General features: G+C 46.3%; 111 protein-coding genes, 6 tRNA genes, 1 other RNA gene and 2 riboswitches (1 of these 120 running past the window's edge). Of the genes, 116 read left to right on the forward strand and 2 right to left on the reverse strand.

Annotated elements, in window-relative coordinates; translation table 11 throughout:
* The 36 genes from NTY76_07575 to NTY76_07750 form a co-directional block, all read left to right on the forward strand.
* A protein-coding gene (locus NTY76_07575) for an ABC transporter permease (protein ID MCX5678943.1) crosses the window boundary here: on the forward strand, nucleotides 1–1,419 show its 3' portion. It extends 603 nt beyond the left edge of the window; the window shows 1,419 of its 2,022 coding nt (coding positions 604–2,022); the start codon falls outside the window, past its left edge; its stop codon occupies nucleotides 1,417–1,419.
* Nucleotides 1,420–1,578: 159 nt separating this feature from the next.
* Complete coding sequence (locus NTY76_07580; protein ID MCX5678944.1) at nucleotides 1,579–2,466, forward strand: tetratricopeptide repeat protein; 888 nt, start codon at nucleotides 1,579–1,581, stop codon at nucleotides 2,464–2,466.
* A gap of 81 nt (nucleotides 2,467–2,547) precedes the next feature.
* Nucleotides 2,548–3,291: a hypothetical protein gene (locus tag NTY76_07585; protein ID MCX5678945.1), complete on the forward strand. Its 744-nt coding sequence runs from the start codon at nucleotides 2,548–2,550 to the stop codon at nucleotides 3,289–3,291.
* On the forward strand, nucleotides 3,291–4,475 hold the full coding sequence (locus NTY76_07590) for a hypothetical protein (GenBank protein ID MCX5678946.1): 1,185 nt from the start codon (nucleotides 3,291–3,293) through the stop codon (nucleotides 4,473–4,475). The genes NTY76_07585 and NTY76_07590 overlap by 1 nt, the downstream gene beginning before the upstream one ends.
* Nucleotides 4,471–4,602, forward strand: coding sequence for a PspC domain-containing protein (locus NTY76_07595; protein ID MCX5678947.1), 132 nt, complete (start codon nucleotides 4,471–4,473; stop codon nucleotides 4,600–4,602). The genes NTY76_07590 and NTY76_07595 overlap by 5 nt, the downstream gene beginning before the upstream one ends.
* Complete coding sequence (locus NTY76_07600) at nucleotides 4,580–4,948, forward strand: hypothetical protein (GenBank protein MCX5678948.1); 369 nt, start codon at nucleotides 4,580–4,582, stop codon at nucleotides 4,946–4,948. Before NTY76_07595 ends, NTY76_07600 begins: the two co-directional genes overlap by 23 nt.
* A gap of 81 nt (nucleotides 4,949–5,029) precedes the next feature.
* Complete coding sequence (locus tag NTY76_07605) at nucleotides 5,030–6,700, forward strand: response regulator (protein ID MCX5678949.1); 1,671 nt, start codon at nucleotides 5,030–5,032, stop codon at nucleotides 6,698–6,700.
* Nucleotides 6,701–6,723: 23 nt separating this feature from the next.
* Nucleotides 6,724–7,104: a response regulator gene (locus tag NTY76_07610; GenBank protein ID MCX5678950.1), complete on the forward strand. Its 381-nt coding sequence runs from the start codon at nucleotides 6,724–6,726 to the stop codon at nucleotides 7,102–7,104.
* Nucleotides 7,105–7,775: 671 nt separating this feature from the next.
* Complete coding sequence (locus tag NTY76_07615) at nucleotides 7,776–8,414, forward strand: protein disulfide isomerase family protein (GenBank protein ID MCX5678951.1); 639 nt, start codon at nucleotides 7,776–7,778, stop codon at nucleotides 8,412–8,414.
* 15 nt (nucleotides 8,415–8,429) lie between these two features.
* A complete protein-coding gene (locus tag NTY76_07620) occupies nucleotides 8,430–9,116 on the forward strand; it encodes a carbonic anhydrase (GenBank protein ID MCX5678952.1) in 687 nt (228 codons plus the stop codon).
* A gap of 71 nt (nucleotides 9,117–9,187) precedes the next feature.
* On the forward strand, nucleotides 9,188–10,363 hold the full coding sequence (locus NTY76_07625) for an alpha/beta hydrolase (GenBank protein ID MCX5678953.1): 1,176 nt from the start codon (nucleotides 9,188–9,190) through the stop codon (nucleotides 10,361–10,363).
* Between the two features lie 27 nt (nucleotides 10,364–10,390).
* Complete coding sequence (locus tag NTY76_07630; protein MCX5678954.1) at nucleotides 10,391–11,542, forward strand: cache domain-containing protein; 1,152 nt, start codon at nucleotides 10,391–10,393, stop codon at nucleotides 11,540–11,542.
* 88 nt (nucleotides 11,543–11,630) lie between these two features.
* Nucleotides 11,631–12,464: a hypothetical protein gene (locus NTY76_07635; protein ID MCX5678955.1), complete on the forward strand. Its 834-nt coding sequence runs from the start codon at nucleotides 11,631–11,633 to the stop codon at nucleotides 12,462–12,464.
* Nucleotides 12,465–12,493: 29 nt separating this feature from the next.
* The gene (locus NTY76_07640) at nucleotides 12,494–13,867 is read left to right on the forward strand and encodes a PAS domain-containing sensor histidine kinase (GenBank protein ID MCX5678956.1); all 1,374 of its coding nucleotides are present in this window, start codon (nucleotides 12,494–12,496) and stop codon (nucleotides 13,865–13,867) included.
* A gap of 63 nt (nucleotides 13,868–13,930) precedes the next feature.
* Entirely contained in the window at nucleotides 13,931–15,154 is a 1,224-nt protein-coding gene (locus NTY76_07645) for a diguanylate cyclase (GenBank protein ID MCX5678957.1), read from the forward strand.
* A gap of 215 nt (nucleotides 15,155–15,369) precedes the next feature.
* On the forward strand, nucleotides 15,370–15,714 hold the full coding sequence (locus NTY76_07650; protein ID MCX5678958.1) for a hypothetical protein: 345 nt from the start codon (nucleotides 15,370–15,372) through the stop codon (nucleotides 15,712–15,714).
* Nucleotides 15,715–15,947: 233 nt separating this feature from the next.
* Nucleotides 15,948–16,904, forward strand: coding sequence for an acyl-CoA dehydratase activase-related protein (locus NTY76_07655; protein MCX5678959.1), 957 nt, complete (start codon nucleotides 15,948–15,950; stop codon nucleotides 16,902–16,904).
* A complete protein-coding gene (locus tag NTY76_07660; GenBank protein ID MCX5678960.1) occupies nucleotides 16,901–17,860 on the forward strand; it encodes an acyl-CoA dehydratase activase in 960 nt (319 codons plus the stop codon). The genes NTY76_07655 and NTY76_07660 overlap by 4 nt, the downstream gene beginning before the upstream one ends.
* A 41-nt stretch (nucleotides 17,861–17,901) precedes the next feature.
* Nucleotides 17,902–18,243: a hypothetical protein gene (locus tag NTY76_07665; protein ID MCX5678961.1), complete on the forward strand. Its 342-nt coding sequence runs from the start codon at nucleotides 17,902–17,904 to the stop codon at nucleotides 18,241–18,243.
* Nucleotides 18,244–18,260: 17 nt separating this feature from the next.
* Complete coding sequence (locus NTY76_07670) at nucleotides 18,261–19,136, forward strand: cache domain-containing protein (protein ID MCX5678962.1); 876 nt, start codon at nucleotides 18,261–18,263, stop codon at nucleotides 19,134–19,136.
* A 7-nt stretch (nucleotides 19,137–19,143) separates the two neighbouring features.
* Nucleotides 19,144–19,545, forward strand: a complete 402-nt coding sequence (locus NTY76_07675) for a hypothetical protein (protein ID MCX5678963.1) — start codon at nucleotides 19,144–19,146, stop codon at nucleotides 19,543–19,545.
* Nucleotides 19,529–20,263, forward strand: coding sequence for a pseudouridine synthase (locus tag NTY76_07680; GenBank protein ID MCX5678964.1), 735 nt, complete (start codon nucleotides 19,529–19,531; stop codon nucleotides 20,261–20,263). Before NTY76_07675 ends, NTY76_07680 begins: the two co-directional genes overlap by 17 nt.
* Before the next feature lie 12 nt (nucleotides 20,264–20,275).
* A riboswitch (cobalamin riboswitch) is annotated at nucleotides 20,276–20,457 on the forward strand.
* A 143-nt stretch (nucleotides 20,458–20,600) separates the two neighbouring features.
* Nucleotides 20,601–20,735 (forward strand): modified peptide precursor CbpA, encoded by a 135-nt coding sequence (cbpA, locus tag NTY76_07685; GenBank protein ID MCX5678965.1) that lies wholly within the window; start codon nucleotides 20,601–20,603, stop codon nucleotides 20,733–20,735.
* A 4-nt stretch (nucleotides 20,736–20,739) separates the two neighbouring features.
* Complete coding sequence (cbpB, locus tag NTY76_07690; GenBank protein MCX5678966.1) at nucleotides 20,740–22,107, forward strand: peptide-modifying radical SAM enzyme CbpB; 1,368 nt, start codon at nucleotides 20,740–20,742, stop codon at nucleotides 22,105–22,107.
* Between the two features lie 65 nt (nucleotides 22,108–22,172).
* Nucleotides 22,173–22,634 carry a prepilin-type N-terminal cleavage/methylation domain-containing protein gene (locus NTY76_07695; GenBank protein ID MCX5678967.1) on the forward strand — a complete coding sequence of 154 codons (462 nt, stop codon included), beginning with the start codon at nucleotides 22,173–22,175 and terminating at the stop codon, nucleotides 22,632–22,634.
* 13 nt (nucleotides 22,635–22,647) lie between these two features.
* Complete coding sequence (locus NTY76_07700) at nucleotides 22,648–23,331, forward strand: hypothetical protein (GenBank protein MCX5678968.1); 684 nt, start codon at nucleotides 22,648–22,650, stop codon at nucleotides 23,329–23,331.
* A gap of 2 nt (nucleotides 23,332–23,333) precedes the next feature.
* Complete coding sequence (locus tag NTY76_07705) at nucleotides 23,334–24,608, forward strand: hypothetical protein (GenBank protein ID MCX5678969.1); 1,275 nt, start codon at nucleotides 23,334–23,336, stop codon at nucleotides 24,606–24,608.
* Nucleotides 24,609–24,841: 233 nt separating this feature from the next.
* Complete coding sequence (locus NTY76_07710) at nucleotides 24,842–26,080, forward strand: ammonium transporter (protein ID MCX5678970.1); 1,239 nt, start codon at nucleotides 24,842–24,844, stop codon at nucleotides 26,078–26,080.
* Between the two features lie 10 nt (nucleotides 26,081–26,090).
* A complete protein-coding gene (locus NTY76_07715; protein ID MCX5678971.1) occupies nucleotides 26,091–26,432 on the forward strand; it encodes a P-II family nitrogen regulator in 342 nt (113 codons plus the stop codon).
* A gap of 6 nt (nucleotides 26,433–26,438) precedes the next feature.
* Entirely contained in the window at nucleotides 26,439–27,101 is a 663-nt protein-coding gene (locus NTY76_07720; GenBank protein MCX5678972.1) for a metallophosphoesterase, read from the forward strand.
* Between the two features lie 65 nt (nucleotides 27,102–27,166).
* Nucleotides 27,167–27,541: a response regulator gene (locus NTY76_07725; GenBank protein MCX5678973.1), complete on the forward strand. Its 375-nt coding sequence runs from the start codon at nucleotides 27,167–27,169 to the stop codon at nucleotides 27,539–27,541.
* A gap of 7 nt (nucleotides 27,542–27,548) precedes the next feature.
* The gene (locus NTY76_07730; GenBank protein ID MCX5678974.1) at nucleotides 27,549–29,111 is read left to right on the forward strand and encodes a tetratricopeptide repeat protein; all 1,563 of its coding nucleotides are present in this window, start codon (nucleotides 27,549–27,551) and stop codon (nucleotides 29,109–29,111) included.
* A gap of 358 nt (nucleotides 29,112–29,469) precedes the next feature.
* Entirely contained in the window at nucleotides 29,470–29,682 is a 213-nt protein-coding gene (locus NTY76_07735; GenBank protein ID MCX5678975.1) for a hypothetical protein, read from the forward strand.
* 99 nt (nucleotides 29,683–29,781) lie between these two features.
* A complete protein-coding gene (locus NTY76_07740; GenBank protein MCX5678976.1) occupies nucleotides 29,782–31,209 on the forward strand; it encodes a DHA2 family efflux MFS transporter permease subunit in 1,428 nt (475 codons plus the stop codon).
* Nucleotides 31,206–32,048: a 4-hydroxy-3-methylbut-2-enyl diphosphate reductase gene (gene ispH, locus NTY76_07745; protein ID MCX5678977.1), complete on the forward strand. Its 843-nt coding sequence runs from the start codon at nucleotides 31,206–31,208 to the stop codon at nucleotides 32,046–32,048. Before NTY76_07740 ends, ispH begins: the two co-directional genes overlap by 4 nt.
* Entirely contained in the window at nucleotides 32,033–32,746 is a 714-nt protein-coding gene (locus tag NTY76_07750) for a DNA alkylation repair protein (protein MCX5678978.1), read from the forward strand. The genes ispH and NTY76_07750 overlap by 16 nt, the downstream gene beginning before the upstream one ends.
* Before the next feature lie 48 nt (nucleotides 32,747–32,794).
* Here the strand turns inward: NTY76_07750 and NTY76_07755 are convergent, their stop codons facing one another.
* The gene (locus NTY76_07755) at nucleotides 32,795–33,142 is read right to left on the reverse strand and encodes a hypothetical protein (GenBank protein MCX5678979.1); all 348 of its coding nucleotides are present in this window, start codon (nucleotides 33,140–33,142) and stop codon (nucleotides 32,795–32,797) included.
* Nucleotides 33,143–33,249: 107 nt separating this feature from the next.
* Here NTY76_07755 and NTY76_07760 point away from each other — a divergent pair.
* The 51 genes from NTY76_07760 to NTY76_08010 all read left to right on the forward strand — a co-directional run bounded on the left by NTY76_07760 (nucleotide 33,250) and on the right by NTY76_08010 (nucleotide 155,782).
* Nucleotides 33,250–33,324, forward strand: a tRNA-Arg gene (locus NTY76_07760).
* Between the two features lie 65 nt (nucleotides 33,325–33,389).
* Nucleotides 33,390–33,779: a hypothetical protein gene (locus tag NTY76_07765; GenBank protein ID MCX5678980.1), complete on the forward strand. Its 390-nt coding sequence runs from the start codon at nucleotides 33,390–33,392 to the stop codon at nucleotides 33,777–33,779.
* A gap of 122 nt (nucleotides 33,780–33,901) precedes the next feature.
* Nucleotides 33,902–34,873, forward strand: a complete 972-nt coding sequence (locus NTY76_07770; GenBank protein ID MCX5678981.1) for an OmpA family protein — start codon at nucleotides 33,902–33,904, stop codon at nucleotides 34,871–34,873.
* Nucleotides 34,874–34,876: 3 nt separating this feature from the next.
* Nucleotides 34,877–35,245: a hypothetical protein gene (locus tag NTY76_07775; protein MCX5678982.1), complete on the forward strand. Its 369-nt coding sequence runs from the start codon at nucleotides 34,877–34,879 to the stop codon at nucleotides 35,243–35,245.
* Nucleotides 35,246–35,359: 114 nt separating this feature from the next.
* Nucleotides 35,360–35,680 carry a methionine--tRNA ligase subunit beta gene (locus tag NTY76_07780; protein MCX5678983.1) on the forward strand — a complete coding sequence of 107 codons (321 nt, stop codon included), beginning with the start codon at nucleotides 35,360–35,362 and terminating at the stop codon, nucleotides 35,678–35,680.
* A gap of 10 nt (nucleotides 35,681–35,690) precedes the next feature.
* Nucleotides 35,691–35,767: transfer RNA gene (locus NTY76_07785), tRNA-Arg, on the forward strand.
* Between the two features lie 21 nt (nucleotides 35,768–35,788).
* Nucleotides 35,789–36,247, forward strand: a complete 459-nt coding sequence (tadA, locus tag NTY76_07790; protein MCX5678984.1) for a tRNA adenosine(34) deaminase TadA — start codon at nucleotides 35,789–35,791, stop codon at nucleotides 36,245–36,247.
* 115 nt (nucleotides 36,248–36,362) lie between these two features.
* Nucleotides 36,363–36,710, forward strand: a complete 348-nt coding sequence (locus NTY76_07795; protein MCX5678985.1) for a hypothetical protein — start codon at nucleotides 36,363–36,365, stop codon at nucleotides 36,708–36,710.
* Nucleotides 36,711–36,885: 175 nt separating this feature from the next.
* Entirely contained in the window at nucleotides 36,886–37,266 is a 381-nt protein-coding gene (locus NTY76_07800) for a hypothetical protein (protein MCX5678986.1), read from the forward strand.
* A gap of 19 nt (nucleotides 37,267–37,285) precedes the next feature.
* Nucleotides 37,286–39,118, forward strand: a complete 1,833-nt coding sequence (locus NTY76_07805; protein ID MCX5678987.1) for a hypothetical protein — start codon at nucleotides 37,286–37,288, stop codon at nucleotides 39,116–39,118.
* Nucleotides 39,105–39,938: an AAA family ATPase gene (locus tag NTY76_07810; protein ID MCX5678988.1), complete on the forward strand. Its 834-nt coding sequence runs from the start codon at nucleotides 39,105–39,107 to the stop codon at nucleotides 39,936–39,938. The genes NTY76_07805 and NTY76_07810 overlap by 14 nt, the downstream gene beginning before the upstream one ends.
* A gap of 36 nt (nucleotides 39,939–39,974) precedes the next feature.
* Nucleotides 39,975–40,427: a hypothetical protein gene (locus tag NTY76_07815; protein ID MCX5678989.1), complete on the forward strand. Its 453-nt coding sequence runs from the start codon at nucleotides 39,975–39,977 to the stop codon at nucleotides 40,425–40,427.
* A gap of 25 nt (nucleotides 40,428–40,452) precedes the next feature.
* Nucleotides 40,453–43,056 carry a tetratricopeptide repeat protein gene (locus NTY76_07820; protein ID MCX5678990.1) on the forward strand — a complete coding sequence of 868 codons (2,604 nt, stop codon included), beginning with the start codon at nucleotides 40,453–40,455 and terminating at the stop codon, nucleotides 43,054–43,056.
* A 121-nt stretch (nucleotides 43,057–43,177) separates the two neighbouring features.
* A complete protein-coding gene (locus tag NTY76_07825; protein ID MCX5678991.1) occupies nucleotides 43,178–43,558 on the forward strand; it encodes a septal ring lytic transglycosylase RlpA family protein in 381 nt (126 codons plus the stop codon).
* A gap of 110 nt (nucleotides 43,559–43,668) precedes the next feature.
* The gene (locus tag NTY76_07830; protein ID MCX5678992.1) at nucleotides 43,669–44,793 is read left to right on the forward strand and encodes an ROK family protein; all 1,125 of its coding nucleotides are present in this window, start codon (nucleotides 43,669–43,671) and stop codon (nucleotides 44,791–44,793) included.
* Between the two features lie 117 nt (nucleotides 44,794–44,910).
* A complete protein-coding gene (locus tag NTY76_07835; protein MCX5678993.1) occupies nucleotides 44,911–45,264 on the forward strand; it encodes a hypothetical protein in 354 nt (117 codons plus the stop codon).
* An 8-nt stretch (nucleotides 45,265–45,272) separates the two neighbouring features.
* Nucleotides 45,273–47,276 (forward strand): TolC family protein, encoded by a 2,004-nt coding sequence (locus tag NTY76_07840; GenBank protein MCX5678994.1) that lies wholly within the window; start codon nucleotides 45,273–45,275, stop codon nucleotides 47,274–47,276.
* A 36-nt stretch (nucleotides 47,277–47,312) separates the two neighbouring features.
* Nucleotides 47,313–48,515 carry an efflux RND transporter periplasmic adaptor subunit gene (locus NTY76_07845; protein MCX5678995.1) on the forward strand — a complete coding sequence of 401 codons (1,203 nt, stop codon included), beginning with the start codon at nucleotides 47,313–47,315 and terminating at the stop codon, nucleotides 48,513–48,515.
* A gap of 88 nt (nucleotides 48,516–48,603) precedes the next feature.
* Nucleotides 48,604–51,792 carry an efflux RND transporter permease subunit gene (locus NTY76_07850; GenBank protein MCX5678996.1) on the forward strand — a complete coding sequence of 1,063 codons (3,189 nt, stop codon included), beginning with the start codon at nucleotides 48,604–48,606 and terminating at the stop codon, nucleotides 51,790–51,792.
* Between the two features lie 64 nt (nucleotides 51,793–51,856).
* Nucleotides 51,857–55,015, forward strand: a complete 3,159-nt coding sequence (locus NTY76_07855) for an efflux RND transporter permease subunit (GenBank protein ID MCX5678997.1) — start codon at nucleotides 51,857–51,859, stop codon at nucleotides 55,013–55,015.
* A gap of 350 nt (nucleotides 55,016–55,365) precedes the next feature.
* Entirely contained in the window at nucleotides 55,366–89,259 is a 33,894-nt protein-coding gene (locus NTY76_07860) for a peptidoglycan-binding protein (GenBank protein ID MCX5678998.1), read from the forward strand.
* A gap of 15 nt (nucleotides 89,260–89,274) precedes the next feature.
* Nucleotides 89,275–89,354: riboswitch (cyclic di-GMP riboswitch) on the forward strand.
* Between the two features lie 63 nt (nucleotides 89,355–89,417).
* Nucleotides 89,418–100,619 (forward strand): UTP--glucose-1-phosphate uridylyltransferase, encoded by an 11,202-nt coding sequence (locus tag NTY76_07865; protein ID MCX5678999.1) that lies wholly within the window; start codon nucleotides 89,418–89,420, stop codon nucleotides 100,617–100,619.
* A 209-nt stretch (nucleotides 100,620–100,828) separates the two neighbouring features.
* Entirely contained in the window at nucleotides 100,829–102,952 is a 2,124-nt protein-coding gene (locus NTY76_07870) for a hypothetical protein (GenBank protein MCX5679000.1), read from the forward strand.
* A 15-nt stretch (nucleotides 102,953–102,967) separates the two neighbouring features.
* Nucleotides 102,968–106,825: a HEAT repeat domain-containing protein gene (locus tag NTY76_07875; protein ID MCX5679001.1), complete on the forward strand. Its 3,858-nt coding sequence runs from the start codon at nucleotides 102,968–102,970 to the stop codon at nucleotides 106,823–106,825.
* Between the two features lie 132 nt (nucleotides 106,826–106,957).
* Nucleotides 106,958–116,908 carry a UTP--glucose-1-phosphate uridylyltransferase gene (locus NTY76_07880; protein ID MCX5679002.1) on the forward strand — a complete coding sequence of 3,317 codons (9,951 nt, stop codon included), beginning with the start codon at nucleotides 106,958–106,960 and terminating at the stop codon, nucleotides 116,906–116,908.
* Between the two features lie 422 nt (nucleotides 116,909–117,330).
* Nucleotides 117,331–118,002, forward strand: a complete 672-nt coding sequence (locus NTY76_07885; protein ID MCX5679003.1) for a methyl-accepting chemotaxis protein — start codon at nucleotides 117,331–117,333, stop codon at nucleotides 118,000–118,002.
* Nucleotides 118,003–118,055: 53 nt separating this feature from the next.
* Nucleotides 118,056–119,279, forward strand: a complete 1,224-nt coding sequence (locus NTY76_07890) for a hypothetical protein (GenBank protein MCX5679004.1) — start codon at nucleotides 118,056–118,058, stop codon at nucleotides 119,277–119,279.
* A gap of 68 nt (nucleotides 119,280–119,347) precedes the next feature.
* A complete protein-coding gene (locus NTY76_07895; protein ID MCX5679005.1) occupies nucleotides 119,348–120,922 on the forward strand; it encodes a hypothetical protein in 1,575 nt (524 codons plus the stop codon).
* Nucleotides 120,923–120,949: 27 nt separating this feature from the next.
* A complete protein-coding gene (locus tag NTY76_07900; GenBank protein ID MCX5679006.1) occupies nucleotides 120,950–122,269 on the forward strand; it encodes a sugar ABC transporter substrate-binding protein in 1,320 nt (439 codons plus the stop codon).
* Nucleotides 122,270–122,291: 22 nt separating this feature from the next.
* Nucleotides 122,292–122,963, forward strand: a complete 672-nt coding sequence (locus NTY76_07905; protein MCX5679007.1) for a response regulator transcription factor — start codon at nucleotides 122,292–122,294, stop codon at nucleotides 122,961–122,963.
* Nucleotides 122,964–122,999: 36 nt separating this feature from the next.
* The gene (locus NTY76_07910; GenBank protein ID MCX5679008.1) at nucleotides 123,000–124,439 is read left to right on the forward strand and encodes an ATP-binding protein; all 1,440 of its coding nucleotides are present in this window, start codon (nucleotides 123,000–123,002) and stop codon (nucleotides 124,437–124,439) included.
* An 84-nt stretch (nucleotides 124,440–124,523) separates the two neighbouring features.
* Entirely contained in the window at nucleotides 124,524–125,135 is a 612-nt protein-coding gene (locus NTY76_07915; GenBank protein MCX5679009.1) for a CIA30 family protein, read from the forward strand.
* Nucleotides 125,136–125,207: 72 nt separating this feature from the next.
* Nucleotides 125,208–127,499, forward strand: a complete 2,292-nt coding sequence (locus NTY76_07920; GenBank protein ID MCX5679010.1) for a hypothetical protein — start codon at nucleotides 125,208–125,210, stop codon at nucleotides 127,497–127,499.
* A gap of 5 nt (nucleotides 127,500–127,504) precedes the next feature.
* A complete protein-coding gene (locus NTY76_07925; protein ID MCX5679011.1) occupies nucleotides 127,505–129,328 on the forward strand; it encodes a hypothetical protein in 1,824 nt (607 codons plus the stop codon).
* An 80-nt stretch (nucleotides 129,329–129,408) separates the two neighbouring features.
* Nucleotides 129,409–135,561, forward strand: a complete 6,153-nt coding sequence (locus NTY76_07930) for a hypothetical protein (GenBank protein MCX5679012.1) — start codon at nucleotides 129,409–129,411, stop codon at nucleotides 135,559–135,561.
* 9 nt (nucleotides 135,562–135,570) lie between these two features.
* Entirely contained in the window at nucleotides 135,571–137,637 is a 2,067-nt protein-coding gene (locus NTY76_07935) for a DUF3131 domain-containing protein (GenBank protein MCX5679013.1), read from the forward strand.
* A gap of 80 nt (nucleotides 137,638–137,717) precedes the next feature.
* Nucleotides 137,718–138,662 carry a sugar ABC transporter permease gene (locus NTY76_07940; protein ID MCX5679014.1) on the forward strand — a complete coding sequence of 315 codons (945 nt, stop codon included), beginning with the start codon at nucleotides 137,718–137,720 and terminating at the stop codon, nucleotides 138,660–138,662.
* 52 nt (nucleotides 138,663–138,714) lie between these two features.
* Complete coding sequence (locus NTY76_07945; protein ID MCX5679015.1) at nucleotides 138,715–139,566, forward strand: carbohydrate ABC transporter permease; 852 nt, start codon at nucleotides 138,715–138,717, stop codon at nucleotides 139,564–139,566.
* Nucleotides 139,567–140,346: a hypothetical protein gene (locus NTY76_07950; GenBank protein ID MCX5679016.1), complete on the forward strand. Its 780-nt coding sequence runs from the start codon at nucleotides 139,567–139,569 to the stop codon at nucleotides 140,344–140,346.
* Nucleotides 140,337–141,566 carry an ROK family protein gene (locus tag NTY76_07955; protein ID MCX5679017.1) on the forward strand — a complete coding sequence of 410 codons (1,230 nt, stop codon included), beginning with the start codon at nucleotides 140,337–140,339 and terminating at the stop codon, nucleotides 141,564–141,566. Before NTY76_07950 ends, NTY76_07955 begins: the two co-directional genes overlap by 10 nt.
* Nucleotides 141,567–141,633: 67 nt before the next feature.
* Nucleotides 141,634–142,599 (forward strand): zinc metalloprotease HtpX, encoded by a 966-nt coding sequence (locus NTY76_07960; GenBank protein MCX5679018.1) that lies wholly within the window; start codon nucleotides 141,634–141,636, stop codon nucleotides 142,597–142,599.
* A 1-nt stretch (nucleotide 142,600) separates the two neighbouring features.
* Complete coding sequence (locus tag NTY76_07965) at nucleotides 142,601–143,620, forward strand: hypothetical protein (protein MCX5679019.1); 1,020 nt, start codon at nucleotides 142,601–142,603, stop codon at nucleotides 143,618–143,620.
* Nucleotides 143,621–144,210: 590 nt separating this feature from the next.
* Complete coding sequence (locus NTY76_07970) at nucleotides 144,211–144,795, forward strand: biotin transporter BioY (GenBank protein ID MCX5679020.1); 585 nt, start codon at nucleotides 144,211–144,213, stop codon at nucleotides 144,793–144,795.
* Nucleotides 144,796–144,805: 10 nt separating this feature from the next.
* Entirely contained in the window at nucleotides 144,806–146,452 is a 1,647-nt protein-coding gene (locus NTY76_07975; GenBank protein MCX5679021.1) for a glycosyltransferase family 39 protein, read from the forward strand.
* Nucleotides 146,452–147,144 (forward strand): glycosyltransferase family 2 protein, encoded by a 693-nt coding sequence (locus NTY76_07980; protein MCX5679022.1) that lies wholly within the window; start codon nucleotides 146,452–146,454, stop codon nucleotides 147,142–147,144. Before NTY76_07975 ends, NTY76_07980 begins: the two co-directional genes overlap by 1 nt.
* Before the next feature lie 8 nt (nucleotides 147,145–147,152).
* Entirely contained in the window at nucleotides 147,153–148,010 is an 858-nt protein-coding gene (locus NTY76_07985; protein ID MCX5679023.1) for a ChbG/HpnK family deacetylase, read from the forward strand.
* Complete coding sequence (locus tag NTY76_07990) at nucleotides 147,976–149,802, forward strand: tetratricopeptide repeat protein (GenBank protein ID MCX5679024.1); 1,827 nt, start codon at nucleotides 147,976–147,978, stop codon at nucleotides 149,800–149,802. The genes NTY76_07985 and NTY76_07990 overlap by 35 nt, the downstream gene beginning before the upstream one ends.
* A gap of 291 nt (nucleotides 149,803–150,093) precedes the next feature.
* A complete protein-coding gene (locus tag NTY76_07995; protein MCX5679025.1) occupies nucleotides 150,094–151,113 on the forward strand; it encodes a hypothetical protein in 1,020 nt (339 codons plus the stop codon).
* Between the two features lie 105 nt (nucleotides 151,114–151,218).
* Nucleotides 151,219–151,830 (forward strand): sigma-70 family RNA polymerase sigma factor, encoded by a 612-nt coding sequence (locus NTY76_08000; GenBank protein MCX5679026.1) that lies wholly within the window; start codon nucleotides 151,219–151,221, stop codon nucleotides 151,828–151,830.
* The gene (locus tag NTY76_08005) at nucleotides 151,827–153,188 is read left to right on the forward strand and encodes a FecR domain-containing protein (protein MCX5679027.1); all 1,362 of its coding nucleotides are present in this window, start codon (nucleotides 151,827–151,829) and stop codon (nucleotides 153,186–153,188) included. Before NTY76_08000 ends, NTY76_08005 begins: the two co-directional genes overlap by 4 nt.
* A gap of 221 nt (nucleotides 153,189–153,409) precedes the next feature.
* On the forward strand, nucleotides 153,410–155,782 hold the full coding sequence (locus tag NTY76_08010; GenBank protein ID MCX5679028.1) for a hypothetical protein: 2,373 nt from the start codon (nucleotides 153,410–153,412) through the stop codon (nucleotides 155,780–155,782).
* Nucleotides 155,783–155,903: 121 nt separating this feature from the next.
* Here the strand turns inward: NTY76_08010 and NTY76_08015 are convergent.
* Nucleotides 155,904–155,988, reverse strand: a tRNA-Leu gene (locus NTY76_08015).
* A 214-nt stretch (nucleotides 155,989–156,202) separates the two neighbouring features.
* Between NTY76_08015 and NTY76_08020 the strand changes: the two genes are divergently transcribed.
* From NTY76_08020 to NTY76_08160, 29 genes are all read left to right on the forward strand, one after another.
* A complete protein-coding gene (locus NTY76_08020) occupies nucleotides 156,203–158,485 on the forward strand; it encodes a sodium-translocating pyrophosphatase (GenBank protein MCX5679029.1) in 2,283 nt (760 codons plus the stop codon).
* Nucleotides 158,486–158,559: 74 nt separating this feature from the next.
* Nucleotides 158,560–159,201, forward strand: a complete 642-nt coding sequence (locus NTY76_08025) for a DedA family protein (GenBank protein MCX5679030.1) — start codon at nucleotides 158,560–158,562, stop codon at nucleotides 159,199–159,201.
* Nucleotides 159,198–159,827 (forward strand): nitroreductase family protein, encoded by a 630-nt coding sequence (locus NTY76_08030; protein ID MCX5679031.1) that lies wholly within the window; start codon nucleotides 159,198–159,200, stop codon nucleotides 159,825–159,827. The genes NTY76_08025 and NTY76_08030 overlap by 4 nt, the downstream gene beginning before the upstream one ends.
* A gap of 2 nt (nucleotides 159,828–159,829) precedes the next feature.
* Entirely contained in the window at nucleotides 159,830–162,532 is a 2,703-nt protein-coding gene (locus tag NTY76_08035) for a calcium-transporting P-type ATPase, PMR1-type (GenBank protein ID MCX5679032.1), read from the forward strand.
* Between the two features lie 98 nt (nucleotides 162,533–162,630).
* Entirely contained in the window at nucleotides 162,631–162,723 is a 93-nt protein-coding gene (kdpF, locus tag NTY76_08040) for a K(+)-transporting ATPase subunit F (protein ID MCX5679033.1), read from the forward strand.
* 2 nt (nucleotides 162,724–162,725) lie between these two features.
* On the forward strand, nucleotides 162,726–164,471 hold the full coding sequence (kdpA, locus tag NTY76_08045) for a potassium-transporting ATPase subunit KdpA (protein ID MCX5679034.1): 1,746 nt from the start codon (nucleotides 162,726–162,728) through the stop codon (nucleotides 164,469–164,471).
* Between the two features lie 8 nt (nucleotides 164,472–164,479).
* The gene (gene kdpB, locus NTY76_08050; GenBank protein MCX5679035.1) at nucleotides 164,480–166,561 is read left to right on the forward strand and encodes a potassium-transporting ATPase subunit KdpB; all 2,082 of its coding nucleotides are present in this window, start codon (nucleotides 164,480–164,482) and stop codon (nucleotides 166,559–166,561) included.
* Nucleotides 166,562–166,570: 9 nt separating this feature from the next.
* A complete protein-coding gene (gene kdpC, locus NTY76_08055) occupies nucleotides 166,571–167,149 on the forward strand; it encodes a potassium-transporting ATPase subunit KdpC (GenBank protein ID MCX5679036.1) in 579 nt (192 codons plus the stop codon).
* A 14-nt stretch (nucleotides 167,150–167,163) separates the two neighbouring features.
* Nucleotides 167,164–169,350: a sensor histidine kinase KdpD gene (locus NTY76_08060; GenBank protein MCX5679037.1), complete on the forward strand. Its 2,187-nt coding sequence runs from the start codon at nucleotides 167,164–167,166 to the stop codon at nucleotides 169,348–169,350.
* Nucleotides 169,351–169,446: 96 nt separating this feature from the next.
* Nucleotides 169,447–169,893 carry an SsrA-binding protein SmpB gene (smpB, locus tag NTY76_08065; protein MCX5679038.1) on the forward strand — a complete coding sequence of 149 codons (447 nt, stop codon included), beginning with the start codon at nucleotides 169,447–169,449 and terminating at the stop codon, nucleotides 169,891–169,893.
* Nucleotides 169,894–169,910: 17 nt separating this feature from the next.
* Nucleotides 169,911–170,324: a transfer-messenger RNA gene (gene ssrA, locus NTY76_08070) on the forward strand.
* A gap of 161 nt (nucleotides 170,325–170,485) precedes the next feature.
* Complete coding sequence (locus NTY76_08075) at nucleotides 170,486–171,607, forward strand: N-acetylmuramoyl-L-alanine amidase (GenBank protein ID MCX5679039.1); 1,122 nt, start codon at nucleotides 170,486–170,488, stop codon at nucleotides 171,605–171,607.
* Nucleotides 171,576–172,397 carry a glutamate racemase gene (murI, locus tag NTY76_08080; protein MCX5679040.1) on the forward strand — a complete coding sequence of 274 codons (822 nt, stop codon included), beginning with the start codon at nucleotides 171,576–171,578 and terminating at the stop codon, nucleotides 172,395–172,397. The genes NTY76_08075 and murI overlap by 32 nt, the downstream gene beginning before the upstream one ends.
* A 26-nt stretch (nucleotides 172,398–172,423) precedes the next feature.
* On the forward strand, nucleotides 172,424–172,795 hold the full coding sequence (queD, locus tag NTY76_08085; protein ID MCX5679041.1) for a 6-carboxytetrahydropterin synthase QueD: 372 nt from the start codon (nucleotides 172,424–172,426) through the stop codon (nucleotides 172,793–172,795).
* Nucleotides 172,792–173,460: a 7-cyano-7-deazaguanine synthase QueC gene (gene queC, locus NTY76_08090; GenBank protein MCX5679042.1), complete on the forward strand. Its 669-nt coding sequence runs from the start codon at nucleotides 172,792–172,794 to the stop codon at nucleotides 173,458–173,460. The genes queD and queC overlap by 4 nt, the downstream gene beginning before the upstream one ends.
* Nucleotides 173,453–174,157 carry a 7-carboxy-7-deazaguanine synthase QueE gene (locus tag NTY76_08095; protein MCX5679043.1) on the forward strand — a complete coding sequence of 235 codons (705 nt, stop codon included), beginning with the start codon at nucleotides 173,453–173,455 and terminating at the stop codon, nucleotides 174,155–174,157. The genes queC and NTY76_08095 overlap by 8 nt, the downstream gene beginning before the upstream one ends.
* Nucleotides 174,158–174,167: 10 nt before the next feature.
* Complete coding sequence (queF, locus tag NTY76_08100; GenBank protein ID MCX5679044.1) at nucleotides 174,168–174,575, forward strand: preQ(1) synthase; 408 nt, start codon at nucleotides 174,168–174,170, stop codon at nucleotides 174,573–174,575.
* A gap of 7 nt (nucleotides 174,576–174,582) precedes the next feature.
* Complete coding sequence (locus tag NTY76_08105) at nucleotides 174,583–175,425, forward strand: fumarate hydratase (protein MCX5679045.1); 843 nt, start codon at nucleotides 174,583–174,585, stop codon at nucleotides 175,423–175,425.
* Complete coding sequence (locus NTY76_08110; protein ID MCX5679046.1) at nucleotides 175,422–175,970, forward strand: FumA C-terminus/TtdB family hydratase beta subunit; 549 nt, start codon at nucleotides 175,422–175,424, stop codon at nucleotides 175,968–175,970. Before NTY76_08105 ends, NTY76_08110 begins: the two co-directional genes overlap by 4 nt.
* A complete protein-coding gene (gene rph / locus NTY76_08115; protein MCX5679047.1) occupies nucleotides 175,945–176,670 on the forward strand; it encodes a ribonuclease PH in 726 nt (241 codons plus the stop codon). The genes NTY76_08110 and rph overlap by 26 nt, the downstream gene beginning before the upstream one ends.
* Nucleotides 176,670–177,272, forward strand: coding sequence for an RdgB/HAM1 family non-canonical purine NTP pyrophosphatase (rdgB, locus tag NTY76_08120; protein MCX5679048.1), 603 nt, complete (start codon nucleotides 176,670–176,672; stop codon nucleotides 177,270–177,272). Before rph ends, rdgB begins: the two co-directional genes overlap by 1 nt.
* A 49-nt stretch (nucleotides 177,273–177,321) precedes the next feature.
* Nucleotides 177,322–177,398: transfer RNA gene (locus NTY76_08125), tRNA-Pro, on the forward strand.
* Nucleotides 177,399–177,424: 26 nt separating this feature from the next.
* Nucleotides 177,425–177,501: transfer RNA gene (locus NTY76_08130), tRNA-Arg, on the forward strand.
* Nucleotides 177,502–177,774: 273 nt separating this feature from the next.
* Nucleotides 177,775–181,281: a dockerin type I domain-containing protein gene (locus tag NTY76_08135; protein MCX5679049.1), complete on the forward strand. Its 3,507-nt coding sequence runs from the start codon at nucleotides 177,775–177,777 to the stop codon at nucleotides 181,279–181,281.
* A gap of 61 nt (nucleotides 181,282–181,342) precedes the next feature.
* Nucleotides 181,343–182,827, forward strand: coding sequence for an ATP-binding protein (locus NTY76_08140; protein MCX5679050.1), 1,485 nt, complete (start codon nucleotides 181,343–181,345; stop codon nucleotides 182,825–182,827).
* A gap of 24 nt (nucleotides 182,828–182,851) precedes the next feature.
* Entirely contained in the window at nucleotides 182,852–183,751 is a 900-nt protein-coding gene (locus NTY76_08145; protein MCX5679051.1) for an alpha/beta fold hydrolase, read from the forward strand.
* 57 nt (nucleotides 183,752–183,808) lie between these two features.
* Nucleotides 183,809–183,883, forward strand: a tRNA-His gene (locus NTY76_08150).
* A gap of 2,052 nt (nucleotides 183,884–185,935) precedes the next feature.
* Nucleotides 185,936–186,127 carry a helix-turn-helix transcriptional regulator gene (locus NTY76_08155; GenBank protein ID MCX5679052.1) on the forward strand — a complete coding sequence of 64 codons (192 nt, stop codon included), beginning with the start codon at nucleotides 185,936–185,938 and terminating at the stop codon, nucleotides 186,125–186,127.
* A gap of 27 nt (nucleotides 186,128–186,154) precedes the next feature.
* The coding region (locus tag NTY76_08160; protein ID MCX5679053.1) for a hypothetical protein at nucleotides 186,155–188,206 on the forward strand (2,052 nt) is incomplete at its 3' end.

A 188,206-nucleotide genomic window follows, 5' to 3' on the forward strand; every position in this document is an offset into this window, starting at 1 on the left:
ATCATCGTGACTCATGAAACTAGCATCGCCGCTTATACCAGACGAATTATACGGCTCAAAGATGGAGTGATTATTGAAGACGTACCTAATATTCCAATTCAGGTGGACCGAAAAGAGCAAATCCCTGTAAGCGTTCTGGCTGTGCCTTCCACGATAGCTATTTCGCCTGCAGTTAAATTAGAACATCCTGAGCTTAATATGGCCGAACTCAAAGAGCATATTATTACATCTCTTCGGGCTATGGCCGCCAATAAAGTTCGCAGCTTCCTTTCAATGTTAGGGGTTCTTATCGGAGTTGCCGGAGTCATCGCGGTGATGGCTGTTGGAGCAGGGGCCCAAAAATCCATTCAAGCCCGCATTGCAAGCCTGGGTTCAAATGTGATTATGCTGTTTCCCGGTGCACCGAATATGCGGGGTGTCCAGGGCGCTGTGGGTGATTACAGCCGTCTTACTTTGGACGACGTAAAGGCGGTGCGGAATGCCAGCCTTAACATTGTCGATATTTACGGAGAAGCCGAGGCAAATGTTCGAGTTGTGTATCAGGATAAAAATACCATAGCGGAATTACAGGGAGTTCCTATTAGCTACGAATCGATCCGTAGCGCCAAGCCTGAGAACGGTAGATTTTTTACTGAAGATGAGGATGTGAGCAGGTCCAGGGTGGTCCTGTTAGGGCAGACCGTTGTTAATAATCTCTTTGGTGATGAGAACCCGGTAGGAAAGATTGTTAAAATTAACAAAGAAAATTTCAATGTTGTCGGCATCCTTCCGGTCAAAGGGTTTTCGGGAGGTTTCAGTGATCAGGATAATATGGTCGTCGTACCATTGCAGACAGCCATGAAGCGGGTGCTTAATACAACGTATTTACATGAAATGGCTATCCAATGCGATTCGTCCGAGTCTATACAGCCCGTTATAGATGATATTGAAGCTATGTTGCGTAAGAGGCATCACTTGGCTAGCGGTAAAGAGAACGATTTTACCTTGAGAAACAATGCTCAAATGCAGGCCACGCTATCTGAGACGACCAAAACCTTATCCACCCTTCTGGGAACCGTGGCGATAATTTCACTTTTGGTCGGAGGGGTCAGCATTATGAACATAATGCTCGTCTCTGTCAATGAACGAACCAGAGAGATCGGATTACGTAAAGCTGTGGGCGCGCCTCGTCGCGCGATCTTAATTCAATTTCTGATGGAATCATCGCTACTTTGCGTTTTGGGCGGGATGATGGGTATTTTATTAGGAATTTTAGTTTCTTTTACTATTTCTCAGCTGGCAGGATGGGTAACTTCTGTTACTATACAATCTATTGTTTTGGCGTTCGCGTTCTCAGTTGGTATAGGCATAGTCTTTGGTTTCTGGCCTGCTTATACGGCATCCCTTCTATCACCGATCAAAGCTCTGCGTTATGAATAATGAGAGATATAAAATAATGCATGCTATTTCAAAAATAAACTAACAATACCGACATATTCAATATCTTGTAATTGACGTAATTTTAGAGTAAGCTTTATTAAGATCATAGCAATATCAAGACTATCATCTGGGTGATATGAATATTAAGGGAGGGTTAAGATGCTTAGGCGAGCAGGCACAGCAATAAGCAGGGTATTAATCATAGTAATGCTGTCTTTAGTTGTTTGCAATAGTTACGCCCAAACTGCTGAAGAAGAGGCCCTGAAAAAAGGTGTAGACCTTATCCGTCACGACAAATTTGATGAGGCGATAGCAGAATTTAATAATGTCATAACGGTTAATCCTAAATCCACCAGTGCGCATTACAACTTGGGATTTGCCTATGACAAAAAAGGCGATCTGGACAAGGCCATTCTCAGTTTCAGTAAAGCGGTAGAGATAGACCCCACCCTTGCGGATGCTTACTATAACCGCGGTTTCGCCTACTATAAAAAAGGCGCTTTTGACAATGCAATTACCGACTATAATAAAGTCATTGAAATCAGCCCTTCTTCCGCTGATGCTTATTATGGCCTAGGGCTAGTCTATTCCCACAAAGGCGATCTGAATAAAGCTATCGTCAATTATACCAAAGCGATAGAGATAAGGCCTAATTTTGCGCTGGCGTATGATGCGCGAGCAGTCGCATATGTTACGAAAAATAACTATATCGGTGCCATGGCGGATGTGAATAAAGCGCAGTCATTAGGATTCAGGTCGCGTCCCCTCAAGAGGGCGCCGGCCGATTTGACCAATACCGAGAAAAGCCCTGCAAATCTGCCTGCTAGCGAACCAAAGCAGGGAGGACAGATGCAGGCACTGGCGCTAAAGACGACAGGATTTATTTTTCTATTGGTTTCCTTTTTGCACTTATTGAGGCTTATCTTTAAGATAAAGGTGATGGTAGGAAAATTTACAGTTCCGGTATGGTTTAGCGCAGCAGGGTTTATAATTCCGCTGCTTCTGTCATTCTGGATATTCAAATCGTTGAATTTGACTGCCCGATAAAAGGAAGGTCTGTGCCGTCGTCGTCTCATCTTAAAATTGATGCTGTTGCGGATGGTAAGTGGAGCGATAAAGGAGAAAAGAATGAAGAAGAACCTGGTTTTGAGCGGTATATTAGTTTCAGTATTTTTAGTTGCGCATAACGCCTATGCCCAGGAACCCGCAATCGATTATAAACAGCTGATAGCTAAATGCGGCGAGGCAATTAAACAGGCAAAATCATACAGTGTTAAAATGGAAATTAAGAGCTCCTTTACAATCAACTCACAGAAAAATAAAGGCAATTCCGCAGAGTTAAATATAGCTTTTATAAGCCCGGACAGATTTAAGGCAGCGCAAGTCATAGATGAGGGCACGAGTGAGAAGTTGTGGGACGGCTGGATACTGATAGGTAACGATTATTATGTTCTTAATGCGGCTTTCGGCTGGGAAAAGGGAGATGATGATAATCGCAGGACAATGTGCAGGGCCCATTCTCCCGAAGGTATTATAAAACAATTCGAAAGCGTCGAAAAGGAAGACAAGAGAGATTCCATAAGCTCCGCCGCTAAAGACGGGATAGAATATTTTGTGATCAAATATTCATTCGGCAAAGAAGCAGTTAATATTGAATCCTTGCCTCCGGAATTAAAAGATAGCAAAGTAAACGGAACATATGAAATCTGGATAAATAAAAATAATTATTTACCGTTAAAACAATTGGAGGAAGTTTCCTATTATTCAAATGAGCAAAATAAAGGGACCTTCTCAAGGACCATAAACTATTCTTCATATAACGATGATACGATAAAGATCGATGAGCCACAGCTCGGTAGCAAGGAGTTCTGATGATTTTCAGGCTCTCAAAGTTAACATACGCGCTGCTTATCGTTTCCTTGTTTCTCTTCACGGATTCATTCATCATCAAGTCTCAAGCCGCCGATTCAGCTGAACAAAAAGAAGACGCCGATTCCGCCCCCGACCGACAGCTTCCTCAATTAGCGCCGGGTAAATGGCAGCCATTATTCGAGATGGGGGAGAATATTTTCCCTTCGGTGGTGATAAGCACCGCGACATTAAAACAAAAGCAATGGGATGACAAGCAGCAGCACATCGGAGACCCATCGGGGACCATAGGCATAGCCCTCCGCGGCACCAGAGAGAACTGTCCGGTAAAAGTAGAAATATCGGGCACAGGTTTTATCGGCCCTACTGTCTTTACAGGCACATTGCCTGAAAAAGATACTGTATATTGTGTCTATCCCGATCTTGATTATGATTATGAAAAACTCCTGTCAGTTAAACAGACTGTCCCTGAAATGTTAATTTTTAAAGTTACAATAGACGGAAAACAAGACTCCGAAAAAGCAGTGAGAGTACAGGTCCGCCCGGTAAATGAATGCGTTTTCTATTTTGCCGACTCCATGGGAAATTCACACGACACCTCCTTCATCTTCGCCGCGTATGTTAATGAAAACCATCCTTTCATAAACCAGGTATTAAAAGAAGCCCTCGCCTCAAAAATGGTGGATAGCTTCGAAGGATACTCGGGTGACGAAGAAAGCGTGAAGAAGGAAATCGAGGCCGTCTGGGAAACGCTCAAAAATAAAGGCATGCATTACACAACTATGTCCGCCGGCACGGAAGATTTCGATCCCTATCTAGGCACTCAATATGTCAGGCTATTGGGGGAAAGCATTAATTATACCCAGAGTAACTGTGTTGACGGCTCTGTCCTTATGGCGTCGATATTTCGCAAGATCGGCCTTAACGTCAGTTTAATAGAAATTCCCGAACATATGTTTATAGGGGTAAGCCTGGACCGGGAAGGGAAAGATAATATTTATATCGAGACGACCACGCTAGCTAGCGATACCCTGGATGAGGCCATAGAGGACGGAAATAAAGAGTATATGGAAAACAAGGAGAAGCTTGAATCGGAAAAAGAGGAAGAGCCGGAATATAATATTATTAACATCCAGGATGCCCGCATGCTGGGTATTATGCCGATAAAAGATTCGTCGGCAGATTAAAGACTCGACATTATTCCGGATCCTGTTTGTATTTACCACACTATTTTTAGGGGGCGGAATTCTTTTATACCTGATAATGTGGCTGGTCGTCCCCAGGAAGCCGAATGAGCTTAAAGAGGGAGAGTGATCGCATGAAGAAGGTAATGGCTGTGGTCCTCGCTATTTTATTGATGCTGGCGGATATTCAAATAGCCATTGCATTCATGCCCAATCCAGAAGCGCTCAAGGACAGCAAGCCGGAGGCGCTATCTATAGTGGACCAATTATACTTGAGGTACGACACGATCGATCTAAATAGCCTTACCAAAATAAAGATTTTAGTCAATAGGCTTACCAATAGAGTCGAGTATGTATTCAATAACGGCTATAAGCGTTATATTAGGCCTAAATTTGTTATGCCCGATGCCCAAGCCTTATACGATAAGACGTGCGCGGGGAAAATAGGGAACGATCCAGAAAGTGACACCCCATAGAGGAAAACAGGGATACCCTATTTGTATTTTGAGACTTTGTAATGTACACTATCCTTAATATCGAATGAAAAAGGAGCATTTTTGGCACAAATAGAGCATAAAGCCAATATTTTGGTCGTAGATGATGACAGGGGTTTTTGGGAAGTAGTCGCTGAAGGATTGGAAGCCAGGGATTATCGTGTTGTTGCCGCCATGAGCGGAGAAGAGTGTATCGAGAAGATCAAGTCCGACACATTTCATGTTATCCTCCTTGACCTGCAGATGCCCGGGATGAATGGCATTCAAACCCTCGAAGAGATACGTAAGATGAACCCGGAGATCGAGGTGCTGATGGTTACCGGGCATGGCGATATAACTACTGCCACCGAGGCCCTTAAGAAGGGAGCGAGCGACTTTATCGAGAAGCCGGTATCCGTAGAAAGGCTGATCGGCATAATTGAGAAGATCCGCCAGCAGAGCATGCTCAAAGAGACCGTTTTACTTTACGAATTGAGCCAAGCCATATTCTCGACCATCGAGCTCGATAAGCTGCTCAAGATAATTATTGACCTGACTATGAGGTTGTTGCGGGCGGATGATGCTTCGATAATGCTATTTAATGAAAAGAAAGAGCTCTATATAGCGATTTCGAGCGGCCTGGACCTGGATGTGCAGAAGCAGACGCGGCTGGCTATCGGCGAGCGGATCGCTGGGTGGGCCGTCCAGAGCAAGGAGCCATTGATCCTTATAAATGGGTTGCGTAACGATCCCCGTTTCAGTGACTTCAGAGGCCGCAGCGAGATACAGTCGTCGATGATCGTGCCGCTATTGAAGAACAATGAGGCGATCGGCGTCCTCAACGCCAACAGGATCAAGGTCGCCGATAATTTTACGAAGAACGATATCTATAAGGGCAAAATATTTATTTCGCTGGTTAGCCTGGCACTCGATAACGCAAATCTTTATAACAACCTTAAGAATACTCGAGAAAGGCTGGAAAGGTCGAATGAAGAGATTCGCGCGAGCCAGGCGGTCGCCATGGAACGGTTGGCTGAGATAGAGAAGGCGCATGTGGAGCTGGAGACAACACATCAGCGGTTGGTGCAGAGTGAGAAGCTCAGCTTGCTGGGCAAACTTGTTTCCGAGGTAGCCCATGAGGTGCTGAACCCGCTCATGGTCATTTCCGGGAATGCTCAGCTTATCCTGGCAAGGGGAGCGCAGTCCGAAGAGACAGCTAAGGGCCTGACCGTCATCGTCGAGCAAACTATGCGGGCTAAGGATATACTGCAGCGGCTGCTCAGGACCGCCCGAACGGTTAAAAGCGACCTGCAGGAGACGGATATCAGAAAGGTAGTAGAGTCGGTGGTGGGCCTTCTCGAGGATCAATTTGCAAAATGCGGTGTTGCGATACGGCGGTCATATGAGGAGGATCTGCCATTTGTTAACGCAGACGCGAAGCAGCTAGAGGAAGTTTGCATGAACATCTTTAACAATGCGCGTGACGCAATGTCGGGAGGCGGCACTATAGAAATAAAGGCAGTTTGTGAAGGCGATTTCGTGCGTGTTGATTTTAAGGATAGCGGGTGCGGAATGCCGAATGAGATTAAGGCGCGGATCTTCGAACCGTTCCTGACGACTAAAAAGAAAGGCACGGGGTTGGGGCTTTCTGTCTGTTATGAGATCATCAAAGCTCACAAAGGAGAGCTGATGGTCGAAAGCAGCCCTGGGGCAGGGACGGTCGTATCTTTTCGTCTGCCGCGTGCGAAAGCATAAGGAGGTGTCTTATTGATACTATAATGATAGTGGATGACGATATTATGATCTGCGAGATGCTCGAAAAATTTTTCGTAAAATCGGGGTTTGAAGTGCTGCTCGCCTATGGCGGAAATGAAGCTATCGGCATCTTACGGCAAGGGGTCATGCCGGGACTCGTTATACTGGATATGAAAATGCCGTCGGGGAGCGGCCTGGATGTGCTGCATGAGATACATCGGATGGGGATTGTTCTCCCCGTTATCCTATTGACCGGTACGATCGACGCCGAAAAATATTCTGACACGTTCAAAAAGCTCAAATTTCCGAAAGAGAATATCTGTTATAAGCCGATCGAACTCTCAATTCTTCTGAATATGGTCAAGAAGCGATTGTCTTTATCGCACGAAAGTTCGAAAGAATGACGCCTACCGCAACGATCCTGATTGCTTATGGCGAGCCTGGTATACCATCCTGTTGACCATAATCTTTTATCTGTTTCAGGGAAAATAGAACGAGGCCCAATAATGTCCGTCTATGAGTGCAATATTTGCGGCTGCCGATTTGAAATAGAAGACAATTAAGTTTAAAATGTTAGGCACACAAAAGCAAGCTTCCAAGCCTTGCCTAGTGTGATATTATAGGGTACACTTAAGTATGTGTCAGTTTGGTCTATCCAGCGAGAGGGGTATTTTTTTGTGCACTTTGTAAAAATATTTAATAACAGATCATTAATACAAAGGAGGAAAATATGAAATGCACATGTTGCGGCAAGCGTATAGATGAGGTTGATTGTTCATGCAAAATGTGTACAATGTGCGGATGGGAACTTCCTGCGGAGGAGACGGAACGATAACGAAAGTTATCAGGTCACGCGCCATTGTATTTCACTCAAAAATGTGGTATACTTTAAGTGAGGCTAAGGGAGAAAGGATTTAGATAGTAACCCATAAGCCTCACAAGGTTTCACCCATCTACCAAACATATCAGAAGCGGAAAAGGTAGATGGGTTTTATTTTGCCTTTTCAGGATGGCCCTCTAAATGCCCACTTTTCCAAAATCTATGCTATAATCATAAAAGTTACTGAAATTATATATGAAAAGACTTATAGCCATATTTTTATTTGCCATACTTAGTTTGACTTTCGCATCCGAATCCTGGGCGATTTCCTGGGAACACGATTTAACGGACGCATTTGAAAAGGCAAAGACTGAAAAGAAGCCTGTCATGGCTGACTTTTACACCGACTGGTGTCACTGGTGTAAAAAACTCGATAAAGATGTTTATGAAGACGCGAGTGTGAATCAGTTGGCTGAAAAATTCATATGTGTTAAGGTGAATTGCGAGATTGATAAAGGCGCATTTTCGAAATATGGATTAAGAGGATACCCCACGATCATCTTCTTTAACGCTTCCGGCACCGCGGAAGAGACCGTTGTAGGATACAGAACCGCGCAGGTCTTTGCCGACATCATGAAGAAAGTCCTCGACAAAGCTCCAAAATCGAGCGTAACCCCGCAGCGGTCGCGGCCGGCTAATGAGCCTGTCATTATTGAGGAAAAAATTGCCCCGGGCGAATTTAAGCTGTCAGGGATCATGGGATCGAAAGCAATCGTTAATGACAAGGTTGTAGTTATAGGAGATGAAGTAGATGATGCGAAGGTTATTGCCCTTACAGGAAGCTCTGTAAAGTTACGATATAAAGATAAAGAGCTGACGCTAAAAATGCAATAAAAAGGCGAGCCATGTATGAATGATAAAAAAATAAAGTTATCCGGTTTTATAATGACTTTTATTTTATGCATGGTAGTGTCAAGTTCGATATCGGCCGGCGAGACAATAAAGTCGGACGAGGCGTTGAAATTACTTAAGGAAGGAAACGCGCGTTTCGTCGAAATGAAATTACGCCACCCGGATGAGACTATCAAGCAGAGAGAAGAGACCGCCGTGAATGGACAAAGGCCGTTTGCGGCCGTTCTTGCTTGTTCAGATTCACGCGTTCCGGTAGAAGCTATATTCGATCGCGGCATAGGTGATATTTTTGTTGTCCGCGTAGCGGGGAATATAGTCATGGATAACGGCGTAATAGGCTCTATCGAATATGCCGCGAAACATCTCAAATCACCGCTATTAGTTATTATGGGGCATACAGGATGCGGAGCGGTTAAGGCCGCGGTAGATGATTCTGCCGTAGAGGGAAAGATCTGCGATATTCAGGAACAGATCAGGCCCATCGCGGTAAAGACAGAAAAAGAGCACCCTGGTCTAGCTGGCCCCGACCTGGTAAACGCTGTAGCGAAGAATAACGCTCTCCAGGCAAAGAGGGATCTTTTATCCCTGAGCCATGAAGTCAAGGAAATGGTAGATGAGGGAAAGTTAAGAATAGTGACCGCCGTGTATGATATCAAGACCGGCAAAGTGGAATGGATCGATTAATTCTCTCCGAATAACAGGCCGGAATAAAAATCTTCATTGCCTACCGATGGAATGAGATGTATAATGCTTTCATGAAAATGTTTTTCCGCGGATTTTTCACCATTATATTCGGCGGTATATTTTTATCAGGATGTTCGACCCTCCCCATCAAAAGATCCCAAAACTATTCTCTGGAAGATATCTATAAACGTATAGCTTACAAAGTGGACGGCCGCTACAGAGTGATCAATATATTTTACGCGACCAGCCGGCAGATCGACTATGGCCCCGATCTGTCTCCGGATTTTAAGCCGGAACTCGCTAAAGAGACGACATATGGCACTCTCGATATGCGGATAGACCCCAGATTAAGGATAGGGGAGATGCTGCCGGATAAGATAAAGAAGAACGGCTTAATAGAGATGAAGAATATTAAAAGGCTGGACGCGGATGCTTTCATAAAAGAACTTTCGGAAGCCGTGAAGGCATCTCCGCATAACTCGGTCCTTGTGCTTATCTTTGGGTATAAAGACGGCTTTGAGGCCACCGCTATGAAGGCCGCCTATTTCAGTTATCTGCTCGATGTCGATACGCCGGTCCTCCTATTCGATTGGCCCGGCGATCAATCGGTCGATATGTTTGGATATGAAAAAGCGCAATCCCTGGCTTCGGCCTCCGGGCCATATCTGGCCGATGTCATCGCGAAGGTCGTTCGCGAGATCAAACCGAAAAAGCTTTGGATCGAGGCGTCGAGCCTCGGCGCCCAGGTGATCTGCGACGCTTTCGATACTCTTTATAAATACCCGGATTTTACCGGCCCGGATCTGGAAATAGACCATGTCCTGCTGGCGGCGCCGGATGTTAGCGGGGGAGAGTTCACTAATAAATTCAAAAAGGAATTCGAAGTTATTGCGAAGAAGATAACGGCTTACGTCTCTTCCGAAGACGACGCCCTGCTTATGAGCGGATTTATAAACCAGGATAACAGGCTTGGCCGCATAAAACTGAGGGTAACCGAACCCAAGCAATTGGAAGAGGCAAAAGAATTGTTGTATTTAAAGTCGTTGGCTCCGGATCGCTTAACGGCGATCGATGTCACGCCCATCAATACAGCGAGTTTTAAGCACGGTTATTATCTTGAGTGCTCTGAATTTTATGATGATTTTTATATGCGCATACTTGACGCGAAGCCAAACGTGAACAGATGGCTATACCTTTTGAAAACCAAAGACGGCGAAGATTACTGGGTCATGCAGAGTTCAAAATAAGATTGGCCTCTCAAAGAGGAAATTAGCGTGAAACGAATAGCGTATATTATCGGGATCGTCGTTATCGGCCTTTCTGTTACGGTTTTCTCATGTATGGCGCAGGAATTATCTGATTATAAATATAGCGAAACAAAGGACCTCGTGAGCCTTGTTAGAGACGCAAGTGCCGTCATCGCAGCCAAAGGCGAAGCCGCGTTTCCCGAATTCAAAAAAGAGGGAAGCCAATGGCGGCACGGGAAAGTATATATATTCGTCCTGAATACAGACGGCGATCTGGTCGTTCACCCGGATCCGGTGCTCGAGGGTAAAAACCAGATAGGCATAAAGTCCGTCAATGGTAAGCCCATAATAAAAGGCATCATTGAAGCGACGGCCTCCGATTCGAACAAGAATGAAGGATGGTACTTTTACCAATGGCCCGAACCGGGCACCATATTCTCCGCCTGGAAGAGCACCTTCGCAAAACGCGTAGTTGCTTCTTCGGGCAAGGCCTATGTGGTCTGCTCAGGGGTGTATAATCCCAAGGTAGAGGATATCTTTCTTATCAATGCCGTGGATGCGGCCGTTGCTTTGATTGAAAAAAAAGGGACGGCGGCTTTCGACACCCTTCGTGATAAAACCAGCCAGTTTGTCTTTCTCGGAACATATATATTTGTCGATACCCCCAAAGGAGTGGAGGTCGTGAACGGCGGTTTTCCGGACATAGAGGGCAAGAACATCCTTAACTATAAGGATTATGACGGAACATACCTTACTCGCGAGATCATCGATATCGCGACTAAGAAGGGATCGGGCTGGGTGGATTATCTTTGGCCGAAACCGGGAGAGATCAAGCCTTCGAGGAAACATACATATGTCAGAAAGGCCGTTTACGGAGACAGCGTATTTGCCGTCGGCGCCGGCTCGTATCCCGAGGACGAGTCCGCCGCCCCTAAAGCGGATGCCGTAGATATTTCCGGACAATTCGCGATACTGGAACTTAAAGATGGCGATTTGGCGGCGGGGAATATTACCAGGGAGACGGTGGATAGCGTTTTCCTGACAAACGACGGTGGAAGCACGGAAGTTTCATTCCCGCGCGACAGGGTCGCCAAGATTCGAAAGCCTACGGATGAGGAACTCAAAAAGATTAAAGAAGGCCTTGTGGAAGGAAGTCGGCACCCGGTGCAAAAATTGTGATTTATAGCCGCAGAGCCTTTTACGATAGCCAAGATATTCAAACAATGCTCCCCTGTATCAGATAAAACCGAAAAATGAGGAGGATGAAATGGCGAAGTTCATGAAAATATCGGCAGTGATATGTTTGGTCATGTTGTCAGTGTATGGCGTCTCTTACGCCCAGGACGATGATCAGGGTGGCCAGGGAGATGCCGGAGGAAGCGTATCCGATGAAAGCAGCGCGGCAGATGTACCGGACGCAGGAAATGTGCAGACAGAAGTTAGTGATACTGGAGATACAGGAAATACACAGACAGAGGTCAGCGATACCGGAGATACAGGAAATACACAGGTAGAAGTTAGTGATACCGGAGATACGGGAAATACGCAAGTAGAGGTTAGTGATACGGGGAATACAGAGGATGTACAAGCAATAGAGAATGATGCGGTCCCCGCACCGGATGAAGCGCGCGGAGTAATAGGAACTAGCGAGAGCTATGAAGAATATCAGAGCGACACGAATCCGAGTGAAGGCGTAATAAGCACCAGCACCACTTATCCGGTCCGCAAAAACGCGAGAGTGGTAAGGCCGGCCGTTGTAGGTGTACCCGTAGCAACCGGAGCGAGGGCTATTGTAAGAGGCTCTTTCGCCGGCCTTTTAAATAATACGAAGATCTCCGACGCCCTGTCCGGTAATAAGGTAAGAGTCGGCATGACTAAAAAGGAGCTTGTCGCCCAGATCGGGTATCCGCCCGACGGTGCGATCGGGCAGGGCCCGCTCTTCTCCAACTTTGTCCAGTCCAGAGCAACGGCCGCGGGCAAGGAGGAGTCCTGGACCTATCAGATCAGTAAGACGGTTGACGGCGTGAAAAGCGTTACCTTCAAGATCGTCGATGGAAAGGTCGCCGCGTGGAACGAGTGGCTGGACACAGGCAGAAAATAAGTTTTTAACTTTAGGGATGGTTCATAAAGATGACTAAATTAAATTGTTGGGAATACAAAAAGTGCGGGAGGGAAAAAGGCGGCTCCAAAGCCGCTAAGTTAGGTATATGTCCTTCTTATCCCGATCATGGTCGAGATTGCTGGTTTGTTGCCGGGACACTTTGTGGGGGTAAGATTCAGGGGACTTCTGCTGAAAAGTTCGGCAATTGCCAAAAGTGTGATTTCTTTAAGAAAGCTACGAAAAATCAAGAAGGGCTGATTAACGCACTTAGTGAAAAATATGCTTTGAGTAACAATATTTTACTCAATACCAATGATTCTGTGATCGAAGTAGATAAGAATCAAGCCATTACTTTTATCAATAAAACCTGCCTTAAAAAGACCGGATATAAGCAGGAAGAGGTCTTGGGGAGAATTAAAGCTAATGAGTTATGGCAAGGCCGCGGCAGGAAGGGCCATATTCCTGAAAAATGTTTAAAAGGAAGCCGAGTGATTAAACCTATAAAGCGCCTACTTGAAAATAGACAAGGAGATAAAAAGTGGTTTCTTGTCAGCGCCGGACCATTAATAAATGTTTTGGGGACGGTAAAAGGCGCGTTTGTCGTATATACCGATATTGATCTTATGGTAAAACAAAACGAAGAAATCAAAAGAAAAAATAAAGAATTAAAGAAACTTGATCAACTAAAATCACAATTTGTTGCTAATGTTTCACATGAATTCAAAACCCCCCTTGCCATTATTAAGGGGTCTTTAACCATTATTCTTGATGGGCTGGTAGGCCGAATAACACCCGAACAAGAAAGCATGCTTAAGGCGGGAAAAAATAATATAGAGCGCCTCATTCGATTAGTTATGAATATCCTGGATGTTTCCAAAATAGAATCAGGAAAGATGAAGATGAAGGTGGTTCCGGTAAATATCTCTACGTTAGTGGAAGAAGTATTGGAAGACTATAAAGACGAACTGCTTAAAAGGCACCTGGTTCTTAAATATGAAGGTCGCCTTTCCGGGGAACAGGTTACTCGACAACTTTTAGCCGATAGAGACATGATGATTCAGGTTATTACAAATTTATTAACTAACGCGATTAAATATACCCCTGATAATGGGATTATCAGCGTTAAAATCAAAGGGGATAAAGAGAAAGTTCGATTAGAGATTGCTGATACCGGTCCAGGTATTCCGAAGAAGTATGTCAATAAGATATTTGATAAATTTGAACGTATTACCGCTGAAAAAGAAGAGGGTACAGGATTGGGCCTTCCAATAGCAAAAGATATTGTCAATCTTCACAAAGGAAAGATTTGGGTAGAAAGCGATATTGGGAAGGGTAGTCGTTTTATCGTTATTTTGCCGCTCGCTTCAACAAGAAGCCGAATGAGCTTAATAAAAAAAACATGATAAGAGGACAGTTAATCAAGGGACAGATATGGTATAATTTATCTTATGGAAATGAGGTGAAAAATGATCCCCCAGCAAAATAATCAACTGAAGCTTTTAAAGCTGCGAAAACGCCTTAATCAGTTGTCTCTGGAAGACTCTCACACCGGACTTTATAATCATCGCTATCTTATGTACAGGATAGATGCCGAGTTCGCCCGCGCAAAAAGATTTAATCTGAAACTCTCTGTAATGATGATGGACCTGGACTATTTTAAATCGATAAACGATACGTATGGCCATCGCTTTGGGGATGTGATCCTGTGCCAATTCGCTTTGCAGCTTAAGAAGATCCTCCGTAAGGGAGACGTTATTGCGAGATTCGGCGGGGATGAATTCGTCGTTATACTTATAGATACTGATAATGTCACCGCAGAGTCTGTCGGTCAAAAGATAATTGAGCGAATTAACGAATATGCTTTCGGCAATAAAAAATATTCAATAAATCTTAGGGTGAGCATAGGCATCTCGTCGTATCCTATGCACAACGTCCAAAAAGCCATCGATTTGATCGATATAGCCGACAAACATCTTAATATAGCTAAAGAGCTCGGAGGGGGCAGGTTAGTACTGTCTCCGGACACCAAACAAGAGATATCTAAATACAACCAGGAAGGTATCCAGGTCTCTCTTGTAAAAAAGAGGATAGCTAATCTGGCAAAAAGGGCAAACCGAAGTTTTGTTGAGGCGATATATGCCTTGGCAAAGGCGTTGGAGTTTAAAGATCGCTACAGCGTAAAGAATGTGGAAAAGAGTTTATATTATGCCCAAGAGATCGCTAAGAGATCTGGTTTTGTATCGCGAGACATCGATCTTATAAGGCACGCCGCCATGCTGCACGATCTGGGAAAGATTGGCATAAAAGAAAAGGTCTTGTTTAAAAAAAGGCGGCTGTCGAAGTCGGAATTTGAAAAGGCCAAGATGCACCCACAAATCGCCGTTGATATTATCAGGCCTATCCATTTCTTAAAAGATGTTATACCATGGATCCTGCACCATCATGAAAGATGGGATGGTAAGGGTTACCCGGACGGCCTGAAAGGAGAAGATATACCGCTGGGCTCTCGCATCATTGCGATAACGGACGTTTATCAAGCATTGAGTTCCGATAGGGTATATAGGAAGGCATACGGTAAAAAGAAGGCTATAAATATAATAAAAGAGTGGGCAGGCACTAAATTCGATCCTCGCCTTGTTGATATATTTCTCGATATTCTCCAGTTAGAGAAGAAAAATAAAAGGGCATAAGCGAGGCCCAACAATGTCAAGCCGAGCACGATAAGAGTGAAGCTTGAAATTCTACGGTAAAGTAGTTAGTGAAACCTCACTTCGCGTTAATGGAGCAGGCATTAGCATATTATCTTTTAGGATTGACCTATTTATGCCAAAGTGGTACGATTTATCATCGGTCGGGCCGTAAAGAGGGCTATGTGCCGGAGACGGTAAAAACAAGGAGGGCAGTAATGAAAAAGATAGCAATTGTTTTGCTGGCGCTTGCATTCGTCAGCCCTGCGATTTTTGCGCAGACGGCGACCCCAGAGAAAAAATCTGTTGCGGAAAAGGCAAGCACGGTTGTAGGTAAAATAGTCGATGTTACGGTGGCAGATCCTGCGAAAGGCGTCACCGCAGGAGTCATAACCGTTGCAGACGAGACGGGGAAAACTACCACCTTTACGGTAAAAGCGACCGCAAAGATTCTCGCGCACACCTTGGATGTCATTACCTTAAATAAATTAAAGGTAGGAGATAAGGTTAAAATAGAAACATCTTCAGCAAACGATGCGCAGTCAATAAAAGTTGTAAGATAAAGAAAATATATCACAATCGTAGAGGACGTTCTTACCTACCTGTCGGTAGGTAAGAACGTCCCCTACGTTGTAGATAAACCTGATGGCTAATCTGTTACGTTGACCAAAGTTAAATATCAAAAAGTAATATTTCAAAATCATAAAAAGACCTCTAAAGTTGAGAGGTCTTTTTTGTTCCCAAAATTTATGGTATAATCAAAAAAATTGCTTCACAATGACATTTGAATACCCATATGAAACCCATGAAAAATCAACGTTCCAAAAAACCCACGATGTCGTTCCCTAGGTATGGAAAATATACGCCGCTCCTCTCAGAGCTGTTTACAAGATTGGGTGCGAACGTCATAATACCTCCTCCCATAACAAAACGCACTACGGAGCTGGGAACGCTCTATTCTCCTTCGGAAGTATGCTATCCATTCAAAATCACGCTTGGCACACTGATAGAGGCGTCGGAGCTGGGCGCCGAGTCTGTCGTCATGGCCAATTCGGAAGGCTGGTGCATTTTACGCTGCTATAACATCGTACAGGCTGAGATCATGAAGGCACATGGCTATAAAGCCGCGATGGCTCCCATATGTATACGTAAACCTATTAAATTCGTGCGCGACGCTAAACGGCTCATCCCGGGATTATCTGTTTTTAAACTCACAAAGGAGATGTATAGGTTTTTTAAAAAAGTGAAAGAGCTCGATAAGATCGAGGGCTCGATTAACAAGAATGCGGATATAAAGATAGGGATAGCGGGCGAGGTGTATGTCTGCAATGAAAATACGGTCAATATGGATATAGTAAAAAAACTTCAGGCATTAGGCGTCTTTGTGGACAGATGGTTATGTCTTTCCAATAATGTCTCGATGCTTTTTCAGGACATGTTCGGCGTCAGTAATATTTCTAAATATTCCAGGTTGGCAAAGAAATATTTTCCGGTCCGGATAGGAGGGCATGCCAATGAGAATCTGGTCAAGCTGATAAAATATGCCGAGGAGGGTTACGACGGCGCGATAATGCTTAAACCGTTCGCGTGTAATCCCGAAACAGTCATCGAGCCGATAGTGGACCGCATAAGCCGCGATTACGATATGCCGATACTATGCCTTAGCATCGATGAGTCCACCCTGGAGACGCATTTTCAGACCAGAGTCGAATCATTCGTTGACATGCTTAAGATGAGAAAGGCTTTAATATGAAATTCTTCCTCGGAGTGGATATAGGGTCTGTCTCCGTCAAGATGGCTGTATTGAATGAAGAGAAGGCCCTGATGGGAAGCGTATATGTGGAAACTGCCGGCGCGCCCCTTGAAGCTCTGTGCAAAGCGGCGGCAGAGATAAAAAATACTGTTGAAAAACATTCGGCGCAAATATGCGGCATAGGTATCACCGGAAGCAGCAGAAAGCTGGCAGCGCTTGTTCTGGGGGCGGACGTAATAAAAAATGAGGTTACTGCGCAAACCGTGGCCGCTTTACATTACGATCCGCGCATAGCTACCGTAATAGAAATCGGCGGGCAAGATTCAAAGGTTATACTCCTTAAGGACGGCATACCTACCTGGCATAACCTTAATACGTTATGCGCGGCGGGCACCGGATCGTTCCTTGCCTCGCAGGCAATACGGCTTGGCATCCCGATAGAGGAATTTGGAAACTACGCCCTTCGATCGACAGTCAGGGTAAACATCGCTTCGAAGTGCACAGTATTCTCGGAAAGCGATATGATACATAAGGCGGCGCTTGGCTGTCGAAAGGAAGATATAATAAACGGCCTTTGCGAAGGCCTGGCGCGAAATTTTATAAATAATGTGGCGCGCAACAGAGAAATGCCCGATCCCGTTATTTTCGTCGGAGGCGTAGCGTCGAATATAGGTGTAGTTCGCGCATTTGAGGCGGCGCTCAAGACCAGGATAACCGTACCTGAAGAACACCGGATCACCGGATGCGTAGCTATGGCGCTTCTGGCTCTAAGGAGCGGCATAAAAGAATCGGCGTTTAAAGGCTTTGGCCTGCTCGACAAAGAAGTAAGGGCCGGCTTCTTTTTATGCGAAGACTGCCCAAACCAGTGTGAGATAACCAGGGTTAATGTTGAAGAGAAAAGCGTCGGCTGTTTTGGCTCCAGATGCGGGAAACATAACAGCGCGCTTTCAGCATAAACTGGTTTATGGTATAATTATAAAAATTACCGAGGTGAGAAATGCTCAGAGGCTGTATAGTTATTTTAATCCTGACGTTCGGAATATTGATATTTTCTCCCTCCTGCCCTAAAGATAGTCTTGCCCAACAAAACATACGCGCCGTGGAAGGCAAGATATACGCGATAGATACATTCAAATCCACCGTTACCGTGAAGTCACTCATGCTCGCTCCGGTTATCAAATATAGCGATGTCACTCTCTTCGTCGGGCCCAATACGAAAATAAAGCGTTTAGGCAGTGACATAAGCATTTTCGATCTTACTATGGGTTGCCCTGTAAATGTCCAATATGCCGATAAAGTTGGCACCCCGGAAGCATTATCGATCACGGTTACTAAATGATGATAAGGAGATACCAGATGAATAGAAGCGTGTTTATTGCCGGGGCGGTTCTTTTTGCCGGCTTAATTTTTGCCGGCTTATCCTGTGCCGCGGACGCCCCGAAACTGACCGCAGGTCATGTTGAGCGGGTGGTAGCGGATGCCGTTAAGCTCCTCCAGGAGAAAGGGGAAAGCGCTTTTCCTGAATTCAAGAAAGAAGTGGAGAGGTGGGAAGTAGGCGATACATATATATTCGTTCTCGACACAGACGGAAATATGGTCATTCATCCGGACCCCGCGCTTGAAGGAAAGAATCAGATAAATCTTAAAGATATGGTCGGCAGGCCGATAACAAAGATGTTTATAGAAACGACTTCCGATAAAGACGGCGTGGGCTGGGTGCATTATATGTGGCCGAGGCCCAACGGGATATTCCCCACATGGAAGAGCACTTTCGTCAGAAGGGTGACCGCGCCGTCCGGGAAGACGTATATTGTCGGCTGCGGCATATATAACATGAAAATGGAAGAGGAATTTATCGTGGACGAAGTGAACGATGCGGCGGCGCTTATCGAGCAAAAAGGAGGGGCTGCGTTCGACGTATTGCGCGATAAGACAGGGCCGTTCGTTTTCTTCGATACATACATATTTGTGGATGCGCCGGACGGCACAGAGCTGGTGAACGGCGGCTTTCCCGGTATCGAGGGGAAGAATATCATGGATTTTAAAGACGTTAACGGCAAATACCTGGTGCGCGATTATATAAACCTGGCGCTTAAAGACGGTGAGGGATGGATAAAATATTTCTGGCCAAAACCGGGAAGCGACGTGCCTTCTGAAAAGCGCACCTATGTGAAAAAAGTAAAGTACGGCGATGAGACATTTATAGTAGGATGCGGCGCGTATCTGGAATAAATGGAAGATGATAAAAAAACTCATAAGGACGATCGCTGTTATAGAATTGTCAATAGGCGCCTTCACCATATGCGGTATCACGATATACGGGTTACTTGCGATATCGAGAAAGCCGCTTAATGTATTTATATTCGTTTTCCTGGCAGGCGTGGCATCCAGCGTTATCGGGATGGGGCTTTTCAATTATAAACACTGGGCGAGAAATTTATTAATCTTCTTCTCCGGATATATCATTCTTATCAAGATAATGATTTTCGCAGATCTACTACACTTAAATGGGGAGATAATGACATTTCCTCCGGCCAGTTTAAAAAATTACATCTCGATAGCATACCATGGTTTCATAGTGCTGTTTCTCACCAGACAGACCGTCAAAGAGTGCTTTATTAAAAATGAGCTCCGCAATTAATAAATTTGCTTTAGAACGCGCTTTGTCGAAAATGGGCGTGGCTTCTCGCAGTCAGACCCGGGAATGGATCCTGGAGGGGCGGCTAAAAGTTAATGGAAAGACGGTTAAAGACCCTCTTCGCATTGTTCTTCCCGGGAAAGATAAAATTACTTTGGACGGAAAGGAAGCGCGGAAAAAGACCCGGGAGACGATCCTGCTGTATAAGCCGAGATCCGTTGTGACGACTCGGTCTGATGAGCATGGCCGCCGCACGATTTTTAATCTGCTACCCGAAGAGCTGCAATCTCTTCATCCGGTGGGCCGTCTGGATATGGCTACTACCGGGCTGCTACTGTTGACCAATGATACGAAGCTTTCAGCTTATTTGGCCGACCCCGCCAATGCTATTGTGCGCGTCTATGCGGTATCCGTTAAGGGTAAGGTCACGGACGCGGAAGTCCGTAAACTTATCGAGGGTGTTTGGGACCGCGGCGAATTTTTAAAACCGTTAAAGCTAACCCTGCGTAAATCCAGCAATAGAGAGTCCCATCTGATCATGGAATTAACTGAAGGGAAAAACAGAGAGATCCGAAGGATATTTGAATCTATCGGCCATGAGGTGACGAGTCTTAAGCGCATTGCCTTCGGTGCCCTGAAGCTTGGAGACATGCAGCCGGGTGAGTTTCGCCACCTGACGCCGGAAGAGATCAGGGCATTCTTAATTTATATTGATTTATAATGAGCACAATGTTATAACTAATGAAGTTTTAGCATCCCGGAACACGGCGTAAATCCGTGGCGGACCCACCGCTGTAATCGGTACGATGCGCATAGCAATAATAGCTAGCCACTTTTAACTAATGTTAGAGGGAAGGCATGCGCATCTGGAAAGAACCGTAAGCCAGAAGACCTGCTAAAGCTGTAGAAAACCGAATCCAACGGCAAAGGATTTTGGCGAAGCGTATAGACGCTTTGTCAGAGTCCTTTTTTATTTTTATATTCAATAAACCAAAAAGGCCGATGTCAGAGACATCGGCACTTAGCCTGTAATACGGCTGAATAAACTTGGAGGACGTATGAATAGGAACAGAAAAAGCAATAAGGGCGGGACGAAAAAAAATAGAAATGATATTATCGCGAGCCGGAAAACTTGCACGGCCGACGGGACAGGTTTGTCGCATTACGTTCTGATGGACAAGAAGACCAAATAAGGTAATGGATCGTTTTGTCAATTCAGGGGACGGCCCGGCATTCCAGCCGATAGAGATAGGCCATCCGCGTTATATTGGGCTCATAGATCCCGATACCGCATTTTGGTCATTGGTTGAACGCGGTAAACTATCTGATATTATGCGTGACAGTGAACTGTTGAGGGCCTACCGTAAGAAAAGGGAAAGTTTTCGCGCGGAGATGGATCGTCTCCGTTTTGGTCTGAGACCGTCCGCGGTATATTTTAATATTACCGAAAGATGTAATCTTAATTGCCGCTATTGTTATATTCCCGAACATATGCGCCGCAATGGCAGGCACATGTCCGAAAAGACCGTGATCGATGCCCTTCAATTATTGAAAGCATACTTTAAAACGTCGGCCGGTAATGCCTCATTACCTAAAATAATATTTCACGGAGCCGAACCTCTGCTGAATAAAAAGGCATTGAGAGCCGCTATCGAAAAGTTTAGCGGGGACTTTATGTTTGGCATACAAACGAACACCGTTTTATTGGATGCCGAAATGGTTTCGTTTTTGAAATCCAACAAAGTAAGCATCGGTATCTCACTTGATGGCCCGACGGCCGAAACAGTTAACAGGACCAGGGCGAGCTGGTCCGGCGAAGGTGTATTTCACAGCGTTATAGAGGCGATGAAGTTGCTCAGGGGTTATGATGCATGGAGCGCGATATGCACGATCACAACTGAAAATGTGCGCTCCCTTCCCGGTCTTACAGCTTTTTTACATAAGAACGAAGTTCCCACCTGTCTTTTAAATGTTGTTCGATGTACTCTTCCTTCCGCTCGAAAAATTAAACCTGCGGATGCGCTTGCCGCGCGATATTTTATTAAAGCTCTCGAGACGAGCCATAGACTTTATAAAGAGAGCGGCCGCAAGCTTGTGGTGGCTAACTTTGCCAATATACTGATAAGCATCCTTGCCCCAACAGCTCGCAGATTGATGTGCGATATCTCGCCGTGTGGGGGAGGAAGAAGCTTTTTTGCCTTAGTGCCAAACGGCGACATATTTCCCTGCAGCGAATTTATCGGGTTGAAACGTTTTAAAGGCGGCAATATTTTTAAGGATAGTGTAAAAAATATTTTAAAAAGTGATCCATTTAAGCTGGTTACAGAAAGAAAAGTAGAGAAGATCGAACCATGCCGCCGATGCGCTATCCGGCATTTTTGCGGCTCGCCCTGTCCCGCCGAAGCGTATGAAATGAACGGCGGAATGAATAAAACGGGTTCGTTCTGCGAATTCTATGAAGAACAGACCCGTTTTGCATTTCGGCTCATAGCGGATAACAGGCATGAAGCTTTTCTATGGGATGGCTGGGATAGGGGCACCAAAGAAATCTTTAATGTCACATAGCCGCATTAAGCATAACCCATCGAAATTTATCTTGCATATTTTGAAAATTGGCAGTATTCTTGGGAATGATGAGTCACTTCTACTTACTAAACAAAAAAGGCTTTGCCCTTCTTGAGGTTTTAATAGGCGTCATCATTTTAAGTGTAGGCCTATTTACCGTAGGGGCTGTTTTTTTCGGAGAGTTTGGCACTATTAATAAGCTGAGCGAAACGCTGGTGGCTACCTTAGCGGTTCAGGAAGAAATCGATAAAATCAGGGCCCTGCCTTTTAACAATATCGCCGCGTATACATGTTCAGGATATAACGCGGCGGATCCTATGTGCCCCTCCGGCTTTAAATATCTGGCAAATAAAAGCCCCGTCTGCACAGTATTGGTTGACGGATGCGCAAACGCGGTTGATAATTTTAGCGGCGACGCAAATATTAAAAAAGTTTCAGTTACCGCGACCTGGAATTCTGCCTCAGGGAGAATATTGTCAAAAAGCCTGGTAACTCTGATAACTTATCAGGGCATCGATAAGTGGTGAAAACGAGGAAAATTTGAATAAACGAAAGAGCGGATTTACAATGGTTGAGATTCAGATAGCGGCATTTATCGCTTCTATCATATTATTAGCCGCTGTTTCTTTGTACACGATGTATTGGCGGACTTTCGTAACGGACAGCGCTTATCTGGACGTTTATTCAAGTTCAAGAATCGCGGTGGACCACATGGTAAGAGATATCAGGTGCGCGGCGCAAGTAGTGACGAACTATGGTTCTTATACGACCACCGACAATACCATCGTTCTTCAGGTCCCTTCTATAGATAACTCGAACCCACCGATCACTATAAACTCTATAACCTCAGACACAAATCTTTATTACGATTATATAATTTATACATTGATCTATAATAATAATCTGCAAAGCTACGATCTGTACAGAATTGTCCAAATAGACGGGAAGTTCACTACCGCCGGAGACTCGTATTATCATAAAAACGGCAGGGTAAATGAAAATCGCGCCGTAGCCCACCATTGCGGCACTAATTCCGGAAACTTACTGACTTTCAGCTCCGGAAGCGTCGGTGGCACAACGTTATCACATGTTACATATCTGTCGGATGTCAATACCATAGGTATCTCTTTGCCGATTAATGAAAAAATGCTTTCTTTAAGCGGATCGGGAACGAACACGGCGCAGATGATCCCGACAGCGGTAGTCAGGATGCGTAATAAATAAATATGAATTCCAATAAACATAAAAATCCGGACGGCTTTATATTAGTTACCTCTCTTTTAATAGTAGCCATATTGCTTATACTGGTATCAGCCTGCATGGCCAGGCTTGTCACCGAATATGGGCTTGCGGCAAAATTTTATAATTCGACCGCTGCCTTCGATTTGGGAGAAGTAGGATTAGAGCGGGCAATTTGGCATTACTTAAATAATAATCTTACCGGCTGGACTCCTTCGCCGGATCCGTCCCACCCAGGTAATACACTATACACCCTTCCTCACCAGTTTCTTAAGGCGCATGTCGGAAGCGTCTATCTTAACATAGGGGAATACGACGCAAGCATTTCAATTTCCGCCGATGGGACGGCTGCCGTTATCTCCGCTAATGGGTATGTGCCAAATTACTCATCATATAGCGCAAAAAGAACGTTGGGGGCTACATACAAAAAATGGGGCGCTTTTACACACGCTGTCTCCAGCCTTCATAATATTACGATGAGCGGTCAGGCCAAAGCGGATAGCTATGATTCTTCGAAAGGGGCCTATAATTGTATATTATCGGGTGGGTCCAGAAATATCGGACAAAAAGGCAGTATGGCGTCTAACGGTTCGATAACCCTGAGCGGAGAAGTATATATCAATGGAGACGCGACTCCAGGATCCGGCCATCCATTTCCGGCCAGCCCCTCGCCTTCGACTTATATATCGGGTAAATACGGAACCATGTCGACCCCGATAACAGTTGATGCGGCTATGACTTCAGCCCTGGCTTCGACCATTGCCGCTACAAAAACAAGCAATAGCAACAGCGGTATCACCATTACTCATAACGGCACTACAACGCCTTACACCGGAGGAAACAATCTTTCCGTAAGCGGCCAGGATGTAATGACAATACCCGGCGGCACATATTATTTTACAGCGATAAGCACGAGCGGCCAGGCGCAGATTAATGTTACAGGGCCCTCAGTTATATATGTGGATGGCGGCAGTATAAATATTTCCGGGCAGGGAATTGTAAATAGCGGGCAGCCGAAAGATATGCAAATCTACTCTACAGGTTCTACTGTCAGTTTATCGGGTCAGGCCGCTGTTACCGGAGCCATATATGCCCCTTCCGCTACTATTACCCTGAGCGGACAGGAGAATTTTTATGGCTCTATTTTTTGCGGCTCCGATGTCGATAGCGGCCAAGCGGTGGTACATTATGATACTAGCCTGTCAAGCGTGACGCCATCTTTTGCGACGAATGGAGTGACTTCCTGGGCGGATATAAAATAAGCTGATATTGCGCAATAAACATGATGATTCTCGATGCGCATTATTCTCTTTACAGGGGAAGAGCTCCAAGATACAATAAAACAAATTTAATATACCGCACTATGTTGTGCGGGTAGATACGTAATGAACGCAGGCGTTCACTTTGGCAAAGCAGATAAGCCAGATTGAGCGCTATTTTTTTGTCCAATTTATATTCAATTGTGTACACAATTGAATAACCACAAAGGGAGGGTATGATGATAAATTCCGGTGACACGGCGTGGGTCCTGATAGCTACCGCGCTCGTAATGCTTATGACTATCCCGGGCCTCGCGCTTTTTTACGGCGGCCTGGTGCGAAGGAAGAATGTCCTTGCTACCATGATGCAGTCTTTTTTTGTATTGTGCCTAATAAGCTTGCAATGGATATTGTTTGGGTATAGTCTATCCTTTGGGCCCGACAAATGGCACCTGATAGGGAACCTGTCATGGTTTGGCCTGAACGGTGTTGGCGCGAGCCCGAATGCCACTTATGCCGCGACCATTCCCCACATTCTCTTTATGGCATTTCAAATGATGTTCGCGGTAATCACCCCCGGGCTTATAACAGGCGCATTTGCCGAAAGAATGAAATTTTCCACATATGTGGTCTTCACTTTATTGTGGGCAACCCTTGTATATAATCCTGTGTGCCACTGGATCTGGGGCGCCGGCGGATGGCTGGGCAAGATGGGCGTAATGGATTTTGCCGGAGGGCTTGTCGTGCATGTTACAGCGGGTTTTTCGGCGCTTGTATGCGCGCTGTATATGGGATCGAGAAGAGGGTATGGTAAGGAGCCCATGCCGCCGCATAATCTCCCATTGACCATTATAGGCGCCGGGCTTCTATGGTTCGGCTGGTTCGGATTTAATGCCGGAAGCGCGCTGGGAGCAAATGCTGTCGCGGCGACAACGTTCGTTGTAACCAATACAGCCGCCGCTACCGCCGCGCTTACCTGGATGCTGATCGAATGGAAAATTACCGGAAAACCCACCCTCCTCGGTGGAGCTACCGGCGCCGTAGCGGGGCTGGCGACCATAACTCCCGCGTCCGGCTTTGTGAGTCCGATTTCGGCTATTATCATCGGCATCGCGGCCTCCCTGATATGCTATTTTTCAGTCGCCGTGGTGAAGCTTAAATTCTCTTACGATGACTCACTTGACGCGTTTGGCGTGCATGGCATCGGAGGGCTGGTCGGCGTTATCTTTACGGGAGCCCTTGCTCAGAAGATATTAAACCCCGCGGGCAACAACGGCCTGTTCTTTGGGAACGTCCCACAGCTTGGCATTCAGGCATTCGGCTCATTAATTGTTATCATCTACTCTGTCGGCATGACATTCGCGATGCTTAAAATACTCGATCTCACCATGGGGCTCAGGGTGAGCGACGAGGAAGAGGTGATAGGCCTTGATATCACTCAGCACGAAGAGAGCGCATACACATTATTAGACTAAGGAGAAAAATATGAAATTGATAATAGCCGTAATTCAGCCGCATAAGCTTGAAGATGTCATGCAGGAACTTGACAAGAGCGAGATCCATCTAAGGACCGTTTCCAATGTTCTGGGGTGCGGGAGGCAGAAGGGCCGGACGGAAGTATACCGCGGGAGAAAAGAGACGGGAAACCTTCTTAAAAAGGTCCGCATCGAGATCGCCGTTAACGAAAAATTTGTCGAACCGGCTATAGCGGCGATAACGCGCGGCGCCAGGACCGGTAATATAGGCGACGGTAAGATATTTGTGCTGGATCTTGAGGAATGCGTAAGGATACGAACGAATGAAAAAGGCAGCGAAGCCATAGGGTAGAACCATATGCGCACTTTTGTTATAGGCGATATTCATGGTGCCTATCAAGCGTTTTTGCAATGCTTGAAAAAGGCGGATTTCAACAAGAATAAGGATCATTTGATCTGTCTTGGCGATGTCTGCGATCGCGGGCCGCATGTTAAAGAATGCATCGATGAATTATTGAGCATCCAAAAGCGCACTTATCTTTTAGGTAATCATGATGCGTGGGCCCTGGACTGGGCCATTAAAGGTATATCTGTCAGGGAATGGCTGGAGCAGGGCGGCTCTGATACGATAGCTTCATATAAAGACGGTGGAATGCCTGTGGAACATATTCGGTTACTTGCCCAGGCGCCGTTATGGTTATTAGACAAAAACCGCCTGTTCCTTCATGCCGGGTTTGATGTAGATAATGGGCTGGAAGGCACCCCAAAGAATGTGATACTTTGGGATCGGGAGCTCCTCTGCAGGGCAAAATTATTACATCAGTCCTGCCCGGAATTTAAATTTGGCGGTTACGATGAAATATTTGTCGGGCACACCCCGACGTTGATATTCAATAAAGACACCCCTCAGAAATTCTGCAATGTGTGGGCTATCGATACCGGCGCCGTATGGAGCGGTAAATTAACGATAATGGATGTCGATACGAAAGAATACTGGCAATCAACCCCGGCAGCATTGTGATAGATTCTTCCTTAACTTATTGACACATTTTCACCGTAGTAGTACCATATGAATAGAGGGAATATATGAAGAAAAAGATAATGGTTATTGACGATGAAGAGGGTTTCACGGCACTGATCAAGACGACTCTTGAGGAAAGAGGAAATTACGAAGTCCGGACAGAAAATAACGCGTTGCTGGCAATTCCCGCCGTTCGAGAATTCAGGCCGGACCTGATATTGCTGGATATAATGATGCCGGGTGATATAGACGGCGCTGAAATAGCCAGAAGGATCGAAAACGATAGAAGTGTTAAAAATATCCCAATGGTATTTCTGACCGCGGTAGCGACGGGAGAAGAAGTGGAATCCGGAGGCGGTTTCATAGGCGGGCATCCTTTTATAGCCAAACCGGTAAACATAAAAAAACTTATCGAATATCTTGAAAAAAAGCTGTCATAAATTTTAGATGATAAAACGGATCATATTCGCCCTGATAATAGTTGTCGCGTTCTTCGGTTTGGTCGAGCTCTCCTTCCGTATATTTCTCTTCCCCGGTTCCTATGATTATATAGAGCGATGTGTAATGGACCAGGGTCTTCATCAAAGGAAGGCCCACGACGAATACCGGATATTTCTATTCGGAGAGTCCACTATGCATGGGCACTACCTGTATCCCCGCTCAACTATCAAGACATGGATGAAGCTTTATCTGCAGGATCTTTTGCCTGAGACGGCAGCGCATCGCGTCACTATTACCAATTTCGGGCGGCTCGGCGAAGGCAGCGATTTCATAACACAAGCTTTCATCGAAACGATCCCTTATAAGCCGGATCTCGCCATATTCTATATTGCGCATAACGACTATACTCTGATCAGGCACAGGGAGGCCTATTTCAAACCGATACCGTTTAAAGAGAAGATGAAGCATTTTTTCGGGGAGATACCCAAGAAGAGCTCATTCCTTACGTTTATGAACAGGTTGTATATCTCGGCGCGCGGTAAGGCGCGCGCGGCAAAAGACAGCCGCCGCAAAGTCGATGACGGATGGTATACCGAAAGCCAGAGGCCGGTTTCTTATAATCAGGAGGAGATGCTCCTCTACCCGGACTCGCGAGAATTTAATATTATTAAAGAGCGGTTCGAGGCAAACATAAATAAAGCCATACGTTTGGCCGGGTCCCATTCTATAAAGACTATATTTTTTGAAGGTGTGGCAAAATGGACAGGATATGAACCCGTGCGGTCGGTACATAACAGGTTGCTTACAGGAGATGCGCTTAACAGGTGGAATGATATAGATAAAAGGGCGGAGGAGTTTTTTAGGGATAATAAATTCCAGAACGCGATGGCCCTGTATCAGGAGTGCCTTAATATCGACAACGCATATGCTCTTACCTATTATCGTATCGGTCAGTGCTATGAGCATATGGGCGATGCGGCGCAGGCGAACAAATATTATATAATGGCCAATGACAAAGATTGTTTCCCCATCCGCGGGCCGTCGGTCGTTAACCGTTTTTACGAAAGCGTCCGTGATGCCGGCATACAGGATGTCAGCGTCATACGGACGCGGGATATCTTTGAACAGAATTCCCCGGGGGGTATAATCGGGGACGATCTGATCGCGGATCAGATACATCCAACGATAAAAGGTCAGGCGCTGATGGCGCTGGAGATAATCCGCGTTATGTACCAGAACGATCTTATTATCCCCAAGGAGGAATGGCGGTGGAATAAGCTTAAGAGCCCGGAGGAAATGATGGGAGAGCTCGGTCTCGAGCAGGCGTTTAAATTCAATATGTATATAACGCTGGCCGGTTATGTCGAGAGGCGGTATGATAAGGCCGCGGAATTTTTAGAAAAGGCTGTCGAGATAAAACCGAATTCGATATTTGCGAACAGCTGGCTCGCCTGGGCATATTGGAAGGAAGGCAATAAAACGAAAGCGTTCGAAATATATGAAAAATTGCGCGGGCAGGCCCCTGACGAAGCGGCCAAGTTTTTTAAAGAGCATCCCGAAATCGAATAAATCTTGTTTATCGCCTCTACGGGGGGTATAATAGAAATCCGTGAATTCAAAACCTGTTTATATAGCCTTAATTTGTGTATTAATACTCTTATTGGGCCTCTGTGTAAAAAACACCGTCGCGGAAACCCCGGATAAGGGTAAAGAATTCGTATTACAGGCATTTTGCTTATCCGTTCAAATTATTTTTGATCATTACGCCTCTTTCTCTATCTGGTTTATTATAGCATTCGCTTTTGTTATATTTCCGCGGGGATTTCTTATACAATGCATAGGCAGGCATGAACAATCCCCGCCCGGCACCCTTCGAGTCACAACGTTTTAAATTTTCGCACATTAAATTAAAAATAAAAGGAGATACATGAAAAAGTCACTGTTTGCTTTATTCGCGGCATTATTGGTAAGTTCGTTATGTTTTGCTGAACAGGCGCCTGTCGCCGCTCCCGGCGACCAGACGAAGACGGTTGAAACCAAAAAGCAGAACGCCGTTAAAAAATCTGTAAAGCCGAGGGTAAAAAAATCGGTTAGCAAAGTTCAAAAAACAGATAAAGTAGACAATACAGTAAAAAAATAAAAAATTTTACGGTCAGATCGGTCGAGAAGGGCGTAAGAGGTTACAATCTTACGCCTTTCTTTTGACTTTATTCGGGAAAAGAGGTACATTTTATATTGTATGGAAGATCATATCATTACGGAAAAGAGCGGGCAGAATTGGCTTATCGCGATCATCTCCCTGACAGTATTCATGTTCTGCATAGATTACAGTATGTTAAATATTTCGCTGCCTGTGATCGCGAAGTATTTTAATGCCACTATCGGCCATGTCTCAAGGCTGCCGCTGGCGTATCTACTGGTGGTTACGAGCACCGTCCTTTTATTCGGCAAACTCGGGGACATCGCGGGATTTAAAAAAATATTTGTAACCGGCCTGGTTATTTTTGTGACCGGAACGCTCCTATGCGGTATCGCGCCTACATTAAATATCCTTCTGGGATTAAGAGTATATCAGTGCATCGGCGAGGCGATGTTTAGCCCGATAGGGATCGCCATCGTGACGGTCTTTTTGCCATCAACGATCAAAGGCAGGGCGCTGGGTATTATGGCTACGGCGCAGGGGCTCGGTTTTTGCCTGGGCCCTGTTTTAGGAGGCTATATTAATGACCATCTGGGCTGGCACAGCATATTCTTTGTTAACATTCCACTCGGGATATTTGCGATCGTCGCGGCCATTAAGCTGATCCCATCCAAACAGCCTGTTCCGGAGGATAGGCGCGTGGATTTTTTTGGCGCGAGCCTGATATTCATATGTTTGTCGACCCTGATCTATGCCCTAAATTCGATTTCAGGTATGGGACTGAAAAACCCGGTGATAATATCTAGTTTCGTGATATCGGCCGTTACGTTCATCTTATTTATAATGCAGGAAAAGAGAGCGTCGAATCCCATACTTGATCTTTCGCTTTTTTCAAACCGCGATTTCGCGTTTGCCACCGTTTCGGCATTCTGTGTCATCTTTGTGTATATGGGGTTAATTTTTCTTCTCCCATTCTATCTGAACATGGTGCGGGGCCTAGACATCATGCATTCCGGGCTCATGCTTATGATCCCGGCGCTCATGGTGATAATCTCCGCGCCGATAGCAGGGCTCATCTCCGACAGGCTGGGCTCCAGATCGATATGCACTTTCGGCATATCGATGACGACTTTAGCGTTTTTTATGTTTTCTCTGCTTAAGCCGGATACCCCTCTATCGCATCTCATGCCTTCATTGATAATAGCGGGTATAGCGATAGGGTGTTTTTTGCCCGCGAATAATAAATTGGTCATGGCCCTGGCGCCTTCGGATAAGCAGGGGATGGCATCCGCCGTATATAAAATACTTAACAGCACCGGCGGTGTATTCGGAATAGCCATATTACCTCTTATTATCATGACTACAATTCGCGCTCAAATAGCGCTCGCGCGTATAAATATGTCGGCGGTTAAAGAGCACCCTGAAATTTTAATAATGGGCTTCGATGCCGCTTTTAAATTCGGCATGATAGTCTGTCTGGCCGGTTTGGTGTTTACTGTTTTGGCGAAAGATAAAAAGGCACAGTGAAGCTTACAATCGCAAAGAGCGCGGGTTTCTGTTTCGGCGTGAAGAGAGCGCTTGCTATCGCCCTCGAGGCCGCGAATCAGGGGCGTGAAGTCTATATGCTCGGCGACATCGTGCACAACGAAGTCGTTGTGGAGAAGATGAAGGCTTCCGGCATCAAGAAGATAGCCAAGCCGCTGAAAGGCGCAGGGAAGAGGGCGCTTCTTATCCGGGCGCATGGCGCCGGACGGTATACTATCGCGAGCGCCCGGCGCGCGGGATATGAGATCATCGACGCGACGTGCCCGATGGTAAAAGAGATACACGCTATCGCAAAGTCCCTGGAACAGGATAAGCGGACGGTCATAATCATAGGCGATAAAAAGCACGATGAGGTCCGCGGCATAATTGGCCAGCTTAATAATAAACCCGTCATTATAAGCTCACGCTCGGACGTTTTCCGTAAAGCGCTACAACATATCGATAGGGCCGGCGTTGTTGTCCAATCGACACAGGAAGAGGCGAAGGTGCTCGATATCGTCAGCGCCTTACGAAAACGCGTAAAAGATCTCGTCTTTAAAAATACAATATGTAATCCTACCAGGATAAAACAGAAAGAAGCTAAAAGCCTTCCCGCGGAAAACGGTGTCGTGATAGTGGTCGGGTCCAAGTCGAGCGCGAATACGAAACGCCTTTATCAGATAGCCAGGTCCCTTAACAAAAGAACTTACTGGGTGAATTCTCCGGGCGAGATCAAGCCCGCATGGTTTAAAGGCGCAAAATCGGTTGGTATTACCGCCGGAGCGTCCACTCCGGAAAGTTCGATAAGAGATGTCGTAAAAAGCATATGCTTAATAAGTTAAAGAAGGATCTGCGTGCTCAGGCGGATCCTGAGAAAGCAAAGATACTTCAGCGGTTCTTCAAAACAGCCGCGGGAGAGTACGGAGAAGGCGATGTATTTTTAGGCCTTGTGGTCCCGAAGATAAGGGCTCTGTCAAAAAAATACGCCCACCTCGATATCCGCAACACCGAAATATTATTAAGATCGCCTATTCATGAGGAAAGGCTCTCGGCCCTACTCATACTTGTATTGAAATTTGAGAAAGGCAGCGCCCGGGAGAAGGCGGAGATATACCGGACCTATCTGAAAAATACCGAATACATAAATAGCTGGGACCTTGTGGACCTTACCGCCGACCGTATTGCGGGCGCGTTTCTGAAAGACAGAGATAAGGCCATTTTATATAAACTCGCCCGTTCTGAGAATATGTGGGAACGCCGCATAGCGATAATAGCGACGTTCCATTTTATCAAGAACGGTTCATTCAGGCATACATTCGCGATCGCGAAAGTCCTTCTCAGCGACGATCATGACCTGATCCATAAGGCTGTCGGATGGATGCTTCGGGAAACAGGGAAGCGCATTGATATGGCTGCCGAAGAACGTTTTTTGGAAAATTATTATAAGAAGATGCCGCGTACTATGCTGCGTTACGCGATCGAACGTTTTCCGGAATCAAAACGTAAAGCCTACCTGAAGGGGCGCGGTCCCCGGACATAAAAAAGAGCGGCAGTGATGCCGCTCTTTTTTATTTATATGAAGAAACGATTAATAATCATCCCCTGTTGTAGCCTGCTCCGCAGTATCAGAAACCGCTTCAACGGTATTACCGGCTGCGTCGGTTACACCCTTGGTAACCTTTGCGGCAGTATCAGAAACAGCGGTGACAGCGTCACCGGTCTTTCCGGTCACTTCCTTAGTGGCATTTACGGTAGTGTCGGAAACGGTGCTTACTGTATCGCCGGTCACTTCGCCGACTTTCTTTGTGGTATCCGCGGCGGCAGAGACTACTTTACCGACCGGGCCCTTCTTATCCTGGTCCACAGCCATGGCGCATACGGTCATTACAAACATGCCGATCACCAATACCATGACTAAACTCATTAAACGCTTCATTCTCACTCACCCCCTTTAAAATTAATGCGTATAGTATATATCTTTTCCGAAACGAAAAGCAATAAATAAGTGAAATTTATCTTCAATGGTGATATATTGAGTACGACGCGCCTGTAGCGTAACGGATAACGCGTTGGCCTCCGAAGCCATGTATGGCAGTTCGATTCTGCCCAGGCGCGCCATTTAAGCAAAATGTTGAATTTAGAATCACTTTGTATTAAAATATGAAAAACAGGAGAGGTGAGATATGAGAAAGTTGATTATAGCCATGCTGATACTTGCAGGCACCGCGTCTTTTTCTTTCGCTGATGAGGGCGAGCAATCGGCGGCTCAAGAGGCGCCTAAAAAAGTCATCAAAGAGGTGACGCTAAGGACCGGGTCTACTGATTTTGTCACAGGCAAAGTCGACAGCGTAATGCCCGCCGATCTATTGACCAGGCCAAGGGCGAAGATCGTCATCGTCGATGGCTCCGGCAATTCACAGGAATTTGCCATTAAAACGCTTGCTGTTATATATGATTCAACCGGCCGTTTTTTGACCCTTAGCGATGTACATCCGGCTCAGGAAGTCCAAGTGAATTATATAACCAAAGCCGATAAAACAAGAGAAGCTGCCTCTATAAAGATCCTGAAGTAGCGCTTCATGAAGCCATAAGAGCTGTTTTTTCTTGAATAACCAGGTTTTTAAGTCTATACTATCCGAAAGCGATTAAATGATTAAAGATCAATTAATGATTATAACCAGAAGAGAGGTATGATATGAAATCAAACAGGATCAGCCGGATAGTAATTTCATTGATGATATTTTCGTTCTTATCCGGTTCCGCGTTCGTGCTGGCCCAATCGTCGCGGGAAGATGGCCGGGCAAAGGATATGCAAAAATTACAGGAAAAGTTCAGCTGGTGGGGAACGAGCGACGCTCAGCCCGCTCCTGTAAGGGACGCCGAGAAGGGCGGTTACTGGTGGATGCCGAAACACCCCGGGCCCAAATCTCCGAAGAGATGGGGTAACGGCGGCTATATTTATGTCTATAAAATAATTTTCGATTATAAAGAAGAGGAATTACCGCCCGCGAAGCCGAAAGAGATGAGGCCGTCATTGCTCATTAAGAAGATCATCAAGAACGTTAAAGTTTATTTCGATTACGATAAAGCGGACATCAGGGACGATGCGGCGAAGATCCTGGCTAACGCGGCCGATCTTGTGAAGCGCAACGAGGGATCGAGCATACTTATAAGCGGGAACTGCGACGCCCGCGGCAGCGAGAAGTATAATGAAAAGCTGGGCAAAAAGAGAGGCCAGGCCGTTAAAGATTACATGCTTGAGCACGGAGTGACGGATGAGCGCATAAAGATCATAAGCCGCGGCAAGCTCGACGCCATAGCTCCGGTGACGGACCTCGAGGGAATGCAGAAGGACCGCAATGCCCAATTTATGGTCGCGGAAGTGGAGGAAGTCATGATACCCGCTCCCGGCGAAGTCAAGGAGCCGGGCGCCGTATCCGTCGAAGAAGGCAAATATATGGTCGAGAAGGAAGAGACCGTAGAGTCGGAGCCGAAAGTTTCGACGAAAGAATATGTGACGAAGAAGGGCGATACCCTGTGGAAGATCGCCGAAGAGGTTTACGGAAACGGCCGTAAATGGAAGAATATATACCGTTTCAATAAAGATAAGATAAAAGATCCGAACCGCCTTAAGGCCGGAGTGACGCTTACTATACCTATCGAATAGTCGATGAGAAATATAGCGTTAATAGCGGCAGTCATAGTTATCATCTCCCCGGCTCAAATCCGGGCCGGGGGGATCGATTCACTGGTAGAGGTCGGTAAGTCGATGGCCGATATTAACGCGGCTATGGACGAAGAGACCAGGGCTTTTAACCGTGTTAAAGAGGCAATCGATACCGGCATTATCAAAAAAGGCATATCGGAAGCCGAGGTCAGATCACGATGTGGAGAGCCCGTTATCGCGAATGACGACTCCGCTACCAAGAGAGAGAAATGGGTATATAAACCGGCCACCTCATCGTTCTTTAAAGGCATCCGCATATACCTCTTCTTTGATGATACGGGCGCTTTAGATGAGATCAGGACTTTGCAATAGCGGCCATTGGCTCTTTTTTTGCTTATCCCAAGAACCTTCCGGCAATATGTCCGAATGTAAAATTCATTTACTATAGTATGTCGTGCTGATATACCAGAAAAAGGAGAGTTCCGTATGGCAACATATGATGATTTCAAAAAATTAGAATTCAAAGTAGCAAAAATTAAAGACGTGGTCGAACATCCGAACGCCGACAGGCTTTATATCGTGACGGTAGATCTTGGCGATAAGACTAAACAGGTGATCGCGGGCATCAGGAACACGTATAAAAAAGAAGATCTGGTGGGCCGCCAGGTGGTTGTGGTGGACAATTTGGATCCAGCGGTCCTGCGGGGAGTCGAAAGTCAGGGCATGATACTGGCTGCCTCCGACGAGAACGGCAGTTCGATAGTGACTTTGGCCAGAGAAACGAAATTGGGAAGTATAGTAAAATAGAGATATTGGGGCGCCCGTAGCTCAACTGGATAGAGTAACTGGCTACGAACCAGTAGGTTGGCCGTTCGAGCCGGCCCGGGCGCGCCATCCTCCTTCGCAGAAATGAATATGCCTATTAGCGATAACATATATATGTCGGAGGCTATTAAGGAAGCGGTGAAGGCGTTCGACGCCGACGAGGTGCCCGTCGGAGCTGTCATTGTGCATAACGGCAGGGTCATTGCCAGGGCGCATAACCAGATTAAGCTATTGAAGGATCCTACGGCGCATGCCGAGATGATAGCTATCACACAGGCCGCCTCTCATCTTTCCAGCGAACGGCTATTGGAAACCACTTTATATTCTACGGTCGAGCCCTGCGCGATGTGCGCCGGGGCGATGGTTTTGGGCAGGATCAAAAGGCTGGTATACGGCGCCGAAGATCCCAAGACGGGCGCCTCCGGATCCGTCATGAATGTCGTGAATAACAGGAAATTGAACCACAGGATATCCGTGGTTAAAGGTGTGATGGAGAAAGAGAGTTCAGCTCTTCTTAAAGAGTTCTTCGCCTTAAAGAGAAAGAAATAGAGCCGTTTCATTTTTTCATGGAGGGAGCTATATGAAGAGAATCGCTTATATTTTTTTTGCGGTTTGTCTCATTGGATTAATCCCGATTCAGTGTCCGGCCGAGGATCAAAGCGGAATGGAATATGGTGATACCCCTGCTTCACCTGATGGCACTTATACCACTGCCTCGCCTGATAGTACCTATGCCTCATCTGATAACAAAGAAGCCAATATAGAGATACCTCCGGGTATGGAGCTGAGGATGATGGGCAGTATCAAGATGATAGTACCGAAGGGCACCCAGCTCCACAAAAAAGGCAGCCTCGTGGTTATGGAGGGGCCGGATGAATACGCGGCCAGGAATATCTACGAGATGAACGGCCGTCTCGTGGGGCTGGAAGCGCGGCAGCTGAATATCGAAAAGGAGCTGGAAGGTTTAAGGCAGGCCGTATTAAAACAGCAGAAGAAACCCGCCGGTCAATAGCCGCCGGCCCGGACTTTATTGTTTGACATCCCACCGTCGTTAATATAGAATAATTTCACTATAATATACAATAAAATGGCTAATAAACGAAGATTACTCATCGGATCGTCATTCCAGAGAAAAGACCTAATTTTTTCTTTCCACTCAAAAACTAAGCGCTTGAGGAGGTAATATCATGACAGGAGTCGGTATGGGAGAGCTCATCTGGTTAATATTAGCTGTCCTGTTAGGGCTGGGTGTGGTTATCGCCTGGATCATTAAAGCCGAGATAAGCCGCAACTTTTTCAGGCTTGAGGTAAAAAAATTAAGATCGCAATTGGAATCTTCGGATCGCGAGAAGGTCGTGATGATCGAGGAGATGCAGGCTTTTAAAGAAAGCGCCGGCGCGCCCGTGAATACCGGCACCCCGAGTGATGCGGACCCCGGAAAAATGATGATCGGCAAAATGGTGGAGAGGACCGGGGAGCTTGAGAAGGAGAACGAGAGGCTAAAGAAAGAACTTAGCGAGGCGAAGAGCTCGCTGGAAGAAGTTTATAAGGCGCTATGCAGTAAGTAGGGCCCCGGAGACCAAGAGTATGGAAATAAGCGATATGAAGAGACAGATCCTGGAGAAGCTCAAAGAGAAGCGCTCGAGCGCTCCGGCCGTTGTCGATACCGGGAAACCGGCTATAAGCCGGGAGGAGATATTAAACGCGATAAAGAGGCCGTTCGGCACATTGCGGCCCGAAGGACGTATTGTCATAAAGAAAGACGAGGAGCTTTTAAAACGATACGAGAGTCTTAAGGCAGAGCTGGATCGGAAGACCGCCGTTGTTCAGGATCTGGAGAGGCGCTTGAAAGAGGAAAAAGGCCGCGCAGCCGCATTAGCCGAGACCGTGAAAGCCAGAGATGATAAGGCCGCCCATGCCAGCAGGTTATCCAAAGAGCTTGAAGATATCAGGAAGATCAGCGAGGAACAGCGCTTAAGACACGAGAACCTGCAGGCCGAGCACAAGAAAGCGACGCTGAGCAGGGACGAGACGGCGAAGCTGCTCAAGATACTGCGTTCCGAGGCCGATGTGAAGGAGCGGACCATTCGCGACCTCCAGAAAAAAGTAACGAGGCTGGATGAGCTGGAAGAGATGCTTCGAGTAAAGAATAATAAGACGGCGGAGACAGCGAAGGTATATAAAGAACTTGAAGAAGCCAAGAAGCTGAACGATGAATACCGGGCGAAGATAGAAAGCGTTCGGGCGGAAAAGCGCGATGAAGAGGCGTTGCGGAGCGAAAAGATCAAAGACGAGCTGGTGCGTAAAGACGCGTTTGTACTGGATCTGCAAAAGAAATTCGCGACCGAGATCGATGAAATTACGAAGGACCGGGACAGGACCGCATCGAATGTGGAATCGTTAAGATCAAAGCTTTACGCCGCGACAAAAGAGATAAAAGAGCAGAGCGTTAAGATGTCGCAGCTTGAAGAAGCCTCGAGGGCTAAGGACAAAAGGATACTGGAGACGGAGAAGCTGCATGCGGCGCTTGATCTCGCGAAGAGCGAGATGGAATCGAAGCTTCTGGCGGCCGAAAATGATAATAAAAATCTCAATGAGAGGTACGCCAAGTCAAATGATGAGCTTGGGGCCGGCATAACCAGGATAGAGCAGGCCGAGAAATCTTATAAGGAGCTTGAGGCCTCTTATGGCGAGATCAGTTCCGAGCTCCAGGCAAGCCTTCGCGGCAAGAAAGAGCTCGAGGCTAAACTTGAGCAGGCGCATATAGAGCTGGAAGCGAAGACGACCCGCCTTGCGGAGGCCGATAAATTATATAAAGAGCTCGACTCAAGCGTGCGCGAGTTGACATCGAAACTTCAGGCAAACCAGCACCACACTAAAGAGGTGGAGGCCTCTAATGAAGATCTTGCGCTCAGGCTTTCAAACGCTAATCGCGATAGAAAAGAGTTTGAGGCGCGCATAACCGAGCTCGAATCAGAAGCCGAAGCAAAAACAGTTCGTCTTGAGAGCGCGGATAAATTACACAAGGAACTGGAATCTATAATAAAGGACGCTGAAGCGAAGCTTCAGGCGAGCCAGCACAGGGTCGGTGATCTGGAAAAGGAAACGGCTCTTCTTGCGGAATCGTTGAAGGCCTCCAATCTTAAGCTGAAAGAAGTTGAGGATGAAGCGAAGAGTGAGATGGAGAAGCTTCGCGCGGAGCTGGGACCTCTCAAGAATACCGTTATACAAAAAGAGAAGAATGAGCTTGAGCTTAGAAGTTCAATAGAACATCTAGAGGTCGAGATGCAGGCGCGCGATTCTAAGATCGAAGGAGATCTTAGATATACCGAAAAGGTCATAAAAGAGATCAGCGAACTTCGTAAGAAAGTGGCGGCCCTTCAGAGGCAATCCGAGAGGACAAAGAGTGCAGGCGCTTAACGGCAAACTGGACAAGATGTTTGGATGGTGGAAGGGAGAGTTTTCCGTCACAAGCGGCAAGACCGCCAAGAAACAGCTTTTCCTGAACTATAAGGGCGGTACCGGCAAAACCTCTATATCCGCGGCATATGGATATTATCTTGCGATGACGGGAAAGAGAGTGCTGATGATAGACCTGGACGCCCAGGCGCACCTGACCACCTGTTTAAACCAGAAGACCGCGCGCCATGAGAAGAGCCTGTACAGCGTGCTGATACGTTCCGCGCGGATCTCGGACGTCATAGTCGGCACGTCTCTGCCTACGCTGAAGCTTGCGCCGTCATCAATATCGCTCTCGGCTCTAGAGATGCCTTTATTCAAGATGCCGTACAGAGAATTCAGGTTACGCCGCGCGATAAAAGAGATAGAGCGCGAATTCGACTTCATAATAATAGACTCGAGCCCCAATATAGGGCTCGTAAGCCTGAACGCTATACTCGCCTCGAACGAGATACTGGTGCCTCTTCTCGCGGATTTTCTCTCGTTTCACGGGCTCAAGATACTTATGGAGACGCTCGCTTCGGTGCAGGACGATTTTAATTTTTATTTCAAAAAAATTAATATATTTTTAAACAGGTTTAACCCCGGCTACTCTATATGCAATGAATGCCTGGAAGCCGTGCGTAAGTATTATCCGGGTTATGCGCTCAAGACGGTAATAGAAGAATCGCATGAGATGATGGATGCCTCGAGCTTCGGAAAATCGATATTCGAGTTCAGTCCGGATTCGAAAGCCGCCCAAAATATTAAAGATCTTGTGCGGGAAGTCAACGGAATCTAATCTGGTTAGAGACTCAAGAATTCAAGGGAGATCGTTATGAAAACAAAGTTCGATGATAACGTCGCGCAGAATATACCGGTAACTAAAAATTCCGCCGAGCCGGAGCTGCCATGGAAGCTTTCCGAATCGGAGATAACCCGGATAGAAGCTACCGACGAGGAACATAAGAGCGCGATAACGGCCCCCCCGCTGCATGTGAGGGCGATATTCGTGGTGCTTTTGGTGCTCACCATATTCGTTGTGATACTGAACAGCGTAGTCAATATGACCATCGATAACGCCGAGATGAGGCTTAATATGTCAAAAAAAGAGAAACAGGTCGTCTCTATACAGACTGCGCTGACGAATGCCGCGAGCGAAAAAGCGGCCCTGAGCGATACCGCCGCAAAGCTTGAAAAACGCGTCAGTGATCTTAACGCTCAGAAAGAACTCTACACCGCGGTCATAGAGACATTGACAAAAAAGACGGATGATACACAGACCAACTAAAACCTAAACTAAACCCCGGGGGTCTATGTTATTTAGAAGACTTGCTTTATTTATAATTATATCCTTTCTGGGAATTTCGGCGGCATTCTGCCAGAACCTTGCATGGGAAGATCTCAGTAAACAATCATGGGAGTCCGCTAAAAAGGGTAATTTCCCGGAAGCCATTGATGTCGCGATCAAAGCGCTGAATGTCGCCACCGAGCGGTATGGCCCGCGGCATAATAACGTCATAATATCCCTGAACCAGATAGCGTCTATATATAAGGCGCACGAAAGATACAGGGAGGCGGAACCGTTTTTAAAGAAAGCGCTCGCCGTGAGAGCTCTTTTGGTAAGTGACCCTATTTCTAGAGAGGATTACGCGGACATATATACGGCCATGAAGAACCTTTACGATATATATAAACTTCAGAATAAATTAGCGCGGGCGGGAAAAGTTTTGAATCGCGCTATAATGATCGAAGAGAAGTTCGCGTTCAGGAACAATTCCGGCGTTGAATCGGACATAAGAGAGCTGATATCCATATATGAGGCTCAGGATAAGCCGCAGAGGACAGAGCCTCTATATAAGAAGCTGATGGAGCTGGAAGAGAAACGGTATGGCGCTCATAGCGCCGAGGTCACCAATACGATGAATAATCTGGCTTCCGCTTACAGGGCCATGAAAAAATATTCGCAAGCCGAACCGCTTCTCAGGTCCGTAATAGAATCGGCCGAGAGTGTTCACGACGGCCCCGCCAGCCAGAATCTCCCGACATATCTTAATAACCTCGGGACAGTCTATTTCTATCAGGGGAAACTTGCCGAAGCGGAACCGCTTTTTAAGAGAGCGCTTGATATAGATGAGAAGGCCCTGGGAGCAGCTTCACCCGACATCGTCACAGACCTGAATAACATTGCCACTCTTTATTCATATCAAAAAAAATATCAGGAAGCGGAAGAGCTTTATAACAGAGTCCTCGATATAAATGAGAAGGCGTACGGCGCCGACAGCGCCAAACTGATAAAATATATGAATAATATCGCGGCGATATTAACGTACCAGAAGAAATATAATGACGCGGAAGGTCTTTATAAGAAAACGCTGGAGATAAGCGAGAAGTCGTTAGGGCCCGATCATTCCACCACAGCCATAGCTCTAAATAATCTGGCGTTTGTGTATGAAGCCAGAGAAGAATACGCCGAGGCCGAAAGGCTTTATTCCAGATCGGCCCTGATATGCGAGAAGGACCTCGATAAAAATTACTCTACGATGAAGACAGCTATTAATAACCTCGTCGCTATCTACAAGATCCAGAACAGGACGCCCGAGGCCGAACAGGCTCTGCGCAGATTGATCGCCGCGCGCGAAGGCGCTAAAAAAAAAGATAATTCCGATTCCATCCCTGCCATAAAAGAGCTGATCGCGTTATACGCCTCCCAAAATAATTTTAAGATGATGGAAGACAGCTACCTGAAACTTATACTTATGGAAGCGAATGTCTTTGGCCCCGAAAGCGCGGAGCTTATTAACACAATGAACGAGTTGGCGGGTATTTACAGGAGCCGGAAAAAAATGTCCGAGGCGGAACCGCTGCTTAAAAGGGTGGTGGCGATAGCTCAAGACGTCGAAGGGCTGCCAGGGTCGAGCCTCTCAATCTATCTTAATAACCTCGGCGCTTCATATTTTTATCAGGGCAAATTCGCTGAAGCCGAGCCCATTCTTAAAAAAGCGCTTGTCCTGGACGAAAAAGCGCTGGGCAAAGACAGCTCCGAGATGATAACGCCTCTCAATAACCTTGCCACCGTGTATTCCTATCAGAAGAAATACAGAGAAGCGGAAGCTCTTTACAATAGGGTTCTTGAGATATCCAAAAAGACGTTAGGCCCGGAGAACATCGGCACAAGCTCAGCGCTCAATAATCTGGCCTATCTTTATGAGTCGGAGGAAAATTACGACGAAGCTGCGAAGTTTTATAACAGTGCCGTAGAGATATGCGAAAAAGACATGAAGGGCAATTATTCCGAACTTAAGTATTCGCTCAACGGCCTCGCCAACATTTACAGAAGCCAGGGCAAATATGAAGATGCCGAATCGTATTTGAAGAAAATCCTCGCGATAGAGGAAAAGGTCGCGGGAGCCCAGAGCGCGGATCTAGCGGATACGTTGAATTCTCTCGCCAGGCTTTACAGGGCGCAGGGGCGTTATTCGGAAGCGGAGGCTGCGCTCAAGAACGCTATAGAGATAGGCGAAAAGGCCCTGGGGGCGAATAGCCCGTCCATGAAACCTTACCTGAACAATCTTGCTACAGTATATTTTTATCAGAAAAGGTATGATGACGCGGAGCCGCTCCTTGAAAAGGTCCTTGATATAGATGAACAGTCAACGGGCATGGACAGCGCCGGCCTTATAAAAGACCTGAATAATCTGGCGGCGGTGTATTCGAGCCAGAAAAAATTCGGAGACGCCGAGTTACTTTACGCAAGGGCGGCATATATATGCCAGAATTTCAGCAATGACCCGAGAGAGCTTTCCAGCGTGCTCGAAAACATGGCCAATATGTACGAGCTGAGCGATGATTCAGGAAGAGCTGATACATTACGGAAGCAATCCGAAGCAATAACCGCAAAAATAGCAACTCCGCAGTAAAGCGCCAGTTAAAGCCACTGTTAACCATGAAAAAGTAAGCTTTATATCCCATCTCCTTAAATAGTCTTGTGATATACTTCTAATTGGGTTAAGTAATTATAAAGTTAACCAATTTAAAAGTATGGATAAAATAAAATTATCGATTTCCATATTATTGATAGTAGCCGTCGCAAGCTCCCTGGGCTTTGCGGAAATATTTGAGACGGGTATTGCGAGTTATTACTCTTATGAATGCGCGAAATCTCCCATGGCAAATGGTAAGCCATTCGATCCGGAGAAGAGGACATGCGCGAGCTGGTTTTACGATTTTGGGACGGTGTTATCCGTGCAAAGCCTCGATACCGGACGCTCTACGTATGTTGTTGTGACAGACCGCGGGCCGAATAAAAGGCTTGTGAAAAAAGGAAGAGTGATAGACTTATCAAAGAGAGCATTCGAAGATATCTGCGATTTAAAGAAAGGTTTTACACGAGTTATCATCACTGTAAAGACCCGCCTATAGATAATAATATTATCAAATCTTGACAATACTATATTCATTAGGTATACTTAATTCAAAAGTTAGTTACTAACTTCAGGAAGTTATGGTTTTTTATATATGGAGTTAAGAAAATGAAAATAGAGAGAAATTATTTTTTCACCTGTCAAGAGCTGAATGACAAAGAAAAAAGGAATTTGTTAATATACGACTTGATAAGAAAAAAAGGCGTGATATCCCGGGCGGAGATTACTAAAGCCACCGGGATAAACGCGGTATCGGTCTCCAATTACGTAAATAATTTTATTGAAAAGAAGATGGTTCTCGAAAAAGGATTTGATGTATCCTCCGGCGGAAGAAAGCCGGAACTCGTTGAGCTCGATTCCGAATCGAACTACGTTATAGGTATAAATATCGGTAAGGCTAATATACGGAGCGTGGTCGCGGATATCGGATTAAGCGTGAAAGCCAGGAAGCAGGTTTCCAGGCCATCGGACCGGGGAATGTCCGGAGAGATCGTTAAATTAATAGAAGAGATCATCCGCGATTCCAAGATCAGCGCTTCAAATATAAAAGCTATAGGACTGGGCGTATCGGCCGCAAAATTTGATCAGGCCGCCGGCGTAATCAAAAAAGAGACCGGCATAGACGCGTATGCAGGTCCTTCCGCTGTGTGCGCGGCTTTCGCGGAGAAGCGCTTTAATAAGGCCGCGGAAAACTTCGAGAATATGTTATATATATATTCGGACGTCGGCGAAGGCGTTATGACGCGCGGCGAAGCGTATCTGAGCGCGTCGGAAGATGCGGAGCTTTTGGACGGGAAGCTCAGGTACTTAAGGCCATGGGATGATTATTTAAGCATAGTGGAGAGCGCGAAGCGCGAAGTGGCCAGAGGCGTGGGGACCAAAATCGTGAGCCTGGCCAGCGGAAGAATGGATAACATAACAAAAGAAGTAGTAGTAGCTGCCGCGAAAGCCGATGACGAAGTCGCGCTTAACATAGCGTTCGGCGTCGGTATAAACCTGGGACTAAGGATAGCGTATCTAATCAATCTTTTCACCCCCGAAGTTATAGTGATAGGGGACGGCCTCCAGGATACCGGCGATATAATATTCATGCCGCTCAAAAAGATGATAGAGCGGCTATCTTATAGAAACAATATGAAAAATCTGAAGATAATATTGGGCGCTTTCGGTGAAGACGCGCCTGAAATCGGAGCGGCATCGCTCGCTGTCAGAGAAATATTTCTTAAAGCGTAAAAGGCCGATGTCGGAGACATCGGCACTTAGCTTGTAATGCGGCTTAATAAACTTGACCGATGTCGGAGACATCGGCACTTAGCCTGTAATATGGCTGAATAAACTTGGAGGAAAAGTATGTCTGAAGAGAAAAATTGCAGGCTCTGCGGAAAACCGTTCCTTGCCAATAAGTACAGACCCAATCAGACGATCTGTTCTTCGCTCGAATGCCAATATCAGAGGCAGCTGGAGAATATGAAACAGTGGCGCGATCGAAACCCCCAGTACTTCAAGTATAAAGAAAGCCAGGATTCCTCCTGGAAAGAGACCTGCAGGCAGCGATCGCTCGAATGGCGCAAGCGCCATATGGACTATCTGAAACTCTACAGAGAAGAGCATAGAGAGCGCCATCGTAATTACATGAGAGATTACATGAGGCAGTATAGAAAGCAGAAGGGCGTCGGGGAAACAAAAGACTGGAAGGCCGAATAAACTTTCCCATGCCCATATTTAAACACGCGGTAAAGATCATAATATCAGCCACACTTATTTTCGGCTTATCGGCCTGGAGCACCGTTTTCGCGAGCCAGCTTGGTTCTAAAGAAGAACTTAATCTGGACCTTAATCCCGTCGTGCCTGAGGCCGAGACCTCTGAACCGAAGGCTCCCGCAAAAACAACTCCACAGCCTACAATTGTAAAAAAGGCCCCCGCGCCGATCCCTGAGCTTCCCAAAAAAGAGATTGCCGAACAGAAGCCGGACATGAATAAAGCCGCCGTGGCGCCTGTAGTGTCGCCGAAAGCGCCAGTGGTTGCGCCAAAAACACCGGCAGTCGCGCCGAAAGCAATGCCGAAAGATACGGTGAAGAAGGCCGAGCCTGTCGCGCCGCAGACAATAAAAACTCAGCCGATAAAAGTGACAGAGAAAAGCGCTGAAGAGATGAAGCCGCCGGAAGTGAAGAAGCCGGTAGAGAGTAAAGTCGAGATCATAAAGCCTCCCAAAATAAGTAAAGTAAGCAGGAAGCCTTATGAGAAGGGATCGGGAATTGTCAATAAATGGTTTGGCCTCGAAACCGGAGTGGAAAAGATGGGCTCGCCCCGCGGCGTCAATCCGCAGATAAATCCGGTTCCGAGCTTCGGCGACGTATTTACTCTTGACGATTGTATAAGCATCGCGATAAAGAATGACATCCCTTTACAGGTATCGGAGAAGAGCGTAAAGCTCGCGCAGATGAGAATTATTGAGGCCCGGCGCAATATGCTGCCTTCGGTCACCGTAGCCTTTGAGCCATACACCGGAAAAGTCAATGAACGGAACTATATAGGGAGAAAACAGTACATAGAGGGCAAACAGCCGCTCTACCACGGCGGTGAATTATACTACACTTTAAAACAGGCAGAGACAAACCTTGAGATAACGAAGACCGAAGGGGATAAGATAAAAAATGAGCTCGTGCTCCAGGTCAAAAAGGCTTACTATACTCTCGCGAAGACGGAGGATAACCTGCGTATGCAGACAGAGCTCTCCGGCGAAGTCGAACGTATTTTCCAAATGGTCAACGACCAGTATGATGCCAATGTCGCTTCCAAACTGGAGCTTCTTAATGTGAGCTCGCAGGCAAGCCAGGTCAAATTTCAATTCGCTTCCGCGGAAGGCGATGTCTCTGTGGCGGAATTGATATTAAAGCAGGCGATGAATATAGATCCGGAAATAAAGATAAACGTGAAACCAAAACTCGCGTTTAATAGAGTAAAAGTGAGATATGAAGACGCGCTGACGGCAGCTTTTATGAACAGGCCGGAGGTGAAGACCAACCTGCTGATGATAGAATATTATACTTACGGCAAAAAGATAGCCGCATCCAAGAGCCTGCCAAAAGTAGATCTTATGGGAAGCTGGGGCTACGCGAAGGAATATTTTACACCACTGGATAACGCGTGGGCCGATACAGGTTTTCCCGGACAGACCCCTATATATCCGGAGCAGAAGCTCGAAGAGCAGTGGTACGCCGGAGTAAAGGCATCGGTTCCGTTCTGGGGATCCACCGCGGAATATTCCTTTACCAAAGAACAGTGGACTCCGGTGATAAGCGCGTACCAGGGGACAGAGGCCACCACAAATTCTTATAAACTGAAGCTCTTCGACAATCTCGCCATGTACTCCGATAAACAGCTCTCGGAAGTAGACTTTGACAGGGCAAGACAGGAACTTAACAAGATAAAGCAGGATGTCACTCTCGAGGTGAAAGAACAGTGTTTCAATTACCAGAAAGCGCTTATACAGCTCGATACGGCTTCCAATAAAGTAAGGTACCAGGAAAATGACTTCGAATTTACGAAAACGAAACGCTCGCTCGATGAGGCGCCGGACTCCGGCGTCATAGAGAGCATGATAAAGCTTTTTCAGGAGAGATTCGGGTATGTGCAGGCTTTAGCGGATTGTCATACGGCCATAGCAAGTATAAATAAAGCGATCGGCATCGAAGATTATTTTAAGGATGAATAAAATTTATCAGGACACAAAAAAAGGGGCGCTTCATATATGGACATAAAAAATAAGAAGAAATTTCTTTTTATCGCGATTGTCGCGGTAGTGGCGGTGGTAATCCTGGTAAGGACGACCGGGAACATCCAGAAGGCGATATTCAAGAAAAAACCCAGCGCCGCCGGCAAGGTCCCCGCCGTAAGTTTCGAAGAGGAAGTTACGCCGGTAAAGGTCTATAAGGTCAGGCGCATGGATTTTAAAGATACGCTGCCGGCCATAGGAAACATAAAAGGTTTCAAAGAAGTCGATCTTCGCTTTCAGGCGGCGGGCGTTATAGAGAGCATGAACTTTGAGGAAGGCGAGAAGATCCAGGAAGGCGACATCATAGCGAGCGTTGTGCAGAAGGACGCGCTCTTAAAACTAAAATATGCTGAAGTTGAATTGAATAAAAATAAGAGGCTCTTCGAGATAGGGGCGATATCGCCCTTGAAGATGGAGCAGGCCAAGCTTGAATACGAATCCGCGAAATCGGATCTCGACAAGACAAATATATACGCGATGTACAACGGTTTTATGGGACCAAAGACTTTAGATGTCGGCAGTTACGTAAATCCCAGTACCAGCGATAAGGTCGGAACATTTATAGTTATGGATAAAGTATACGCCGAGTTCAGCATAATAGAGAAGGACATGCCTAATGTCACATTGGGCCAGAAAGTGGATGTATTCGCCGAATCCTATCCCAATAAATCTTTCAGCGGCACTGTCGACAGGATCTCTCCTATTATTGAGGGCCGTTCGCGCACGATGACTATAAAGGTAGAGCTTGATAATAAAGACGGAATCTTGAAACCCGGATTATTCATCAGGGCGCTCATCTATACGTATGACAAGAAGGACGCGATAGTGGTGCCGACATCCGCGATGAAGAAGAAGGACGCCGATGTCTTTGTTTACATCGTGACTAAGGAGGAGCCGAAGAAAGAGGTAGTTGAGGAGAAGCCGAAAGAGAAGAAGCGCGGGCTCTTCGGATTCATGGCCGGAAAGAAGAAGGAGGAGCCGAAGAAAGAGCCGATGGTGAAAGAGAAAGAGGCCCAGTTCGGCACCGTCGAAGTGAGAAAGATCAAGATGGGCCATACCACACCGGATCTTATGGAAGTCGACGACGGCGTGAAAGAGGACGATCTCGTGATAGTGGAGGTCCAGGAAGAATTTAAGGATAAAGCCCGGGTAGAGATATCAGAAGTGCAGGAGACGTAATCTTTAAAATAGGGACAGCGCCCTATTTGTTTTCGAATAAGTCCGGAAAAATAGGGCGCTGTCCCTATTTTTCAAGAGAAAATAACCAATGAGCCTTCCGTCTTTTTCCATCAATAGACCTGTCACGATGCTGATGATCTATACGATGCTCCTTTTGTTGGGCATAGTATGCATGATGCAGCTGCCGGTGGAACTATATCCTAATATAAGTTTCGGCGAGATAAGCATAATAATCGAGGTGCGAGGCGGCATTCCGCCCACAGAAGTCGAATCGATGGTGACGAAACTCGTCGAGGAGGGCGTGGGCAGCGTAACGCATCTGGAAGAGATGCTTTCGATATCCAAAGAGGGCGAATCGACGGTTGTCCTGAGTTTCACGCCGGGAATAGCCATGGAGTTCGCCGCGCTCGAGGTTCGTGAAAAATTCGCCCGTGTCAAGAATAAGCTCCCCAAAGAGATAGAAAAACCGATCATAGCCCAGTTCAAACGCTCCGATGTCCCCATAGTTATCATTTCTATAACGAGCCTGAAGCGCACTACCGAAGAGATCCGGAAGATCGTGGACGAGAATGTGCGCGAGGTGATAAAACGCATACCCGGCGTAGCCGATGCGGAGGTCGCCGGCGGGAGAGAACGCAAGATCCTGATAGAGGCCGATCAAAGAAAGATGGCCGCGTATAATCTTTCGCTGGATCGTATCATCGCTATGATAGGCGCCAATAATCTGAACCTGCTATCCGGCGATATAGAGCGCGCTAAAGACAAGTATCTCATAAGAACGATCGGTCTTTACAGGACGGTAGATGATATAAAGAATATTCCTGTAACGGCCCTGCCCGACGGAACGATGGTACGCCTTAAGGATGTGGCAAGTGTGCTTGATTCTTACCTCGACCCTACAGGATACGCCCGCGTCAATGTGCGCCCCGTCGTATCGATATATGTGCAGAAGGAGTCGACCGCCAACACCATTAAGGTCGCACAAGCGATTGTAGCGGAAGTCGACCGCTTACGCGGGATATTGCCCAAGGACCTGCAGCTGGTAATAACGAGTAATCAGGCGGATTTTATAGAAAAATCCATCGAAAATCTTAAGGTGGCCCTTCTTCAGGGAGCCGGCCTTATTATAATAGTTCTCTCGTACTTCATGATAAAACTGAGCAGGAAAGCAATGCTGTTGGTAACAGCTCTTTTAATCACGATTCTTTTCATACCCACGAAATTCTTATATATACTCCTGGTGGTAATGGTAATAGCGGCGATCGCGATCAAGAAAGTGCGGCCGGTCCTGATAGTGAGCTCGGCGATTCCCATTTCCATTATCATCACTTTTATATTCATGTGGATGGTGAAGCTGTCGATAAACTTCATGACGCTCTTTGGCTTGGCGCTCGGGGTAGGTATGCTCGTCGATAACGCCATAGTCGTATTTGAAAATATAGCCCATAAACATGAAAAAGGCATAAGCGGGATCCCCGCGGCGATAGAGGGCACCGAAGAAGTATGGGTGGCGATACTTGCCGGCACGCTTACGCACGTCTCAGTATTCCTGCCGATGATCTTTGTGGGACAGGAAATAAAACTGCTTTACGGCGGCGTTGCCTGGACGGTGACGATCTCACTTTTTATATCGCTCTTCGTCGCTATCACGGTCGTGCCGCTCCTTTCCTCAAGAACACGCTTTTCGATCGAAGATATACCGAAAGGTTACGGAAAGGCCAATGTGGTTGGCTTCATGAAGGCGCTGTATGCCGCCCAGCGCAGGGGCGTTATTTACGTCATAAGGAATATAAGGAACGTATATATTATAGCGTTTATAGCATTTTTGATCGCACTCTTCGGCTTAGGCAGGCTCGGCATGGAATTCATGGGCACTACCGAACAGAACAAGTTCACCATATTCATAGAATTACCTACGGGGGCCAAGCTTGACGCTACCGATTCGATAGTTAAAAAAGTCGAAGCTATAGTCAAGGAAATCCCCGAAGTCAAAACGTTCTCGGCCCGCGTCGAGCCGTGGTCAAGCAAGGTCTATGTGGAGCTTGTAAGCCTTCTAAGGCGCAAGCGTTCCGTCGCCGAAGTCATTGAGTCCCTCCGTCCTAAGGTTGAAAAATTTAGGCCTGCGTTCATATACTTCGAGGAAGAGCAGGAGGTCGGCACAAAAGAGGTGATAGTGGAACTATTCGGTTACGAGTATGACACTATGCGTGAAGTGGCGATATCGATGGCGACGCGCCTCGGGGCCGTAAAAGGCTTCACAGATACCAAGATAAGGATGAGGGAAGGGCGCCCTGAGCTCGGGCTAAGGGTGGATAAAAAGAAGGCCTACATATTCGATATGACGACTACCGATATAGCCGATGCCGTGCATGCCCAGATGAGAGGATTGCGCGCGACACTTTTCCACACGGCATCGAGCGAGGTCGAGACCATAGCGCGGCTTGACGAGAAATACCGTAAAACGTTTAAAGATGTTCACAAGCTCATGTTCATAAATAAGAATGACGAAAGGATATATCTCGATCAGGTGGCTGATTTTAAATATGGCCTTGGCCCCAGCGAAATATGGCGCAAGAACAAGACCAGAATGATACAGGTGAGCGCCAATATAGGTAAATATCCGCTGAGTAAAGCCGCGACACTTGCCAAGGAGGCCTTCGGCGACTTGAAGCTTCCGGATGGTTATTATTACAGGATCGGCGGTAACTACCCTACTATGATGGCCACCCAGAAGCAGTTCAAGATAATAATCTGGCTGATAGTGGTACTTATATATCTGGTGCTGGCATCGCTCTTTGAGTCGTATCACCAGCCGTTCATAATAATGGTTTCGGTGCCGCTCGCGCTTATAGGTGTTACGATAGCGCTCTACGTGACCGGTAAATCAGTGGGGATGGGCGTCCTGGTGGGGATAATGATGCTCGGCGGCATCGTGGTCAATAACGCTATACTCCTGATCGATCACGCTAACAACCTGCGCAGGCAGAAAGTTAATTACCTGAAAGCGGTAATAATAGCGTCAAGAGACAGGCTCAGGCCGATACTTATGACCACAATGACCACGCTCCTGGGGTTACTGCCTATGGCTGTCAGCACCTCGGAAGGGTCTAACCTGTGGAGCCCGCTGGCCATAACAGTCGGAGGAGGCCTCACCAGCTCTACGATCCTTACGCTTCTTATAGTACCCAGCGTATACATTGTGTCTGAAAATGCGGGCATCCGTATAAAAGAACTAACGGGGAAGATCCGCATATTCAAGCCACGTGATAAGACATAAAATCTGATCCACCGAGGGATTGGTCTTGACAAGCTTGACTACTTAAACTTATAATAAAAATTATATGAGTCTATCCCAATTTTCTATAGAGAGACCTGTGACAATCATAATGATTGTCTCAGGAATTTTGATATTTGGCTGTATTTCGTTAGGATTATTGCCCCAGGAACTGTTCCCGCAGATAGTATATCCACAGCTCACAGTCGTTACCCCTTATGAGAACGCCGCGCCGGAAGAGATAGAGACCCTTATAACTAAGCCGATAGAAGAGGCGGTCGGTACCGTTGCCGGCGTAAAAAGAATACGCTCCATATCGAAGGAAGGTCTGTCTCTTGTCATAGCCGAATTCGGATGGAGCCAGAATATAAACTTCGCCGCTCTCGGGATGAGGGAAAAGATAGATCTCGTGAAGGAGAGGCTGCCCAGAGAAGCGGAAGAACCTATCGTATTAGCCTATAACCCTTTCGACAAACCCATCCTGCTTTTGAGCGTGACCTCCAGTTCCGAGAGCCGTTCGCCCGTAAATTTAAGGCGCCTGGCGAAGAAGATGATAAAAGACGAGATCGAGAAAGTCGAAGGGGTCGCGTCGGCAACCATCTCCGGCGGGCTCGAGCGCGAGATCCTGGTCGACATTAACCAGGGCAGGCTTCAATCACGGCAGATACCTATCCTCGATGTGTCGAAAGCCGTAAGCAACGCAAACCTCAACTACCCTGCCGGCACTATCAAAGAAAGCTTTTATGAATATCTTATCAGGACGCTCGGTGAATTTGAAAAGGTCAGCGATGTAGAGACCGTCCCTGTCGGCTCCGAAGAAGCGCGGGGACAGCAGCCCCAGCAGCAGGAAGATGAGCCGGGTAAGCCCTCAAAAAGAAATGTCAGCAAGGATAAGCGGCTCATTTACCTCCGGGACATAGCGACCATCACCGATGATGTCAAGGAGCGGACGAGTTATTCTAGGTACAATGGTAAAGAGAACATATCGATAGCCATACAGAAACAGGCGCTCGGTAATACCGTCAGGATCATCGACAGGGTAAAAAAGAAACTCGAGGAGCTTAAAGGAGACCTGCCCAAGGATATCAGCTTCAAGGTTGTATATGATCAGTCCGGTTTTATAAAAGATTCCATCAACGGCGTATGGGACGCTGCCTGGCAGGGGGCCGTTCTCGTAATAATAGTTCTGTATTATTTTTTAAGAAACGCCAAGAGTTCCCTTATAGTCGCGTTTACTATCCCCATATCGATAATGGCAACATTTTCTTTAATGTTCCTCTCAGGCGTATCGATAAATATGATGTCATTGAGCGGATTAGCTTTTGGCGTCGGCAGCCTTGTCGATGCCGCAATTGTCGTTATTGAAAATATATTCAGCCACATGCAGTCCGGTGAAGATCCGAAAAAAGCAGCTATTATCGGAGCAAACGAAGTCTCCACCGCGGTGGCAGGGGCTATATTAACCACAGTGGTGGTCTTCCTGCCGCTGATATTTGTCGTCGGAATTGTCGGCCAGATAACAAAAGATTTTGCCCTCACGGTGACATTCTCGCTTATGACTTCGTGGGTCGCCTCCATGACGATAATCCCTCTTCTCGCCTCAAGAGGCTTGAAGATATTGGATAAAGATCCGAAGACCGTCGCGATAGTGCGTCACTTCTACGAAAAGCAGACAGTAAAATATGTAAACGCGCCGGGGAAATATATATTTCAGACATTTATTGTATTCCTGTTATCGCTCACACTTTTCATATTCATGGATAAAGAGCTGATGCCGAAGGTAGACCAGGGCCAGTTTACCGTAAAGATCGATATGCCGGCGGGAACCAGGTTAGAGGTTACCAATACGGTCTCCGAAAAGATAGAAAAATTCCTTTTAACAATACCGGAGGTGGAAGCTGTCAGCGCAACGGTGGGCTCCACGAAAGAATCCTCGACGAAAAGTATCGTAGACCGCTTAAACTATAATCAAGCTGAGATAGTCGTATCTCTTAAGAAGAAAAGGAAGCTGAAGAGCTCCGATGTAGTTCAGATAGTAAAGAGCCACTTGGCCACCATGAAACTTGAAGGAGCGCGCATAGATTACGTATTGCAGGAAAACGTCCTGGCGGCAGGCACGGCGGTACAAGCGCCTGTGACCATAGAAATAAAGGGAAATGACTTAAAGGTCCTGGAAAATTTAGCCCGTGAGGTGCAAAAGGCCTTAGGAAGTATCAAGGGGATATACGGCGTTAAAAATAACCTGTCAGAACCTTCCCCGGAAATCAAAGTCTATATAGATAAAGATAAGGCCTCTCTTTACGGCCTCTCGGTTACGGATATAGCGCAGACCTCCCTGATAGGGCTGAAAGGCTTTGTTTCCAGCAAGCTGAAAGATAAGGGAGAAGAATATGATATTCGAGTGCGCCTGAGGAAACAGGATAGGGACAATTTCGATAAACTTGCAAGGATCGAGCTGCAAACACCGACAGGCGCTAAAATACAATTATCGAGCGTGGCCAGTTTCACAAGGGGTAAAGGCCCCAGTGAAATAATAAGGATGGAGCAGGAGAGGGTGGTATTGGTCTATGCCAATATTTATGATAGGGCCTTAAAAGACGTTACCTCCGATGTAGACAATATATTAACCAAAATTCATGTCCCGAATAACTATACCTTCAAACTGGCGGGCGAATCGGAAGAGATGAAGACATCTTTCGATAGTTTAAGAAACGCCATAATTGCCGCGTTTCTACTGGTGTATATGATAATGGCGGCGCTATTCGAATCTTTATGGCAGCCTTTCGTCGTAATGTTCAGTATACCTCTGTCACTTATAGGAGTCGCATGGGGACTATTCATTACCCATACAAGCGTGAGCGCATATGTATTGATAGGCATTGGGATACTTGGCGGAATAGACGTAGCCCACACGGTGGTCTTGATCGACTGTATTAATCTGTATATATCAAGAGGAATGAGTACCAAAGAAGCTGCTTTAGCCGCCAGTATCTCCAGAGTCAGGCCTATACTTATGACAGCGTTTTCGACGATACTGGGGCTTGTACCTATGGCATTTTTAGGCGGCGAAGGCGCGGAACTCCGCGCACCTATGGCCATAACGGTTATGGCCGGCCTTACAGTCGCGACATTTCGCACACTTACGGTAATTCCGGCAATCTATTTAAGTGTTACAAACATAGGAAAAAAACTTTTTAAGAGAAAAATAACAGAGCCAAGCTTATAAACCGCGAAGATCGGAAATGACGTCCCATCATACAGTTCCGCTTCAATCGCCACAGGTGTTTTCCGCAGCATAAAATGCAAAGTAGCCGCAGGCTAAAGAGCACTGTTTTTTAAGCTAGGTTTTCATAGACGTAACTAGCTATAAAATAAGCAAGTTACAATTGGATTAAGAGCTAAAAAAGGTAGATATTAAGACTTGACAAAGGTTGCATGTATGATATACTTAGTATGTAAATATGAATAGAAAGGCAGATAGTAAAAATTTGAAAAGGTTTTTGATAACAAGCGTGGCGCATAGTTTCTTTATATTATAGTGGTATCATATAATTAGCTACAAGAGGGCGGCCTCTAATGGATATCCGAAACGACGAAAAGACTATTGATTCGGCCAGAGAAGAACTTGGCTCGAAATCTTTGATAATGGACTTACAAAGTCCTCGGCATAAGATATGGATGCGTGCTATAGCGGTAATTCTCGTCGTCACATTTATAAATCAGGATATCATATGGGCGCAGGATGGAGCTCCTGTCTGGTCCAAAGGACAGAATGGGAGCTTTTCTTTTAAGCCGCCCGTCAATGTAAACAGTCCGATCAATGTCCCCAAGGATGTCGCCGTCACTAAGGAAGTCTATACCGCTCCCGGCGATAAGACTATCATAAACATCCAGGATGCCCACTCATCTCTCGGCGCCCAGGAGTCGATAGCTTCAGTGCTCGACTCATTAGTGACTAATTATGACCTAAAGCTTATAGCTATAGAAGGCTCTTCAGGTTACATAGATACGTCCATCCTCAGGGCTTTTTCAAACGAAAATGTCAGAAAAGGAACCGCAAGCTACTTGGTTAAAGAAGGCAGGATGTCAGCGGGCGAATTCTTCACTGTCACATCGAATAAGCCGGTGGCCCTCTACGGAATCGAAGACAAGCCCCTATACCAGGAAAACCTTGAACAATTCAGAGCTGTTTACCAGGCAAACAGTGAAATCAGGAAAGACATTGAAAACCTGCTCTCATCGCTTAAAACCCTCCAAGATAAGATCTATTCCCAGGAGTTGAAAGACCTTACCACCAATTCGGTTCTGCACAAGGACGGCAAGCTTACATTCACCGAGAGGTGGAGCCTGGTGAAGGCCCTTGCTGATAGGACCGGCTCTGACTACAAGAGATACGAGAACTTGACCAAGCTTGTCGAGTCTCTGAAACTGGAGAAAGATATCAGTTTCGAGAAGGCTAATAAGGAGAGAGACTCTCTTATAGACGCGCTTAGCAAAAAGGCCTCCAAGCAGGACCTGGAACAGATAGTCCTGAAATCGCTTTCATACAAGACCGGCAAGATTTCACATGGTGAGTATTATGTCTTCCTGCAGGAACAGGCCGAGAAGGCCGGCATTGACGCGGAGCCTTATAAGAACCTGATATCATACACAAATTACATTACGCTCTATGAATCGATAGATCTCACCGCCATCTTCGAAGAGGTGAGGGATTTTGAAGACCAGATAAAAGAAAAACTCTTCACCGGAGAAGACCAGAAGAAGCTTTACGAGATAACGAAGTGCATGGAATATTTGAGAGATATCTTTGACCTGAAGCTGACTAACGGTGACTTTGAATATCTGGCCAAGAATATCGAGCACTGCAACGCTGGCTTTGTGGCATCCTTCATAAGGGACGCCTCGATAAAATACGGCGTTACGATCGACACGGATTACGATCTCGGTAAGATATTCGGCGCTCTCCCCCAAGCGATGGATTTCTACAGGACGGCCGAGAAGAGAAATCATACGATACTCGCCAACACAATTGCCACAATGAAAGAGCGTAATCAGAACGTAGCGGCTCTTATAACAGGCGGTTACCACTCGCAGGGCATAACGGAACTATTAAGACAGAACCGCACATCCTATATTGTAATACTCCCGAAGTTCGACGCCTCGAAGGGCGAGAGGCCATATGTGGCGATCCTTACGAATAAATCAGCTCCGTACGAGAAACTCCTCAAGAGCGGACAATACTTCATCGCCACGAGCGCGTATCTGGCCGGAATAAGCAAACTCAATGAGGATGTCAATAATCTGCCGGCGGGCAAAGATTCAAAGGAGTTGATTAATAGCTCGGAATTTAAGGAGCTGCGGGCTAGGCTCGCTGATAGTTTGATCGCGTCCTTATTACAGTCAGTTACTGGCGCCGCAGGTGTAGATGCGGCTGTCCTGGCGTTTAAGAAGAGACAGCAAGTTAATTTATTAGGCGCCGGCAGGGAAATGAAAGCCGCGGTCGAGCAATATCTGAGAGACTATACAATGCTTCTAGAGCGAGAAGGAGCAGGATTTCGTGATGCAAATGTTAAGCCGCTCTCTCCTGAAGTATTGCAAGAGCTGGTTCGCGAAGTTATATTGGATTATGCGGGTTTTGATATTTCCGCAGAGGAGCCGACGGAAGCTAAGGGCCTAGCCACCGAAAAAGTTATTCCGCTGGTTGAAGAGCGGATAAAAGGACTAACCAAGAGAATAGAAGTGCTCGAAGATCAGGACAAGCAGGCGAAGATCGATAAGATAATAGACATTGTGAAGTCCGCGGCCAATCTTGAATCGAGCGACTGGAAAGAGAAGGTTGCCACTGCGGTTGCCACCGAGTTACGGCGCAAGGGTTTGGGCACAGAAGAGCAGGATAATATTACAAACCGGATTATAACGGATCTCGAGCAGCAGGCCGTTGCGGCGGCGAAACCGGTTGTAGTTGCCGTGCCTGCAGCTCAGACTCCTGCAGTTCCGATGGTTTTAAGTCAAGCGCCGACAGCTGTTGAGCCGGCCGCATTGCCTGCGCCAACTATGCTTGATCAGGGCGGAAAAGATCTTGCAGGGAAGCTTGCTGAGGCAATCGGTAAGCAGTTAGATATTATAGAAGAAAATATGAATGGTATACCATGGGGAGAGAAAAACTTAAGCGCTGATACCATGAAAAAGCTGCAACAGATGAAAGAAGCTGGACTCGGAATAACTAAGATTATAGACCAAACAGCTAAAAACATAGACTTATCTCCTCACCAAAGGGCGTTAATCGATACTATATCGCGTGGTGGGGAAATTAAGTTTTATGATTTAAAGAACGGCATTGCGCCTTTAGTTTCATATCTAGACATGATTATAAAAGATGAAAATGCGCACGAATTGCTAACAAAAATTTTGGAAAGATGTAAACAAACTGTTTCTTATCTAAAGAGGGCTTCGTTTGAGAATGAGCCAATGGCAGTTTTAACTATTAGAATTTCCGGAGAAGAGCTTAACTTCGTACAGTTACGTGATTGGAAAAAAGAGCCGCCAGAAACTCCGGAAGAATGGAAGGGTAAGTTAGCTCAGGATGGATTAAACGCGCGAGAGATAGATGCAAAGTTAAAAGAGCTTGCCGATAAAACAGTTATTGCACCAACCCCTCCTATAAAGCCCACTCCAACGGTTAGCGAATCAGCCGCACAGCGGGTTATATTAGATTTCTCAAGCAAAAATGCTAAGTTGGCCTTTGACGCGCTTATTGAGACCTTGAAAACCGAAACCGTCGATACTGAAAAAGCTATTATAGATAGCATGATTCCAAAGAATAGCACCCCCGACCAGCCGACCACGGTCTTGCATTTAGCCGGAGCAGAACAAAGAGGTTTTAACGACTTTTTACGGAATGAAGTAGAGGTGAAGAGAAATGCAAAGCTTATAGGGCTTGACTTAAATTATTCACTAGCTGATGAGGAAAAGAAGTTATTTATAGGAGACATTACAGGAGATAACTCTCGCAAAATAGCCGATGGATCGGTTAACACTATAATATCCGTAAATTTCTTTAATGCGGAGTGCTATAAGTTATATGAAAAAGCCCGCGAAACACCACTCTCCGAAACGGACTATTATATTAATATCGCGGCGGAAATTTACAGAATGTTAAGAAACGGCGGAAAGCTTTATATTGCCGGTTCTAGTGTGACCAGTGAGTTTGAAAAAGCATTCAAAGCAGAATCCTTCAAGATGATGCCGCTGGACGATACCATGCCTGGATTTTATGAAATAATCAAGATCGCGAAAGCCGGCCCGGAGACACCCGGCGGACCTAGCGAACGCGTCGGGTCCGTGGCAGGAGAAACTCCTGTCGCACCGCCGGCAGTGCAAGCGGCTCAAAGAATTTTAGTCGAAGTTTGTGGAAAAGCAGGCTATCCATTCGTCAATATTTTATTAACATTTATCCTTACACTATTTATACTTGTCTCAAGCTCAGTTTACTCAATAGCCGCTCCGGCGCGAACTGTTCCGGGAGGTCCACAGATAAAACTGGCACAAGCAGTAAAAATGCCTACGGCGGTACGAACTAAGGCCCCGGTAAAAGCGCAACCTGCGCCGGTACAGGCTGTTAAGCCGCCGTCTTTGGTGGCCGAAAAGCAGTTCGCGCTTGACCAGAAAAAGCTCCGGGATGCGATCGATACTTATTTCGCAAAAATGGCTTCTTCGCAGTATTTCATGTATAGAGCTCCACGCCTCAACTCCGAAAGCAAGATGATAGAAAACCCTCTCCTTATAGATGCATTCGTCAATAACCGGGGAAAGTTAGCTCTAAAAGATTTTCGTGGTGTTCCCGGCCTGGAAAATATGCCTGAAACCAGGATAGATAACATCAACCGCATCATCGATGAAATATGGAGGAGCGTTGACAAGACGGCCCTGCCGGAATATATAAAAGGTAAGCTGGTGCTGGACAGGAAAACAGGACGATTATCGCCGGTAGAGGAGCTTCAGAAGACGCTGTTTGCGCTCTCTGTTCTTGCTCCCGATACGTATGAGTATCTGAAAAATGATAATGCGCCTATTGTTTTGGTTGATACCGATTGGTTTTCCGGCGCCACTAAAGGCGATACTTTTTTCGGCATGATAGCGCGCAATCCTCGCGGAGTGAAAATAGAGCTAAGCAGCCGGAATAACACCGTTAAAAGAGTCGGGACGGCCGTTCATGAGGCCATTCATCGTAAGAGAGGCGATGTTGCCACAGGTTATTTTAGCCTCTATCTTAAAACGTTGGGCCGCATCCGGGAGCTTTTTGTCAGCCTCCCTTCGTTCGAAAAAGAGCCAATTAAGAAACAGCAGGATTTTTATAAGAAAGAATTGCTCATAAATGTGTCGGCAGAGGTTTTAAACAATGCCTATTTAAGCCAGCGCTGGTGGCTGGGCCTGATCGGTGTCATGGCCTGGGTATTGACGATTATTACGCCTGCCGTATTGATTGCGAAACTCATTGTCTCTTTGGTCTCGAGCAAAAAAGAAGGTGCTGGGAGACGTCCCGGGCCCACCACATTTATGCTGGCATTCATTTTACCGCTCATCGCGACCGGTCTCGCGGGACTGCCCGTGATAGGCCAGCAAGTGAACAATTTTGCCGGTATGCTCTTTTCGCCGATACCATTGCCGGAGATCGCTCCCGGAGAAAAGGTCGCCGCTAAGAAGAAAGCAGGTTCGGATGTCCAGACAATAGTTGACAGGACTATCGGGAAATTTTACGCCGGCATAAACGCGCCTCCCGTGGTGCTCGATAATAACCTCTTTGACCGTTTCTGCGCGTTCGATCCGGAAGACGGCACCATTCATATAAGTCCCAGAGCGTATGATCCTAAAACCGGAAGGGTAATAGAAGAGGTAAGACTCTTCCACCTGCCGCATGAAGCATTCCACTATGCTTTGCAGATGACACCCATTAATAAGAATGAGAAAGCGCATGAGATCGCAGCCACATATCTCGCCCTCCTTAATATAATCACCAATCGCAGCAGCTTGACAAAATTGATAAATGCTGCAAATCCCGTAGATGGGCGTGAGGTCTCTGCCGGCATGAAGGGGATAGTTAAGTATTTTGAAAGCTTCGGATTCGATGTAAAGAATATAAATAATTACCGCGCCCTCTTATCCGCTTTAAACGTCGATGGATTAAGAGGGATCGCTTCATACCTTGCCTCGACCAACCCTGATTTTAGAAATATTTCCGATAGAGATATGGCTTCGGCTGTAAGGCTCATTAGCTCTAAGCCTCAGGATGGGATATTCAAACCCTTAAAGAAATTAGATGCCCTCGGGATTAATAAAAAAGGTTATCTTGCAAACCCATACCTGTATGCCGATAAGCTGGTGCGGTTCGAAGATGCCGGAGTTAAGCTGAGCGCCAAGAATTTAAGTCTACTCTCATTAGGTAGAGATAATATAAAGCCGTATGTAGAAATAGCGTTAGCTAGTGGTATCAACCCCAATGACATGACTCTCGCCATATTGAGAGCGCAAAAGGCTGAGGTGGCGGTGCCTGCCGCTGCGCCGGCTATATTATTAGAGGAAGCCAAGGCTCCGGCACCGGTTGAGCCGGCTGAATTACAGTTGCCCGCCGCAATACCGCCAGTTGTGGAGATTATCCCCGGTGAAACTGACATTCAGAAAAAAGCTCTTCAGGTGTTCGGAGAAGTTCGCGGGATACCTGCGGAGAAATTGAGTTATAGGAAGGGACAGATAGAAGCGGTCGAGGCGATGAAAGAAGGGAAATTCGCTGAACTGCGAACAGGCGGTGGTAAGACGCTTACCGAGGGCGTGACTGCGCTCGAAGTGCTCAATGATCCTATTCGGCAAACGGTATGGCCGGGTGAAAAAGTCCTGATAATGACTCACGAAGACAATCTTACCGAACAGGCAATGGTGAAGGATAAGATGGGCGCTATATTGAGCAAGTGCGGCGCTGTGACAGGGTTTATTCTTCCGAAAGTTATGGCTAATGGAAGCGTTGCCGAGATCGGCGTAATATTCGAGAATGGGGTGGAAGTTGAGAGTGAGGCCGCTATCGACAAGGTTTTCGAGCGCTGCGATATCATATATGGTAAGTGGGACAGGTTCGTCCATCGTAATATGAAGGAGAGGCTTGGGACCGATACTCTCGAGATGAATACGAACAAGTATTTTACACTCTTTGATGAGGCGGATCTGATGCTCGTATTTGGTTCCGCGACGCCGTGCATTATATCAGGCAAAGATATGGACGATGCTGAGAAGCGCCTTGCTGTACGCAAGGGGATAAACAGTATAGTTAAAGAGATGGTATTAAAAAATCAAAAACGCTATTTATATATTCCGCAAGGGACAAGAGAAGCATATTTGACTGACAGCGGAGAGCAGGCAATCGAGAAGAAGATCCGGGAATTATATAAAGACAATGAATATAAAGAGCTTCTAGATATAGCGGTTAAAAACTGGAAGATCTTTGCCATGGACGCGTTACAGGCGAACCTTTTCTATAAAGTTGACGAACAGTACTTCCTTAGAACGGATGAGAAGGGAAAAGTCATTGGTGTTGATGTTTGCGACACGGACACTAAAGCCAGAAAGACCGGCATGTCTTTTGGCGAAGGTCTTCAGCAAGCCATAGAAATTTCCGCAGGTGTAGCGGACGCGAATTTAACTCCCGAAACGTATACTTCGATGTCGATGGCTATAGGCAATTTCCTCTCGAGAGATATTATCACAGATTACGCGGGCGCCAGCGGCACAATGGAAAAAGAGCGTTTTGAGAATATGTATATGGATAAACACGGCAAAATCAAAACCGTGCTCAAGATAGAAGGTGAATCACAGACGCTGGATAAGAGTGCCGGCCACACGGGATTTAATACAAGGGAAGAGAAGTGGGCGGCCCTGATAGATAGATTGCCTGCAAAGATGTCCCTTGGACAGCCAATCCTAATAAAGATTGAATCGGATGCCGAGATGGCAGAGCTAAAGAAGTATATAGAGGCTAATATGGCTTCTATGCTGGCTGAGCGAGGAACGATAATAAATCTGGCCAGCGGCAGGAATGCTGCAGAGTTTACTGAAAATATAGCCAAAGCCGGATATGGAAATGTTATAACGATAGTTACCAATATAGCGCATCGCGGTATCGATATAGAGATAAAGGGCCGTTTCCTTAATAATGACGGAACCGAAGGCGCCAAAGTGCCGCCGATAGATAAAGATGCCCCCGGGTTGCACGTAATATCGACTTATTTGGATGAACCTGAGGCATTCGAGATCCAAACTCAGGGCCGCGCGGATAGAGGCGCCAATAAAGGTTCGTGGGAAGGGCTATTCTCGTTAGATGAAAAAATATTTACTGAGCATGTCACTCTATTGGACCAGCAGATAGCCGCGCTGCGTAATGCGGTGGGGAAAGGTGATAAGACCGCTATCGACGGGCTTATGGCAGCGGATGGGCGCACAGTAAGACTGGGTTTAATAGCTGAGATCAGAGACAGGATAGTGAGTGAGCAGAGCCGCAATGATGAGAAACGCCGCGAATATGAGAACGAGGTATTCGCATATCAGGAAAAGATCCTGGGTCTTCTTAATATAACAACATCGCGTGACGAATTTATAAAATTCCTTAAGGCGATAGGCGCCTATGATGGTATAGTGAATAATCTCAAAGAGGGTGAGACGATCGATGAGAAGATAGCCGTTCTGGCACAGTTGACTGTTTCCGTGCTGACCGATGAGATGAGTAAATTCCAGACGGAACAGCAGGTTATCCGGAAACGGCTTGACTATCTGGCCCGGGAAGCAAGGCTGGGATTGAGGCCCGCTCTTATACAGTTCAATAAGGAGATAGCGAACCTGGCGTTACTTGCCAGGACTTTTGACGCCAGGATAAAAGATGCCAAAGCATTCGTGTCCGCCATTATTGCCCAGGACATGGGAGATAAAGTCGAGAATGTGGCGGAGACCGGGAAACGGAGCTTGCGCGATCTTATCTCCACCAACTTTATCAAAACATTCGCATCCATAATTATGATCGTAGGAGCAGGTTTCCTGACGGCTAAATACGGCTTCTCTTCGCTGGCTGATAGCATACTGCAGCCCTTAGTCACGCTGTTGACGGCGCATCCTCTCCTAGCCGGTATTGCCGCGGCGATGATGCTCATCTCGGCTGTATATTTAAAACAGCTTTACGGTAAGAAGATAGGCGTGCTCGATACATCTAATACGGAGTTCCTGAGATTCACAGTCGGCGTAGGCAGAGGGAACTTCTTCAAGGCTTTTGGCCGATGGACAGGCATAATGGCCTTACAGATCCTTGCAGGTCCCGGACTATTTGTTGGCGCCGGCACGCTGATAGCCGCGATAGCACATCCTATACTTGCGGTGGGATCAGTAGCGCTTCCGCTTGCGCTGGTCACAGTAACACTTGCGCTCGCGGCCAATATAACCCTTATCGCGATATTTAAGTCGAAACTCGAAACAGTCAGAGATATCACGCCTACGCGCTTCCAATCAGGGTTCAATACATTCGTGAGGGCGCTGGCCATTTCTATAGGCGTCGTCTTTGCATTGCAGATGGCCGGCGGTATTCTCGCCACCACTCTCATCTCGCTTGGTTTTATAGTCGTGACTGCGGTGGTTGCCGGCTTGGTGGCCAGAAGTATCGAGAATAGATCTTACAGAGCGAAACTGCCGGTATTTATAGGCGGAGCCTACGGTATTATCGCGGCAGTGGGTCTTATAGTCTTGTCCGCAATATTCGGAACGCCCGCTGTATTCTCCTCGGCCCTTATCATGCCGCTCATATCCATTCCGGTCGCGGTTATCGGGATAGCGATGATGATATTGCAGGTGGTCCAGGCGCGCAAGGTGGCCTTGGAAGCTGAACGCGCCGGCCAGAGTTACTGGAGAACTTTAGCGGAATCGTTCGTGCCAAATTCGCGCAATATATTGATGTACGCTATGTCGCTACCGGCCGTGTTTATACTATTCAGCGGAGCTGTTCCAGCGCTGATATTTGTGGGCGCGGTAGGGTTTGGAACTCTCCTTATTAATAAATACAGCGTGAACATCGAGAAGATGACCGGCCGTAAGATGTCGGAAACTATTTCAGGAATGGCAGGACAGGCTATAATGTTATCGGCAGGCGCCGCTCCGATGGTGGCCTACCCGCAGGCCGCGTATTCTGCGCAGGTGGAGAGCTTAAAGGCCGGTCTGAAGCAGGGCGCGATGGACCGAGCTGCCATAGCCGCCGCTGAAACTATAGGCAAATATTCTCCGAAGCAGTTCTCCGGATTCGAAAGATTGAGCAATAATATTAGCAGTGTTTTTGATGATATCATGAATGGGAAAGCGGTTGTGGCGCCTGAAACACTTCAAATTACCGCACCCGCGGCTCCGCAAGTTACTGAAAAAGCTATTGAAGAGCAAGTGAAGCCGAAGGAGAAGCCTCAGGTCGGCGAAACCCCCGGTGGCGGCACTGCAGGACAGGGCCCTGCAGCAGGGCCCGGCGCGGGTGGAATTCCTCCGCCACCGCCTGTTATTCCCGAAGTGCAACCTGCTCCTGAGCAGATTTCGCCTGTGCCTACGCCTGTAAGGATGGAAAAACCGGATCTTGCGAGTGTCTTGAAGGATGCCCGGGAAAGTAACCTCGCTGTCGCGAAACTCGTATCCCCGCTCGCAAATTTTATAAATCAGGGTAATGTTATAAGCAATGTTGGTGGCCCCACCGATAACCCAAACATCCTGATAATCCGAAATATTCTTAAAGCTCTGGATTATAATCTAGACGGAGAGGCTGTCGCAGCGCTCCAGGAAAAGCATAACCTCGCGAAACAAGATGGAAAGATCGGCCGCGAAACTATGGCTGCGCTAATAGGAGAGCTATTAGCGCTGGATAACAGCGCGGATGTCGCTAAAACGATAAGCAAGAACACCGCTATGGAAATAGCGTCCCTTCGGGAAAAAGCGGCAGAGGTCGAAAAGAAGCAATTTGCCGGCGCGGCAGGGGTTAATCAAGCTGGAGCTAATCCAAAACTTCTTGATAATATGGCAGCGCTCCAAGAGGAGATATACGCTAAGTATGGCTGGCGGTTCTACAAGCTTAGCGTAGTGCGGACGAAAGAAAGAGAAGCCATGGTCGTTAAGAAACACTATAAGGATCTTAAGTATAAGGATAGCGAGAAGATAGCGGAGCTCGCCGATTATATCATTGATCCCGCAAATTCTCTGCTTCCCGCTGATGAGGCGAATCAACTTAAGGCGAGATATCCTGATGTTGAGCGGCTTATTAACAACAGCCCGCATGTTAGAGGGATCGCCATGGATATCTATTTAATAGATGAAAATGGGATAGTTCGCGATTCACATGTTTCCGCTAATCGTTATATGTATGATATAGTCGGCAAGCTTGCGGCGGAAAAATACGGCATGATATATGGCGGCAATTTCAAAGGCCTATTCAAAGACGACACTATGCATTTCCAGCTTGATCCTCGTAATCTAGCAATTGAACTGGCCAAAGAGGAAGCTGCCGCGGCCAAAGAGCCAAAGAAGGTTACGAAGAAGGCAATGGAAAGAAAGCCTCGCGCCGGGCTTGACGAAGCATTCAAGAGAATAGAGAATTGGGCAGGAAAGGTGGCAGCCACCGTTAAGTCTGCAGCCGATAAATTAACATTAACGCCTATGGGATTTCCGATCTGGGGAACTTCGGCCGCATGCAGTCCGTCGAACGGGGAATATTTAATTGCCGGAGGCCCGCTTGGCAGTATAGGTAAAGCTGACAAGTGCTATGTTTTTGGTAGAGAAGGAATTATAGCCCCTCATGCGAGTTTCCTCGCCCTTGACGTAGCGCCTGCTGAAGCGATGTGGAATATAGACGAAATGATAAAATTATATCCTCAGGTGCTCGGTAAATACGGAATGTATGATTCCGTAAATGCGAAGAACGAACAATCCTCCAGACAGTATGTAGCGGTCAACCAGGCCATGAGTTTCATAGCTATGGTCAATTGCCTAAAAGGTGGAGTTATACAAGACCGTTTTGCCTCAAATGCAGCTATCAAAAAGTCAATCAGCTTATTGAACGAGACGTTCGACAAGATAGAGACTCCTGCCGGCCTATCACTCGATAGAAACATTTCTTCGGAAGACAGGAATAGGCTTCTGAGTATAGCTCAAAAGACCTGGGACTACTTTAAAGATAACGTTAATGAGAGCACAAACTGGCTGCCGCCAAACATGATAGATTCGCGAGGAGCCGCCGTTAAGCATACTTCCATAACCGACATAGGGCTCTACCTTACAAGCATTGTCGGAGCAAAAGAATTAGGGCTTATCGATGAGGCTGAGGCCAGGACCAGGATCATCAACACTATAAATACTCTCAAGAAATTGGACAAGTGGAACGGGCTATACCGGAACTATTATCATACGGATGACTTGAAGTCCGTGACAAAGGGAGACAGGCACATCTCTACCGTTGACAATGGATGGCTCGCCGCAGGCCTTATAATTGCCGGTGAGACATTCCCTGGATTACAGGCAGAGACGGCAAACATCGTCATGAACATGAAGTTCGATAAGTTGTATGATGCTAAAGAGCAAAAGTTCGCCAATGGATATGACGAAGATACAGGGCTGACAAAGTCGCACTATGGACTTATCTATACCGAGATACGCCCGGCGTTACTGATAGCGATAGCAAAAGGCGATATACCTAAAGAAGCCTGGCTGAAGACATCTAAGACATTACCCGAAGCGTGGGATTGGCAGGCCCAGAAACCGAAAGAAGGCTATTACGAACACCGGGTTAAGACGGGCGTAGGAGTTGAGACGGCCCATTTCATCCCTTCATGGAACGGCACTATGTTCGAGGGTCTGATGCCGAACATGATTTTAAATAATAGAACGCTTTCACCGAACGGCTACGCGAAACAGGACGCGATGTATGTATTCCTGCAGAAGTATTTCGCTACGGGATTCCGCGAGGTAGCGCCGCCGGTTACTGAAACGCCAACACCAGTTACCCAGCCACAGGTGGCACCAGCGCCAGCTGCTCCGGAAAAGGGAGAGATACCGCAGTTCGCGGATCTTGCGAATGCTTTAAAATATGCCCGGGAAAATAATCCTGCCGTCGCAATCCTTATATCGAGACCATCTAACTTCATAAATCAGGGTAATGTTATAAAGAGGACCAAGAGCCCTGGTATTGATCCAAACACTAAAGTGATTCAGGGCGCTTTGATCTCGCTCGGCTATGATCTACCGAAGTATAAAGATGACGGAATATACTGGACGGAGACGGAAGCCGCGGTTAGAAAATTCCAGGAAGATCACAGACTAGCAAAGCGTGATGGAAAAGTCGGCCGCGAGACGATGACTTCCTTAATAAGAGAGCTGCTATTACGCGAGAGTAAGGCAAGACCTACTCCAATTGAGACGGCCGTTACTCCGGTTGCTCCATCTGCTAAGCCGATCGTTATCGCAGCTCCCAAGCCTGCTGTTACCGCGGTCCCTTCACCCGCCAAGCCGGCCGTGACCGTTCCGCAGGCTAAGCCAACTGTTACTGCAGTTCCCCGGCCCGCTGAACCGGCTGTGGCTATCGCACCGGCTAAGCCAGCTGTCTCCGTGGTTCCTTCATCCGCCAAGCCGGCCGTTACCGCGGCGCCTAAGCTCGCTAAACCGCAAGTCAGCCCGGCTCCGGAAACCGCTGTAGCCGCAACTCCGGCGGAGTTAAAAGCCGCGCGGCAAGCACTCTTCAGAAAGAAGGGAGAGTATGGCGCTGAACTATCGAAAGCAACCAGAAAGCTTGACGAACTAAAAGAGGTTAAGGTAAGAGCCTCTGCGCAGATTAGCGGTAATCTTAAAGAGCTTGACAGGGAAACAATTCCTGCCGGGGCATTGGTCCCGACCGGTCCGCAGCGTAGGGTATCGTTCAGGGATGCTTCTGAAAATAGCACTGCATCAGCTGATGCCGAGATGAAGAGGCTCAGGATAACAAGGCAGGAACTTCTCGCGAAGCGCACATCGCGGTTATATTGGCCGGAAGTCATCGGTTTTGCGGGCATTGGTTTCCCGGGGGCCGCATTTGTAGGAGTGACTGTAAGTCATTGGCTGAAATACCCTGGACGAGAGACTATAGTAGAGAGCGCCGAAATGAAAACTGAGCGGGCGAAGCAGGAAGAAGCCTTGTTCAAGAGGCAGCTTCTCTTCGGATTGACCAGGGCGTTCGGCCTTTGCCAGATAGCGGAAAAGGAGCTTGACGCCGCCCAGGTCTCATATAAAACAAGCTTAGAAGCGCTAAAGACGGCGCTTGCGCAGTTTGAAAAAGGGGAACTTACGAAGGGCGAGCTGGAGAATTTAAAAGCGAAACAGAACGAAGCGAACGTCAGGTATCTGAAAGCGCAGCAGGCATCGAGAAACGCGAGAGAGCTGGTAAAGTCATTAGCAGGCTATGACGTTAGAGAAGGAGTGGAGATAGATACTTCAGTTTCGCCGGATAAAGAATTTGCCAGGGAACTGGAAAAATTGGAAGACAGGAACAGGCAACCCCGTATATTACTTAAAGTCTTGGGTATTAAGGACCAGACATTGAATACCCTTTTCGCTATGGAGCAGCGTAATACAGCAGTAAAGTTAAATGCCCGCGCGACGCTCAATTTAGGCGCTGTAACGAGCGCCAATTTCGGAGTCGGATTTGAGATCACTCTCGGTAAAGATGTAGATCTCCAGCTCCGCCAATTAGAGGAGAGGCTGGCGGAAGGCAAATATATTCAGGAATTGAGAAACATGTACTTGGAAAGTGCCGAACTGATGCATGGTTTGAAACTGTATAACGACACATTAGCGCGGCTCGTAAAGATAGCTAAGAACGCGAGAGAAAAGGCGGAAGAAGATAAAGTAAAAGCTAAAAATAATATTATTTCACAGGATGATTATCTAAAGAAAGAATTGGAAGCGATAAGAGCCGAGGTGCTGGTAAAACAATTCAAGGCTTTGATAAAAAATGTTCGCAGCATGCTGGCGGAACTGGGCATCGAATCAAATGACATACCCCGCAATCTCTCGGAGGAGAATATGCTCGTCGCCGCTAAAGAGTTGATGCGGCGCAGAGCCAACGAATCGATATTATATCTAAAGGCATTAAAGACTCCCGAGAGCACACTTCGGAAGATAGACGAAAACGTCAATAACCTTTTAGCGGATAGATCGTTCTATCGCGAGGCCACGAACAGATGGGTAGTAGAGGAAGCGGAGATCTTCGAAAAGATACAGAAGAGAATAGTTTCGGAAGAGATTATGAAGAACAAGTCTTTAAAAGAACGCGTTCAGACATTGAGCGCCGGCTATACATATACAAGAGAACAAGCTGTTGCGCAGCAGACTCTTTCCACAGGACAGGCGCCTATCGGAGGAGGAGGCGGCGCGCCGATAATTCAGCCGTGGCCGTCAACAGCCGTTTCTTCTACAGGAGCCGCTCCTTCTGCAGGAAGCAACCCTTCCACAGGAGCCGCTCCTTCGGAGCCGAGCGCTGCCACTACGTCCGGCACGCTTTCAATGGGCGCCGTTATACGAGTAGCCGATCCCGCATTCAAAGCGAGAATTGCTTACAGAGGCAGCCTCCAAGAAATGTTCAATGCGTATGTAAGGGCGGCAAAGAGCGATCAGATGATAGAGGCTGAGAGGGCTCAGATCGATGAAGAATTGCTAAAATTCGAACTGCGGGAAGCCAAGAAAAGGCTGGATCTGGCGGTAAGATTAAGAGAGCTTCGCGATCGCCAGGATAAGGATCAGAAAGTAAGGATAGATGCCGCCGGAAAAGATTTCGACGTTCATAATAACGAACTTCAGGCGAAGAACGATGTTGCCGATCTTGAACGAAGGCTCAAAGAAATACAATTTAAATATTCCGTGAGAAAGAGTTCGCTTAAATACGGCGTGGATCTTACCGCGGAAGTCGATAAGCTCATAAAGACATTGGAGTCGATAGATCGGGTGGTCGATATAGCCGATAAGGGAGAGCCATATGATCTTTCTATAACTGGAGAAAATAATATAAAGAATAAGAGCTGGTGGATAGGCTTGCAGTTGCCTTTCCCCATATGGTTTACAAGCAGGTGGGCCGCTAAAAAGATCAATGTCAAACAAGTGAAAAAAGACCAGCAGTTGGAGCAGGAGAAAGCAGCGAGTGTAATAATAGGGTGGATAAATGATGATCTGAAAACCGATAATGATCTTACAACCGCCAAGGCGAATGTTAAAGGGGCGGAGGAGATGATAGCGAAGATCACCAAAGAATTAGACAGGTTAAAAGGAAAAGGCTCGCGAGAAGATATCGTTCTTCGTATAGAGATGGACCTTGCCAGATCCAGGATGGCGCTGGAAAATGCAAAAGGAGTTTTAAAGAAAGCAGGGCTCGTAAAAGAACGATCGAAGAAGATCCTTACGGCACTGGACAACTCTCTCAGAAGAACAGACGATGTTTTGATGGAGTCGCCTTCTGTGACTAAGCTAAAAGATTTTGCGAGAGAGGCATTGAGCCAAAAACGCAGAGGCGACAAGATCTCGATCACATGGGAAAAGTTTAAAGAGCTGGCGGAAAAGAATGCTGTCCCGGTCAAAATCGCTACCACCGAAAAAGAGAAGAGCGAACTGGAGCTGACGAAGAAAAAATTGACGGCCCGTCTACCGTACCTCTTCCTTGGAGCCCCTTATGCGCCGGGCGCCGGAAACGACACTTTCCGCTATGGCCTTACGGCTTATACCGACCCTTCAAGATGGTTTGAGCTCACCAACCCCGCCATTAAAGAGGCCAGGCTCGAAGATATGATAAAACAATTGGATAGCGAAAAGGAAAAGCTTAACACGAGATTAGATATAGACGGCGCATACGGAGCCTACAGAGTCGCGCTTGTGAAAGCGGAATCCCTGAAATCTATACTTAAGAAGATGAGAGAGCAAAGATCGCGCATGGAAGCGCATACCAGGATATATCCAGAATCCGGCGGCGAAGCAGTCAATAGATATGATGTCCTTATCGCGGATACGGAAAAGACGCTGAGAGATACGACGGCTCAGATCAATGATCTCAAGATAAAGATGATGAATATGCTGCAGAGCGTAGGCGATATAGATTTTAAGGATGAGTCCGGCAGATCCGTAGGATTGGAGAAGGTAGATTTTGATGCTATCTGGCCCAAAATAGAGGCCGGCCACCCCGATATAAAAGCGCTCAAACTTAGAATAGATAAAGAAGAAGTCTCCGCAAGGGCCGTATTGCGCGACAATTGGTGGACGGAGCTTTCAATTTCGCTCGTAAACAGCGAAAAATTAACGCCAGGGCTGAATTTAGTTTTAAATGTCAGGTTGAACCCGAGCTATTGGGAAAATAACGCGGAAAAGATCAGGGTAAAGGAAGTAAAGGAAGAGCTTAGAAAGAACCTTTTTGAATTAAGGCGTAAGATAGATGACTCTATATCGAGACGCGCCAATCTTATTGCATCGATAAAGTTGGCAGAAGGTGTTTACAAAGAGAGAGCGCGTATGGTGGTGGAGGAAAGAAAGAACTACCTCAACACCACTATTCCCACGGACAAATTACGCGAGAGAGAATACGATCTTCTGGAGGCCCAGAAGGAATACTTTGCGCAGCTTGCGGAACTCCGTACAATAGACGCGCAGTTAAAAGATATTGTGGAAAAAGTAGGCGGCAGGATAGAAGAGACCGGCGTGGAAGAGGTTAGGAAAGATATAGTGCGTACTGAGGAACTCAGCAATGATTTTGCGGATCTCGGCGCGCAGATAGCTATGGCGGAACAGGCCAGACGAGTGGCTTCAAGGGGGATCAAATGGGTCGATAAAGCTTTAAATAGATTATCGAAAGGCATTACGCCGGAAGACGATCTGGCCGCAGCTCTCGTAAAGACGATGGAGAAGAGTGCTTCGATCGAAGTCAACGCAGCCAATTTAAAAGAAGCCGGATATATATCCAGGGAGAAAATGGCCGAGATAGCCGTGCTTATGGGAATGCCGAAGACCCGGGCCCAGGAGCTTGAACGCGTTCAGGATCTTCTCAGAGTAGTCTTTGATAGATATAGAAAAGCGCATAACATGACAAAAGATGAAATGTCGGCATATATAGGCAACTTCATATATTTCGCCCGGACCATCCTGCCCAAAGTCAAGACAATCGAAACGTTACCCGAATTTGTCGGCACCCAATTCGCGTTCGTGGATAGAGATGAAACCTTAAGTTACAAAAAGCTCGGGCTGGTAAGCTACTACGCAAGGCGGGCGACCCTTCTTCTGTCGCCGGGATACAGTTGCGAAGGGAAAGGCCAGGGCGCGGCCAGAGATACGCTAGTGAAGAAAGAGGCCCCTGAAGATATCAAATTCTTAAATATGTATGACAGGATGGCCAAAGGCGGGACCTTAACCGCCGCCGATTACGAGCAATATATAAAATGGCACGATGAATTTGTAGCGAAGTTTGACGAGTCCGAATGGGCCAAGTTCACTTTGGACGAGATAACCGTGATGTCGAACCGCGCGAAGGAGTTCGCGACGCTTCTCCAGAAAAAGGGCCTTTACCTCTTCGGCGACATGAAAGACAAGGGTATCCTAAGCCTCATAGCGAGCCTTATTAAAGTAAACGGCTGGGAAGGAAAGATGCCGTCGGTGGTCGATACGGTCGCCGCTGTATCGCCAGCTGTGAACAAGTTCTACGGCGAAGTGACGGCCAAAGAGATAGCGAGTACACCAGAAGGCGCCAAGCTGAAGATGCTTTCCGGGTTAGTGAGCACGGAATCCGACAAAGAGAAGCTGGAATTTTATAAGAATGAATACAGTAAAACCCTTAAAGAGGCAAAAGAATCGCTAGCGCTCGGCAGGGCCATCTCGTGGGCACGTTTTGTGCTGGACAGGAACCTCGCCCCCGAAGATATGGATATGATGTTCCGCAGATTATCCAATCTATCCGCTATAGATAAATACCTGATCGGGACAAAATCCGAGAAAGAGGGGCAGAAGATCGCCATAGTGATAGATCTGGTTACAAATCATAGGGTCTACAAAGATTTCTTCAATAAAGATGGCACTGTCAAAGATGAGGCGAAGGTTAAGAAGCTGTTTAGTATCTTCGGCAATCTTTCGGCTCTTGACCCTACGCTAAAAGCTTACGGGTATGCGGCACCTTCCGAGAGAAACGGAATGAAGATAGCGATCGCAAGGGATATCGCCCTTCAGACCGATGCCGATGCATGGAGCGCGTTTTTTGACTTAGAGGGCCGTATTATAAATCCCGGCAATGTGGATAAGCTGGTTAAATCCTTTACCAATATCTTTGTCCTCGATAGCCTGGGTTATCTCAAAAACGCAGGCTACGCGAAAAAATCCGATAAAGAAGGTGTGAGAATGGCCATAGCCAGAGACCTGGTCCTGAGGCCAAACGCTTGGAAGAGCTTCTTCGATCCTGACGGCAATATAGTCGATCAAGAGAAGGTCAAAACTTTATTCAATGTGATACTACCTAACATTGCCAAAGGCCTCGTTTCCGAAAAGATCGAGGTGCCCGGCACTGAATATGAAAAGACCGGATATATCATGGCCATAGCCAGAGACCTTGTAGAATATCCGCAGAAATGGTCGGGTTTCTTTGACGCAAAAGGCAACATAATAAAAGAAAATAATTATGTCAAAACCCTGTTCGAGGTTATTCTAAAGAATAAAGATATTCTAGAGAGTTACATGCTTCATATAGACGATAGAAAAAAAGGATCGACAGGATTTTATACAAAATCCTCTCGGCTTGAGAGAAGCGGTATGCTTACTCCGATGGCGAGAGACCTTACTACTACAGGCATAGATTCGAAAGAAAAACTGATAGAAGAGCTGGATTACAGAAAAGAGATTTTCAAGGCAGCGAATTCAAACGACGTAAAGTTATTTGATGAGCACCTTCCTTATCTTTCCGTATACACCAGGAAAGTATTTAAAGAATACGGAGACATATATAAAGACAAGACAGGAAAAGAGCTTACTCTGGACATACTGTTTAAGAATATCGCTTATGCTCGAGATACGGTCTATCCGATGGCAGGAAAAGATCTCTTAGAAGATTTGAAGGGTAAGCGCGAAAGTTGGGAGACAGATAGCGAAAGAAAGGCACTGCTTAAACACATTGAGATGCTTAGGAATGAAGAGATAAATTTTGAATCGGCGGTTTATCTTGGCACAAAATATATGGTCTTAAAAGGCTATACGATAGAAGACGATAAGAGTAAGGAAACATATTTCCAGGAAGTCAAAAACAGGTTATATTTCCAGGCCGTGTATATGGCCAATAATGAAAATGAAAGATTGCAGCAAGGCGAGATAGGCCAGCTGCTTACTTTCCGTGCAACGGATAACTATAGCAGAATAGACATGGGTAAATTCATAAAATATGCGTCTGTATTCATCAGGAAAGAAAAAGAACTGTTAAATTCATTAGTTAAAAAGTTCGGGGAAGAGGCAATGGGAGCGTATCAATTTGCCACTAGAGGCCAGCGGTCCGGATTTATTACCTATATGCATCGCAAAGGCTGGGACCAGAAAAAGATGGACGAGATATTTAAAGATATCGAATTCATCCAGATGGAAGAATACACTGCCACAAGTAATAAAAAGTTTATCGGATGGGAGAATATATTCCCTGTTCTTTATCAGTTGCGCGGTGATGGTGATAAGCCGCTCGATATGTGGGAGCAAAAACGCGCGCACCTCAGGTTCCAAAGCACTTTTAAACAGGATTACGCATTTATGTACGCAGGGCCTTATGAACCGCTCGCTCAGCTTATGAGAAAATGGAAGGGTGACTTTGGTGAGTTGCCATCCGCGGCTGAAAGATCGGATACTTTAAAAGTCATGGGTCTCTTGCCCGAAAAATTGCGTGATGATAATACGGAATTGCCCGAGACAAGGCTCCGTCAGGCTAAGTTAGGCGAATTCACCGAAGAGCTTGGCAGTATATATAAATCATTCGCTGTTCTCATGGCAGGACCTGTTTATGAAAAGGATATGAATGCAGATATCCTGGCCGGACTAGAGGAACCTTGGAAAGATATGAGAGAATTTGTTGGCGATAAACTCATGAGATTTATCACCGACAAAACAGACCGATACTACAGGATAGAAGATAATCATGAAAGGCTGAACTTAAAGGAAGAGACATTAAGGCACTATCGGTATGAACTAAAGGATGAAAAGAAGAATAGGGAGAAAGGGAATACCGACATTCTATTGGATCCGGCCAGAAGAGCGGAAGCCATTGCCAGGCTGCAGAGGAAAGCCGAGGAGAAGACACCAGAGAAAGAAAGTTATAAGATAAGCGACGGAGACGCCATATACCTTGTAAAGAAGATGGCGGAGCTGGGTTATGGCGAGGATGAGGCTATCCTTGTTTACGTAGTCGCTCCTGCCAAGATAGGGGAAATTTATAAAACGGTCTATGATAAGACAGAATTAGACAGAGAAGACACTTATACTGTAGCCGCGATAGCGGAAGTAACTGGAAGAAAGCTGGCGTTTCTCGATTCCGTAAATTTCGAAAATATTAGAAATGATATCAGGAATACGAAGATTGAATATCTGGGCAGGAAACTAAAGGAAACCGAAGGGGCAAGAGATAACGCCAAAAATGCCGGCAATAGCACTGAAGGATATGATAAGCGCATAAGAGGTCTTAAGGAAAAGATAAAGCTTACACCCGAATGGACTCCGCAAGGCCAACTCGATATCGATGTGGAAAATCTCAAAAAAGTCTTTGAGATGTCCAATAAGATAAAGAGTTTATTCAAAGACAAGCTAAATATAGAATTAACTTACGACGAGGCGCGTATCATATCCGCGGATGCTTTAGGCGGCGGGTTAATAGAAAAAGACATAGAAGATTGGGCGGATATTACTAATAAAGTTATTGCATTAGCCAAGTCTAAAGGAATAGAGATAAAGACCAAAGATGCATTGTATGTGGTGGATACATGGTTCAGGCTCGGTTTAAGTGAGCTTCAGGAAGAGAAGAAGGCGGATAAAAATGTTTTAATAAATATCCTGAAACGCGAATTGCCTAAACTGCCTAAAGGAACGGTTAAGCCCGACGATCTCATCATCAATAAGATAGCGGATGCGATGACGGCGAGAAAGACGAATTCCGCCGTTATAAAATTACTGGTCGAAGATGTCGCAAGAAAACGGAAAGAGCTCGAATTGGCGATATCGGAGAATGAGACCAAGGCCATTTCGGATTCGACTAAAGCGCCGCGGCTCACCTATGACCTGCTCGGGAAGATAACAGATATAGACCTCATGGCATGGCTGGATAATAACACCTACCCCGATGAGCGTATAGGCCTCGTCGATATTCTCGGTTATAGCGATAGGACCCTTCTCGGTGTGGAGAGGCCGATAACCGCCATGATGAAGATGAAGGAGGACGTGCTATTAAGCAATATAATACCCAAAGAGGTTTTACAGCAAACTTCATCCAGGATGGCTAGATGGAAGGAACGCGCTTTCTCCTATCTGTCACAGGACACAAACTCAGGAAGAATGATAATCGGCGCCATGGTTCTCATGCTAGTGGCCGCGTACGGGCTTGTCTATAGAAAACTTTCGAACAAGCTTCTGCCGGAAGGAGAGGAAGAGGTTCCTGAGGTGGATATGGACAAAATAAAGTTTTCCGACAAGGCTAAACTTAAAACGGCCGTCGCCATATCGGTTGCGCTGACTCCTCTGATATATTTCTCCGCGCCCGCATTTGTGTGCGCATTCGCTCTTGCGTCCATAGCGGTGTTAGGCGGCCTGGGGATCACATATATTAAGTGGTCGAAGTCTCCGCCATGGGTGGGTCTGGCAAAACCACAAAAGGGATCCGATGGTACGATCCCCAAAGAATTTAAGGCAGGGTATGAGCGCAAGCTAATCCTTACAAGGCATCTTCTTTTCCATACAGGACTCAGGCTCGCTACGCTATTTTTGACGTTCCTGATATTCAGCACAGTGAACCTGAACGATATAAATATTGCGTTTACGGCGGTATGGCTGGCCAGCATATACTATCTGGTGAAGATAATAATAGACATTTACCTCATTAAGTTTGGAATGTGGATTTTTGGCGCAAAAGTAAAGCTGGAAGACAAGATAACAGATGCTGCTATGGAGGACAAGGGAACTTTCGCGGTAATAGTGCCGCTGAGGCCCGGGAATGATGAGCAGCTTGATAATGTTATAGATAAAAATGTGGCACTTCTTGAAGGAGTAAATTCCGATAAAGTCATAACTATTACTATACTTCAAGCAACAGATGACCGCGCCGGCGCCGCAAATCCTAAAGGAGATCCGGCGCTTCTGAGGCATTATTATGAGAAACTCAACAAAAAGGTCTTCCGGAACCCGAATATCTCGGAGGATGTAAAGAATAGATTCTATGTCTTCTCGATGGGAGGCGTGGCTAAACCTCATAATATGTATAAGGTGCTTCGATGGTTCAACCTGGCGAAGGAAGAGGACGATGAGCAGACAAGGGATTTTATTTTCGGACTGGACACGGATAAGCCTCTTACGGATGACGACATTTTAATGAAAGAGAAGTCTACCTCTCCATATGACATACCGCATCTCGGGCAAGATGAATATGGTAGATATGGAATAATGGGAACCAGGGATGGTTTAATAAAACTCTTCGATATTAGAAAAGGCGGCAACAAACCAGGATTAGAACTCGAAAATGGCTGCATACTCGATGCCGACAATTATACCACACCTGAGACCGTGCTCAGGATGATCAATACCATGGATGACAGATTTATGGTATGGCAGCCGAGGATAGAATTCTACAATGCTCCCGATACTATGTACAGTTACGTCATGAAGAACGTCCCACAGAATGCCCTGGGGAATTTCTCGCAGTCGGGCGCTACTTTTTCCGAAGGCGGCATCCGGTCTTTCGGGAAATATTATTTCAGGATAAAAGCATATTACGAAATAGAGGTTAACGGCACCCGTCCTTTTCAGAAGATGTACCCATTGGCTCCATCATGGCTACAGAGCGAAGACGCTTATCATGGGTTCTTCGGAAGGGTCGGATATGTACCTGAGGCTATAATATATGAAAATACCCCGAATAATCCCCTGCTCGATTTATTGAGAGAGAAGACGAAATGGCTTCCCACTTTTGATATAAGAAATTTCGTCGCCTTTCACTCCGGCATAATATGGCTCGCCTCTTCAAGGACGAGGCTCTCCCGGGGAGTATGGGCTGCGGGCATTATTATGGCAGGTCTATTTGGCGGCGTTGTGCTCTCTTTTGCAACTTTCAATATATTTTACGCCGTCTTTCTTATAATGCCGGCTCTATTATCTTTATCATTATTTAATATTCTGCGGAAACTATCGGAAACTTCTAAGCAGGAAAAAGTAGACCTTATGGCAAGGACAAGCCTTCCGAAACTTCCCTTGAGAGGGCATGTCTCGGAAGGGCTTGTTACCAGAGGAATGTTCAGCGAGCCCATATGGGCGTTTCAACTCCTTTTGACTTTCTACGCAATGATGAGTCCGGGTGTTTTGGAAATGGAGCTTCCGTTCCTAGGAGAAGTCATATTTTTAATCATAATGACCCTACTAGTGCATCCAAAATTCACAGGTCCGCTCTCAAATTATATATCAGGGATAGTTGAGCCGCCTATAAAGATATTTAAGAAAGAAGGCTCCGAGGATGAATATAAAAAATATAAAGACTTAAGCATTGGGCAAAAAGTCGTCACTATATCTGTATCGTTCATTTTCCATGACATTCCTGTCGGGATGCTCGAGCTCGTCAAGTCCACCTCGATATATCTTATGAAATTGGTGTCCAAACCGTCCAGTCTATATTTAGGGTTCAAAAAGTCATATACGGAGGTTAAGGATCAGCTAAGCGGAGGTTCGACAAGCGGAACGTGGCCGTCATTTGTGGAGTTGAGAGCAAATCCCAATCTGTTAACCTACATTATAGAATTCAGATGGGCCATCACGGTAGGGCTGGGTATCTTGCTACTAACGGCATCTACCACCGGTCTTGGAGCTATGATCCATCTTACGCCTCTAGTCGTGGGAATCATAAGCGCGCTATTCGTAACATCCTCTTCCATTGTGCCTAGTCTTGTTGGTGATTACAGAAAAGATGGTACTGAAGATCAACAGATAAGAAGAAAATGGGGTTCTTTCGCTATTGGCACGATATTTGTGCTTTTAAATATATTGATAAATGTATGGCCGGGTGTTATAGCGAATATCATACCGCTTGATCTGATCCTCAGGGCATCGACTATATTTATAGCGTCCTTCATCTTTGGTCCCGGCGTAGCGTTCTTCGCCGGCATACCTTTCGGCGAACGGATTAATGCGGATAAGGAGAATAACCCTCCGCATTGGGTTTCTGGAGTTACAAAGCGTCTGGCGATCACCTTAGGTTTCGTGGTTATAGGGGCCGGTATCTTATTGACTATTTTAGGCTTACCCGGCATCGGGCCTATACATATCACCGATAATCTTGTCATGGGAGGCATGATGCAGACGGGTGACGGATCTGCCGGAGTATTTCTGCCGGCGTTCGGAAGTCTCCTGCGTTTGCCCTGGTACTTCGCCTTCTTCTTCAATATCATACTGGGCGGCGCGGTTATTCTTGGAACAGCCGGTTATATGTTAGGCATAGGGAGCCAAATCCGGAGGTCCTTATTTAAGGAAGGTAAGGTACGGGAGACTTTTGAAGAGAGAGCGCTCGAGTGGCTTAATAAAAATTTTACCGGTGACGAAAAAGCCGCAAAGAAGCACATGAAGGATAATATACTCGATAATATTTGCGATGCGGAAAATTACGCGATGAACACCGTAGCCGCCGGGCGATGGATCGATGCGGTATGGGAGAAATTCACATCAGAAAGAAAAGGCCTGTTCAGTGCGATAGAGGTGTTCAAAAACTGGTCTAAAAAATATCAGGGAGCCGGTATATATGAAATAAATACCATTGCGGACAATATTATTGAAAAGCTGAAGCTTTCAGGCGAAGACGCCAAGCTGCTGAGAAGCATAGCCGCCGGTGCCGTATTGGCCCGCGCCAGAAAAGAATTCACGGATTGGTTTAAGGTAAAAGATAATCAGACAGCCGCCATAGATGAAATAAACGCTAAGGTGGATGAAATTATCGATGAAGGCGTTCGTTCGGAGGAAGATGTGGCACAGTTGAAGGCCACAGCCGACAAAGATATATTGGACCGTGCGAAAATGGAATTCAAGGATTGGTTTAAAAAGAATCGCAAATCCGACGAAGATGTTATAAGAGCCAAGAAAAATGAAATTATTAAAAAGTACGAACTTTCAGGAAAGAGCGCCGATAAATTTAGGATCGAAGTTATCGAAGAGAAGAAGGCTCAAAAACGAATGGACGATGCTTCTAAAACGACATCGTACCAGGCAATAGAATCGTTTAAAAATTGGTTTAACCTGGAATGTGCAAAAGAAGAATTTATACGGTGGTTTGAAAAGAAGTATAAAAAAGTCACTAAAGATGAGGAGATAATCAAGAAGAAAAACGAAATTATTAAAGAATTCAAACTTTCGAAAGAAGATGCCGATAAATTCAGCGCCGAGACTGCTGAAGATACGAAAACTCAAGAGCGGATGGAAAAGGCCTTAGCTGGCACACTTCCAATAAAAATGGAGATACAGAAAAGAATAGATATTATCGAAAAAGAACCTAAGCATTTACGTTTATTGGATGACACGCTTAGGCTGGAAGATGCGGCTAATAAAGCTGTGTTGACCAGAGCTAAAAAAATATTAGAGGAATGGTTTAAGGAGAAGGATGATGATGCGGCGGCCATAATGGATGAGATAGACGGGATAATGGAGCATAGCATTAAAAAATTCGAGCTTTCGGAAAAGGCCGCCGCGCAACTGAAGGCCGAAGCAGATACCATCATACTGAACCACGCAAAAGGTTTGTTGGCGGAATGGTTTGAAGTAAATCCCACAGCCACCTTAGATGAAATAAACGCCAAGGCGGATGAAATCATCGGTGAGTTTAGGCTTTCAGAAAATAAAAAAAGCATAGACGATTTTAAAACCAAGATTGCCGCAGCCGTATTGAATCACGCCAGAACAATATTGGCTAAATGGATTAAAGAAAATCCCGCGGCTAACATAGCGGATATAAATAAAAAAGTAAGAGAAATTATCGACGATTATAAAATTTCGGGAAGAGAGAAAGACGTCGTACATTTTAGGGCCGAAGCTTCCAGGATAATATTGAGCCGGGCGGGAGAACTATTTATGAATTGGTTCAAAGCTAATCCCGCAGCCACCATAGATGAAATAAACGCTATGGTAAATGAAACTATTAAAACGTTCAAATTTCCGCAGGAGGATGTCTCTTTGGGAAAAGGGCCCACGCAGCCAAAAGCCACAGCTATCGAAGCCGTATTAAATAACGCAAAAAAATTATTAATGAAGTGGTTCAGGGTAAAACGCAAAGTCACCATAGCTGAAATAAACGCCATGGTAAATAAAATTATCGGTGAAGGCATGCTTTCGAAAGAAGACACGGTACAATTCAGGACTGGGTCCATTATGGACTGCGCAAAAGAATTATTTAAGAAATGGCTTAAAGAAAGCCCCGCAGCCGCTATAGTTGAGATAAACGCTGAGATAGATAAAATTATTGATAATTATAAATTTTCGAAAGAAGCCTCTATAAAATTTAAAGCCGAAGCTTCCAAAATTATATTAAGCCATGCGGAAGAACTATTGATGAATTGGTTCAAGGCTAATCCCGCAGTCGCTATAGATGAGATAAACGCAATGTTAGAGGGTAGCATAGAGAGGTTCGGCTTCTCGGGAAAAACCGCAAGCCGCTTTAAAGCTGAATCCTTCATAAGCTGCGCAAAAGAATTGTTAACGAAATGGCTTGAAGAAAATCCCAATGTTGCCATAAAAGAGATAAAAGCCGAGAAAAATAAAATTATCGGCAACCTTAAATTGTCGGAAGAAGCTGCCAAGCAATTTAGAGCCGAAGCTTCTAAAATTATATCAAATCACGCGGAAAAGTTATTAATGAGTTGGGTCAGGGCTAATCCCACAGTTGCTAAAGATGAAGCACACGCCAAGGTAATGGAAATTACCGGAAGACTGGGCATTTCTCCAAAGGAAGCCAGACGATTAACGGTCAAAATAATGAACGAGCTAAATGTTCAAAAGCAAAAAGGAGAAGCTCCTAAGACAGCGCCAATCGTGATGCACGCCGGCACTCCCGAAGGCCGATATGACGTAGCTACCGTGAAAGTCATTGATGGGAAGCTACAGGATTACAAAGGCATAGATAATGGCATGCAGGAGGCCCTGACAACGCTATTGAAAAGAATCACGAATAAGGACATTGAAGCGAAAGTCGCCGAGCTTCTTGGCGATGAAGCCGCAAGAAAAGGACTATTAGAAGGTAAGGCCATAAGAATAGTTCAGGATAATGACCGGCTAATGCACTTTACGGAAGGTCCGGATGTCATAACTATAGATATAGATGCACTAAGATATAGCGAACTTCTATTCATGGAATTCATTCACGAATTATTGCACGCAAAACTTGCCGCGATTCCGACCAGAGCAGGACCTATCGAGGAAGAGATAACTGTTACTACGCTCGAAATCGAGCTCTTCCTGATATTCCCGCAAGATATTCAGACTAAAATCCTCGAGACCCTCAAAGCAGATAATGACTTAGATGACCAGCAATTCTATAAGATCCTGGAAAAAGCCCAAGTTCAGGGCGCTGCTGCCATAACAGGCGATATACGAGGATACGTAATAGGCCTTACTGCGATCAATCAATCGATGACCGCCGAAGAGATATGGGCGGCGTTGTGCGCAATGGATGGTTCGGAGCTTCCGGAGCTTAAAAAGTTTTCAACAAGGCAGGGCCAGACCATATTTGATCATGTCTACGGTCTAGTCACATTTGAAGAGGAATTGAATATAGCTGTAAATATGGCTGATACTGTTCAGGGAGAAGCCAGGGCCATGGAAGCTGTAATTTCGAAAAAGGATGCCCGCACCGATGCAACAGGTAAGCCTTCGGTTGAGCGCTTGGATCCGGCTAAAGTAGACGCATTCATTAGATATTATAATAATATCGTCAAGGGCCCGGATGGCGCTAGAAAGCTCTTCCTGTTAAGACTCGCTATCGCGCTTCATGATATAGGCAAGGTAGAGGGTAGAGGCGAAGACAGAGCCGCGCATTATAGGCATGCCGCACCAGTTATAGAAAAGCTCTATAAGGATGGGATTATTACAGATGAAGAAGCGCGTTTTGTTCTAGCGCTCATTTATCTGCACGATACTTTTAACACGCTGCACTTCGGCGAGGTGCTACCAGCTCATATAAAAGAATATCTCCAAGGGCCCAACGTCAACGTCTCTGAAGCGAAGTATTATGAGCTAGCACCGCTCCTTTATATATTCGATGTCGGCTCAGTCGAGAAAGGCTTGATATCGGATAGCCATCTCGCTAATGCGGTCTATCTCTCCAGCCCTGCCAATATAGCGAATCTTATGGATAATTGGGACGCTATACGTTTTTACGAAGGTTTCTGCGGAGAGGGAAATAAAGTCATAGATTTCTCCGCGCCTCGTGGCTCAACTATGTCGTTTAATCTGGATCCGGCGCTTAATTCACTTAGCTCGGTAGATAAAGCGCGTCTAAGCAGATTTTTAAGAGAGAAGGTGGCGTTTACCGGCCAGGCCATATTCATTTTCAGGTACATGAACGAATTGGCTAAGAACGATCCTGATAAGCCGGGTGCGCTTGTGAAATTCTTACTTTTAATGGAGCGGGTATTGGCGGCCAACCCGAGTATAAATATTATACACTTTACACCGACCGGAGATCGGACTACAAAAGAATTTGCGGAACTATTATATAACCATGTAAAGAGCATGACACCGGCCCTTGCGGCGCCGGATCAGCTTACGCAAAATATCGCGGCACAGCTCGATCTGCCGATCACAGTAGAAGACGGAATGCTCGTCATAAATACTCAGTTAGCAATGGCTGCTAAGGCGGCTGCAATTGAAGCTCTTCCCCAGGCGATGTCGGTGGTAGAGGAGGAGAAACCGCTGGAAATCACGGATATAGGGACGACCGGCACTCATAACGATAAATATAGGGATCGGCATACTAAGAGTAGGATACTGGTCGATATTACTAACGGAAGATATATAAGGGTGACCTATAATAATGGAGAGCTGCAGATAGCGGGTGTCGATATAGGAAAGAATGCCTCTCCGATAGATCATGTCCTGCAAGACCGGCTCAGCGAGCTTAATAAGAGCAAAACATTCAAAGATTTCCTGGGCGCCAATAAAGATTTACTCGGAAACCTCTCTTTCTACCTGCTTGAGGCCGATGCCGCCGCAAAATATTCTAAATACCCGCATATCCTGACGGTTATCGGTGATCAGTATGATTTCGCATGGTCCGGAACCCACGATGGCAGCGAACAGGCGGTTTATATAACAAGGGCATTCTTCACCGATATCGATATGAAGCTCATTATTGATGTCCTGAAGAATCAGATACTGCTGGCGAGTGTGCGATATGATGCATGGCAGAAGAGCAGGAAGCTGCCGTTCGGCGATATAAATTCGAAAAAAGTCCATGAGATCATGGCTCGCCTTCGCGAAACATCAATAGTAAAGAAGGACCTGAAGGCCATCTATAGATATGATGTAGAAATAAGCAGGGTGTATTTTATAAATATACATACTTGCAACGAGATTATTAAACTTATGAAGAAGGTAAGAGACAGTATGCCGGCCTTCGCGCCCGCGGCCATGAACTACGAGACCGCGGCTAAATTCAAAGAGGCCATCATTAAGCATGATTTCGACAGTGCTATACACGAATGGGGTATTCTGACCTATGACCTCAGAGAACTTGCTTTAAATAGCGATCAAATGTCGAAGGAGTTACTGGAAAAGAAGGAAGTAAAGCTTTTCCTTGCGCTGGCGGGAGGCATAAACAGCATCTTCAATAAGTATATGCTTAACCAGGGCATATCCAATCAAGAGGGCCTGGAAACAGGCAAGGTTGTCGGCAGGGTCAGGGTGGTGGCCGATATAGATAAAATAGAGAAAGAGTTCAAGAATGCCAAGGGCGACGAGATATGGGTTATACCGTATTTGCCTTTCCGCTCCGATATACCCGGCGTGGGCTGTATCATAAGCATCGCCGGAAACAGGCATGCTATCGATAGCGCCAAAGTCCAGGGCATACCTCTTGCGGTCGTTCCTAATGCAGTTGAGCTCTTGCGTGATTTTGAGCTTTCGACAGGCATGCTGCGTGTCGATTCTGACGGAGGCGCCCACTTCAGGAAAGCATTCCAAGGAGAAACAGGCGAGCCTGCGGTCAAGGAGAAGGTGCATATAACCGTTCCAAAAGCCAAAGTGGGAAAGAAGCTTATCTATAGACTTGATGAAGTGGATCGTAACTTTGTCAGCTATGTGGGCTCTAAAACGGCTAACCTTGGAGAGATGATAAGCAATGGCGTGAATATACCGGAGGGTATCGCGCCCACAGTCGCTTTCTGGGACAAATTCAGTAAATATAACGGGCTCGATGAAAAGATAACCGCCCTGAGGCAGAAAATAGAGGTAAAGTCAGGAAAGATTGTAACGCCGCCTGATAAAGTAAGAGAGACGTTGGCGGAAATAAAGAAAGTTATAATGAACGGTTCATTCCCCAAAGAGATCGAAGAAGTATTATTTACCGAAATAAATAAGATGCGCGATAAATATGGCAGAGTAAGTTTCTATGTTCGTTCTTCGTTCAATTTCGAAGATCTGCCGGAGAATTCTATGGCGGGTCATTATGATTCTTATCCGTCAGATGAACAGATGGATACTAACTCGGATGAGGGCATACTTCGAGCGATTAAGTTAGTCTTTGCCTCGAAATGGAATGAGATAGCGTTTAATACGCGTGCATCGAACCGTGTTGACGATGGGGATGTTGAGCCTGCCCTTATTATTCAGGTGCCGGTGAAGGCGAAATATGCGGGTATCATGTATACTGCCGATCCCGTATCTTCTAATTTTAACAAGATATCGATTATGGCAAGCCATGGACAGGGCGCCAGCGTGGTCGATAAGAAGGGAAGGCCAGCCGAGGTCAGCGTAGACAAAACACTTACGGTAGATCAGGGCACATGGGTTGTTCAGGAGACATCACGCGTTCCCAGGGCGTACCGTTTTAAAGACGGCATTATCGAAGATACATATGTGACCGCGGAAGAGCAGCGAGAGCATATACTTACCCCAAAACTTATTTCGATCCTGAAGAAAGCGAGTGAGCAGATAGAGGAGCTCTACGGTTTCTGGCCGCAGGATATAGAGTGGGTGCTTGACCAATCCGGCTGTTTATGGATAGTCCAGTCCAGGCCTATGCGTACGAATGTTTTACCTGCGGATAACATGATCAAAAACGGTATGGACGCCAAAGTATATCAGGTGAATGAAGATGCCCTTATAGGCTTAAAAGAGTCGCTTCGTGAACCTGCGAACCCTGCCACCGCAGAGAAATTGATAAATGCTCTCCACCTGGATATACCTACAAGAGAACTTATAAGTAAAATGCCGGTAAAGTACGGAGAGAGGATCGTTTCCGCGCGATATCTCGAGTTTATGGCAGGTAACCACAAATTCGCGAATACCTTTACGCCCGAAATGATCAACGCGATTATAAAAAATATATCCGAAGATAGAAAGGCCATAATAGTCGATGCCGGGGCCATGCCTCAAATACTTGCCGCGCTAAGGAAGATAGCGCTTAATAGCGATAATACCGAAGTGAAAGAAGCGATAAAGGAATTCTTTATTAAGTATCTAGGAACGATGAATACCATAGCGGTGTCTCATACAATAAATATAGAAATAGCGAAAGCTCTTGTCGAATATCGGGAGTATGATCTGGCGCTAGCTAAGTTAAGGTCAGCGGAAAACTGTGAAGGGCAGCCGGATGTCGCCGATCTTACCATAAGAGTCCTGGCGGATATACCGACCAAAGAGTCCATAGAAAGGCTCGAAGGGTTCTTGTCAATCAATGGCGCTAACAGCTGGGTGGCAGAGTATGCCCGGAGAGTAATAAACAGATTGAAGATTTCTATAAGTGAGGCAGAAAGCACCGCCGCTCGAAAAGCGGCTGCAAGTGCGGCTTATGATGCCGCACTTGAGCAGAGAATGCTTCTTCTTCCGCCTGCGCCGGTTGCACTGCAGCTTCCCGCTCCGGAATTTATCATCGCCTTGCCGAAAGTAAATGAGGCGACTGATGCTAAAAATATGCAGATTATCAAAGATACTATTGAAGGAGCTCCGGCGCTTAAAGGAATCGCGAAGATAGAGTTCGTCCCGAATGTTGATGCGTTTAACTCACGTATTGTGGGTGGCAATGTTAATGGTATCTTCCTTGATCTGAGCATGCTCGAAAATGGCACTCTAAAAGAGCTACAGAGCGTATTGAATGAAGTTACAATTAGCGCCTCAGCCATCTTTGTAAGCCCAAGGACCAGAGAAGAGCTTGAGCGCATATTGAAAGATATCGCCGCCACACTCGATGAGATAGCCAAATTTGATATTGATGAAGCTGCCCGAGCTCAGCGTGGGGCCGATTATAAAGATCAGTTGCAACATAGGCTTGCAGGCCAAATTAAGTCGTTAGGGACAGCCCTGGCAGTCAGAAAAGAAGCCGTAGCTCCTGTTTATAATTCCGCGCCTTTCGTTGATAAAGCTACGCTCGCGAACAAGACTTATGCGCTGGCTACAACCGAGAAGGTGGCGCTCTCCAATATGTTCGCCGCCGGCAATATGCAGAAGGCCGGAGATATGGGTGTGATTAACTGCTTTGTCTACGGTGAGATATTAAAAACCGAAGGTGAGGCGCGAGCATTCTTAATGGCGTCAGGCTATGAAGGCGATATTAACAATGTCAAGTTCGTGGATAAGCGTGGTCTCTCATACGAAGGCGTGAGAACCGCTATTATGACTAAAACGGGTGTGGAGTCGGTGAATATGGGTATAGCATACGCTAAAGATGAGCTGGGTGCGGTGGCTGCAGTCAAAGGCGAGAAGCTCCTCGAGATGAAGGAGATAGACATGGGCGGCGTGAAGGTTGTTGCCTCCATCAACTACTATCAGACGCTCTTGCAGATGGTCACTACATCTACAGATCTACTGGATAAGATGATAGCTGACGGACAGCTGCCTCCGGGCGTCACCTATGACAGCGTTAAGCGCATATTCACATATCTGCCCAAAGCCCTGCCGATAGACTACGGCAGAGAGATCGAGACTTACAGGAATGCCGTAAATGCGATACGCACCGCGGCGTAATCCTTCTATATACAATCTAGCCAAAGGCAAACCTATGGTGACATAGGGGCGCAAAGCGATTGGGTCTAGATATCCTAGATAGCCAAGCTGCCTGGAACAAAGGTAGCTTGGCTATCTATTTAAAGCTTCAAAAACCAGCCTAATAAAAAGGACTTTGTATGAGTAGAGCAAAAAACTCAAACTTGTTTAAAGCCCTATCTCTCATCTTAATAAGCACATTTCTATCTCTTGATATATCATATGCATATCCTCCCGAACATAATGCCAATGATTCCACGTTAGCTATTCCTTCTGTTTTGCAACAAACGCCTATAAATGAGCAAGCTGCACAATTACAACAGACTGTATTATCCCAAGGCAAGTTATTGGGCGCTGTTTGCAGTATAGGTAAATATCTTTTAGAAGATAAGCTCCCGATTAAGTATTTAAGGCAGGTTATCTCAGCGGAACTTGGCAAGGCCATTGAGGATATAGACTTGTCTCAAGTTACTGTTAAAGATGGTGCTGCGTTCATCCCGTGCGTGATAAACAACAGAAAGCGCATCGTTCAGCTGGCTCTGAAAAATAGCCTTGCTGTAAAAAACTTAACGGGTGATGAATGGGCCGCATCTGAGAGATATACAATAAAAATTGCTCCAGAGAAGAAGGAGCAATCGAATAGAACAATAGAGCCCCATTCACCAAAAAATATTGACGAACAGAATATAGGATTATTTCAATCCACCCTGATAAAACGAATAGTGCAAGAGTTTGATTTAGGTGAGATTTTGAATATTGATTTCATAAACGGTGGTGGCGGAAGAATAAGCAGCCCCATTCCCAGAATCAAAACGGCAAAAGGCGTATTTTTGATAAAAAAACTGAAGAGAATGCGGGCGGATCAAAAAGGAGGCGAAGAAGACGCCTCCTTTATTATGGATTATGTGCATTATCTTATTCATCAAGGCATATCCATCCCCAGCGTTACTAAAAATGATTCAAACGGAAATGATCCCCGAGATTATTTTACAACATTTGATGTTACCACGCCCGGGGACAAAAATAAGAGATATGAATTTTATACCGTAGATAAATTTGTAGAAGGAAGATCTATCCTTCGTGAGGATTGTCCGCCGGAGACGCTTAAAGCGATCGGTAAAACGCTTGGGAAAATTCATAAAGTATCCGAAAATTTCCCCATCCGATTCAAGCTCGGCCCAGGACATTATAGTTTCTTATATTCAGTGAATGGAACGCTAGATCCTAAAGCGACTTGGTACGATAATTTGGACTCATACCTTAATCCTACAGAAAAGAATATCATAAGCGAAGCAATGAAAGAGATAAGAAATTATTGGAGTGAGCATGATATTAATAAAATTTCCAAACCCCAGACCATACCAAGCGATATGAATATGGCAAATATCATTTTTAACGAAAGCGGTACCGAAATACGCGCTATCTTTGATTGGGATAACGCGCGTCCCAATAGTTATAGGATAGAGGACTTTTTTGCTACGTTATGTCATGGAGGAAGACCCCGAACCGCCAAATCATATGGCATTGCCGAAGACCTGCAGTATCTTTTACAAGGGTGGGAAGAGGGTTATGGCGGAAAACTTGGAAAAAATGAGGAGGATTCGATTCCTCACCTCTTTGTTACAATCGTAATGGACCATATTCATGATTCTGCAGAAATATTAGCAAAGAAGGACCCGAACGATAAATATACCGAGGATAATTTACATAACATTCTTGTGCCGGCATTGGCTAGTTTGATTAAAGGCATGATCGATAAAAAAAATACGCAGCAATATACCCGCGAAGGCATTAAGTTGTGGTATGAACAATCAAGAAAAACTGAAAAACCGATAAAGGATTCGACATTTAATTTGACGTTGACAACTCTTTTTGGGGTTGAGTATAAGCCGGGGAGCGACGCAAGAGAAAATGCGGAATATGTCGTATCGGTGATGAATAAGTACCCCGATCGCATGGATGGGTTTATAAAAGATCTCTTCGAAGCCCTCGATAGAGGCGGACATTCGGCGACATGGTCCGGCAGATACGCGCCGCTTGCATTAGCCATGCATAATATATTGAAAGGTGGTAACGTTAACCTCTATGATGTAGATGAGAGTTTTAATAAACTGAGCAAAGATATTCCTGAGATAGCATATCTGCTGAGTGCGTATCCTTTAACTGCCCGCGATCGCGCCGGACTTCCGCCATCCCCTGAATTCAAATTTAACGGAAATGTGCTCGCAAGCACACCTATAAAGATAATTGATTTCGGTAGCGCTCCGAAAGAGGACGGGCCTCCCGTTTTTACAACCTTGTTGAGCGTTCTGGAGCTTCTGCATCCCGGTAGATTTGATGCGGTTATAACTGATATTGTTTATCCTAAGTATCGTATTACCGATACCGATGATATAGAGCCCGGTAGATATCAGTTTGTTGATGGAAAGGCTGATATAACGGTAAAGAAATACGGCGCTGACTGTAAGATTACGTGTTTCGATGCCTTAGCGGATGGTACCGATGGCAAATATAATGTCGTATCAGATTCATACAACTCATCTGAAAAGTATGATTTTGTGATTGCGAGCAACCTTGTAGCAGGATATATGGGCCCTAAATATCAAGGACAAACAGGGCGAGGAATAGAAGTTAACGGCAAGCGCCTGCTAAGAGAAGACGGCAATGATCAAAAGTACGATCTTAATGACGACCAGGAAAGAATAATAAAGAATCTTCTTAAGAGTCTTAAGCCTAATGGAATACTGTTCTTTAACCCGAGCGGAACGGCCATCGACCGTAGCACAGATCACGTATTTCAGGTGATCCAAAATAAAGACGGTAGCTATGTCGTTTTTGATAACGTTATCCCATACACAACAAGCCCCGAATGCCTGATGACGCCTTTCAATAATCTTGCCGATTATCTGCCTAAGGAAAAACGGCATTTGATAGAAGAAATCCTTCCTAAGGACAAAGCCTCATCAGACGAAATAAAAAAATTGTTTACTCACGCCTTCTCGCTTGCTTACCATTATCAGAATAATGGCCATTCAATATGGGCCAATATGTCAAAGGCTTCTTGCGCGATCGGCATGGGGAGGGGGTTTATAAAGGTATTTAATACGATTATGGAGTATGTGCCGGACAAATATAGGAATCCAGTAATGGATCAGGTCAAAGATATCCTGCACAAGGAGCACGTCTCGATCATTGACGACACCGTGAACCCTGAGCAGATATTGGATCATTACACCTCCCTTACCGATAAGAAATTAAAGGAAGAAGCAGTTTGTACTAGAGATCATATGGAGCGCGTGGGAGGAATAGTTTCAAGAATAGGTGTGAAGATAGGGCTTTCGCCGGATGACATGAAAATATTGATGGCCGCCGCATATGGTCACGACGCCGGAACAGACATGCTTTCGTCAGTATGGAAAAATATAAATGACGCGAAAGTTGATACTAATCTCGAAAAAACCCGTGCTAACATTAAAAGGAATCCAGGTAAGGCAAATACTTTATTATCCCTTCCGGACTTTATTGTCTATGCGGAAAAGCTTATTACGGAAAGAAAGGGCGTACCGCTGACAGATGAAGAAAAGTATTTAATCGAACTCATGATCGAAGATGATTATAGGCATGGAGAAAATTCCGTAGAATTTCTGAGCAATTTTTACATAATACCCGAAGAAGTCGCGATATTGATCAGAGAGCATAAAGACTATGAAAGCTTTTTGGAAAATATCGGTAATATTAAAGATTCTGATCGGATGGAGCGGCTGTTATCAATATTGATAACAGCAGATGCCTTTGAGGCCATAAATGCCCGGACATCTAAAGCATTTAAAGAAACATTTGATGATATCAGGAAAAAAGGCCTCAATGAAGAGCCGTTAAATGCGCTTTTAGCGCTCTTGGAAAAAAAAGACAAAGAATTATTAGATATTATTTTCGAAGCCAGAAAAACAGATAAATTAACCCCTGAAGACGAAGTATTTCTTAAGTTATCAGGTGAGAAAGAATTTAAAAAGATTTTCAGTTCCTACCCGACTATCAAAGAGGCGGAAGCTAACGGGTGGCTTGGGATAGCGATTCCGCGCTGGAAAGAGCTAAAGATAATGCAGCAATGGGGGCCGCATGACGATACGGTCGCTGCTCATACCCTGGGGGTATTAGAGGCTTTGAGTCAAAATGAAGCATTAAGGAATCTTAAGAATCCTGAAGATGCTTTCACCATGGCATTTTTCCACGATTTCGGCAAAGATTTTTACAATCCTAATTATAAAAAGTCATCGGATCAAAAACATTCAGATACTCATAATATAATAAGCGCAAAGCTTGTTTTGGATATACTTCCCGGGTTTGGTTTTAGCGAAGAGTATGCAAAGAAGATCGCATGGTATGTGAAGTATCACCATGTTATGTGGCATCTGGCATATAAGGGAGGAATAGAGGCTAATATAACAGACGCTAACGGAAAGGAAACAACATCGTCTTTTCTTGATGAACTGACCGAAAGAGACATAGATATATTTACGATGTTTTTCTGCGCCGAAATGAAACAGGTGGGAACGTGGGATCTCGGATCGAATAGTGAAAGCATACTGAAGGTATCGGATCAATTAAAGAGGTTCGTGAATGAAACAAAAGATATTCAAGGAAAGGATCGTAAACAAAAAATAGCGCAATTTATGAAAGAGTTGATAAATGCAGCGAGTGAACGTAAGCCATGGGTAGAAAAATCAATTCGTTTTATATCTCCGAGCGTAATGGAATATCCTAACCCTGATCAAATTGAAGAAGTTTTTAGGAGTTTGGATGAAGAGATTGTCAATCATGGTATTTTTGGCATTATCCCTACATACAGATATAACTACATAAAATTATTAATGGATAACATGAGTCTTATAGATGAGTCAAAATATCTGTCCGCTGCATGCAAAAATGACTTACGCAAACTTTCCGCCGAAGATAGAAAAAGTTTCGCGATTGTCGCCAATCGCGTATTGTTAGATATCTTAAATAGATCAAGTAACGGCGAGGAAGGATATTCCTTACCGGTTGTTTCCAATTTAGACTATATGCCAAATAGCCCGACTATATTACTGGTTGCCCCTTTTGAAAAAAAAGAATTAAAGGCAGGATCGTTCCTTGCCCCGCCGCTCGGAATTTATAGGTTGGCAAATTATTTAAGATTATTCGGGATAAAAGTCGATATATTTGACCCGAATCTTAATGGCGGCAAAGAGAAGGGCGCTGAAGAGCTTTGCGATTTTGTAAAAAAACAAACCACAAACGGAGGATATGATTTTATAGGATTCAGCATATATGCGCCGACATTGGAAAATGACTTAGAGCTTGCAGGAGAATTAAAGAAGATTTCCGCTAAATCTATTTTTATAGCCGGAGGCGAGGGTGCTTTTTATAATTCAGAAAAATTACTGACGCCCGATACGTCTTTTAATGCCATATATAAAGGATTTGGAGAAGCTTCTCTTCTTGACACTTTAATTTTATATATGCAAAACGGCAAAGGAAATCTCTATGATAAAGAAGGGGCTAGAGAGATAAAAAGCGCTATCGTAAAATTAAAGACCGGCGAAGTTATCGAAACGCCTCCGCAATCTATGGTAACAAAGGATGAGTACAGAGTTATGTCCTTATTTTTTGACAGTACGATCGTACCATATGAAGGCTATTGGAGTTTTATGGAAGAATTATATGTTTGCGGATCCGCGGAAGTCAAGCCGATCATAGACGTAGACGCTATAAAAACGGTTAGATTAATAACCAGCAGCCATTGCCCCATGGGGTGTTCATTCTGTTCTTCCACGAATTTTCTTAATGACTCGATCGGCGAGAAAAGGCAACGGGTTCTTTCTTTGGCTCCCCAGGAAATAATAGAAATTTTAAGGAATATAAAAAAATATCATCCGGAGACCAGAACCATATTCTTTAACGACGATGATTTTATGATCTACCCAAAGCGGGTTAAAGAATTATGCGGTTTAATTAAGAAAGAGTTCGGAGGAAATGGATTCCGGTTTATTGCGCTTGGGAGGGTGGACAAGGTCGATAAAGAATTGCTTGAAAAAATGCAGGAGGCCGGATTTATTCAGATAAATTATGGCATCGAGAGCTTTTCAGACAAAGTCTTACTGGATATGAATAAAAATATTAAGAGCAGTAAGAATATTACGGGGCTCGACATTACTTTAAATAGCGGGATAGTTCCTCTGATCAATCTCATATTATTTTACCCGACAGCTACAAAAGAAGATGTACTGTCTACTATGCGAACATCCGTTGAATTTGTCGCTAAAGGAGCCGAGTTGAGTTATTGGCCGTTTGTAGAAGCGTTCAAAGGGGCTTCTATAATGAAAAAAGTTAAAAATGGCAAAAATCCCGAAGGCGAGTATGAGTTATCGGAAAATGGAAAAGATATCTCGCCGGTTGATATAGAAGTTAGAAACCTTGCAAAAGAAGCCATTAGAAATAAAGAAACGGTAATCCAGGAGATAAAGACAAAATATGCCATAAAAGGAAAGATCCCGCATGTCGTAGATGTACTAGCCTTCTTTATCGCGTTTTATAGAGCTTCCGGTGAGCCTACGCAACGTATCGAACAAGTGATCAATGATAGGCTTGGCGCGCATGCGCAAAAGATTAAAACTATTGAAGTAGGGAAAACCTCATTAAATGTTATAGTTGCCGAAAGAATTAATACCGGTTTAATTGAGTTTCAGAAGCCGATAATTGTTACGACAGGAGAAGAAGGAGAAGCTGAAAGGCGTGCCGATAAAGAGTTACGAGCAGGTCATGTAGGTGTGATTACGGTGGCCGGCGGCGAAGCTTCAAGGGCAGGGATTGGGTATCCTAAGGGGATGCATCCGATTATGCCGGTTTCAGATAAAACGCTGTTTGAAACCCGCGCCGAAGAAATAAAAGTTGCCGAGGAATACTATGGTAAGACGATTCCCTGGTATATTATGATTTCAGAAAACACCGGTAAGGCCACCCAGAGTTACTTCGGAGAAAATAAATTTTTTGGTTTAAGGAAGGAAGATGTTATTTTTGTTCAGGCGGAAAGCGTACCGGCGTTCTTGGCGGGTACGCAACGAGTAGCCATGAAGGATGCCGAGCACATATTAACGATGCCGGGTGGACATGGCAACATATATAAGGCCATGCAGAACAAACAGGCACGCACGGATGGAGGAAAGATAAGCGCGCTAGAAGATGCTAAGCAAAGAGGCATAGAAACGTTTGTATACTGTCAAATTGATAATGCGATGCCGGTTATGAATAGACGGGCTTTAGGGGTACATCTGAAAGAGAATTCGGATTTTACGATCGTCTCAGTGCGCAAAAGAGATCAAGAGGAAAACCTCGGCATTCCTGTTCTGGATACTTTAAACGGGAATAACTTTTTTGTTGAATACAATCAGCCCGGAGGCGAGGAGCTTAAGCATAAAAAGGGTTTTGATTATGGCGCGTGCGGTATATTTATTCTCGCGCGCAGTTTTATGGAGAAAATGGATCAGCCTCCATATCATCTGGTCCGCAACAAAAAATCTAAAATATATAAAGACGGTAAAATTCAGCAAGGCCTTATCGACAAATATGAAAATTTTATGTTCGATGTTTTACCGTATGCAAAAAAATCAGTTAATATTTTATTTCCCAGAGAAGAATGTTTTGCTCCGTTTAAGAGCATGGAAGGGCCTGATTCTTATGAGGCCGCTGCCAAGACCGTATCAAATTACTGGAAAATAATAATTGGAAGGGCATTTCCTGAGCTTGAAATTCCTCAGACAACGATTATTGAATTACCCAGGCGTTCAGAATACATGAAACCGCGAGAACTTAGAAGAGCATTATTGGCTATAAATTTTCCAAATTTTTTGGAAGGAAACGCAAGCTTGCTTGTTTCGTCTGATTTCATGAAAGTGACTAAAAAGATATTGAATCTATCGGGAAATTCCCGCGCGCTGTCCGGCAGGCTGCTTACTGGTAAATTATCCCGATATGAAAGAGAAATATTAAAGAGGGCTATACTGGAAAAGTATAGAGAAGAGCAAAAAGTAGGGGCGATCGAAAAAATTCGGTATCCGCAGGATAGCAGTGATTGGGAATCGGCCGGTAATGCTTTGGCAAAAGCCCGGGAAAAATATGCAGAAACCGGCAAGCCGTTATTTTTAGAAGGAGTTACTTTAATTTACAGGCCTAGAGACAACAAATATGGACTATTTCGAGAAGCAATTGAAAAAATGAATAACTGGAATACAGCGGAAGAAAAACCTCTTGTTGCCACCGTCGCCGCAGGATCAGAGCATATAACACTCTATGATCTTGCTTGTATGCTTGACTGGGAGAGGAAATATAAAAATCAATTTAATGATTCTACGAAACACGAAATTGATAAAAGAACCGAAGAGCTTCTTGGGGCAGGTGGGTTTGAGACAGGGGATCATGCCTGCGAGCAAGCCACATATGAAATATTAACCAAGAAGGTTGATAAAATATTAAAAGATTTTAAAGCGGATAGAGCGCCTGTTTTTAAACCGTGCAATATCGCTATATCAATGCCACCATGCGGGCCGTTTGCCGTTCTTTTAAGCATGGAGCCTAAGACCGCGGAAGATTTAGCGATTGTCACTAAGATTCAGGATGCTATCAGGGATGAAACCGGAATTGAAAACACAGGAGCTGTTAAAGTCCATATAACATTGGGGTATATTGTTAATTCTATTTATAAGGATGAAAAGGTATTTGGAGAATTCATGCGGCATATTACCGAATTAGACGCGTATATAAGAGGGAAAGGCGCTTTACCGGAGCACGAATTTACCTCCCCTCAAATGGAACTAAGCTATCTCGACAATCTGGACAATTATAAACCTATCTCTACTTTTGGATGGATAGGCTCGAATATAAATTCTGCAACTTCGTCAGTAGCAGCGCCGGTCGCAATCCGTGCCGGCACTCCCGAAGGCCGATATGACGTAGCCACCGCGAAAGTCATTAATGGAGAATTGCAGGATTACAAAGGTATAGATAATGGGATGCAGGCGGCCCTGTCAACGCTATTGGAAAGAATCACGAATAAGGACATTGAAACGAAAGTCGCCGAGCTTCTTGGCGACGATGTCGCGAGAATAAAGCTATTAGAAGGCAAAACCATAAGAATCGTCCAGGACAACGACCGGTTAATGCACTTTACGGAAGATCCTAATGTCATAACTATAGATATAGACGCACTAAAGTATAACGAACTTTTATTCATGGAATTCATCCACGAATTATTACATGCGAAGCTTGCGGCAATGCCTACGAGAGCAGGACCTATCGAGGAAGAGATAACTGTTACTACACTGGAAGTCGAACTCTTCCTGACATTCCCGCAAGATATCCAGAATAAGATCCTCGAAACACTCAAAGCAGATAATGACTTAGATGACCAGCAATTCTATAAAATCCTCGAAAAAGCTAAAACCAATGCCGATATCAATAGCGTAAGAGACGATATTATAAATTATGTCCTTTCAAACCTCCCCGATCATGGTATAGGCATCCCCATTGCTGTATCATATGATACCGGAGAATATCTGGCGCATGTGGCATTTCAGCAGGAATATAGCGACACAGCCACCTATGACGGCAAGGACAGGCAATTCCTACACAGAACTCCCGATGGCAAAATCAAGACAGGCCCTTGTACAGACTTTTTATTGACGAAGCGGAAACCGATAAATGAATATATCAAAGAGTTTAAGGCCGCTCACAGTGAATTAGAGATTATTGCCGTACTGCCGCATGGCAATGCCATGACGAACGAAGGATTTGTAATATTCTCCGGAGGTAAGCTCTATCATACAATTAAGGAAATAGAACAACCGGATGCAAAAGGCAAAACCTACACCTGCTTTGTGTCGTGGAAGGATAAATGGGAAGGAAAAAAATATTCAGTCAAGGAATTGGAATTCAGAGGTAATGAAGTATTCGTGTCCGGGACGGCCTCGCCAATTACAGATAAGATCAACTATGCCGTATCGGGCCAACAACTTGTCAAAGGCTCAGAAGCTGTGCCTATAGCCAGTCTTTATGATAAATTAGTGGACCCAAAACAGATATTTATTTACCCACACTTTAAATACAAAGATTCCGAAGGCAATGACCGCGATCTATTCTTCGGTATGGCCGCTATGTACAAGAATAAAGAATTGTTCGAAAAAGTTCTGAAACCTGAACCGGAATTCATCGAATTCAGTAGGGCAGAGCTTGTCGACCTGGGGATTAATGCAAATGACGTGATAAAAACGGCTATGGATGAGCTTGGCTACAAAGAAGAGGCCGATTACATACTTACACCGAGTATGATAAAAATACGGCTTAAACTAAACCCTTATGCCCACAACCTGATAGGTGTAAACGATAAAGGGGATATAGTCACCATAACATGCACAGGCGATTCCAAAAAGCATAAAGGTATAACCATAACGGATCTCCAGGATTTTGTAATTAAGAACGGCGTGAAGGACATGATAATGCTATCTAACGGCACGGACATACAGATCCTAGATGGAAACGGTAAAAGGCTTGTCGAATCCGCCAATAAAGCTCGCACTGAAATGCCGGCAGTAATAATAATTGCGAAGAAACGCTTGTCGGTATCCAAAACAGTGGAATTCTCATTGAATAATGAAAATAATCTTAACCAATTCGAAGCAGATAGTGCGGTCGGAGATTTGATAATTCTCGCAAGGCGTGCTCAAAGAGAGAACCAAAAACTTATAATCGGCCTTGAGACGGATTGGATACCCGGAATGAATGTGAAGGGCAGCCTGCAGAGAAATGCAATTGCCGCGCTAATGAAAGAAATAGATGGAATTGGCGAAACCTTAAAATCTATGGGCTTGGATAATGTAGAGGTTATCCGCGGGAGTGGGAATGATTTAGCAAATACATTGCTGACTGAAGCCGATAAAACCCATACCAGTTTGCATAACATCGTTGTGATGGCATCGACAAACACTATAAATTCTAATAGCTTTACGGCGTTAAAGGATGCGAATGAGAATGATAGACCATTCCTTGCCGGTATAGACCCTACGGAACTGATGAAACTTTACGACGAATTTGGCGAGACTACCAGTAAACAGCTCTATATACGACTGATGCAGATGCTCTATATGACATTGGAGCTTGCGTCAGGTAAGGAGCCGCCTCAGATTCCCTTAATCATGTCATATGATAAGAAGACGAGAACTGTTATATTCCTGCCAAAAGCAGAGCCTAGAGATTATGAAATGTTAAAGAACGTCTATGCGGCTGAGAAGATGGCGTTAGCAGCGGCATAGTTAAGATGAAAAAAGGTAGCAGCATTTATATTGACCTAACAGTATCTTGATGGTAAACTTAAACATATTCTTTTAAGAGAATAAAATATGACAAGACACAGGTTCAGGTTAAAACGAATAGATAATGAGCTTCATTTTAAAGCCAGCAAATAGCCTGGCTTTTTTATTTAAAGATTTAAAAAGCTATTCTTGAAACAAAGAGACTTCCGATGGAAAGATTAAAGAAGATAGTTGCGATTCTAATTATCATATGTTTCGGCTTAAATAATGTTTCTTATGCCTTTGAGATCAATGCATTTAAGCTGGCCGTGCCAAGCAGTTTTTCTAACTTTAAGGACCAGGGATTCAAAGAAGCCGCGCAAATACAGATCGGTATGCGCATGGCTTTAAAAGACCTGGCATCACTTGACCTATCTTCTTTAAATGCACTAGGAAAGCGACAATTTGCTGAAAAAACTATTTTTACCCGAAAAATATCAGGCACCATGTATTTTGATGAGGCCCAAGCATGTAAGCCTAACGATCAAAAGCTTTATGCTGAATCAGGCAGCTATCTGGTTAAGGCACAAACAGCAAGCGGCATAACATATTACTGTTTTATCTCAAACAAGAGAAATGAGAAAGGTTATGATGTCTCGGTCGTGCCTGAAAAAGTGCTTGCCGAAGCGCTGCGAAATGATTATGCGGCGAAGGGCACTAAAAAGAAAAGCATGTTTAGGGGAGGCATATCTATAGTTATTGCAGGCGCCCTGATGATAGGCGCCTATTCTTACTTCCATGGAGAATCAAATAAAGATGCGCTATCAGAAGTAATGAACGCTATAAATGAATGGCATAAATACGAATACGCTGCTCCCGCTACTTACCAGGATAATCTGGTCAAAATAGCGCGCGAAAAAATAATAGAAAGATTGGTAAGTGCATTAGGTGAATATCGGCACAATAAGAGATTTGGCGATTATTTTGAGGACGACTCGGGGCTTCAGGAAGATAAGGAAACATTCGACTGCACTGTCCCCGAAATCGCGGCTAATGCTTTTGGCGAAATAGGTAAGCCAGCCGTTCCGAAACTCATAAAAGCACTAAATGAAAAGGTAGTGAAAAAATCAGATTTCAAGCGCCGTGAATATGTAGCAAAAGCATTAGGTATGACGGGTGATGCAGAAGTGGTAGAGCCGTTAATTCAAACCTTAAAACAATTGGCAGATAGCGGTTGTGGGGCCAGCGATTACAAGCACAATAAGTCCGTATTTGACGGTTTAGTTAGAGTAGGTAAACCGGCCGTCCCGGCGCTTATAGAAGTTCTAAATGATAATACAAGGGATCCCAAAAAAACCTTAGAGACTCACCGCGGTCCGCTTTGCAGCTATGAATGCTTCAACCGTGCTAAATTTGCCGCCGAAGCGTTAGGTGTTATAGGCGATGGAAGAGCCGTAGAGCCTTTAATTCAAGCTCTAAAACGGTTATCAAACGTATACTGGGTGGATACGATTTCCGCAAATCATAACATAGTAATTGCTTTAGGAAGGTTAGGAGATAAGCGGGCAATCGAGCCGCTCATGGTACACATGAAGAATAACGAATGGAACCCTAGCCGCGTTAAAATCGTAAAAAAGGCTATCGAAAGAATCGAAAAGAGGCAGGGGGGCACATCGGCTCCGGAGACGTCGTCTCAAGGGCTGGCAATGGCTGGTTCAGTGGTGTTAGGTTTAGTAGGGAAGCCTAGGGAAAAGTATGCAAAACCGGCAAACGAAGACATCCGTCTTATAGCATCGCGAATAAAAGAAGCGGGCATAGAAGTATTTATTCCTAAATCTCAATTCCTGGGTGACACGATAGCTAAATATAGGGGCGTTGTGGAATCTATAGGAGGCAAGCTTAGGGTATACCAGAATATCGAAGCCTTGCAAGGCATGGTGGAGTATCCCGCTAAGTCAATAATAATGACCGCCGGTATTTCAGAAGGCGACATGGCATTGTTGCAAAGTTTAAAAGCAAGCATGGGGCAGCTTAGATTCATGAATTTTGCAAAGATGGAGGATTTAAGTACGATGTCAGTAGAAGAGGTTGATAATTATCAGGCTGATATTTTAAGCATTCTCCTTATAGCAAGAATAATTACGCCCGAAGATTTTCAAGATAAGGGCAGTCCCACCTATCGGATGCTTGCGCATCTATTGGAAGACTACATGCCTGAAGGCGTAGCAGTGGAAAATTATATACAGGATATAGTTACAAATGCGGCTAGACTGGTTAAGACGATATTGAAGGCCTTACCAGTAGCAGCATACAAAGTTATGAGGCAATCTGTTGAAGTTCTCTGGGCAGCGTAAAGAAAGGATCCGATTATGAATACAATAAAGAACCACAGATTTTTTAAAATAATATGTTTTGCTCTAGTCATTACGTTTATCTCACTCGACATATCATATGCTTATCCCGCTGAACACACAGCGCAGAATTCCACACTTGCTACCCCATCGGTATTTCAAACGCAGCCTATTACTACACATGCTGAAGCATTTCAAAGGTCGATGCTTGCGGACGGCAATCTTTTAGGTACAGTTTGCAGTATAGGTAAGTTTCTATTGGAAGACGGCATCAAACTTCGTCATCTTGCCAGAGTATTAGGCGAGGAACTGGGAGACGCCGCTAAGTATGTAGACCTGTCGCGAGTAAGCGTGACGATTATGTATGATGGCAGACTGGTAAAACTCGATCCATCATTATCGGTAGATACCCCCCAGAGCGCTGTCGTATTAATTCCATATAATAAAGACGGGAAGAATGGGATAATCGAGATTGCGTTAAAGAACAATCCGTTTATCGATAAGTTAGCCGGATATCAGTGGGTTGTGTCGGATAAGTACGTTATTAAGGACCTGCCTGCCGATTATAAAGAGCCTGCATTACGGCCCGCACCAGAAGTTAAAACGGAAGCGCCTGTTCAACCGACTATAAGCGGGCCTATAGCGCGGGTCGAGGCTCCGACTACTGAAGCAGAAAAGTCCAAAGGTATTCTGACGAGGGTATTCAGTATAAGGGCAATTACGACGTTTACATTAGCCATTATTCTGCTATTTACACAGACTGCGCTTGCCGCATCAGGTGACAGCACAAACCTCTTTTCTTCCAGCAACATGTTTCGACTAGTCACAGGAATAGCGGTCCTCATAACCGTTTACCATTTTGCTAAGAAACGGCTTATGTTGGCAAAGGCGCAAGCTATAATAAATGAAATTGGCACATTGGTATCCATGCGGACGGAATTTTCGAAAGTTTATGTTGTTGATAATCCAGGCCAGGCGCTATTTTCTATTGGGACCAAAAGCGGAGAAATGCCGGATATGTGGAATTCCGCACTATTTATCAACGCATCCATAATAAGACAGATGAGATTTATATGGCTTTGGGATAATCATAACGATTTGATTAGGCAGATAATGTCGGTAGATTTATATCAGAGAGCTGTGTCTGTAAATGAGAGTGAAAGCATAGATAGTAGTTTAAAAACACAAGGATATGCGGGCAGAGACGATCCAAATGCAAAAAACGCCTACTTTTCCGAAATAAATAAAAGAGCATATTCAAAAGTGGGCCCAAGAGGAGTTGCGTTGGAGGCTTGGTTTTACCAAATTTATTCAGATCCTTTATATGCCATAAAGCATGCAAACAGGGATTGGATTGCAAGCGAAGTTGGAATATATTTAGCCAAAAGATATTTATGGATGAACAATAGGCAGATCAAAGAAGTTATTAAAGAGATATTTAAAATAAACGAATATTTTTTCAATCCGAAAAAATCAAAAAGCATAACGTTTAAATCTATCAATCCATTCGCCGCCATATTCGGCATTGCAGCATTAAACTCGACATTCTCTGTAGTAAAAGATTTCATCTTCGCGATAACCAAAGATAATGTGATAGACGCCGCGATGATAGGCACGACGCTTGTGCTATCCATCTCTGTGTGGCGGTCAGATTTTCCTGTCAGCTGGCATTTGTTCTGGGCGAGATTCACCAAAATTAGTAACGCGCATATAAATGCGTTAATTAAAATGGACAGGATGGCTGTCCCCGATCTTATAAAAAATGTATTAGGGTCTAAAAATCGCGGTACCCGTTGGCTTGCACTGTACATCCTTGGCGAGATCGGTCCTGTAACGCCTGAAGTTATACCCGCCTTTGTAAAAGCATTAGGAGATAGTGATAGCGGCATTCGCGCTCTTGCCGCAGACTTAATTATTGAAGCAGACGATATCCGTCTTTCATTCATGCGCGATTATCTAAAGATGGTTAGATACGCGAAAGATGAAGGCGATAGATATTATGAAGTTCTAAACCGGGAAGAGATAAACTATATTGTCGAATGCCTTAATAATAACATGGCTATAAAAGGCCAATATATCTCCCATGTTCTCAGCAATGGTTCGTTGGCGAAATTGATTATAAATATGAACGCGCCGGTAGTTCCTACTGCGAAAGGGACAGAGCAAAAGTTGGGTGCAGCCGAACTAAAATCCAAATGGTCTGAAAAAATGAAGAGCGCGGACGAGATAGGGATAAAAGTTAACATAGGCCAGCTTGACGAAATAACTGCCACTAAAAAAGAAATTAACGGAATAGAATATTTTGAATCGAATACACATAATATGAAAGTTAGCGGTGATAATCGGTGGCATAGAGAAGATGCTGTAGTATGTTCTTTCGATGCAGCAGAATTTAATTTCACAAAACTATATGAAGATGTAAAACCGCGGCATTTAATAGACGAAATTAAATTGGAGAATGATGATTGGTATATCGGTATGGATTACATGCCGATATTGAAATATCATATGATCATCGCCCCGAAGCAGGCGCGCCAACAGCTGGCGACGCCGAAAGACATGGCCGATATGCAGCAGTTTTTGGCGCAAATGGGAGATGAAAAGGCCACGCTTCTGCATAATAGCTTATTGGCCGGAGCGGGCATAAATAGCTTACATTATCATTTATTCTTTTATGATTTTCCGATTTTTAAAGAAGGATTCCCGATTTATAGAGGGACAGAGAAATTTAACACAAAAACATTTACAGGAAAAAATTGCGCCCAAGAAGCAGGGGCATATTTAGAGGAGTTACAAGGCGCTAATCAGCCGTATAATTTGGTAATGAGATATGAAAAGATCATTATTATACCGCGCCCTCGCGATATAGAATTTGGATATGGAGCCGATGCGTTAGCAGGCGTTGTTTTCTATGGCAATGATCGATCGCTGGAAGCGGCAACCTGGTATAAGCCGGAACTGATGCAGGTTTCTAATGCCGCCCAGCTATTCGAAATAGTAGAATCCTCTCTGAACAGTAGAATGGCGCAGTTTATTAAGGCCGGGAATAACCTTATTAATTTGGCCAACACAAGAATGGCCTTGGAAGGCCGTCCCAGTATCGGTAATCTCGATCAAAGAATGACTACGGCCGGAATAATACAGAAGGTTGAGTGGGCTATTGAAAGTTTGGATAAGGAAGGCATTGCGCCGGAAATTAAATCCGCCGTCGAATCACTGAAGAAAAATCTCACCCAATTCGAAGCAGATAGCACGGTCGGGTCACTGATCGTTCTAGCCAGAAGAGCAAAAAGAGAGGATCAGAAGCTTATAATAGGCCTTGAGACAGACTGGATACCCGGCATGAACATAAAGGACAGTTGTCAAAAACAGGCAATATTCGCGCTTATGAAAGAGATAGACTCTATAGGTGATGCGTTAAAGTCCATGAGACTCGATAACGTAGAGATCATCCGCGGGAGCGGCAAAGAGCTGGCCGACACATTGCTGGATAAGGCAGGGAAGACGCGCACCAATCTGCATAACGTAGTAGTCATGGCCTCCAGCGACACTATAAACTCCGAGAACTTCGCTAAATTAAGGAACGTTGACGATAACGACAGGCCGTTCTTAGCCGGTATTGACCCTAAAGATCTCATTAAGTTTTACTCCGAATATGGCGAAAGCACCAGCAATCAGCTCTATGTGAAACTGACGCAACTGCTTTATATGACGCTTGAACTTGCGTCGGGGAAAGAACCTATGTATACGCCAATAATCGATTCTTATGACAGGAAGATGAGAATTGTTATATTCATGCCAAGAGCAGAGGCAAAAGATTATGAGGCGCTTAAGAACACTTATGCAGCTGAAAAGACTGCATTAATGGCAGCCTAATTAAGATATAAAAAAGTTAGTATAGAGCTATTGACTTGTGTGTCTACATATGATATTATTATGCATAGTCTATTAGAAAGCCAGTTAAAAATTGAATACAAAATCACATAACATTATAACGGAGGATGGGATATGAGATTCTGGAAGAAGACAATTTCGATTTTATTGATCCACGCATTTTTGTTATCGAGCCTGCCGGCGGGAGCATTGCAGCCGGCTTTCGCCGCTGCGCTCGATAATACCCCAACTGCAACTAAAGAAATAACCACCAATCCGGAAAATATAATAATATCCAGAGATTACGGCATTGTAAAATCCAAATTCACAGGCAAGAGCGATAAACTCATAATCCACATCCAGGACGCTCACTGTAACTATGAAGCCCAGTCCAATATAGCGAAAATTATAGAAAGTCTCGTTAAGAATGACTCCTTAAGTTTCGTATCCGTCGAAGGAGCCGACGGCCTTATAGACACCTCATGGTTTAAGGCATTCCCGGACGCCGAAGTGAGAAAGGAAGTCGCCAATTATTTCATGAAGAAGGGCGAGATCACCGGGCCAGAATTTCTTTCGATCACTACAGACTACCCGATAAAGCTTTTTGGCGCGGAGACGCGTGAATATTATATCCAGAACCTCAATGCTTTCACCGCTAGTTATCCTTCAAAAGAAGAGACTGAGAAATATCTAAACGGCATAAAAGCTGTCCTGAATAAGCTCCAGAGCTTTATCTACAATGACGATTTAAAGGCCATGGATGCCAAGTCACGGGAACATGAATCTAAGAAGATCCAATTCAATGAATATGTGCGTTTCCTGCAGTCTGAGGCCGAGAAGCATAAGATCAATTTAAGGCAGTATGAAAATCTTTTTAAACTGATCAATGTCCTTACATATGAGAAGAAGATAGATTTCAGCGTGACTGATAAAGAGAGAAGCGCCGTTATAGATGAATTTAGCAAAGTTCTGCCAAAAGACATTCTGACGGAGCTTGTCAATAAATCGATATCTTTCAAAGTCGGCAAGATAGCTTCATCGGAATATTATGAATATCTAAGAAACCTCGCCGCGAAGAACGGTATAGAGCTTTTGAAGAATTATCCCAACCTCAGCAACTACATAATATATAACTCAGTATATTCGAAGATCGACAATGAGAAACTCTTCAATGATATAAAGGAAGTCGAGAGCGTGATAAAGGAGAAATTATTCGAAAATGAAGACCAGAGGACCCTCGAGAAACTCTCACGTCACATAGACACTCTCCTCGGCCTCATTAATATAAAACTTCTTAACGGAGAATTTGACTACTATAAGACACATAAGGAAGAGTTTACGCCTGAAAGCTTTACGGATTTCATGAAGGCTAAGTCTATACAATTCGGCTTGGCTTATGAGACGGAACCTCCAGCCGCCACGGTCGCGGACAGCATAACGAAGCTTGAGGATTTCTACGCTATTGCCATAAAGCGCGATAAGGCGCTTGTGGATAACACTCTGGAAGGGATGAAGAAGGCCGACCAGAAGATAGCTGTCCTCGTTACAGGCGGATTCCATTCCGAAGGCATGGCTAAGCTTCTGGAGAAACAGGGCATCTCTTACGTGGTCGTTTGCCCGAACATAACAAAGGATGTTCCCACTCCATATATTCAGATTCTTACCAATCAACGAACCTCTTTTGAAGATATACTGTCTACTCCGCAAGAGCCTGTGAAACAGAACATGCTTGCGCCTGCGCTCCTATCGTGGACGATGGGATTGAAGCCGGAGGAATTCAATAGGCTATTTAAAAACTTTGCCGGCCTGAAAGATAGGGTGGGGGATGTTCAAGATGCGTGGGTAAAAGAACACTTATTGCTATGGCTTCACAAGGCACTTCAGTATATGGGCCAGCATCGTATGGCACATGATAAGAATGTGCTGAAAGATGCTTATAGGATGGCTATTGAGCGTACGGCTCAGGCTGCAGGGCGTAGTATTGCGGAAGCAAAGGATACGGCAGAAGCTATTATCTCTTCCGAGGTATTTATCGCGGCATTCGACGCGGCATATTCTACTCTGACTGTGCCTGCTGTAGTAGACATAGCGCATAAGGCTGCCGGTTCCGATACGTCTGAGGAAGGAGAGGATATCCCTGAGGACGAGAATATTCGGGAAAAGACCCATGGCGCCACCCTTACTAATGCGGTAATTAACCGTTCCATGGAGGCCCCCGGGACGCAATTTCTGACGATATTTGACGCCAATAATCCTTCAGCTATGTTAAATGCACAAAAGATCAATACCAAATTTGCCGACATAGTTTATGATCTCGAGTCCGTTATTAAGGGGCTCGAGGATTCCGATATCAAGAATATAGTGCGCACTATCGAAGAGATAGGGTTCAATACCACCGAATTTGAAAAAGCTTTCACTAAAGAAAACCTTTTGGGAGTCCTAAAGTCTGGATCGGGATTTAAAATAAATCTTGTCCAGCCCAAAGAGGAGATAACGGGCTTGAAAGTTCCGGGAATAGCTATGCTACGAATGGGCTCGAACTATGGGCATTACAGTGTGAATAATAATTCCATCTACTGCGCGTGGGGTGCGGTCAATGCGTTACTCGAAGAAAATACCGGGCTGTCACGGCGTCTGATAGTGGCGCTTGCTCTGCATGAGCTTACGGAATACGCGGTTCTAAAGAAGATGTTTCCCGGAAAATCTGTAGCCGATGACGTTAATAGCGCTGAACGGATAGTGCACGAAGCCGCTCAACGTCTTGAAAAACTCGTCGTCGGCCTTGGCAGTACGGACAAAGTAAGTAAACTTGATGATAAACTTGCCCAGATCACAACCGAATATTATAATGAATTTTCCCAGAGGCTCCTTGATATAGTGGTTAAGAATGCTAAATTGAACTCTGCAGACAAAGGGTACCTGTGGAGTATGTGGAAACAGCATATCGTGCGTTATACTTCATCCGGCGGCAGGAAGCAACTAAGGATCATAACGGATCGAAAATTGCTTGATAGCCCGAAATTCGATCCGCTTGTAGATGGCAACTTCCTGCTTGCGTCGATGCTTTCTGACAAAGAGAGAGAGACGATCCTGGGCGCTTTCGAATATTCAGATCTTAAAAATGACGAAGCGAACGCCGAAGCGGCAAGACAGGTGGTTGTAACCGCTAACTCAATGGACGGCGGCCTCGGTGAAAGTACTGGACGCATGAAGTTCCTTCAAATGATGGCTGTGGAAAACGGTCTGTCTCCGAAGGTAGAAATGGGTGCGAAAGGGACGGACTTTGGATATTTTATGACTTATAAAGGCCATAAAGTGTTTGTAAGTATAGCAGAGGCGAAGCTTCTACAGTTATATCTGGCCGCTACGGCAACAGATATTGCCGGTAATAAAAAATTCGGCGGCATAAATTTCCAGCCGCTTGTGAATAAGGACTCAAAAAAATCGTATAAAAACCTATTAAATAAGGTTTGTATATTTGACAGTCTTGACCCTAATGTGGAGCTTAAGCGGAGCTACAAGGATCTGCTTGAGGCCGCCGGGGTGAAAGTGTTCGATGATATGCTCGAGCAGGCCGATCTTCCCTGGATAGACATGGCGACTCATAATATAACATTGGGCTTAGATGAAGAGAGGCGCCAACCGGGCGGACACGGCCAGTGGGGTTTTTACTTTCTGTACGACGCCTATTCCTCGAAACCTCCCGATGACGGGAAGACGCATGTCAGGGTTTTTTATAATGGAGATAACCTCAATAGCAGGATCAATGAAAATATTGCCGGGGCCATGGTGAGAAATAGGTGGCCGATCGTGAAACTGACGACTATAGCGACCGGAATAGATAAGAAGGGCGGCAAGGACGGCGTCAGAATAAAGAAGGTAGGAGACAAGACTGTCTACATACCTGACCAAATGGAAGAGGCGGAGGCCAAAAGAGCCGGCCAGCTCGAAGAGTTCTATGGTGCCGGACTGGAAGGTGGCCTCGGGGAAAATAATAAACAGCCTTTCAATACTAATATGTTCTACATGAACATTACATTGATTCATAGCGTAATGCGGGAACTGATGGAACAGGGATTGATCTCGGAAGAAAAATTCTATGACATCATCTCGCCTATATTGATACCTAGGGAGAAAGAGGATCCGGTGACTAAAGCTAAAGGTGCGTATGCCCCTATTGATGGAGCGATAGGCGTCGCTATGCACCATTTTAATGAATTTTTCCTGTTGAATACCGATCCAAAGGTAAAAGCAGTGCTTGATAAATACGGAATCAAAAGGATGCTCTATTTTGTTAATGTTCCGCGGACGGAGTTCTTTACACCGGTAAAAAAATGCTATGATATGTGGCTTCAGGCCTATAGCGACTATTATACTAAGATCGATACCGGAAGCTGGTCGCTGAAAGATTCCGAAGGAGCTGTAACGCCACCTGGCTTTGTTCTTATAGAACCACCGTTTGAGGAAAAAGATACGAAGAGTTATTGGAATGAAATGCAGAATGTTATCGATTCGTTCGGGCATGCCAGCACCATACAATTGAAATCATTAACCATCGTAGGTAAAATAATTGCGAAAGACGCCAAATTCATCGGCACCGTAGTTATAGAAAACAAAAATTCTCAGATTGTAGATCTAAATCAACTGAGGGCTACTAATCCAGAGCTTGAAGCGCTCTATAGTGGGGACAAAGCTATCCTTAAAGATGTGCGAATCGTTATAAATAAGGATCTTTCGGTGACCGTAGAACCCATTAGCAAAGATGCCCGAATCACTGTAAATGAAGATTTCTCAGTGACCATCGAACCCAGCAGCACGAATGGGGACGTCGGCGCGATACGCGGTAACGGCGAAGGTGTCTCGGCGGAAGAACATGGCACGAGGACTCTCGGAAATGCTAATTATGACAGAGTCAAGGCCGCCCAGGAATATAGCCTGAACGGAATAATTGCGCGAAGATTTGATTCCGATAATGGAAACGGCAGCGTTGTTTACACCCTTTCTACCGAAAGAGATTATCGTCCATTCATGGGGGATAAGAAAGTAGCAGGAATAAATATCGCTGATTTTAATAAAGACGGCGAACAGGCCAAACTTGAGCTGATCAAGAGGAGCCTCGTCGGAGAAAATATCACATTTTATATTATCAAAGGCTTAAAGGATAAGCTATTACAAAGCGGCATAGTTCCGGATCTGATGTTCCATCCGGGCGTGACGAGACGCGCCATATATATGGATGAAGGCGATTTCAGGTATCTGCTCTCTTTGGAAAACGGCGTCGATATCATAGCAGAGGCTGTGAAGCACGAAAAGGCTCACATGAAAGATTCTTCAGCAACAGAAGCAGCGGTTGAGAAAATAGCCCCGATCTATAACGTGAGGTTGGCGTTTACTTTAAGGGATGTGGCCCAGAATAGGGCTAAGATGGAGATTGAAAACAGACAATTCGAAGTCGGTAAGGAGTATGAACCGGGCAAAGTTTATCAGAAGCCTCTTCCAAAGTTCGCGAAGTTTGGGACGAGCGGCGTCAGGTGGCTGACATGGGATATATTTGAACAATTCAGACAGGCCGCGGAAAAAGTTAAAGCAGGCAAGGCTGATATCACCGCGCAAGACAGAGAGTTTGCAAGGAAGTACGATGTCCTTGTGTCGAACGGTTACACGCAGGCGGACTTTACTATGCCTAACATCGGACTCGTAACGAAATCGATAGCTCTTTACAATTTAAAGAAAGCTCAAGGATTGTATGAGACCGTTTCCGGGACGACCGATGATTTCAGGAAGAAACTCGAGGAGAAGGGCTTGCTCCTATTCTACGATAACCGCCCGGGGAATTTTGAATATGTAAAAGAGATGGCGCGGATACTTGTCTCATACGGTATAAAGGTAACATTAAATAAATTCGAAAATAAATTTACTCCGGTACTCATAGCATCCATGAGCTTACTCATAAAGAGAGAAGGGTATGCGGGCGGATTATATTTAACAGCCAGCCATAACGGCGATGAGTGGAACGGTATTAAATTTAACGCGGAAGACGGCGCGCCGTCAATGCCTAAAGTTACTGACGCTATAGGCGCGATACTTGCGGAGGAGATCGGCCGCGAAAAGCCGGGATACGATAGAGCCAAAAAAGATGTGGAAGGCCTTATGGCCGACGGCAAAATAGCGGCCATGGACGCCACGCGATATTATGTTGATGCCGTCCTGAACTATATGGGGCCGGAGAGAGTAGAGGCCGTAAAACAGGCGATCAGGGAGAAGAGAGTTACATTCATATACAGCGCGTTTTATGGAAGTTCCGGCCTTGCCATGAAGATGCTCTGTGAGCGTCTCGGAATGTCGGAAGAGACTATAGAAAAAAATATAATTGAGATCGAAAAACCAGGTGAGGGCGTTTACGTCGCAAGTTACGAACCTACGCTGGAGAAGCTCGAAGTTCTTAAAGCGAAAGTTGATAAAGTGGTAGCTGATATAAAGGATCAGGGTGGAACTCCGATAGTAATAGGAGGTTCAGCCGATAATGACGCTGACAGATTCCAGGTTAACGAGAATGGAGAAGAGTATATACCCGGGAGGCTTACGGCTATACTTGGTCACTACCTTGTTACTTCGAGAAACTTGCGCGGTAAAGATGTGCTGTGGGGCAGAAGCTTCGTATCCAGTCACTACCCGGACGAAGTAGCGATGCTTTTCGGGCAGAAGACGCAAGTAGAGCCCACAGGATTCAAATTTTCCCCGTCCGTTTTGGCTAAAGGCGGCGTAATATTTTACGAAGAAAGCTATGGCCAGTCATTCTGGGACTGGACACTCGATAAGGACGGTGTCTTACCGGCAATATTAGCGCTTGAACTTGTAGCGACTACAGGCAAGAGCCTCGCGGAATATGAAAAAGGTATTAAGAATGAACTGAAGGCGGCAGGATTACTGTCAGAATTTCATTTCGAACGGGATGACAAGCGTTTACCCGGAGATGTTAAAGACAATGCCGTAAAATTATTTAAAGAATTCTTTAACGGTATTGTGGTAAACCAGACCACCTTCGCCGGAAAGAAGATAACCGAAAAATATGATTCTGCTAAATTCGGCGGGATGAAATTTGTTATGGAGGACGGCAGTTGGATCGCTCTGCGCTCATCCGGGACTGAGCCGGTCATACGTGTCTATATGGAAGCTAAGGATGCTGCGGCAGTCAACGTATTGCGTCAGGCGGCCCTTGTATTGATGGCGCTTAATGCAGAGAGATCCAAAACAGAGACTGCAGGTGCTGTAGAGGGCGGAAAGAAACTGCACACGCCTCTCGACGCAAAAGGCGATAAGGCGCTCGCGGCCGGCTTCCTGAAAGCAGGATATAATAAGGAAGGCAAGACCGCCAACATCGGGTATGGTGTCGAAGAAGGGGCGGTAATCGATGGATCGTTCGCCACAGAGGGCGAAGGCATCCAGGGTTATTATGTCGATAAAGGAAAGCAATTTCTAGCTACCATTAAGGATATGAGAGATTTCTTTGCCAGACGCGCGCAAATATTAGGTAAGAATATAAAATATGTAATAAAACCGGGTATTGGCGGCCAGCACACGCCGTTCCAGGGTATCGCTGAAGTCTTTCAGGTGATCGATACGGAAACCGGAATGGTCGTAGGCGAATACGAGCTGGGTAAGAATTACGAAGAAGCGCTTGGTAAAGTGTTGGCAGGGCTTGGTGCCGACTGGGACCAGATTGCGGTGATCCCGAGCTCGAAATCAGGCTCCACCGATGAGACGATGATGATATTCAGCGAAATCTTCTACACGCTCCTTAAGAAGATAGCCGAGAAGCAGGGCCTTAACGGCGAACAGTTCTCCGACACCTTCTTTAATACATTGCATGATATAAATTTCGAGAATGGCGTCGAACGGAAGGGCGCGGATCTCTTTAAGGGATTCAGTTTGACGCTCCTTACGAATAATCTGAAAGCCGTTCCGGGATTCAAGACAGACTATGAACAGGTGAGAAATGTGTTCCGTGTTGTATTGGGAAACATGTTCTTTGAGACTACCGATAGGCCCTCACAGAGCCGTCTCGCGGCCTTTATTAAAAACTCGGGCCTCGATAAGGAGCTGGGTGAAAAATACGCGCCCGGATTCGGCGCGATGTTCGACAATGTCGGCGGACGCTGGACAGCGGACCTTCATATGATGACCTTCCTGGCATATCATAATATGACCGATGAAGAGATAATGGCGTATTGGCAGAGCCGGTATAACGGCATAAATGAAGTCCGTAACGGTACGCATCTGGCTAATAGTCTCGCGAAGAAGATACTCGACGAAGGGATCACCGATATAGCTCTGGTCGTTCCGAACGAGCTATTCTGGTTCGGTAAGTCCATAGAGCAGAACTTTAACGAATCTATCTGGCAGGAAGGTTTCGCTAATCTGGTCGCCGTTAAAGCGAGTAATTGGGAATACCAAAAAGCTAACTATTCCGGTAAATCGAAACGGCTTGTCGTGGATATTACCGGAGCAGAACTCGATATGAAAGGCTGCGATCTCTTTAAAGTGCCCGCGCTTTATAGCGGTACAGCGGCAGCCAAGACAAAAGAAAATTTGGCTATAGAGCTCGGAAGGCTGTCTACAACATTCTATGGCACCACATACACCGTCGGGACGAGGCTCATAGATAGAGCGTTGGCGCGCGAAGGATATACGTGGGCCGATGTCGATATCAATAATCTGAATAATCCGGCAACGAGGATCATACAGCGCAATCTCTATTTGCGGCAGCCGTATGTAGAACTCGGCAAAGGGCTATTAGAACAGAAGATGGGTCTTTTTCAAGAGGCAGGCCCTAAAGCTATACAGGCAGAAGTTGCTAACATACAGGATGACGCCAAGCGCGGCAAACTTATCTCTAATATTGAAGAGTTAGGGCTTCCTGATAATGTAACTGATATGCGGACACTGGCCAAGACTATATTTAAGGCTGTCAAATTTGCCGAGAAGGAGAATCGTAAGTTCGTGCCGTTCATATATCTGGAAGGCGAGAAGTTCTATGAATTACGGGAGGCTCTTGTAAAACTCGGCATCGAATGGGTTATGCAGGGTACCGGCGACCAGCATATCAGTTATCAGCAGGTCCTGGCGCAGCCGCAAAAGTATCTGCCGTTCATAATTTCATTCGTTCCTGAGAAGATGCTCCCGGGCAGGCCCGCGATCGGATTCGCCAAAGGCTACCTGAATAATGTAAGCTCGAATATGGTGAGGGACCTTTTCGCGGAGGCATCCTATAGGGCATTGACAGAGCCGAGAACGGACGAGGCAGGACAAAGCGTCCAGGGCGCGATGGGCATCTTCCTTCGCTTACAGGATTCGCAAGAGAACAGGACTATGCTTAAAGAGTCGTTCAAAGAGGCGATCACAGGCCCGCGCGTAGTAGAAATGACGATAACACCTAGGGCAGCAGCGAATAAGCCGGAGGCCGCACGTGAGGAGTATATTTACGATACCTATGTTAAAAATGACGCGGCAGCGCTTCACCAGACTCTCGTCGGACTTGGGGTCAATACTGAGTTGACGAAAAACAAACAGGTGCTGATACTCTACGATACGGCGATAGATCCGACGGTGGATACAACTCATGTAGCGCACGCGGGTGAGGTTGCCGTAAAAAAATACATGAATGAGGCGATAATAGAAGTTCGCGGCACAGGTAAGGCTCTTTACGAAGCGGCCAAAGCGCAAGCTGGAAATTTGAAAGGGCCATACGCGATTGTTACGATAGCCGGGGACGTGACTTTGAGGGAGATAGGCACGGAAGGCTTGAAGGACCTCGGCAAGGTAATCAATGTGCAGAATCCTGATAACAGGTATATCCCGGTCATTGGATTGTATGATCTTGCGCTCAGGATCGCATATGATCTCGGTGATGAAAAGATACTCGAATGTTTAAACAGGATCGCTACAAAGGATCCTAATTTTACGCCGTTTACCTTAGAAGATCTAAGGAAAGGTATGATAACAATACTGCCGAAGATCAGGCCTGTCGATATGGCCGAGGCTGTTGAAGCCTATAAGGCTGCGCAGGCAGCTCTTAAGTCGCTGTAACACTGTAGACCATATATTAAGAAGAGGCGTAGGGAAAGCCCTACGCCTCTTTTCTATTTGGAGAGCGAAGGCGAAAATATCATGGCGGCTATGACGGCAGCAGGGATTTTTTAGGGGTGACGCTCTTTCCAGCCTTTTTTCGAATAAGAGGCGGTACGTAGTGGGGCTTATCACGATCGACTAGTGTTACGTGCAAGAGTCGGACACAGCCTCGCATAGGAAAAAAGGCGAAAGAGCGGCAGGACCCCTAAAAAATTTGTGGTATCGGTATGTGAGGACCCGAAGAATATTTTCGCCGGGGCTGAGATATTGCCTATTTGCCGTTATATGATATACTTATATACAAATATAAGGCCGATGTCAGAGACATCGGCACTTAGCTATCACTATGGCAGAATAAACTAGGAGATAAAATGCCAAAGATGCCTAAAAGAAGAAATTATTTCATAAATAGAAAGTTCCAGCTAAGATACACCCTATCGATAGTCGCTATACTTGCCGTAGTGATGATCGCCAGCGGTGTAGGTATCTATTTCGGCATGTGGGGTTCGATCATAGAGAATTTCTCCCAATTTAAAGTCTCGCAAAATCTCGAGACTGCCAAACGCATAACTGATTATGAAGACGTTCGATACAGGAAAGGCGACTATCGTCTTGAAAAGATATTCAGGGAGGCGGAACTGTTGAGCGCCCAGCAACAGGACGCTCTTAAGAACGCTCTGAAGGCGGTTAACCACTCTCTCTTCCCGAAGATAGCAGTGCTCGCCGTCATAATATTCATCGCCGGCATATTTATTTCCCATAAGATAGCCGGCCCGATGTACAGGATAGAAAAATCGGCCGAGTCTATACGTGACGGAGACCTTTCCGTCAGCTTCAGGGTGCGAAAAGGCGACGAGATGAAAGAGGCCTCCACCGCGCTTGAGGAGATGGTGGACTCCCTGCAGGCAGATTTCGTCAAGATAAAGACAGCCGGTAAGGCGCTCGACGAGAGAATAGGGTTCATCGAGCCTCAGATAAAAGGAGAGGACGCGCGGCGGCTGAAAGACATAGTCAAGGTGATAGATGAGGTACTCTCCAAATATAAGACATGAAGAAAACATTTATCTCCGTCTTAGTGCTTTCGCTTTGGCTCCCGCTGACCATTATGCCAATAAATGAAGCGGCCACACACGATGAAGAGTTCCTGGATAAACTCCAATATGACAGCATTCTCTATTTCGCCGAACAGGCGAACCCCAAGAACGGACTCGTAAAAGACAGTTCCCGTCCCGGAGCTCCCTGCAGCGTCGCGGCCGTCGGTTTCAGCCTGGCCGCCATGTGTATAGGGGAATCTAGGGGATGGATTGACGGCGACAAGGCCTATGAGCGGGTCATCAGGACGCTCAGGACTTTCAGGGACGACGTGCCGAACGAACACGGCTTTTTCTACCATTTCCTCGATATGCGCACGGGATCCAGGACCTGGAGCTCGGAATTATCATCTATAGATACCGCCCTTTTTCTGGCCGGCGCGTTATTCGCTGGTGAATATTTTAAAGGTACCGAGGCCGAAGAGATAGCGCATCAACTTTATGAGCGGGTGGACTGGCCCTGGATGATGAACGGTAAGTCCGTCATGTGTATGGGTTGGAAGCCGGAATCGGGTTTTTTGTGGTATTATTGGGATTCCTATAATGAAGGCATGCTATTATACGCTCTCGCCATAGGTTCTCCGACCCACCCTATCCCGAAAGAAGCATGGAGGGCCTGGAGGAGAGAGGCGGATTCGTATAAAGACTATGATATCGTATATTGTATTACGGGCAGCCTCTTCACGTACCAGTATCCGCATGCCTGGATCGATTTTCGCGACCTGTATGACGGCAAGATTAACTATTTTGAGAACTCTGTAAATGCTACGAAGGCAAATCGAGAGTTCTGTATCGATAATGCCTCAGAACATAAGACTTATGGAGAGAATTCCTGGGGCCTTACCGCTTCTCTTGGTCCGGATGGTTACAGAGGATACGGCGCGAAACCCGGTGAAGGGTTAAATGACGGCACCATAGCTCCATGTGGAATGGCCGGCTCGATCGTATTCGACTCTCAGGCGTCTTTGAGCGGGCTGAAATATCTATATGATAATTATAGAAACTTTTTATATGGGAGATACGGTTTTAAAGACGCTTTTAACCTGGATAAGGGCTGGTGGGCCGAGGAAAATTTGGGCATAGATGTGGGGATCACCCTTGTGATGGTCGAAAATTTCCGCTCAGAGCTTATCTGGAAGAAATTTATGAAATTAGACGCTATAAAAAGATGGATCGACCTGTGTATGACGAAGGAGACACCTGTAAATTCACAGAGCCAGATACCCGTTGACAAATAGTCTCTGTATGATAATATAACCCTAATATCGGGATTATCGCTGTACAGCGGAAAACCAGGAGAGATGACATGCGAAGAGCGAGGGCTTCATATGTGTTTGCGGTTATTGCGATAATTTCATTTCTTTTCAGCTTTGCCATAATCGGATCCGCTTTAGCCGAAGACGCTCTCGTGCGGGATACTTCCGCGCAGGATGATCCGCAGGATACCCTTACACCTAATACTCCGCAGGATGCTCCTGCGCCCGGTACCCGACAGCATTATCCCGCACCTTATGATCCGCAGGATCCTCCCGCGCCTACCGCTCCGCAGGATCCTCCTGCACCCGCCGTTCCACAAGATCCGCCGGCGCCGGCTGCCAAAGAAGAGATCAACGTAGTCCAGCCCGTCGAAAAGAAGATAGATGTGCCTACAGTCGAGACGCCCGAAGAGATATATCAATTAAAGAGGATAGACCCTAATAAGATAGGCGCTGAGGCGTCATATACCACATTCGGAGGGTTCCGGCCGGTCGATTACATTATGAAGAGCCCTGCTTTGGGAGTGGGACAAAGGGTTGAAATATATCAGGAACCGAAGCCAATCGACGCATATATAACAATGTTTAAGGAGATGCAGCATACCTATAGCGACTTTAACAGCTACTGGATAGGCAATCACTCCGAGTTTCAGCCGGTTGATTTTAGAAGCATAGTGCAGCCGCTCTTCGTAAGGGCTTACGGAACGGAATTTACGCTAAGCGATCCGAAGGAGTCCGCGCAGGATATCAAAGGGCAGATAAGGTATACTATAGATTACCGCGATGTCTATAGAGAGTACTATCCTAAATTTATCGATCTTAAAGTCTCGAGATGGTTCCAGAACGATATAATGTTCATAACCACTGCGAAGATACAGCCGCTTAACTGGCTGTATACGTCCAACGTCGGTTACAGGTATTCAAACGTAGATTACAAAATGATCGATCCCAGGTTTAACTTCCATCAGGCTACGGAGATGAGGAGCACGTATTATATTAATCAGGCGCTTGCGCCGAACCCGAGGTTTGAGGTCTTTGTGCAGGGAGAGTATTTTAAATCCAATCATTTCGATTGCGACTGGGCAAACTCCCCGGACCACTACTTCGGCGCCACCGAACTAAGGTTTAAATCAAAGGATATGAAGACCAGTTACACCGGGCGCTTCAGCTATTCGCTCGATATATATTCTCCTTTCAGCAACACATATGAAAAGTATGAGATATGGGCAAGGATCGGCCGCGACTTCAACGACCGTCTTAACGCCTACGCTATGTTAAAATACATATACGGTCATACCCGCTCCGAAGATAATGGCAATTTTCTCGTTCCGCCCGGATGGACAGGGAGCGCTCCGCTGCCGTTTCCATTCGATGTCACCGCGATTGCGATCATCTCGGAGAACAGGGCCCAGTATAGGGTCTATGACAAATTGTGGGTTCAGGGCGGGCTCGATCTCTCCACTGGTGTTAATATGTCAGATTTTGATAACATCGGGTTGCTTGCCGGCCTCGAATATTACGCTCCCGGCATAATAAGAGTCGATGTCGGTTGGAGAGGGAACCAGTTTTACAATATAGACGATTTCCTCACAACCGTATATTTCAAGTGCTACCTCTTCATGTAATACTTAAAATATATAGGGGGACAAAAAATGAGGCCTAATAAGCTTATAACTATATTGTTATTTCCGATCCTTTCTTTTTCGTTATGTCTCGCCGGGTGCGCTCCCGACCATGCCAAGGCCGACAGCGGAAAAACTCCCGAAGGTAAATCGCCTGTCGAAATAAAAGTCGCTTTCTGGGGATCTCCCGACGAAGTCAATATAACCACAGAGATAATAAGCCAGTGGCAGAAGGCGCACCCCGATATAATGGTGAGGCTTGAGCATACTCCTTACAGGGGATATGTCGATAAGCTTCTGACGCGCATAGCGGGCCGCGCCGAGCCCGATATCATCTGCACCGAAGTGGACCTCTTTGTGACATTCCAGTCGAAGAATGTCCTCCTCGATCTCACGCCTTATATCGGCGGCGATCCGGAGTTCGACCTGAAAGATTTTTACCCCCAAATAATAAGCCGTTTTACGGTGAAGGATAAGCTCTATGCCGTGCCCCGGGATACGGCGCCTTTCGCGTGCGTATATTACAATAAGAAATTATTCGATGAAGTTAAAGTGCCATATCCAACAGATGATTGGGATATGAATGACATGCTCGATAAGGCGAAGAAGCTTACCAAGGTCGATAGTGACGGCCGGGTCATTCAATATGGTTTTTATGCATGGGCATGGATGAACTTCGTATACTCTTTCGATGGCAGCCTGGTGGACGATGTAAAGAACCCGACAGTTTGCACGTTAAATTCCAAGGAATCGGTAGAGGGCCTCCAGTTTTATTCCGACCTTATTAATAAATACAACGTACAGCCTTCGACCACCGCTATGACGAACCTGGCCATGGGCGTGCAGGGGATGTTTATGACGGGACGGCTGGCGATGTTCGCCTCAGGTATATGGGAGACGCCGGGGCTGCGCAAGATACAGGACTTCGAGTGGGATGTCGCCATGTTCCCTAAGGGGCCCACCGGTAAACGCGGTTTCGGCACAGGCGGGTCAGGATATTGCATATTAAAGGGCTCAAAGCATCCTAAGGAGGCATTCGAGGTGATAAAAGCCCTGGCCGGGAGAAACGCCCAGATGAAGCTTGCCGAGACGGGCCTCGCGCAGCCCGCGATAATGTCGATCGCGATGAGCAACCTTTGGGCAAACGACGGCAAGGTCCCGTATAATAAGAAGATGTTGGATGGGGCCATGAAATATGTAGTATATGATCCCTTTACCCCCGTATGGCGGGAGGCCAAGGAGATGTATATAATACCGGAATTAGATCTTCTGTTCGGAGGAAAGAAGACGGCCCAGGAGGCGGTCGCGGCTTTCATAAACAAGGTGAACGCTCTTATAAAGAGGCAGTAGCGTAAAAGCGGTGACGAAGTAGATGCGAATATTAGTGGTGGAAGACGAGAAGAAGATAGCCGACTTTATAAGACGCGGCCTTAAAGAAGAAGGTTATGCCGTAGATACCGCTTATGACGGCGAAGAAGGCCTGTTTCTAGCCAAGACCAATGATTATGACTTGATCCTCCTTGACCTGATGCTCCCCAAGCTCGACGGGCTCACTCTCTGTAAAAAACTTAAAGAGGCCAAGGTAAAATCCCGCGTCATAATGCTTACCGCGAAGGAGACCGTAAAGGATAAAGTCCTCGGGCTCGATTCGGGAGCCGACGATTATCTCACCAAGCCTTTCGCTTTCGAGGAGCTCCTGGCCAGGATCCGCGCGATCCTCAGGAAGAAAGAGACCCAGGCCCCTACGAAGCTTAAGATCGCCGATCTCGAGCTTGATCTCCTCACCCATAAGGTGATAAGAGGATCTAAAGAGATCGAACTTACCGCCAAAGAATATTCCCTGCTTGAATACCTGATGCGCAATGAAGGGTCCATCGTCACGCGTACGATGATATCCGAGCACGTCTGGGATATAGATTTCGATACTTTCACAAACGTTATAGATGTTTACATTAATTATCTCCGCAACAAGATCGATTCAGGATTTAAGAAGAAGCTTATCCATACGGTCCGCGGCAGGGGATATATATTAAAAGAAGAATAGAGCCGACGCATGTTTTATAGGTCGATACGCTTCAAAATGACGATCGTTTACATGGCGGTGCTGGCTCTCACGCTTTCCGCTTTCAGCGCCATCCTGTATCACTATGTCAGCCGGAGCCTGTATGAGAATATGGATACGCTATTGCGCTCCAAGGCGGAAGGCATAGTCCACGCCATAGGAACGTATTGGGAGGCCGAGAGGCTGGGCCCGAACCGTTTCGGCGCCAGAGTAGATGATAGCCAGGGTAATATTAATTTTGCCACAATAGCCCAGCGCTGGGTCCAGGAACGCTCGAAAGACCCCAAACTCCTCGATATTATCGTGCAGATTTACGATCCGAACGGTACGGTTGTGGCCTCCTCGAAGAGCACCCAGGGCATAGCCAGCATTTCAGAAGAAAGCCTTATATATGTGCTATACGGGAATAGCATGTTCGATACGCTCACGCCTTCGTTCCCGACAAAAAAGATAGTGAAATTCAGGGTCTTCGTGACCCCTGCCGTTAAAAATGCCCAGGTCGAGTATGTCGTTCAGGTTGCGAGCCCCCTTACCTCTATACAGACAACTCTCGATACGATGAAGTTCGCGCTCTTCATACTTTTTCCATTGACGGTCTTTCTGACAGGCATAATAGGGGCCCTTCTGGCCAAGATGACGCTGCGGCCGGTCGATAGCATGATAAAGACGATCCATGGCATCACGGCCGAGAATATGAAATTAAAGCTGAAGGTGCCCGGGACACGCGATGAGATAGATAAGCTTGCCGATACGTTCAATGATATGCTTGAGCGCCTTGACCATGCCTTCGCTTCCCAGAAGAGGCTATCCGAGGACCTCTCTCACGATCTCAAGACCCCGCTTACTATCATGAAAGGCGAGTTCGAGGTCTCCCTGAAGAAGCTGCGCCGGCAGGAGGAATATGAAGCGGTGTTACGCTCGAGCCTCGAGGAAGTAAATAAGATAATCAGGCTTGCCGATAACATGCTTATGCTGGCGAGCTTTGAGGCGCAGAATATAATACCTGATAGAAAAGCGCTTGATCTCAATCTTCTGGTACAGAGCGCTCTTAACAGTATAAAGAAGCTTGCTGACGAGAAACGCATAGAGATCAGCTTATCGCATGATGAGGGCATAACCTTAAAAGGCGATGAACGGCAGCTGAAGCAGCTCTTTCTCAACCTGCTCGATAACGCCATAAAGTATACGCCGGAGGGCGGTAAGGTGACTATAAGCGTGCGCCAGGAAAAAGAAGGCGTAAGAATAAAGATACAGGATACAGGGCGCGGTATTGCCGCTGACCAGATAGATAGGATATTCGACCGCTTCTATCGAGCGGATAAATCCAGGGCCGGACAGGGGTTCGGACTGGGACTCAGCATAGTTAAATCGGTAGTGGACGCGCATGGAGGCAAGATAGGGGTTGAAAGCTCTCCCGGCCTGGGCACCGCTTTTATTGTGTTTTTTCCCGCCGCCTAAGATTAATTTTTTTTAATTTGCCATTAACCTGATTTTAATCGACCATATAGTATATTTAATGTAGAAAAACGAAAGGAGGAGGTCATGGCAAAGAAATTGGTTTTTGCCGCAATGTTAGTGGCCGCGGCGGTAGCTTTAGCGGCCGGCGTTTCCAGCGCAGCCGATGCGGTGGCTGGCGGAAGCGAGTTTATGATCGCTGATTTTAATACCGGAGAAAAGCCTAATAATATAGGCGGGGACTTTGGAGCGTGGAGCAAGGATCCCACAGATTTCTCTCAGGGGTGCAGCGAGTCGTTTGACACTGTAAACAGGCACGGCACTACGGGTTTCGCGATGAAGCTGGACTATTCGGTCGATTCGAAGAATCCCGCGTATAACGGGTTCTGGATGTTCCTGCAGAACTTCGATGCTTCGAAGTACGATAATATCGCTCTATGGATAAAGGGTGACGGTAAGATCGGCTATACCACTGTATTTAAGGTAGAGCTGAAGAACGCCTCCAAGCAGGTAGGGCGTTATTACGTTACCAACATCACCGACGCCTGGCAGGATATCGTTATTCCGCTTAAGGACTTCAAAGGGATAACGGATCTGTCAAACCTGTCGGAGTTTGTTATCGTATTCGAAGACAGGATAGCTTCGAATAAGAAAGGTGTCGTCTATATAGATGACATTAGATTCACGAAGAACAAGTAACAGTTATTAAAAATTCGATGGGCGCGGATAACTTCCGCGCCCATCCTTATATCATGTATAAGGAAGCTCTTCATGAGACTCATTCCGGCATTAAAAAAGATAGTTGCCGTTACCTCTCTCCAGATAATCTGCGGTATAATTCTAAATAGCGTAGCGATAGCCCAGGGGCTTCCGCAGAAACCCACCAAGTTCATTAAGCCAATAATTTTAGCCGACTACAACGGCGGCTCCCTGTATACGAATCTCGGCGGACTTTCCGGAGGGGATGATAATAAGCCCGGCACGGTCTTTGCGGCCATGATCCAGGATGAAGGCTATGTGAGAGGTAATACCGGAAGCGCGGTGATGCTCGATTATGACGTTGAAAGGCTGGGCGAATATACTTTTTACTGGATAAAGCTGGGCAAAGAGATCCCGGGCAAGACCGGCTCTACGGAATCTCTCAACCTTACGGAATATAATTATTTATCATTCTGGATAAAAGGCGTGCCGGAAGTCAGCGACATTAAGATAGAACTGCATCAGGACGTAAATGGAGACGGGATATTTACATACGGCCAGGATATAACCAGTTATGTTTATGCGAATGCCTACATTAACGGCGGAATAATATCGAGGGAGTGGAACAAGGTGGTCATACCCCTTAAGGTGTTCAATAAAATAACCGATTGGTCGAAAATGCTGGAACTTGTTTTCGTATTTGAAAATAAAGCGGGTGATAAGAAAGGCGTGGTATATATTGACGACATCCTTTTTGGCAGTCGCCCGGAGGGTGACACGTTTTCCCGTAAGCCTGAGGACATCAAAGAGATAAAGCCCCCCGACGAGGCATCGTTTAAAGTCAACGGCAAAAGCGCAAAGAATTGTATCACCTTTAACGGCGTCAATGAGCTTGAAATAAGCGCCGAGAGTTTTTATCAAAACCCTTTTTTAGAGAGTGTCAGGTTTGAATATTCCGTGGACAAGGGGCATACCTGGAGGACCATAGGCATAGACTACGATATAAGCGGCAATGTTCACAAGACGGATTGGCAGCCGGATAACTCCAGAGAGCTCTATAGCTATCAGCTGAGAGCTGTCGCCACCGATATAATGGGAAACGAGAAGGCCACGGGAGCGCTTATCGACTGCGGCGTCCAGCCGATTACCGATGACGAATTTTTAAATTTGATAGAGAAGAAAGCCTTTGAATTTTTTAAAGAACATCAGGACCCGGATACAGGGCTCTTTGCCGATACATCCGGCGGAGGCGACGCCAGTATAGCCTCTACCGGAATAGGGCTTGCCGCGCTATGTATAGGAGCGGAAAGAGGATGGCTGGACAAAGATGAGGCCAGGAAGAGAGTTTTGACGGCGCTTAATACCTTTCTGCCCAAATCGCCGGAGGAGGAAGCCCTCGCGGAAGGCAGATTCGGGTTCTTCTATCATTTTTTAAATATGCATACGGCAAAGCGCGCCGGAAAGAGCGAGATATCGACGGTCGATACGGCGATACTGATTTGCGGCGCCATCGCCTCCGGCGAATATTTTGGCGGTGAAATTAAACAGAAGGCCGAGGAGATATATAAAAGGGTCGAGTGGGGGAAGTTCTTATGCCAGGAGAAGGGGCCGTGGTTCAATAATTTTTCTATGGGTTGGTCTCCTGAGCGGGGGTTCCTGGATTCATATTGGGACTTTTATACGGATGAGGCCATACTTGTCAGCCTGCTCGCCATAGGCTCTCCGACATTCCCTACCGGTCCGGAAGTATTCTATGCATGGACCAGGCATTCGGCAGCCTATGAGACAGGCAAGCCGTTCATATTCACATGGCACGGAGCTCTCTTCTCTTATCAGTACGCTCATCTCTGGTTTGATCTGCGAAATATGGCCGATAAACAGGGGATCGACTGGTTTGAAAATTCCACGAATGCCACCCTGGCTAACAGGCAGTTTTGCATTGACAATGCCGATAATTTTAAAGGGTATGGCCCGAACAGCTGGGGCATAACATCTATGGCCAGGCCGGGCGGTTACGTAATGCATTTCGGCATTCCCCCTACAGGAAGCGGCGAACCGCAATATGACGGCACCGTATCTCCGACCGGCCCTGCCGGATCCATAGTTTTTACTCCTTATTTATCGACATCCGCGTTAAAATATATGTATATGACGCATCCCAGGCTCTGGGGGCAGTACGGCCTTAAAGACTCTTTCAATTTCGATATGAATTGGTATGCCCCTACCTATTATGGAATAGGGGTGGGGATGATACTATTGCCCATAGAGAATTTTCGCACGGGATTTATCTGGAATAATTTTATGAAGAATAAGTATGTTCAGGATGCGCTGGTGAAAGCGGGATTTACCAAGAAGAAAGGGTGACCTTTATGAGTAACTCGAAATCGATTACAATAGCGGTGCTTGCGTTTGTTTTAACTGCCGCTCTGGCGTTTTCCGCCGCGTATTCGCAGGAAGAACCCAAGGAAGACCTGACGGCTACAGACGCGCAGAAAAAAGTTATACCGCCCTGCAAGTGCAACGGCATTATCCAGGACATAATCTCATCCAAGGATGAGGCGGCCCTGCGAAACCTTATCGAGGACGCTTTCTCCGAACATTGCTCTTACGAAAATTATGAAAAGTTCGTGGCCGACGCCAGGACGGCGCTTGCCGGGGGCGCTGAGGTCAATAACAAAGACTACCTTAACTATGCCATCGCGCTGGCAAGGATCGACCAGCTTTCGGCCCTTTCTAAAGATAATGATATCGAGGCCGGGCGCTTGTATATGTCGGTGAGCGATAAATATTTTAACGAGGCCATCGAGTGCCTGGATACCGTAGGAACCTCTACCAGATCGAAGGGTCTCGCTATCGATAATAATCTGTTGAAATTCCTCGTGTTTAAGGAAAAGTTCCAGCCCCAGAAGTCGGATGCGGTCTTTGACCTCATCGCCTCGCAGATCGCGAAATACAGCGATGACGCGAAAGCCAATAAGAATGAACTTGAAAATATTTTTGAAAAGCTGAAGAGGCTCGGTCTTTCGAAATATGCCATAAAATTAAAGATCCTTTACGCCTCAAAAGTCGATCCCGAAACAGCAAGGGAAGTGCTGGATGAGCTAAGGATATCGGCTGACCAGTATTTTGAGCAAAACGATATGAAGGCGGCTGCCAATCTGTACGAGCAATATATGGCCTCGGCCCCGGCCTATTATAATAAGGAGGAGATGGGAGCCAGGATAATGGAGGTAGGGGAAAAATATTTCACGGCCGGAAAATATAGAGAGGCGAAGAAATATTACAGTCTTTATATGGAGAAATATTCCGACCTGCCGCCCGCCGATTATTGCAGCTACAAGCTCGCGCTCTCCTCGTATTATATGAAGGACCACATAAAGACCATATCGCAGCTGGAAGGTTTCCTCGAGAAGTATAAAACGAGCGCATGGTTCGATAAGGCCTTTGAAATGCTCGCGAGAGTCTATTATGAGAATTTGCCCCGCGATAAGGCAATAGAGAGCATCCAGTCCATCATCGATAAATATTACAGGAAGGATACCGGCGATTATGCCAGAGTGCTAATGGCGATGCTTTACTATGGGGCCAAAAATTACGACTCTGCCGGGGATGCGCTGAAGAAGGTAGAACCCTCCAGCAGTTATTCCTATACCGCGCGGATGATTACGGATGATATCAAAGAGATAAGGAAGAATAAGACCGCTCCCGCGTTCGGGACCGACGCTACCGAGACTTATAAAGTATGGGACCCTTACCAGAGCATCGACGTTAAGATAGTGCCGACGGTGGCCGGTTCTTCAGGGGAAAAAGGAGCTATCGCGATCACAATGACAGAAGGCGGCCAACAGCAGATAGAAGTGAATAAAGGCGCCAAGATACAATTTGCCCTTCAGGGGCTGGTGGACGAGGACAGGTTTAATGAATATACGATTGATAAGGACGACCAGTCGCGCCTTCCGAAGATGATAAAGGAAGAGACCGAAAAAGACCTGCTGAGCTTGAGATGGTCCGTCGATGGCGGCAATTTTGCCGATGATAAAGAGACGGACGTTAAAGTCTGGCAGGCGCCGAAGGATCCAGGCACTTATAAAATGACCGTCAAGGTCGATGACTTCGGCCTTGTGCGCGTTCCGAATAAAGGCGTGAAGAAAGATTTGGCCAAGGATACGGTTCTTAATATAGTTGTCAAATAAGAGTTTAAAAAATACAGGCCGATATCAGGGATATCGGCACTTAGCATACAATATGGCTGAATAAACTAGGAGCGATCTTTATGGGGCAGGGCAATAAAACTTTGTTCAAAAACGTTATTCGTGTCGGTTGTCTTACTGCATATACCCTGATTACGCTATCGGCCGGATTTATTTTACCGCTTGCCGGTGCCGAGGAGCGTCTTGCCGCGGTAAACGATCCGACCGGTTTTAGTATACTGGAGGCCGAAGAGAACGGGATGTTTAATATCGGCCCCGCGATAGGAGGCGTCGATACCGAGGCCGACGCGTCGCTCAAGAAAAATGTATTTAAATTCGACTATACGATATTCCCCGGGGCCATCGTTGGCCTTTGGACGAAGACTTATCCCGCTAAGTTCAGGGCAGACATAGTTGACGCGGTCAAGGCCGGCGTAAAAGTGCAGAATCCCGTTCAACTCGATGAGGTTACGGTTAAGCTTGAGATAAAGGGCGATAGGGGGGTGCAAAGCGCGCCGGTACATCTGGAAGAATCGGGATGGAGCTATATAAATGAGCAGGTGGATTGGGAGAGGATAGGAAAGCTTACTGAAGTCGTTTTTGTAGTCAGTCCGAAAGACAGCAAGAAACGCCTCGAAGGAATAATTTATTTCGATCTTAATTTTTACAAATTGACGTTCCTGCAGAAGTACGTTATAGCGATAAAAGCCGGGCTGGTCCTTTTAGCGGGACTTATACTGGCGCTTATAGCGGCGATTGCCGGTATGCTCTTTGGTAAAAAGCCCGCTCCGGAGGAGAAGAAACCGGCCCTATCCGGCATTGGCAGGGATATTCTCTACGGCATAGTTGTGGTAATGACTTTAGGCGCCGCGATGAAGATATATTATCTTGGGATGGCCAACCCTCTGAATGCGGGTTTTAGTTACGCGTTCCTCGCGGTAGGATTAATAGGCGTCCTTATCGCCGAAGTTTTGAAATTTGTCCTGGCCGGCAGACACCTTACGGCAGCTGAGGTTTTCCAAAATGTCCTGGTTTCGGGTCTTCTGGCGGCTTCATCGAGCAGGTTTGAGCTTTTACAGGCGCCGGCATCGTGGGTCCAGCTCTTGATGTTAAGTAATCTTATATCGGCGCTTGCCTTCATAATTTACCATTTTGCCAATGCCAGGTCGATAGTCTCTTCCGGCAGGCACTTAAAAGTGATTAGTGGTTCGCTGATAGCCGGAACGCCGTATCTTTTCAACTGGCTGCTTCTTCTGGGAAGCGTCGGCATGCTCAGGATAATAGGTAACGGCGCAACCTTTGGGCTCATCGCGACATGGCCGGCCATATCCGAACTGACAGGCAGGCTGCTTGTCATGTTCGTCTTTAATGAAATTGTCACCAACAGCATTTCCATCGCGACTAAAAATAAGGTTGTTAAGACTCTAAGGGCCCATCTGATAATGTTGTTGGTCTCTTTAGGAGTTGTTATAGCTCCGGTGATAGCGAATTTCGGTTCCGGTGCGTTGATCGCAAAACTGCCTATGGTTCTGAGAGCCTTTGCCGCTATCCTGACGACGGCTCTTTCCTACGGCGGCCTGTGGGGCGAGGTTTATCTGATAACGGGCGCTCTGCTCGACGCCGGCAAACATATAGCTCCTTCAGCCGATATCATCTCTAAACATGTCAGCACAGGTATAAAAAAAGGTATGGCATATAGCGCTATATTGATGGGGATGATGTATGCGCTCAGCATCATATTGAACGCGCCGATGTCGCAGAAGGTGATGACAAGCGCGCCTATAATAATCGGGATCTTCGCAGGCGCGGCTCTCTTCCCGCTGGTTAAGACCATAATCGAGAGCTTTGACGGCAGTATACGGTTCTTTGAAAGAGTTAAATATAGCTACGAGGATCTGACTTTATGCGCCAGGGGCGCTGTCGCAGGTTTCGGGTTCGCCTATATGGCCACTAATAACCTGTTCGCGCATAATATGCCCGACAGGATCCTATTCGGCCTTTTGGTAGGCCTATTGGCGTCCGGCGGTGTCAGCATCCTGAGGGATGGATGGTATGCGCTAAGAGGCCGCGGGAAGATACAGTCCTGGAGGCTCTATTTTGTCGATTCGCTTCTGGGAATTTTCGTGGGAAGCGCCGCGGCATTCTATATGGATTCTCTGCAGGTTCCGGTGGTTGTCGAAAAGTTCAGGCTATATCTCAGCTCGAATCTTCCGCCGGCCGATTATATAACTTACCCTCTGGTCAACAAATGGGGCCGCATAGATCTCGGAAGCTATACCGGCGGAGTTAAGCTGCTTTACACCGAGTCGGTAGCCGGAGTCATCAACTGGTCGATCGCCGCATGGCTATTCGCTATAAACAAAGTATTTTTACAGGCATTTTTTGAGAAGGACAAGACCCCCATTAAGTTCTTTTTCTCGAAGGCCGGGTTCGCCCAGCTGATCGAACATATGATATATGTATTGCGATGGGGTCTATGGATGTCGCCCATCATATTCACGTTCCTGCGTATGATGCCGGACCCGACCTGGTATAACCAGGACGGTGCTATCCATACGGTCTTTGCCGTTTTTAATAATATGACGATGACTCCGGAGGCGTTCAGGGCATGGAGCCTGCAGGTCTTCGTATGGATACTGGCCCTCGACTGGTTCCGCATTCTTATATGGATGGACCATATGGGACTGCGCGTAGCCACTCTCGTTAACTTAAGCTTCATCGGAATGGACAGGCTCGATGAGAGGATAGGGCGCTTTATCGGCCCGGCGTCGGCCCAGCGGTATATTCCGGAAGGCGTGAAACGTTTCGCGACATGGGCGCCGCTACTCATTCCTTTTTATCTTCCCAGAGGAAAAGAATGGGACTATGCCTGGAACACCTCGGTGGCGATGCAGAACGCCTCCGAAGGCAAGGGAATACTTTTTGCAATACAGCGCCTTGCGTTGCCGCAGATGATCATCCTGATATGTTCGGCCATACTTGCATGCACTGTCATTTCCTTCGTTGTGCGCGCGTTAAGCCGGAGATCGCGCAAGCGCCGCATCACCTCTTATGAGCTCGTCAACAGAGAATACAAGGTTGTGATCAGGGAGTCCGGCGATATATACAGCGAGGTCACCGGCAGAGAGAGCGATGTCAGCAGGCGTTCTTATGACACGATAGACCCGTGCGGCAGGATATTGTATGTGGTAGATGCTTCCGAAAGATCCGCCGCCAATAAACGCGCATGGCCGGTAGTGGGTAACTTCCCGGCCGGCAAGTTCGAAGCGTCCAACATCGAGAAATGCGGCGATGCTTTCAGAATAATTAATACCAGTAACGGCGTCAAGACGACTGTGGAGATCAGCCTGCCCGACCAGGATTCCACGGCGGAGGTGTGGAAGGTAACGGTCGAAAATATGACCGATAAGCCGCGCCAGTTAAAGGTCGTCCCGTATCTGGAGTGGGTATTGAACGGCGGCATTCATGACAGGTTCCATACGCAGTATGCGAGGCTCTACCCGGAGATGGAATATATCAGCAGGGCAAATGCCGTGCTGTCATGGCAGAAGGCCACCAAATCGATGGGCATACTGGCCTCGGAGATGCCTACGGAAGGGTTTACGGCTTCGCGCGTCGATTTCATCGGCCGCGCCAGAAGCATCTGGAACCCGCGCATAATGGATAACCTGGACTTTATGCCGAGCCGCGACACTTCCGGCTATCCGACGTTCGATCCCATCGGAAGCCTTATCGTAAATGCCGCAGTGGGGCCAAGGGCTTTCGCGACGATGCGGTTTATGATAGGTTATTCGAAGGATCGGGATAAAGCTCTGGAGCTTATTAAGAAACACCTGAACACCCAGAGCGGAGACGCTCTCCCTGCTCCGGAAAAGAAGAAGAGGGCGCTCTTGATCGGCCACGGCGAGATACCGCCCGGGACTCCGCAGCCGTATTCTACATTTTCCGGAAATGGAAACTCGCTGATCGTCCATACGCCGTATACGCCCAGGCCCATCGACCATGCCATGTCGAATGCCATACATTCCGTGATGGTGACCAACCGCGGCCTTCACACATCCTGCAACGGCAATTCACAGCAGAACCGTCTTACGCCGGATTGGGCCGATACGGTTACAAGGGAGATCCCTTCGGAGGCGATCTATCTTTTCGACCAGGACCATAATGAATGGTACTCGCCGACATATCATCCTTTGAACGACGGAAGCGCCAAATATGAATCTGAGTTCAGCGTAGACGGAAGCGCGATATTCCGCATGTCCAAAGGGACCATCTCGACGGAGCTGACCATATTTGTGCCGCCGGAAGATACGACGGGAGTCTATCTATTGACCGTAAAAAATAACGCGGACAGCTCCAGGCGCATAAGAGTATCCCCTTATTTCCAGATGGTGATGGGTTTCATGCCTGAAAAGTCCGGCCCCCTGGGAGGGCGTTACGATAAAGCGTTAGACGCTTTATTCTATGAGAACCCCCGCAACATATTCCGTTCAGGGCGGGCGTTCGTTTCGATGTCCATCCCGAGCCAGGGCTTCGAGGTGAAGCGGGGAAGGTACTTCGGTTCCAGGTGCGCCGTCGCGCATCCGTTCATGGTGGAGAACGGCATGCCGGACGCCGCTCAACTTACCGATGAGGCCCAGATAGCTGGGCTTCTCGGGACCATCGAGGTCCCCGCGCACGGAGAGCAAACGGTCGCGATCATCCTCGGACAAGCCGACGACAAGAAGGCCTGCGCCGCGATAATCCGGAAATATAAAGACATCGAAAAGGTCAGGAAATCTCTTGAAGATACCCGCAAATGGTGGCTCAGCCTGATGGCAACGGTTAAGGTTGAGACCAATAGCCCTGAGTTCGATCGGTATCAGAACTGGCTCAAATATCAGGCGCTGGCCGAACGTATATGGGCAAGAAAAGGTTTCTATCAGACCAGCGGCGCGTATGGTTTCCGCGATCAGCTCCAGGATACCGTTAACTTGATCTGGATCGATCCGGCCCTTGCGCGCAAACAGATAATCCTGCATGCGTCCCAGCAGTTCATCCAGGGAGACGTTTTCCACTGGTTCTTCACATTGACGGACGGCCGTACGGCGTTCTCCTGCCGCTCGCATGCCTCCGATAACCCGGTATGGCTGTCGTGGGGAGTAGCCGAATACATCAGGACCACGGGAGACCATTCGATATTGGATGAGATGACCTCTTATGTGGAGTCGGAGTTTCCTTTCGCGAAACTTCCTAAGAATAAACAAGGGTGGGGGCATCTGTATCACAGGACGACGAGATCCGATACGGTTTACAGGCACTGCATGAGGTCGATAGATCTTATCCTGAACGACCGGACAGGTAAAAGCGGATTGCCGCTTATCCAGGTCGGAGACTGGAACGACGGTCTCGATGAGATAGGATCGGAAGGCAGGGGCGAGAGCGTATGGCTGGGATTCTTCCTGTACTATATCCTTAATGAGATGGTGGATATTATAGAAGCCAAAGACGGCCCCGCGCGCAAGAACCATTATGTAAAGAAGATGGATGCGCTTAAGAACGCTCTGGAAAAGACCTGGAGAGAAGACAGATATCTGCGTGCCATCCACGATGACGGCACGGAGATAGGCATTAAAGGAAGCGGAGTATGGGAGATAGATGCGCTGACGGCATCGTGGGCGGTAATAAGCGGTATCAATTTCGAGCGGGGACTTGCAATATTTAATACCGCTCTCAAGATACTCGAAAAAGATAACGCTATATTGCTGGGATGGCCGGCCCTGCGCGAAGATACTAAGCCGTATCTGGGCAGGAGCAGCAAATATCCCGAAGGCGTACGCGAGAACGGTATGTACTGCCACGGCGTTCAATGGCTTGTAAGGGCCGCGCGCATTCTTGCGGAGGAGTTCGAAAAACAGGGGAATCACGCCAAAGCCGATGAGTACAGGGCAACCGCATACAGGTTATGGCTCAAGATATCGCCGATCGCCCATATGAAGCCGGGAGAGATCGAGATCTACGGAGGCCAGCCCAATAAACAGGCGGCGGATGTCTTGACAAACTTTGAGCCCGGACGAATGATATGGCACGGGTATACCGGCGCCGCCGGATGGATGCTGCGTCAGGCCATGGAAGGCGTAGTGGGAGCGTCTCTGGCAAAGAATGAGATGATCCTGCCGAAAGACCTGGATCGTCCGAGAGGCGGTTTAAAAATAAAGAGCGTGCAGAGGGACGTGAGCAAGAGCCCTTTTAAGTAAGGAGCTTTTTTGAAAAAGAGCCTTAGAGTCGCATTATCGGTCCTCGTCATCTCATCTATTCTTGCGATGGGCGGCCTGCCGGCGTTATACTGCTCGGCGGATAAACGCCCCATACCTAAGGAATTCCCATCGGAAACTATCGCGGATTTTAACGGGGCGGGCCCTATAAATAATTTGGGCGGAGAATCGGGGACATGGGAAAAGAACCCGGAAGATAATGCCCAGTCTATAGCCCTCTCTTTCGATAATGTGGTAAAACACGGCGCCGCCGGCGTATCGCTTAAACTGGAATATAACGTCAACTCTCCTAAAGATACCGCTAACGGCTTCTGGACGCAGCTCAATGATTTTGACGCCTCATCGTATGATCATTTTGAATTCTGGGTCAAAGGCGATGGGGAAAAGGGCTTTACGACGGTCTTCAAGATAGAATTTAAAAAGATCCAGAAAGATTCGGAGGGCCGCGACGAAACGATAAAAGCAAGCTATATCGTGAAAGGCGTTACCGACAGATGGCAGAAGGTCTCGATACCGCTGAACGTCATGAACGGAATCCGGAACTGGCGCGAGCTGAAGGAGTTCGTCGTATCTTTTGAGAAGAGGCGCGTCGATAATCCCGCGGGAACCTTATATTTTGATGACCTGGCTTTCGTGAAGACAGGCGAGCCCGGGCCCAAGATCACCGATATAGTCCCTCATAAGAAAAAGAAGACCGACAAAGAGGGCAACAGCGAAGACTTTGCCAGATTCCTCATAGCCAGGCTGTACGGATTTCCGAAAGAGACCTTTGTTAAAAAAGAATTCCCGAAAGATGACCGCGATTTTCTCCTGACGATAGCCAAAGATACCTGGAAGTACTTCGATAAGATCGTCGATAAGGAGTACGGCCTTCCGCTCGATAATATAAAATTCAGCGAAAGAGCCACAGTTTCCTCGGATACCCGTGTCGGGGACTATACCAATGTCACCAATGTCGGCGTGTATCTTATGTGTGTCATATCGGCATATGATTTCGGGTTTATTTCCAAAGAAGAGGCGATAAGGCGCCTCGAAGCCACCATAGATTCTGTGGAAAAATTGGAAAAGTATAACGGATTTCCTTACAATTATTACGATGTCACGATATTCCAGAGAACAAGCAACTTTATCTCTTTTGTCGACAGCGGCTGGCTCGCCGCCGGCATTATCGTCGCAAGGAACGCGTTTCCCGAAGAGCTGAGCCAAAAATGCGGTAAACTGCTGGATGAAATGAACTTCGCATTCTTTTATGACCCCGTTGAGGGCCATATGTATCACGGTTTCTACACTAATATAAACTACTACTCGGAATATCAATACGGCGCTTTTTACACCGAGCCCAGAGCGATAAGCTATATTGCCATAGGCAAAGGAGATGTACCTAAAGAGCACTGGTTTCGCATGCCAAGGACTTTCCCTGAGGAATGGCCATGGCAGACTCAAAGCCCCCTGAACAGAAAAGAGAAGACGTATCTCGGATATAAAGTATGGGGCGGTTACTATGAATATGAAGGCATGAAATTTGTGCCGAGCTGGGGCGGGAGCATGTTCGAGGCTCTGATGCCCACGGTCATCATAGATGAGAAGGGGCTTTCGCCGAAGAGCCTGGGATTGAATGACGAAAGGCATGCCAAGATACAGGTGAAATACGCATTAGAAAAGCTGGGTTACCCGATTTTCGGCATGTCCCCGGCTTGCGTTCCGGGCGACGGGTATTCCGAATATGGCGTAAAAGTTCTCGGCATAAAAGGATATAAGCCCGGAGTCATTACGCCCCATGCGACGTTTCTGGCTCTTGAATTCGTGCCTGAGGAATCGATTAAAAATTTAAGAACCATGGCAGTTAAATACAATGCGTATGGCGAGTATGGCTTTTATGATGCCATAAATATAGCTACAGGTAAAGTCGCGATGGAGTACCTTTGCCTGGACCAGGCGATGAGTTTTATTGCACTTAATAACTACCTGAATGACGGCGCGATAAGAAAAAGGTTCCATAACGACCCGATAGCTAAAAACGCCGAAGAATTGATAAAAGTTGAAGATTTCTTTGAATAATTATGATATAATATAGCTAGTTCCGGTGTTTTTTATTGACCGGTTATTATAAACATTATAAAAGAAAGAAGGAGAATTCTTTGGCAAGGATAAGAGGCTCCGAAAAAGAAGCAGTAGCGGGTTACCTCTTTCTACTCCCGAACTTATTGGGATTTATGGTATTTACGCTTGTGCCGGTCGCGCTTTCTCTCGCACTTAGTTTTATCGACTGGGACATGTTATCCGCGCCAAAGTTCGTAGGGTTGCAGAATTTTATAAATCTTCTCGGTTTCCACATGGAAACCGGGCATATCACCGCTAACGATCCTCTTTTTTGGAAATGTGTTGGCAACACCCTCTTTTTAATGATGATAATCCCGATCGAGATAATGGCGTCGCTCGCTCTGGCGCTGGTTATGAACCAGAAGGTGAGATTAATTAATATATTCAGAGCGGTATACTTTTTGCCTACCATAACCAACGGTGTGGCGGTGTGCCTTCTCTGGGCGTGGCTGTACAATTCGGAATTCGGGCTCTTCAATACTCTGCTTCTTAAGGCAGGCGGAATACTCTCTATACCCATTCATAGGGTGGAATGGCTTACTTCAACGGTATGGGCAAAGCCGTCACTTATGTTTATGGGCCTTTGGATAATGCTCGGCGGATATAATATGATACTTTTTATGGCAGCCCTCCAGGGCGTGCCAAGGGAGCTTTATGAAGCCGCCGAGATGGATGGCGCGGGCAGCTGGCATAAATTTTGGAACGTGACATGGCCCATGATAAGCCCCACCACATTCTTTGTCTTTGTAATGGCGGTTATAGGAGGGTTCCAGGGCGGTTTCATGCAGGCTTATATCATGACAGGCGGCGGCCCTGACCGGTCGACCACTACGCTCGAGTATCTGATATATAATCATCTTTACAGCTGGCAGCACGTCGGATATGCGGCGAGCATCGCCTGGTTCGTATTCATAGTGGTATTTATCGCTACGATATTTAACTGGAGATTCGGCGGCAAACTGGTTCAATATTCGCACTATTGATTTCAAAAAGGCTTAAGGGATGCTATACAGCTCAGACGAAATAGGGAAGGTAATGGATAAAAGAGTATCAGGCTTTTTAAAGAAGGCCTGCATATACGCTTTTCTGATAATTGGCGGCGCGACGATGATCATCCCTTTTATATGGATGCTCTCGACATCTCTCAAGTCTTACTCGTCCGTATTTATATTTAATATCAAAGACATACAATGGTTTCCGCAGCCTGTATATTGGAAAAATTATATAGATGTCTGGAAGGTCGTGCCTTTTGCGAGGTTCTACGCGAACAGCGTATTCGTAGTGGTCCTGGTGACATTAGGGCAGGTAGTGACGAGCGCAGGCGCGGCATACGCGTTCTCTCGCTTGAGGTTCCCCGGCCGCGATAAGATATTCTTCGCTTACCTTGCCACTATGATGATACCCGGTTCCGTAACGATGATACCGGTATTCGCGCTTATGCGCACGTTTGGCTGGATCGATACGTATAAGGCTCTTATAATTCCGGCCATATTCTCCGCGTACGGCACTTTTTTACTCAGGCAGTTCTTCATGACGATACCGAGGGACCTCGAAGATGCCGCAAAGATAGACGGCTGCAGCCTCTGGGGCATATTCTGGCGCGTCATAATGCCGCTTTCGCATACCGCGATAGCGACGCTTACGATATTTGTATCACTCGGCAACTGGGTAAGTTTTATGTGGCCGCTCCTGGTCACGAACTCGATAGAGAAGAGGACCTTGCCCGTGGGTTTGGCGTATTTTCAGGAGCTTTATCAGTATGCCCAGCCCGACTGGGGACTTTTGATGGCAGGCTCCCTGATAACGATGGTGCCGGTCATAATCGTCTTCTTATTTAACCAGAGATTCTTTGTGGAAGGAATAAAGCTGACGGGAATGAAAGGGTAAGTGGCTATTACAGTAAAAGAGATGAATAGAGCAGCCGGTACGAGTAAAAAGATCCATACGAGAGATCTTCAGTCCGCGCTTAATGACGAGATCGCGAAAACATTCCTGAGGACCTCGGAGAAATCCTATATCCGGAAGAAGACGACGCTGCGTCTTGCCTGGTCCGTCGCTATTGTGGCTTCGATACTCGCCGTAGTCGCTTTTATCACGAAGATCAATTTTGACGTAAGGGTCAGGATACTGGGCGAGATGCCTTCGGTGAGCGTAGAGCGGGGCCAGATAAACTTCGACAATATGAAGGATAAAGGGGTATTCCTGATAAAGGGCATATCTTCCAACAATGATATTGTAAAATCGACTTTTTTCGACGGAGATGCCAAGATAGGCTCGAGAACGGCCGATGACCATATACTTTTGTCTAACGCCAAAGGCAGCGGCTGGGGGAACTTCACGATAGATCTTAAAGAGCCCATAGGCCTTAATAAGCTGGATCTAAAATTTGTGGCAAGAGGTTCCTCGGGCGGGGAGTACCTTGGCATAGTTATAGTGGATTCTGACAACAAGACGTACAGGATGGAGCGGGGCCTCTCCACTAAACTCACAAACGAATGGCAGCTTTACAAGGTGGATTTCCGGCCCATTAAAAAGGCGGTAGATCTGGCCAATATCACCACTATAAAATTTGAATTCGGAAGCCTGACGGTCGGCAACAGTTCCGGCGCGGCGATATTTCTTAAGGATATATACGTGGCGAAAGCGAGGAGATCAAGATGGCTGTGAAATCCGAAGGTATGTTCACGTACCATATACTGCAGGACAGAGAGCGCAAAAATCTGGCCATACTGGAGCTGATCCGCAAACGCAGCCCTATTTCAAAGGCTGAGATATCGAGGACTCTGGGCTACAACATAGTTACGATCACGAACTATCTTGACTATTACATTAATAAGAAGATGGTGCTCGAGGTCGGTCTTGATATATCTTCGGGCGGAAGGCGGCCGGAGCTTTTGGAGCTTAACGCGAAAACAAGGTACGTTGTCGGTGTGGATATCAGTCCTGACACTATATCGGCCATTGTGACGGACCTCAATATAAAAATGATTTCCTCCGCCAGGGCCCCCAGACCGCCGGTCAATATGGAAGCGCTGGTACCGAGCGCTATCAATGTCATAGACGAGGCAATTGTAAAATCCGGCATCGAGCATGAGGCCATAAAGACGATAGGCATAGGGATTTCCGGCATCGTCGATTACTATTCAGGCACTATTCGGGATACCGACCCCGCCAGAGGCAGGACCAAAGTAGATTTTATCAAGTTCATAAAAGCCATTGAACAGAGATTTAGCTCTTCGGTCTTTATCGGTAATGACGCTTCCTGCGCCGCTTTCGGGGAGAAGGCCCTGAATCCGGGGGCCGATGTAGATAATCTGGTGTACGCCTACTCGGATGTAGGGTGCGGGATAATTGTACACGGGGATGTCTATATAGGTTCCAGCGGATGCTCGGGAGAGACGCAGATACTGTTTGAGTCGCGCAGGGCGGGAGAGAAGATGCCCCTGGAGAGGCGTACCTTTATGAAGCCGCAAGGAGTAGACCTCGGTGTCGTGTCCGAGGCCAGAAAATTGGCGGCGAAAGGAACGGCAGCGGAGATATTGGCGCTGGCCGGTGGAAACGCCGCCGCAATAACCAAAGATAATGTAATAGACGCCGCGAAGAGGAATGACGAAGTTGCCCTGGAGCTTATCCGCTTCGCAGCCAAGAACCTTAGCATAAGAATAGCGTATTTCATCAATTTCCTGAATCCGGCCGTAGTTATCATCGGCGGCGGGATGGAAAAGGCGGGAGATATATTCCTGGATCCATTAAAGGCATCCGTAAGAAGATTCGCGTTCGAAGAGCCAATGAACATCGTGAAGATCGTGCCGAGCCTATTGGGCGAGAACGCTGTTGTTATGGGCGCCTCGGCGCTTGCCGCCAGGGAAGTATTTATACAAGCTTAAAGGGGCCGATGTCAGAGACATCGGCACCTAGCCTGCAATGCGGCTGAATAAACTTGGAGGATTTACAATGTTTGCTTTAAAGTTAAGAATGATGCTTGCTACCGCGCTTTTATTCGCGATAATATACGCCGTTATAGCCATGATAGGCACCAGTATGGGGATCTCCAACTTTTATTTCTACCTGGTCCTTTCTTTCGTGATGATGTTCATTCAATACATGATAGGTCCGAAGATCGTCGAATGGTCTATGAGGGTGAAGTATATAAAAGAGAACGAATATCCGAAGCTTCATCAGATGGTGAAAGAGCTTGCCATGAAGGCCAAAATACCCAACCCTAGGATAGGGATCGCGCAGATCTCCGTCCCGAACGCATTCGCATTCGGCCGCTCCATGAAGGACGGCAGGATATGTGTTACCGAAGGGATAATGAACCTTTTGGAAGAGAATGAACTGAGGGCCGTGCTGGGTCATGAGATGAGCCATATAAAGAACAGAGACGTGCTCACCATTACGCTCCTTTCGGTCATACCGATGATACTTTACAGGATAGCCTGGCAGTTGATGTTCTATAACAGGCGCGACAGCAGAGATTCCGGGCCTAACATGGCGTTAGTCGGCCTGGCGGCATTCATATTCTATTTTATAACAAACCTTTTAGTGCTGTATGCCTCCAGGATAAGAGAATATTTCGCGGATAAAGGCTCTATCGATCTGGGCAGCCGCCCGGCAGATCTTGCTTCGGCCCTGTATAAGCTTGTCTACGGGTCCGCCAGAATGCCGAAAGAGGCCATAAAAGACGTGGAAGGCATGAAGGCGTTCTTCGCGACCGATCCGTCGAGGGCGATGAAAGAGCTTAAGGACCTCCGCGACCTTGATCTCGATAAAAACGGGACAATAGACTCTTCGGAACTTCTGGCTCTCGAGGCTAAGACCGTGCGCCTGGGTTTTGGCGATAAACTGATGGAGATCTTGAGCACCCACCCGAATATGCTGAAGCGCATAAAGCGCCTGAGCGAGTGGAGAGCATCGTAAATTGAAATTCAATTTCGACGCCACCGGCATCGGCAGCGTACCTTTTAAAGAGCCTTCCTCCGCGTTATCTCTTATATTCGAGAATTTTAAAAGCATCCCTTTCTGGCCGCAGCTTCCTAAAAGATCGTTCCTGGAGAGCATGTATGCTCAGTATTCGGAAGGTCTCCCGGGTCTCGTGATCGATGACGCGCGGAAGACCATTCATATCGATACAGCCAGGGCAGCCCAGGAGATAGAGCCCGCCTACGCTAAATACCTTGAAGGCGATATCGAGTATTTCAAGATATCGAAAGATCATGCCGAGGGGTTATATGCTTTTCTGGCCGAGTTCGGCGCGCGGGCCAAAGATATAAGATGCGTAAAAGGGCATATCACCGGCCCGATTAGTTTCGCGCTGACCGTAACGAATGAAAATAAACAGTCTATAATGTACGACAGGGATACCTTCGAAGTCCTGACTAAAGTCCTGTGCATGAAGGTAAGGTGGCAGATAAGAGAGCTCAAGAAGCTTTTCCCGTCGGTAATGATATTCGTCGACGAGCCGTACCTGGTCTCGATAGGTTCAAGTTTCGTTAACATAAATATAGAGGATGCATTCTCGAAGCTCGATGAAGTGATCGCCTCGATAAAGGAAGAGGGCGCGCTGGCCGGGCTCCACTGCTGCGGCAATACGGACTGGCCGCTTCTCTTGAAGAGGGATCTCGATATCCTGAATTTTGACGCTTACGCTTTCACGAAAGAGCTTTTGCTCTACGGCGCCGAGCTTAAGGCCTTTCTGGCGCGGGGCTCCACCATTGCCTGGGGTATAGCGCCAAGTTCAGAGGCGATATACAATGAAAGCGCGGAATCACTTATCAAGAAACTTTCCGAAGGCCTGAAGGCGCTTGTCGGTAAAGGTATCCCTGTAGAAAAGATATCCTCGATAGTCACTCCTAGCTGCGGCGTGGGCACCCTCAATAATGCCGCCGCGCGTAAAGTCTTCGAAACCCTTCGGCTAGTCTCCGCAACCCTACAAAAATAGATTTTTTGGTCTTCATCACCCGTCCCTTGCGGGGTGGGTATCTCGCGGGGACGCGAAATTTCCCCTGCGAGGAAATTTCGCTCTGAAAAGATCGCTCGCTCTTTTTGGCATACAGGTATACAAGGGCCAAAAATCCGTGCCCGCTCGCGACTTTCGACGCCCCGCTCAACACCCACCCCGCAAGGGCCTGCTGAGTAGGCCGAAAAATTTACTGGGGAAGCGAAAGCGAAAATATCTTGGTGGATGAGGTCCCAGGAGAGATCTTCAGGCAGCGGAACTTCTGAGGGAAGCCTGGAGCGACTTTCGTAAAATCTTGATACCTATAGGCGATATACTAGGACAATGAAACTGCGCGACAGTTTTTTACGTATAGGCAGGTTCATTGGCCATCAAGATTTTACAACAGCGAATTTACATGCCTAATGTAAATTCGCGACAAGCGGAAGGCTTACCGCAGAAGTTGCGATGCTGCAGGAAGAATAAAAGGGCAGGACCCGGAAGATATTTTCGCCGTAGCGAAGAGTTTTGAGATTGACACGACGGGAGTTTTATAGTAACCTTAATAATCACAAACTTACGAGGGAGAATATATGAGCTACGCACATTCTTTAGACTATAATAAAGATATAATCAATAATAAGAAGCTGACCGCCGCCATAGGCGTCGTATTCTTTATCCTAGCGACCGCCCTCGGGGCATATATAAGGATCCCCGTCCATGGAAGCCCGATCCCGATAACTCTGCAGACATTCTTCGTTTTGTTGGCGGGCGCGGTGCTCGGTAAAAAACTCGGTTTATACAGCCAGGCTGGTTACATACTCGCCGGCATATCGGGTTTGCCGATGTTCCAGGGGGCCTCTTTAGGGGTCTCTTATCTCCTCGGCCCTACGGGCGGATACCTTATAGGCTTTATGATATGCGCTTTTATTATAGGACTTATCATAGATTCCGCGAGATCGAACATTGTGTCCATAATCGCGGTATTTGCCTTAGGAAGTTTAATTATATACGCTTCGGGGATATTATGGCTTGTCTGTATGTATAAAATGAACCTGACAAGCGCTATTATGGCCGGAGCCCTGCCGTTCATTCCCGGAGATATGGCCAAGATAGCCATTGCCTCCGCGATATATTCAAAGATCTCCAGGCGCTCCAGACAGATATTTTCCGCTTAGAAGAAAAACCATGGACAGAATCTTTACAAAACCGCTAATCGCAGTATCGATACTTATTCTTATCTGCGGCTATCTCTTCTTCCCGCAGCTGGGCAAGCTTGCGCTGACAGATCCCGATGAGACTTTTTACGCCGAAACCGCCAAAGAGATGCTGGCCAATGGGGAATGGGTAACCCCGCATCTCTATGGAAAACCGCAGTTTGAGAAACCGATACTGTTCTATTGGCTGGTCGAGGCCTCCTTCAAAGCGTTCGGAGTAAATGAGTTTGCGGCGCGGTTCCCTTCAGCTGTTTTAGGAACGATAGGCGTTATCGCTATATTTTTTCTGGGAGGTATTCTCTTTAACCGCCGCGCGGGGTTCCTTTCCGCGCTCATACTTGCCACAAACGTCGAATACATCATCTTATCCAGGGCCTGCATTACGGATATGACGCTCTTCGTATTCATGGAGCTTGCGGCGCTCTTCTTTTTGTACGGTTATATTAAAGAGAAGGGATATTTTTACCTGTTATCGTCGGCATCGATAGCTCTGGCGACGCTTACGAAAGGACCTGTCTATTTTGTTCTATTCGCCGTGGCGATCCTCGCGTTCCTGGTTTTCGTTAAGGATCTTAAGGCTCTTAAGAAAATGCCTTTATGGCAGGCGGCGCTTGTTTTTCTCGCGGTGAGCATGCCATGGTATATTGCGATATACAGGCTGCACGGCAAGGCATTTATAGACGGTTTCTTCGGGCTGCATAATGTCACACGATTTCTTGTTTCCGAGCATAAGACGGGCTCTCAGATCTATTATAATATTCCCATTATACTGGGAGGTATGTTTCCGTGGAGCATATTCTTGCCGGCGGGTTTCTGGCATATATGCAAGAAGATCAAAGAGAGGAGCGCCGCGTCCATTTTTCTCGTAGTATCATTTTTCGTGATCTTCGGGTTCTTTACGGTCTCCAGCACAAAGCTTCCGACGTACATATTTCCGTGCTTTGTATCTTTAGCGGTCATCACAGGCGTGCTGTTGGATGATTTTTTGAGCGGCAAGGTTTCAAATTCTATTGCTAAGGCCACCAGGTTCTCTTATTATAGCCTGATAGCTATAATGCTCCTTGGATGGGTGGGTGTCGCCATTTACGTAAAACTCGATTTTTTCTCAATAATAATGGCAGGCGTGGTCATATCAGGCCTATTTCTCGCTTTCGGAGGCTTACTTTCATTAATAGCGTTTATAAATAAAAGGTTAATGCTGGCATTCGTGTTGATCGTTTATTCCGTAGCGATATTCTTGAGCCCATTGAGCGCGTCGATCTTGCCCGAAGTGGAACGTTATGAGACAAGCAAAGAGGTGTCTGAGAAACTGTCGGCTGTCATGAAGCCCGGTGAGGAGCTCGGCGCGGCCAGCAATTATATGGCTGGCCTTGCCTTTTACACCGGGAAATTTCCGATCGACCTTGATCAGCATCATATACAGATAAGTTTTATGAATTCCGGGAAAAGGATATGGGCGGTGATGAAAGAGAAGAACCATAAACATCTTTATGATAAAGAAATTACAAAGGCATATGTTAAGCCCTCGTATGTTGTATTCAATATAGGAAAGCGCGCCATTATAACCAATGAAGCGCCTGCCGATGGACGCTTTCTGGTGAAACGGGAGAGACTGTAATGATAGCGAAAAACGTCTCATTCGTATTCCCGATGTTCAACGAAGCCGACAATATCGAGTCCACTATACGTCGCGCTACGGAATTGGCCGCACAGATTTCAGGTGACTATGAGATCGTGGTCGCGGACGATGCTTCTACTGACGGAAGCGGGGATCTTATAGACCGGATAGCCGCAAAAGACCCGCATCTTAAACCTGTGCACCTTAAAAATAACTCAAAATTCGGCGGAGCGCTTAATGCCGGCCTGATGGCTGCGCTGAAAGACGTGATCATATACACAGACTCGGACTTTCCCGCGAGAGAGGAAGATATAAAGAAGGCTATACAGATGCTTGATGAGGCCGATGTCGTTACCGCGTACAGTCTCGCGATAAAAGACTCAAGCCTGAAGCGTATTCTGATGTCGAAGGTTTATAATTTTCTGGTCCAGTCATTATTTGGCTTGCATTTGAAAGATATCAACTCGGGGTTAAAAATATATAAAAGGGAAGTCCTCCAGGGCCTTAATTTAAAGTCAAAGAGCCCGTTCATCGATGTCGAGATATTTGCCGAGGCCGTTAAGCGCGGATTCAAGATAAAGCAATATGGCCTCATCTTTGAACTTCGTACTAAGGGCTCATCCACGATATCCCGTATGAGCGTAGTGACGCGTACGTTCTGGGATATGTTTGCTTACAGATTTTGGCGGTAGGACCCAATATGAAACAATTGATAGTGGCCGCGGATGATTTCGGGATCACGGAGAGCGTGAATGAAGGCATAGCGCGTTCCCATAAAGAGGGGATTGTCACTTCGCTGAATTTTCTGCCATCGGGCGAGGCATTCGATGACGCGCTTGCCCGGGCGAAGTCGATCGGCCTCAATGAAGCCGGCGCGCACCTTGCGCTAACCGAAACCATTTCGGTCACGGAGGCTTCCAAAATACCATCCTTAGTCGATGCCGAAGGCAGATTCTATAAAGGCCATACCCAGTTTTTACTGAAATTCATATCAGGATCGATAGATCTCGACGAAGTCTATGTCGAATGGAGATCTCAACTGCAAAAAGTAAGCGCGACCGGCATCAGGATAACCAACTTGTCCAGCCACGAACATATACACATGCTGCCGAAACTTCTCGACATAATTATTAAACTCGCCAAAGAGTATGATATCCCCGCGATCAGATATCCGCACGCGGATCGTTCCAGCCGCCGGATGAGCGTAAATACCGTCTGTAAATCGCTGGCGCTTTTATATTTCGAAGGGAATATGTCCCAGGCCCTGAAGTCTTCCGGGATCACGGCACCGGAGCATTTTCTGGGATTTCTCGATTCCGGGAATATTACCGAGGAGGTGCTGCTCGATATCATAGCTAATCTTGAAGACCGGACCACAGAGCTTGTGTGCCATCCTGGATTTCTGGGGCCGGAGGTGCTGGATAGATACAAATTCCACAAAAATTCCGAAGCCGAACTTTACGCGCTGACGAGCCTCCGCGTAAAGAAATCAGCCGCCGATAAAGGGGTAGGCCTTGTGAGCTATGCCGAATTTCTTTCCAAAAATAAAAATCGATAACAGCGTAAAAGCGGCGCTCTTCTTATTTATCTTCACCCTCATAATATATTCCAATTCTTTGGGTGGGGAATTCGTATACGATGACGATTATTTCATCGTGAAGAATGTGCATATACGCAGCCTCGAGAATATCCCGTCGTTTTTTGTAAATCCGTCGACGGTGGCGTTCGCGGAGCTCGCCCAGGACGTCTACAGGCCGTTGACCACCATATCGTATGCGTTCGATTACCGCCTCTGGGGGCTCGATACGTTCGGGTATCATCTGGAGAGCGTTCTCTTACACGCGTTAAACGCCATATTGCTCTTCATCCTTTTGCAGCTCATCTTCGGAAATGCATCAATAGCGTTCCTGTCGAGCCTCTTATTCGTGTGCCATCCGGTGCAGACAGAGGCGGTCGCCTGGATATCGGGTCGCTCCAGCGTGCTCTTCCTTTTTTTCTATCTCGCGTCTTTCATATGTTATCTGCTCTTTATGAAGAAAGAGAAAAAGGCATATCTTGCGCTTTCTCTGATATTTTTTCTAGGATCGTTATTTTCGAAAGAGATGGCCATCAGTCTGCCGCTCCTGCTTGTATTGTATGATATTCATTTCGCGCCGGGGGAAAGCCTTAAGAAAAGGGCGCTGAAGCTGGCGCCATATTTTACACTCACAGTATTCTTTATAGCGGTCAGATTCATAGTAATAAACAGGGTGAGCCAGTGTGGATGGTGGGGCGGCAGTTCCTATCACACGTTTCTTACTATGCTGGTCGTGCTTGGCGAGTATGTGAAACTTATGATAGCGCCTGTAAAACTTTGCGCCTTTTACATGACAACGGTTTATACATCCATAGCGTCAGCCAAGGTCCTTTTATCGGTGGCGGCCATCGTAACGCTGATAGCATCGCTTCCGTTCATCTTCAGGCGCTCGCGCGGGATCTCATTTGCCATAGCTTTTTTCTTTCTGGCGCTTTTACCCGTTTCGAATATAGTGCCGTTAAGGGCCCTTATGGCCGAGAGATTCTTATATCTTCCGTCGATAGGATTCTGCGTTCTTGTTTCAATTCTTTTGGAGAAGATCGCAAGGATGGAATATAACGTTATCAAACTGAATCTCAGGAGACTGGCTATAGTCATAGCCTCTATGCTGGTACTGTTATATTCTGCCCGGACCATGATGAGAAACGAAGATTGGAAGAGCCAGATCACCATAACGAACTCGATATTAAAAATAGACCCGCTCAATCAATGGGCGCTGACGACGCTCGGAGCGGCATATTCGGATCTGGGGCAATACGAGAAGGCAATAAAGCCTCTCGTTAAAGCCATAATATTGTCGGAGAATTATTTTGCGCCGAGGAATATCCTGGGATTCTGTTATCTCCAGCTTGGCCGATATGATGAAGCCATAAAGATGCTCACAGACGCCCTGGAGATCAAGCCTGATAACCTCGAGGCCTTGAGCTCTATCGGGGTAGCGTATGCCCAGACCAAGAGATACGCCGAAGCGATACAACAGTTCGAGCGCGCTATAAAGGCTGACCCGTCGTTTGTAGACGGTTATATGAATCTCGGGACAACGTATGATCAGATGGGACAGAGTGAGAAGGCGATACAGGCCTACCAGCAGGCCGCGGATAGCACTAGATCGGCCCAGTCTATAGCCATCGCGTATGTGCGTATCGGCGATGTCTACAGGAGGCTAAGGGATCTCGAAAAGGCCAAGGCTTATTATAATAAGGCCATGGCATTATTCAGTCCCGGGATGGTAGAGCTTAAGAAATTAATCATAGGTCGGTTAACCTCCGGTTAGAGTATAAAATAGTTACATATTTTGACTGGATTTCCGTAGATAATTAGTGTATACTCATAGTAAAGGTAGTGTTTGGCTATAGCTGCATATTTTGTAAGGTGAATTTTTTTTGGTTATATTTTAAGTTATTTTCAAAACTCTGACAAATGTGGATGCCGTATGAAAATATCAAGATTGTTTCTAATCGTACCCATTATAATTGTCCTCCCTTCATGCTCGTTTGCTGAAGATTCGACGGCCAAGAAGGGGGAATTGTCCGTATATGGTGAGACAGGGCATGTAATTCCATTTATGGGCAATCAAAATACGGGCGCAACGCAATCCGAAGTCGACAAGAAGAATGATCTGGATAGTTCAAAGACGAAAGCACCGGATGTACAGGTTTGCGAGAATAAGCCGGGCACTATTCCGAACGGGATAAAAAAAGTATCATATGATGAACATGGAAAGATAACTGAATTGACAATGGATGATGGCACCATAGTAGCTTACAAATATTCCAGCGATAAAGAGCTTACTCTAGAGTCCAAGCAGGACGGTGTCGCGGTAAAATTCAAGAATACCTCCACCGCGGGCACAAAAGATGGTCAAGGCTCCGAATCGACCGCCAATGTGAGCTCCGCTTCCGGGAATGCCAATATCGCCGGCAGCGCGGACAGTGGAGAGGGTAAAGGCGGGATCATAGTAGAGGTCTATGCAAAGGAGCCTTCTGTTGCCGAAAGTTTCGGCAGGCCGGGTAATAGAAAGACCGACATGCTGGAACCCGCATTTCAGGTAGGATGCCCCGATACCACCGTACCGATTGCTAAACTCGCCGCAACACCGATGAAGTTTGATTTTAAGGAGATAAAGAAAGCCATCGAGAAGACTTCCAAGATAAGAGCCCAGGCGCTAAAAGACTACAAGCATAATACATCCAATTACTATGACGCGATGGATGCCGCTATCAAAAATAATATCGATGCCCTGGAGAAAGAAAATATTGGCCTTAACGGACTTGAAGGCCGCGTTCCTGCCGCGAATAGACAGGACGCCGTAGAAATGACCGTGAATAATATGTACGCCTATATCAGAAACGGCGGTGCCGATAGATCTATAAAAGATATAATGTCTCTTGAGGGAGAGCTCAGAAGCAAGATCGTAAATCCCGGCAGGAAAGTGTATGAAGGCAGGTTAATAGAGGCAACCGAGTACACGAACGATATGATAGAGAAGCTGGTAAAATCGCAACTGGCCCTTTATTTGAAGATCAAAAAAGATAAGATAGATGTCATAATCAATCTTCAAAAAACCCCGAAACCGAATAAGTAGGTTGAAGCCCCCCAATTCCTCTGATATAATCAAGCAGTAGTCTCATGAAATATGTAAAAATATGCCCATTTTCCGTGTATTACTAAAGGGAGTATAGGCGTCCGGATGTCTTCTGAGCAGCTGTCTGATGAAATATTGGTGCAAAAGGCCAGAGAAGGCGATACTAAAGCTTTCGAAGAGCTTTTCGACAGATATAAAAAACAGCTATTGAATTTTATTTATAGGCTCATAGGTAACAGGGAAACGGCCGAGGAAGTGACTCAGGAAGTATTTATTAAAGTTTATAATAAGCTGGAGATATTTGACCCAAGTAAGAAGTTTGTGTCATGGATATATACGATAGCGCGGAATCTCGCGAAAAACGCGCTCAGAGATAAAAAATATTTCTCCGCTAGATCTCTGGAAGAAACGGTGGTCCCTGGAGATGAAACCATGCATCTGAAGGATGTGATAGCAGATTCCAGTGCCGGCCCTGACCAGATCATTGAAGACGATGAGCTGGCGGAAGACGCGCAGCGGGTTCTGGATTCGATGCCGATCAAATATAGAGAGGTAATAGCGCTATGCAGCGTGCAGGGGCTTACTTATAAAGAGGCTGCGGTAGTGCTCGGTTGCAGTATCGCAAGCATTTCGGTAAGGCTCGAAGAGGCAAAATTGCTATTCATGAAGAAATTGGGCATAGATATGCCAGGGCGCAAGGAAAGCGATTCGCTATGAAGAACTCTGATCAGGACAGATTCAATATCGTAATGGCTCATCTTAAACCTATTGAGCCATCCAGCGGCTTCGATTTTGAATTCCGCAGAAGGCTTGCGGAGGCGGTTGCCAAAAAGTACAGCGAGACGCCGTTCGAATCATTTACCAGGCGTGTTGCCGGTGCTCTAGAGGGGCTTAAAGAGGCCCTGCTGCCGAGGACGCCGGTCATGGTAAGGGCCATGGCTGCCTTCCTATTCTTCATGTCGGCTGGTTTTTATGTCTATTCGACACAGCCCGCGCTACCGATCGTTATGGATGTAGGGGGCGTCGTTATAGTGCATCGCGCTGGTGAGTCTGTCGCCAGGCCGGTCACTCCATTGCAGGAGCTTAAGGAGGGTGATGTTATAACCGCGCAAGGCGCGTCGCAGCTCGACATAAATATGATGAATAAATATACCGTGCGTGTGAAGCCGGGAACCACTTTTAGGATAGCGAAGCTCGCTCTGCGGTTTGGAAACGGCACGGTCGATATAAGGCTGGCCGATGGCAATATGCTTGTCGACATAGAAAAGGGTTTTAAAGGTTCGAAATTCATTATAACGACCGACGCCGGCACCGCTAGGGCGCTAGGCACAAAATTTAGCGTAAGCTCAACCAATAATAAAAAACAGATTATGAATGTGGATGTGCTTGAAGGTAATGTGGAGGTTAATAGCAGCTACAGGCCGTCGAAGACGCTGATCGCCAGGCAGACTGTGATAGTTGGCCCAGGGCAGAAGACGGAGGTAACGGCGGGAGATCTGCCTGAGCCTCCGCAAAGGCTGATAGAGGAGGAGTGGAGAAAGCTCGAGGAATTGTATCAGATAGGCAGAAAGCCGAAGGTCCTGCTCCTGCTGAAGAATACCCCCGACCGAGTGAAACAGCTTTTAGCTCCGTGCCCAATATATATATCAGATGAAAAGCCGAGAGAGCTTCCCGTTGAACTTGAGGATGCCGTAATGAAGACGCGCGAAGCCATCGATACTGGGGATGCCTCAAAGCACATAGAAAGCATAAAAATTCTTGAGGGGATGGTGGCTAGATACCCTCGCGCAAAATATAACCCGCAACTCCTATTATATATAGGAAGTTATTATGAGTATATAGATCATCACCAGGATGCTATGCGTGTGTTCCGGGAGGTTACAAAGCGTTACCCCGAATCTCAGTTCGCTGGGATGGCTCAATGTGCGATAGGTATCATATATGAGGAGAAGCTGAACGACCCGGCAATGGCAGAGGGTGCTTTTAAGTTGGTTCTTAGCAAATATCCAAATAGTTTAGAAGCTATATGGGTGGAGGAAAAATTAGGCATCAAAAAAGTTAGAAATATGATTTAAAATTATCTCGCATCTCCGTGTATATAGTAGTAACGAAAGGAACACGGTGAATGTGATGAAGATAAACGGCGAAAAGACATATTGCAGAAGAAGATGTATCCGTGAGCTTATCGCGAAGTTGGAAGCATTAAATATGCGCGCGAGGGCGATGACGGATATTTTTTTTGAGATGAACTTAAAACCTTTAAAAAGCTGTTCACAAATCAAAGGAGGGAAATAACATGAAGACCTTAAAGATTGCCGTGACGATAATATTAGCGGTTGCGTTTGTCATATCGGCCGGATTTGCAACTTTTGCCGAGGACTATAATGATATTGTGGTGAGGCATCAAGAGTTGACGAGTAAGCTAATGCTGAATATGCGCTCGCCGGGCATAAGGACCGAAGGCAGGACGACTACTTCCTATGTCCCGATCAAAATCCTCGCAATAGCCGAACGATATCTGAAGGAGATCTTAAACCCCGAGAGTTTTAAGCTCAGTCAGTGGAGTGTAAAACCCGGTTCGTTAGTCGTTGTATTCAAACTTCCTGATGGCTCACCGGCAACTATAAATGTTGATATGCGTACGGGCAAGCCGAGTATATCGGGAGGCGATATGGTTAAGAATGGAGTTCTGAAGACCCGGGAGACCATAGCCCGGAAAATGAACGTCGATATATCAGAGGTTCATATAAATGGAATCGGGGATTGGGCTATCGGGATGACCATGGGTATTCCCCCGAATATCTTTGATACCGTGGTGCTGCCGGCGAGCGTCGAAGGCTATGCTCTTAAACTTCAGTATCGGCACAATCAATTCGGTCAGCCTGTTCAGGAAACCACGACCATAACATTGCTGTCGTTTGTGAACAAGAAAACAGGAACCGATCTGCTTCAGAGCGCTATGGGCTGTCTGAATGGGATCTTAAATCCGAATGCCTACACACTGGACTCCTGGCTGATAAGTGCGGGCGGGAATCTTACGTTTACCTTCAAGCTCGCTGACGGCTCGAAAATTAGAGTCAATGTGAGCGCTCAATCCGGTAAGTCTAAAATAGATGGTATCCTTGCCTCTCCGAAAGATTTGAAACAAGCCAGCACAATCCTCGGAGCGAATGCCGTCATCGGAATAACTACACTGCTCACTACTAAGGACGGCAAAGATATCGTAGGAGCCGCTACAATTACAAAGTTTTACGATAAAGAAGGCAATCTCGTGGGATCGCATGTAGTAAATGGATCCCTGGGACCGCTATACGGCAACGGCAATCGATGGCTTGATGGTAAAGGTGTTCTCATAGGCTATGATGCTTCTTCAGAAGCCCTGAAACAAGCCAGCACGATCCTCGGAGCGAACGCCACGTTCGGAATAACTATACCGCCTCTTGCCAGTACGCCAGAAGGAGCCACTACGATTACAAAGTTCTACGATAAGGATGGAGTTCTCATGGGAACGCATATGGTAAATTCATCTCTGAGGACAAATAGCGATGTGTGGCGTGATGGTAAAGGCGTTATCATAGGTTATGGAGCTTCTCCAGAAGCTTTGAAACAAGCCAGCACGATCCTCGGAGCGAATGCCGTCATCGGGATAACTGCACCATATACTGTTAATCTTCTCCACATCAAGGATATGCCCATATACATCACCACAATTACAAAGTTCTACGATAAGGATGGCGTTCTCATAGGAACGCATATGGTAAGCCCGTATCCAAACGGCAATCGATGGCTTGACGGTAAAGGTGTTCTCATAGGCTACGATGCCTCTTCGGGAGCTTTAAAACAAGCCAGCACGATCCTCGGCGCGGACGCCACGTTCGGGATAACTATACCGCCTTCCAGCATTACGAATGGCAATATAGAATATGTTATGGTAGGTGCCGCCACAGTCACGAAGTTCTATGATAAGGACGGTGTTCTCATAGGAACTCATATGGTGAGTGGGTCGCTGGGACCGATATACGGTAACCAATGGTTTAACGGTCAAGGCGTTCTTATAGGCTACGGAGCCTCTCCGGAAGCCTTGAAACAAGCCAGCACGATCCTCGGAGCGAACGCCGCCTTCGGGATAACTACACCATATACTATTAAGATAGCTGGCGCTACAATTACAAAGTTCTACGATAAAGAAGGCAACCTCATAGGAACGCATATGGTAAGCCCTTATCCAAACGGCAATCGATGGCTTGACGGTAAAGGTGTTCTCATAGGCTACGATGCCTCTTCGGGAGCTTTAAAACAAGCCAGCACGATCCTCGGAGCGAACGCCATGTTCGGAATAACTATACCGCCTCTTGCCAGTACGCCAGAAGGAGCTACTACGATTACAAAGTTCTACGATAAAGAAGGCAACCTCATAGGAACGCATATGGTAAGTCCCAGGCCGGGCGGCGACCAATGGTTTAATGGTGAAGGCGTTCTTATAGGATACGAAGCTTCTGAGATAATTAAAACCGAGCCGCCGGTTATCAATGCTGACGCTGCGGGTAAGATGAGCGTATTAGCGGATATAAACGCTAAGGCGGCGGAAGTTGCCGCTGCCGGTGCCAGTATCGATCCGAATCTGGCGCTAAAAAGGAATAATCTGCCGGCAGAACAGCTGAAACGATAGCGTCGAAATAGACATTTACGATTATTAGAAGGCCTCTTCATTTATCACTGGAGAGGTCTTCTTTTCCTCCTATTCGTCGGCGCTCGCAAGCTTCAACTCCCCAGACTTATTTGAGTGAGATTGGTGCGGAAGAAGGGAGTTGAACCCTTAAGGTGTTACCCATACGGTTCTGAGCCGTACGCGTCTGCCAGTTCCGCCACTTCCGCACGAAATAGGTTCACCAAGTATACCCTAAATCACTCAGACTGTCAATTATCCCAAAATAGACCCCCGGGGTATATTTTACGCCAATTCCGCTTGACAAAATAGTTCTTTAGAGTTACGATAAGTCATAAATTATTCTGATTGCTACAAAAGAATGTAACCAGAGACGACCATTCTCTGGTTTTTATTTTATAACATTAAGGAGGAGAGTAAGACATGTTTGGTTCTATTTCTGCGACATTGTTTGAAGTGGTTGCCATCTGGGGAGTTCTGTTTATTGCTATTTTAGGCCTGGGCTATGCTTTTCTATTAAAAACCCAGATCATGAAAAAAGACAAAGGCACTAATGAGATGCAGGATGTCTGGTCTGCTATACGCATGGGTGCAGACGCCTATCTTGGCCGCCAGCTCAAGAGTATTCTTCCCTTAATTTTCGGACTTACCGTAGTTTTATTCTTTTCGGTTTATATAATCCCGCCCAGCAGTGAAGCGTTACAGCGTTTTAGCGGCATGAATCCGGATACTATTAGGCTTATCGTTGGCCTTGGGCGCGCTCTAGCGTTTATTATGGGCGCGTTCTTCTCGCTTATAGTGGGACAATTCGGAATGCGCATGGCGGTTGAGGGTAATGTCCGCGTAGCAAGCGCATCACGAAGAAGCTTCAGTGAAGCGTTACAGATCGCCTACCGCACAGGAACCATCACGGGCATGCTTACGGATGGATTAGGACTCTTAGGCGGCACATTGATATTTATCATTTTCGGCATCGCCTCTCCCGATGTACTTTTAGGCTTTGGTTTCGGCGGGACGCTGCTTGCCTTATTTATGCGCGTGGGCGGCGGAATCTTTACAAAGGCGGCCGATATCGGAGCCGACCTCGTAGGAAAGGTTGAGAAGAATATTCCGGAAGACGATCCCAGGAATGCGGCTGTTATCGCGGACCTCGTGGGCGATAACGTCGGCGATTGCGCTGGTATGGCCGCGGATATTTTCGAATCTTATGAAGTCACTATCGTTTCGGGCCTGATCTTAGGCTTGGCGCTGGTTGCAATGACGGGCCAGATCAAATGGATAATATTTCCTCTCTTGGTGCGCGGCATAGGCGTGCTTTCCTCTATTGTAGGGACATATCTGGTAAGGGGAGGGAAAGATGGTGAAAATACAGACGCTTTCGCCAGCATAAACCGCGGTTTCTATGCTTCGGCGGCTATTTCGATGGCAGCATTTATGGTATTGGCGCATTTCTACATGCATGAATGGAGAGCGTTCTTCTCGGTAGGTATAGGCATATTACTGGCTATCGTCATCGATGAAATAACAAAATATTTTACGCATACACAGCATGCTCCGGTCAAAGAGATCGCCCAGAGTTCAAAGACGGGCTCCGCGACATTGATATTGAGGGGGCTTGCGATAGGATTCGAATCGTCGGCCTGGCAGTTCGTCGTTATCGCCATCACTATTCTGGCAGCGGTCGTTATCTATTGGGGACAATCGGTTGCCTTTGTACTCTACGGCGTGGCGATGACCGGCATAGGAATGCTTACTCTGACCGGCAACAATGTGGCCATGGACTCCTTCGGGCCCATTGCCGATAATGCGAACGGGATAGGCGAGATGGCGCATCTGGAGCCTAAGGCGCGCCAGATAATGGCTGACCTCGACGCGGTTGGCAACACAACCAAAGCGATCACTAAAGGCATCGCGATCGGCTCGGCAGTCATTGCGGCGGTATCGCTCTTTGGCTCGTTCCTCACGGATGTTACCATGGTTCAAGCGCAAATGAACGTGCCGGAACATCTGCGGATGCTTGTTACGGGTATACGCGTTTCGGAGCCGATCGTCTTTATAGGCTTACTTTTAGGCGGGGCAATCCCTTGCCTATTTTCGGCGCTTATGATCAATTCTGTCGCGCGCGCGGCGTCCTTAATCGTAAATGAAGTCCGCCGGCAATTTCATATTCCCGGCCTTATGGAAGGCAAGGTAAAACCAGATTATAAAAAAGCTGTTGAAATCTGCACCATAGCCGCGCAGAAAGAATTGATAGGATTGGCGTTAATAGCCATCTTAAGCCCGATATTAATCGGGCTTGTGCTGAAGGTCGAGGCTCTGGGCGGCTTCCTGGCGGGTGTCATTATTTCGGGCCAGCTTCTGGCGGTATTTATGGCAACCGCTGGTGGCGCATGGGATAATGCCAAGAAGACGATAGAAGACGGTTTATACGGCGGCAAGGGTTCGGATGCACATAAGGCATCGGTTGTCGGAGATACGGTGGGAGATCCTCTTAAGGACACCGCGGGCCCGGCACTGAACCCGATGATAAAAGTTATTAACCTCGTTTCCCTGTTAGCGGCGCCGATAATTATCCATCTTCATCGGGCCGATGCGGGAGTTATTGTCGCGATAGCGATATGTGTGCTTCTTATATTCGGGGCCATTATCTACTCCAAGCACGGGGTCTTGAGTTTCAGGAAGCCGAAAGAGGATAGTACCTTCTGATTTAAAAGGAAGGCCTTTATGAAGTTTTCCTATCCGCATGACCATTTCTCCCAAGGAAAGGTAATAGGTGGCCTATGGAGTTCTTCCAGAAACTGATCGATATAATCCTCCATTTTGACGCGTACATCAGCGTTATGATCCAATATTGCGGTTTATGGGCGTATCTTATACTTTTCGGGGTCATCTTTGCCGAAACCGGGTTTGTGGTTATGCCGTTTTTGCCAGGGGATTCTCTTCTTTTCGTGCTGGGCACATTTGCCGCGCGGGGAACATTTCACCCGATGCTTTTGGCCGGTATTTTGATGTTGGCGGCTATTTTAGGCGATAGCGTTAATTATGCTATCGGAAAATACCTGGGAGATCGCCTGATTCATGCCAAGGGCATCCCGTTCTTTAAGAAAGAGCACCTGGATCGGACACATCTTTTTTATAAAAAGTACGGCGGCAAGGCTATTATTTTAGCCAGATTTATGCCTATAGTGCGGATGTTCGCCCCGTTTGTGGCAGGCATCGTGCGTATGGATTATGCTAAATTTTTCATATATAATGTCATAGGAGGCATGGCGTGGGTGACAATTTTCATATTTAGCGGTTACTATTTCGGAAATATCCCTTTTGTGAAAAAAAATCTTTCTTTGGTTGTTATTGCTATTATATTCGTGTCGATAATGCCGGGAGTAATCGAATTCCTTAAGTATAAGTACAGGAAGAAATGAAAAAATTCGGAATCAATTGGTTAAAAAATAACACCTTATCATCCATTAAAAATCGTCATAGCGTAAGAATCTTCCTTGATAAGCCTGTTGATGACGAGGATCTCAAAACTATTCTTAACGCGGCAAATCAGGCCCCGTCAGCTCATAATCAACAGTCATGGCGGTTTATTGTCATAAGGGGAGAGAAGAAGAGCGATTTGGCTAATCTTATTTGCGCGAAGGCAGGCACTTTTTCTAAACCGTCCTCGACGCTGCTTCGCCTGGCATCGCGCAGCATCGCTTCCGCGCCGGTTGTGGTTGCCGTAGCAAATAGCGGAGAGCTTATTTCGAGGGGGCCGGAATTATTTAAGGTGGATAAGAATAAGAGCGCCGCTCACGATTTCTTCCGCATTATGGAGATACAAAGTTCTGCCGCCGCTGTCCAGAATTTATTGATCGCCGCGACATCCTTAGGTCTTGCCACTGTGTGGCTTGGCGTGCTTGTCCTTATAAAGAACGATATCCTAAAATTCCTCGGTGAACCGGAGGGCGAGTTTATGGCGGTGGTCCCTGTGGGTTATGCGGCCAAGCCGAGCGGTAATGGCCCCCAAAAACAACCATTGAACATGGTTGTGAAAACTTTATAGATATGAAAAACGTTATGCAATTATCTGTCGATGAAGCAGCCGCTTCCTTCGACGTAAATCTGTCTGAGGGCCTTTCCGGTATTGAAGTAGCGCGAAGACAGAAAGAGCATGGCTTAAATCAGCTCAAAGAGAAAAAAGGCCGGACGCCGTTTGAGATATTTATTGAGCAATTTCAGGACTTTATAATCTGGGTCCTGATCGGCGCCAGCATAGTCTCCGGATTTCTTCAGGAATGGGTCGATGCCTTAGCTATCATCGCCATCGTAATCTTGAATGCTATATTGGGCTTTATCCAGGAATACCGCGCAGAAAAATCGCTATCCGCTTTAAAAAAACTGGCATCTTTCACTACTAAGGTTATCAGGGACGGCCAGCATGGTATCGTTCCGTCGGCTGAGCTTGTGCCCGGGGATATAATCGAATTGGAAGCCGGCGACCATATCCCCGCCGATTGCCGTCTCGTCTGGGTCACCTCTAATTTTAGCGTCCAGGAAGCGAGCCTTACCGGCGAGTCAACACCCGTTTTAAAAACCACGAGCGCTTTAGAAGAGAAAGACGTTCCTTTGGCTGACAGAGCAAATATGGTGTATATGGGAACGTCTACGGCTTCGGGAAAAGCGAAAGCGATTGTTGTCGATACAGGAATGCTCACCGAATTGGGAAAAATTGCCGGCATGATTCAAGAGATAGGACGCGAATCCACTCCTTTGCAAAGGAGACTAGAGGCATTCGGCAAATGGATAGTATATTTATGTTTTGTTTTAGTAGGGCTGGTCTTTATCCTGGAGTGGCTGCGCGGAGGCAAGATGATGGAGGTATTCCTGACCGCGGTCAGCCTTGCTGTAGCGGCAATCCCGGAAGGGCTGCCGGCCGTTGTCACCGTCGCGCTTGCCCTCGGAGTTCAGCGCATGGTGAAACGCCATGTATTGATCAGGAAGCTCCCATCGGTGGAGACTTTAGGATGCGCTACCGTGATCTGTTCCGACAAGACAGGGACCCTTACAAAGAACGAAATGACTGTCCAGGCAATCTATGCCGATAACCGAATTTTTAAGGTAAGCGGGATCGGTTATGAACCGAATGGAGGATTTTTCCTCGAAGAAAGAACAGTTACTCCGAAGAGCTGTCCGGCCCTGGAGAAATTACTGCGGTGCGCTACGCTTTGTAACGGCGCGCGGTTAATTAAAGACGGCGCGGGATACAAAATAATCGGGGATCCTACAGAGGCCTCGCTTTTAACGGCGGCGGCTAAGGCCGGCATTTGGAAAGAGTCCCAGGAAAAAGAATTTGTTTTCATGGATGAGATTCCATTCGATTCCGAACGCAAAAAGATGACGATCATACGTAAAGATAAAGAACTTACGTTCGCGTTCGTTAAGGGCGCCCCGGACATGCTTCTGGAGGACTGTGATTATACTGAAGATAATGGAACAGCAAGGCGTATTACCGCGGAAGATAAGCAAAGGATACTTAAAGTGAATAACGAGTTTGCTAATCATGCGATGCGCGTTTTAGGGCTTGCCTACCGCGATTTAGAGGAGAGCGATTCCCGCTATGAAGCCGCTTCAATCGAAAAACGGCTTACGTTCCTGGGTTTGATCGCTATGATCGACCCTCCAAGGCCTGAGGCTAAAGAGGCAGTTGTGAAATGTAAAGAAGCCGGTATAAAGACCGTAATGATCACCGGAGACCACAAAAATACTGCCGTTGCTATCGCCAGAGAACTCGGGTTCTTTAAAGAAGATTCCATCGCGTTCAGCGGCGAAGAGCTGGATGGATTAAGCGAGGAGACGCTCTTAGCTAAGATCGAAAATATCCCGGTTTACGCGCGCGTCTCCCCCGAGCACAAACTAAGGATTGTAAAGGCCTGGCGCAAAAAAGGCCATATCGTCGCGATGACCGGAGATGGGGTTAACGACGCACCGGCCGTAAAAGAGGCGGATATCGGCGTCGCGATGGGAATTACGGGAACAGACGTTACAAAAGAAGTATCGGACATGGTCGTAACCGACGATAACTTTGCTTCGATTGTGGCCGCAATTGAAGAGGGAAGAGGTATTTACGATAACATCAAGAAGTTTGTGCATTATCTTTTATCCTGTAATGCCGGTGAAATATTAGTGATGCTTGTGTCCTCTCTTGTCGGATTGCCGGTACCATTGCTTCCGATTCAAATTTTATGGGTTAATCTGGTAACCGACGGTCTGCCGGCCTTAGCTTTAGGTGTAGACCCTGTCGAACCCAATATTATGCAGCGGCTGCCCCGCAGGCCCAATGAGCCGGTAGTTACCAAACAGAGGGCATTTTTAATGCTGGCTCAGGGCTCCTTTATCGCAATCTGCAGTTTGCTGGCATTTGGTTTTGTTCTATTTGTGGAAAAAGAAGGCATAGGGCGGGCCAGGACCGCGGCGTTTATTGTTCTCGCATGTTCGCAATTATTCCATTCCTTTAATTGCCGCAGCACGACCGAATCTATTTTTAAGATCGGAATATTCGGTAATAAAAAACTGATCGTCGCCACCCTTATTTCATTCCTTCTGCAGATGGCAGCGGTCTATTTACCGTTTGCCCAAAAGATATTCAAGACCGAAATGCTTGGGACATTTGATTGGTTCTTAGTCCTGGCCATCTCTTCTTTTCCTCTATGGGCGATGGAGGCGGTTAAATTTTTGAATAAGCCTTTTAAGTTTCTGGAGAAGGTTTAATTATGGATATTTTATTTGCAGGCATCATTCTGTTTCTTGCGATAATTTCTTTCGTCTTTATCGCGCTGTGCGGTAAATTATAGGGCGAGGGTAACGGCATGACGATTATTTATTGGATAGGCGGTATAATTTCGATACTCTTATTCGGCTATTTATTGATTGCCCTGTTGAAGCCGGAGATCTTCTCATGAATATGAATTGGAATAATATAATTCAAGCCGGAATTTATCTCGCGGTGCTGCTGTTATTGGTTAAACCGCTTGGAACTTACATGGCCCGCATATACGAAGGAAATTTTACGGGTCTTAATGCGTGGTTTCGCCCGGTCGAAAGATTGATTTATCGCTTATCCGGCATCGATCCTGAGACAGGCATGCCCTGGAAGACATACGCTGCGGCGGCAATGATATTTAATGTCATTGGTATAGTGGTTGTCTATGCTATCCAACGATTTCAGGCGCAGCTTCCTTTAAATCCGATGTCCATGCCGCCTGTAGCCCCGGATTTGGCGTTTAATACAGCGGTGAGTTTCGCGACGAATACGAACTGGCAGAGCTACGGCGGCGAAACAACCTTAAGTTATTTTACTCAGATGCTTGCCTTGACCGTGCAAAATTTTGTATCCGCGGCAACAGGCATGGCAGTATTGGTAGCTCTTATCAGAGGGTTTATCCAAAAACAAGTAAATACAATAGGTAACTTCTGGGTTGACATGGTCAGGTCGACACTCTATATACTTATTCCACTATCAATAATCTTAGCCCTGCTTCTAGTGTCACAAGGGGTTGTCCAAACAATTGGTCCCAGCGTAAAAGCCGCGTTGCTTCAGCCAGCCAAAGATGCGGATGGAAAAGCTATTACAGAACAAATTATCGCCGTTGGCCCTACCGCCTCGCAGATAGCAATAAAACAATTGGGAAGTAACGGCGGAGGGTTCTTTAATATCAATTCTGCCCATCCGCTTGAGAATCCCACGCCGCTGTCCAACTTATTAGAAATGCTTGCCATTATCCTTATACCAGCCGCTTTATGCTATACCTACGGCTATATGGTTAAGGATAAGCGTCAGGGGTGGGCAATTCTCGCAGCAATGTTTCTTATATTTATCCCGTGTCTTTGGGCTTGTATGCACTTTGAGCAAGCCGGTAATCCTCTTCTTGATAAAATAGGGGTAGACCAGCGCTCAAACGCTCTTCAGCCGGGCGGCAATATGGAGGGCAAGGAAGCCCGTTTCGGGATCGCGAACTCTGCAATCTGGGCAACAACTACAACCGCTGTCGCCAACGGCTCGGTGAATGCAATGCACGACTCCTTCATGCCTCTAGGAGGGTTAATACCGATGTGGCTTATGCAATTAGGAGAGGTTGTCTTCGGCGGGGTGGGATGTGGCCTTTATGGCATGATCGCTTTCGTTATCGTCGCTGTATTTATAGCAGGCCTTATGATAGGCCGGACTCCTGAATATCTGGGTAAGAAGATAGAATCCTACGAAATGAAAATGGCTTCTATTATTCTGTTAATCCCGCACATGTTCGTTCTTACAGGGACCGCACTAGGAGTTGTCTTGCCTCAGGTAAAATCAGCTATTTTTAATCCCGGACCTCACGGTTTTAGTGAGGTACTTTACGCTTTTTCTTCCTGCGGAAACAATAACGGAAGCGCATTCGCAGGGCTTTCCACAAATAATCTCTTTTACAATATAGCGTTAGCGATGGCAATGTTCTTTGCTAGGTACTGGCTTCTTATTCCCACGCTCGCGATTGCCGGTTCGCTTGCTAAGAAAAAAATTGTACCAGTAAGCCAGGGAACTCTACCTACGCATACGCCGCTTTTTATAGTATTTTTGGTTATGGTTATATTAATTGTAGGGGCGCTCACATTCTTCCCAGCGCTGGCGCTCGGGCCTATCGCTGAACACTTGACGCTTATTCATTTATAAGGTTATATATGAGCCAGAAAAGAAGCCATAAAACGAAATCATTATTTGACCCGGCTATTGTTATTCCGGCGATTGTGGATTCGATAAAAAAATTGAATCCTCAGCATCAGATTAAGAATCCTGTGATGTTTGTGGTATTAGTGGGGAGCGTATTCACTACAGGGTTATATATTCAGGCTATTGCCGCGCGCGGGGAAGCGCCGGCAAGCTTTATTTTGGCCATAACGTTATGGCTTTGGTTTACGCTCATTTTCGCTAATTTCGCGGAGGCCATGGCTGAAGGCCGCGGCAAGGCACAGGCCGCGAGCCTGAGGAAGGCAAAACGAGATACACCGGCAAAAAAACTCTCGGGCCCCAAATACGGTTTAAGCTATGAAATAGTTTCAGCGACTACGATAAGAAAGGGCGATATTGTTCTTATCGAGACGGGTGACATAATACCGATGGACGGCGAGATTATTGAGGGAGTGGCGTCCGTAGACGAAAGCGCTATCACCGGGGAGAGTGCCCCTGTTATTCGTGAAGCGGGCGGAGACCGCAACGCCGTTACCGGCGGCACCAGAGTGCTTTCAGACTGGCTGGTAGTACGCATCAGTTCAAATCCCGGCGACACGTTTCTGGACCGGATGATCGCCATGATAGAAGGGGCCAAAAGGCAAAAGACCCCTAACGAAATAGCCCTTAGCATTTTACTCGCGGTCTTTACCATCATATTTCTTTTAGCTACGGTAACGCTCTTGCCATTTTCGATCTACAGCGTTTTAAGCGCGGGACATGGAGTGCCGATTACGGTAACCGTATTGGTGGCGCTCTTGGTATGCCTCATACCGACTACCATAGGAGGCCTTCTACCCGCCATAGGCATAGCCGGTATGGACAGGATGATCCAGGCAAACGTTATCGCTACTTCAGGCCGCGCGGTCGAGGCGGCAGGGGATGTCGATGTCCTGCTGCTCGATAAAACAGGCACCATAACACTTGGGAATAGGCAGGCGGTGGCTTTTATGCCGGCCGAAGGCGTGAAGATCGAATCGTTGGCGGACGCGGCGCAGCTCTCTTCCTTATCCGATGAGACTCCCGAAGGCAGAAGCATCGTCATATTGGCTAAAGAGAAATACGGCATAAGAGAGCGGCATATACATGAATTGGAAGCGAAATTCATTCCTTTCACCGCCCAGACAAGGATGAGCGGAGTGGACCTGGGAGACGGCAGGCAGATCAGGAAAGGCGCAGCCGACGCGATAGAGGAGTATGTGAAAAAGCTCGGAGGATATTTTCCGGAAGACTTGAAATTAAATATTCAGACCATAGCCAAGACCGGCGGCACGCCGCTCGTGGTGGCGGAACATAAGAATGTCTTAGGTGTCATTCAACTAAAAGATATAGTGAAGGGCGGCATCAAGGAGCGTTTCGCGGAACTCCGCCGTATGGGGATCAAGACCATAATGATTACAGGGGATAATCCTTTAACGGCCGCCGCTATAGCAGCCGAGGCGGGGATGGATGATTTTTTGGCGCAGGCTACGCCTGAAACCAAGCTTAAGCTTATCCGCGAAATGCAGCTTGGCGGCAGGCTTGTGGCAATGACCGGAGACGGCACTAATGACGCTCCGGCTCTCGCGCAGGCGGATGTCGCGGTTGCCATGAATACGGGAACGCAAGCCGCCAAAGAGGCCGGAAACCTTGTAGATCTCGATTCCAACCCTACGAAATTAATTGAGATCGTCGAGATCGGAAAACAGCTGCTCATGACTCGAGGCTCGTTGACTACCTTCAGCATTGCCAATGACGTCTCAAAATACTTTGCCATTATTCCCGCGGCATTCGTGGGGACGTACCCGCAACTGAATGCGCTTAATATAATGCATCTCACCACGCCGGCAAGCGCCGTTCTATCCGCGGTTATCTTTAACGCGATTATCATAATATTGCTGATTCCGCTGGCCCTGCGAGGTATACCTTATAAACCGATGCCGGCAAACCGCCTTTTGAGGGATAATCTCTTGATCTATGGCATAGGCGGCATTATTGCGCCGTTTATAGGAATAAAATTAATCGATATGTTATTGGCCGCTTTACATTTGGTTTAGGGGATAATTATGTTTAAAGAGCAGCTAAAGTCCGCGCTTCTTGTTTTCATAATTTTGACGGTGATTACAGGTATTTTGTATCCGCTCTTCATTACAGGAATCGCTCAGGTACTTTTCCACGCAAAGGCCGATGGCAGCTTAATATATAGAGACGGAAAAATAACCGGTTCAGCCTTTATAGGACAACAATTTGATGATCCTAAGTACCTATGGGGACGAATTTCGGCTACATCGCCCGTAGCGTATAATGCTAGTTCATCATCTGGTTCAAACATAGGGCCGTCCAACCCCGCGCTTTTAGAAGCCGTAAAGGCGCGTATTGAAAAACTGCGCGCAGCCGATCCTAAAAACAGGGCGCCGATACCCGTAGACCTGGTGACGTCGTCGGCAAGCGGGCTCGATCCGCATATAAGTCCCTCCGGAGCGTATTATCAGATCGTGAGGATTGCGAAACAGCGAAGGCTGTCTGTAAATATTGTAAGAAATATTATAGACAGGAATACGACACCACGTTTATTCGGCATGCTGGGCGAGCCGGTGGTAAACGTTTTAAAGGTGAATTTAGATTTGGACTCTTATAGGAAATAGAGTATATTATAATTATGGCGAACGAAAAGAATAATATAGAAGAGATCCTGGCGCGGGTTAAAGCAGAAGAATCCAACCGCGGGAAACTGAAGATCTTCTTCGGGGCCATGGCAGGAGTCGGGAAGACCTACTCCATGCTTGAAGCGGCAAGGGTCCTGAAAAAGGAAGGCATCGACGTTGTCATAGGTTATATAGAGACGCACGGCCGCGCTGAGACCGACGCCCTAATAGGGGACCTCGAAATACTGCCCAGGAAGGAATTTCCGTATAAGAACATAGGCTTGAGCGAGTTTGATATCGATGCGGCCTTAAAAAGGCATCCCTCCACAATATTAGTCGATGAATTGGCTCACTCCAATGCTCCCGGTTCCCGCCATCTGAAGCGCTGGCAGGATGTAGAGGAATTACTGGACGCGGGCATAAATGTTTATACGACCTTGAACGTACAGCACTGCGATAGCACAAGCGATGTAGTGGCCCAGGTTACAGGTGTGACAGTGCGTGAGACGGTTCCCGATACATTCGTAGAGCGCGCCGACGATATAGAATTAGTGGATCTCTCGCCCGAAGATCTGCTTAAGCGCCTCAAAGAAGGAAAGGTTTATTTCGGCGAACAGGCTCAGCGGGCGATCCAGAATTTTTTCCAGATAGGAAATCTTATCGCGCTTCGCCAATTGGCCCTCCAATATACTTCCAGGACCGTGGACGCGAAGATGCGGTCCTATAAAAAATCCTATTCGATAACAAAGGTTTGGAACGTCAGGGACAGGATTCTGGTATGTATAAGCGCCAGTCCCCGGGCCGTGCGCCTGATACGGGCCGGCAAACGCATCGCTTCATCGCTCGGCGTTGAATGGATCGTCGCGTATGTTGAAGCGATTTCGCATGTACCTAATCAAAAAGGCAGGACCGACATAGCCGAAATGATGCGCTTAGCCGAAAAATTAGGAGCTGAAACGATTACGCTTGTCGGCCTGAATGTCGCGGAAACCCTTATCGAGTATGCCCGCTCCAGGGATATCACAAAAATTATTATCGGGAAGCCCGGGAAGCCTAAATGGCATGAATTCATCTTCGGATCGGTCATAAACGAACTTGCGCGAAAATGCGGTGAGATAGATTTATATCTTATGAGCGGAGAGACGCAGGAGCTTTCCGCTAAATATGAAACACCCGCCTTGAAACCATTCCCCTGGAAAGGCCTACTATGGACTATGGTCACGGTCGCTATCTGCACTGTGATAGACAGGCTTTTATTTCACCATCTGAACCTTGTAAACTTGACAATGGTTTATCTCTTAGGGGTCACATGGGTCGCTTTCAGGTATGGCCGCAGGATGTCGATTATAGCCTCAATTCTTAGCGTATTATTTTTTGATTTCTTTTTCGTTCCGCCTTATTTTACATTCGCGGTGATCGAAGCCGAATATTCTATAACGTTCATAGTGATGTTGTCGGTAGGTTTTATAATAGGGGGCTTGACCGGGCGTCTCAAGCAACAGACCACAGCTATGCGCCTGCGGGAAAACAGGACCCAGGCCCTGTATTATTTAAACAGGGATCTGGCTAAGACTTCTAATTTAGACGAGATATTTCAAATAGCGGTCCATTACGTTCAGGAGTTTTTTAAATGTCCCGTTGTTATTTTTACTCCCAGTAAGGGTAAAGGCGTTACGGTCCGTTTCGGCGATACCGGCGTATTGCCGTTAAGCCCAAACGAAGAAGCCGTTGCGCAGTGGGTGTATACGCATAAGAAACTGGCCGGTAAGGATACGGATACCCTCCCCGGATCGAGAGGCATCTATTTACCGTTAACCGGCTCCGAGAAGACCGTAGGTGTTATAGGCCTGTTCCCTAAAGAAGAAAAACAGTTAACCGACCCGGATCAACTGCACACACTTGAGATGTTTGTGAATCAGACGGCATTAGCGGTAGAAGGCGCTCAGCTCGCCGCCGCGGCAGTTAAAACTGAGACGGAGATAGAAAGCGAACGTTTGCGAAACTTGCTTCTGAGCACATTCTCCCTGGACCTCCCGGCACCGCTAAAGACCATTTCCGCAGCCGCCGCAGAATTGTTGAAATCCGAAAATATTAATGATAAATCAAAACGTGACGAGTTGATACAGAAGATCCGCGATGAAGCAAGGCGCCTGAGAGACCTTTCCGCGGAGATGACAAAGATAATCAGGTCGGAAAAGTAATTCGTTACCGGCAAATTTGAAATATCTTTCCTTTCAAGGGGCGTTCCCCGCCGCCTTGCTTTTATACTAAAATTATGATATATTAATCAAGCTAAAATGCCAGATAAGACTATCGTTACCAATAGGCAAGCGAGGTTTAACTATATCATCCTGGAAAGCCTTGAGGCCGGTATAGCCTTGACGGGCACAGAAGTTAAATCGATAAGGAGCGGCAACGTAAGCCTTAACGAGAGCTTTGCCAGAGTTGACGGCAGCGAGATCTTTATTTATAACATGCGCATCGCCCCCTACGAGTTCGGCAATATAAATAATCCGGACTCGATGAGGCCCCGGAAATTACTTCTTCACAGAGCGCAGATCCGAAAATTCATCGCCGAGACCGCTACAAAACATCTGGCTATTATTCCGCTGAAATTATATTTTAAGAATGGTTTGGCAAAAGTAGAGATTGCCTTGGCCAAGGGCAAGAAACTCTATGATAAGCGCGAATCGATCAAGAAGCGCGATTCCGACCGCGAGATCAAGCGCAGATATAGTCATTAGCTATTTACAAAATTTTAGGGGGTGAAGGGCTTCGACCCATATAAGCAAGGCAAAGGTTGCATGTAGAGGTTGCTAGGAGGCCTCTTAAAACACCTGGCAAATCAACAAATGCTGACAACTTCAATGTGCCAGCAACGGTTGACCAGCTTCTGGCTACCATGCAAGTGGTACCGGGGCCGGTTCTACCGGTAGCGTTAGCCCTATAAGCTAACCCGTCAACCGGCATGTGCCTGTGAGGCCGGATTGGCGACGATAACAGGATAGTCCTTGCCGTTTAGCCTTTAGCGGCTCGGATGAAGCTTCTAAAGGATACTCTGCCGCAATTCCGCCCGTTGAAGCGCGGACAGGGGAAATCAAAGATCGGGACAAACATGTAGGAGCTTTTGTTTTGATATTTGGGGACGCGGGTTCGACTCCCGCCACCTCCACCAATGACGATTTGGCCTCCGCCAAAAAGTGTGGAACTGCTTTTTGGCTTCAGCCTGCCAGAGTAAGATAATAGCAGGGCTAGCGCCCAAATCGTTTTAAGGAAAACCTAAATCGGTTTTCCTTAATATTCCTTTCCCTTATGTGGAAGTAAGACAGGATATCAATGAAATTTATAAACAAAGTGCTTGCTGTGGTATTTGTTACGATCTTTCTTGCCGGATGCGCGGCCCAGGCGCCCTATTTTAAGCTCGATCCGAGCCTGCAGAGCAGTATCCGGATCATCGACGGATATAAGTATCTCCCGCTGACGAGAATTTGCGACACATATAAGGTTAGCTGCAGTTGGGATACTTTTGCAAAAACGGCTTCTCTCAAGGCAGGATCCAATAACATAGTCTTGAGATCCGAGAGCCGTATAATTCTCATTAATGGCAAGGAGAGCAAGCTTGACAGGCCTGTGGTGGTCACAGACGGAACCGTCTTTGTGCCAGTCTCATTTGCCAGAAAGACCATAGCGCCTCTCTCCGCCGCCGAAACCGCGGCGCCGCAGAAGGTACCTGTTATTGAGGCCGAGAAAGCGTTTACGATCAGGACAATAGCTCTCGATACGGGCCATGGAGGAAAAGACGCTGGCGCGATCGGCCGGGGCAGGGGCACAAAAGAGAAAGACGTAGCGCTTACTCTTTCGAAGAAAGTAAGGAACCTTCTCGAAAACGCGGGCATAAAGGTCGTGATGATCCGCGATAATGATACGTTCGTCGCGCTCCCGAAAAGAAGCGTGATAGCCAACGACAGCGGCGCGGACATTTTCGTGAGCATTCACATAAATGCGTCGTTCTCAAAGCTTGCGCGGGGATTTGAATGTTACTATCTTTCAAGCGCCACAGACGATAACGCCAGGGCCCTGGAAGCTTTTGAGGACTCATCATTGAAACTGAGCGACGATGCCGATGCCGAACATTCCCGCCGGCTCGATAAGACGCTGTGGGACATGACGCTTACGGAGAATAGAAAGGAATCGGAAGAGCTCGCCGGCTTTATATGCAAATCTGTCGATGAGGAACAATTGATAAAGAATAACGGAGTTAAATCGGCCAGATTTTACGTATTAAAGCATACGCATATACCGTCAGTATTGGTCGAGAGCGGTTACATATCGAACAGGATCGAAGAGATGAAATTAAGGGATCAGGGTTTTCTGGATAAGATGGCCGAGGCCATCGTCCGGGGGATATTGAGATATAAGAAACGCTATGAATCTACGGAAGGGTTTACCAATGTCTGACAGGCGGCCGATAGGTATATTCGATTCAGGTGTGGGCGGGCTTACGGTCGCGCAGCAGATACAGAATATGCTTCCGGAAGAGGATATAGTATATTTCGGAGATACCGCCCGCGTTCCTTACGGCACTAAATCTAAAGAAACCGTAACGAAATTTTCGGTCGAGAATGTCGAATTTCTTATGGAGAAAGATGTGAAGCTGGTAGTGGTGGCATGCAATACCGCCTCGTCGCTCAGCCTCGATTTTATTAAGAGATGTTTCCGCGTGCCTATAGTGGGCGTTATAGAGCCGGGCGCGAAAGGCGCGGTGCGTTCTACGAGAAATAAACATATCGGCGTGATAGGGACTAATGCCACAATATCTTCCGGCGCGTATGAGAAAGCGATAAGGAAGATCGACCCCAGGATTTCGGTGGCATCGCGCAGCTGCCCGTTATTCGTTCCGCTCGTAGAGGAAGGTTGGCTGAAGGAGCCTGTTACGCGCGACATTGCTTCGATATATCTGGCCCCGCTAAGGGCATCGAAGATAGATACGTTGATAATGGGATGCACTCATTACCCGCTTTTATTTAAGGTAATTCAGGATATCATGGGCCATAAAGTAGTTCTGATAGATTCGGCCAAAGAGGTGGCTAAAGAGGCGAAGGTGATATTAGATTCGACGGGCCTCTTGAACTCATCCGGCAGAAAGGGCAAATATAACTTCTTTGTCAGTGATGAGCCTTCCAGGTTTGTCGCGGTGGCCGAAAGATTTTTGAAGAAAAAGATATCCTGTGTCAAGAGGGCGGTGTAATCGGTTACTAAGTTGGAGAGAAGAAGATGTACGAGATAAAGGTGAAGGCGAATTTCAGTTCCGCGCATAACTTACGTAACTACCGGGGTAAATGCGAACATCTGCACGGGCATAACTGGAACGTCGAAGCGATATTCGCGTATGGAAAACTTGACAAGGACGGGATGGCGATGGATTTTAAAGACGCGAAGGCTGTCTTGAAGCGCGCCATAGAGGATATGGATCATTCGTATCTGAACGAACTCGAAAGCTTCAAAACCATGAATCCCACATCGGAAAATATCGCGAAATTGATATATGGCAGGATCAAGAAAGCGTCAGCCGGGATCAAGTCCATATCCGTGTGGGAAAACGGTAATTCCTGCGCCACTTATACGGAAGGCCCGAAGAGCCGATGAAGAAGGCAGTGATCCTTCTCTCCGGCGGACTCGACTCCGCCGTTACGATGTATGTTGCCCGCAACAAGGGCTACGAATGTTACGCGTTAATATTCGATTACGGCCAAAGACATAAGAAGGAGCTTGCGTCCGCGAGAAAACTGGCCCGAAAGTGCGGCGCTCATTTAAAATCGGTTACGCTTACCCTGCCGTGGAAGGGCTCAAGTCTCGTAGATAAAGAAGCGCCGCTTCCGTTAGGCCGGAGCGCTAAGGATATAACCGGATCCGGCGTCCCGTCGACGTATGTGCCCGCGAGAAACACCATCTTTTTAAGTATTGCGGCCTCATATGCCGAAACCATAGGTGCCTCAGCGATATTTATCGGCGCGCACACCGAGGATTCGAGCGGTTATCCCGATTGCAGGCTGGGTTACCTGAGGGCCTTCGATAAGGTAATCGCCTTAGGCACGAAGCGCGGGCTTGAGAGTAAATTACGCCTGGAATTTCCGTTAATAAAAAAAGACAAGTCCGGGATAATAAAGCTCGCTCGCTCGCTTGGCGCACCTCTTCAGTATACATGGTCATGTTATCAGGGCCGAAGAGCCCCTTGCGGTAAATGTGATTCGTGTGTTTTGAGGGCAAAAGGTTTTAAAGAAGCGGGACTGAAGGATCCGTTATATGAGTAAAGAGAGCGCGGAAATAACAGAGATATTTTCATCGATACAGGGCGAGGGAATATTCGCGGGCGCAAAACAGATATTCGTGCGCTTCAAAGCCTGTAATCTGGCATGCAGTTTTTGTGATGAGCCGAGAGATGCGGCCGGTGAAATATATACACCGGCGTCTCTGATGAACGAGATTCGGCTATTAACCGAAAAGAAGGGCCCGCATCATTCCGTCTCTCTCACTGGAGGAGAGCCGCTCTGTTACACGGATTTTTTGAGCTCTTTCCTGCCGTTATTGAGCAAATCGGGCAGAAAGTCCTATCTCGAGACCAATGGGACGCTGCCAGGTGAGCTTGCGCGCGTGATAGATCTTATAGACATAGTAGCTATGGATTTCAAGCTGCCCTCTTCGACGGGAGAAAGGGCTTTCTGGGGCGAGCACCTCGAATTTTTAAAGATAGCTTCAAAGAAAAAAGTTTTCGTAAAAGCGATAGTGACGCCGGAGACAACGGCGGAAGATATAAGGCAGGCGGTTTCTATAATTAAGAACCTGAATAAACATGTGCCTTTTATTTTGCAGCCTGCCACACCGGTAAAGAAATCCGACAAGGAAGTCGATACCGGGACCCTTCTGGAATTTATGGAGATAGGGATCGATAATGATCTGGAGCAGATAAGGGTAATGCCTCAGGTTCATAAGATAATGGGAATTAAATAACGGGGAGAATATGAAGAGATCTTTATATGAAGGGCTGCAGGGGGAGATACGGAAATTAAAGACGCCGCGCGTAGATACCTGGAAGAACCAGTATCCGGACAGGGACTATACCATACAGATCGATATTCCTGAGTTTACCTGTATCTGTCCGAAGACGGGCCTGCCCGACTTTGCCATGATAATCATTAAGTATGTACCGGATAAGGAGTGCATCGAGCTGAAGTCGCTTAAATATTACACGCTCTTTTATCGGGATGTAGGCATATTCAATGAGCATGTCGTGAATAAGATGCTCGACGATTTCGTGAAGAGCTGCAAGCCGAGATGGATGGAGATATTCGGAGAATTCAATGCCCGCGGCGGCATTAAGACTACAGTGACGGCGGAGTACAGAAAGAGGCCTTCTAAAGATATATAAGGGCTATATGAGAGAGATAAACGTTTCACGAATAAAAAAGGCCGTAGAAGAGCTTTGTCTTAAGGCTAACTTTACGCTCAGGAAAGACATTCTTAACGCGCTTGAGCGCGCGCTAAAGAAAGAGACGAATCCCCGCGCCAGAAGTATATTAAAGACGATCATCGAAAATGCGCGTCTTGCTAAAGCCAATTCGCTCGCGATCTGCCAGGACACAGGTATGGTATTTGTCCATCTTGATATAGGGCAGAATGTCAGGCTCTTCGGAGGAAGCTTGCGTAAGGCGATAACTGATGGCGTTAAAGAGGCATATGCCAGAGGATGCCTGCGTAAGTCGGTGGTCGGGAATCCTCTCTTTCGCGAGAATACAAAGACGAACACACCCGCCATAATAGTGACGGACATAGTCGACGGTAATAAAGTGAAAATAGATCTCGCGCCCAAAGGTTTCGGAAGCGAGAATAAGAGCATGATAAAGATGTTTAAGCCGACCGCATCGGCCGATGAGATAAAAGATTTTATCATAGATGTTGTGAAGGGCGCCGGGCCCGACGCGTGCCCGCCATTTGTTTTAGGGGTGGGCATAGGCGGGACGTTTGAGGTTGCGGCCGGCCTCGCTAAGAAAGCGCTGATTAGACCGATAGACAGGAAAAACCCCGATAAGCGCCTGGCCAGACTCGAAAAGGAGCTTCTGGAAGAGATGAATTCGCTTGGTATGGGGCCGATGGCGCTCGGAGGAAAAGCTACGGCGCTCGGTGTTAACATACTGAGCTACGCCACTCATATAGCGGGGCTTCCAGTTGCTGTAAATATGAGTTGTCACGCGACGAGGAGCGCTTCAAAGACGCTATGAAACAGAAACATATCACTGCTCCTATTACCTTAGGAGAGCGCAAGAAACTAAGAGCCGGAGACGAAGTGCTATTGAGCGGTATAATATTTACGGCAAGGGACTCTGCGCATAAGCGTTTATTCGATATGATAAAATCCGGCAAGCGCATACCTTTGGATCTGAGGGACACCGTTATATACTATGCGGGGCCCACTCCATCCAGGCCGGGAAGGGCAATAGGTTCATGCGGGCCGACGACAAGTTCCCGTATGGACGCGTTTACGCCTGAGTTGATAAAGCTGGGCCTGGCCGGGATGATAGGGAAGGGCGGTAGGTCCGCCGAAGTGCGAAAGGCAATCAAGAGGCATGCTTCGGTATATTTTCTTGCCACAGGCGGGATAGGGGCTCTGCTTTCGACGAAGGTGAGATCGTCTAAGGCGATACTATTTAAGGAACTCGGCCCCGAAGCTGTTTATAAACTGGAAGTGAAGGACTTTCCGTTAATCGTGGGAATAGACTCGAAAGGGAATGATATTTATGATAAGGCAGGACGGAAGAAGAGATAGCGAGCTTCGTAAGATCAAGGTCACAAAAGACTATATCAAATATGCCGAAGGCTCATGCCTTATAGAGTTCGGCAATACCAGGGTGATAACTACCGCGAGTGTTGAAGAGACCGTTCCGCCGTTCCTGAAAGGCAAGAAGAAGGGTTGGGTCACGGCCGAGTACAGCATGATACCGCGCTCGTGTAAATCGAGAGTTCCGCGTGAAGCCTCAAAAGGTAAACTCGGCGGCAGGACCCACGAGATACAGCGGCTTATCGGCCGCTCGATGCGGACCGTAGTTGATATGGATAAGCTGGGCGAGCGGACGATATGGATTGACTGCGATGTGATCCAGGCTGACGGCGGCACCAGGTGCGCGAGCATCACAGGGAGCTTTATATCGCTTGTCCTGGCATTGGCAAAATTGAAAAAAGACGGAGTGATAGCGGAAGTGCCGGTCTCGGATTATGTAGCGGCCGTGAGCGTCGGGATGCTGGGTGGCAGGCCTGCGCTTGACCTCAACTACGATGAGGATTCGAACGCGGAAGTCGATATGAATATTATAATGACAGGTGACGGCCGGTTTATAGAAGTGCAGGGCACCGCCGAAAGAGAGCCGTTCACAAAGAATGAGATGGAGAAATTATTGGCGCTGGCTCGAGGAGGCATAGAAAAGCTTATAGCGGTCCAGAAGAAAGCGCTGAAGGGTCTAATTCAGTAATGAGCCCCATCAGAACTCTGGTTGTAGCCACGAAGAACGATAAGAAGCTTTACGAGCTTAGAAGATACTTAAAGACGGTTAAGGCCAATATCATATCGCTGAAAGATTTTCAAAAGACGCCCAAAATAGTCGAGAATAAGGACACGTTCAGGGGGAATGCCGCTAAGAAAGCGCTAATCGTGTCGCGGTTTGTGAAAGGGCTTGCTATAGCGGATGATTCGGGGCTTTGCGTGAAGGCGCTCGGTGATTTACCGGGCGTAAAAAGCGCTCGTTTCGCAGGGCCCGCTAAGAATGATAAGGCTAATAATCGAAAGGTGCTGGAGCTTTTAGAAGGTGAGAGCCTTTCCAGACGTAAGGCGAGATTTGTTTGCGCCGTGGCGATAGCCGATAACGGCAGAATCCTTAAGATCATCGAAGAGGATTGCAAGGGCCTTATAGCGTTTGAAGTGAAAGGCAGACACGGATTCGGCTATGACCCGATCTTCTTTATTCCCAAATATGGAAAGACATTTGGCCAGCTGGGGTTGAAAACAAAAGACAGGATGAGTCACAGGTCAAAAGCGCTTAAGAAGGCGAGAGCATTTTTAAAATCCTACAAGTAGGAAAATATCTGTAGGGGCGATTTTGATTTGTGTTATAATTTGCTTGCGGCGGGGCGTAGCGCAGCTGGCTAGCGCGTCTGCTTTGGGAGCAGAAGGTCCTCGGTTCAAATCCGAGCGCCCCGACCATTATTGAAAATTTGACAGCTTTACGCGTCCCTGTAGCTCAGTTGGATAGAGCATCTGCCTTCTAAGCAGAGGGTCGCCTGTTCGAATCAGGCCAGGGACGCCATCTTACTTCGCTCTTAAGACACTTAGGTGAGTAGGGCTTCGTAAGACATGCCCTACATGGGGAAACTACGTTTCCCCCTCTTCGCATTTTCCTACCCATAATTCGACTTAAATAACATAGTATTTTTATAAACTATATTTTATCCTAACATTTTTATCGCATTTGTTAGGATATAAAAAACTAAGCTGTTTTTCTTTGTATTTTTCTGATTTTATGATATACTTTAAGTAGATAGAAAAAACTTATTAAAAGTTTATAATAATAGGTGTCTCAATGAAAACTAAAATCCTGATTCTAACATCCTTTTTAATGACTGCATTCCTTATATCTATTACCACGTTTACTGCGGCTCAAGCCGCAACAGCAGATAAGAGGATCTTAGTTGAATCTCCTATGGCCGATGCTCCTTATGATGAGATGGGCGAAATATCAGATTTTGCGACAACTCTGAAAGCAGACCCCGTAGATATTAACAAAGACGGTGTCATAGATGCTCGCGATATGGCCTCAGCACAGATCGGTTATGCGTTGGCGTTTAAGCATGCAAATAGCCTGCCGGCTGCGGTAAAGCGCAGCTTAGATAGGAATAGAGATGGCAAGGTTACGAAGATGGATCTGTTATTGGTGACCAGTAACATTGCTAAGGCTGAGGAAGTTTATGAACGCGTTAAAGTCCCTTCCTTCAATTTCGTTAATATGCCCATTTTTAACTATATCTTCGTAGGACAAGGTAGCCTGATGATCGCCAAGGACACCGTTCAAACATTTGATGAAGTCACCGACAATGGCGTATCTCAGCCGACCGATGTCGGTGAAAGTGCATTGGCAAAATTAGATATCAATGCTGACGGCGCTGTTGGTGAAGGGGATGCCATAGCATTCGGCGATATCTACACTGCTATTGAACGTGTAAACTATCATGACTTCAATTTTAACGGTGATGGGGGACGGATAGCTGATGAAAAATGGCTTGCCGTTTATAACTCAAATATTACCCCTGAGGCCAGAGCGAAGCTCGATATTGAAAAGGCCGGGGTGCTGGATGAGAGGGATGAGCAGGTATTCAGCAATATGATAATCAAGCTGGCGACAGTTATAGATTACGTTAAATATGCGACCGGGTCAAACTCATCCACCATGACAGACTGGGCTAAGGATCAAAATGGAAATTTACAGTGTTCGTTCAAGGCCGGAAAAGGCCATGAACTGAAGGTGGTAATAAGGATAGATACCGGCGTTATATTGAACTCGAAGGAGACGTTGTTAACCTACGACAATAAGAGTAAACTGACCGTTGCGGAAAGCGCCACACGCACATACGATGTCAGCGGCACTCTTCAAAAAGCGGAATATTCTGCCAGTACCTATGATGGCAGCGGTAAGCTTGTTTCTCATGTTGCGGAGAGCGTGGAGCTAAGTACTGCTAGCGGAGAGATAATAAATAGCACTTATACAGAGGCCACCAATATTGACGCCGCCGGCACAATCATGGTAGAGGTCACTGAAAGCGCAGTTTTTGGAGCGGATGGTAAAGTGATCGGATCATCCATCACAGAATCACATTATAATGCGTCCGGAGTATTGATAGAGCGTGTAGCCAGTGTATTAATACCCGATAACGCCGGCCGATCGGGCGCCGGAACAAAGTTATCAGTTAAGTACTCTATCGATGCGGCAGGCGCGGTGGTATCTACTAACGTATATAACGAGCAGGGAGGAAAAGTTGCAGCGTTAAGCGGAGAAGGCTATAAGGATCCAGATTCAATTATAGGGTCTGTGCAGGCCGCCAAAGATGCGGAGCTAAAAGCTGCCCAGGATGCCGCTGCATTAAAAGCTGCCCAAGACGTCGCTGCACTGAAAGCCGTCCATGATGCCGTTGCATTAAAAGCTGCCCAGGATGCTGCTGCACTGAAGGCCGCCAAGGATGCGGAGCTAAAAGCTGCCCAGGATGCTGCTGCACTGAAAGCCGCCAAAGATGCGGAGCTTAAGGCCACCCAGGAAGCTGAACAAAAAGCCGCCAAAGAGGCTGAGCTTAAAGCAGCCAAAGACGCGGAACTGAAAGCAGCCAAGGAGGCAGAGCTTAAAGCTGCCCAGGAAGCTGAGATAAAGGCAGCCAAAGAAGCGGAACTGAAAGTCGCCAAAGAAGCTGAGCTTAAGGCCGCTCAAGAAGCGGAGCAAAAAGCCGCCAAAGAAGCCGAATTAAAGGCTGCTCAAGAGGCTGAGATAAAAGCCGCCAAAGACGCAGAACTTAAAGCAGCCAAGGAAGCAGAGCTTAAAGCTGCCCAGGAAGCTGAGATAAAGGCAGCCAAAGAAGCGGAACTGAAAGCAGTCAAGGAAGCAGAGCTTAAGGCCGCCCAGGAAGCAGATCTGAAGGCGGCAGAATTAAAAGCCGCCAAAGAAGCTGAGCTTAAAGCAGCCAAGGAAGCAGAGCTTAAAGCTGCCCAGGAAGCTGAGATAAAGGCCGCCAAAGAAGCGGAACTGAAAGCCGCCAAAGAAGCTGAGCTTAAAGCAGCCAAAGACGCGGAACTGAAAGCAGCCAAGGAGGCAGAGCTTAAAGCTGCCCAGGAAGCTGAGATAAAAGCCGCCAAAGAAGCTGAGCGCAAAGCCGCTGAAACTGAAATGGCGAAGAGGCTACAGGAAGAAATATTATTAGCGCAAGAAAAGATTAAAGCTGCTCAAGAAGCAGAGCTTAAGGTTGCTCAAGAAGCAGAATTAAAAGCCGCCCAAGAAGCAGATCTGAAGGCGGCAGAATTAAAGGCAGCCAAAGAAGCAGAATTAAAGGCTGCTCAAGAGGCTGAGATAAAAGCAGCCAAAGACGCAGAACTGAAAGCCGCCGCAGATCTTAAGGCCGCCCAGGACGCAGCAGATAAAGCCGCCAAAGACGCGCAGCTGATTTCCGCCCCATTCAATGCCGTAAGCGACATGACAAAGAGGTTAAACGACGAAGTGGCGGCGACGCAAGCGAAACTGAAAGCCGCCGCAGATCTTAAGGCCGCCCAGGACGCCGAAGTTGCCAGAATTGCCGCCGAACAGAAGGCCGCCCAGGACGCAGCAGATAAAGCAGCTAAAGAAGCGGAACTTAAGGCCGCCCAGGACGCAGAAGCAGCCAAAGACGCGAAACTGAAAGCCGCCGCAGATCTTAAAGCTGCTCAGGAGGCTGATTTTAAAGCCGCCGCTAAAGTCGCGGAACTGAAAGCCGCCGATATAAAGAATAGCAATACACAGAATATGGGTAAAGCGAATAAAGAAGAGCTGGGCGCTCTGGAAATTATCCAGCCGGTTCTTGACGCAATTCAGGATAAATTGGTAGAAGCACTGTACGATCTAAAGATAGATAAGAAAGAGATTAGCGCTTCACAATCTATCGACATGAACTCTAAGGCAACTGCTTTTGGAGTATTGCTAATGGCAGAAAACAAACAAGATGTGGGTAATAAAGAGACCGAAACCGGAGAATCTATTCAGCCGGTTCTTGGGTTGGCCAGCGAGAATGCAGTAGCGCCGCGAGTGGATATCAAAGAGCTTTTAGCTCGCAAGATGATGCCGGATCCGTTATATGTAGAAGTATTACCATTACATGAGCCGCAGAAAGTAGATAAGAAGGAAGTTAATATCCCCGAACCTGCTCTGCCTGATACTGAGTTAGATCAGCGGAAAGCGGTAGAGGGGCAAGTGTATACACAAGCTACAGATAAGCGTTTCATTGGTGAGATGGCAAGTTTGCCAGATAAAGAAATGCTCCCGTTGCAAAAGAAAATTAATGAAAAGAAACTGCAATAAGCTAGCCCTTAAATTAGAAAATTCTTGATATAGCATACCAGTAAGCCTATAATGTCTCTATATGTTTTTCAAATCGGTCCGCTTTAAGATAATACTCCTATATATAGTAATATTAACTATCACGCTCTCCGCATTCAGTCTCCTCATATATGGAAATTTCAGCAAAAAGATTTACGATGATCTTGACGATCTGTTGAGCTCAAGGGCCGAAGGCGTAGCTAACGCGTTAAACACCTATTACCAGTTAAGGAAGATAGAGGCCGCGCAGAACGGTAAGGAATTTAATTTTCTGGCCACCGATGGGTCCGGCGATTTTGTGAAAGTCGCCCGTAATTGGGTCGAAGCACAGCGTAAGGACCCGGAAATGATGAGCGTTTTTGTCCAGATAGCCGATCCCGCCGGCAATATTATAGTCTCCTCAAAAACAGTTCCTCATATACAACCGCTCTCTAAAGAAGACTTCAGGTCCATATTGGGCGGTGAAGATAGTTTTGATACGGTAGACGGGGAAGCCGCGGACGGCGGGCAGATAAAGTTCAGATTATATAGTAAGCCTATTATGGAGGGGGGGCAGGCTATTTATGTGGTGCAGACCGCAGGGCCGATAAGCATGCTATCCATTGCGCTTAATAACCTAAGATTTACATTATTTGTACTGCTCCCGCTCACAGTGCTTCTGGCCGGACTGCCTGGCATATTCCTGGTGAGAGTGGCACTGAACCCTATAGACAAGATGATAAATACGTTAAAACAGATTACCGCCGAAAATCTAAGACTGAAGATACATATCCCGGATACAAAGGATGAAATGTCGAGGCTTGCCGATACATTTAACGACTTGATAGAACGGTTAGACAGGTCTTTTTCATCCCAGCAAGACTTTATGCACAGTATTTCGCACGAACTTGAAACGCCTATAGAAATTTTACGTAAAGAGATTGAAAGGGCGCTTAAGAATGTGCGTTCGTCAGGGGAGTACCAGGCTGTGCTTCAGGCGGCTCTTAAGGAGATAGGCGGATTCTCCAAAACAGTGGAAGATTTGCTGGCTCTTACGCGGTTGGCAGACGGCCGGTTATTGCTCGAGATCAAAAAGGTTGATTTAACCAAGTTGATCGAAGAGGAATTGAATGAGATAAGGGTGTTGGCCGAAGACAAGGACATAGACATCTCTTTCTATTGCGAGGAGACTATAATATTGGACGGAGATGGTAAGCAGCTGAAAAGGTTATTGACGAACATATTCGATAACGCGATCAAATACACGCTCCGGAAAGGCAGGGTGATAGTAACTGTGCGCAAAGAAGGCAAAGACGCGAATATTACGGTAAGCGATACCGGCGTCGGAATGCCTGAAGACGAGATACCATATATATTTGACAGATTTTATCAGATAAAAAAATCACGCCGGACTAAGAGTGGTTTCGGCCTTGGCCTAAGCACGGTGAAAGCTATCGTCGAAGCGCATAGAGGAAAGATATCAGTGGAGAGCCGGGTTGGCCAGGGCTCAAGTTTTATCATCCATCTACCGTTATCATATCCTGTATGATTTTTTAACAAGGCAAACATACCGATGTCCGTTGTATTTTCATTTAATATTAAAGAGTGCATAAAACCGAAGCGGAATAATGACTCCGTCGCGGAAGAGAGTTTTTCTCTGAGAGGCAATAACGGAGCGACAGTTATTCTTATTCATGGGCTCACCGGTACTCCCAATGAAATGAAGTTTTTGGCGACATTTTTAAATAAAAAAGGTTACTCTGTAATATGCCCAAGATTGGCTATGCACGGAGAGCCGATAAGGGTATTGAAATACGCCAAATGGCAGGAATTTTATGAATCCGTCCGCAATCTATTTATAAACGGAGAACTTGCCGATAATAAGGGGCCGGTCTTTACTTCGGGGCTGTCTATGGGCGCGCTTCTGGCTCTTCTTGCCGCAGATGAGTTCAAGGAAAAGGTCTCCGGCGTAAGCTGCCTGGCGCCGACGTTATTCTATGACGGATGGAACTCTCCGGGCTCAGAAATATTTCTTCCGTTTGCCTACCACACACCATTAAAATATTTCGCGTATTTTAAAGAAGAGCCGCCTTACGGAATCAAGAATGAAGCGATGCAGGGGCGTATACATAAATATTACGGTGATGCGAAACTCGACGATATGGATAATGTCGCCCAGTACGGATATCCTTATTTTCCGGTTACACTTCTTTATCAGCTGCACCTTCTGGTCAAACATCTGACAAAAAAACTCCCGGCGATGGACTTTCCGGTACAGCTTATCCAGGCTAAAGATGATGACATGGCCAGCGTGAAGAATTCCAAATTTATTTACGACAGGGTAAAGACCGAGATGAAAGAGATGGTACTGTTGTACGATTCATATCATGTGATAACCGCCGATCAGGAACGGGATATAGTGGGGGAAAAGATGGACGATTTCTTCACCCGTGTAATGGCCTCAAAACATTAGCTTGCCGGAATCGGGCGGTAAAGATATAATATATCAGGTTTATCGAAAAGTTACGTGGTGGCTATAGTGTAAAGGTTAGCACAACAGACTGTGGCTCTGTTTGCACGGGTTCGAATCCCGTTAGCCACCCCAGTTTCTCCTCTCGCGAGTTTGCGAGTATTTTATATGGGTAAGTGTAAGAATAAGAAAGGCTTGCGTACGCAAACCGGCGGTTCGAACAGATTTTTTTAATGTATTCGCACCGATCTTCGGCGCTTCCGGCCGATGCGATGTAACTGGCTTGGTGAGCAAGAGTTAGAAAATCCCGCATCGGTTCCAACCATTTTCCGTCAGTCCCTCCAGGATTTTCTAAATGGTGTGTTTTTTTATTCACAAGCGAGGCCTTCTTCGCTTTATACTCATCGGCAGAGATCGATCCGTCTACGAATAAATCCAGTAATCTCGATAACTGCTCGTCTATCTCTCGCAGTTTTGTCTCTCTAGTCAAATCGCTGTGTATCTTCGTGGCCTTCGCGAGTTCCTTCTCTCGGTCTAATTCAGCGAGCATAGCGTGATAGGTCTTATCATCTATAGATACCTTCGCGATGGCCTCGCTTATCATCAGGGCGAGCTTTTCCTCGCGGATATAGCCTTCCTGTGAACAGCCTGCCTTTCGCTTAGTGCAGTGGTAATATGCGTGGCCTTTCTTCTCCTCAGCAGTAATAACGCAACCGCACTCACCGCATCGGATCAGCCCTCTAAATGCAAAGTAATGATTCTTGTATAACGTGGGCTTGCTTCGTGTCTTCAGCGATTCCTGCACTTTATCGAACAGCTCCTTGGATATGATCGGCTCGTGCGCGCCGTGGAACAGCTCGCCTTTATAAAAAAACACACCATAGTAAAAAGCATTAGTCAGTATTCTATGGACATTACTGATGGCAAGTGGCTTTTTACTTCTCTTGCTCACCAAGCCAAAAGCAGTCGCCAATTTTTGCAGCTCCTCAAGTGTGTGGCGGCCTTCGGCGCACAAGGCATATAGTTTCTGGATGAGTGGGGCGGTGGCAGTATCTATGAATATCTTTCCTTTGCCGTCGTTCAGATATCCTGTCGGTGCAAAGCCCGGATATTCGCCGAGGCGCAGCTTCTCCCGAATGCCTCGCTTGGTATTCTCGCTTAGATTATCGACGTAATACTTTGACTGTCCGAAGATGATGTTCAACATGAACTTGCCTTGTGCGCTATTGTCGAAGCGGTAAGTAGGGAAGCGCAAGTCAGCGATCTTTCCTGTGTCTACGAGGTAGATTATCTTACCGCCGTCTATGCTATTGCGCGCAAGTCTGTCGGGATGCCATGAGATGATGCCGTCAGCGTCGCCTTTCTCGATCCTATGGATCATCTCATCGAAGATAGGCCTGCCGGGTATCTTGGCTGTGCGGGCTTCCTGAATAACCTCTACAATGTCCAATCGTTCTTTCCGGGCGTATTCTTGTACTTCGGTGAGCTGAGAGGGGATAGAGAGGATCTGCTTATCTTCCGTATCAGTGGACTTGCGCGCATAGAGAAAGTATCTCATGTCATACCTCCCGTCCCTCGCATCGGCCGGAAGCGCCGAAGAGAAGGCCGATTATATTAAAAAAATCTGTTCGAACCGCCGGTTTGCGTACGCAAGCCTTTCTTATTCTTACACTTACCCATATAAAATACTCGCAAACTCGCGAGAGGAGAAACTGGGGTCCCTATATCAAAAAGTCAGAACCTATTTTAAGGGGCACCCTTAAAAATAAAACCTTTCAACGCTGGCTCGGCATATCGCCTGCCTGCTCGCTGTAGCTAAACAAGTAGAACAACAGCTATAGCAGGCTCTATCGCGTCCTCGCCCTACCCGCCGTCATTGCGAGGAGGCCGAAGGCCGACGAAGCAATCTCTACCACAGGCTCGTCCGCACCCGCCTGCTACAAGCCAGAATGAACTCGTGGACGGCGGGTTGCCGAGCCCCCACAACACAAGACCCGAGGGCGAAAAGGTAAATTTTGGGGCGCGGCAAAATTTGCCTTTCGCCCAATGACTCAAAATATCAAAAATGCCTCAGGAGGTAGATTTTGGCTAAAAAAGCACGTTGTTATGGTAAAATAAGTCAGATAAATAGACTGCAATATTAACACTACTATACTATTACAGTAATAATATACTGTCAAGGATAAAATGATCGGAAAAAATATTAAAAAAATAAGACAGCAAAAAAATTTATCCCAAGAAAAGCTAGCCCGCCTAACTGATATATCCCTTAATACTTTGACAAAAATCGAATCTGGTTTTACAAAAAGACCATCCATCCAGACCATTTATAAAATTGCTAAAGCGCTCGAAGTGCCGATGGAGAATCTAGTAGAGTGACCATGTATTATTATTAGGAGAAACGCAATGTTAGATTGGTTAAAAATTGATAATGAAAAGACATTTCAACGACTGATTAGTCACCTCGTTTCTTTAGAATGTCATACTCCGGGGTTTTTGCCATCAAGTCCATATATTGGTGCGGATGGCGGATATGATGCTTATGTTGATAATTACGCAGAAGAGAACTTGTCTGGTGATATTTGCATTCAAGCTAAATTCACCAAACATTCTTTAAAACAAGCCTATGAATATTTGTGCAATGAAGTGAAAAAAGAACTTATTAAAGCGGATAAGAATAAAATAACCCATTTGATTATAGTAACAAATGCCGAATTAAATGTGGATTATATCAAAAAGCTTACAGCTCTTAATAGCTATAAAGGCATTTCCATGTGGATATGGGATCGCGAAAAATTAACTATCAAAATCGAAAAACAGCCTTTCTTGCGAAGCAATTTTTTTGGTAGTTCTTCTATTCTCTCGTTTGTTCCGTTGTCTGTATTCTTTGAAGAAGCAGATACGAAATCTGATATTAATACTGGAAAAAAAATTAAAACAATTGAAGATAGGTTTAATGAAATAATATCTTTTTTAAAGAATGATAATTTAAAAATTTTTGTAATCCATGCTCCTGGAGGATTTGGAAAGAGTCATTTTTTACGAGAATTTCCAAATCGAATAAGAAATTTAGGTATTACTAGAGAGATTTGGTTTATACGAGATGGTATTCGCGATATTCGAGACGCATTTAATGATGAAATTGGCGTTAGGGAAAGTATAAAAGAGAAACACAGATATATTTTTGTAATAGATGATGCTGATCGCTCGGACGATATAAAAGACATCTTGTATTGTGTAACAAGATCAGGAATTGATGCAAAAATTGTTATATCACTCCGAACAGCAGGTATTTTTGCCTTAGAGGAAACATTAGTTTCTGCTAAATGTAAGGATCTTGCCGTAGTTACGTCTATTCCCCAATGGTCGGACAATGAGCTGAAAACGCTTTTAAGAACTGTTTCGCAAAAGGATAAGATTGATGACGAAAGTGAGATAATCCGAAGATACCCTAACCCCTTTTTTATAGTTCTCATAGGATTAAACATGAAGGGAAAAAGTAAATATGATTTTCAATCAACTAAGCAAAATATTCTTCAATCTTTGCTAAATGATACTCGTCAGATAGTTAAATCAACACAGCTTAATATTAATGACTTGCTCCTCAATTTAACCTTAATAATACCTATAAATATAACTGATAACCAAACAATAACTAAACTTGCTCAATGTCTAAATGTTGACGATCAGCTAATGAGAGATATCCTGGGAAAACTTATCAAAGGCGGAGTATTATGTTCCACAGGAAATATTTTGAGATTTTTACCAGATATGATAGGAGATGTATATTTATTAGAAACGATGCAATCGCTTAAGGAAAAGCAACGAAAAGAGGTTTTCTTATATTGGTTTGACACGCATTCAAAAAATATTTTTTGTAATTTAGGTGCAACACTAAGGTACGGTGAAAAAGATTCATTAATGCCAATAGTTATAGATGTTATAGAAGGATGGATAAATAATTACAGCAAATATGACAGCTATGACAAAAGGCGGATACTAGAAAATCTTGAAGATATATGCAATATCGTACCTGATAAAACAATAAACTTGCTATGGACATTTATAGAAGGTGGCGATTTGAATACCGACTCCTATGGCCCAATTATTTCGCGACTAATTTATGGCAGTATCGGTAGAAAAGAAATTGTGGATATTATTGAGGGATTAAGGGCAAGGGTAAAAGAAGGCACATTTAGTAACTATAAATATGATACTTTGGCCAAGGAAACAGTATCGCCTTTGCATAACAACATTGAGAAACAGGTGATGCCAATATTAACTATTATTGAGAAGTCATTAAAAAGTAATAAGCCTATGATAGATTTTTCAAAAGCAGCTTTAAAAGAAGTCTTAGCATCGTCCCACGAATGGTCCCGCTCTTCATATATGAAAATGGAGATCGGAAGTCGTGCGCTAAGAGCGACGGACTCGGTATTGGCAATGAGAAATAAGGCA

It is taken from the genome of Candidatus Omnitrophota bacterium, from assembly GCA_026387175.1.
In the GTDB taxonomy this organism is placed as follows: domain Bacteria; phylum Omnitrophota; class Gorgyraeia; order 2-01-FULL-45-10; family 2-01-FULL-45-10; genus CAIMPC01.

What these genes read in the sequence shown, in the direction of transcription:
- NTY76_07580 (MCX5678944.1), top strand. Translation starts at nt 1,579, where the DNA reads ATGCTTAGGCGAGCAGGCACAGCAATAAGCAGGGTATTAATCATAGTA.
- NTY76_07585 (MCX5678945.1), top strand. Translation starts at nt 2,548, where the DNA reads ATGAAGAAGAACCTGGTTTTGAGCGGTATATTAGTTTCAGTATTTTTA.
- NTY76_07590 (MCX5678946.1), top strand. Translation starts at nt 3,291, where the DNA reads ATGATTTTCAGGCTCTCAAAGTTAACATACGCGCTGCTTATCGTTTCC.
- NTY76_07600 (MCX5678948.1), top strand. Translation starts at nt 4,580, where the DNA reads ATGAGCTTAAAGAGGGAGAGTGATCGCATGAAGAAGGTAATGGCTGTG.
- NTY76_07610 (MCX5678950.1), top strand. Translation starts at nt 6,724, where the DNA reads ATGATAGTGGATGACGATATTATGATCTGCGAGATGCTCGAAAAATTT.
- NTY76_07615 (MCX5678951.1), top strand. Translation starts at nt 7,776, where the DNA reads ATGAAAAGACTTATAGCCATATTTTTATTTGCCATACTTAGTTTGACT.
- NTY76_07620 (MCX5678952.1), top strand. Translation starts at nt 8,430, where the DNA reads ATGAATGATAAAAAAATAAAGTTATCCGGTTTTATAATGACTTTTATT.
- NTY76_07625 (MCX5678953.1), top strand. Translation starts at nt 9,188, where the DNA reads ATGAAAATGTTTTTCCGCGGATTTTTCACCATTATATTCGGCGGTATA.
- NTY76_07635 (MCX5678955.1), top strand. Translation starts at nt 11,631, where the DNA reads ATGGCGAAGTTCATGAAAATATCGGCAGTGATATGTTTGGTCATGTTG.
- NTY76_07640 (MCX5678956.1), top strand. Translation starts at nt 12,494, where the DNA reads ATGACTAAATTAAATTGTTGGGAATACAAAAAGTGCGGGAGGGAAAAA.
- NTY76_07645 (MCX5678957.1), top strand. Translation starts at nt 13,931, where the DNA reads ATGATCCCCCAGCAAAATAATCAACTGAAGCTTTTAAAGCTGCGAAAA.
- NTY76_07650 (MCX5678958.1), top strand. Translation starts at nt 15,370, where the DNA reads ATGAAAAAGATAGCAATTGTTTTGCTGGCGCTTGCATTCGTCAGCCCT.
- NTY76_07655 (MCX5678959.1), top strand. Translation starts at nt 15,948, where the DNA reads ATGAAACCCATGAAAAATCAACGTTCCAAAAAACCCACGATGTCGTTC.
- NTY76_07660 (MCX5678960.1), top strand. Translation starts at nt 16,901, where the DNA reads ATGAAATTCTTCCTCGGAGTGGATATAGGGTCTGTCTCCGTCAAGATG.
- NTY76_07665 (MCX5678961.1), top strand. Translation starts at nt 17,902, where the DNA reads ATGCTCAGAGGCTGTATAGTTATTTTAATCCTGACGTTCGGAATATTG.
- NTY76_07670 (MCX5678962.1), top strand. Translation starts at nt 18,261, where the DNA reads ATGAATAGAAGCGTGTTTATTGCCGGGGCGGTTCTTTTTGCCGGCTTA.
- NTY76_07675 (MCX5678963.1), top strand. Translation starts at nt 19,144, where the DNA reads ATGATAAAAAAACTCATAAGGACGATCGCTGTTATAGAATTGTCAATA.
- NTY76_07680 (MCX5678964.1), top strand. Translation starts at nt 19,529, where the DNA reads ATGAGCTCCGCAATTAATAAATTTGCTTTAGAACGCGCTTTGTCGAAA.
- cbpA (MCX5678965.1), top strand. Translation starts at nt 20,601, where the DNA reads ATGAATAGGAACAGAAAAAGCAATAAGGGCGGGACGAAAAAAAATAGA.
- cbpB (MCX5678966.1), top strand. Translation starts at nt 20,740, where the DNA reads ATGGATCGTTTTGTCAATTCAGGGGACGGCCCGGCATTCCAGCCGATA.
- NTY76_07695 (MCX5678967.1), top strand. Translation starts at nt 22,173, where the DNA reads ATGATGAGTCACTTCTACTTACTAAACAAAAAAGGCTTTGCCCTTCTT.
- NTY76_07705 (MCX5678969.1), top strand. Translation starts at nt 23,334, where the DNA reads ATGAATTCCAATAAACATAAAAATCCGGACGGCTTTATATTAGTTACC.
- NTY76_07710 (MCX5678970.1), top strand. Translation starts at nt 24,842, where the DNA reads ATGATGATAAATTCCGGTGACACGGCGTGGGTCCTGATAGCTACCGCG.
- NTY76_07715 (MCX5678971.1), top strand. Translation starts at nt 26,091, where the DNA reads ATGAAATTGATAATAGCCGTAATTCAGCCGCATAAGCTTGAAGATGTC.
- NTY76_07720 (MCX5678972.1), top strand. Translation starts at nt 26,439, where the DNA reads ATGCGCACTTTTGTTATAGGCGATATTCATGGTGCCTATCAAGCGTTT.
- NTY76_07725 (MCX5678973.1), top strand. Translation starts at nt 27,167, where the DNA reads ATGAAGAAAAAGATAATGGTTATTGACGATGAAGAGGGTTTCACGGCA.
- NTY76_07730 (MCX5678974.1), top strand. Translation starts at nt 27,549, where the DNA reads ATGATAAAACGGATCATATTCGCCCTGATAATAGTTGTCGCGTTCTTC.
- NTY76_07735 (MCX5678975.1), top strand. Translation starts at nt 29,470, where the DNA reads ATGAAAAAGTCACTGTTTGCTTTATTCGCGGCATTATTGGTAAGTTCG.
- NTY76_07740 (MCX5678976.1), top strand. Translation starts at nt 29,782, where the DNA reads ATGGAAGATCATATCATTACGGAAAAGAGCGGGCAGAATTGGCTTATC.
- NTY76_07750 (MCX5678978.1), top strand. Translation starts at nt 32,033, where the DNA reads ATGCTTAATAAGTTAAAGAAGGATCTGCGTGCTCAGGCGGATCCTGAG.
- NTY76_07755 (MCX5678979.1), bottom strand. Translation starts at nt 33,142, where the DNA reads ATGAAGCGTTTAATGAGTTTAGTCATGGTATTGGTGATCGGCATGTTT.
- NTY76_07765 (MCX5678980.1), top strand. Translation starts at nt 33,390, where the DNA reads ATGAGAAAGTTGATTATAGCCATGCTGATACTTGCAGGCACCGCGTCT.
- NTY76_07770 (MCX5678981.1), top strand. Translation starts at nt 33,902, where the DNA reads ATGAAATCAAACAGGATCAGCCGGATAGTAATTTCATTGATGATATTT.
- NTY76_07775 (MCX5678982.1), top strand. Translation starts at nt 34,877, where the DNA reads ATGAGAAATATAGCGTTAATAGCGGCAGTCATAGTTATCATCTCCCCG.
- NTY76_07780 (MCX5678983.1), top strand. Translation starts at nt 35,360, where the DNA reads ATGGCAACATATGATGATTTCAAAAAATTAGAATTCAAAGTAGCAAAA.
- tadA (MCX5678984.1), top strand. Translation starts at nt 35,789, where the DNA reads ATGCCTATTAGCGATAACATATATATGTCGGAGGCTATTAAGGAAGCG.
- NTY76_07795 (MCX5678985.1), top strand. Translation starts at nt 36,363, where the DNA reads ATGGAATATGGTGATACCCCTGCTTCACCTGATGGCACTTATACCACT.
- NTY76_07800 (MCX5678986.1), top strand. Translation starts at nt 36,886, where the DNA reads ATGACAGGAGTCGGTATGGGAGAGCTCATCTGGTTAATATTAGCTGTC.
- NTY76_07805 (MCX5678987.1), top strand. Translation starts at nt 37,286, where the DNA reads ATGGAAATAAGCGATATGAAGAGACAGATCCTGGAGAAGCTCAAAGAG.
- NTY76_07815 (MCX5678989.1), top strand. Translation starts at nt 39,975, where the DNA reads ATGAAAACAAAGTTCGATGATAACGTCGCGCAGAATATACCGGTAACT.
- NTY76_07820 (MCX5678990.1), top strand. Translation starts at nt 40,453, where the DNA reads ATGTTATTTAGAAGACTTGCTTTATTTATAATTATATCCTTTCTGGGA.
- NTY76_07825 (MCX5678991.1), top strand. Translation starts at nt 43,178, where the DNA reads ATGGATAAAATAAAATTATCGATTTCCATATTATTGATAGTAGCCGTC.
- NTY76_07830 (MCX5678992.1), top strand. Translation starts at nt 43,669, where the DNA reads ATGAAAATAGAGAGAAATTATTTTTTCACCTGTCAAGAGCTGAATGAC.
- NTY76_07835 (MCX5678993.1), top strand. Translation starts at nt 44,911, where the DNA reads ATGTCTGAAGAGAAAAATTGCAGGCTCTGCGGAAAACCGTTCCTTGCC.
- NTY76_07840 (MCX5678994.1), top strand. Translation starts at nt 45,273, where the DNA reads ATGCCCATATTTAAACACGCGGTAAAGATCATAATATCAGCCACACTT.
- NTY76_07845 (MCX5678995.1), top strand. Translation starts at nt 47,313, where the DNA reads ATGGACATAAAAAATAAGAAGAAATTTCTTTTTATCGCGATTGTCGCG.
- NTY76_07850 (MCX5678996.1), top strand. Translation starts at nt 48,604, where the DNA reads ATGAGCCTTCCGTCTTTTTCCATCAATAGACCTGTCACGATGCTGATG.
- NTY76_07855 (MCX5678997.1), top strand. Translation starts at nt 51,857, where the DNA reads ATGAGTCTATCCCAATTTTCTATAGAGAGACCTGTGACAATCATAATG.
- NTY76_07860 (MCX5678998.1), top strand. Translation starts at nt 55,366, where the DNA reads ATGGATATCCGAAACGACGAAAAGACTATTGATTCGGCCAGAGAAGAA.
- NTY76_07865 (MCX5678999.1), top strand. Translation starts at nt 89,418, where the DNA reads ATGAGTAGAGCAAAAAACTCAAACTTGTTTAAAGCCCTATCTCTCATC.
- NTY76_07870 (MCX5679000.1), top strand. Translation starts at nt 100,829, where the DNA reads ATGGAAAGATTAAAGAAGATAGTTGCGATTCTAATTATCATATGTTTC.
- NTY76_07875 (MCX5679001.1), top strand. Translation starts at nt 102,968, where the DNA reads ATGAATACAATAAAGAACCACAGATTTTTTAAAATAATATGTTTTGCT.
- NTY76_07880 (MCX5679002.1), top strand. Translation starts at nt 106,958, where the DNA reads ATGAGATTCTGGAAGAAGACAATTTCGATTTTATTGATCCACGCATTT.
- NTY76_07885 (MCX5679003.1), top strand. Translation starts at nt 117,331, where the DNA reads ATGCCTAAAAGAAGAAATTATTTCATAAATAGAAAGTTCCAGCTAAGA.
- NTY76_07890 (MCX5679004.1), top strand. Translation starts at nt 118,056, where the DNA reads ATGCCAATAAATGAAGCGGCCACACACGATGAAGAGTTCCTGGATAAA.
- NTY76_07895 (MCX5679005.1), top strand. Translation starts at nt 119,348, where the DNA reads ATGCGAAGAGCGAGGGCTTCATATGTGTTTGCGGTTATTGCGATAATT.
- NTY76_07900 (MCX5679006.1), top strand. Translation starts at nt 120,950, where the DNA reads ATGAGGCCTAATAAGCTTATAACTATATTGTTATTTCCGATCCTTTCT.
- NTY76_07905 (MCX5679007.1), top strand. Translation starts at nt 122,292, where the DNA reads ATGCGAATATTAGTGGTGGAAGACGAGAAGAAGATAGCCGACTTTATA.
- NTY76_07910 (MCX5679008.1), top strand. Translation starts at nt 123,000, where the DNA reads ATGACGATCGTTTACATGGCGGTGCTGGCTCTCACGCTTTCCGCTTTC.
- NTY76_07915 (MCX5679009.1), top strand. Translation starts at nt 124,524, where the DNA reads ATGGCAAAGAAATTGGTTTTTGCCGCAATGTTAGTGGCCGCGGCGGTA.
- NTY76_07920 (MCX5679010.1), top strand. Translation starts at nt 125,208, where the DNA reads ATGAGACTCATTCCGGCATTAAAAAAGATAGTTGCCGTTACCTCTCTC.
- NTY76_07925 (MCX5679011.1), top strand. Translation starts at nt 127,505, where the DNA reads ATGAGTAACTCGAAATCGATTACAATAGCGGTGCTTGCGTTTGTTTTA.
- NTY76_07930 (MCX5679012.1), top strand. Translation starts at nt 129,409, where the DNA reads ATGGGGCAGGGCAATAAAACTTTGTTCAAAAACGTTATTCGTGTCGGT.
- NTY76_07945 (MCX5679015.1), top strand. Translation starts at nt 138,715, where the DNA reads ATGGATAAAAGAGTATCAGGCTTTTTAAAGAAGGCCTGCATATACGCT.
- NTY76_07955 (MCX5679017.1), top strand. Translation starts at nt 140,337, where the DNA reads ATGGCTGTGAAATCCGAAGGTATGTTCACGTACCATATACTGCAGGAC.
- NTY76_07960 (MCX5679018.1), top strand. Translation starts at nt 141,634, where the DNA reads ATGTTTGCTTTAAAGTTAAGAATGATGCTTGCTACCGCGCTTTTATTC.
- NTY76_07970 (MCX5679020.1), top strand. Translation starts at nt 144,211, where the DNA reads ATGAGCTACGCACATTCTTTAGACTATAATAAAGATATAATCAATAAT.
- NTY76_07975 (MCX5679021.1), top strand. Translation starts at nt 144,806, where the DNA reads ATGGACAGAATCTTTACAAAACCGCTAATCGCAGTATCGATACTTATT.
- NTY76_07980 (MCX5679022.1), top strand. Translation starts at nt 146,452, where the DNA reads ATGATAGCGAAAAACGTCTCATTCGTATTCCCGATGTTCAACGAAGCC.
- NTY76_07985 (MCX5679023.1), top strand. Translation starts at nt 147,153, where the DNA reads ATGAAACAATTGATAGTGGCCGCGGATGATTTCGGGATCACGGAGAGC.
- NTY76_07990 (MCX5679024.1), top strand. Translation starts at nt 147,976, where the DNA reads ATGCCGAATTTCTTTCCAAAAATAAAAATCGATAACAGCGTAAAAGCG.
- NTY76_07995 (MCX5679025.1), top strand. Translation starts at nt 150,094, where the DNA reads ATGGGCAATCAAAATACGGGCGCAACGCAATCCGAAGTCGACAAGAAG.
- NTY76_08000 (MCX5679026.1), top strand. Translation starts at nt 151,219, where the DNA reads ATGTCTTCTGAGCAGCTGTCTGATGAAATATTGGTGCAAAAGGCCAGA.
- NTY76_08005 (MCX5679027.1), top strand. Translation starts at nt 151,827, where the DNA reads ATGAAGAACTCTGATCAGGACAGATTCAATATCGTAATGGCTCATCTT.
- NTY76_08010 (MCX5679028.1), top strand. Translation starts at nt 153,410, where the DNA reads ATGAAGACCTTAAAGATTGCCGTGACGATAATATTAGCGGTTGCGTTT.
- NTY76_08020 (MCX5679029.1), top strand. Translation starts at nt 156,203, where the DNA reads ATGTTTGGTTCTATTTCTGCGACATTGTTTGAAGTGGTTGCCATCTGG.
- NTY76_08025 (MCX5679030.1), top strand. Translation starts at nt 158,560, where the DNA reads ATGGAGTTCTTCCAGAAACTGATCGATATAATCCTCCATTTTGACGCG.
- NTY76_08030 (MCX5679031.1), top strand. Translation starts at nt 159,198, where the DNA reads ATGAAAAAATTCGGAATCAATTGGTTAAAAAATAACACCTTATCATCC.
- NTY76_08035 (MCX5679032.1), top strand. Translation starts at nt 159,830, where the DNA reads ATGAAAAACGTTATGCAATTATCTGTCGATGAAGCAGCCGCTTCCTTC.
- kdpF (MCX5679033.1), top strand. Translation starts at nt 162,631, where the DNA reads ATGACGATTATTTATTGGATAGGCGGTATAATTTCGATACTCTTATTC.
- kdpA (MCX5679034.1), top strand. Translation starts at nt 162,726, where the DNA reads ATGAATTGGAATAATATAATTCAAGCCGGAATTTATCTCGCGGTGCTG.
- kdpB (MCX5679035.1), top strand. Translation starts at nt 164,480, where the DNA reads ATGAGCCAGAAAAGAAGCCATAAAACGAAATCATTATTTGACCCGGCT.
- kdpC (MCX5679036.1), top strand. Translation starts at nt 166,571, where the DNA reads ATGTTTAAAGAGCAGCTAAAGTCCGCGCTTCTTGTTTTCATAATTTTG.
- NTY76_08060 (MCX5679037.1), top strand. Translation starts at nt 167,164, where the DNA reads ATGGCGAACGAAAAGAATAATATAGAAGAGATCCTGGCGCGGGTTAAA.
- smpB (MCX5679038.1), top strand. Translation starts at nt 169,447, where the DNA reads ATGCCAGATAAGACTATCGTTACCAATAGGCAAGCGAGGTTTAACTAT.
- NTY76_08075 (MCX5679039.1), top strand. Translation starts at nt 170,486, where the DNA reads ATGAAATTTATAAACAAAGTGCTTGCTGTGGTATTTGTTACGATCTTT.
- murI (MCX5679040.1), top strand. Translation starts at nt 171,576, where the DNA reads ATGAATCTACGGAAGGGTTTACCAATGTCTGACAGGCGGCCGATAGGT.
- queD (MCX5679041.1), top strand. Translation starts at nt 172,424, where the DNA reads ATGTACGAGATAAAGGTGAAGGCGAATTTCAGTTCCGCGCATAACTTA.
- queC (MCX5679042.1), top strand. Translation starts at nt 172,792, where the DNA reads ATGAAGAAGGCAGTGATCCTTCTCTCCGGCGGACTCGACTCCGCCGTT.
- NTY76_08095 (MCX5679043.1), top strand. Translation starts at nt 173,453, where the DNA reads ATGAGTAAAGAGAGCGCGGAAATAACAGAGATATTTTCATCGATACAG.
- queF (MCX5679044.1), top strand. Translation starts at nt 174,168, where the DNA reads ATGAAGAGATCTTTATATGAAGGGCTGCAGGGGGAGATACGGAAATTA.
- NTY76_08105 (MCX5679045.1), top strand. Translation starts at nt 174,583, where the DNA reads ATGAGAGAGATAAACGTTTCACGAATAAAAAAGGCCGTAGAAGAGCTT.
- NTY76_08110 (MCX5679046.1), top strand. Translation starts at nt 175,422, where the DNA reads ATGAAACAGAAACATATCACTGCTCCTATTACCTTAGGAGAGCGCAAG.
- rdgB (MCX5679048.1), top strand. Translation starts at nt 176,670, where the DNA reads ATGAGCCCCATCAGAACTCTGGTTGTAGCCACGAAGAACGATAAGAAG.
- NTY76_08135 (MCX5679049.1), top strand. Translation starts at nt 177,775, where the DNA reads ATGAAAACTAAAATCCTGATTCTAACATCCTTTTTAATGACTGCATTC.
- NTY76_08140 (MCX5679050.1), top strand. Translation starts at nt 181,343, where the DNA reads ATGTTTTTCAAATCGGTCCGCTTTAAGATAATACTCCTATATATAGTA.
- NTY76_08145 (MCX5679051.1), top strand. Translation starts at nt 182,852, where the DNA reads ATGTCCGTTGTATTTTCATTTAATATTAAAGAGTGCATAAAACCGAAG.
- NTY76_08155 (MCX5679052.1), top strand. Translation starts at nt 185,936, where the DNA reads ATGATCGGAAAAAATATTAAAAAAATAAGACAGCAAAAAAATTTATCC.